Source organism: Burkholderia arboris (genome assembly GCF_902499125.1).
Classification (GTDB): domain Bacteria; phylum Pseudomonadota; class Gammaproteobacteria; order Burkholderiales; family Burkholderiaceae; genus Burkholderia; species Burkholderia arboris.
In genome coordinates this window covers 1-225,261 of record NZ_CABVPX010000008.1, presented here as the reverse complement: position 1 = coordinate 225,261, position 225,261 = coordinate 1, and the positions used below count along the sequence as shown (strand labels likewise).

The 225,261-nt window shown below is 68.1% G+C and carries 203 protein-coding genes, 1 tRNA gene and 2 pseudogenes (1 of these 206 only partly in view); 116 read left to right on the top strand and 90 right to left on the bottom strand.

The window, feature by feature from the left end:
• Together BLA15945_RS12775 and BLA15945_RS12770 are read right to left on the bottom strand one after the other, a co-directional pair.
• Positions 1-400, bottom strand: the beginning of a protein-coding gene (locus tag BLA15945_RS12775) for a GlxA family transcriptional regulator (RefSeq protein ID WP_174992541.1). 545 nt of this gene lie to the left of the window's left edge; only the first 400 of its 945 coding nucleotides appear in the window; its start codon is at positions 398-400; its stop codon lies beyond the left edge, outside the window.
• Between the two features lie 125 nt (positions 401-525).
• Complete coding sequence (locus BLA15945_RS12770; RefSeq protein WP_264168280.1) at positions 526-1,470, bottom strand: helix-turn-helix domain-containing protein; 945 nt, start codon at positions 1,468-1,470, stop codon at positions 526-528.
• A gap of 262 nt (positions 1,471-1,732) precedes the next feature.
• Here BLA15945_RS12770 and BLA15945_RS12765 point away from each other — a divergent pair, with 262 nt between their 5' ends.
• The 7 genes from BLA15945_RS12765 to BLA15945_RS12735 are packed head-to-tail and all read left to right on the top strand — an operon-like array spanning position 1,733 to position 7,223.
• Positions 1,733-2,890 carry an amine dehydrogenase large subunit gene (locus tag BLA15945_RS12765; RefSeq protein ID WP_059239280.1) on the top strand — a complete coding sequence of 386 codons (1,158 nt, stop codon included), beginning with the start codon at positions 1,733-1,735 and terminating at the stop codon, positions 2,888-2,890.
• 7 nt (positions 2,891-2,897) lie between these two features.
• A complete protein-coding gene (locus tag BLA15945_RS12760) occupies positions 2,898-3,452 on the top strand; it encodes a MauE/DoxX family redox-associated membrane protein (RefSeq protein WP_059239282.1) in 555 nt (184 codons plus the stop codon).
• Positions 3,449-4,075 (top strand): methylamine dehydrogenase accessory protein MauD, encoded by a 627-nt coding sequence (mauD, locus tag BLA15945_RS12755; RefSeq protein ID WP_059239284.1) that lies wholly within the window; start codon positions 3,449-3,451, stop codon positions 4,073-4,075. The genes BLA15945_RS12760 and mauD overlap by 4 nt, the downstream gene beginning before the upstream one ends.
• 39 nt (positions 4,076-4,114) lie before the next feature.
• On the top strand, positions 4,115-4,648 hold the full coding sequence (locus BLA15945_RS12750; RefSeq protein WP_059239286.1) for a methylamine dehydrogenase light chain: 534 nt from the start codon (positions 4,115-4,117) through the stop codon (positions 4,646-4,648).
• The gene (locus BLA15945_RS12745) at positions 4,645-5,145 is read left to right on the top strand and encodes a c-type cytochrome (protein ID WP_059239288.1); all 501 of its coding nucleotides are present in this window, start codon (positions 4,645-4,647) and stop codon (positions 5,143-5,145) included. The genes BLA15945_RS12750 and BLA15945_RS12745 overlap by 4 nt, the downstream gene beginning before the upstream one ends.
• A complete protein-coding gene (locus BLA15945_RS12740; protein WP_059239290.1) occupies positions 5,142-5,684 on the top strand; it encodes a c-type cytochrome in 543 nt (180 codons plus the stop codon). Before BLA15945_RS12745 ends, BLA15945_RS12740 begins: the two co-directional genes overlap by 4 nt.
• 33 nt (positions 5,685-5,717) lie before the next feature.
• Positions 5,718-7,223, top strand: a complete 1,506-nt coding sequence (locus BLA15945_RS12735; protein ID WP_174992512.1) for an aldehyde dehydrogenase family protein — start codon at positions 5,718-5,720, stop codon at positions 7,221-7,223.
• A 64-nt stretch (positions 7,224-7,287) separates the two neighbouring features.
• On the opposite strand, the gene BLA15945_RS12730 is transcribed toward BLA15945_RS12735, so the two are convergent.
• Positions 7,288-7,731 carry a DMT family transporter gene (locus BLA15945_RS12730; RefSeq protein ID WP_059239294.1) on the bottom strand — a complete coding sequence of 148 codons (444 nt, stop codon included), beginning with the start codon at positions 7,729-7,731 and terminating at the stop codon, positions 7,288-7,290.
• Positions 7,732-7,852: 121 nt separating this feature from the next.
• On the opposite strand from BLA15945_RS12730, the gene BLA15945_RS12725 reads away from it, so the two are divergent.
• Positions 7,853-8,737 carry a LysR family transcriptional regulator gene (locus BLA15945_RS12725; protein WP_174992511.1) on the top strand — a complete coding sequence of 295 codons (885 nt, stop codon included), beginning with the start codon at positions 7,853-7,855 and terminating at the stop codon, positions 8,735-8,737.
• 239 nt (positions 8,738-8,976) lie between these two features.
• Here BLA15945_RS12725 and alr read toward each other — a convergent pair whose 3' ends face one another.
• Positions 8,977-10,080 carry an alanine racemase gene (alr, locus tag BLA15945_RS12720; protein WP_174992510.1) on the bottom strand — a complete coding sequence of 368 codons (1,104 nt, stop codon included), beginning with the start codon at positions 10,078-10,080 and terminating at the stop codon, positions 8,977-8,979.
• A 171-nt stretch (positions 10,081-10,251) separates the two neighbouring features.
• Between alr and BLA15945_RS12715 the strand changes: the two genes are divergently transcribed.
• Complete coding sequence (locus tag BLA15945_RS12715) at positions 10,252-11,154, top strand: LysR family transcriptional regulator (protein ID WP_059240919.1); 903 nt, start codon at positions 10,252-10,254, stop codon at positions 11,152-11,154.
• Between the two features lie 36 nt (positions 11,155-11,190).
• On the opposite strand, the gene BLA15945_RS12710 is transcribed toward BLA15945_RS12715, so the two are convergent.
• Entirely contained in the window at positions 11,191-11,361 is a 171-nt protein-coding gene (locus tag BLA15945_RS12710) for a hypothetical protein (RefSeq protein ID WP_174992509.1), read from the bottom strand.
• 439 nt (positions 11,362-11,800) lie between these two features.
• Here BLA15945_RS12710 and BLA15945_RS12705 point away from each other — a divergent pair, with 439 nt between their 5' ends.
• The 6 genes from BLA15945_RS12705 to BLA15945_RS12680 all read left to right on the top strand — a co-directional run bounded on the left by BLA15945_RS12705 (position 11,801) and on the right by BLA15945_RS12680 (position 17,512).
• A complete protein-coding gene (locus BLA15945_RS12705) occupies positions 11,801-12,754 on the top strand; it encodes a choline ABC transporter substrate-binding protein (protein WP_059239300.1) in 954 nt (317 codons plus the stop codon).
• Between the two features lie 55 nt (positions 12,755-12,809).
• Entirely contained in the window at positions 12,810-13,739 is a 930-nt protein-coding gene (locus BLA15945_RS12700; RefSeq protein ID WP_174992508.1) for a BKACE family enzyme, read from the top strand.
• Between the two features lie 86 nt (positions 13,740-13,825).
• Positions 13,826-14,791: an L-carnitine dehydrogenase gene (locus BLA15945_RS12695; protein ID WP_174992507.1), complete on the top strand. Its 966-nt coding sequence runs from the start codon at positions 13,826-13,828 to the stop codon at positions 14,789-14,791.
• 3 nt (positions 14,792-14,794) lie between these two features.
• On the top strand, positions 14,795-15,283 hold the full coding sequence (locus tag BLA15945_RS12690) for a thioesterase family protein (RefSeq protein ID WP_059239306.1): 489 nt from the start codon (positions 14,795-14,797) through the stop codon (positions 15,281-15,283).
• A 50-nt stretch (positions 15,284-15,333) separates the two neighbouring features.
• Positions 15,334-16,290: an alpha/beta hydrolase gene (locus BLA15945_RS12685; protein WP_174992506.1), complete on the top strand. Its 957-nt coding sequence runs from the start codon at positions 15,334-15,336 to the stop codon at positions 16,288-16,290.
• 22 nt (positions 16,291-16,312) lie between these two features.
• Positions 16,313-17,512 carry a TauD/TfdA family dioxygenase gene (locus BLA15945_RS12680; protein WP_174992505.1) on the top strand — a complete coding sequence of 400 codons (1,200 nt, stop codon included), beginning with the start codon at positions 16,313-16,315 and terminating at the stop codon, positions 17,510-17,512.
• Between the two features lie 192 nt (positions 17,513-17,704).
• Here the strand turns inward: BLA15945_RS12680 and BLA15945_RS12675 are convergent, their stop codons facing one another.
• The 3 genes from BLA15945_RS12675 to BLA15945_RS12665 all read right to left on the bottom strand — a co-directional run bounded on the left by BLA15945_RS12675 (position 17,705) and on the right by BLA15945_RS12665 (position 19,663).
• The gene (locus BLA15945_RS12675) at positions 17,705-18,004 is read right to left on the bottom strand and encodes a DUF4148 domain-containing protein (RefSeq protein ID WP_059239310.1); all 300 of its coding nucleotides are present in this window, start codon (positions 18,002-18,004) and stop codon (positions 17,705-17,707) included.
• Positions 18,005-18,219: 215 nt separating this feature from the next.
• Positions 18,220-19,206 (bottom strand): oxidoreductase, encoded by a 987-nt coding sequence (locus tag BLA15945_RS12670; RefSeq protein WP_174992504.1) that lies wholly within the window; start codon positions 19,204-19,206, stop codon positions 18,220-18,222.
• A gap of 166 nt (positions 19,207-19,372) precedes the next feature.
• Positions 19,373-19,663 (bottom strand): DUF3331 domain-containing protein, encoded by a 291-nt coding sequence (locus BLA15945_RS12665; protein WP_006484717.1) that lies wholly within the window; start codon positions 19,661-19,663, stop codon positions 19,373-19,375.
• 665 nt (positions 19,664-20,328) lie between these two features.
• Between BLA15945_RS12665 and BLA15945_RS12660 the strand changes: the two genes are divergently transcribed.
• From BLA15945_RS12660 to BLA15945_RS12615, 10 genes are all read left to right on the top strand, one after another.
• Entirely contained in the window at positions 20,329-21,093 is a 765-nt protein-coding gene (locus tag BLA15945_RS12660; protein ID WP_059239314.1) for an SDR family oxidoreductase, read from the top strand.
• A 43-nt stretch (positions 21,094-21,136) separates the two neighbouring features.
• Positions 21,137-21,979: an ureidoglycolate lyase gene (locus BLA15945_RS12655; protein ID WP_174992503.1), complete on the top strand. Its 843-nt coding sequence runs from the start codon at positions 21,137-21,139 to the stop codon at positions 21,977-21,979.
• A 23-nt stretch (positions 21,980-22,002) separates the two neighbouring features.
• Positions 22,003-23,280, top strand: a complete 1,278-nt coding sequence (locus BLA15945_RS12650; protein WP_059239318.1) for an L-fuconate dehydratase — start codon at positions 22,003-22,005, stop codon at positions 23,278-23,280.
• A gap of 43 nt (positions 23,281-23,323) precedes the next feature.
• On the top strand, positions 23,324-24,100 hold the full coding sequence (locus BLA15945_RS12645) for an SDR family oxidoreductase (RefSeq protein WP_174992502.1): 777 nt from the start codon (positions 23,324-23,326) through the stop codon (positions 24,098-24,100).
• Positions 24,101-24,112: 12 nt separating this feature from the next.
• Complete coding sequence (locus tag BLA15945_RS12640) at positions 24,113-25,651, top strand: sugar ABC transporter ATP-binding protein (RefSeq protein ID WP_174992501.1); 1,539 nt, start codon at positions 24,113-24,115, stop codon at positions 25,649-25,651.
• A gap of 27 nt (positions 25,652-25,678) precedes the next feature.
• On the top strand, positions 25,679-26,716 hold the full coding sequence (locus BLA15945_RS12635; RefSeq protein WP_059239323.1) for an ABC transporter permease: 1,038 nt from the start codon (positions 25,679-25,681) through the stop codon (positions 26,714-26,716).
• A gap of 77 nt (positions 26,717-26,793) precedes the next feature.
• Positions 26,794-27,735, top strand: coding sequence for an ABC transporter substrate-binding protein (locus BLA15945_RS12630; protein ID WP_174992500.1), 942 nt, complete (start codon positions 26,794-26,796; stop codon positions 27,733-27,735).
• 67 nt (positions 27,736-27,802) lie between these two features.
• Positions 27,803-28,693: an L-fucono-1,5-lactonase gene (locus BLA15945_RS12625; RefSeq protein WP_059239328.1), complete on the top strand. Its 891-nt coding sequence runs from the start codon at positions 27,803-27,805 to the stop codon at positions 28,691-28,693.
• A gap of 68 nt (positions 28,694-28,761) precedes the next feature.
• Positions 28,762-29,529 carry a FadR/GntR family transcriptional regulator gene (locus tag BLA15945_RS12620; protein ID WP_059239330.1) on the top strand — a complete coding sequence of 256 codons (768 nt, stop codon included), beginning with the start codon at positions 28,762-28,764 and terminating at the stop codon, positions 29,527-29,529.
• Positions 29,530-29,708: 179 nt separating this feature from the next.
• Positions 29,709-30,854 carry an alpha-hydroxy acid oxidase gene (locus BLA15945_RS12615; RefSeq protein ID WP_059239332.1) on the top strand — a complete coding sequence of 382 codons (1,146 nt, stop codon included), beginning with the start codon at positions 29,709-29,711 and terminating at the stop codon, positions 30,852-30,854.
• 49 nt (positions 30,855-30,903) lie between these two features.
• On the opposite strand, the gene BLA15945_RS12610 is transcribed toward BLA15945_RS12615, so the two are convergent.
• From BLA15945_RS12610 to BLA15945_RS12570, 9 genes are all read right to left on the bottom strand, one after another.
• Positions 30,904-32,145 carry an NAD(P)/FAD-dependent oxidoreductase gene (locus BLA15945_RS12610; protein ID WP_059239335.1) on the bottom strand — a complete coding sequence of 414 codons (1,242 nt, stop codon included), beginning with the start codon at positions 32,143-32,145 and terminating at the stop codon, positions 30,904-30,906.
• Positions 32,146-32,251: 106 nt separating this feature from the next.
• Positions 32,252-32,977 (bottom strand): maleate cis-trans isomerase family protein, encoded by a 726-nt coding sequence (locus BLA15945_RS12605; RefSeq protein WP_174992499.1) that lies wholly within the window; start codon positions 32,975-32,977, stop codon positions 32,252-32,254.
• Positions 32,978-32,991: 14 nt separating this feature from the next.
• Complete coding sequence (locus BLA15945_RS12600; protein WP_059239338.1) at positions 32,992-34,374, bottom strand: amidohydrolase family protein; 1,383 nt, start codon at positions 34,372-34,374, stop codon at positions 32,992-32,994.
• An 87-nt stretch (positions 34,375-34,461) separates the two neighbouring features.
• Complete coding sequence (locus tag BLA15945_RS12595) at positions 34,462-35,835, bottom strand: nucleobase:cation symporter-2 family protein (protein WP_059239340.1); 1,374 nt, start codon at positions 35,833-35,835, stop codon at positions 34,462-34,464.
• Between the two features lie 61 nt (positions 35,836-35,896).
• On the bottom strand, positions 35,897-37,018 hold the full coding sequence (locus BLA15945_RS12590; RefSeq protein ID WP_174992498.1) for a CobW family GTP-binding protein: 1,122 nt from the start codon (positions 37,016-37,018) through the stop codon (positions 35,897-35,899).
• Positions 37,015-37,629, bottom strand: coding sequence for a UbiX family flavin prenyltransferase (locus tag BLA15945_RS12585; protein WP_174992497.1), 615 nt, complete (start codon positions 37,627-37,629; stop codon positions 37,015-37,017). Before BLA15945_RS12585 ends, BLA15945_RS12590 begins: the two co-directional genes overlap by 4 nt.
• Positions 37,626-39,020, bottom strand: coding sequence for a UbiD family decarboxylase (locus BLA15945_RS12580; RefSeq protein WP_174992496.1), 1,395 nt, complete (start codon positions 39,018-39,020; stop codon positions 37,626-37,628). The genes BLA15945_RS12585 and BLA15945_RS12580 overlap by 4 nt, the downstream gene beginning before the upstream one ends.
• Positions 39,021-39,101: 81 nt before the next feature.
• Complete coding sequence (locus tag BLA15945_RS12575) at positions 39,102-40,007, bottom strand: amidohydrolase family protein (RefSeq protein ID WP_059239348.1); 906 nt, start codon at positions 40,005-40,007, stop codon at positions 39,102-39,104.
• A 34-nt stretch (positions 40,008-40,041) separates the two neighbouring features.
• Positions 40,042-40,944: an amidohydrolase family protein gene (locus BLA15945_RS12570; protein WP_174992495.1), complete on the bottom strand. Its 903-nt coding sequence runs from the start codon at positions 40,942-40,944 to the stop codon at positions 40,042-40,044.
• Between the two features lie 242 nt (positions 40,945-41,186).
• Here BLA15945_RS12570 and BLA15945_RS12565 point away from each other — a divergent pair, with 242 nt between their 5' ends.
• A complete protein-coding gene (locus BLA15945_RS12565) occupies positions 41,187-42,077 on the top strand; it encodes a LysR substrate-binding domain-containing protein (RefSeq protein ID WP_059239350.1) in 891 nt (296 codons plus the stop codon).
• Between the two features lie 9 nt (positions 42,078-42,086).
• On the opposite strand, the gene BLA15945_RS12560 is transcribed toward BLA15945_RS12565, so the two are convergent.
• A complete protein-coding gene (locus BLA15945_RS12560) occupies positions 42,087-42,980 on the bottom strand; it encodes a LysR substrate-binding domain-containing protein (protein WP_059239352.1) in 894 nt (297 codons plus the stop codon).
• A gap of 129 nt (positions 42,981-43,109) precedes the next feature.
• Here BLA15945_RS12560 and BLA15945_RS12555 point away from each other — a divergent pair, with 129 nt between their 5' ends.
• From BLA15945_RS12555 to BLA15945_RS12535, 5 genes are all read left to right on the top strand, one after another.
• Positions 43,110-43,604 carry a (2Fe-2S)-binding protein gene (locus BLA15945_RS12555; RefSeq protein ID WP_059239354.1) on the top strand — a complete coding sequence of 165 codons (495 nt, stop codon included), beginning with the start codon at positions 43,110-43,112 and terminating at the stop codon, positions 43,602-43,604.
• Between the two features lies 1 nt (position 43,605).
• Positions 43,606-45,852, top strand: coding sequence for a xanthine dehydrogenase family protein molybdopterin-binding subunit (locus BLA15945_RS12550; protein ID WP_174992494.1), 2,247 nt, complete (start codon positions 43,606-43,608; stop codon positions 45,850-45,852).
• 280 nt (positions 45,853-46,132) lie between these two features.
• Positions 46,133-46,831: a YfiR family protein gene (locus BLA15945_RS12545; RefSeq protein ID WP_174992493.1), complete on the top strand. Its 699-nt coding sequence runs from the start codon at positions 46,133-46,135 to the stop codon at positions 46,829-46,831.
• Positions 46,828-48,096 (top strand): diguanylate cyclase domain-containing protein, encoded by a 1,269-nt coding sequence (locus BLA15945_RS12540; protein WP_059239360.1) that lies wholly within the window; start codon positions 46,828-46,830, stop codon positions 48,094-48,096. The genes BLA15945_RS12545 and BLA15945_RS12540 overlap by 4 nt, the downstream gene beginning before the upstream one ends.
• Positions 48,097-48,183: 87 nt before the next feature.
• Entirely contained in the window at positions 48,184-48,696 is a 513-nt protein-coding gene (locus tag BLA15945_RS12535) for an OmpA family protein (protein ID WP_174992492.1), read from the top strand.
• A gap of 409 nt (positions 48,697-49,105) precedes the next feature.
• Here BLA15945_RS12535 and BLA15945_RS12530 read toward each other — a convergent pair whose 3' ends face one another.
• Positions 49,106-49,729: a hypothetical protein gene (locus tag BLA15945_RS12530; protein WP_081051997.1), complete on the bottom strand. Its 624-nt coding sequence runs from the start codon at positions 49,727-49,729 to the stop codon at positions 49,106-49,108.
• A gap of 811 nt (positions 49,730-50,540) precedes the next feature.
• Between BLA15945_RS12530 and BLA15945_RS12525 the strand changes: the two genes are divergently transcribed.
• From BLA15945_RS12525 to BLA15945_RS12505, 5 genes are all read left to right on the top strand, one after another.
• A complete protein-coding gene (locus tag BLA15945_RS12525; RefSeq protein WP_059239366.1) occupies positions 50,541-51,659 on the top strand; it encodes a branched-chain amino acid ABC transporter substrate-binding protein in 1,119 nt (372 codons plus the stop codon).
• A gap of 183 nt (positions 51,660-51,842) precedes the next feature.
• A complete protein-coding gene (gene livH / locus BLA15945_RS12520; protein WP_041493199.1) occupies positions 51,843-52,769 on the top strand; it encodes a high-affinity branched-chain amino acid ABC transporter permease LivH in 927 nt (308 codons plus the stop codon).
• Between the two features lie 11 nt (positions 52,770-52,780).
• Positions 52,781-54,052 carry a high-affinity branched-chain amino acid ABC transporter permease LivM gene (locus BLA15945_RS12515; RefSeq protein ID WP_059239368.1) on the top strand — a complete coding sequence of 424 codons (1,272 nt, stop codon included), beginning with the start codon at positions 52,781-52,783 and terminating at the stop codon, positions 54,050-54,052.
• A complete protein-coding gene (gene livG, locus BLA15945_RS12510; protein ID WP_059239370.1) occupies positions 54,049-54,822 on the top strand; it encodes a high-affinity branched-chain amino acid ABC transporter ATP-binding protein LivG in 774 nt (257 codons plus the stop codon). Before BLA15945_RS12515 ends, livG begins: the two co-directional genes overlap by 4 nt.
• Positions 54,822-55,523: an ABC transporter ATP-binding protein gene (locus BLA15945_RS12505; protein WP_059239372.1), complete on the top strand. Its 702-nt coding sequence runs from the start codon at positions 54,822-54,824 to the stop codon at positions 55,521-55,523. The genes livG and BLA15945_RS12505 overlap by 1 nt, the downstream gene beginning before the upstream one ends.
• An 87-nt stretch (positions 55,524-55,610) precedes the next feature.
• Here the strand turns inward: BLA15945_RS12505 and BLA15945_RS12500 are convergent, their stop codons facing one another.
• On the bottom strand, positions 55,611-56,462 hold the full coding sequence (locus BLA15945_RS12500) for a LysR substrate-binding domain-containing protein (RefSeq protein ID WP_059239374.1): 852 nt from the start codon (positions 56,460-56,462) through the stop codon (positions 55,611-55,613).
• 133 nt (positions 56,463-56,595) lie between these two features.
• Here BLA15945_RS12500 and BLA15945_RS12495 point away from each other — a divergent pair, with 133 nt between their 5' ends.
• From BLA15945_RS12495 to BLA15945_RS12480, 4 genes are all read left to right on the top strand, one after another.
• Entirely contained in the window at positions 56,596-57,576 is a 981-nt protein-coding gene (locus BLA15945_RS12495; RefSeq protein ID WP_174992491.1) for a hypothetical protein, read from the top strand.
• A 29-nt stretch (positions 57,577-57,605) separates the two neighbouring features.
• Complete coding sequence (locus tag BLA15945_RS12490) at positions 57,606-58,595, top strand: 2OG-Fe(II) oxygenase (protein ID WP_174992490.1); 990 nt, start codon at positions 57,606-57,608, stop codon at positions 58,593-58,595.
• Between the two features lie 13 nt (positions 58,596-58,608).
• The gene (locus tag BLA15945_RS12485) at positions 58,609-59,532 is read left to right on the top strand and encodes a DMT family transporter (RefSeq protein ID WP_174992489.1); all 924 of its coding nucleotides are present in this window, start codon (positions 58,609-58,611) and stop codon (positions 59,530-59,532) included.
• Positions 59,533-59,597: 65 nt separating this feature from the next.
• Positions 59,598-59,948 (top strand): VOC family protein, encoded by a 351-nt coding sequence (locus BLA15945_RS12480; protein ID WP_059239382.1) that lies wholly within the window; start codon positions 59,598-59,600, stop codon positions 59,946-59,948.
• A gap of 35 nt (positions 59,949-59,983) precedes the next feature.
• Here the strand turns inward: BLA15945_RS12480 and BLA15945_RS12475 are convergent, their stop codons facing one another.
• The 3 genes from BLA15945_RS12475 to BLA15945_RS12465 form a co-directional block, all read right to left on the bottom strand.
• The gene (locus BLA15945_RS12475; RefSeq protein ID WP_174992488.1) at positions 59,984-60,391 is read right to left on the bottom strand and encodes a DUF2000 domain-containing protein; all 408 of its coding nucleotides are present in this window, start codon (positions 60,389-60,391) and stop codon (positions 59,984-59,986) included.
• Positions 60,392-60,435: 44 nt separating this feature from the next.
• Positions 60,436-61,293 (bottom strand): AraC family transcriptional regulator, encoded by an 858-nt coding sequence (locus BLA15945_RS12470; RefSeq protein ID WP_174992487.1) that lies wholly within the window; start codon positions 61,291-61,293, stop codon positions 60,436-60,438.
• Between the two features lie 73 nt (positions 61,294-61,366).
• The gene (locus BLA15945_RS12465) at positions 61,367-62,344 is read right to left on the bottom strand and encodes an AraC family transcriptional regulator (RefSeq protein WP_059239389.1); all 978 of its coding nucleotides are present in this window, start codon (positions 62,342-62,344) and stop codon (positions 61,367-61,369) included.
• A gap of 40 nt (positions 62,345-62,384) precedes the next feature.
• On the opposite strand from BLA15945_RS12465, the gene BLA15945_RS12460 reads away from it, so the two are divergent.
• A complete protein-coding gene (locus tag BLA15945_RS12460; RefSeq protein WP_059239390.1) occupies positions 62,385-63,134 on the top strand; it encodes an SDR family oxidoreductase in 750 nt (249 codons plus the stop codon).
• Positions 63,135-63,203: 69 nt separating this feature from the next.
• On the opposite strand, the gene BLA15945_RS12455 is transcribed toward BLA15945_RS12460, so the two are convergent.
• Entirely contained in the window at positions 63,204-64,505 is a 1,302-nt protein-coding gene (locus tag BLA15945_RS12455) for an aspartate aminotransferase family protein (RefSeq protein ID WP_059239392.1), read from the bottom strand.
• Between the two features lie 78 nt (positions 64,506-64,583).
• On the opposite strand from BLA15945_RS12455, the gene BLA15945_RS12450 reads away from it, so the two are divergent.
• Positions 64,584-65,468, top strand: a complete 885-nt coding sequence (locus BLA15945_RS12450; protein ID WP_059239394.1) for a LysR family transcriptional regulator — start codon at positions 64,584-64,586, stop codon at positions 65,466-65,468.
• 13 nt (positions 65,469-65,481) lie between these two features.
• Here BLA15945_RS12450 and BLA15945_RS12445 read toward each other — a convergent pair whose 3' ends face one another.
• From BLA15945_RS12445 to BLA15945_RS12430, 4 genes are read right to left on the bottom strand one after another with little or no spacing between them, the layout of a single operon-like run.
• Positions 65,482-66,915 carry an isochorismate synthase gene (locus BLA15945_RS12445; protein WP_174992486.1) on the bottom strand — a complete coding sequence of 478 codons (1,434 nt, stop codon included), beginning with the start codon at positions 66,913-66,915 and terminating at the stop codon, positions 65,482-65,484.
• A complete protein-coding gene (locus BLA15945_RS12440; protein WP_006484772.1) occupies positions 66,912-67,217 on the bottom strand; it encodes an isochorismate lyase in 306 nt (101 codons plus the stop codon). Before BLA15945_RS12440 ends, BLA15945_RS12445 begins: the two co-directional genes overlap by 4 nt.
• A complete protein-coding gene (locus BLA15945_RS12435; protein ID WP_059239398.1) occupies positions 67,214-67,987 on the bottom strand; it encodes a thioesterase II family protein in 774 nt (257 codons plus the stop codon). The genes BLA15945_RS12440 and BLA15945_RS12435 overlap by 4 nt, the downstream gene beginning before the upstream one ends.
• Positions 67,984-69,636, bottom strand: coding sequence for a (2,3-dihydroxybenzoyl)adenylate synthase (locus BLA15945_RS12430; protein WP_174992485.1), 1,653 nt, complete (start codon positions 69,634-69,636; stop codon positions 67,984-67,986). The genes BLA15945_RS12435 and BLA15945_RS12430 overlap by 4 nt, the downstream gene beginning before the upstream one ends.
• Before the next feature lie 218 nt (positions 69,637-69,854).
• Here BLA15945_RS12430 and BLA15945_RS12425 point away from each other — a divergent pair, with 218 nt between their 5' ends.
• From BLA15945_RS12425 to BLA15945_RS12375, 11 genes are all read left to right on the top strand, one after another.
• Complete coding sequence (locus tag BLA15945_RS12425) at positions 69,855-70,796, top strand: helix-turn-helix transcriptional regulator (RefSeq protein ID WP_059239402.1); 942 nt, start codon at positions 69,855-69,857, stop codon at positions 70,794-70,796.
• A gap of 123 nt (positions 70,797-70,919) precedes the next feature.
• On the top strand, positions 70,920-75,290 hold the full coding sequence (locus tag BLA15945_RS12420) for a non-ribosomal peptide synthetase (RefSeq protein WP_174992484.1): 4,371 nt from the start codon (positions 70,920-70,922) through the stop codon (positions 75,288-75,290).
• Positions 75,287-80,764, top strand: a complete 5,478-nt coding sequence (locus BLA15945_RS12415) for a non-ribosomal peptide synthetase (RefSeq protein ID WP_174992483.1) — start codon at positions 75,287-75,289, stop codon at positions 80,762-80,764. Before BLA15945_RS12420 ends, BLA15945_RS12415 begins: the two co-directional genes overlap by 4 nt.
• On the top strand, positions 80,761-81,813 hold the full coding sequence (locus BLA15945_RS12410; protein ID WP_174992482.1) for a Gfo/Idh/MocA family oxidoreductase: 1,053 nt from the start codon (positions 80,761-80,763) through the stop codon (positions 81,811-81,813). Before BLA15945_RS12415 ends, BLA15945_RS12410 begins: the two co-directional genes overlap by 4 nt.
• Positions 81,810-83,531, top strand: coding sequence for an ABC transporter ATP-binding protein (locus BLA15945_RS12405; RefSeq protein WP_174992481.1), 1,722 nt, complete (start codon positions 81,810-81,812; stop codon positions 83,529-83,531). The genes BLA15945_RS12410 and BLA15945_RS12405 overlap by 4 nt, the downstream gene beginning before the upstream one ends.
• The gene (locus tag BLA15945_RS12400) at positions 83,531-85,300 is read left to right on the top strand and encodes an ABC transporter ATP-binding protein (RefSeq protein ID WP_174992540.1); all 1,770 of its coding nucleotides are present in this window, start codon (positions 83,531-83,533) and stop codon (positions 85,298-85,300) included. The genes BLA15945_RS12405 and BLA15945_RS12400 overlap by 1 nt, the downstream gene beginning before the upstream one ends.
• Before the next feature lie 146 nt (positions 85,301-85,446).
• On the top strand, positions 85,447-87,630 hold the full coding sequence (locus BLA15945_RS12395) for a TonB-dependent siderophore receptor (RefSeq protein ID WP_174992480.1): 2,184 nt from the start codon (positions 85,447-85,449) through the stop codon (positions 87,628-87,630).
• Positions 87,630-87,893, top strand: coding sequence for a hypothetical protein (locus BLA15945_RS12390; RefSeq protein WP_059239414.1), 264 nt, complete (start codon positions 87,630-87,632; stop codon positions 87,891-87,893). The genes BLA15945_RS12395 and BLA15945_RS12390 overlap by 1 nt, the downstream gene beginning before the upstream one ends.
• Position 87,894: 1 nt before the next feature.
• Positions 87,895-89,406 carry a PepSY-associated TM helix domain-containing protein gene (locus BLA15945_RS12385; RefSeq protein ID WP_174992479.1) on the top strand — a complete coding sequence of 504 codons (1,512 nt, stop codon included), beginning with the start codon at positions 87,895-87,897 and terminating at the stop codon, positions 89,404-89,406.
• Between the two features lie 22 nt (positions 89,407-89,428).
• Complete coding sequence (locus tag BLA15945_RS12380) at positions 89,429-90,676, top strand: RhtX/FptX family siderophore transporter (protein ID WP_174992478.1); 1,248 nt, start codon at positions 89,429-89,431, stop codon at positions 90,674-90,676.
• 234 nt (positions 90,677-90,910) lie between these two features.
• Positions 90,911-91,984: a helix-turn-helix transcriptional regulator gene (locus BLA15945_RS12375; RefSeq protein ID WP_059239419.1), complete on the top strand. Its 1,074-nt coding sequence runs from the start codon at positions 90,911-90,913 to the stop codon at positions 91,982-91,984.
• Positions 91,985-92,001: 17 nt separating this feature from the next.
• Here the strand turns inward: BLA15945_RS12375 and BLA15945_RS12370 are convergent, their stop codons facing one another.
• Positions 92,002-93,180 (bottom strand): alpha/beta fold hydrolase, encoded by a 1,179-nt coding sequence (locus BLA15945_RS12370; protein WP_174992477.1) that lies wholly within the window; start codon positions 93,178-93,180, stop codon positions 92,002-92,004.
• A 317-nt stretch (positions 93,181-93,497) separates the two neighbouring features.
• On the opposite strand from BLA15945_RS12370, the gene BLA15945_RS12365 reads away from it, so the two are divergent.
• The 8 genes from BLA15945_RS12365 to BLA15945_RS12330 all read left to right on the top strand — a co-directional run bounded on the left by BLA15945_RS12365 (position 93,498) and on the right by BLA15945_RS12330 (position 103,294).
• Complete coding sequence (locus BLA15945_RS12365; protein WP_174992476.1) at positions 93,498-94,943, top strand: serine hydrolase domain-containing protein; 1,446 nt, start codon at positions 93,498-93,500, stop codon at positions 94,941-94,943.
• A 189-nt stretch (positions 94,944-95,132) separates the two neighbouring features.
• The gene (locus BLA15945_RS12360; protein WP_059239424.1) at positions 95,133-96,620 is read left to right on the top strand and encodes a M81 family metallopeptidase; all 1,488 of its coding nucleotides are present in this window, start codon (positions 95,133-95,135) and stop codon (positions 96,618-96,620) included.
• A gap of 130 nt (positions 96,621-96,750) precedes the next feature.
• Positions 96,751-98,067: an MFS transporter gene (locus tag BLA15945_RS12355; RefSeq protein ID WP_155627264.1), complete on the top strand. Its 1,317-nt coding sequence runs from the start codon at positions 96,751-96,753 to the stop codon at positions 98,065-98,067.
• Positions 98,068-98,427: 360 nt separating this feature from the next.
• The gene (locus BLA15945_RS12350; RefSeq protein ID WP_174992475.1) at positions 98,428-100,758 is read left to right on the top strand and encodes a TonB-dependent receptor; all 2,331 of its coding nucleotides are present in this window, start codon (positions 98,428-98,430) and stop codon (positions 100,756-100,758) included.
• A gap of 25 nt (positions 100,759-100,783) precedes the next feature.
• Positions 100,784-101,461 carry an energy transducer TonB gene (locus BLA15945_RS12345; RefSeq protein WP_059239428.1) on the top strand — a complete coding sequence of 226 codons (678 nt, stop codon included), beginning with the start codon at positions 100,784-100,786 and terminating at the stop codon, positions 101,459-101,461.
• Between the two features lie 69 nt (positions 101,462-101,530).
• Entirely contained in the window at positions 101,531-102,430 is a 900-nt protein-coding gene (locus BLA15945_RS12340; protein WP_174992474.1) for a MotA/TolQ/ExbB proton channel family protein, read from the top strand.
• Between the two features lie 12 nt (positions 102,431-102,442).
• A complete protein-coding gene (locus BLA15945_RS12335; RefSeq protein ID WP_059239434.1) occupies positions 102,443-102,865 on the top strand; it encodes an ExbD/TolR family protein in 423 nt (140 codons plus the stop codon).
• A 9-nt stretch (positions 102,866-102,874) separates the two neighbouring features.
• Positions 102,875-103,294, top strand: a complete 420-nt coding sequence (locus BLA15945_RS12330) for an ExbD/TolR family protein (RefSeq protein ID WP_059239436.1) — start codon at positions 102,875-102,877, stop codon at positions 103,292-103,294.
• A gap of 238 nt (positions 103,295-103,532) precedes the next feature.
• Here the strand turns inward: BLA15945_RS12330 and BLA15945_RS12325 are convergent.
• A tRNA-Leu gene (locus tag BLA15945_RS12325) sits at positions 103,533-103,617 on the bottom strand.
• A 142-nt stretch (positions 103,618-103,759) separates the two neighbouring features.
• Between BLA15945_RS12325 and BLA15945_RS12320 the strand changes: the two genes are divergently transcribed.
• Positions 103,760-105,073 (top strand): leucine-rich repeat-containing protein kinase family protein, encoded by a 1,314-nt coding sequence (locus tag BLA15945_RS12320; RefSeq protein WP_174992473.1) that lies wholly within the window; start codon positions 103,760-103,762, stop codon positions 105,071-105,073.
• 15 nt (positions 105,074-105,088) lie between these two features.
• Here BLA15945_RS12320 and BLA15945_RS12315 read toward each other — a convergent pair whose 3' ends face one another.
• The 8 genes from BLA15945_RS12315 to BLA15945_RS12280 form a co-directional block, all read right to left on the bottom strand.
• Positions 105,089-105,718 carry a LysE family translocator gene (locus tag BLA15945_RS12315; protein ID WP_174992472.1) on the bottom strand — a complete coding sequence of 210 codons (630 nt, stop codon included), beginning with the start codon at positions 105,716-105,718 and terminating at the stop codon, positions 105,089-105,091.
• 93 nt (positions 105,719-105,811) lie between these two features.
• Positions 105,812-105,985 (bottom strand): hypothetical protein, encoded by a 174-nt coding sequence (locus BLA15945_RS12310; RefSeq protein ID WP_006486739.1) that lies wholly within the window; start codon positions 105,983-105,985, stop codon positions 105,812-105,814.
• A gap of 32 nt (positions 105,986-106,017) precedes the next feature.
• Positions 106,018-106,464, bottom strand: a complete 447-nt coding sequence (locus tag BLA15945_RS12305; RefSeq protein ID WP_059239439.1) for a copper chaperone PCu(A)C — start codon at positions 106,462-106,464, stop codon at positions 106,018-106,020.
• Between the two features lie 43 nt (positions 106,465-106,507).
• The gene (gene copC / locus BLA15945_RS12300; RefSeq protein ID WP_174992471.1) at positions 106,508-106,873 is read right to left on the bottom strand and encodes a copper homeostasis periplasmic binding protein CopC; all 366 of its coding nucleotides are present in this window, start codon (positions 106,871-106,873) and stop codon (positions 106,508-106,510) included.
• 296 nt (positions 106,874-107,169) lie between these two features.
• On the bottom strand, positions 107,170-107,547 hold the full coding sequence (locus tag BLA15945_RS12295; protein ID WP_059239444.1) for a DUF2946 domain-containing protein: 378 nt from the start codon (positions 107,545-107,547) through the stop codon (positions 107,170-107,172).
• 92 nt (positions 107,548-107,639) lie between these two features.
• Entirely contained in the window at positions 107,640-108,134 is a 495-nt protein-coding gene (locus tag BLA15945_RS12290) for an SRPBCC family protein (RefSeq protein ID WP_174992470.1), read from the bottom strand.
• 56 nt (positions 108,135-108,190) lie between these two features.
• Entirely contained in the window at positions 108,191-108,493 is a 303-nt protein-coding gene (locus tag BLA15945_RS12285) for a 2Fe-2S iron-sulfur cluster-binding protein (RefSeq protein ID WP_059239446.1), read from the bottom strand.
• 81 nt (positions 108,494-108,574) lie between these two features.
• Positions 108,575-110,479 (bottom strand): sigma-54-dependent Fis family transcriptional regulator, encoded by a 1,905-nt coding sequence (locus BLA15945_RS12280; RefSeq protein WP_174992469.1) that lies wholly within the window; start codon positions 110,477-110,479, stop codon positions 108,575-108,577.
• Between the two features lie 185 nt (positions 110,480-110,664).
• Here BLA15945_RS12280 and BLA15945_RS12275 point away from each other — a divergent pair, with 185 nt between their 5' ends.
• Positions 110,665-110,940 (top strand): DUF2964 family protein, encoded by a 276-nt coding sequence (locus tag BLA15945_RS12275; RefSeq protein WP_319002356.1) that lies wholly within the window; start codon positions 110,665-110,667, stop codon positions 110,938-110,940.
• A 242-nt stretch (positions 110,941-111,182) separates the two neighbouring features.
• Entirely contained in the window at positions 111,183-111,470 is a 288-nt protein-coding gene (locus BLA15945_RS12270; RefSeq protein ID WP_011354308.1) for a DUF1488 family protein, read from the top strand.
• A gap of 236 nt (positions 111,471-111,706) precedes the next feature.
• Here BLA15945_RS12270 and BLA15945_RS12265 read toward each other — a convergent pair whose 3' ends face one another.
• Both BLA15945_RS12265 and BLA15945_RS12260 read right to left on the bottom strand, forming a co-directional pair.
• Positions 111,707-113,008, bottom strand: a complete 1,302-nt coding sequence (locus tag BLA15945_RS12265; protein WP_059239450.1) for an NCS2 family permease — start codon at positions 113,006-113,008, stop codon at positions 111,707-111,709.
• An 89-nt stretch (positions 113,009-113,097) separates the two neighbouring features.
• Positions 113,098-113,466, bottom strand: coding sequence for a hypothetical protein (locus tag BLA15945_RS12260; RefSeq protein WP_059239452.1), 369 nt, complete (start codon positions 113,464-113,466; stop codon positions 113,098-113,100).
• Positions 113,467-113,779: 313 nt separating this feature from the next.
• Here BLA15945_RS12260 and BLA15945_RS12255 point away from each other — a divergent pair, with 313 nt between their 5' ends.
• Positions 113,780-114,058, top strand: a complete 279-nt coding sequence (locus BLA15945_RS12255) for a hypothetical protein (RefSeq protein WP_011354312.1) — start codon at positions 113,780-113,782, stop codon at positions 114,056-114,058.
• A 160-nt stretch (positions 114,059-114,218) separates the two neighbouring features.
• Here BLA15945_RS12255 and BLA15945_RS12250 read toward each other — a convergent pair whose 3' ends face one another.
• The 6 genes from BLA15945_RS12250 to BLA15945_RS12225 all read right to left on the bottom strand — a co-directional run bounded on the left by BLA15945_RS12250 (position 114,219) and on the right by BLA15945_RS12225 (position 119,587).
• A complete protein-coding gene (locus BLA15945_RS12250; protein WP_059240927.1) occupies positions 114,219-114,593 on the bottom strand; it encodes a DUF2917 domain-containing protein in 375 nt (124 codons plus the stop codon).
• A gap of 329 nt (positions 114,594-114,922) precedes the next feature.
• Positions 114,923-115,303, bottom strand: coding sequence for a DUF2917 domain-containing protein (locus BLA15945_RS12245; protein WP_174992468.1), 381 nt, complete (start codon positions 115,301-115,303; stop codon positions 114,923-114,925).
• Between the two features lie 251 nt (positions 115,304-115,554).
• Positions 115,555-115,842: a hypothetical protein gene (locus BLA15945_RS12240; RefSeq protein ID WP_059239455.1), complete on the bottom strand. Its 288-nt coding sequence runs from the start codon at positions 115,840-115,842 to the stop codon at positions 115,555-115,557.
• A 79-nt stretch (positions 115,843-115,921) separates the two neighbouring features.
• Complete coding sequence (locus BLA15945_RS12235) at positions 115,922-116,827, bottom strand: metal-dependent hydrolase (protein ID WP_059239457.1); 906 nt, start codon at positions 116,825-116,827, stop codon at positions 115,922-115,924.
• A 29-nt stretch (positions 116,828-116,856) separates the two neighbouring features.
• Positions 116,857-118,644: an SDR family oxidoreductase gene (locus BLA15945_RS12230; RefSeq protein ID WP_059239459.1), complete on the bottom strand. Its 1,788-nt coding sequence runs from the start codon at positions 118,642-118,644 to the stop codon at positions 116,857-116,859.
• Positions 118,645-118,687: 43 nt separating this feature from the next.
• Positions 118,688-119,587 (bottom strand): M24 family metallopeptidase, encoded by a 900-nt coding sequence (locus tag BLA15945_RS12225; RefSeq protein ID WP_059239461.1) that lies wholly within the window; start codon positions 119,585-119,587, stop codon positions 118,688-118,690.
• A 430-nt stretch (positions 119,588-120,017) separates the two neighbouring features.
• Between BLA15945_RS12225 and BLA15945_RS12220 the strand changes: the two genes are divergently transcribed.
• A complete protein-coding gene (locus BLA15945_RS12220; RefSeq protein ID WP_059239463.1) occupies positions 120,018-121,295 on the top strand; it encodes an HAD family hydrolase in 1,278 nt (425 codons plus the stop codon).
• Between the two features lie 81 nt (positions 121,296-121,376).
• On the opposite strand, the pseudogene BLA15945_RS12215 reads toward BLA15945_RS12220, so the two are convergent.
• Positions 121,377-121,608 (bottom strand): annotated as a pseudogene (locus tag BLA15945_RS12215) (slipin family protein); the annotation flags it as partial.
• A gap of 393 nt (positions 121,609-122,001) precedes the next feature.
• A complete protein-coding gene (locus BLA15945_RS12210) occupies positions 122,002-122,289 on the bottom strand; it encodes a hypothetical protein (RefSeq protein ID WP_174992467.1) in 288 nt (95 codons plus the stop codon).
• A gap of 20 nt (positions 122,290-122,309) precedes the next feature.
• Between BLA15945_RS12210 and BLA15945_RS12205 the strand changes: the two genes are divergently transcribed.
• On the top strand, positions 122,310-124,754 hold the full coding sequence (locus BLA15945_RS12205; protein ID WP_174992466.1) for a sulfotransferase family 2 domain-containing protein: 2,445 nt from the start codon (positions 122,310-122,312) through the stop codon (positions 124,752-124,754).
• A gap of 133 nt (positions 124,755-124,887) precedes the next feature.
• Here the strand turns inward: BLA15945_RS12205 and BLA15945_RS12200 are convergent, their stop codons facing one another.
• The 3 genes from BLA15945_RS12200 to BLA15945_RS12190 form a co-directional block, all read right to left on the bottom strand.
• Positions 124,888-125,661: a slipin family protein gene (locus tag BLA15945_RS12200; protein WP_059239474.1), complete on the bottom strand. Its 774-nt coding sequence runs from the start codon at positions 125,659-125,661 to the stop codon at positions 124,888-124,890.
• On the bottom strand, positions 125,658-127,217 hold the full coding sequence (locus BLA15945_RS12195; protein ID WP_174992465.1) for an NfeD family protein: 1,560 nt from the start codon (positions 127,215-127,217) through the stop codon (positions 125,658-125,660). The genes BLA15945_RS12200 and BLA15945_RS12195 overlap by 4 nt, the downstream gene beginning before the upstream one ends.
• 121 nt (positions 127,218-127,338) lie before the next feature.
• Entirely contained in the window at positions 127,339-128,373 is a 1,035-nt protein-coding gene (locus BLA15945_RS12190; RefSeq protein ID WP_059239478.1) for an AraC family transcriptional regulator, read from the bottom strand.
• Positions 128,374-128,510: 137 nt separating this feature from the next.
• Between BLA15945_RS12190 and BLA15945_RS12185 the strand changes: the two genes are divergently transcribed.
• The 6 genes from BLA15945_RS12185 (at position 128,511) to BLA15945_RS12160 (ending at position 135,995) form a co-directional block, all read left to right on the top strand.
• The gene (locus BLA15945_RS12185) at positions 128,511-129,644 is read left to right on the top strand and encodes an acyl-CoA dehydrogenase family protein (RefSeq protein ID WP_059240929.1); all 1,134 of its coding nucleotides are present in this window, start codon (positions 128,511-128,513) and stop codon (positions 129,642-129,644) included.
• 160 nt (positions 129,645-129,804) lie between these two features.
• A complete protein-coding gene (locus tag BLA15945_RS12180) occupies positions 129,805-131,511 on the top strand; it encodes an AMP-binding protein (protein ID WP_174992464.1) in 1,707 nt (568 codons plus the stop codon).
• 109 nt (positions 131,512-131,620) lie between these two features.
• The gene (locus BLA15945_RS12175) at positions 131,621-133,150 is read left to right on the top strand and encodes a CoA-acylating methylmalonate-semialdehyde dehydrogenase (RefSeq protein ID WP_059239482.1); all 1,530 of its coding nucleotides are present in this window, start codon (positions 131,621-131,623) and stop codon (positions 133,148-133,150) included.
• A gap of 18 nt (positions 133,151-133,168) precedes the next feature.
• On the top strand, positions 133,169-134,068 hold the full coding sequence (mmsB, locus tag BLA15945_RS12170) for a 3-hydroxyisobutyrate dehydrogenase (RefSeq protein ID WP_069252269.1): 900 nt from the start codon (positions 133,169-133,171) through the stop codon (positions 134,066-134,068).
• Positions 134,068-134,859 (top strand): enoyl-CoA hydratase, encoded by a 792-nt coding sequence (locus tag BLA15945_RS12165; protein ID WP_059239486.1) that lies wholly within the window; start codon positions 134,068-134,070, stop codon positions 134,857-134,859. The genes mmsB and BLA15945_RS12165 overlap by 1 nt, the downstream gene beginning before the upstream one ends.
• Complete coding sequence (locus BLA15945_RS12160) at positions 134,856-135,995, top strand: enoyl-CoA hydratase/isomerase family protein (RefSeq protein WP_174992463.1); 1,140 nt, start codon at positions 134,856-134,858, stop codon at positions 135,993-135,995. Before BLA15945_RS12165 ends, BLA15945_RS12160 begins: the two co-directional genes overlap by 4 nt.
• A gap of 43 nt (positions 135,996-136,038) precedes the next feature.
• On the opposite strand, the gene BLA15945_RS12155 is transcribed toward BLA15945_RS12160, so the two are convergent.
• Positions 136,039-136,959, bottom strand: coding sequence for a LysR family transcriptional regulator (locus BLA15945_RS12155; protein ID WP_174992462.1), 921 nt, complete (start codon positions 136,957-136,959; stop codon positions 136,039-136,041).
• A gap of 178 nt (positions 136,960-137,137) precedes the next feature.
• On the opposite strand from BLA15945_RS12155, the gene BLA15945_RS12150 reads away from it, so the two are divergent.
• The gene (locus tag BLA15945_RS12150) at positions 137,138-138,676 is read left to right on the top strand and encodes an MFS transporter (protein ID WP_059239493.1); all 1,539 of its coding nucleotides are present in this window, start codon (positions 137,138-137,140) and stop codon (positions 138,674-138,676) included.
• A 30-nt stretch (positions 138,677-138,706) separates the two neighbouring features.
• Here BLA15945_RS12150 and BLA15945_RS12145 read toward each other — a convergent pair whose 3' ends face one another.
• The 9 genes from BLA15945_RS12145 to BLA15945_RS12105 all read right to left on the bottom strand — a co-directional run bounded on the left by BLA15945_RS12145 (position 138,707) and on the right by BLA15945_RS12105 (position 146,818).
• Positions 138,707-140,080, bottom strand: a complete 1,374-nt coding sequence (locus tag BLA15945_RS12145; RefSeq protein WP_059240930.1) for an efflux transporter outer membrane subunit — start codon at positions 140,078-140,080, stop codon at positions 138,707-138,709.
• Between the two features lie 13 nt (positions 140,081-140,093).
• Entirely contained in the window at positions 140,094-142,127 is a 2,034-nt protein-coding gene (locus BLA15945_RS12140; RefSeq protein WP_174992461.1) for a MacB family efflux pump subunit, read from the bottom strand.
• A gap of 2 nt (positions 142,128-142,129) precedes the next feature.
• Complete coding sequence (locus BLA15945_RS12135) at positions 142,130-143,323, bottom strand: efflux RND transporter periplasmic adaptor subunit (RefSeq protein WP_174992460.1); 1,194 nt, start codon at positions 143,321-143,323, stop codon at positions 142,130-142,132.
• 264 nt (positions 143,324-143,587) lie between these two features.
• On the bottom strand, positions 143,588-144,316 hold the full coding sequence (locus BLA15945_RS12130; RefSeq protein ID WP_174992459.1) for a class I SAM-dependent methyltransferase: 729 nt from the start codon (positions 144,314-144,316) through the stop codon (positions 143,588-143,590).
• Positions 144,317-144,371: 55 nt separating this feature from the next.
• On the bottom strand, positions 144,372-144,953 hold the full coding sequence (locus BLA15945_RS12125; protein ID WP_059239502.1) for an HD domain-containing protein: 582 nt from the start codon (positions 144,951-144,953) through the stop codon (positions 144,372-144,374).
• Positions 144,954-145,075: 122 nt separating this feature from the next.
• On the bottom strand, positions 145,076-145,285 hold the full coding sequence (locus BLA15945_RS12120) for a hypothetical protein (protein WP_174992458.1): 210 nt from the start codon (positions 145,283-145,285) through the stop codon (positions 145,076-145,078).
• A gap of 94 nt (positions 145,286-145,379) precedes the next feature.
• Positions 145,380-145,946 (bottom strand): helix-turn-helix domain-containing protein, encoded by a 567-nt coding sequence (locus tag BLA15945_RS12115; RefSeq protein ID WP_174992457.1) that lies wholly within the window; start codon positions 145,944-145,946, stop codon positions 145,380-145,382.
• 52 nt (positions 145,947-145,998) lie between these two features.
• Entirely contained in the window at positions 145,999-146,640 is a 642-nt protein-coding gene (locus BLA15945_RS12110) for a hypothetical protein (RefSeq protein ID WP_059239508.1), read from the bottom strand.
• Between the two features lie 34 nt (positions 146,641-146,674).
• Positions 146,675-146,818 carry a hypothetical protein gene (locus BLA15945_RS12105; protein WP_174992456.1) on the bottom strand — a complete coding sequence of 48 codons (144 nt, stop codon included), beginning with the start codon at positions 146,816-146,818 and terminating at the stop codon, positions 146,675-146,677.
• Between the two features lie 168 nt (positions 146,819-146,986).
• On the opposite strand from BLA15945_RS12105, the gene BLA15945_RS12100 reads away from it, so the two are divergent.
• Positions 146,987-148,390 (top strand): HdeD family acid-resistance protein, encoded by a 1,404-nt coding sequence (locus BLA15945_RS12100; RefSeq protein ID WP_059239510.1) that lies wholly within the window; start codon positions 146,987-146,989, stop codon positions 148,388-148,390.
• Between the two features lie 93 nt (positions 148,391-148,483).
• Positions 148,484-149,062, top strand: coding sequence for a hypothetical protein (locus tag BLA15945_RS12095; protein ID WP_059239512.1), 579 nt, complete (start codon positions 148,484-148,486; stop codon positions 149,060-149,062).
• Positions 149,063-149,134: 72 nt separating this feature from the next.
• Here the strand turns inward: BLA15945_RS12095 and BLA15945_RS12090 are convergent, their stop codons facing one another.
• Positions 149,135-149,524, bottom strand: coding sequence for an OsmC family protein (locus BLA15945_RS12090; protein WP_174992455.1), 390 nt, complete (start codon positions 149,522-149,524; stop codon positions 149,135-149,137).
• A 229-nt stretch (positions 149,525-149,753) separates the two neighbouring features.
• Between BLA15945_RS12090 and BLA15945_RS12085 the strand changes: the two genes are divergently transcribed.
• Positions 149,754-150,485 carry a ribonuclease T2 gene (locus tag BLA15945_RS12085; protein ID WP_174992454.1) on the top strand — a complete coding sequence of 244 codons (732 nt, stop codon included), beginning with the start codon at positions 149,754-149,756 and terminating at the stop codon, positions 150,483-150,485.
• A 45-nt stretch (positions 150,486-150,530) separates the two neighbouring features.
• Here BLA15945_RS12085 and BLA15945_RS12080 read toward each other — a convergent pair whose 3' ends face one another.
• Positions 150,531-151,991 carry a fatty acid desaturase family protein gene (locus BLA15945_RS12080; protein ID WP_174992453.1) on the bottom strand — a complete coding sequence of 487 codons (1,461 nt, stop codon included), beginning with the start codon at positions 151,989-151,991 and terminating at the stop codon, positions 150,531-150,533.
• 61 nt (positions 151,992-152,052) lie between these two features.
• Between BLA15945_RS12080 and BLA15945_RS12075 the strand changes: the two genes are divergently transcribed.
• Positions 152,053-152,763 (top strand): hypothetical protein, encoded by a 711-nt coding sequence (locus BLA15945_RS12075; RefSeq protein WP_059239519.1) that lies wholly within the window; start codon positions 152,053-152,055, stop codon positions 152,761-152,763.
• Positions 152,764-152,772: 9 nt separating this feature from the next.
• Complete coding sequence (locus BLA15945_RS12070; RefSeq protein WP_174992452.1) at positions 152,773-153,888, top strand: hypothetical protein; 1,116 nt, start codon at positions 152,773-152,775, stop codon at positions 153,886-153,888.
• Here the strand turns inward: BLA15945_RS12070 and BLA15945_RS12065 are convergent.
• Both BLA15945_RS12065 and BLA15945_RS12060 read right to left on the bottom strand, forming a co-directional pair.
• Positions 153,876-154,775 carry a hypothetical protein gene (locus BLA15945_RS12065; protein WP_174992451.1) on the bottom strand — a complete coding sequence of 300 codons (900 nt, stop codon included), beginning with the start codon at positions 154,773-154,775 and terminating at the stop codon, positions 153,876-153,878. The two genes, BLA15945_RS12070 and BLA15945_RS12065, sit on opposite strands and share 13 nt — an antisense overlap.
• Entirely contained in the window at positions 154,772-155,659 is an 888-nt protein-coding gene (locus tag BLA15945_RS12060; RefSeq protein ID WP_059239525.1) for a metal-dependent hydrolase, read from the bottom strand. Before BLA15945_RS12060 ends, BLA15945_RS12065 begins: the two co-directional genes overlap by 4 nt.
• A 104-nt stretch (positions 155,660-155,763) precedes the next feature.
• Between BLA15945_RS12060 and BLA15945_RS12055 the strand changes: the two genes are divergently transcribed.
• From BLA15945_RS12055 to BLA15945_RS12045, 3 genes are read left to right on the top strand one after another with little or no spacing between them, the layout of a single operon-like run.
• Positions 155,764-156,687: a fatty acid desaturase family protein gene (locus tag BLA15945_RS12055; protein ID WP_174992450.1), complete on the top strand. Its 924-nt coding sequence runs from the start codon at positions 155,764-155,766 to the stop codon at positions 156,685-156,687.
• Positions 156,687-158,285 carry a GH3 family domain-containing protein gene (locus tag BLA15945_RS12050; protein ID WP_174992449.1) on the top strand — a complete coding sequence of 533 codons (1,599 nt, stop codon included), beginning with the start codon at positions 156,687-156,689 and terminating at the stop codon, positions 158,283-158,285. Before BLA15945_RS12055 ends, BLA15945_RS12050 begins: the two co-directional genes overlap by 1 nt.
• 4 nt (positions 158,286-158,289) lie before the next feature.
• Positions 158,290-159,426, top strand: coding sequence for an aromatic ring-hydroxylating oxygenase subunit alpha (locus BLA15945_RS12045; protein ID WP_233464202.1), 1,137 nt, complete (start codon positions 158,290-158,292; stop codon positions 159,424-159,426).
• A 33-nt stretch (positions 159,427-159,459) separates the two neighbouring features.
• On the opposite strand, the gene BLA15945_RS12040 is transcribed toward BLA15945_RS12045, so the two are convergent.
• Together BLA15945_RS12040 and BLA15945_RS12035 are read right to left on the bottom strand one after the other, a co-directional pair.
• Entirely contained in the window at positions 159,460-160,404 is a 945-nt protein-coding gene (locus tag BLA15945_RS12040; RefSeq protein ID WP_059239530.1) for a fatty acid desaturase family protein, read from the bottom strand.
• An 89-nt stretch (positions 160,405-160,493) separates the two neighbouring features.
• Positions 160,494-162,023, bottom strand: coding sequence for an FAD-dependent monooxygenase (locus tag BLA15945_RS12035; RefSeq protein WP_174992448.1), 1,530 nt, complete (start codon positions 162,021-162,023; stop codon positions 160,494-160,496).
• Positions 162,024-162,172: 149 nt separating this feature from the next.
• Between BLA15945_RS12035 and BLA15945_RS12030 the strand changes: the two genes are divergently transcribed.
• Positions 162,173-162,847 carry a TetR/AcrR family transcriptional regulator gene (locus BLA15945_RS12030; RefSeq protein ID WP_174992447.1) on the top strand — a complete coding sequence of 225 codons (675 nt, stop codon included), beginning with the start codon at positions 162,173-162,175 and terminating at the stop codon, positions 162,845-162,847.
• A 24-nt stretch (positions 162,848-162,871) separates the two neighbouring features.
• Here BLA15945_RS12030 and BLA15945_RS12025 read toward each other — a convergent pair whose 3' ends face one another.
• From BLA15945_RS12025 to BLA15945_RS12010, 4 genes are all read right to left on the bottom strand, one after another.
• A complete protein-coding gene (locus BLA15945_RS12025) occupies positions 162,872-163,507 on the bottom strand; it encodes a cysteine hydrolase family protein (protein ID WP_174992446.1) in 636 nt (211 codons plus the stop codon).
• A 119-nt stretch (positions 163,508-163,626) separates the two neighbouring features.
• Positions 163,627-164,142: a hypothetical protein gene (locus BLA15945_RS12020; RefSeq protein WP_217468150.1), complete on the bottom strand. Its 516-nt coding sequence runs from the start codon at positions 164,140-164,142 to the stop codon at positions 163,627-163,629.
• Positions 164,143-164,183: 41 nt separating this feature from the next.
• Entirely contained in the window at positions 164,184-164,558 is a 375-nt protein-coding gene (locus BLA15945_RS12015) for a cytochrome c (RefSeq protein ID WP_174992445.1), read from the bottom strand.
• A 134-nt stretch (positions 164,559-164,692) separates the two neighbouring features.
• A complete protein-coding gene (locus tag BLA15945_RS12010; protein WP_174992536.1) occupies positions 164,693-165,607 on the bottom strand; it encodes a glutaminase in 915 nt (304 codons plus the stop codon).
• A gap of 219 nt (positions 165,608-165,826) precedes the next feature.
• On the opposite strand from BLA15945_RS12010, the gene BLA15945_RS12005 reads away from it, so the two are divergent.
• From BLA15945_RS12005 to BLA15945_RS11995, 3 genes are all read left to right on the top strand, one after another.
• Complete coding sequence (locus BLA15945_RS12005) at positions 165,827-166,537, top strand: response regulator (protein ID WP_059239539.1); 711 nt, start codon at positions 165,827-165,829, stop codon at positions 166,535-166,537.
• A gap of 64 nt (positions 166,538-166,601) precedes the next feature.
• Positions 166,602-167,732 carry an ATP-binding protein gene (locus BLA15945_RS12000; protein ID WP_059239541.1) on the top strand — a complete coding sequence of 377 codons (1,131 nt, stop codon included), beginning with the start codon at positions 166,602-166,604 and terminating at the stop codon, positions 167,730-167,732.
• A gap of 286 nt (positions 167,733-168,018) precedes the next feature.
• Complete coding sequence (locus tag BLA15945_RS11995) at positions 168,019-168,645, top strand: FMN-dependent NADH-azoreductase (protein ID WP_059239543.1); 627 nt, start codon at positions 168,019-168,021, stop codon at positions 168,643-168,645.
• Between the two features lie 60 nt (positions 168,646-168,705).
• Here the strand turns inward: BLA15945_RS11995 and BLA15945_RS11990 are convergent, their stop codons facing one another.
• Complete coding sequence (locus tag BLA15945_RS11990; protein ID WP_059239545.1) at positions 168,706-171,111, bottom strand: patatin-like phospholipase family protein; 2,406 nt, start codon at positions 171,109-171,111, stop codon at positions 168,706-168,708.
• Between the two features lie 270 nt (positions 171,112-171,381).
• Here BLA15945_RS11990 and mreB point away from each other — a divergent pair, with 270 nt between their 5' ends.
• Together mreB and BLA15945_RS11980 are read left to right on the top strand one after the other, a co-directional pair.
• Positions 171,382-172,416 (top strand): rod shape-determining protein, encoded by a 1,035-nt coding sequence (gene mreB, locus BLA15945_RS11985; protein WP_059239547.1) that lies wholly within the window; start codon positions 171,382-171,384, stop codon positions 172,414-172,416.
• A 241-nt stretch (positions 172,417-172,657) separates the two neighbouring features.
• Entirely contained in the window at positions 172,658-173,317 is a 660-nt protein-coding gene (locus tag BLA15945_RS11980) for a YdcF family protein (RefSeq protein WP_233464206.1), read from the top strand.
• Positions 173,318-173,905: 588 nt separating this feature from the next.
• Here the strand turns inward: BLA15945_RS11980 and BLA15945_RS11975 are convergent.
• On the bottom strand, positions 173,906-174,091 hold the full coding sequence (locus BLA15945_RS11975) for a hypothetical protein (RefSeq protein WP_081052065.1): 186 nt from the start codon (positions 174,089-174,091) through the stop codon (positions 173,906-173,908).
• Between BLA15945_RS11975 and BLA15945_RS11970 the strand changes: the two genes are divergently transcribed.
• The 3 genes from BLA15945_RS11970 (at position 174,033) to BLA15945_RS11960 (ending at position 185,366) form a co-directional block, all read left to right on the top strand.
• Positions 174,033-182,633 carry an autotransporter-associated beta strand repeat-containing protein gene (locus BLA15945_RS11970; RefSeq protein WP_174992443.1) on the top strand — a complete coding sequence of 2,867 codons (8,601 nt, stop codon included), beginning with the start codon at positions 174,033-174,035 and terminating at the stop codon, positions 182,631-182,633. The genes BLA15945_RS11975 and BLA15945_RS11970 overlap by 59 nt on opposite strands.
• Positions 182,634-182,789: 156 nt before the next feature.
• Entirely contained in the window at positions 182,790-185,018 is a 2,229-nt protein-coding gene (locus tag BLA15945_RS11965; RefSeq protein WP_174992442.1) for an amylo-alpha-1,6-glucosidase, read from the top strand.
• Between the two features lie 96 nt (positions 185,019-185,114).
• The gene (locus BLA15945_RS11960; protein WP_034180596.1) at positions 185,115-185,366 is read left to right on the top strand and encodes a hypothetical protein; all 252 of its coding nucleotides are present in this window, start codon (positions 185,115-185,117) and stop codon (positions 185,364-185,366) included.
• Between the two features lie 506 nt (positions 185,367-185,872).
• Here BLA15945_RS11960 and penR read toward each other — a convergent pair.
• A complete protein-coding gene (gene penR / locus BLA15945_RS11955) occupies positions 185,873-186,763 on the bottom strand; it encodes a beta-lactamase transcriptional regulator PenR (RefSeq protein WP_174992441.1) in 891 nt (296 codons plus the stop codon).
• 128 nt (positions 186,764-186,891) lie between these two features.
• On the opposite strand from penR, the gene blaPEN-bcc reads away from it, so the two are divergent.
• Positions 186,892-187,812 (top strand): PEN family class A beta-lactamase, Bcc-type, encoded by a 921-nt coding sequence (gene blaPEN-bcc / locus BLA15945_RS11950; RefSeq protein ID WP_174992440.1) that lies wholly within the window; start codon positions 186,892-186,894, stop codon positions 187,810-187,812.
• Positions 187,813-188,285: 473 nt separating this feature from the next.
• Here the strand turns inward: blaPEN-bcc and BLA15945_RS11945 are convergent, their stop codons facing one another.
• From BLA15945_RS11945 to BLA15945_RS11935, 3 genes are all read right to left on the bottom strand, one after another.
• Complete coding sequence (locus BLA15945_RS11945; protein ID WP_059239558.1) at positions 188,286-188,486, bottom strand: DUF805 domain-containing protein; 201 nt, start codon at positions 188,484-188,486, stop codon at positions 188,286-188,288.
• 567 nt (positions 188,487-189,053) lie between these two features.
• Positions 189,054-189,422, bottom strand: a complete 369-nt coding sequence (locus BLA15945_RS11940; RefSeq protein ID WP_059239560.1) for an antibiotic biosynthesis monooxygenase family protein — start codon at positions 189,420-189,422, stop codon at positions 189,054-189,056.
• A gap of 37 nt (positions 189,423-189,459) precedes the next feature.
• Positions 189,460-189,906 (bottom strand): MarR family winged helix-turn-helix transcriptional regulator, encoded by a 447-nt coding sequence (locus BLA15945_RS11935; protein WP_174992535.1) that lies wholly within the window; start codon positions 189,904-189,906, stop codon positions 189,460-189,462.
• Between the two features lie 65 nt (positions 189,907-189,971).
• Here BLA15945_RS11935 and BLA15945_RS11930 point away from each other — a divergent pair, with 65 nt between their 5' ends.
• The gene (locus BLA15945_RS11930; protein ID WP_174992439.1) at positions 189,972-190,586 is read left to right on the top strand and encodes a hypothetical protein; all 615 of its coding nucleotides are present in this window, start codon (positions 189,972-189,974) and stop codon (positions 190,584-190,586) included.
• A 173-nt stretch (positions 190,587-190,759) separates the two neighbouring features.
• Here the strand turns inward: BLA15945_RS11930 and BLA15945_RS11925 are convergent, their stop codons facing one another.
• A complete protein-coding gene (locus BLA15945_RS11925) occupies positions 190,760-192,127 on the bottom strand; it encodes a sensor histidine kinase (protein ID WP_264168258.1) in 1,368 nt (455 codons plus the stop codon).
• 5 nt (positions 192,128-192,132) lie between these two features.
• Positions 192,133-192,795 (bottom strand): response regulator, encoded by a 663-nt coding sequence (locus BLA15945_RS11920; RefSeq protein WP_059239568.1) that lies wholly within the window; start codon positions 192,793-192,795, stop codon positions 192,133-192,135.
• A gap of 232 nt (positions 192,796-193,027) precedes the next feature.
• Between BLA15945_RS11920 and BLA15945_RS11915 the strand changes: the two genes are divergently transcribed.
• From BLA15945_RS11915 to BLA15945_RS11885, 7 genes are all read left to right on the top strand, one after another.
• Positions 193,028-193,381 carry a YgiW/YdeI family stress tolerance OB fold protein gene (locus BLA15945_RS11915; protein WP_059239570.1) on the top strand — a complete coding sequence of 118 codons (354 nt, stop codon included), beginning with the start codon at positions 193,028-193,030 and terminating at the stop codon, positions 193,379-193,381.
• Between the two features lie 55 nt (positions 193,382-193,436).
• Positions 193,437-194,297, top strand: coding sequence for a MurR/RpiR family transcriptional regulator (locus tag BLA15945_RS11910; protein ID WP_059239572.1), 861 nt, complete (start codon positions 193,437-193,439; stop codon positions 194,295-194,297).
• 47 nt (positions 194,298-194,344) lie between these two features.
• Positions 194,345-194,770: a GNAT family N-acetyltransferase gene (locus BLA15945_RS11905; RefSeq protein WP_174992438.1), complete on the top strand. Its 426-nt coding sequence runs from the start codon at positions 194,345-194,347 to the stop codon at positions 194,768-194,770.
• 185 nt (positions 194,771-194,955) lie between these two features.
• On the top strand, positions 194,956-196,623 hold the full coding sequence (locus BLA15945_RS11900) for an ankyrin repeat domain-containing protein (RefSeq protein ID WP_174992437.1): 1,668 nt from the start codon (positions 194,956-194,958) through the stop codon (positions 196,621-196,623).
• Between the two features lie 152 nt (positions 196,624-196,775).
• On the top strand, positions 196,776-197,636 hold the full coding sequence (locus BLA15945_RS11895; protein ID WP_059239578.1) for an isocitrate lyase/PEP mutase family protein: 861 nt from the start codon (positions 196,776-196,778) through the stop codon (positions 197,634-197,636).
• A gap of 336 nt (positions 197,637-197,972) precedes the next feature.
• Entirely contained in the window at positions 197,973-198,239 is a 267-nt protein-coding gene (locus tag BLA15945_RS11890; RefSeq protein ID WP_174992436.1) for a YodC family protein, read from the top strand.
• A gap of 101 nt (positions 198,240-198,340) precedes the next feature.
• On the top strand, positions 198,341-199,501 hold the full coding sequence (locus BLA15945_RS11885) for a cytochrome P450 (protein ID WP_174992435.1): 1,161 nt from the start codon (positions 198,341-198,343) through the stop codon (positions 199,499-199,501).
• 15 nt (positions 199,502-199,516) lie between these two features.
• On the opposite strand, the gene BLA15945_RS11880 is transcribed toward BLA15945_RS11885, so the two are convergent.
• Together BLA15945_RS11880 and BLA15945_RS11875 are read right to left on the bottom strand one after the other, a co-directional pair.
• Positions 199,517-199,843 carry a superinfection immunity protein gene (locus BLA15945_RS11880; RefSeq protein WP_059239584.1) on the bottom strand — a complete coding sequence of 109 codons (327 nt, stop codon included), beginning with the start codon at positions 199,841-199,843 and terminating at the stop codon, positions 199,517-199,519.
• A 90-nt stretch (positions 199,844-199,933) separates the two neighbouring features.
• On the bottom strand, positions 199,934-200,353 hold the full coding sequence (locus BLA15945_RS11875; RefSeq protein ID WP_059239586.1) for a rhodanese-like domain-containing protein: 420 nt from the start codon (positions 200,351-200,353) through the stop codon (positions 199,934-199,936).
• A 114-nt stretch (positions 200,354-200,467) separates the two neighbouring features.
• Between BLA15945_RS11875 and ftrA the strand changes: the two genes are divergently transcribed.
• The 6 genes from ftrA to BLA15945_RS11845 all read left to right on the top strand — a co-directional run bounded on the left by ftrA (position 200,468) and on the right by BLA15945_RS11845 (position 206,873).
• Positions 200,468-201,430 (top strand): transcriptional regulator FtrA, encoded by a 963-nt coding sequence (gene ftrA, locus BLA15945_RS11870; protein WP_174992434.1) that lies wholly within the window; start codon positions 200,468-200,470, stop codon positions 201,428-201,430.
• Between the two features lie 85 nt (positions 201,431-201,515).
• Entirely contained in the window at positions 201,516-202,586 is a 1,071-nt protein-coding gene (locus BLA15945_RS11865) for an NAD(P)H-dependent flavin oxidoreductase (protein ID WP_174992433.1), read from the top strand.
• 79 nt (positions 202,587-202,665) lie between these two features.
• Positions 202,666-204,120: a M20 family metallopeptidase gene (locus BLA15945_RS11860; RefSeq protein WP_059239592.1), complete on the top strand. Its 1,455-nt coding sequence runs from the start codon at positions 202,666-202,668 to the stop codon at positions 204,118-204,120.
• Between the two features lie 60 nt (positions 204,121-204,180).
• Positions 204,181-205,290: a malate/lactate/ureidoglycolate dehydrogenase gene (locus BLA15945_RS11855; RefSeq protein ID WP_174992432.1), complete on the top strand. Its 1,110-nt coding sequence runs from the start codon at positions 204,181-204,183 to the stop codon at positions 205,288-205,290.
• Positions 205,287-205,994: a TfoX/Sxy family protein gene (locus BLA15945_RS11850; protein ID WP_174992431.1), complete on the top strand. Its 708-nt coding sequence runs from the start codon at positions 205,287-205,289 to the stop codon at positions 205,992-205,994. Before BLA15945_RS11855 ends, BLA15945_RS11850 begins: the two co-directional genes overlap by 4 nt.
• A 300-nt stretch (positions 205,995-206,294) precedes the next feature.
• Complete coding sequence (locus tag BLA15945_RS11845) at positions 206,295-206,873, top strand: NnrU family protein (protein WP_059239595.1); 579 nt, start codon at positions 206,295-206,297, stop codon at positions 206,871-206,873.
• 28 nt (positions 206,874-206,901) lie between these two features.
• Here the strand turns inward: BLA15945_RS11845 and BLA15945_RS11840 are convergent, their stop codons facing one another.
• A complete protein-coding gene (locus tag BLA15945_RS11840) occupies positions 206,902-208,281 on the bottom strand; it encodes an amino acid permease (protein WP_059239597.1) in 1,380 nt (459 codons plus the stop codon).
• Positions 208,282-208,692: 411 nt separating this feature from the next.
• On the opposite strand from BLA15945_RS11840, the gene BLA15945_RS11835 reads away from it, so the two are divergent.
• The 3 genes from BLA15945_RS11835 to BLA15945_RS11825 are packed head-to-tail and all read left to right on the top strand — an operon-like array spanning position 208,693 to position 211,125.
• Positions 208,693-209,748: an aromatic ring-hydroxylating oxygenase subunit alpha gene (locus BLA15945_RS11835; RefSeq protein ID WP_174992430.1), complete on the top strand. Its 1,056-nt coding sequence runs from the start codon at positions 208,693-208,695 to the stop codon at positions 209,746-209,748.
• 19 nt (positions 209,749-209,767) lie between these two features.
• Complete coding sequence (locus tag BLA15945_RS11830) at positions 209,768-209,938, top strand: rubredoxin (RefSeq protein WP_059239601.1); 171 nt, start codon at positions 209,768-209,770, stop codon at positions 209,936-209,938.
• Positions 209,935-211,125, top strand: a complete 1,191-nt coding sequence (locus BLA15945_RS11825; RefSeq protein ID WP_174992429.1) for an FAD-dependent oxidoreductase — start codon at positions 209,935-209,937, stop codon at positions 211,123-211,125. Before BLA15945_RS11830 ends, BLA15945_RS11825 begins: the two co-directional genes overlap by 4 nt.
• 159 nt (positions 211,126-211,284) lie before the next feature.
• Here the strand turns inward: BLA15945_RS11825 and BLA15945_RS11820 are convergent, their stop codons facing one another.
• Together BLA15945_RS11820 and BLA15945_RS11815 are read right to left on the bottom strand one after the other, a co-directional pair.
• Positions 211,285-212,226: a LysR substrate-binding domain-containing protein gene (locus BLA15945_RS11820; protein ID WP_059239606.1), complete on the bottom strand. Its 942-nt coding sequence runs from the start codon at positions 212,224-212,226 to the stop codon at positions 211,285-211,287.
• A gap of 191 nt (positions 212,227-212,417) precedes the next feature.
• Positions 212,418-213,155, bottom strand: a complete 738-nt coding sequence (locus tag BLA15945_RS11815; protein WP_059239608.1) for a sulfite exporter TauE/SafE family protein — start codon at positions 213,153-213,155, stop codon at positions 212,418-212,420.
• Positions 213,156-214,002: 847 nt separating this feature from the next.
• On the opposite strand from BLA15945_RS11815, the gene BLA15945_RS11810 reads away from it, so the two are divergent.
• Both BLA15945_RS11810 and BLA15945_RS11805 read left to right on the top strand, forming a co-directional pair.
• Positions 214,003-214,917, top strand: coding sequence for a LysR family transcriptional regulator (locus BLA15945_RS11810; RefSeq protein WP_059239610.1), 915 nt, complete (start codon positions 214,003-214,005; stop codon positions 214,915-214,917).
• A gap of 318 nt (positions 214,918-215,235) precedes the next feature.
• Positions 215,236-215,445 (top strand): annotated as a pseudogene (locus BLA15945_RS11805) (LuxR C-terminal-related transcriptional regulator); the annotation flags it as partial.
• A gap of 42 nt (positions 215,446-215,487) precedes the next feature.
• On the opposite strand, the gene BLA15945_RS11800 reads toward BLA15945_RS11805, so the two are convergent.
• Entirely contained in the window at positions 215,488-215,928 is a 441-nt protein-coding gene (locus tag BLA15945_RS11800; protein WP_059239613.1) for an acyl-CoA thioesterase, read from the bottom strand.
• Between the two features lie 206 nt (positions 215,929-216,134).
• Here BLA15945_RS11800 and BLA15945_RS11795 point away from each other — a divergent pair, with 206 nt between their 5' ends.
• The 5 genes from BLA15945_RS11795 to BLA15945_RS11775 are packed head-to-tail and all read left to right on the top strand — an operon-like array spanning position 216,135 to position 219,704.
• On the top strand, positions 216,135-217,241 hold the full coding sequence (locus BLA15945_RS11795; protein WP_174992428.1) for a 3-deoxy-7-phosphoheptulonate synthase: 1,107 nt from the start codon (positions 216,135-216,137) through the stop codon (positions 217,239-217,241).
• An 11-nt stretch (positions 217,242-217,252) separates the two neighbouring features.
• On the top strand, positions 217,253-218,512 hold the full coding sequence (locus BLA15945_RS11790; protein WP_059239615.1) for an aromatic ring-hydroxylating oxygenase subunit alpha: 1,260 nt from the start codon (positions 217,253-217,255) through the stop codon (positions 218,510-218,512).
• Positions 218,513-219,031: an aromatic-ring-hydroxylating dioxygenase subunit beta gene (locus tag BLA15945_RS11785; protein WP_059239617.1), complete on the top strand. Its 519-nt coding sequence runs from the start codon at positions 218,513-218,515 to the stop codon at positions 219,029-219,031.
• Positions 219,032-219,045: 14 nt separating this feature from the next.
• A complete protein-coding gene (locus BLA15945_RS11780) occupies positions 219,046-219,396 on the top strand; it encodes a non-heme iron oxygenase ferredoxin subunit (protein ID WP_059239619.1) in 351 nt (116 codons plus the stop codon).
• On the top strand, positions 219,393-219,704 hold the full coding sequence (locus BLA15945_RS11775) for a DUF1330 domain-containing protein (RefSeq protein ID WP_059239621.1): 312 nt from the start codon (positions 219,393-219,395) through the stop codon (positions 219,702-219,704). Before BLA15945_RS11780 ends, BLA15945_RS11775 begins: the two co-directional genes overlap by 4 nt.
• 413 nt (positions 219,705-220,117) lie before the next feature.
• Here the strand turns inward: BLA15945_RS11775 and BLA15945_RS11770 are convergent, their stop codons facing one another.
• From BLA15945_RS11770 to BLA15945_RS11750, 5 genes are all read right to left on the bottom strand, one after another.
• On the bottom strand, positions 220,118-221,656 hold the full coding sequence (locus tag BLA15945_RS11770; RefSeq protein ID WP_174992427.1) for a DHA2 family efflux MFS transporter permease subunit: 1,539 nt from the start codon (positions 221,654-221,656) through the stop codon (positions 220,118-220,120).
• Between the two features lie 2 nt (positions 221,657-221,658).
• Complete coding sequence (locus BLA15945_RS11765) at positions 221,659-222,858, bottom strand: HlyD family secretion protein (protein WP_174992426.1); 1,200 nt, start codon at positions 222,856-222,858, stop codon at positions 221,659-221,661.
• Positions 222,855-224,300: an efflux transporter outer membrane subunit gene (locus tag BLA15945_RS11760; RefSeq protein WP_174992425.1), complete on the bottom strand. Its 1,446-nt coding sequence runs from the start codon at positions 224,298-224,300 to the stop codon at positions 222,855-222,857. Before BLA15945_RS11760 ends, BLA15945_RS11765 begins: the two co-directional genes overlap by 4 nt.
• A 154-nt stretch (positions 224,301-224,454) precedes the next feature.
• A complete protein-coding gene (locus BLA15945_RS11755; RefSeq protein WP_174992424.1) occupies positions 224,455-224,979 on the bottom strand; it encodes a shikimate kinase in 525 nt (174 codons plus the stop codon).
• The coding region (locus tag BLA15945_RS11750) for a hypothetical protein (RefSeq protein WP_174992423.1) at positions 224,976-225,261 on the bottom strand (286 nt) is incomplete at its 5' end. The genes BLA15945_RS11750 and BLA15945_RS11755, both read right to left, overlap by 4 nt.

Sequence of the window (225,261 nt, the reverse complement as noted above, 5' to 3'; positions counted from 1 at the left end):
GGAACGCGGCCAGCGCTTCCCAGTGCAGCGTGAGCGGTTGCGACGCGTCGAACAGCCCGGCTTCCGCGAGCACGAAGCTGCCCGTATCGATGCCGCCGAGCGTTGCACCATGCCGGTGCTGGCGGCGCAGCCAGTCGGCGAGCGGGCGCGTGTAGCACACGAGCGGATCGAAGCCCGCGACGACGAACACCGTGTCGACCTGCTCGACGTCCGCGCACGCGGCTTCGGCAGCCACCGGAATGCCGTTGCTCGCGGCGACGGGTGCGCCGTCGGCGCTGATCACGTGCCAGCGATACAGCTCGGTGCGGAAGCGGTTCGCGACGCGCAGCGGTTCGACCGCCGACATGAAGCCGAGCGCGGAGAAACCGGGCAGCAACAGGAAGTGGAAATCCTCGGGCATCGGGGCAGGGGATCGAATCCGGTGGTCGTCACGCATCGCACGGGGCTGCGCTCGGGCGGGCAGGCGCCGCGCCGGTTCGCACGCGCCGAACGGTCAGCGGGAGATTATCGCGGGTTTTGCGCGCGTCAGCGCGTTTTTGCGCTGCGCACGGAACGGCGCGCGGTGGTCGACGGCAGTTCGCCGAATTGCGCCTTGTATGCGTTCGCGAAATGGCCGAGGTGGATGAAGCCCCAGCGTGCGGCTGCATCGCTGATCGGCAAATCGGCCTGCCGCGTGTCGAGCAGCATCCGCCGCACCTGCGACAGGCGCAGCGAGCGCACGTAGTGCAGCGGGCTTGTCTGCACGACCGACTGGAAGCTGTTCTGCATCGTGCGCCGGCTCACGCGCAACTGCGCGCACAGGCTCAGCACGTCGACCGGCGCTTCCGGATGCTCGATCACGTAGTCGTGCACTCGGCGCACGATATCGGCACGGCACGCGTGCGTGAGCCGGTTCGACGCCTCGGGTATCCGGTACGTGAGGAGATCGACGAGCACGTTGCCGACTTCGCCGCGCAGTTCGCGCTGCACGCGTGCATCGCTGTAGGTATCGGGCGACGACAGCACGCGTTCGAGCTGCGTCGCGATCTGCACGCTCGCGCGCATCAGCACGGCCGTCGGCATGTCGACGACGCCGCGCCGCAGCGTCGTTTCGTCGAGCCGCACATCGGCCGCATCCTCGACCTGCTGCAGCAGGTCGGCATCGACGACGACGCCGATCAGCGACATGTCGTCGGGCGAATGCAGTTCGAACGGTGCGCCGCCGCGCGCCATCACCATCGTGCCGCGCTCGATACGCGCGCCGCCGAACGCGAACGCGCCCGAGCCGGTGAGCGGCATGCCGAATACCGTATGGCCGGGCGGCAGCCGGCCGCGCTGGATGATGCGCACGTTCGCGGCTTCCTGGAACAGCTGCAGGCCGTCGAGCACCGCGTGCTTGACCGCGCTGCGGTACGAACCCGGACCGATCTGGTCGTAGCGCTGATTCCAGCCGCGCAGCGCCTCGGCATGCCGGTCCGCGTCGTCGAACATCTCGTGAAACACGAACACAGCGCCTCCGGGGGTGTCGAGCAGGACCGCGAAAGATTAAACCGACCAAGCGGTCGGCGCAATAAGGGGGAGCGCTATTCCGCACGCATTGTTCAGAGGGTCGGAAGGCGCGTGGCCACGAGGCTTTCACGCGCATTTCCAATATCCCGAATCGGCACGTTCGCGTTGCCGGTCCTGGTGCTGACCGCATTTATTGTCGAACTACAGTCGCCCCACATAACGTGAATCCCCAACTGGAGGCGACATGAGGACAAGGCGACGAACCGCGGCGCTCGCGGCGACGCTGGCGTTCGCGGCGGCGTGGGCCGGCAGCGCGAATGCGACGGAACAGCCCGAGGAACTGGTCGTGCAGAAGATGCCGCCGTGGCATCCGCACGAGGTCTATATCGTCGACATCTCGATGCCGTCGATGACCGACGGGCGCATCTATGTGTACGACGCCGACGCGAAGAAGCTGCTCGGCCAGATCGACGGCGGCTTCGGCCCCGGTCTTGCGATCTCGCCCGACCATAAAACAAGCTTCGTCGCGACGACCTACTTCTCGCGCGGCTCGCACGGCACGCGTACCGACGTCGTCGAGATGACCGACAACACGACGCTCGATCACACGGGCGAGATCGTGATTCCGGCGAAGCACGCGCAGCATGTGCCGTCGCCGTACAACACCGCGTTCAGCGCCGACGGCAAGCGGCTGTACGTTGCGAACATCACGCCGGCCGCGTCGATGACGGTGATCGACGCGGTATCGAAGAAGGTGCTGTCGGAGATCGACACGGCCGCCTGCGTGCTCGCGTATCCGTCGGGCAACGATCGCGTCACCGCGCTGTGCGAAAGCGGCAAGGCGCTGACCGTCACGCTCGACGCGAACGGCAAGGAAACGAAACGCACGATGTCGGACGCGTTCATCGACGTCGACAAGGATCCGGCTTTCGTGAACGCGTCGCGATACAAGGGCGACTATCTGTTCACGACCTACGGCGGCAACGTGCGCAGCGCCGATTTCAGCGGCGACAAGCCGGCGTTCGGCAAGCCGTGGTCGCTGCTGACGGATGCCGAACGCGCCGAAGGCTGGCGCCCCGGCGGCATGCAGCAGACGGCCGTGCAGGCGAAGCAGAACCGCTACTACGTGCTGATGCACAAGGGCACCGACGGTTCGCACAAAGACCCCGGCACGCAGGTGTGGGTGTACGACCTGAAGTCGAAGCAGCGCGTCGCGCGCTGGGATCTCGCGCAGCAGAAGGTCGATCCGCTCGTGTCGATCCAGGTCAGCGAGGACGACAAGCCGCTGTTCTACGGGCTGACGGCGACATCCGACCTCGTCGTGATGGATGCGCGCACCGGCAAGCTGCAGAACGTCGAGAAGCAGATCGGCAATACGTCGTCGCTGCTCGTCAACCCGTGAGGCCGCGATGACCCTCGATCCCGTTCTCGCCACCAGTGCGCAGGCCGGCGCGGCCGCCGTCGTGCTGCTCGGCGCCTTCGCGAAAATGCGCCGCCCCGCTGCCTTCCGGCAGGCGCTCGCCGGCTACCGGCTGCTGCCCGATGCGCTGACCGCGCCCGTCGCGTTCGCGCTTCCGCTCGCGGAAGCGCTCGGCGCCGCCGCGCTGCTGTTTCCCGATACGCGCATGGCCGGTGCGGCCGGCCTGATCGCGCTGCTGTTGACCTTCGCGGCTGGGCTCGCGATCAACCTGCTGCGCGGCCATACCGACATCGATTGCGGCTGTTCCGGCTTCACTGCCGCGCGCACGGACGCGCCGCGCGGCATCGGCTGGCTGCATGTCGGCCGCGTGCTGCTGCTCGTCGTGCTGGCCGCCACCGCGTTCGTCGAACCGGGCACGCGCGCCGTCGTGTGGTTCGACTACCTGACATTGTTCTTCTCCGTGCTGCTGATCGTCTGCGCGCTGCTCACCGTCGACGTGCTGCTCGCCAACGCACCGCGCCTTTCCCACCTGAGGAATTCATGATGCAAACCGCTCTCACCGTTTCCACCGCCCTGCTGTGGGTGGCCGTCCTCGCGCTCGGCGCGATCTGCCTCGCGCTGGTGCGCCAGATCGGCATCCTGTACGAACGCATCATGCCGGCCGGCGCGCTGATGATCGACAAGGGGCCGGCGGTCGGCGCGATCGCGCCGACGTTCGAACTGACCGACATCCGCGGCTCGCAGGTGAAGGTCGGCGGCATCGACGCATCGGGCAAGGCGACGCTGCTGTTCTTCCTGTCGCCGACCTGCCCGGTCTGCAAGAAGCTGCTGCCGCTGCTGCCGTCGCTGCAGGCAAGCGAATCGACGCCGGTGAACATCGTGCTCGCAAGCGACGGCGATTTCGACGAACACGCGCGCTTCGCGCAGAAGCACGACCTCGGGCGCTTCCCGTACGTGCTGTCGCAGGAGCTCGGCCTCGCGTACCAGATCGGCAAGCTGCCGTATGCGGTGCTGCTCGACGAAACCGGCACGGTGCGTGCGAAGGGGCTCGTCAATACGCGCGAGCATCTCGAGAGCCTGTTCGAGGCGAAGGAGCGCGGCGTCGCATCGTTGCAGCAGTTCGTGCATGGCGATCACAGCCACGACGCGCACGCGCAGCACGCATGACCGGCCGACCCACTTACAACGTCATGGGAGAACAACGACATGGGCCTGTTTGATTCATGGTTCGAGCGGTCGGCGCGCGGCGTCGCGCAGCACAGTTCGCGGCGCAGCGCGATGGCAAAGCTCGGCAAGGTGCTGGTGGGATCGGCGCTGCTGCCGCTGCTGCCGGTCGATCGCACCGCGTATGCGGCCGATGCCGAAGCCGGTGCGTCCGGTGCTGCATCGGGCGCGAGCGACGACCCGATGAGCTGCGACTACTGGAAGTATTGCGCGATCGACGGCTGGCTTTGCAGTTGCTGCGGCGGCACGTCGAGCAGCTGCCCGCCGGGCACGACGCCTTCGCCGATCACGTGGATCGGCACCTGCCGCAACCCGCACGACGGTTCGGACTACATCGTGTCGTACAACGACTGCTGCGGCAAGACGTCCTGCGGCAAGTGCTTCTGCAACCGCAACGAGCGCGAGAAGCCGCTGTACAAGCTGTCGCTGAACAACGACATCAACTGGTGCATGGCGAACGGTAATTCGAATTACCACTGTTCGGTTTCGGTTCTGCTGGGAGCGGCGAAGCAATGAAAGTGAAGCAAGCAGGAAAGCGGGTCTTTGCATGCATGGCGGCCGCGGCAGCCTTCGCGTTGCCGGGCACGGCCGGCGCGCAGGAAACCGTGCATTACCCGGCCGGGAAAAGCCTGTTCGACGCGCAGTGCGCGGTGTGCCACCAGGCGGGCGGGAAAGGGCAGGACGGCCTTGCGCCGCCGCTGACCGAGTATCCGGGCAAGTATGCGGCGGCCGAGCCGGGGCGCGCGCAACTGGTCGCGACGCTGCTGCACGGGATGTTCGGCGAGATCGAGGTGCACGACAAGCGCTACAACTTCAAGATGCCGTCGTTCGCGAGTGCGACCGACGACGACATCGCGCACGTGCTCAACTACGTCGTGTTCGACCTCAACGCGCAGCACGGTGACGCGAAGCCGTTCACGGCGGCCGATATCCGCGCGGCGCGTGCGAAGCAGATGGACGGCACGGCCGTGCATGCGCAACGTGCGGTGGTGATCAAGGGGCTCGGGCTGTGAACGGCGCCTGCGCGTCCCGTGCGGACGCCTCCGCGCAGGGTACGCGGGGCGCGTCGTCGTGGCTCGTCGGCGTGTCGCGCCGCGTGTCGGCGTGGCTGCTGCTGGCGGGCGCTGCCGCATGCGCGGTCGCACCGCCCGCGCATGCCGACGGTGCGGCCGACGCGACGCTCGCGCGTCAGCACTGGGTGCTCAACTGCATGGGCTGCCATACGGCGACGGGCGGCGGCATCCCCGGCAAGGTGCCGCCGCTCGCGAATTCGCTCGGCTATTTCACGCACCTGCCGGCCGGGCGCGAGTATGTGATGCGCGTGCCCGGCGCATCGAACTCGGCGCTGTCCGACCAGGATCTGGCCGACGTGCTCAACTGGGTGCTCACGACGATGAACCGCGATGCGCTGCCGCGCGGCTTCAAGCCCTACACGGCCGCCGAAGTCGCCGCGCATCGCCGTCCCGCTTTTGCCGATGTCGCGACCGTGCGCGCGGGCCTGGTCCGCGCGTTGCAGGCACGCGGGATCGACGGCGTCACGGATCGCTACTGACCGACTCATTCAAACAATCAAGGAGACGTGGACATGGAGACGAACGAAACCTTTGCGTTGCTCGACGCGACGCGCGCGTTCCTCGCGAAGCCGAAGAAGATGCTGATCGGTGCCGAGTGGAGCGATGCCGTGTCGGGCCGCCAGCTCGACGTCGTGAACCCGGCCGACGGCGCTGTGATCGCGCGCGTGCCCGAAGCGGACGAACGCGACGTGGAGCAGGCGGTCGCCGCGGCGCGGCGTGCATTCGATTCAGGCCCGTGGCGTACCGCGAAGACCACCGATCGCGAGCGCCTGCTGCTCGTGCTCGCCGACCTGATCGAAGCGAACGCGCGCGAGCTCGCCGAAATCGAATCGCTCGACAACGGCAAGCCGGTCATGGTCGCGCAGGGGCTCGACGTCGCGATGGCCGCGCAATGCTTTCGCTACATGGCCGGCTGGGCGACGAAGATCGAAGGCAGCGTGATCGACGCCGGCATGCCGTACATCCCGGACAGCGAGATCTTCACCTATACGCGCAAGGAACCCGTCGGCGTGGTCGGCGCGATCATACCGTGGAATTTCCCGCTGCTGATGGCGGCGTGGAAGATTGCGCCGGCGCTCGCAACCGGTTGCACCGTCGTGCTGAAGCCTGCCGAAGATACGCCGCTGAGCGCACTGCGACTGTGCGAACTGATCCAGGCGGCCGGTTTCCCGGACGGCGTCGTCAATATTGTCACCGGTTACGGCCACACGGCCGGCGCGGCATTGTCGCGCGATCCTCGCATCGACAAGATCGCATTCACGGGTTCGACGCAGACGGGCAAGACGATCGGCCACGCGGCGCTCGACAACATGACGCGGATGTCGCTCGAACTCGGCGGCAAGTCGCCGGTGATCGTGCTGCCCGACGTCGATCTCGACAAGGCCGCGCTGGGCGTCGCGAATGCGATCTTCTTCAACCAGGGGCAGGTGTGTACGGCCGGTTCGCGTGCGTATATTCATTCGAAGGTGTTCGACGGCGTGATCGAGCGCGTCGCGAAGATCGCCGCGAGCCTGAAGATCGGCCCGGGGATGGACCCGTCGACGCAGATCGGCCCGCTCGTCTCGGCGAAGCAGCGCGAGCGCGTGTGTAGCTATATCGACTCGGGGTTCGGCGAAGGGGCGCGCGCGGCGGCGGGCGGCCGTGCGATCGACGGCCCCGGCTTCTTCGTCGAACCGACCGTGCTGGTCGATACGACGCAGGCGATGCGCGTCGTGCGCGAGGAGATCTTCGGGCCGGTGCTCGTCGCGATGCCGTTCGACGATCTCGACACGGCCGTGCAGCTCGCGAACGACACGCCGTATGGCCTCGGCGCGAGCATCTGGTCGAACGACCTGTCGGCGATCCACAAGCTGATTCCGCGTATCGCGGCCGGCACCGTCTGGGTCAACTGCCATTCGCTGCTCGACAACGCACTGCCGTTCGGCGGGATGAAGCAGTCGGGCTTCGGCCGCGAACTCGGCCGCGCGGTGATCGACCAGTACACGGAAAGCAAGTCGGTGATGATGAACTACGCGTAAGCGTAGCGGCGAGCGCGTGCGTGGCCGGTTATCGGCCGCGCACGCGAGCCGACAGCAACGCGCTTCAAGCGCGGATCAGCACGACCCCGAGGATCAGGCACGCCGCGCCGGCAATGCGGACCGGGCTGGCCGAATGCTGCTCGATGCCGAGCACACCGAAGTGGTCGAACGCGAGTGCGCCGGTCATCTGCCCGACGACGATCAGCGCGAGCGTCGTGGCCGCGCCCAGTCGCGGCACCATCAAGATCGCGACGCCGACGAACACCGCACCGAAGAATCCGCCCGTCCAGCTGAACCACGATCCTGCGCCGGAAACGGTGCCGCTCAAGCGCGGATGCGGCGACAGCAGCGCGACGGCCAGCATCGCGGCCAGGCCGACGAGGTAGCTGACCGACCCGGCCCACCACGGCGAGCCGATCTGCGCGCGGAGGTTTGCGTTGAGCACCTGCTGCAAGGCGACGCTGATGCCGGCCGCCACGACCAGCAGATAGGACAGGAGGGTAGTCACGTCGATGAGCGCTCCGAAAGGATGGCCGGAACGGTGATTCCGGCACGGCAGGCTTTCATTCTGCGGAGCGCACCGGTATAACGCAAATATTGAATCTGGCACTCATCCATCTCGTTTCGGCATGCCATCACTCCGGCAAATCCAGTATTTCCTGACCGTGGCGGATCTCGGCGGCTTCACGCCGGCCGCGGGCGCGCTCCATGTCGCGCAGTCGGCGCTCAGCCGGCAGATCGGCCAGCTCGAGGACGAACTGGGTTTCGTGCTGTTCGACCGGGAGCCGCGAGGCGTCCGGCTCACGCCGGCCGGCGCGATCTATCGTGAACGCGTGGCATCGATCCCGGCGACGCTGACGGCTGCGGCCGAAGAGGGCTCGCAGTTGTCGCGCGGGGAGGCCGGCGTGCTGCGGCTGCTGCATTCCAGCACCGTTCCGGTCAGCAGCCTGATGCCGGATCTCGACCGTTTCATGAGCGACTGCCCGGGCGCCCGGGTCGATCTCGACCGTGCGTCGTCCGAGGATCAGGTGACGGAAATCGCGGACGGCCGTGCCGATATCGGGATCGTCCGCTTGCCGGTGCTGCGGCGCGATGCGCGTGTCCGTTTCGTCGAACTGGCCGCCGAGCGCCTGTGCGTGGCGGTGCCTGCCGATCATCCGCTCGCGGGCCGCAAGCGCGTCGCGGTATCGACGTTGCGGCGGGAACCGTTCGTGTCGGCCGTGTATCGGGAGCGCGGCGGGCTGGCGCGCGTCGTGACCGATCTGTGCCTGAAGCGCGGGTTCGTACCGGCGGCCGCGCGGATCGTGTCGCCGAAGACGTCGATGCTGAATCTCGTCGCGGCCGGGCGCGGCGTGGCGATCGTGCCGGAGCGGATGGCGAGTCTCGGGATCGACGGCGTCGTGTTCGTGCCGATGTCGGATGAAGACGCGCAGTCGGTGTGCGCGCTGGTGCTGCCGGCGGAGCCGACGGTGCTGGCGGAGGCGTTTGCGCGCATCGTGGCGCCGGATCGCTGACGTTGAACGCGCGGACTGCATGATGCCGGAACAGGCGCACGACCCGCGAGGCGCGCGTGATTTCGAGGATCGGGGGCAGGTGCCTGTTCAATTGACGCCAGATGCAACAGCATCGACCGCGCTGGCGGGCTCCTTCCGATACACCTTCATCGGGCCCGCCTGCGCTGGATCGTCGATCGGGTACGACGGGCCAGCCGCGAGGATATGCCGGCCGCGCGCGTTACCGAGGTCGACAACGGTCAGACGCAATGAAGCCCGGAATCGCTCGATGCAAGCGCGTCGATGCTGACCGGCACGCGCGGCGCGAGCGCGCACATCAGTTCATAGCCGATCGTTTTCGATGGCTCGGCGACGGCGTCCACGCCGAGCTGCGTTCCCCATAGCTCCACGGGCGAGCCGACGCCCGCCGTCGGGCAGGGCGTGAGGTCGACGGTGAGCATGTCCATCGACACACGTCCGACGATGCGGGTGCGCACGCCATCGACCAGCACCGGCGTTCCTTCCGGCGCATGACGCGGATAGCCATCGGCGTAGCCGCATGCGACGACGCCGATCCTCATCGCACGCGGTGCGGTGAAGATGCTGCCATAGCCGGTCGACTCGCCGGCTTCGAGTGCTTGTACGCCAATGATGCGGCTCGCCAGTGTCATCGCGGCGCGCAGCGGGAAACCTTCGGTATCGCGAGCGCGGCCCGTCGGCGAAGCGCCATAGAGAATCGTGCCGGGCCGCACCCAGTCACGGTGCGCGCGCGGATGCCACAACACGGCGGCGGAATTCGACAGCGACCGCGTGCCTGGCAGATCGCGCGTGGCATCGTCGAAGGTGTCGATCTGCCGGTCGACGCTTCCGTCGTCTGCATTCGCGAAGTGGCTCATGAGGCCGATCGAGCCGGTCGCGTGGATGTCCGACGCGCGCTGCCATGCACGCCGGTATTCGCCGGGCCGGAAGCCGAGCCGGTTCATGCCCGAGTTCATTTTCAGCTGGATGTCGATGCGCTCGCGTGGCCTCGCCGCGTTCAGCAGCGCGAGTTGTTCGTCGCAGTGAACCGTCACGGTCAGCCGATGGCGGTCCGCGATCTCGATATCACCGGGTTCGAAAATGCCTTCGAGCAGCAGGATCGGCTTGGCCCAGCCCCGTTCGCGTACCCGCACGGCCTCGTCGAGATCCAGCAGCGCGATGCCGTCGGCGTCCGAGAGCGCAGGAAGGACGCGTTCGACGCCATGACCGTAGGCGTTGGCCTTGATCACGGCCCAGATGCGCGACGATGCCGCCAGGCGCCTGGCTAGCTGCAGGTTGTGCCGGATGGCATCGAGATGAATGTGTGCGGAAATCGGTCGCGGCATGTGTCCTCCGGTGATAGTGCGCGGCGAGCGCATCGGTCTGAGTGAGCAACGGACTGGCCGACCAACCCGTCGCCAGGTGGACTGTAGGCAGCAAATAGCGTGATGTATATTGATCGATTCTTGGGTAATGCATTAGCGTTTCTGTTCAATTGAATGCCGAGGAGAGTCACGTTGGAAGTCGGACGATTGAGGGCGCTGCTGGAGCTGGCGAGGTGCGGCACGATGGCCGCTGCTGCCGACGCGCTGTTCCTGACGCCGTCGGCGGTGTCGCAGCAGATTGCACAACTGGAAGACGAGGCGGGCGTCGAGCTGACCGAGCGCGTTGGTCGCGGGGTCAGGTTGACGCCCGCCGGGCACGCATTGGCGGGGTATGCCGAACGCGTCATGGTCGTACTGGACGAGGCGCGCTCGGAACTGGCGGAACTGCGACGCGAGATTGCGGGAGCGCTGCGCGTCGCCGCGTTTCCGTCGATCGCATCGGCGGTGCTCCCCGATACGGTCAAGGCATTGCACCGCGCGTATCCGCGTCTCTCGATCGAAATAGCGGAGCTGGAGCCGATCGACGCGGTCGCGGCATTGCGATCCTGGCGGGCGGACATCGCGATGATCGATGATCTTTCGATCGCGACCGGCAATCACCGGGAGAGTGTCGAGATCGTGCCGCTGGCAGAGGATGTGCTGTACGTGGCAGTTGCCACGGATCACCCGTTGAGCAGGAAGTCGTCGCTGGCCATTGGCGATCTCAGGGACGAAACCTGGGCGATCGAATCGACGTGGAGTACGTTCGGCAGCTTCGTCACGGAGTTATGCCGCCGCGCCGGGTTTGAGCCCCGGATCAACGCCCGGTGTCGCGGGTCCGAAATGGTCGAGTCGATGGTGGCGTCCGGCTGTTCGGTGTCGGTCGCCCCGGGGCTCAGGGTGTTGCGCGCGCCGGCGGGCGTTGCATGGATCAAGCTGAAGCCGGAGATTCGTCGCAAGATCTACGTCGCCTATCGCCGCGGCGAGCGCAGCCACCCGACAGTCAAGGCGTTCGTCGACGAAATTGTCCGGACGACGGCGAGACTCCTCGGATAGCCGATCGACCGCCGGCGTCCGGACCGACGTCGATACTCAGACGTTGTACCCCGCGTCGCGCATCAACCGGCGCGATACCTCGCCGCGCTGGCCGTCCGCGTCGAACAGCGCGCGAAGTTTTGCATCTGCGGTGCGGGTGACGCCGCGATGCATGGCCACAATGATCGTGACAAGGGCGACGACGAAGAAAGTGGCAAGGGTGGTCATGTTGCTCCTGACCAATCGGACCGGATGGGTACGTCGTGACGGCCGGTCATGTCCGTCTGCATCGATTCCGATGACGCGCAATGTCCACGCCCCGGGGCGGCGGCCCGCGCCCGTGCGTGATGCGCGCTGACCCATCGAGCATAGGGCCTGCCCGCCGCAGCGGAGACCTGTCGGAAATCTGTCAGCATCGGCGCGGCAGAATCGAAAGACTCGCGCCGCACCCGGGCAATCCCGACGCTCCTCGGAAAACCTCCAAACCCCCACCCATCAAGACACTGGCAAAACCTAGTGGTTTCCACTCATAGTCGCAAATAGTCAAGAACAGGTCGCCGGCGGTCTTCTCGCGGCGAATATGGCTCGTTACTTTTACTCCCACGATGCAGGCCGGCGCACACTCCGCGCACCGGCTGCCGCGAGACCAACCGGGAGGAACCGAACCATGAAGTCGACGAAGATCGCCGCGCTTGTCGCGGCCGTGCTGGCGACAAGCGCGTTCACGAACGCGGCGCTGGCCGAGACCGATGCCGCGACCTGCCGCGCCGTGCGTTTCGCGGATATCGGCTGGACCGACATCACGTCGACCACCGCGCTCGCGTCGACCGTGTTCGAGGCACTCGGCTACAAGCCGACCACGACGATCGCGTCGGTGCCGATCTCGTTCGCCGGCCTGAAGAGCAAGCAGCTCGACGTGTCGCTCGGTTACTGGTGGCCGGTGCAGCAGAAGCAGCTCCAGCCGTTCCTCGACAGCAAGTCGATCAACGTCGTCGAACCGCCGAACCTGTCCGGTGCGAAAGCGACGCTCGCGGTGCCGAGCTACGAATACCAGGCCGGCCTGAAGACCTTCGAGGACATCGCGAAACACCGTGCGGAACTCGACGGCAAGATCTACGGGATCGAGCCGGGCAGCAGCGCGAACGCGACGATCCAGAAGATGATCGACACGAACCAGTACGGGCTCGGCGGCTTCAAGCTCGTCGAGTCGAGCGAGGCCGGGATGCTGGTGACGGTCGAGCGCGCGATCCGCGAGAAGAAGTGGGTGGTCTTCCTCGGCTGGGAGCCGCACCCGATGAATATCCAGCTCAGCATGAACTACCTGTCCGGCGGCGACGCGTCGTTCGGGCCGAACTACGGCGAAGCACGCGTGTACACGCTCACCGCGCCCGACTTCATTTCGCGTTGCCCGAATGCGGGCAAGCTCGTCACGAACCTGCGCTTCTCGACGCAGCTGGAGAACCAGCTGATGCAGTCGGTGATGAACAAGACGAAGCCGGCCGACGCCGCGAAGGCCTACCTGAAGAAGAACCCGCAGGTACTCGATCCGTGGCTTGCGGGCGTCAAGACGTTCGACGGCAAGGACGGCCTGCCTGCCGTGAAGGCGTATCTCGGCCTGTGACGGCCCGCGCCACCCCAGCAATGCGACACAACCCGATTCAAGCGAGGCACCCAGCATGAACCATGACGTCATCATCACCTGCGCCGTCACCGGCGCGGGCGACACGGTCGGCAAGCATCCGGCGATTCCGGTCACGCCGAAGGAGATCGCGGCCGCCGCGATCGAGGCCGCGAAGGCTGGCGCGACCGTCGCGCACTGTCATGTGCGCGATCCGCAGACCGGCCGCGGCAGCCGCGACCCGAACCTGTACCGCGAGGTGGTCGACCGCATCCGCTCGGCCGACGTCGACGTGATCATCAACCTGACGGCCGGCATGGGCGGCGATCTCGAGATCGGCCCCGGCGAAGACCCGATGCGCTTCGGCAAGGGCACCGACCTGGTCGGCGGCCTGACGCGCCTTGCGCACGTCGAGGACCTGCTGCCCGAGATCTGCACGCTCGACTGCGGCACGCTGAATTTCGGCGACGGCGACTACATCTACGTGTCGACGCCCGCGCAGTTGCGCGCCGGCGCGAAGCGCATCCAGGAACTCGGCGTGAAGCCGGAACTGGAGATCTTCGACACGGGCCATCTGTGGTTCGCGAAGCAGTTGCTGAAGGAAGGGCTGCTCGACGATCCGCCGCTGTTCCAGCTGTGCCTCGGCATTCCGTGGGGCGCGCCGGCCGATACGGGCACGATGAAGGCGATGGTCGACAACCTGCCGCCGGGCGCGCACTGGGCCGGCTTCGGGATCGGCCGCATGCAGATGCCGATGGTCGCGCAGGCAATGCTGCTCGGCGGCCACGTGCGGGTCGGTCTCGAAGACAACATCTGGCTCGACCGCGGCGTGCATGCGACCAACGGCACGCTCGTCGAGCGCGCCCGCGAGATCGTCGAACGGCTCGGCGGCCGCGTGCTGACGCCGGCCGAAGGCCGCCGCAAGCTCGGTCTGCCGGCGCGCGGCGAGCGTCCGCTCGAACGGCGTGCGATCGCCGAATTCGCGTGAGTTTTTTCGCCGACTGACCTGACACGGCGGCATGCGCACCGGCATCGCCGCCCACCGATTTCCCCTGATTCGAAGGATGCGTTGACATGGCTGTGAAGACCGATATCAAGACGTTTGCCGCCATCGGCACCGGCGTGATCGGCAGCGGGTGGATTTCCCGCGCGCTCGCGCACGGACTCGACGTGGTCGTGTGGGACCCGGCGCCGGGCGCGGAAGAGCGGTTGCGCGCGAACGTCGCGAACGCGTGGCCCGCGCTCGAACGCGTCGGCCTCGCGCCGGGCGCCGATCCCGCGCGGCTGCGCTTCGTCTCGACGATCGAGGCGTGCGTCGCCGATGCCGATTTCATCCAGGAAAGCGCGCCCGAGCGCGAGGCGCTGAAGCTCGAACTGCACGAGCAGATCAGCCGCGCGGCGCAACCCGACGCGATCATTGCGTCGTCGACGTCGGGGCTGCTGCCGACCGATTTCTACGCGCGGGCGACGCATCCGGAGCGTTGCGTGGTCGGCCATCCGTTCAACCCCGTCTACCTGCTGCCGCTCGTCGAAGTGCTCGGCGGCGCGCGGACGTCGCCGGAAGCAGTCGAAGGCGCGATGGAGATCTATCGCAAGCTCGGCATGCGGCCGCTGCACGTGCGCAAGGAGGTGCCGGGCTTCATCGCCGATCGCCTGCTCGAAGCGTTGTGGCGCGAAGCGCTGCACCTGGTCAACGAAGGCGTCGCGACGACCGGCGAGATCGACGATGCGATCCGCTTCGGCGCGGGTATCCGCTGGTCGTTCATGGGCACGTTCCTGACCTACACGCTGGCCGGCGGCGACGCGGGCATGCGACACTTCATGCAGCAGTTCGGCCCGGCGCTCGAACTGCCGTGGACGAAGCTGGTCGCGCCGACGTTGACCGACGCGCTGATCGACAGCGTCGTCGAAGGGACGACCGAACAGCAGGGCACGCGCAGCATCAAGGAGCTCGAACGCTATCGCGACGAGTGCATCACCGAGGTGCTGAAATCGATCGCCGCGGTGAAGGCGCGGCACGGGATGCGATTCGAGGACTAGACGATGACGGGCGATACCCCGCTGACGATTTACCGCGACGTGGTGCGGCCCGAATGGGTCGACTACAACGGCCACTTGCGCGATGCGTTCTACCTGCTGATCTTCAGCTTTGCAACCGATGCATTGCTGGATCGCATCGGGCTCGACGACACCGCGCGTCGCGAGCGGGGGCGCTCGGTCTATACGCTCGAAGCGCACGTGAACTACCTGCACGAGATCAAGGAAGGCACGCAGGTGCGTGTCGATGCGCGCGTGCTCGCGCACGATGCGAAGCGGCTGCACCTGTATCTCGAACTGTTTGCGCAAGGGCATGACGACGCGGTATCGGCGAGTGAGCAGATGCTGCTGCACGTCGATACGCGTGACGGCGCGAAGTCGGCGCCGTTCGACGACGACGTGGCCGCCCGCGTGGCCGAACTGCATGCGTTGCAGCGCGATTGCGCGGCGCCTGCGTATGCAGGCCGCGTGATCGGGTTGCCGCCGCGCCGCTAACCGCGATCTTCGCTCTTCAATCCTCAATCTTCGCCCGCGGGGTGCGCACGATGCTCGAACCGGAAATCGCGGCGTTCGTCGCAGCCGTTGACGCATGGTATCCGGCCGATGCGGCGGCGCGCTCGCCCGACGAGCAGCGTCGCCTCTACGACCGCTTCGCGGCCGAATGGACGCCGGCCGCGCTGCCGGCCGGCATCGGGCAGCAGGACGCCGTGTGGCACGCGCCGGACGGGCGCGCGATTGCACTGCGGCGCTACACGTCCGTGCACCGCACATCGCGCGGCACGGTGCTGTTTTTTCATGGCGGCGGCTTCGTCGTCGGCTCGCTCGACAGTCACGCGCTGATGACCGCGCAACTGGCAGCCGATACCGGGCTCGACGTGATCGCGGTCGACTACCGGCTTGCGCCAGAACACCGCGCGCCGGCCGCGCTCGAAGATTGCCTCGAAGTCACGCGCGCCGCGCGCGATGCACGCTGGCCGTTCGGTCGGTGCGCGCATCCGTTGACGCTCGCGGGCGACAGTGCGGGCGGGATGCTCGCGGCGGCCGTGGCCACCGCGCTGCGCGATGCGGGCGAACGCAACGTTGACGGCATCGCGCTCGTGTATCCGATGCTCGGCTTCGAACCGCAATCGCCCGCACGCGAAACGGAAGCGCACGCGCCGATGCTGACGCTCGACGACGTGCATCGCTATCGCGAACTGTATTGGGACGGTGACTTGTCCGACGTGCTGCAGGGCGGCAACCCGCTGTTGCGCGCGTCGGTGCCGCTTGAGGCGGCGCATTTCGACGGCCTGCCGCCGGTGCTCGCGATCGGCGCGGAACACGATCCGCTGCGCGACGACGCGCGCGTGTACGTCGAACGAATTCGCGCGGCCGGCGGGGTCGCGCATGGCTGGACAGGAGCAGGACTGGTGCACGGCTGCTGGCGCGCGCTCGGGACGAGCCCGCAGGCCGCACGCATGCACCGGAGGGTCGGCGGGTTTTTGCTCGCACCACACGCGTAGCGGGCGTTTCCGGGAGGCAACGATGCAGACAGCGGCGCAACACCGTATCGAGGACTGGCGGACGTTTTCGGCCGACGCGGCCATCGCGGCGGCGACGATCGGCGATGGGGCGGTGGACGTCGAGTGGAGCGATACGCGACGATCGCCGTTCCATTTCGACTGGTTGCGCGACAACTGCGCGTGTGCCGCGTGCGTGCATGCGGTCACGCGCGAACAGGTGTTCGAGATTGCCGATGCGCGCGCCGATTTGTCGGCGCTCACCGTGCATGTCGAAACCGACGGCGCGCTGCATGTGGAATGGAACGACGGGCATCGCAGCGCGTGGTCGCCGGGCTGGCTGCGTGCGCATGCGTACGACGATGCGTCGCGCGCGGAGCGTCTGGCCGCGCATGGGCGGCACGTATGGGCCGGTGACGATGCGACGGCGATCGGCGTGTTCGCGTGGCGCGACGTAATGGAGGACGACGGTGCGCTGCTCGCGTGGCTCGCCGCGTTGCAGCGCACGGGGCTGACGCTCGTCGAAGGCGTGCCGGCCGAGCGCGGCCGCGTCGACGAAATCGCGCGCCGCATCGGCCTGATCCGCGAAAGCAATTTCGGTGTGCTGTTCGACGTCGAATCGAAGCCGCGTCCGGACAGCAATGCGTATACGTCGCTGAACCTGCCGCCGCATACGGATTTGCCGACGCGCGAATTGCAGCCGGGCGTGCAGTTCCTGCATTGCCTCGCCAACGAAGCGACGGGCGGCGACAGCATCTTCCTCGACGGCTTCGCGCTCGCCGATGCGCTGCGGCGCGAGCATCCGGCCGATTTCGAGCACCTGGCATCGACGCCGTTCGAGTTCTGGAACAAGAGTGCGAACAGCGACTACCGCTGTTCGGCGCCGGTGATCGGGCTCGATGCGCGCGGCAACGTCACGGAAGTGCGAGTCGCGAACTTCCTGCGCGGGCCGCTCGATGCGCCGGCCGGCTCGGTCGCGGCCGTCTATCGCGCGTACCGGCGGTTCCTCGCGCTCGCGCGCGAGCCGCGCTTGCGCGTACACCGCCGGCTGCGGGCGGGCGACATGTGGGCGTTCGACAACCGGCGTGTGCTGCATGCGCGCACCGAGTTCGATCCGTCGACGGGCCGGCGTCACCTGCAGGGCTGTTATGTCGATCGCGACGAGCTGCTGTCGCGCTGGCGTGTGCTGTCGCGATCGGTGCCTGCCGTCGCTGCGGTGCGCTGATCGGCGCACACGGCGTCTTCACGCATACCCGCCGGGAAAAAGCACCCGGACGCAAAGCGTCCGGGTGAAGCCACCCGCTGCCGGGCGGCGGAGGTATGCGTTTAATAAAACAAGACGAGCCCCGCGAAGGGGCTCGTCCGGACTGCGGTACTTCATCGCGCGGCGCGCGGCGCCCGCCGAGGGCGCATCGGCTTACTGGCCGAAGAAGATCGAGTCACGTGCGTTCGACGACGTGGCTGCCGGGGCGCCCGAGTGGACGAGCGGAGCCGGCTGTGCGCCGTAGCCGCTGGTGTCGGCACCATGAACACGCGCTTCGGCGCTCTGGATGTCGTTCGGGTAGTACGGGCTCGACACGCCCGGCTTGTAGCCGGCTTGTTCGAGCTGGACCAGTTCGCCGCGCACTTGTGCGCGGGTCACGGTGCTTTGAGCGAATGCGCCGAACGAAGCGGACAGGGCGACAGCAGCAACGACTGCGGAAACGAGCGATTTCATGGTGACCTCCGGGTGTTTTATTGAGTTCGCTCTCGACACCGTGTCTTAAGCGATTGATCAAATCTTAGTCACCGGGAGCTTCAGGGTAAACGCTGATTTTGACGATAGATTGTTTCCTGGGCGGTAACAGTTGTGCGTCGCACGAGTCTTTCAACGGGCTTTCTTTTCGGATCGCGTAATAAGTATGAAGAATGTTGACGCCGGCGATCCGCCGTTCAACGCGCTTCGGCCGCCGTATCGAACGGTCGGCCCGGCGCGCGTCCGGCGGGCGCCCCCGAACTGAGGAAGCGCACGCCCGTCGCGGCTTCCGACGCTTCCCACAGCAGCGCCGCCGAGGCCACGTCGCGCGCCGAACGCGGCACGCTCGCGGGCGCCGGCAGCCCGCGCGACTCGAACCAGCCGGACGGCCCGATGTATGCGCCACCCGCGAGATCCGGCGATGTCGCCGCGTGAATCGCGGGCAGCGCGCCCTGGTCGGCCGGCTGGGCGAGATAACGGTTCGCCGCCCGCATCAGCGCGGCGCGCGCGGGCGAGCTATCCATCGCGGGGCCTGCGAACTGCAGGTTGGTCGCCGCATAGCCGGGGTGTGCGGCCACGCTGATCCCCGCGAACGCCGCACGCTCGAAGCGGCGCTGCAGCTCGATCGCGAACACGAGGTTCGCGAGCTTGCTGTCGCAATAGGCGAGATAACGGTTGTAGCGTCGCCCGGCGCGCAGGTCGTCGACGCGAATCCGGCCGCCGCGGTTGAAGCCGCTCGACATCGTCACGACGCGCGCCCGCCGCGCGGCGCGCAACGCCGGCAGCAACTGGCCGGTCAGCGCGAAATGGCCGAGGTGGTTGGTGCCGAACTGCATTTCGAAGCCGTCGTGCGTATGCCGTAGCGGCAGGAACATCACGCCGGCGTTGTTGCAGAGGATGTCGACGCGGCCGTGGCGTTCGGAGAGGTCGCCCGCGAAGCGGGCGATCGACGCGAGATCCGCGAGGTCGAGCGGATCGACTTCGACGCGTGCGTCGGGATGAAGCTGGCGGATCGCATCGGCCGCCTGGGTGGCGCGCGCCGCGTCGCGGCAGCCCATCACGACCGTCGCGCCTTTCGCGGCCAGCGTTTCCGCGAGCTGCCAGCCGAGACCGCTGTTGGCGCCGGTCACGACCGCGACCTTGCCGCCCTGCGCCGGGACGTGGCGCGCACTCCATGCATGCATGTCTGTCTCCATCGGCACGGCCGATCGGCCGCGGCACGTAATCGTTACATTGAGTGGTGTAACGATAGTGCGGGCGGACGTGACAGACAAGCGGGGGAATTAGACCGGCGCTTCTAGGGCGGGCGCAGGGCGTGGCGCGGCGAGCCCGGACGCGGGCCGGCAGGTTTTACCTGCTTCCAGCCAGTGCGAGTACCTCGGCGGCGGAGATCATCGCGGCCGCATTCGCGGGTGCCGGGCGTTCGGCCGGGCGGAATACTTCGTCGCCGCGATGGATGACCTGGCGCGACAGCGCGCAGGTGCCGGTGCGTTGCGCGAAGCGGCGGCGCCAGCGCTGTTCACCGTAGTGACAGCGGCCGGGCTCGACCCAGCGGACGACGAGCAGCGTATCGGAACGTTCGAGAATTTCGACGTGGACGTCGGCGGGATCGAGCGCAGGCAGGGATTTGGAGGCCTTCATTTTGCCGTTTCCTAAAGCTCGTGCGGTTTCGGCCCTGGCAGTGGATGTCACTACCCGATGGCGAATCCGTAGCGGTTTCCATGAGTGGTGCGCTAAATGTAAGCGTCTGTGACCGGAAAAAACATCCTGTCTGGCTCAAATTACCTTTTGCCGATTTAGAAACAATCCACGCTTATTTTCTTGGAAACCACGGACAAAAACGCCCCGGACGGGAAGTCCGGGGCGGAAAATCGGCCCGCGCACCGTGTCTGCTCGCCCAGTCACGGAGCCCATCGCCGGGGGACGGAGGTGCCCGCAGGGATCGAAAGCGGGCGGGGAGGCGATGGTTGAAAAGCGCGGTCCGGCGATGCCATGATGGCGCGCCCATCCCGTTGAGACCCTGACGTGAACATGACTTTTTTGTCAGGTTGGCGGGGCCGCTGCACCGAACAAGTACGACAAACTGTCTGAGAGGCACGCCAGTATTGGGTTTGTACGAATCCCGGATGGGACTTTCAGGACCTGTCCTGCACCAGATTTTTCCCACCCGCCGGATTTCCCCGCTCGGGTAAATACTGAATCGCGATTTCGTGACAAACGCGCGATCTCTTCCTATGATTGGTTGGACCTTTAGTCCTTTGTGCCAATCGGCCGACTGGTGGCCGGCTTTTTCGGGAGACGTGCTCATGAGATTGCAGGGCAAACGCGCGCTGGTGACGGCGGCCGGGCAGGGCATCGGCCGCGCGACCGCGCTGCGGTTCGCGAGCGAGGGCGCCGACGTGCTGGCGACCGACATCAACGAAGCCGCGCTCGTGCGGCTCGAGGCCGACGCCGAACGCGCGGGCGGCCGGCTGACCACGCGGCGGCTCGACGTCACCGATGCGAACGACATCGCGGCGCTCGCCGCGGGCGAACGCGCATTCGACGTGCTGTTCAACTGCGCGGGCTACGTGCACCACGGCTCGATCCTCGATTGCGACGACGACGCATGGGCGTTCTCGCTGAACCTGAACGTCACGTCGATGTACCGGCTGATCCGCGCGCTGCTGCCCGCGATGCTCGAAGCCGGCGGTGCGTCGATCGTCAACATGGCGTCGGCCGCATCGAGCGTGAAGGGCGTGCCGAACCGCTTCGTCTACGGCACCACCAAGGCGGCCGTGATCGGGCTGACCAAGGCCGTGGCCGCCGATTTCGTCGAGCGCGGCATCCGCTGCAACGCGATCTGCCCGGGCACGATCGAGTCGCCGTCGCTGGAGCAGCGGATCGCGGACCAGGCGCGCACGCGCCACCTGTCGGCCGACGAGGTGCGCCAGGCGTTCGTCGCGCGCCAGCCGATCGGCCGCATCGGCAGCGCGGACGAAGTGGCCGCGCTCGCGCTGTACCTGGCGTCCGACGAAGCGTCGTTCACGACCGGCGCGATCCATCTGATCGACGGCGGCTGGTCGAACTGACCGCGCCTTCCCATTCACTTTCCGTTTCCGTTCCGACGACGCTATGAAACTGCTCAGATTTGGCGACAAACACCATGAAAAACCGGGCCTGCTCGATGCGCAGGGCCACCTTCGCGACCTGTCCGGCGTGATCGACGACATCGCCGGCGACGCACTGACTCCCGCGTCGCTCGCGCGTCTGCGCGACATTCCGCCGTCGTCGCTGCCGCTCGTCGACGGCACGCCGCGGCTCGGCGCGTGCGTCGGCCGCGTCGGCAAGTTCATCTGCATCGGGCTCAACTATTCGGACCACGCGGCCGAATCGGGCATGGAGGTGCCGAAGGAGCCCGTCGTGTTCGGCAAATGGACGAGCGCGATCTCGGGCCCGAACGACGACGTCGAGATTCCGCGCGGCTCGGAGAAGACCGACTGGGAAGTCGAGCTCGGCGTGGTGATCGGCCAGGGCGGCCGCTATATCGCGGAAGCCGACGCGCTGTCGCACGTCGCCGGCTATTGCGTCGTGAACGACGTGTCGGAGCGCGAATTCCAGCTCGAACGCGGCGGTACCTGGGACAAGGGCAAGGGCAACGACACATTCGGCCCGCTCGGCCCGTGGCTCGTGACGGCCGACGAAGTGCCCGATCCGCACGCGCTGCGGCTGTGGCTCGACGTCGACGGCCACCGCTACCAGAACGGCACGACCGCGACGATGGTGTTCCGCGTGCCGCACCTGATCAGCTACCTGAGCCGCTTCATGAGCCTGCAGCCGGGCGACGTGATCTCGACCGGCACGCCGCCGGGCGTCGGCCTCGGGCAGAAGCCGCCCGTCTATCTGCGCGCCGGACAGGTGATCACGCTCGGCATCGACGGGCTCGGCGAGCAACGCCAGCGCACCGTGCAAGCCTGATTTCCTTTAACGGACGGTTCGTCATGCCTATCATTCGATCGATGCGCGTCCTCGACGTGCGCTTCCCGACCTCGCGCCAGCTGGACGGCTCCGACGCGATGAATCCGGACCCCGATTATTCGGCGGCCTACGTCGTGCTCGAAACCGACCAGGACGCGCTCGAGGGTCACGGGCTCACGTTCACCATCGGGCGCGGCAACGAAATCTGCTGTGCGGCGATCGACGCGATGCGTCACCTCGTCGTCGGCCTCGACCTCGACTGGATTCGCGAGGACATGGGCCGCTTCTGGCGGCACGTGACGTCGGACAGCCAGTTGCGCTGGATCGGCCCCGACAAGGGCGCGATCCACCTGGCGACCGGCGCCGTCGTCAACGCGGTGTGGGATTTGTGGGCGAAGGCCGTCGGCAAGCCGCTGTGGCGGCTCGTCGCCGACATGAGCCCCGAGGAGCTGGTCCGCGCGATCGACTTCCGCTACCTGACCGACTGCCTGACGCCGGACGAAGCGCTCGAGCTGCTGCGCCGGCAGGCGCCCGGCAAGGCTGCGCGGATCGCGGCGCTCGAGCGCGACGGCTACCCGTGCTACACGACGTCGGCCGGCTGGCTCGGCTACAGCGACGACAAGCTGCGCCGGCTGTGCCGCGAGGCGGTGGACGCCGGTTTCGACTACGTGAAGCTGAAGGTCGGCGCGAACCTCGAGGACGACATCCGCCGCGTGACGATCGCGCGCGAAGTGATCGGCCCCGATCGCAAGCTGATGATCGACGCGAACCAGGTGTGGGAAGTCGACGAGGCGATCGACTGGGTGCGCGAGCTCGCGTTCGCGCGGCCGTGGTTCATCGAGGAGCCGACGAGCCCCGACGACGTCGAAGGGCATCGCAAGATCCGCAAGGCGATCGCGCCCGTGCAGGTCGCGACCGGCGAGATGTGCCAGAACCGCGTGCTGTTCAAGCAGTTCATCGCCCGCGGCGCGATCGACGTCGTGCAGATCGACGCGTGCCGGCTCGGCGGCGTGAACGAGATTCTCGCGGTGATGCTGATGGCCGCGAAGTACGGGTTGCCGGTATGCCCGCATGCGGGCGGCGTCGGGCTGTGCGAGTACGTGCAGCACCTGTCGATGATCGATTACGTGTGCATTTCGGGTACGAAGGAAGGGCGCGTGACCGAATACGTCGATCACCTTCACGAGCATTTCGTCGAACCGTGCGTCGTGCGCGGCGCGGCGTACATGCCGCCGACGGCGCCCGGCTTCTCGATCGAGATGAAGCCCGAATCGCTGGAGCAGTACCGGTTCCGCGGCTGACGCGCGTTGAGCGTGCCGACAACATGAACGACGGAGACGCGAAGTGGATTTGAATCTGCAAGACAAGGTCGTGATCGTGACCGGCGGCGCGTCGGGCATCGGCGCCGCGATCTCGATGCGGCTGGCCGGCGAAGGCGCGATACCGGTGGTGTTCGCGCGCCACGCGCCCGACGGCGCGTTCTGGCGCGAACTCGCGCAAAAGCAGCCGCGCGCCGCGTGCATGTCCGTCGAATTGCAGGACGACGCGCAGTGCCGCGACGCGGTTGCGCAGACCCTCGCGCGTTTCGGTCGCATCGACGGCCTCGTCAACAACGCGGGCATCAACGACAGCATCGGGCTCGATGCCGGGCGCGACGCGTTCGTCGCGTCGCTCGAGCGCAATCTGATCCACTACTACGTGATGGCGCATTACTGCGTGCCGCACCTGAAGGCGGCGCGCGGCGCGATCGTCAACATCTCGTCGAAGACGGCCGTGACCGGGCAGGGCAATACGAGCGGCTATTGCGCGTCGAAAGGCGCGCAACTCGCGCTGACGCGTGAATGGGCCGTCGCATTGCGCGACGACGGCGTACGCGTGAACGCGGTGATTCCGGCCGAGGTGATGACGCCGCTGTACCGGAACTGGTTGGCGGGCTTCGACGATCCCGACGCGAAGCTCGCCGGTATCGCGGGCAAGGTGCCGCTCGGCCAACGCTTCACGACCGCCGACGAGATTGCCGATACGACCGTGTTCCTGCTGTCGGACCGGGCATCGCACACGACGGGCCAGTGGCTGTTCGTCGACGGCGGCTATACGCATCTCGACCGTGCGATCAGTTGAGGGCAGCGATCCATGCAACCTGACCTCAACCCCGACACCACGCCGCCGCTGATCGCGCTGACCGGCATCGGCAAGCGTTTTCCGGGCGTGCAGGCGCTCGACGACTGCCGCTTCGACCTGCGCGCCGGCGAAGTGCATGCGCTGATGGGCGAGAACGGCGCCGGCAAGTCGACGCTGATGAAGATCCTGGCTGGCGTGTACCAGCGCGACGACGGCGAGATCCGGATGGACGGCCGCGCGGTGGAGATCGCCGATCCGCGCGCCGCGCAGGCGCTCGGGATCGGCATCATCCATCAGGAGCTGAACCTGATGAACCACCTGAGCGTCGCGCAGAACATCTTCATCGGCCGCGAGCCGCGCGGCCGCTTCGGCGTGTTCGTCGACGAAGACAAGCTGAACCGCGATGCGGCCGTGATTTTCCAGCGGATGCGGCTCGATCTCGATCCGCGCACGCCGGTCGGCCGGCTGACGGTCGCGAAGCAGCAGATGGTCGAGATCGCGAAGGCGCTGTCGTTCGACTCGCGCGTGCTGATCATGGACGAGCCGACCGCCGCGCTGAACAACGCGGAGATCGCCGAGCTGTTCCGCATCATCCGCGATCTGCGCGCGAACGGTGTCGGCATCATCTACATCTCGCACAAGATGGACGAGCTGCGCCAGATCGCCGATCACGTGACCGTGATGCGCGACGGCAAGTATGTCGCGACGGTGCCGATGGCGGACACGTCGATGGATACGATCATCGCGATGATGGTCGGCCGCCAGCTTGAAACGGAATCCCGCACGCCGCCCGATACGTCGTCGAACGACGTCGCGCTCGAAGTGCGCGGGCTGTCGCGCGGCCGTGCGATCCGCGACGTCGGCTTCACGCTGCGGCGCGGCGAGATCCTCGGCTTCGCGGGGTTGATGGGCGCGGGCCGCACCGAGGTCGCGCGCGCGGTGTTCGGCGCGGACCCGGTCGATGCCGGCGAGATCCGCGTGCACGGCAAGACCGTGACGATCCGCACGCCGGCCGATGCCGTGAAGCACGGGATCGGCTACCTGTCCGAGGATCGCAAGCACTTCGGGCTCGCGGTCGGGATGGACGTGCAGAACAACATCGCGCTGTCGAGCATGCGCCGTTTCGTGCGGCGCGGCGTGTTTCTCGATGCGCGCGAGATGCGCGACACCGCGCAGTCATACGTGCGGCAGCTCGCGATCCGCACGCCGTCGGTCACGCAGCCGGCGCGACTCCTGTCGGGCGGCAACCAGCAGAAGATCGTGATCGCGAAATGGCTGCTGCGCGACTGCGACATCCTGTTCTTCGACGAGCCGACGCGCGGCATCGACGTCGGCGCGAAAAGCGAGATCTACAAGCTGCTCGACGCGCTGGCCGCCGACGGCAAGGCGATCGTGATGATCTCGTCGGAGTTGCCCGAGGTGCTGCGCATGAGCCACCGGATTCTCGTGATGTGCGAAGGCCGCGTGACCGGCGAATTGCGCGCGGCCGACGCCACGCAGGAAAAGATCATGCAGCTCGCGACGCAGCGCGAGTCGACCGTATTGTCCTGATGTCCCGATTCAGACGCCTACCCGATCATGTCCAACGATACGCATCCCGTCCCGCCCCTGGCTTCCGGCGACACGCCGGCCGCCGCATCGAGCCTGAAGTCGCGCTTCTTCAACCCGGCCGCGCGGCAGAAGCTGCTCGCATTCGCGAGCCTCGTGTTGCTGATCGTGTTCTTCAGCTTCGCGTCGCCGAACTTCCTCGAAGTCGACAACCTCGTGTCGATCCTGCAGGCCACCGCCGTGAACGGCGTGCTGGCCGTCGCGTGTACGTACGTGATCATCACGTCGGGCATCGACCTGTCGGTCGGCACGCTGATGACGTTCTGCGCGGTGATGGCCGGCGTCGTGCTGACGAAGTGGGGGATGCCGCTGCCGCTCGGGATCCTGGCCGCGCTGCTGTTCGGTGCGCTGTCCGGCTGCGTGTCGGGCTTCGTGATCGCGAAGATGAAGGTGCCGCCGTTCATCGCGACGCTCGGCATGATGATGCTGCTCAAGGGGCTGTCGCTCGTGATCTCGGGCACGCGGCCGATCTACTTCAACGATACGCCGGGCTTCACGTCGATCGCGCAGGATTCGCTGATCGGCAACCTGATCCCCGCGCTGCCGATTCCGAACGCGGTGCTGATCCTGTTCCTCGTCGCGATCGGTGCGTCGATCGTGCTGAACCGGACGATCTTCGGCCGCTACACGTTCGCGCTCGGCAGCAACGAGGAAGCGCTGCGGCTGTCCGGCGTGAACGTCGACGCGTGGAAGATCGCCGTCTACACGTTCAGCGGCGCGGTGTGCGGGATTGCCGGCCTGCTGATCGCGTCGCGGCTGAACTCCGCGCAGCCCGCGCTCGGGCAGGGCTACGAGCTCGATGCGATCGCGGCCGTCGTGATCGGCGGCACGTCGCTGTCGGGCGGCGCGGGCAGCATCGTCGGCACCATCATCGGCGCGTTCATCATGAGCGTGCTGACCAACGGCCTGCGCATCATGTCGGTCGCGCAGGAGTGGCAGACGGTCGTGACGGGCGTGATCATCATCCTCGCCGTGTACGTCGACATCCTGCGCCGGCGCCGCCGCTGACGCCCGCCTGCACGCAGGCATCCGCTTCACCGCCGGCCCGGCCGGCATCCAGAAGAGACCAACCAAGGAGACGCGAAGTGATCAGGAGCAAGGTGTTGAATGCGATCGTCGGGCTGACGTTCGCCGTCGGCGTCACGGCCGGCGCGCAGGCGCAGGAAGCCTATATCCCGCTGATCTCGAAAGGCTTCCAGCATCAGTTCTGGCAGGCCGTGAAATCGGGCGCGATGCAGGCCGCGAAGGACTACAAGGTGAAGGTGACGTTCGAAGGGCCGGAAACCGAGGCGATGGTCGACAAGCAGATCGACATGCTGTCGGCCGCGATCGCGAAGAAGCCGGCCGCGCTCGGCTTCGCGGCGCTCGACAGCAAGGCCGCGCTGCCGCTCCTGAAGAAGGCGCAGGCCGAGAAGATCCCGGTGATCGCGTTCGACTCGGGGGTCGACAGCGACATCCCGGTGACGACGGCCGCGACCAACAACAAGGCGGCTGCGGCGCTCGCCGCCGACAAGCTTGCCGCGCTGATCGGCGACGAAGGCGAGGTGGCCGTGGTCGCGCACGACCAGACGAGCCGCACTGGCATCGACCGCCGCGACGGCTTCCTCGATCGGATGAAGTCGGCGCACCCGAAGGTGCAGGTCGTGACCGTGCAGTACGGCGAAGGCGACCAGCTGAAGTCGACCGAGGTGACGAAGTCGATCCTGCAGGCGTATCCGAAGCTCAAGGGGCTGTTCGGCACCAACGAAGGCTCGGCGATCGGCGTGGTCAACGGCGTGCGCGAGATGAAGCGCAAGGTCGTGATCGTCGGCTACGATTCCGGCAAGCAGCAGAAGGATGCGATCCGCAGCGGGCTGATGGCCGGCGCGATCACGCAGAACCCGATCGGGATCGGCTACAAGACCGTCGAGGCGGCCGTGAAGGCGACCAAGGGCGAGAAGCTGCCGAAGGTCATCGATACCGGTTTCTACTGGTACGACAAGACCAATATCGACGATCCGAAGATCGCGGCGGTGTTGTACGACTGAGCATTGCGGATGAGCGGCGGCGATGGCGCGTGCCGCCGCTGCCGAGGCAATTGAACACGAGGGCACCATGGGCGCAGTGCGTATCGATTCCCATCAGCACTTCTGGCGTTATCGCGCGGCCGACTATCCGTGGATCGGCCCGGGAATGGGCGTGCTCGCGCGCGATTACCTGCCCGATGCGCTGCGGCCGCTGATGCATGCGCAGGCGCTCGGTGCATCGATCGTGGTGCAGGCGCGCGCCGGGCGCGACGAGACGGCGTTCCTGCTCGATCTCGCGCGCGACGACGCACGTATCGCGGCGGTGGTCGGCTGGGAGGATCTCGGCGCGCCGGCGCTTGCCGACCGTGTCGCCGAGTGGGGCAGCCCGAAGCTGCGCGGCTTTCGTCATCAGGTGCAGGACGAAGCCGACGTGGCCGCGTTCGTCGCGGATCCCGGGTTCAATCGGGGCATCGCATGGCTGCAGGCGAACGGCTACGTGTACGACGTGCTCGTGCTCGAACGCCAGTTGCCGGACGTGCGCGCGTTCTGCGCGACGCACGACGCGCACTGGCTCGTGCTCGATCATGCCGGGAAGCCGGCACTTTCGGCGTTCGAGCACGATGACACGGCGCTCGCGCGCTGGCGGGCGTCGCTGCGCGAACTGGGCGCGTTGCCGCATGTCGCATGCAAGCTGTCGGGGCTCGTGACCGAAGCCGACTGGCAGCGCGGCCTGCGCGCGCGGGACATCCGGCACATCGAACAGTGTCTCGACGCGGCGCTCGACGCGTTCGGGCCGCAACGGCTGATGTTCGGGTCGGACTGGCCCGTGTGCCTGCTGGCGGCGTCGTATGACGAAGTGACGTCGCTGGTCGAACGCTGGGCCGAGTCGCGGCTGTCGGCGGCCGAGCGCAGCGCGTTGTGGGGCGGCACGGCCGCGCGTTGCTATGCGATACCGGGCGATGTGAAGCGCGGCATATAAAATAGGCGCGAACGGTCAGTTCGATTCGTCAGACCGTCCGGAACGAAACCGATTACCAGCGTCAACGTATGTCCATCCAGCCGATTCAGAACCGCCGTCTCTACCAGCAGATCGCCGACAAGCTCAGTGCGATGATCGAGTCCGGCGATTTTCCGCCGGGCAGCTATCTGCCGCCCGAGCGCGAACTGGCCGAACAGTTCGGCGTGTCGCGTACCTCGGTGCGCGAGGCGCTGATCGCGCTCGAAGTGAGCGGGCTCGTCAGCGTGCGCGTCGGCGACGGCGTGAAGGTGCGCCATCCCGAAGCAGTCGCGGCGCCCGAGCCTGCGCCCGAACCCGATGCGAAAGTCGCCCCGTTCTCGATCGTCGAGATCGACCCGGAACTCGGCATCGCGCTCGACCTCGATACCGAAATCCCGCCGTTCGCGCTGTTGCAGGCGCGCCGGCTGATCGAGCCGGAAGCCGCGTCGCTCGCCGCAAGGCACGGCTCGGACGCGCAGATCGAAGGGATTCACGAAGCGTTCCTGCGCAACCAGGAAGACAACCGCAGCGGCTCGCTCACGCATCCGGGCGACCGGCTGTTCCATATCCGCATCGCGGAAGCGAGCGACAACGCCGCGTATGCGCTGATGATCAAGCAGCTGCTCGCGCACAAGTACGACCTGATGTTCCAGCGGCTGCAGTCGCTGTACATGCCGAACGACATGCCGCACCGGTCGGAGCTTGAACACCGCGCGATCCTCGACGCGATCCGTGCGCGCGACCCGGACGCCGCGCGCCGCGCGATGGCCGAGCATCTCGACGAAGTGATCCGGATTTTCGGCCGCGCGCTCGACTGAGCGGGCGAGTCGATCCCGCGCAGGTTCGGAAACGGTCGGCGCGATGCGGGCCGCGGGTGCCGGTGCGGCTGTCGCGCCGGGTGAGGAGATCGGTCATCGGGACAGGATGAACGCTGCGACACGAGCGATGCACGCCGGCCGACCGGCATGCCGCTCGTTTGCCGAATGGAGTATGACCCATGCGCGTGAACGATTGCCACAATTTCCACGACTTCCGTGAGCTGGCCAGACGGCGGTTGCCGGGGCCGATCTTCAATTACATCGACGGCGCGGCGGACGACGAAGTCACGTATCGACGCAATACGAGCGCGTTCGAAAGCTGCGACCTGGTGCCGAACGTGTTGCGTGGCGTGCGCGACGTCGACCTGTCGGTGACGGTCATGGGGCAAAAGCTCGGCATGCCGGTTTATTGCTCGCCGACGGCGCTGCAACGCCTGTTTCACCACGACGGCGAGCGCGCCGTCGCAGCCGCGGCCGCAAAATTCGACACGATGTTCGGCGTGTCGTCGCTCGGCACCGTGAGCCTTGAGGAAGCCCGCGCGATCAGCCAGGGCCCGCAGGTGTACCAGTTCTACTTTCACAAGGATCGCGGCCTCAACCGCGAGATGATGAACCGCTCCAGGCAGGCCGGCGTGAACGTGATGATGCTGACGGTGGACAGCATCACCGGCGGCAATCGCGAGCGGGACAAGCGAACCGGCTTCTCGATTCCGTTCAGGTTGAATCTCGCGGGGCTGACCCAGTTCGCGTTGAAGCCGGCCTGGGCGCTCAACTATCTCACCCACGAGCGGTTCCGTTTGCCGCAACTCGACCAGCATGTCGACATGGGGGGCGGCGCGATGTCGATCAGCCGCTACTTCACGGAAATGCTGGATCCGTCGATGACATGGGACGATGTCGCCGCCATGGTGCGGGAATGGAACGGGCAGTTTTGCCTGAAAGGCGTCATTTCGGTCGAGGACGCCCGCAGGGCGGCGGACATCGGCTGTACCGGCATCGTGTTGTCGAACCACGGCGGCCGCCAGCTGGACGGCTCGCGCGCCGCGTTCGATCAGCTGGCCGAGGTGGTCGACGCGGTGGGCGACCGGATCGACGTGATGATGGACGGCGGCGTGCAGCGGGGTTCGCACGTGTTGAAGGCGCTGGCGCTGGGCGCGAAGGCGGTCGGGCTGGGGCGCTATTACCTGTTCCCGCTCGCCGCGGCCGGTCAGCCCGGCGTCGAGCGCGCGTTGCAGCTGATGCGCGCGGAAATCGAACGGGACATGCGGCTGATGGGGTGCTCGTCCGTTGCGCAGTTGGGGCGAAATCAGCTCCGCTTTCGCTGACGGCGGGCCCGGCGCCGGTCGTGACGGCGTGCCGGCGGGTATCGCGCGTTCAGAAGCGGTCCGCGCGATACGGCGCCGGATCGGTGAACGGCGCTTCGCCGGTCATCATCTCGGCCAGCAGGCGGCCGGTGACGGGGCCGAGCGTGAGCCCGTGGTGGTTGTGCCCGAACGCGAACCACAGCCCGCGATGGGCGGGCGCGGGGCCGATCACCGGGCGCATGTCCGGCGTGCACGGCCGGAAGCCGAGCCACGGATGCGGGTCGAGCCGCTCGCCGAAGCCGAACACGGGGCGGGCAACGCGTTCCGCGCGTTCGAGCTGCACGCCGGTCGGCGGCACGCGGCGCCGCGCGATCTCGACACCCGTCGTCAATCGCAGCCCGCGCCGCATCGGCGCGATCACGTAGCCGTATTCGCGATCGACGATCGGCGCCGACGGCACGCCGCGCGCGGACGGCGCGTAGTGCATGTGATAGCCGCGCTTCTCGCGCAGCGGGATCTTGTAGCCGAACTTGCCGAACACCGTGTCGGACCACGGGCCGAGCGCGACGACGACGGCCGGTGCGGCGGCCGCGCCATCCTGCGTGTGAACCTGCCAGCCGGGCGACAGCGCGTCGAGGCTAGCGGCGTCGCCGGTGAGCAGCGTGCCGCCGCCTTGTACGAACAGTTGCGCATACGCTTTGACCAGCGCGGAAGGATCGACGACGCTTTTCGGATCGAGCCAGTGCAGCGCGCCGCAGAAGCCGGGCGCGAGGCTCGGTTCGTGCGCGAGCAGCGCGGCCGCGTCGAGCGGCGTGATGCCGAGCCCGTGGCGGCGCGCGGTGAGGCCGGCTTCGGCCACGCCGCGTTCGAATGCGGCCGGCGTGCGGAACGCTTCCAGCCAGCCGTTCGCGCGGATCAGCTCGCCGGCGCCGGCCCGCGCGATCAGCGCGTCGTGTTCGACGATGCAGCGTTCGATCAGCGGCAGCATGTCGCGCGAAGCGGCCGCATGACGCAGCGGCGCCGATTCCCACCAGAACCGCGCGAGCCACGGCGCAAACGCGGGCAGCGACGCGCTGTGCCAGTAAAGATCGGTCGAGCGGTTCAGCGCATAGCGCATCAGCGTGAACGGGCTGCGCGGGAACGGATACGGTTCGACCGACGAGCGCTCGATCAGGCCTGCATTGCCGAAGCTCGTGCCTTCGCCGGGCGCACCGCGATCGACGAGGGCGACCTTGCGCCCGCGATCCTGCAGGTGCAGCGCGGCCGAGACGCCGACAATGCCGGCGCCGAGAACGATGACGTCGAAATCCATCGATGGTGAATGACGGTTGGCGGGGCACCGGTATCGCGTTCGCCGTGCCGCCGCGTGTTGGAGAGCGTTCGAAGCTCAAGCATACTCGCGGCGGCGGCGACGCGCATCAACTCATCTGGAACAGCTTCCCCCACCGCGCCAACCCGCGCGTATCGACCTCCGCGATCCTCAGCGCCTTCCACACCACTGTCGACACCGTGTCGTACGCCGCGATCCCCGTCGCCTGCTCGAACGGACCGGCCAGATGCGCGGCATGCAGGTTCGTGCAGAACGTGACGACCGCATCCGGTCGGGCCTGCGCCGTGTTGCGCATCAATGCCGCGAGCTGCGTATCGGGCACTTCAGCGAAGCTGTAGTTGTCGCGCAGCCCCAGATGCTGTTCCGCTGCGCACTCGATGCCGAGCTGCGCGTATTGACGCACGATCCGTTGCTGCACGTCGTCGAGATAGGGCGTGACGAGGCCGAGCCGTCGCACGCCGGTGCGTTCGAGCAGTTCGTTCAGCGCGAGCACCGAAGTCGTCGCCGGAATCCCGGTTGCTTTCTCGATACTGCGGCACAGCGCGGCGTCCCGCTCGAAACCGAGCCAGCCGGCCGACGTGCCGCTCCAGCCGATCACGTCGACACGCGCATCGGCAAGCTGTCGCGCCGCGACGAGGATGCGCGCCGCATCGAACTGGTCGAGCGCGGCCGCATCGAGTGCGATCTCGGTCACCGTGAAGCGCGCGAAATGCACGCTGACGTTCGGCAGGCCGGCGACGATCTCGGTCGTCAGCGGTTCGAGCGCGGTGTTCGACGACGGCGTCAGGATGCCGATGCGGATGCGTGGATTCATCGCGTCGCCTCCCGTCAGTCGAGCAGCTGCCGTACCGCATCGACCGCCTCGCGGCGCAGCGCCGCGAGGTCGAGGCCCGGAATCTCGCCGTTATCCACCACGACGCGGCCGTTCACGATGGTGTACTTCACCGGCGCCGGTTCGCCGGCCGCCACCGGCGCGATCGCATCGTCGTGGAAGCCGTTGAAGCGCGGGCCGCTCACGTCGTACAGCACGAGATCGGCGGCCTGTCCGACGGCGAGCGTGCCGACCGCCTCCAGCCCGAGCACGCGCGCGCCGCCCTGCGTGCCCCAGTGCAGCACGCCCTCGACGGTGGTGGCCGACGCACCATGCGCCGCGCGGTGCACGAGCCACGCGAAATTCGCTTCGTGCGTCATGCTGCCCGATTCGTTCGACGCAACACCGTCGACGCCGAGCGACACCGGCACGCCGGCCGCCGCCATGCGCGGCGCGGGTGCAATGCCGCTGCCGAGTCGCGCGTTGCTGACGGGGCAGTGCGAGCAGCCGGTGCCCGTTTCCGCGAGCATCGCGATCTCGCTTGCTTCGAGATGGACCAGGTGCGCGAACCACACATCCGGGCCGAGCCATTCGTGTTCGGCGACGAATTCGACGGGCAGCTTGCCGAAGCGCTCGCGGCAGAAATCGACGTAGCGCGTCGTCTCCGACAAATGCGAATGCAGCCGCAGGCCCATGCCGCGCGCCGCACGCGCGACTTCGGGCAGCAGGCCGGGCGGCAGCGAGAAGGTCGGCGTCGTCGGTGCGACGACCACGCGGCGCATCGATGCCGCGCCTGCATCGTGATAGCGCGCCTTGAGCCGCTCGATATCCGCGAGCATCTGGTCGAGCGTCTCGGGCTGCAGCGCGGTGCCGGCGAAGCCCGGGTGATCGCCGGCCGCCTGCAGTGCACCGCCGCGGCACAGCACGAAGCGCATCCCGAAGCTGGCCGCTTCGTCGAACAGCAGGTCGCCGGTCTCGGTCGTGCCGTTCGCGTGATACAGATAGTGATGGTCGGCGCAGGTCGTCACGCCGGACAGCAGCAGTTCCGCGAAGCCGAGCCGAGCCGCGATGCGTGCCAGTTCCGGCGTGAAGCGCGCGACGCGCGGATACGGCACGGCCGCGAGCCATTCCTGCAGGTCCGCGTCGATGCCGGCCGGCACGCCCTTCAGCAGGTTCTGGAACAGGTGATGATGCGTGTTGATCCAGCCCGGATAAACGACGCAATGGCTTGCATCGATCACGCGTTCGCCGGGCAGCGGCGCGAGACCGGGCGCGATTGCGTCGATCCTGCCGTCGCGGATGCGCAGGTCGGCCTGGCCGAGCCGCGCGGCGTCGCCGGCGCGGCCGCTCATGACCGCGATCGGGTTGCGGATCAGCAGCGAAGAAGAAGGAACGCTCATGGTCGGGTCTCCTCGGAGTCGGATGGTCGGGTCGTTATGCGTCAGGCGCCGCGCGCAGGCACGATGCCTCGCGCGGCAGGAAGCCGGTCAGTCGCACTCGCGCGCCATCGGGCTGCGGTGCGCGGCGTCGGCATGGGCGTGCGATTCAACGGGCGCCGCCGCCGGCACGCCGTTGAGCAAGGCATTGAGCAGGACCGACACGAGGCACGCGAGCACGACGCCGCTGTGCAGGAACGGCTGCGTCCAGTCGGGCATGTGCGCGAACACCTTCGGCGCCATCACCGGAATCAGCGCGGTGGCGATCGTGAAGCCGACGATCAGCACGTTGTAGCGGTTGTTCTCGAAATCGACTTTCGCGAGCGTCTGCACGCCGGCCGCCACCACCACGCCGAACATCGCGATGCCCGCGCCGCCGAGCGCGGCCGACGGCGTGGACGCGACGATCGCGCCGATCTTCGGTACCAGCGCGACGACGCACATCAGCACGCCGCTGACCGCGACGATCCAGCGGCTGCGCACGCCGGTCAGGATCACGAGCCCGACGTTCTCCATGAACGCGATGAACGGGAACGCGGCGAAGGTGCCGGCGATCGCGCTCGCGACGCCGTTCGCACGCAGCCCGCGCACGACATCCTCCTCGCTCACCTGCTTCTCGACGATGTCGCCGATCGCGACGAACAGGCCCATCGATTCGACCATCTGCACGATCATCACGACGACCATCGTCAGCACCGGCACGATCGCGAACACCGGCGTGCCGAAGTGGAACGGGTAGGGCACGGTGAACCACGGCGCGGCCGCGACGTTGGTGAAGTTGCCCATTCCGAGCGCGATCGCGAGCAGGCTGCCGGCGACGAGCCCGATCAGCACCGACAGGTTGCGCAGGAACGCGTTCGCGAAGCGGTTGACCGCGAGGATCACGACCGCGACGACGAGCGCGACCGCGAGGAACGACAGCTCGCCGAACTGCAGCTTCGCGGCGTCGCCGCCGCCCGCCCATTGATACGCGACCGGAAACAGCTGCAACCCGATCACGGTGACGATGCAGCCCGTCACGACCGGCGGGAACAGGCGGCGCAGCCGGCCGACCAGCGGCGCCGCGAAGGTCGTGATGATGCCCGCGCCGATCACCGCGCCGCACACGCCGGCGAACCCCACGCCCGGCGTCATGCCGATCGCGATCACGGGGCCGACGCTGCTGAACGCGACGCCCTGCAGGATCGGCAGCCGCACGCCGAGCTTCCAGACGCCGACCGTCTGCAGGATCGTCGAGATGCCGGAACAGAACAGCGCGGTGCTGATCAGCACGGTCGTGTCGGCGGGCGACATCTTCAGCGCCGATGCGACGATCAGCGGCACCGCGATCGCGCCGATGTAGGCGACGAGCATGTGCTGCAGGCCGAGCGTCAGCATCTGGCGGCGCGGCAGGACCCGATCGACGGGATGTGAAGCAGAGTTCATGGGCGTGTCTCCTGAGGTTCGTTATCGGGCGGGCGCATGGCGCGCCCGCCTGGCGTGCCCGTCAGGCCGCGACCGGCGCGGCGAGACAGGCATGGAAACGGTCGGTCAGCGCGGCGCGATCGAGATCGCGGCCGATGAAAACGATGCGCGACGAGCGCGGCTCGCACCCCCACGCCTGTGCGGCGCGCAGTTCGATGACGCCGTGCACGCCCTGCAGCACGTAGCGCTGCGCGCGGCCCTGCACGGCGAGGATGCCTTTCATCCGGAACAGGTTTGCGGTGTCGGCACGGCGCAGCTCGCCGAGCCACGCTTCGAGTGCGTCGAGATCGACGTCCGATTCGACTTCGATGCCGACCGACGACACGCTTTCGTCGTGCTCGTGATGGTCGTGGTCTTCGTCGTGTGCGTGCGCGGCGTGACTGTCGTGCGCATGGTCGTCGTGTTCGTCGTGGCCATGCTCGTGCGCGTGTTCGTCCGCATGCGGCGCATCGGCGTGCAGCCCGTCGCTCTCGACGAGGATCTGCGCGAATTCGTTCGCGCCGATCCCGAGGATGCGGTCGAGATCGACCTGCGCGTAGCTCGACGTGACGATCTCGGCCGTCGTGTTCAGCTCGCGCAGCCGTGCGGTCAGCGCATCGACGTCCGGTGTCTCGACGAGATCGACCTTGTTGATCACGATCCGGTCTGCGCAAACGATCTGGTCGACGGCCTGGTTGTCGCGGCCGTCGAGCACGAGATCGTCGAGGTGCGCGCGGATATGCTTCGCGTCGACCATTGTGACCACCGCGTCGAGTGCGACCTCCTTCGCGATCGGATCGTCGAGGAAGAAGGTTTGCGCGACCGGGTACGGATCGGCGAGCCCGCTCGTCTCGACGATGATGTGATCGAGCCGGTCGGGCCGTGCGACAAGCATCCGCACGATGCGCACGAGATCCTCGCGCACCGCGCCGACGCAGCACACGCAGCCGTTCGTCATCTCGTAGATTTCCTCGGTCGATTCGAGCACGAGGCCGCCGTCGATGCCGATCTCGCCGAACTCGTTCTCGATCACCGCGATCTTGCGGCCGTGCTTCTCGCGCAGGATGTAGTTCAGCAGCGTGGTCTTGCCCGCGCCGAGAAAGCCCGTGAGCACGGTGACCGGAATCTTTTCGACGTCGCTGTGGGTGGTGTGGATGTGGGTCATGATGCGTCTCCGTTGAGTCGGTTGGGCTGCGGATTGGGCAGGGATTCGCTTTCTTTCCAGCGATGGACGGTGCGGGAATCGAGGTCGAACAGGTCGAGCACGCGGCCGAGCGTGTGGTCGATCATCTGGTCGAGCGAAGCAGGGCGCGCGTAGAACGCCGGCACGGGGGGTGCGACGATCGCGCCCATCTCCGTGACGGCGGCCATGTTGCGCAGGTGCGTGAGCGTGTACGGCGTCTCGCGTGCGAGCAGTACGAGCCGGCGGCGCTCCTTCAGCACGACGTCGGCCGCGCGCGAGATCAGGCCGGATGAAAGGCCGCTCGCGATTTCGGCGAGCGTCTTCATCGAGCACGGCGCGACGATCATCCCGAGCGTGCGGAACGAGCCGCTCGAAATCGGCGCGGCGATGTCGTCGCTGCGGTACAGCACACTGGCGAGCGCCGTGATGTCGGACAGCTTGAAGTCGGTCTCGTGCGCCATCGTCAGCGCGGCGGCGCGCGATACGACCACGTGCGTCTCGATGTCGAGATCGCGCAGCAGCGCGAGCAGCCGCATCCCGTACACGAAGCCGGATGCGCCGCTGATGCCGACCACGAGCCGCCGCGCGCTCATCGCGTGGCTCCGCCGAGTTGCGCAATGACTTGCGCGGCGCGCTGCACCGCGGCGTCGCCGACGCGTGCGCGTATGCTGTCGAAGCGCGAGCCGCGCGTCGCATCGATGCCCATCCGCGACGTCGTGCCGTCTGCCGACGACGACGGATCGAGCGGGCTGCCGGGCAGGCCGTCGACGACGAACAGGTCGCGGTGCGGCTGGAAGTGCGTCGCGATCGCCCACAGCACCTGCGCGTCGTCGGCGATGTCGATGTCGCTGTCGACCGCGACGACGTTCTTCAGGTACGGGTCCCAGCCGAGCAGTGCGAGCATGATCTGGCGCGCTTCGCCGTCGCGCGACTGCTTCAGCGCGACGTAACAGTGGAAGTGCGTGCCGGAGTTCGGATAATGGATCGCGGTGACCGACGGAAAGCGCGCTTTCAGCTTCTCGCTCATCTCGGCTTCGCGCGGCAGCCGCGCGAGCGTCAGATGTTCCGCGTACGGGCCGCCGACCACGTCGACGAGCCATGCATCGTTGCGCCGCATCATCGCGTCGATGCGCAGCACGTTGTTGGTCGAGCGGTCTGACGAATAGCCGGTGAATTCGCCGAACGGGCCTTCTTCGGCATGCGCGTCGGGATCGATCGTGCCTTCGAGCACGAACTCCGCGGCAGCGGGCACGCCGATACCGTGACGCGGCGTGCGCACGAGTTGCAGCGGCGCGCCGAACAGCCCGCCGGCGATTGCTCGCTCGTCCGCGCCGAACGGCACGCGCGCGGCGGCCGCGAGCATGAACAGCGGATGCGCGCCGATCACCATCGCAACGTTCAGCGTGTCGCCGCGCGCCTTCGCTGTCTGAAGCATCCGCCACAGGTGACCGCGCGAATGCAGGCTCGTCGCCAGCGCGTTGCGTGCATGCGGCATCGAGCGGTGGTAACTGAGGTTCGCGACGCCCGTCACCGGATCTTCGGCGACGATCACCGCGTTGGTCACGTATGGGCCGCGATCGGTTTCGAAGTGGCGGATCATCGGCAACTGCGCAATGTCGACCGCGTCGCCTTCGACCACGTGATCGAGCACAGGACCGTGCGGCACGACGACCGGCGCGATGGGGGCGTTTGCGCGCTGCTGCCAGGCGTCGAACAACCCGTTCGCATCGACGCCGAACAACCGGCCGATGCGTGTGCGGGAGGCAAATACGTTGGTGACGAGCGGCGTCGACAGCCCGTCGACGCGCTCGCAGACGAGCATGTCATGCCGGCCGCGCGCGGCAAGCGACGCGACGACGGCCGTGACGTCCTGGTCGGCGGACAGCGGCTGCCCGATCGTCAGCACGTCGTCCGGAAAGCGTTCGCGATACGCGTTCGCGAAGTGGTGGAAATCCTGCTGCTCGGTGAAAAGACTGGACGCCATGATGCACTCCGTCGGATGCGGGAGAGGAACGGCCGGACCCCGCGCATGCCGGCGGCGGCACGCGATCCGGCTGCCGGCGCGCTACAGGTAGGTCGACGTCAGGCGCTTCTGCGCTTCGTCGAGATCCTTCGGCGGCTTGGTCGGCTCGATGCCGACGAGGCGGGCGATGTTGTTGCCCATGTAGTCCTCGAGGCCGTCCTCGTCGAGATCCATCCCCTGCGGCGCGGGCCCGCACAGCATCTCCAGTTCGCGCAGCCACATGCCGGGTTCGTTCGGCGGCGAATCGGTGCCGAACACGATCTTGTTGCGCGGCAGCTCGCGCGCGAACTCGACGATGCGCGACTGGTAGCACCAGCCCGATTCGCAGTACACGTTCGGTGTGTCCATCGCCATCCAGAACGCCTCGAACGAGTAGTTGCCGCCCGTCTGGATGCCGAAGTGACCGATGATGAAGTTCACCATCGGAAACTCGCGGATGATCGGGTAGAACTGCGTCGGGATCGTGTACGGCCCGTCGCCGGTGTGGATCAGCACGACGATGTTGTACTTCGCGCAGACCTTCATCGCGGGGCGCAGCCAGTCGAGCGCGCGATCGGGCCGGTAGCCGTGCATGTTCGCGTGCAGCTTCACCATCTTGAAGCCGTATTCCCTGATGTGGAATTCGAGCTCCGCCGCGCCGTTTTCCGGGCCCCAGCGCGGGTTGTACGTGAAGTTGCCGATGAAGCGGTCCGGGTACTTCTGCGTGAGTTCGGCGATATACGCCATGTAGTCGCGGATGCCGTCGCGGCCGCGGCGGTTGCCGTCGCGATAGCCGGTGTTGCCCGGCGGCGGCTGGATGAAGCCCATGTCGATGCGGCGCGGCTTGCCGTTGATGATGTACGGGCCGTCCATCATCTTCAGCAGGCGTTCGCCGGTGAACGGCTCGCCGGTGTGGCGCCACGCCTCGTCGACGAGGTTGGTCGGGTGCAGGTGCGTATCGATGATCATGCAATGCTCCGGAATCGGGGGAGAGGGGCGCGCGTCACGCGGCGAGCAACGCTTTCGCTTCGTCGACGGTGCGCGGCGCGGGCGTCGGTTCGAGGCCGATCATTCGCGCGGTGTTGTTGCCGAGGTAATCCTCGAGCGTGTCCTCGTCGAGATTCATCCCTTGCGGCGGGTCGAAGCAGAGCACTTCGAGCAGGCGCAGCCACATGCCCGGTTCGTTCGGCGGCGTGTCGGAGCCGAACAGGATCTTGTGTTTCGGCAGCACCTTCGCGAATTCGACGATGCGCGACTGCAGGCACCAGCCCGATTCGCAGTACACGTTCGGCAGATCCATCGCGAGCTGGAACGGCTCGAAGCAGTAGACGCCGCCCGTCTGTACGCCGAAGTGCGCCATGATGAAATTGACGGTCGGGAATTCCTTGATCATCGGCACCCACTCGGTCGGGATGCTGTACGGGCCGTCGCCGGTGTGCAGTTTCACGAGCACGCCGAGTTCCGCGCATTTCTTCAGCGCGGGGCGCAGCCAGTCGAGCGCGCGGTCGGGCCGGTACGCGTGCATGTTGGCCTGGAACTGCACCATCTTGAAGCCGAACTTGCGCACGTAGTGATCGATCGCGTTGACGCCGTTCTCCACGCCGCAGCGCGGGTTGTACACGAAGCAGCCGATGAAGCGGTCGGGGTGCTTGCGCACCATCTCGACCGTGTACGCCATGTACGCGTCGATCGATTCGGTGCCCGACTTTTCGCCGTCGGTATAGGTATAGATGGTGTTGCCTTGCGGCGGCTGGATGAACGCCTTGTCGACGCGGCGCGGCTTGCCGTTGATGAGGAACGGGCCGTTCATCGTCTCGATCAGGCGTTCGCCGGTGAACGGCGGGCCGTCGTGACGCCACGCGAGGTCGACGAGATTCGTCGGGTAACAGCTGGTGTCGATGATCATCTACTCGATCTCCTTGAGAGGAACCGGAAAAGCCGGTTGCCGGATCGCGGGCAGGCACGTCGATGAAGCGACCCGGTCGGTCGGATTCATGCGGCCCTTTGCAAGGCGCTTTTTTTTCGCGCCTTCCCCTCGCCGGCATCGAGTGACACACTGCGACGTGCACTGCTGCTTGGGACCGAGTGTCACAAGCCGTATGTGCTCTGTACAATATTTTTTACTGACGCTCTTGATACGTTTGCGATATGGATATGCGTGTGTTGCGTTACTTCGCGGTGCTGGCCGACGAACTGCATTTCGGGCGCGCGGCCGCGCGGCTCCATATCTCGCAGCCGCCGCTGAGCCAGCAGATCCGGCTGCTCGAGGAGCAGCTCGGCACCGCGCTGTTCGTGCGCTCGCAGCATCGCGTCGAGTTGACCGAGGCAGGGAAAACACTGAAGGAGCAGGTGCCGCTGATCGTCGCGCAGTTCGATCGCGCGATCGACCTCACGCGTTGCGCGGGGCGCGGCGAAGTGGGGCGCCTGGCGGTCGGCATCATCAGTTCGGCGATGGTCGCGCCGATCCCGCACGCGTTGCGCGTGTTCGCCGAACGCCATCCGCACGTGCACTGGTCGCTGCACGAGATGACGCCGGCCGCACAGATCGACGCGCTGAAGGAGAAGCGGCTCGACGTGTGTTTCTTCCGGCTGTTCCAGGACGATCCGTCGATCCGCAGCGAGATCGTTGTGCGGGAAACCGCCGTGGCCGTGCTGCCGCCGGGCCATCCGCTCGCTTCACGCGATGCGATCGCGCTCGGCGAGCTGGCCGGAGAGCAGTTCGTGTCGTTCGGCTTGCGGCACTCGCAACTGGCGCGTTTCCTGCAACAGAGTTGCGTCGATGCACGCTTCACGCCGCAAATCGCGCACGAGGTCGTCGAGGTCCATACGCTGCTGTCGCTGGTGCGTGAAGGGCTGGGGGTCGCGCTGCTGCCTGCGTCGTCACGGCAGATTTCGACGGGCGGCGTCACGTTCGTGCCGCTGTTGCCGCCGGAGCTGGAAGTGTCGCTGCAGGCGCGCTACCGCGCGGACGATACGTCGGCGGTGCTCGGTGCGTTTCTTGAAACCGTGCGCGAGGTCGCGGCGGGATTCACGGCCTGACCACGCCGGTCAAGGCGCGAGCGACTGCGCGACCAGCGCACCGATTGCGTCGATCAGCGGCTTCACGCGCGCGTGCCGCTCGCGCGGCCAGATCGCATGGAGGTTGTAGTGCGTCGGAATCGCGATCGTGCAGAGTTCGACGAGCCGGCCGTCGCGGCGCGCGTCGGCCGCGAGCAGGCCACGGACCAATCCCGCGCCGAGCCCTGACGCGAGCGTTGCGACGAGTCCCGCCGCGTTGTCGAACACCGCGATCGTCTCGGGTTCGACGGGCTCGAGCCCGGCCGCTTCCAGCCACGGAATCCACGACCGTTTCGTATAGCCGAGCAACGGCAGCTCCAGCACCTGTTCGGGCGCGAGCGGCGCGGTGAGCCCGTAGCGTTCGAGCAGCGCCGGCGCGGCCATCGCGGTCAGCCGGTCGGGGCAGACCAGCGCGCTGTCCACACCTTCCCATTCCCCGTAGCCATAGCGCAGCGCAACATCGACGCGATCGAATGCATCGCGGTCGTGGCGCGGCGCGGACAGGACCGTCAGCGTCGTGCCGTCGAGCGTGCGCATCAGTTCCGGCAACCGCGCGGGCAGCCAGCCCTGCATCAGTTCCGGATCGACGTCGAGCCGGAGCGACGGCCCGGTCGTGCGGCCTTTCACCGACGACAGCGCGCGATCGATCTGTTCGAGCCCGTCCGACAACTGGTTCGCGAACAGCGTGCCCGCATCGGTCAGGATCACGCGGCCGCCGGCGCGGGCGAACAGCGGCTGGCCGATGAATTCCTCGAGCGAGCGGATCTGCTGGCTGATCGCGCTGTGCGTGAGCGCCAGCTGGCGCGCCGCGCTGGAAAAACTGCCGACCCGCGCGGCCTGCAGAAACGCCTGCATCGACTGGATCGAAGGGTATCGCTTGAGCATCTGTTAGTCCGACTGACAGGGATTCGACGAAATGATCGCTGGCGCACCCGCACATCGCGTTTCGATAATGCTCCGAAACCGCGCCACGGACGCGGGCCCACCCCATGAATGCGAATCAGGAGACCGCCCATGATCGACATCGTCGTGAACGATACACGCCATTCGCTCGAGAATGTACCGGAGGATATGCCGTTGCTATGGGTGCTGCGCGACCGGCTCAAGCTCACCGGCACGAAGTTCGGCTGCGGCAAGGGCCTGTGCGGCGCGTGCACCGTGCACCTCGAAGGGCAGGCCGTGCGCGCGTGCCTGATCCCGGCCGCCGCCGCGAACGGGCGGCACGTGACCACGATCGAAGGGCTGTCGCCGGACGGGCGTCATCCGCTGCAGCTCGCGTGGGTGGCCGAGGACGTGCCGCAATGCGGCTATTGCCAGCCGGGCCAGCTGATGCAGGCGGCAGCGTTGCTGAAGGGCGGGCAACCGGTGGACGACGCGGCGATCGTGTCGGCGATGTCGGGCAACATCTGCCGCTGCGGCACGTATGCGCGCATTCATCGCGCGATCAAGCGTGCCGCTTCCGGCGATCCGGCGTCGAAGGCCACCGCCGAACCCGCGAAGGAGGCGTGACATGCGTAACGATCACGCACCGGATACGCCGGGTACCGACGACACGCCGCGCCGGCGTTTTCTCAAACAGAGTTCCGCGTTGCTCGCAGCTGGTATCGCGATCGGCTTCCGGCTGCCCGATGCGATGGCCGCCGGCAAGAACGTGAGCGGCGATCCGCATCCGTCTGCCGGCGAATTCGAGCCGAATGCGTGGGTGCGCGTGTTGCCCGACGACACGATCAAGCTCGTCGTGCACAAGCACGACTCGGGCACCGGTACGCGCACAGCGCTTGCGGCGGTGGTCGCCGAGGAACTCGACGTCGACCCGTTCCGCGTCGACGTGATCACGCCGGAAGATCCGTTCTTCGCGGACTACATTCACCCGCTGTGGAAGGTGTTCTCGACCGGCGGCAGCACGAGCGTCGCGATGGAGTACGACCGGCTGCGGCGTGCGGGCGCGACTGCGCGCGCGATGCTCGTCGAAGCGGCGGCGCAGCAATGGAGCGTGCCCGCCTCTGCATGTACGACGGCAGACGGTGCCGTGCTGCATGCCGCGAGCGGGCGCCGCGCGACGTACGGCTCGCTCGCGCAAGCGGCCGCGCAGTTGCCGGCGCCGAAGGATGTCGTGCTGAAGGACCCCGCGCAGTTCCGCTACATCGGCAAGCTGCGCAAGAAGCGCGGCGCCGCGCAGAAGGCCGACGGGTCGTTTCCGTACAGCATCGACGTGTCGCTGCCGGGGATGCTGGTCGCGGTCGTCACGCGCGCGCCGATGATCGACGGCCGCGTGCGCAGCGTCGACACGAAGGCCGCGCTCGCGATTCCCGGCGTGCGCGAGGTACTGCAGATTCCGCCGCGCCCCGACGTGCTCGGCGGCAACCAGGCCGGCGTCGCGGTGCTCGCGGACGACTACTGGTCCGCGCATCGCGGGCAGGCCGCGCTGACGATCGAATGGGAGGACAGCCTGTTCGCGACGTTCGACAGCAGCACGCTTGCCGCGCGTCAGGCTGCGTGGGTCGACGATCCCGCCGCGCGCGTCGTGCCGACGATTGCCGACGGCGATCCGGCGAAGGCAAAAGCCGCCGGCGCACGCGCGATCGAGGCGTCGTATTCGATGCCGCACAAGGCCGCGAATCCGCTGGAGCCGATCAACATCACCGTGTGGGCGCGCAACGGCGGCATCGAATACTGGGGCGGGTTGCAGGTGCCGTCCACCGCGATGGAAGCGGCCGACGTGATCGGCGGCATTCCCGCGCATCGCGTGACGCTGCACGAACTCGTGTCGGGCGGCAGCTTCGGCGCGCGCGAATCGAAGTACTGGCTGTTCGAGGCGACCTGGCTCGCGGTGAAGACGGGCAAGCCCGTGAAGCTGATGAACAGCCGCGAGGACGAGATGCGTGCGCTGTTCTATCACGCGGCGAGCTACCACCGCGCACGTGCGGTACTCGACGCGAAGGGCAATCTGGCGTCGCTGTGGCTGCGCGGCGTGATGCCCGCGTCGCCGCAGCAATGGGAGCCCGGCTACCTGGAGCGCACCGACCGGATGGATTTCAGCACGACAGAAGCGATGACCAAGTGGGAGTTCGCGTATTCGGCGCCGCATCGCGACATCGGCTGGATCCGGCTGGAGACGGGTGTGCCGACCGGCTGGTTTCGCGCGGTGAGTTACATCCCCAACGTGTTCGCCGTTGAATCGGTGATGGACGAAGCCGCCCATGCGGCGAAGCGCGATCCGGTCGAGTTCCGGCTCGCGCACATGCGCGACCGGCCGCGCCATGCGGCCGTGCTGCGCGAAGCCGCGCAGCGCGCAGGATGGGGGCAACCGTTGCCGGATGGCGTTGCGCTCGGCGTGGCGACGAATCAGGCATACGACAGCTATGTCGCGGTGGTCGCGCGAGTCGTGCGCAAGGACGGTGCGGTGACGGTGGAGAAGCTCACGTGCGTGGCCGATTGCGGGATCGCGGTGTCGCCGGCCGGTGTCGACGAGCAACTGTACGGCGGACTGATGTGGGGGCTCGGCCATGCGACGTCCGATCGCATCGATTTCAAGCACGGCCGCGTGCAGCAGTCGAACTTCGATACGTATCGCGTGATGCGGATGAGCGACATGCCCGAGACCGACATACATATCGTTCAAGGCGATCCGGCGAAGCCGGGCGGCGTTGGGGAACTGTCGAGCCCGGCGGTGACGCCTGCGATCGCGAATGCGGTGTTCAGATTGACGGGCAAGCGGTTGCGGGACACGCCGTTCGATCTGTCGGCGATCGCGTAGCGTGCGGGAACGTATGAAGTTTGTCGTGCGCGGGCACCCAATCCGCTGATCAATCTGCCGACGTCGACGCCGGATCGACGTCGGCAAACGCATTCGCCGGCATCGTCGTACGGCGGCACCGATTCCACATACTTTCCGACGTTTTATCGGGTGTTTCCCACTGTTTGGTCATCCGAATTTTTACCTAAGATGAAGAAATCGTGCGCGTTATTCGGTGCCTGCACGCGCACGGAGGGAGACAGGAGGCAGCGCCAGAGCGACGTCAGCGGATGTTGCCATCATGGATGCGAAAGTGTGCGCGTCGACTGTCAGTCTCGCGACTGCAGCGACGCCGGCGAACTCGGCGGCCATCGCCGCGCGTACGGTGTGCGGCCGTCTTGGCCGAACCGCTTCGCTGCGCCACGCGTTGCTCGCAATCGTTTGCGTTCTCGGTGCGGCCCCTGGCGTGCTTGCAGGTGCGCCCGCCAATCCGGACGATCCGGTCGATACCGTGCAGATCGCCGCCGCCGCAAGCCCCGCGAATGCTCCCGTTTCGTCACACGACACGACCGTGCGCCAGGTCGTGCTCGGCATCATCAGCTTCACGCGCTGGCCGGCCACGCCCGTTCGGCTGCATCTGTGCATCACCGGCCGGCCCGACTATGCGCGCGGCCTGACCGACACGCTGGAGGCCGGCTCGACGCTGGTCGACGTGCAGCGCGTGAGCCCCGACGATCCGGCGCTCGGCATCGCGTGCGACGCCGTCTACCTCGGCACGCTGAGCAACGACGAACGCGCGCGGGTGCGAACCGCGGTGGCCGGCCATCCGGTGCTGACGATTTCGGAACACGATCCGTCCTGCACCGCGGGCGGCATGTTCTGCCTGAACGTCGACGGCGAACGCGTGTCGTTCGAAATCAACCTCGACGCCGTCGCGCGCAGCGGCGTGCGCGTGCACCCGAACGTGCTCAACCTCGCCCGACGGCCGGTGACGCCATGACGCGGTCCGCGCTCCCCGTTTCCGCTTCGCGCATGCCGCGCCCGACGCTGCAAAGCGTGTTGCGTCGCGCGCACCTGCGCCTCGCATTCGTCGCGGTGACGATGGCGGCCGTGTCGTTGATCGTCGTCGCCGTGATCGCGTTGCGTGCGTATGCGGGCAACAACCTGAACCTGCTGGCGCGCTCGCTCGGTTATACGGTCGAGGCGGCGCTCGTGTTCGGCGACCGCGTCGCGGCGAGCGAGGCGATCGGGATGATCGCCGGCGACGAGGACGTCGCGCAGGTGGTCGTTACCGACAGCAAGGGGCAACCGTTCGCGACGTGGCAATTACCTGCCGGAAACGGGATCGCGCGGCTCGAACGCGCCGTCGCCGACGTTGCGCTGCCCGGGCCCGTGACCGTGCCGGTGATGCACGACGGCATCGTCGTCGGACACGTCGTCGTGCAGGGACGCGGACATCAGTTCTTCGGATTCCTGCTTGGCGGCGTCGGCGGCATTCTGGGCTGTCTGGCCGTCAGCGTGTTCGGCGCGTATGTCAGCTCGAAGCGCTTGCTGCGCAACATCGTTTCGCCGCTGCGCGCGCTGGCAGGCGTGGCGCATGCGGTGCGGCGCGAGCGCGCGTTCGCGCGTCGGGTCGAGCCGGCGGCGATCGCCGAACTGAACCAGCTCGGCGACGACTTCAACGCGTTGCTCGACGAATTCGAGGACTGGCAGAACACGCTGCGCGACGAGAACGCGTCGCTCGAACACAAGGCGACGCACGATGCGCTCACGGGGCTGCCCAACCGCGTGCAGTTCGAGTCGCGGCTCTCGCTTGCGCTGTGCGACGCCACCTTGACGGGGCAGCGGGTCGCCGTCCTGTATCTCGACTGCGACCGTTTCAAGGAGATCAACGATTGTCTCGGCCACGATGCCGGGGATGCGGTGCTGATCGGCATCGCGTCGCGGCTGCGCACGCAGGTGCGCGAGGCCGATCTCGTCGCACGCCTCGGCGGCGACGAATTTGCGGTGATGCTGGCGGCGGTGCCTGAAGCGGGCAGCGTGTGCCGGATCGCGGACGAGATTTTGTCCGGCATGGCGCCGTCGATCGAGCTGTCCGACGGCCGAGTGGTGGCCACCATGATGAGTGCCGGCGTTGCGCTGTATCCCGATCACGCATCGGACGCGAGCGGCTTGCTGCGGGCGGCGGATGCCGCGATGTACCGCGCCAAGCGCGCGCGGCCGGGCTCGTGGCAACTGGCGGAGGGCGTGGTCGGGTCGGCTTGAGGTTTAACGTTTCGCGCTGCGGGCGAGGCCGCGGCAGCGAATGACAAGAAGTGCGCCCAACAAGGGCGCACTCGAGGGGGATGCGAAATGAACCACTCGTTTCCTGTGAGCATGGAGCGGCTGTGCGTCGCGAGCGCATTGCTGCTGTGCATGCTGCTGGGGGGCTGCAAGACGCCGCCGCCGCTTCATCGCGGGCTGACGCAGACGCAGGTCACGGCGCTGAAGTCGGCCGGGTTCCAGGAGACTGGACAGGGGTTCGAGTTCGGTTCGACCGGGCCGATCCTGTTTGATTTCGACCGGTACAACCTGAAGCCGGATGTGCGGCGGGTCGTCGAACGGATCGGGCGGACGTTGAGGTCGGCGGGGATCAATGGCGTGCGGGTTTATGGGTACTCGGACGATGACGGGAAGGCGAAATACGATCTCGAGTTGTCGAGGCGGCGGGCAGAGGTCGTGGCGATCGAGCTGGTCGACGTCGGAATGGATGCGAAGCAGATCGCGATTGTCGGGAAAGGGAAACTCGATCCGGTAGGGGACAACAAGACGCCGGCGGGGAAGGCGCAGAATCGGCGGGCGGCGATTGTGGTTTCGCCGCGGTGAGGAAGGTGCGCTGCGCGCGGGCGCGCCGTGGCGGCAAGCGGAAGCCTCGCGGCCAGCAAGCGGTCTGGCATGTTTGGCCCTGACCCTGGAATGTTCCGATGCGGTCGGTTTTAACTGTGGGTTCGGGTATGGCGCACGTGGTGCGCTTGCGCGTGTGACGGATGCGGCCGGGCAGTCGACCGCCTGCGAAACGGACGCGATGGGGCGGGTCACGGGGATCGGGGCGGCCGATGGTGCGCGTCAGAACAAGTCGGCGGCGAGCGACGCTGACGCGCGGAATGCGGTCTACTACTTCCACGACGATGTGTCGGAATGGCCGGAGGAATTGACTGATGCCGATGGCGATTTGATCCGGCAGGTGCGATATCAAACGTGGGCAGCCGCAATAGCAGCCACCCAACACCTCACCTCACCACCCGATATTGCAAGACGACCGCGACGTCCCCGCACCGCCGGTAGCCGTGCACTTCGTCCCCGAGCCGTTGTCGTAGAACGTCCGCGTCTCGGGCTGCGGCACCGACGGATCGAATGGATTCGGCGCCCCATGCGGGCCACGCGGCGCATCGTACGGCCGCTGCGGCGCATACGATCCACCACTACCCGCCGGGCGCGAGCCGTTAGCTCGCAGGTATTCATTCCAGTTCTGCTCGCGCTGCTCATACCCGGGCACGGCGCGGCCCAGACTATCGTTCCCGCCCGCACCGAGTGCGACGCGGTTCGGGGGCAAGGCAAAATCGGGTTCGTGTTTGAACGAAGGTGGCGATGCGACAAGCGCATCGCTTGTCGCACGCAGTGGTCGTGCATCCTGCGTATCGAACGGGCTACGTTTCACCGGCGCAGCGTACTGCACGCGTCGGCGGTTCACACGCGCCGCATGCCCGTCATCGCGAGCGGCAGCACGCCGCTCCGCGCGAAACACATTGGCCCCGGCCGACCGATCGGTCAGCGTATCGCGCCCGGACGCATCGGCGGCGGAAACGGAAAACGCACACGCAATCGCGGCGGCGGAAGACAAGCAGAAGGAATGATTCATCAGCGATCCAAATCAGGTGATGTGCATTGAACAAAACGGCAGATCACTGGCTGGCGGCTGGGCGACGGAGGGGCGTCGAAGCGGCCCTGAAGCGACTGCGAGGCGCGGCGGGCGCGACTCGCAGGAAGGCTGGCTGGATTGCAGAGGCGAATCCGTATTATTTCATATTAATAACGATCGCCTTTCCGAGCGACGAAAACCGTCGGCAAACAGAAGGCTTGAGCAACTTCACCCAACGCACTGCAATGGTGCCCACCAAACCAGTCATCAGCTGATTGAAGAACGACGATGCGACCCTTTGCCTCCCCGACCCACGCCACGCAAAATCGCCTATCACCCAATCCCAATCCCGGCAAGGCACAGCGCTAAGAAACCTGCACCGATAGCAACCAGATTGCACTCCCAGCCCCCGCCTCACAGCCCTCAAGGTTGCGCCGTCATTGCTACCGACCGTCACAACTTCCCTACGTGTTTTCCCTCGGTCGACCGGCATTTTTGACAGACGATTTAAAAACGCCCATATAATTTCGACTGCCTTGCCAACGGCTGTCGGACCATCCCTCCGATCAAGCGGTTTGGCAAGCGGGGCAGGCGAAACGCTTGCGCAATGCAAGACGCATCACGATGTCTTTCCGAACCAGACGTCCCCTTCGGGGACTGCAAGAGCCGGGCCCCGCTACGCAACATTCCGCCGGAGTTCCGTCTTCTATGTGTCTCGGGCGTGTCCCATGTCCTCGCCCCGGGTGCTGTTCGATTGCGCAAGTCATGCCGCCTTTGCCCGTATGACTAAACAACATCGAGGAGCTCCCAGATGACGCTGTCCCGTCTTACGTCCATTTCCGTCGCCGCCGTGCTGTTCGCCGCCGGCGCCGCCGCCGCGCAAGCGGAAACCGTGAAGATCGCCATCGCTGGTCCGATGAGCGGTTCGGTCGCCCAGTATGGCGACATGGTGAAGGCCGGCGCGCTGACCGCGATCGAACAGATCAACGCAGCGGGCGGTGCGGGCGGCAACAAGTTTGAAGTCGTGATGATGGACGATGCATGCGAGCCGAAGCAGGCCGTTGCCGTCGCCAACAAGATCGTCAGCCAGAAGATCAAGTACGTGATCGGTCACGTGTGCTCGGGTTCGACGATCCCGGCCTCGGACATCTACGAGAACGAAGGCATCGTGATGGTCACGCCGTCGGCCACCGCGCCGCAGCTGACCGAAGGCAAGAAGCGCCACTTCATCTTCCGCACGATCGGCCGTGACGACCAGCAAGGCCCGGCCGCCGCGCACTACATCATCAACAACGTGAAGCCGAAGAAGGTCGCGGTCCTGCACGACAAGCAGTCGTACGGCCAGGGCATCGCGTCGTCGGTGAAGAAGGACCTCGAAGCCGCGAAGATCCCGGTCGTCCTGTTCGAAGGCATCAACGCCGGAGATTCGGATTACTCGGCGATCATCACGAAGCTGAAGTCGCAAGGCGTCGATTTCGTCTACTTCGGCGGCTATCACCCGGAAATGGGCCTGCTGATGCGCCAGGCGCGCGAGCAGGGCGTGAAGGCGACGTTCATGGGGCCTGAAGGCGTGGGCAACAAGGACGTGACGGCTATCGCCGGCCCGGCTTCGGAAGGCATGCTCGTCACGCTGCCGGCCGACTTCTCGGCCGATCCGGCCAACGCGGCGCTCGTGAAGGCGTTCGCGGACAAGAAGCGCGACCCGAACGGCCCGTTCCAGATGCCGGCATACGCAGCGGTGAAGATCATCGCCGACGCGATCGCGGGAGCGAAGACGACCGACCCGACGAAGGTCGCCGCGTACATGCACAAGACGACGTTCGACACGCCGATCGGCAAGGTCGCGTATGACGCACAGGGCGACCTGAAGGCGTTCAAGTTCGTCGTCTACACGTGGCACAAGGACGCGACGAAGACCGCCGCCAAGTAATACGGAGTACCCGCCCGCGCACCCGCCCTGTCCGAGACCCGGACGGGGCGGGTGCGTATTGGCTGCGCATCGGCCCAGTGCGCAGCCAAGGGGCGGCCCGAGACGACACCGTGCGTTGCGCGCGGCCGAACGCCGTGATCCGGCGACGGCATGCGACACAACGCCAACGGGAGCTTCCCGCACATGACTGACTTCTTTCCTCAATTCGCCCAGCAGCTGGTCAACGGCCTGACGCTGGGTGCGATCTATGCGTTGATCGCCATCGGCTACTCGATGGTCTACGGCATCATCGGCATGATCAACTTCGCCCACGGCGAGATCTACATGATCGGCGCGTACGTGGGCCTCGTGACCCTCACTGCAATCGGCATCTCCGCCGGCTATCCGCTGCCGCTCGTGCTCGGCGCCGCGCTGATCGTGTCGGTGATCGTCACCGGCCTGTACGGCTTCGCGGTCGAGCGCGTCGCGTACCGGCCGCTGCGCGGCGGCCCGCGCCTCGTGCCGCTGATCTCCGCGATCGGCATGTCGATCTTCCTGCAGAACTACGTGCAGATCGGCCAGGGCGCGCGCGACGTGTCGGTGCCGGTGCTGATCTCCGGCGCATTCGACATTCATCTCGGCGGCGATTTCGACGTGACCATCCCGTATTCGCGCCTGATGATCGTCTGCGTGACGCTCGTGCTGATGATCGCGCTCACGCTGTTCATCTCGCATTCGCGGATGGGCCGCGCGTGCCGCGCCTGCGCCGAGGACATGAAGATGGCGAACCTGCTCGGCATCGACACGAACCGCGTGATCTCGTTCACGTTCGTGCTCGGCGCGATGCTGGCCGCCGTCGGCGGCGTGCTGATCGGGCTGACGATCGGCAAGCTGAATCCGTATATCGGCTTCGTCGCGGGCATCAAGGCGTTCACCGCCGCGGTGCTGGGCGGGATCGGCAGCATCCCGGGCGCGATGCTCGGCGGCGTGCTGCTCGGCCTCGCCGAAACCTTCGCCGCAGGCTACATGCCGGCCGAGTACAAGGACGTCGTCGCGTTCGGCCTGCTCGTGCTGATCCTGCTCTTCCGCCCGACCGGCCTGCTCGGCAAGTCGGACATCGAAAAGGTCTAAGGGAGACGCAGATGAGTCAAGTCATTTCCGTTCGCCGCCCGGCCGCCGACGCTTCGATCGGCCAGGCGCTGAAGAATGCCGTGGCCGCCGCGTTCCTGACGGCGATCCTCACGATTCCGGTGCTCGGTCTGCAGTTGAAGCTCGACGGCTATCAGGTCGTGCTGACGCCGCACTGGCGCCCGGTGTGGATCGCGGTCGCGGCCGTGTTCCTGTTCCAGTTGTTCAAGCCGTGGCTCGTGCGCGCGAAAGCGGCCGTGAAGCTGCCGGCAGTGCCGGCGATGGGCGCGCAGCAGCAGCGCGTGATCATCTGGGTGATGCTCGCGGTCGGGTTCGTGTGGCCGTTCTTCGGTTCGCGCGGTGCGGTGGACGTCGCGACGCTCGCGCTGATCTACGTGATCCTCGGCCTCGGGCTGAACATCGTGGTCGGTTTCGCGGGCCTGCTCGATCTCGGCTATGTCGGGTTCTACGCGGTCGGCGGCTATACGTACGCAATGCTGAACCAGTATTTCGGGCTGTCGTTCTGGGAGTGCCTGCCGATCGCGGCGATCGCCGCGGCGACGTTCGGCTTCCTGCTCGGCTTCCCGGTGCTGCGCCTGCGCGGCGACTACCTCGCGATCGTCACGCTCGGCTTCGGCGAAATCATCCGCCTGCTCGCGAACAACCTGACGAGCCTCACCGGCGGCCCGGACGGCATCTCGAGCATTCCGAAGCCGTCGGTGTTCGGCTTCGAGATGGCGCGCTCGGCGAGCGTCGAAGGCGCGAAGACCTTCCATGAACTGATCGGGCTGGAATACAGCGGCGAGCACATGGTGATCTTCCTGTACCTGATCGCGCTGGTGCTGGTCTGCTTCACGCTGTTCGTGACGAGCCGCCTGATCCGCATGCCGATGGGCCGCGCATGGGAAGCGCTGCGCGACGACGAGATCGCGTGCCGTTCGCTCGGCCTGAACCCGACGCGCATCAAGCTGTCGGCGTTCACGCTCGGTGCCGCGTTCGCCGGTATCGGCGGCGCGTTCTTCGCGGCACGTCAGGGCCTCGTGAATCCTGAATCGTTCACCTTCATCGAATCGGCGCTGATCCTCGCGATCGTCGTGCTCGGCGGGATGGGGTCGCAGCTCGGCGTGATTCTCGCGGCGATCCTGCTGACCGTGCTGCCGGAAGTCGCGCGCGGCTTCGCCGAGTACCGGATGCTGATCTTCGGTCTCGTGATGGTGTTGATGATGATGTGGCGTCCGCAGGGCCTGCTGCCCGCGAGCCGTCCCCACGTGGAGCTGCCGCAATGAGCGCGAACGCAGAACTGTTGAAGGTCGCCGGGCTGCAGATGCGCTTCGGCGGGTTGCTCGCGGTGGACGGCATCGATTTCGACGTGCGCCGCGACGAGGTGTTCGCGATCATCGGGCCGAACGGTGCGGGCAAGACCACGGTGTTCAATTGCGTCGGCGGCTTCTACAAGCCGACCGGCGGCGACGTCGTGCTCGACGGTCACGCGATTGGCGGGCTGCCGAGCCACAAGATCGCGTTGAAGGGTCTCGTGCGGACGTTCCAGAACATCCGCCTGTTCAAGTCGCTGACCGTCGTCGAGAACCTGCTCGTCGCGCAGCATCGCAAGGTGAAGGCGGGGCTGCTGCACGGGCTGTTCGCGACGCCCGCGTATCGTCACGCGGAGAAGGAAGCGCTCGAACGCGCGGCCGTGTGGCTCGACCGGATGGGGCTGACGTCGGTCGCCAACCGCCAGGCCGGCACGCTGTCGTACGGGCACCAGCGGCGTCTGGAGATCGCGCGCTGCATGATCACCGAGCCGCGCCTGCTGATGCTCGACGAGCCGGCCGCCGGCCTCAACCCGCAGGAAAAGATCGAGCTGCAGCACCTGATCGACAAGCTGCGCCGTGAATTCGGCGTATCGGTGCTGCTGATCGAACACGACATGAGCCTCGTGATGGGCGTGTCCGACCGCATCCTCGTGATGGAGCACGGCCGGCCGATCGTGATCGGCACGCCGGAGGCGGTCCGCAACGACCCGCGCGTGATCAAGGCGTATCTGGGGGAAGAGTGATGCTGAAGCTGGAACAGGTCCATACGCACTACGGCGCGGTCGAAGCGCTCGCGGGCGTGTCGATCGAGGTGAACAAGGGCGAGATCGTCACGCTGATCGGCAGCAACGGCGCCGGCAAGACGACGCTGATGATGACCGTGTGCGGCACGCCGCGCGCCTCGTCGGGCCGCGTGCTGTTCGAGGGCAAGGACATCACCGGGATGTCGACGCACCAGATCATGCGGCAGGGGATGGCGATTTCGCCGGAAGGGCGGCGCGTGTTCCCGAGCCTGACGGTGCTCGAAAACCTGAAGATGGGCGGCTTCTTCGCGAGCCGTCACGAGATCGACGACGGCATCGAGCACGTGTTCAAGCTGTTTCCGCGCCTGAAGGAGCGCGCGGCGCAGCGGGCCGGCACGATGTCGGGCGGCGAGCAGCAGATGCTGGCGATCGGCCGTGCGCTGATGAGCAAGCCGCGTTTGCTGCTGCTCGACGAACCGACGCTCGGCCTCGCGCCGCTCGTGATCGCGCAGATCTTCGACATCATCCGCACGATCCGCGACGAAGGCGTCACGGTGTTCCTCGTCGAGCAGAACGCGAACAAGGCGCTCGGCGTGGCCGATCGCGGCTACGTGCTCGAAACGGGGCGCGTGGTGCTCGCCGATACGGGCGCGAACCTGCTCGCGAACGATCGCATCAAGCAGGCCTACCTCGGCGGTTGATGCCGACAGCCGCCGGCCTGCAACGGGCCGGCGGCGTTTTGCTTTCCATGCTTGCGCATGCAAGGCCGGTTCCCGGCCTTGTCTTCCCTATCCGATCCTGAACGTGCTTTTCAGTACGTCGCGCAGATGCAGCGCGGCGCGATTGCTGTCGTCCGTCAGGATCGTGATCAGGTGCGGCGGCAGATCGGGCAGCACGATCCCGGCGACGTGGCTCGTCAGGTTGCCGGACACGCGGTCGTGTTCGATCAGGCCGACCGCGAGGCCGTTCGCGATGCAGGCTTCGACTGCCGGTGAACTGGCGCTCTCGAGCAGCATCCGGTGCGCGATCCTTGCCTTCTTCAGCGCGTTCAGCGCTGTGTCGCGGTACGGGCAGCCCTGCAGCTGCACCGCGATCGGCAGCGGCGCATCGGGATTGAATTTGAACGTGCGCGCGGCGACCCACACCGGATGGGTCTTGCTGAGCAGCTCGGCGTGCGGCGGCGCCTTCGGCACGACGGCGATCGTGATGTCGAGCTGGCCGCGCGAGAACAGCAACTGCAATTCCTCGCTGGAGCGCGCTTCGACGGTCAGTTCGAGCAACGGCCGGTCGGCAGCGAAACGCGGCAGGAATTCCGCCATGAAGTGCGCCGCGTAGGAATCGGGGATGCCGAGCCGCAGCTTGCCGGTCAGCATCTGCGGCGACAGCGATTCGACGAGCCGGTCGTGGCTCAGCAGAAACTCGGTGGTGTCGCTCAGCAGCTTGTGGCCGTACTGCGTGAGTTCGACGGCCTGGTTGTTTCGCGTAAACAGGCGTTGCGCGACCATCTCCTCCAGCTTCTGGATCTGCGCGGTGACCGACGACGGGCTGCGGTTCACATGGGCGGCCGCATCCTTGAAGCGGCCGAGCTTCGCGACGGCGTGGAAGGTTCGCAGCAGGTCGACGTCCAGGGTGCGCGGCATGATTTTGTTTTTCCGAATCAGTGATTCAGGTAATGTCGATTGACGGAATTATTGAGCATCCCATATTCTCGGGTCAACAGGCAGACAACGGCAGGCAGCCGGTCGGGCGTGGCACGCATCCGGGGAATGATTCATGTCGATCAATGATTTTGTCGTAGATGCATTGGTGCGGGACAGGAAGCTGAAGGCGGAGTCGGTATGGACGGTCGAGAATCACGAGAAGTATTCGACGCTGAAGCGCACTGACGACGATGCGCGGCGGAAGGCGGCGGGGCGCGAAGTCTTTTCGCTGATGCGAAACCTGAACGAGCTGGGCGTACGAAGCCCGGCGCTGTGCGCGGATCGCGACGGCAACGGTTCGTTGCGCGAAGCGATCGGCGCGTTGAGCGAGCGGCTGGCCACGTTGTCGCGCGGCCGCGATGTCCACTACATCGAGCTCGGCCCCGAGCCGGTCAAGACCGCCGAACTGATGAAGGCCGTCAGCGGCGGCGGGCCCGATCATCTGCGTTACACCGCCGTCGACATCAACGAGTCGTCGGAAGACGCAATGCGGCACGCGATCATGCCGTTCCTGAAAACGCCCGGCTGTTTCAACTACATCGCCGACGATTACCGGAACGTGCAGTGGAACCATATCGATCTGGGCCAGGACGTGACGTTCATCACGATGCTCGGGTTCCAGGAGGGCAACGAGTTGCCGGTGACGATCGGCCGGCTCATCCGCAATCTCGGCGGGAAGTCGACCTACGTCGTGTCGGAGATGCAGTTGCTCGTGGAGGGGCGTGAAGAGCCGATCTACAACTTCTACCGGAACGAGAACATGGTGCGGTTCTCCGAGATCGTCAGCCGGCAGCAGGGTTTCGAGCCGCTTGGCGAGCATCATGTGTCGATCGTCCGGCTCAGTCTGCTCGGCGACCAGTTCCATGTCGCGGTCACGCTGCAACCGGTGTCGAAAGCGGGAGCCGACGGGCATCTGATCACCAACGTCTGCCTGAAATACACGCCGGAGCAATTCCGCCACGTGCGCCTGAGCCACGGCAATTGTCGCGTGATCGACGAGCTGCGCAGCGGGGACGGCAGCGTCGTGTACCAGATTGCGCAGTTCAAGGGCTGAATGCCGAAACGTCGATAGCGAGGCGCGCGATGAACAAGGGAAATGCATTGCCGGTGTTTGCGCGAGGATTCGATCGGGTCAGGCTTGCGTTGCAGACGTCGCTGGCCGCCGGCGTGAACGTCGATGGCGCGATGGACGCAGCGAAGGAGCCGATGCGCTGGACGAGCGCGTGCCTGCGCGACGGTTACCAGGTGCGATATCGCCGCAACCTCGACGATATCGGCTATCGCGATGTGCCGATGCGCGGCACGCGCTCGGATGCGCTGAACGCGGTGTGCCATCTGCGCGGGCTGTTCTCCGACGAAGCGGTGAGTGCATTGCGCGAGATCGGCCGCGCGCTGGAGCACAGCGCGTCGAGCAGCAACTGGATCATCTCGAAGCGGGTGCGCGCGGTGACGAACCGCTCGCGGTTCATCGACGACATGATGCACGACCGCGCGTTCCTGATGAGGGTGTCGCGTCTCGCCGGTGCGCCGCTGATCCCGTATCCGATGGTCAATGCGCGGTCGCAGTTCAACTACTACTATCCGACGGACCACGGTGACGACGGCAAGGCGCAGGTGGGCATGTGGCACACCGACGGCACCAGTTTCGTGCTGAACATCGTGCTGTCGGATCGCTCGGAATACGAGGGCGGCAACTTTCTGTTCTACGAATCGACCGCGGAGACGTTCGACCGCCACGATCGCGCGCGCCGGCATGTGAAGACCGCGAAACTCGACAACGCGGGCGACGCGCTGCTCATCTACGGCAGCAAGCTGTTTCATGGCGTCGAACCGGTCGAGGCCGGGCGCCGCATGTCGCTGGTGTTGTCGTTTCATTGCCCGTACACGCGCGAGGACGACAACGGGTTCTGGCACCTCGCATCGGACGACGGCATTCCGCGCACGATCGTCAACTGGCTGGCGCTGCAGCGCGCGCTCAGGGACGACGCCGAACTGCAGTATCGCCGCCTGGGGCTCGAGCCGATTCGCCCCGGGGAACTGGACGACCAGCGCCTGTCCCCGGCCACTTTCTGAGAGCCGTCGCCCCATGCAGCTATTCCTGCTTCAGCTCGTGTTCGTGTTGTCATGGAGTTCCGGTTTCATCGGCGCGAAGCTCGGCGCGGAAACGGCCGGTGCGTTCAACCTGCTGTTCTGGCGGTTCCTGCTCGTCACGCTGTGCCTCGCGATCGTCCTCAACCGGCAGCTTGGGCGCCTGACGCTCGAAAAAATCCGCTATCACGCGGTGATCGGCTTCCTGTCGCAGTTTCTCTATCTGACCTGCGTCTATATCGCGATTCAGCACGGCCTGCCGCCGGGTATCGCCGCGATCGTCGCGGCGTTGCAGCCGCTCATCACGGCCGCGATGACGTCGCTCGAAGGCAGCGAGCGCAGCGGGGCGCGCCAGTGGGCCGGGCTCGTCGTCGGGTTCGTCGGCGTGGGCATCGTGATCGGCGGGCAGTATGCGCTGCCGGCAGGGTCGGTCGGAATCGTCATGTATCTGCTGCCGCTGGTGTCCGCGCTGGGACTGTCGATCGCGACGATCTATCAGCGGCGGCGCGCACTGACGGCCGCGCGCAGCAACGAGGACGGGCTGTTCCTGCCGCTGTTCGTGCAAGGGTGCGTGAGCCTCGTGCTGTTCGCGGCGTGCGGGATCGCCACGGGCAACCTGCATGTGCCGGCGCAGCCGAACGTGTGGGTGTCGGTCGTGTGGCTGACGGTGTTCTCGACCTTCATCGCGTACCTGTCGTTGTGGGCGCTGCTCAAGCGCATGCCCGCGACACGCGTGGCGACCCTCGTCTATCTCGAGCCGCCGGTGACGCTGATGTGGGCCGCGTGGATGTTCGGCGACCCGATCGAGGTGACGACCTACCTCGGTATCGTTGTCGTCGCGATCGGTGTGTGGCTCGCCGGCAAGCAGGTCGAGCGGCCCGCGCGGGCGCGGCGGCAGGAAATGGAGGCGGCCGGCCGCTGACGCACTGGTTGCGCACGCGAATCCGGTGTAGCTTCGCGGGACAGCCCGGCTCGCGGAGGAACCCGATGAAAGTCAAACGGATCGTCGCCAATATCGACACACGATCAGGCGACGACGCAAAGCGTTTTTACCAGCAGATCTTCGGCCTCGACCTGCTGATGGACCACGGCTGGATCGCGACGTACGGCAATGCCGAGCAGATGGACGTGCAGATCAGCTTCGCATCGCAGGGCGGATCGGGTACGCCGACGCCCGATCTGTCGATCGAGGTCGACGACGTCGACGAAGCGCTCGAACGCGTTCGAGCAGCCGGCATTCCCGTCGAATACGGGCCGGCCGACGAGCCGTGGGGCGTACGGCGGTTCTACGTGCGCGATCCGTTCGGCAAACTCGTCAACGTGCTCGCGCATCGCTGACCTGAAGCGTCGGGCCGAATGCGGCGTTTCAACGTTCAAGCGTGCAACGCCAGCCCCTTCACCGCCTTGTCCACGGCCTTCTTCGGCCCGTGCAACGCCAGGCCGACCAGATCGGGATTCGCCGCATCCCCGGCACGAAATGCTGCGCGGTTGGCCGCGTCGTGCCCGGTCGAGAACATCGCGCGTACGTAAGGCACGATCGTCAGTTCGCGCGATAGCGCCTGCCGGTGCGCGGCCTGCAACCCGTTCAGATCGGCCGCGAACACCAGCATCGGCTGGCCCAGCATCCGGCTGTAGCGGCGGCCGGCCGCATCCTCGTAAGGCTCGCCGAGCGCTTCGGGCGCACCGGCCGCGACGCCCGTCGCGAGAAACGCGACGACATTGAGTTTCTGCCACGCCGCGAGATCGTCGCGCACGATCAGCGCTACTTTCGTATCGAACATGCTTGCTCCTGGTTGGAACATCCATGATCGGATGCCGCGCGCGATCAGTCTGGAACGTTTGTGCAGAGTTGCCGGTAGGCGGCCGGCGTGATCCGGTACGCGCGACGGAACCAGCGGCCGAGATGGCTCTGGTCGGCAAAGCCGACGTCCGCGGCCGTCTGCGCGGGCGTGCGGCCGGCCGCCAGCAGCCTGCGCGCGGCGCGCAGCCGCAAGCGCACCAGGTACGCATGCGGCGACGTGCCGAATGCGCGCTGGAACATCCGCGTGAGCCGGAACCGGTCGATGCCGGCGACGCTGGCGAGCTCGTCGAGGCCGATGTTGCCGTCCATGTGTGCGTGCAGCAGATCGCGCACGCGCGCGATCGCGGGCGGCACGACGCCGCTCTCCAGCGCGAGCGGGCCGCGCAGTTCGCCGCCGAGCCGTGTCAGCAGGCGGTCGAGCGTCTGGTCCCGTGCGAGCCGGCCTTCGTTGTCGTGGATCGCGAAGAATGCGTTCCGGATCGCATCGACGAGGCTGCGGTCGTCGACGAGCGTGTGGCCGAACGTGGCTTCGACGCCGCCGAGGCCCGGCAGGTCCAGCCGGCGCGCGGCGCGCTCGACCCACGCTTGCGGCAGGTACAGCATGCCGTAGGTGAAGCCGCCGGCTTCGGGCGCGTGGCCGTCGTGCATCGCACCCGGCTCGATCAGGATCGCGCGGCCCGGCACGCTCGTATGCAGCGAACGGTGGCACTGGAAGCGCTGCACGCCCTGTTCGGTGAAGCCGACCAGCATGTCGTCGTGGTCGTGCGCGTCGTAGGCATGGCCGTTGAAATGCGCGTGGAGGCTTTCGATGCCGGTTTCCGCATCGCGCCGCGCGACGAGCCAGTGGTCGGTCGTGGCGGGGGCCTTTGCCGCTGTCGTCATCGGATGCCTCGCGCGTCGTCGTTGCGTGACGGGTAGTGTACGCAGGTCGCGGATTGGCGGTGGCGGGCGCGGCTCATGCTGCGTTGGTCGCGGCCTGTTCTTCACGTGCATATTGCGCGGGCGGCCGGCCGACGTGGCGCGTGAACGCGACGCTGAACGTGCTGGCCGAGCTATAGCCGACGCGCCCCGCGATCTCCGCGATGCGGCCGTCGTGACGGCGGAGCAGGTCTTTCGCGAGCGCCATGCGCCACGTGAGCAGGTATTCCATCGGCGCGACACCAACCGCGCGGCTGAAGCGTTCGAAGAACGTCGAGCGCGACAATGCGGCCTCCTTCGCCAACGCGACGATCGTCCACGGATGCGCGGGGCTTTCGTGCATCCGGCGGATCGCGGCGGCGAGACGGCTGTCGGCGAGCCCGCGCACGAGGCCGGGCGACGCGTGCGTGCCGGACGTGAAGCGCAACGCCTCGATCAGCAGCACTTCCAGCAGGCGTGCCAGCACGATCTCGCGGGCAGGCCGTTGCGCGCGCGATTCGTCGCGCACCAGTTGCACGAGCGTGGTCAGCCGCGGTTCCCCGCGCACGTGCACGAACCGGGGCAGCAGCGACACCAGCAGCGATGCGTCGGGAGAACCGAAGCTGCAGTTGCCGGCCATCATCCGCGTGTCGACCGGGTTGGCCGGATCGCCGATCCGGTATTCGCCGTGGTCGAGCGCGACCGGCGGCGCGGTTTCGACGCCCGGCGCCGGCGGTTCGAGGCTGGACATCGCGACGCCGTAGGCCGCCGGAATCAGCATGAAATCGCCCGGCAGCAGTTCGATCGGCGCATGCCCGTCGATCGCGATCCGGCACCCGCCGTCGAGGATCGCGCAGTAGAACGGCTCGCCGGCGACCGTGCGGTTGATCGCCCACGGGCTCGCACCGCGCACGTACTTCGAGTACCGCGCGCCCGGTTGCAGCAGTGTCACGACTTCGGTCAGCGGGTCGATCATTGCCGGACTCTCGCAAAAGAAAAGCGGATTTTCGATTGTAGCGAATACGGATCCGGCCATCTATCGTACGAACACCTGCTCACACATCACAGGAGTTCGCATGAAGACCGTACTGATTACCGGCTGTTCCTCCGGCTTCGGCCTCGAGATCGCGCGCCATTTCCTGGCCCGCGACTGGCGGGTCGTCGCGACGATGCGCACGCCGCGCGAGGACGTGCTGCCGCCGTCGGCGCATTTGCGCGTACTGCCGCTGGACGTGACGAACGTGGACAGCATCCGCGCCGCGATCGACGCGGCCGGCCCGATCGACGTGCTCGTCAACAACGCAGGCTTCGGCGCGGCCGCACCGGCCGAACTGACGCCGCTCGATACGGTACGCGCGCTGTTCGAGACCAACACGATCGGCACGATCGCGCTCACGCAGGCCGTGCTGCCGCAGTTTCGCGAGCGCGGCGCCGGCGTGGTCGTGAACGTCACGTCGAGCGTCACGCTGAAGGCGCTGCCGCTGGTCAGCGCGTACCGCGCGAGCAAGGCGGCGGTCAATGCGTTCACCGAGTCGATGGCGGCCGAACTCGCGCCGTTCGGCGTGCGCACGCATCTCGTGCTGCCGGGCCGGGCGCCCGACACGCGTTTCGGCGACAACGCGCGCGCGAACATGCACGGCTTCGAGCACGAAGCGTATGCGGACTTCGTCGGGAAGGCGATCGCGCGGATGCTCGACGCGTCTGCGCCGATCACCCATGCGGAGGATGTCGCCGACGCCGTATGGCGTGCGGCGACCGATCCGTCGAGCCCGATGCGCATGCCGGCCGGCGCCGATGCGCTAGCGTGGGCGGCGGAAGCAGGCTGATCGATCGGGCATCCGTCGCGCTGATCCGTTGAACCGGCGCGATGGTATCGCGTGATGCGGGGCAGGGCGCTACAGCGCGCGCGTGATCGCCTGTTCCAGCAGCGACAGGCCGAGGTCGATTTCTTCGTCGCTGACGGTCAGCGGCGGCGCGATCCGGAACACGCCGCCCATGCCGGGCAACTGCACGATGTTCATGCTGAGCCCGAGGTTCATGCACTCGCGCGTGATCTTCGCGCCGAGCCCGTCCGCCGGCTCCTTCGTGCGGCGATCCTTGACGATCTCGACGCCGAGCAGCAGCCCGCGCCCGCGCACGTCGCCGATGCAGTCGAACCGCTCCATCAGGTCGAGCAGGCCGCGCCGGAGCCGGTCGCCCATCACGTTGGCCCGCTCGACGAGCCCGTCGCGCTGCACCACGTCGAGCACGCGCAGGCCGACCGCAGCCGGCAGCGGATCGGACACGTGCGTCGTGTAGAACAGGTAGCCGAGCGCGTGCGCACGTTCCTCGATGGCCGCGGACGTCACGATCGCCGCGAGCGGCAGCCCGGCGCCGAGCGTCTTCGACAGCGTCAGGATGTCGGGCGTCACGCCGTCGCGCTGGCACGCGAACATCGTGCCGGTGCGGCCGATGCCCGTCTGCGCTTCGTCGAGGATCAGCAGCATCCCGCGCTCCTCGCACTTGCGCTTGAGCGCCGCCATATAGCCTTCCGGCAGCTCGATGATTCCGCCCGAACTGAGGATCGGTTCCGCGATGAACGCGGCGAGGTTGCCGCTCGACTGCCGGTCGATCAGATCGAATGCGTAGTCGAGTTCGGCGAGAGAGTCATAGGCGCCGTTGCGCTCGAAACGCGGCCGGTACGTGAACGGCGCGGGAATCGCGAACGAACCGACCGACGCCGGGCCGACGCCCTTGCGGCCGGCGCTGTAGGTGGCCGATGCGGCCGCGCCCGTCATTCCATGCCACGACTGCGCGAAGCCGACGATCTCGTACTTGCCGGTGACGAGCTTGGCCATCCGGATCGCCGCCTCGTTCGACTCCGCGCCGGTGCTCAGCAGCAGCGCGCGATCGAGCCCGGGCGGCGTGACGTCGGCGAGGCGCGTCGCGAGATCGACGACCGGCCGCGACAGCATGCCGCTGAACAGGTGGTCGAGCTTGCCCGCGTATTCGCTGATCACGGACACGATTTCCGGATGGCTGTGGCCGAGCACCGCGCTCATCTGGCCCGACGTGAAATCGAGGATCGCGCGGCCGTCGGCGTCGTAGACGAAGCTGCCTTTCGCGCGCTCGATGATCATCGGCTCGAACGTGCCGCCGTAGCGGACCAGGTGCTGCCTGGCGTTGCGCCAGAAGGTTGCGTCGTCGTTCAGGGACATCGGGCGTCTCCGGGCAAAAGGGCAGGGATCGCTTGCAGTCTAGGCGCGCGTCTGGTTTGATGGAAACGAATAGTTCTTATGCAAGGTAGAAAAGGAGCTAATACCTTGGGGCTTTCGCTTGAAATCGACCTGCTGCGTTCGTTTGTCGTGATCGCCGAGGTGCGCGCGCTCAGCCGCGCGGCCGCGCGCGTCGGCCGCACGCAGTCGGCGCTCAGCCAGCAGATGAAGCGGCTCGAGGAAGTGGTCGACCAGCCGCTGTTCCAGCGCACCGGCCGGGGCGTGGTGCTGACGCATCCGGGCGAGCGGCTGCTCGTGCACGCGCAGCGCATCCTGCGGCTGCACGACGAGGCGATGGCCGACCTGTGCGGCACGGGGCTGTCGGGCACGATCCGGTTCGGCTGCCCGGACGATTACGCGGAGGTCTGGCTGCCGTCGCTGCTGCGGCAGTTTTCGAGCCAGCATCCGCAGGCGATCGTCGAGGTCGTATGCGGGCCGACGCCGCGGCTGATCGAACAGCTGGAGAAGCGTGCGGTCGATCTGGCGATGATTTCATTGCCGGACGACGGCGCGAACGACGACATCATTCGCCGCGAGCAACTCGTGTGGATCGGCTATCCGGGGCTGGAGCCCGCACATTTCGATCCGCTGCCGCTCGCGCTGTCCGATCGCGATACGCTCGATCACCTCGCGGCCTGCGAGGCGCTGGATCGCGCCGGCCGCGATTACCGCGTCGCCTATGCGAGCAGCAGCCTCGCGGGGTTGATCGCGCTGGTGCGCTCGGGGCAGGCGTTCGCGGTGATGACGCAGACGGCCGTGCCGGCCGACCTCGCGATCGTGAACGGCGATCCGCGATTGCCGCCGTTGCCGGCCGTGGGCATCGCGCTGAAGTTCGACCGGAAGCGGCCGTCGCACCTGACAACGGCGTTTGCCGAACATATCCGGCAAACGCTGCCGTTGCTTTGATGGCCGGCATGAATCAGTCGACCATCGACGAAGCCGACACCTGCGTGCGGCCTTGCGTATCCGCCACCGCATCGCGCATGCGGATCGCCGCCTGCATCCCGGACAGCTTCAGTTCGGTTTCCTGATATTCGTTGACCGGCTCGGAATCGCCGACGATGCCGCAGCCCGCGAACAGCCTGCACGCGCCACCCTCGACCAGCGCCGAGCGCAGCGCGACGATGAAGTCGCCGTTGCCGTGCGCGTCGATCCAGCCGATCGGTGCCGCATACCAGCCGCGGTCGAAGCCTTCATGCTTGCGGATGTGCTCGAGCGCCGGTGCGCGCGGATGGCCGGCCACGGCAGGCGTCGGATGCAGCGCCGCGACGACCTGCAGCAGCGTCGCGTCGGCATTCAGCGTCGCGCGGATCGGCGTGCTCAGGTGCTGAAGCTTCGGCAGCCGGTGCAGCGACGGCTGCCTGGGCACGTCGAGCGTGCGCGACAGCGGCGCCAGCGCGGCCCGGATCGCGTCGACGACGAGCGCGTGTTCGAGCCGCTCCTTCGCGGAATCCATCAGCGCCGCGCCGAGTGCGCGATCGTCGTCGGGCGTGGCGCCGCGCCGGATCGTTCCGGCGAGCGCATGCGTGCGCACGTCGCCGGCCGCGACACGCGCGAGCCGTTCCGGCGTGGCACCGATGAAACACGCGCCTTCGCGACGAACCGCGAACAGGTGGGCATGTGCGTCGCGCCGCCGGAGCCGGCGCAGCAGCGGTGCGATCGCGACGGGCCGCGCGTACTGTTCGAGCACGTCGCGCGCGAGTACGACCTTGCCGAACGCGCCGCTGTGGATCGTGTCCACCGCGCGCCGGACTTCGTGCTGCCATTCGCTCGCCTGGAGCGCCTGCGTGTGCAGCAGGTGCGGCGCGTCGTCTTCCGCGACAGGCGCAAGCGCGCCGAGCGACTCGATGCGCGCCAGGCACGCATGCGCGAGCGCGGCCGGATCGTCGTGAGCGGCGACGACGTGCTGGCAGACGGCCCAGTGTGCGTCGCCTTCGCGCACGATCAGCAGCCGGGCCAGCGTCATGGCGGCATCGGGAAACGGCGCCCAGTGCGCGCTGCGCGGGCCGTGCGAATCGAACCGGAAGCCGCCGACGAGGCGCGGCGGCTGCGGGCCGGCCGTGATCGCGTCGCGAACGAGCGTGCGCCAGCGCGCATCGATCTGCGCGAAGCGCGTGCCGCCCGTGGCGCTCAGTTCGAGTGCGCGGTCCCAGCCGAACAGCGTGACGGACGCATCGCCGGCCTCGTGGAAGAACCACGGCGTGACGCCGTCGTCCCAGGCGGCGATCAGGTCGAAGAAATCGAGCGGCCGCAGCGGCACCGATACCGATGCGAGCGTCGGCTCGCCGGTGGCGGCCGCGCGGCCGGCCGCCCGCGCAAAGGTGTCGTGCAGCAGCGGAAGGCCGGCGTTCATGCGAGCCCCCGCTGCTGCCGCCAGTATTGCGTCTGCTGCGCGATGTACCACGCGATGAGCTGGGCGAACAGCGTTTCGACGTAATCGGCGTCGAGGCCGGCCTGCTCGGCCCAGCGGCGCCGGTCGGGCAGCATCGCGGCCACCCGCTCGGGCGCGGCGATGCTCGCTTCGTCGGGCTTGAAGCGCGACGCGGCCTTCACGTACTGCATGCGCCGGCCGAGCGCGTCGATGATGTCGGCGTCCAGGCGATCGATGGCTTCGCGAATGTCGGGAAGCCCCGTGCAGGCGTCCGGTGTTTTCATGTGTACTCCTTTCCGTAACGAAGGGATTGGTCGATCCGTTCGACCAGATGCGCGATCACCGCCGGGTATTGGTGTCGCAGGTAGAAGTGGTCGCCGTTGAACGTCTCGATGCGGATCCGGCGCGACGCGACGTCCTGCCACGCGTGCGCCTCGTCGTTGTCGAGCTCGGTGTCGGCGAGCGGCAGCATCACGCCGAGCGGCGCGTCGATGCGCGGCGGCCGGTCGCGTCGATACGTTTCGATCGCGCGGTAGTCGTGGCGGATCATCGGCAGGTAGATCGCGCGCATTTCCGGGTCGGCGAGCAGCGCGGCGTGTTCGCCGGACAGCCGGGCGACATCGCCGACGAGCGCGTCGTCGGATTGCAGGTGCAGGTCCGACAGGCGCTGGCGATGCGGCGGCGGCAGCGCGGACACGGCCACGTAGAGCGGCGCGGCGCCGCGCGCTTCGAGCCGCACCGCGACTTCGTACGCGAGCGCCGCGCCGAGGCTGTGCCCGAACAGCACGAGCGGCGCGTGCGCATAGCGTTGCAGCGCGTCGGCGGCGGGGCCGGCGAGCGCTTCGATCGATTGCAGGCACGGCTCGCCGAAGCGCTCCTCGCGGCCCGGATACTGCAGCGCGAGCAGATCGACATCCCACGGCAGCGCCCGGCTCCAGTTGCGAAAGAAATTCGCGGTGCCGCCCGCGTGCGGAAAGCACACGAGCTGCGCACGCGCGCACGGCGACAGCCGCAATTCGCGGATCCAGTTCGAATCGGTCGGGTGTACGGTCATGCGGCTGCCGCCTCCAACTGGCGGCGCAGCAGGTCGCGCAGCGATTTCTTGCTGGTCTTGCCGATGCCGGTTTCCGGGAAGCGCGGCATGAACTCGATGCGATCGGGAATCTTGAAGGCCGCGAGCCCGCAGTCGCGCAGGTAGCGTTTCAGCGTCAGCCTGGTCGGTGCGGGCGCGCGTGCCACGACGAAGGCGCAGGTCCGCTCGCCGAGCATCGGGTCGGGCATCGCGACGACCGCCGCGTCGTGCACCTGCGGATGCGCGAGCAACAGGTTCTCCACTTCCTCGGCCGACACCTTCTCGCCGCCGCGGTTGATCTGGTCCTTGTCGCGGCCTTCGACGACGAGATCGCCGTCCGCGGTGCGCCGCACGCGGTCGCCGCTGCGGTAGAAACCGTCGGCCGTGAACGCGGCCGCATCGTGGTCGGCGAGCCGGTAGTAGCCGCGTATCGTGTACGGGCCGCGCACCTGCAGTTCGCCGATTTCGCCGGGCGCAACCGGTGCGCCGGCGTCGTCGACGATGCGCACTTCGTCACCGTCCGAGACGGGGCGGCCCTGCGTGTGCGCGATGCGCTCGGGCGTATCGTCGAGCCGCGTGCAGCAGATGAGCCCTTCGGCCATGCCGAACACCTGCTGCAGCCGACAGCCGAGCACGGGCGTCACGCGTTCCGCCGCATGGTCCATCAGCCGTGCGCCGCCGACCTGCAGCACGCGCAGGCTCGACAGGTCGGCCTGCCGTTGCGGCTGCTCGTCGAGCCACAGCAGCGCGAGCGGCGGCACGAGCGCGGTATGCGTGACGCGCTCCTGCGCAATCAGCGCGAAGCTCTGGTCGGGCTCCGGCCGCGCGGTCGTGACGACCCGGCCGCCCGCGAGCAACGCGCCGATCGTGCCGGGGCAGCACAGCGTGAAGTTGTGCGCCATCGGCAGCGCGGCGAGATACACGGTGCCGGCATCGAAACCGCTCGCGGCGCTGCATGCGCGCACGTTGTACAGGTATTCGCGATGGCGGCGCGGAATCAGCTTCGGCGTGCCGGTCGTGCCGCCCGACAGCTGGAAGCACGCGATGTCGTCGGCGTGCGCCGCGCATTCGTGCACGGGCGGCGCGTCGTACAGCGCGTCGAACGGCGTGAACGGATGATCGTCGCCGGCCATCACGATGTGCTCGAGCGCCGGGCAGTCGGCCTGCAATGCGGCCGCGAGCGGCCGGCAGTCGAAATCGCCGAGCTGCGACGCGCACAGGTACGCACGTGCGCCGGCGAAGCGGCAGAACGCGCCGATCTCGTAGTGCCGGTGCGCGGGCAGCGCGAGCACCGGCCGCACGCCGAGCTGGAACAGCGCGAAGCACGTTTCGATGAAGCGCGCGCCGTTGGGCAACTGGACGACGACCGCGTCGCCGCGCGCGAGGCCGAGGCGCGCGAGGCCGCCCGCAAGACGGCGAATGCGGTCCAGCAGGTCGCGATAGCCGAGCCGGCAGGCGCCGTCGACGATGGCGAGCGCGTCGGGATGGCGCCGCGCGCATGCATCGAGCGCGTCGAAGAACGTCGTGTCCTGCCAGTAGCCGGCGTCGCGATAGCGGCGCGCGAAGTCGTCCGGCCAGTCGGGCGCGTCGGCCGGCACGGCCGCCGCCAGGGAGGAAGGGGAGGATTGCATGCGCTGACCTTGGGTTCCGGCAAGTTGTCAAAAAATGTAAATGAGAGGTATTATCATTTGGAACAGGTGCTGCGATAGCGCCGTTTCTTTTGATATCGCGGCAATTTCATTCGATCGGGGCGCCGTCGCGCGGCGCCCGCCCGGTCCGGCCGGACAATCGGCCGGTTGCCGCCGGCGCGCGCCGGTCCGCGCGTGCCGCCTAACCCACGGACCCACCGATGAGATCGACCACCTTCGCTTCGTCACGACGTCACCCGCCGGTGCTCGTGCCCGGCAACCACCCGGGCGTGGTGCACATCGACGCGGGCATGAAACTCATGAGCGGCACGCTGTGCTCGGACAGCCGCGACTGGTACGAGGAGCCGCTCGAAAAAGGGCTGAAGCTCGTCCTCGTGCAGAGCGGGCAGCTGCGCTGCCGCGTGCCGGGCCAGCCCGAGCAGTGCATCAAGGGGCCGGGCCTGTGCGTGATCGCCAACGACGGCGAATTCACGACGCACCAGATCTACGACCGCGACGTGCCGCTGCGCTACACGATCGTGCAGCTCGGCCTCGACGCGCTCGACCGCAACCTGAGCCTGCTGCCGGAGAAGATGCTTGCGCCGACGGGCGGCGATCCGCGCATCGTCAGTTGCCCGGCGTCGAAGGCGCTGCAGGCGCTCGCCGTGCAGATCGCCACCTGCCCGTTCGAGGGCGCGGTGCGCGAGTACTACCTGAAGGCGAAGGCATTCGAGCTGACCGCGCTGAGCGCGCAGTTGCTGGCGACGCAGCGGCAGTTCGCGCCGGCCGACGTGCGCGTCACGTCGTCGGACGTCGAGCGCGTGTATGCGGCGAGCGACATCCTGACGCGCGAGCTCCAGCAGCCGCCGACGCTCGATGCGCTCGCGGGCCGGGTCGGGATGAATTCGCGCAAGCTGACGGCCGGGTTCCGCAAGGTGTTCGGCACGAGCGTGTATGCGTACCTGCAGGAATACCGGCTGCGGACCGCGCACGCGATGCTGTGCGCGGAGGACGCGAACGTGTCGACCGTCGCGTACCGCGTCGGCTACAGCCCCGCGCATTTTTCGATCGCATTCCGCAAGCGCTACGGTATTTCGCCGAGCGATATCCGCGTGTCGCCCAACGCGATCGACAACGAGGAATGGGCGGACGCGGCGATCTAAAACAACTGACCGGCAGCCTAAAGGAATCGACCGGGCTCATGGGTGTGAATGAGATAGATTCTCATTTGCAGGTGGCCGCCACTGTGCGGACCCGCCGTCGAACGACCCATACAAGGCGTGCCCATGAGCCAGACCGCTGTCGATTCCAGTACCGACCATTCCGATCCTTCCTGTTGTTCTCCCACTGACTTTCGCTCGCAGCTCGTCGCGTTGATCGCGGCGCTGCTCGACGAATCCGTCGATGAAGTCGCGTCGCTCGACGATGACGAGGACCTGCTGAGCTGCGGCCTCGATTCGATCCGGCTGATGTATCTGCAGACGCGCGTGAGCCGGCTCGGCTACGCGCTGACGTTCGATGCGCTCGCGCGCAAGCCGACGCTCGGCGCGTGGGTCGCGTTGCTGGCGAGCGCGCCACGTATCGCGCACGCGGCCCCCGACGCCACGGCTGCGGATGTCGACGTGCATGCGCCGTTCGATCTGTCCGCGGTGCAGCAGGCGTACTGGCTCGGCCGCGGTGATGGCGAAGTGCTCGGTAACGTGAGCTGTCACGCATTTCTCGAATTCCGCAGCCACGCAATCGATCCCGTTCGTCTCGACGCGGCATGCCGGCAAGTGCGCGAGCGTCATCCGATGCTGCGCGCACGTTTCGACGGCGGCCGTCAGCAGATCCTCGCCGAACCGGATGCGCCGGTGTTCGCGCATGCGGACTGGCGTGGCAAGACTGCCGCCGATGCGGAAACCGAATGGGCGTCGCTGCGCGCGTTCCGGTCGCACGAATGTCTCGACGTCGAGCACGCGCAAGTCTTCATGATGGGGCTCGCGCAGATGCCTGGCGGCGAGGATCGCGTGTGGCTGAGCGTCGACCTGCTCGCGGCCGACGTGGACAGCGTCCGGCTGCTGATGCAGGAGATCGGCGTCGCGTATGCCGCGCCGTCGACGTTGCCCGATGCGCCGTCGACGTGGTTCCCGGCCTGGCTCGCGCGTCGCGCGGCCGATACGCGCGATGCGCGGGCCGCGGCGCGCGATGCCTGGCAGGCACGGCTCGCGACGCTACCGGAAGGGCCGGCGCTGCCGCTTGCCCGTGCGCCGGAAACGCTTCGCGCGCCGCGTTTCAGCCGCGTCACGCATACGCTGGGCACGGACGAGCTGGCACGTCTGCAGGCGCGGGCAGCGCAGCATGGCGTCACGCTGTCGTCGGTGTTCGGTGCGGCGTTCGCGGCGGTGCTCGCGCGCTGGAGCGGCCGGCACGCATTCCTGCTCAACGTGCCGCTGTTCGACCGGCACGGCGACGCGCCCGATCTGGGCCGCGTGATCGCCGATTTCACGACACTGCTGCTCGTCGAATGCGACGTGCAAGCCGACGCGAGCGCGGCCGACGCGGTGCGCGCATTCCAGCAGCGGCTGCACGGCGCGATCGCGCACGCCGCGTATCCGGCGCTCGACGTGCTGCGCGACGCGCGTCGGCAGGGCACGCCGCGCGCGGCGCCCGTCGTGTTCTCGTGCAATCTCGGCGACGCGCCGTTCGTGCCCGATGCGTTCGCGAACGTGTTCGGCGGGCTGCACGACATGATTTCGCAGACGCCCCAAGTGTGGCTCGATCATCAGCTCTATCGCGTGCCGGACGGCGCGCTGCTCGCATGGGACAGCGTGGACGGCCTGTTTCCGGACGGGATGGTCGATGCGATGTTCGGCGCGTATGTCGCGCTCGTGCAGGCGCTGTGCGATCGCGACTGGCGGCTGCCGGTCGCGGTCGAGCTGCCGTCCGCGCAGCGTCGTGTCCGCGACACGCTCAACGCATTGCCCGCGCCGGGCCGCGCACGCACGCTGCAGCACGACTTCTTCGCGTTGGCCGCACGCGAGCCGGCCGCTGTCGCGTTGCGATGCGGCGAGCATGTCGTGACGCGCGGCGAACTGGCCACGCGGGCGCTCGCGATCGCCGGCGGCTTGCGCGCGGCGGGGATCGGGCACGGCGATGCCGTCGAGATCAGTCTGCCGCGCGGGCCTGCACAGGTCGCCGCCGTGTTCGGCGTACTGGCTGCGGGCGCATGCTACGTGCCGCTCGACATCGCGCAACCGGTCGCGCGCAAGGCGTTGATCGAGCGTGCGGCGGGCGTGAAGGTCGCGATCGGCGACACGGCGCGCGCGGATGCGCCAGTGCCGCATCTCGGCATTGCGGCGCTGATGCGGCATGCGCCGCTGGCCGCGCCGCTTGCGGTCGCGCCGCAGGCGACGGCCTACGTGATCTACACGTCCGGTTCGACGGGCGTGCCGAAGGGCGTCGAGATGACGCACGCGGCGGCGATCAACACGATCGATGCGATCGATGCGCTGCTCCGCGTGAACGCGGACGACCGGCTGCTCGCGGTGTCGGCGCTCGACTTCGACCTGTCGGTCTACGACCTGTTCGGCGCACTGGGCGCCGGCGCCGAACTCGTGCTGCCGACGCAGGACGAAGCACGCGACGCCGCGCGCTGGATCGAACTGATCGAGCAGCACCGCGTGACGCTGTGGAATTCGGCGCCCGCGTTGCTGGAAATGGCGCTGGCCGTGCCGGCTATGCGCGACACGTGCCGCAGCGTGCGCGCGGCGCTGCTGTCCGGCGACTGGATCGCACTCGACCTGCCGGCGCGCCTGCGCGAACGCTGTGGCGATGCGTGCGCGTTCCATGCGCTCGGCGGCGCGACCGAGGCCGGCATCTGGTCGAACGTGCAGACGGTGCGCGACGTGCCGTCGCACTGGCGTTCGATTCCGTATGGCCGGCCGTTGCCGGGGCAGGCGTATCGCGTCGTCGATGCCGACGGCCGCGATGTGCCCGACTACGTGCCGGGTGAACTGCTGATCGGCGGCGACAGTCTCGCGCGCGGCTACCGGAACGATCCCGAACTGACCGCGCAGCGCTTCGTGCAGCACGCGTCGGGCCGCTGGTACCGTACCGGCGATCGCGGCCGCTACTGGCCGGACGGGACCCTCGAATTCCTGGGGCGCGAGGATCGGCAGGTGAAGGTGCGGGGGCACCGGATCGAACTCGGCGAGATCGAGGCGGCGCTGGCCGCGCATCCGCAGATCGACGGTGCGTGCGCGGGCGTCGTCAATGGCGACGCCGCGCGCATCGTCGCGGCGTTCGTGCCGGCCGATCGCGCAGCGGACACGGTGCCGTCATCGCTCGCGGATGCCGGCATGGCCGATACGATGCCCGCGGAAGCGGCCGTTGCGCGTGCCGTCGCCGACCGGCTGCTCGACGGCGACGCGGGCCTGCCGCCTTCGCTGCGCGCGTATTGGCGCGGCAAGGGCGACGTATCGATCGCCATCGACGGCGCGCTCGACCTGCTCGACTGGTATGCGACCGATCTCGACGATCTGACGGCATCGCTGCGCGCGCTTGCCGTCGATCCGGACACCGCCGCGCAGCGCGTGTCGCTCGATCCGCACGTGGCGCCCCTTGCGTTCGCGACGCGCTTGCCGGACGGCGCCCGGGCGCTGCGCGAGATTGCCGGTGCGCTGGAGGCGCAGGCCGCTGCGCGCACGGGCGTGTTGCGGGTCGCGGTGCTCGACGCCCGCGCCGGGCAATGGTTCGACGCGGGCCTCGACGTGCTTGACGATCCGCGCTTCGACGTGACGCTGTTCGACGTGTCGCCGGGTCTGCTGCACACCGCCCAGGCACGCTTCACGCGAACGAGGCCCGCGCTCCAGTCGATGCAGGACGGCTTGCTGCCCGCGCGTCATCTCGGCGAATTCGATTGCGTGATCAGTTTCGCGGCCGCGCACCTGCGCGACGATCCGCGCGATACGTTCAGGATCGCGGCTGCGCTGCTGGCGCAGGATGGCCGCCTGCTGCTCGCCGACGTGCTGCGCGATTCGCCGCTGCGCGAACTCGTCGCGAGCGTGACGGCCGACGCGTCGCTGCCGAGGCCGTTCGCGGACGAAGCGATCGCCGCGGCGGCACATGCGTGCGGCTTTGCGCTCGACGCGCGGAGCTGGCGCTCGACCGCATTCGCGTGCATCGATGCGCGTCGCATCGGCGAGCCGGTCGTACAGGCGGCGCTGGCCGGGTGGCTGCGCGACCGGTTGCCCGACGCGATGCGTCCCGATGCGCTGTGGTGCGTGCCGCGCTGGCCGCTCAACGCGAACGGCAAGATCGATCGCCGGGCAGTCGGGGATGCGCTGGCGCGAGCGCTCGGCGATGCGCCGGCCGCGCACGACGCGTTCGTACCGGCTGACGAACGGCAAGCGACGCTGCTCGCGTGCTGGGAGCACGCACTCGGCCGCCCGGCAAACGCGCGTGACGCGACGTTCTTCGCGCTCGGTGGCGACAGCCTGCTCGCGACGCGCCTGCTCGCGCAGCTGCGCGAGCGGCTCGGCGTGCGGATCGGGATGGCCGCGTTCTACCGGCAGCCGACGCTCGCCGGTCTGGCCGCGCAGATTGACGACCTGGCGTCGGCCACGCAAGCCGCTGGCGATGCATCGGTCGCGACGATCGAGGAGGGTGTGCTGTGAGCTTCGACGACGTGCTCGATCTCTGTCGCGAACGACAGATCGAACTGTGGTGCGACGACGGCGGCCAGTTGCGCTATCGCGCACCGGCCGGCGCGCTCGATGCGGATCTCGCCGCGCGCATCAAGGCCGAACGCGATGCGTTCGTCCGCTTCCTGCAGGAAGGCGCGTGGCGCAGCGATCCGGCACGCCAGCATGAACGGTTCGCGCTGACGCCGGTACAGGCCGCATACGTGCTCGGCCGGCACGAATCGTTCGAGTTCGGCGGCAGCGCATGCCATCTGTACGTCGAATACGACGAACGGAAGGATCTCGACTGCGTGCGCTTCGAAGCCGCGTGGAATGCGTGCGTGGCGCGCCATCCGATGCTGCGCGCGATCGTCGAGGACAACGCATGGCAACGCGTGCTGCCCGACGTGCCGTGGCAGCGGCTCACCGTGCACGACCTGCGCGAGGCCGGTGCGAATGCATTCGACGCCCACGTGAGCCGCGTGCGCGCGCGGCTCGACCATGCGGTGCACGCGCTCGATCGCTGGCCGGTGCTGCAGCCGGAAGTGAGCCTCGGGCCGGATGGCGCGGTGTTGCACCTGTCCGTCGATTTCACGCTGATCGACTACGCGAGCCTGCAATTGCTGCTCGCCGAATGGCGGCGCCGCTACGACGATCCGCAGTGGCGGCCCGCGCCGCTCGACGCGACGTTTCGCGACTATGTCGTTCATGAAGCACAGGCCGGCATGCGTGCCGACCATGCACGCGACAAGGCGTGGTGGCTTGCCCGTATCGACGATCTGCCCGCGCGTCCCGATCTGCCGGTGCTGCCAGCGCTGCGAACCGGCGCGCGGTCGCGCTTCACGCATCGGCATGCACGGCTCGATCGCGCGCAATGGGCTTCGCTGAGCGGTCAAGCGAGCCGCTTCGGCCTGAGTGCGGCGAGCGTTGCGCTGGCCGCGTTCGCCGAGATCGTCGGCCGCTGGAGCCAGTCGCCGGCCTTCTGCCTGAACCTGACCGTGCTGAACCGCCCGCCCGTGCATCCGCGCATCGACGCGGTGCTCGGCGATTTCACCGCGCTGAGCCTGCTCGCCGTCGACGCGACGCACGGGCGCGATTTCGTCGAGCGTGCCCGCACGATCGGCGCGCGGATGTTCGACGATCTCGACCATCGCGCGTTCACCGGCGTCGACGTGATGCGCGAACTCGCGCGGCGGCGCGGCAAGGATGCGGCGTTGATGCCGGTGGTGTTCACGAGCGGCATCGGCAGCGTCGGCCGCCTGCTCGGCGAGCAGGCGGTGCGCGCGGAACCGCCGCGCTGCATGATCAGCCAGACGCCGCAGGTGTGGCTCGACTGCCAGGTGACCGACCAGTTCGGCGGGCTGGAAATCGGCTGGGACGTGCGCGACGACCTGTTTCCGGACGGCATGCCGTCCGCGATGTTCGACGCGTACGTCGCGCTGCTGGGCCGGCTTGCCGACGATGCCGAATGGTGGTCGCACGCTGGCGATCTCGTGCTGCCGTCCGCCGCGCCGGCCGCCGGCGTGCATCCCGAAGCGGACACGCATATCGCGGCCGGGTTTGCCGCGCAGGCGTTGCGTACGCCCGATGCGCCGGTCGTGATCGATGCGCAGGGCGCACGCACGTTCCGGGATGTCGCGCAACACGCGGCGGCGCTGCGTACCGCACTCGAACTGGCCGGCGTCGGCGTGGGCGATACGGTTGCGGTGCTGATGCCGAAGTGCGCGCACCAGCTCGCGGCCGTGCTCGCGATCGTCCAGGCGGGCGCCGCCTACGTGCCGGTCGACAGCCGCCAGCCGGCGCTGCGGCAACACGCGATCCTGCGCAATGCGCGGGTGCGTGCGGTCGTGAGCGTCCAGGCGCTGGACTTCGAACATGAAGGGTGCGCACGCATCGATATCGATGCGTTGCCGCCCGATCCGCAATGGCCGCCGCGCGCCGCGCGCGATATCGACGGCGACGCGCTGGCTTACGTGATCTACACGTCGGGCTCCACCGGCGAACCGAAGGGCGTGATGCTGAGCCACGCGGCCGTGTGCAACACGCTCGCCGACATCAGCGCGCGTCATGCGGTCGGCGCGGGCGACGTGGTGCTGGGCCTTGCCGAGCTGAGCTTCGACCTGTCGGTCTACGATTTCTTCGGCGCGACCGCGCGCGGCGCATGCATCGTGCTGCCCGATCCGGCGCGCGGCAACGATCCGTCGCACTGGGCCGAGCTGATGGTGCGCCATGTCGTGACGCTGTGGAACTCGGTGCCCGCACAGGGGCAAATGCTGATCGACTACCTCGAAGGCGAACCGGCGCTCGACGTGCCGGCCCCGCGCCGCGTGCTGTGGTCGGGCGACTGGATTCCGGTGACGCTGCCGGCCCGCTGGTGGCGCCGCTGGCCCGACTGCGCGCTGTTCAGCCTCGGTGGCGCGACCGAGGCGTCGATCTGGTCGATCGAGCATCCGATCCGGGTGGAGGACACACGGCTCGCGAGCATTCCGTACGGCCGCGCGCTGACCGGGCAGACGATGGAAGTGCTCGACGCACTCGGCCGGCCGTGCCCGCCCGGCGTGCGCGGCGAGATCCATATCGGCGGCGTCGGGCTCGCGACGGGCTACGCGAACGATCCCGCGCGAACGGCCGAACGCTTCATTCGTCATGCAGACGGACGGCGGCTGTACCGCACCGGCGATCTGGGGCGCGTGCGGTCCGACGGCGCGCTCGAATTCCTCGGGCGGCAGGACGATCAGGTGAAGATCCGCGGCTACCGGATCGAGCTGGCCGAGATCGATGCGGCGCTGACCGCGCATCCGCTCGTCGGCGCGGCCGCGACGATCGTGCTCGGCGAAGGCGCAGAGCGCCGTCTCGCGAGCTTCGTGGCGCTGCACGGCGGTGAGCCGGCTGTGTCCGCGCAGGACGATGCGCTGCACGAAGTCACGACGCACGTGCGTGCCGGGTTCGACGCCGTGCGCTGGCCCGCACAGGCGGACGTGTCGCGCTCGGTCGCGCAGCTCGAAACGGCCTGCGTTGCATCGTTGGCCGCGTGGATCGTGCCGGCGGGCGGCTTGACGGCCGACGACGCGACCGGTTTCGCGACGCTGTGCGAGCGGCTGCGTGTGCCGCCCGCCCGCCAGCATCTGCTGCGCCACTGGCTTGCGATGCTCGATGCGCACGGCGTGCTGAACGCGGACGCCGAAGGCGGCTGGCGCATGCGGCCTGACGCCAGCCTCGCCGACGCGTCCGCATGCTGGGACGCATTCGCGCAGCATGCGTCACCCGATCTGTGGCCGGCCGTGCTCGTCGATTATTTCCGCGACAGCGCGGGATGCCTCGAGGCGCAGGTGGACGGCAGCGTATCGCCGGCCGGCCTGATGTTCCCGGAAGGCGCGTCGCATATCGCCGAAGCGATGTACAGCGACGGCGAACACGCCCGCGCGCTGCATCGCGGGATGGCGCAGGCCGTACGTGCAGTCGTCGCGCGCGAGCCGCAGCGTACGTGGCGCATCCTCGAAATCGGCGCGGGAACCGCCGCCGCGACGCGTGCGATCGTCGCTGCGCTCGCGCCGCTGGTCGAAGCCGGTACGCGCATCGACTATCTGTTCAGCGACGTGTCGAGCTACTTCCTCGCGGCTGCGCGTGAACGCTTTGCCGGGTATCCGTGGATGCGGTTCGTGCGCTTCGACATGAATGCGCCGTTCGACGCGCAGGGCATTGCGCCGCATTCGGTCGACATGGCGATCAGCTCCGGCGCGCTGAACAACGCGCGCGACACGGTCGCGCTGATCGCCGGCATGCGTGCGCTCTCGGCGGCCGATGCGTGGTGGGTGATCCAGGAGCTGACGGCCGAGCATCCGGAGATCAGCATCAGCCAGGGGCTGATGATGGAGACGCCGGACGACGCGCGGGCCACGGCGGCGCGACTGTTCGTGCCGCACGCGCAATGGCTCGAATGGCTGCAGGCGGAGGCGGGCGATCTGGCGCTCGGCTGCGTCGCGCCCGGCACGCCGCTCGCCGCGCTCGGCTACGACATCCTGCTCGCGCACGTGAAGCGCGGCGCGGCACGCATCGCGCCCGATACGCTGCTGTCGTTCGTGGCCGAGCGCGTGCCGGGCTACATGGTGCCGACGCAACTGCGCGTGCTCGAACGCCTGCCCGTGACCGCGAACGGCAAGATCGACCGCCGTACGCTGGCCGGCATCGCCGATATCCGCGAACCGGAGCCGGCGGTGGCCCGGCCGGTGCCGACACAGGCTGCCGATCCGCTGCTGGCACGTCTGACCGGATTGTGGGAAACCGTGCTCGATACGCGCAACGTCACGCCGGATCAGGACTTCTTCGCCGCGGGCGGCGATTCGCTGCTGATCGCACAGCTCGTGTCGCGGCTGCGCGGCGAGGAGCCGCTCGCACAGGCGCATCCGTTCGACCGGCTGCTGCGCTGGGTGCTCGCGCAGCCGACGCCGGCCGCGTTCGCGCAGTGCCTGCGCGATGCGGGCGAACCGCCGCTGGGCGCGACGTCGGCGGCCGCACCTGCCACGCCGCGCGCGATGCATGCATCGACGGTCGTCCATGCGCCGGCGCCGCGCGTGCGCGCCGACGTGCGGCCGATTCCGCTCGCGCCGGGCGCCGGCGTGCCGCGCGTGATCGTGCACGAAGGGCTCGGCACCGTGCATGCCTATCGTCCGGTGATGCCCGCGCTTGCGCGTCTCGGCCCGGTGCTCGGCTTCGCGGTGCGCGATGCGCAGGACTATCTCGACCTGCCGGCGCGCCACCTGAACGCGACGCTTGGCCGGCGCTACGCGGATGCGCTGTGGCGCAGCGGCGTGCGCGAGGTCGACGTGCTCGGCTACTGCTCGGGCGGGCTGGTCGCGCTGGAAATGGCGAAGTCGCTGGTGCAGCTCGGCGTCGCGGTGCGCACGCTCGACATCGTATCGAGCTACCGGATTCCCTACCTGATCGAGGATGAACGGCTCGTGCTGTTCAACTTCGCGGCGACGCTCGGGTTGCCGCTCGACGCGCTCGGTTTTCCGGAAACGTATGTGCTGGCCGACGCGCTTGCCGATGCACTGAAGGCCGATTCCGCGCGGCTCGCGCCCGGCAGCCTGCAGGCGCAGCTGGAAATCTTCGGCGATCGCTGCGAACCGCTTGACGGGCTGCGCCGCCGCGTGTTGCGCGCCGCGGCCGGCCTGTCGATGCAGGACGAGGTCGCGCATCCGCTGCTCGACGAGCGCGAACGGCTGTACCGGCTCTTCATGCATTCGGTGCAGGCATGTCATTGGGCCGGCGATGCGCCGTATGCGGGCGCGCTGCGGCTGTTCGTGCCGGAGCGTTGCAATCCGCTGATTCCGCAGCAGCGCGCGGCGCTCACCGAGTACTGGGCGGCGCAGGCGCTCGGCGGCATCACGGCCGTCGATATCCCCGGCGGTCATTTCGACTGCCTGAACGCCGCGTTTGTCGACACCCGCCTGAAGGAGGCACGATGAAGGTCCATCCGCTGCCGGTCGTCGTGGCCGGTTCCCGTTTCGGTCAGTTCTATGCGGCGGGCCTCGCGGCGTCCGGTTCATATCACGTCGCCGGCATTCTCGGTCGGGGCAGCGCGCGCACGGCCGCATTGGCGGCGCGTGTCGGTGCGCCCGTATTCGAGCGCGTCGATGCGTTGCCGGACGACGTGCGCGTGGCATGCGTTGCAGTCGGCGGCGCGGCGCGCGGGGCGGAAGGCGCTGCGCTCGCGTGCCGGCTGCTCGAACGCGGGATCGACGTCGTGATCGAGCATCCGTTGCTGCCCGACGAATGGGACTCCGTGCTGCGCACCGCATCGCGTCACGGCCGCCGTTGCCTGCTGAACAGCTTCTACCCGAACCTGCCGGTCGTCGCGCGCTTCATCGCGGTCGCACGCCGGTTGTGCGAGACGAGCGCGCCCGTGCATGCGGATGTCGTGTGCTCGGTGCAGGCGAGCTACGCAGCGCTCGACGTGCTCGCGGCGGCCTTGCAGGGCGTCGGGCCGTGGTCGGTCGAGCCGGTCGGGCCGGCGCTGTCGTCGATGCGCGAATGCGCGATGGTGCTGGCCGAAACGCCGGTGTCGCTGCGCGTGCACAACGAGATGGCGGCGGCCGACGACGGCCGGATGAGCGTGCTGTTCGGCATCACGCTGACGACGGACGCCGGTACGTGGACGCTCGCGTCGCCGCACGGTCCGCTATGGTGGGCGCCCGCGCTACGCGAGCCGGCGACGGACGAGGACGGGCTGTTCCCGATTTTCGGCAATCCGGCAGGCGACGACCTGCCGAGCATCCAGATCTGCGACGACGCACAGGACACGTGGGGCGAGATTCATGCGCGCTGCTGGCCGCAGGCGGCCGTGCGCGCGGTCGACCGGCTCGTGTCCGGCGAGGGGCTGCACGCGAGCAACCAGCGCAGCATCGACGTGACGCGCGTCTGGCAGCAGCTGACCGCGCAACTCGGTTTTCCGGCACAGCCGCCGGGCGACGCGTGCGCCGCGACGCTCGGCATGCTGCTGGAGCGTGCCGCATGAAAGGACCGTTGCTTTCGATGTTGCGGCCGTTCGCGGGTCTGCTCGCCACGGCGGTGGTGCTGCAGGCGCTGGCCGGCATCGCGTCGCTCGTGCCGTGGCTCGCGCTTGCTCGGCTCGCCGATGCATGGCGCGTGTCGCCTCGGCTCGACGCAGCGTCGCTCGGCTGGCTCATCGCGGCCGTGGCGGCCGGCGTGTGCTGGCTGGGCGGCCAGACGGCCGCGCTGCACCTGACGCACCGCGTCGACGCCGATCTCTGCGATCGCCTGCGCAAGCGCCTCGCCGATCATCTGCAGCGTTTGCCGCTCGGCTGGTTCGCCCGCGCGGGCGGCGACCGCATCGCACGTCATGTCGACCAGGACGTGCGCGCGCTGCACCAGCTCGTCGCGCATGCGCCGGCCGATATCACGCAGCTCGTCGTCGTGCCGTGCGCGGCGCTGGCGTGCCTGCTTGACCTGAATCCCGCGCTGCTCGCGTTCGCGCTCGTGCCGCTCGCCGGCGGCGCCGCGCTGTTCCGCTGGATGCGCTCGGCGCGGTTCGCGCCGGCCGTCGCGTCACGCAACGCAGCGCTCGAACAATTGATGGGCGACTACGCGCAGCTCGCGCAGAACCCGGCGCTCGTGCGGCAGTATCCGGGCGCGGGCATCGAGGCGGCCGCGCTGGCGTCGACCGGGCGCTTCGAACAGGCGTTTTCGGCGTGGGTCGGCCGCGTCGGCGGCCCCGGCGCATGCACGCAAGTGCTGCTCGGCACGCCGTTCCTGCTCGCGTGGGTCGTGTTCGGCGCGACGTGGCTCACGGCCGGGCAGTTGCCGGTCGGCGAACTGTGCGCGTTTGCACTGCTGATCTGGGCGGTCGCGGCGCCGGTGCGCGCGCTCGGCCACGGTGCCGATGCGTTGCGCGAGGCACGCGCCGCTGCTGCACGCCTCGATGCGTTGCTCGCGCAGCCGGGCCTGCCCGAGCCTGTCGAAGGCGCGGCACAGGTGCCGCGCGATGCGTCGGTCGAGCTGCGCGGCGTGCATGTCGACATCGACGGCACGCCGATCCTGCACGACATCGACGCGACGATCGCGGCCGGCTCGACCACCGCGATCGTCGGACCGTCGGGCGCGGGCAAGAGCACGCTGCTGATGCTGCTCGCGCGCTTCATGGATCCGGACCGCGGCACGGTGCGGATCGGCGGCGCCGATCTGCGGCTGCTCGCGGCGGAGCGGCGGCGTGAACAGGTCGCGATGGTATTCCAGCAAGCCACCGCACTCGACGTGTCGATCGCGGCGAACATCGCGCTTTACCGGCCCGATGCCGATCGCGATGCGATTCGCGCCGCTGCGCGCGCGGCCTGCCTCGACGAACGCATCGACGCGTTGCCGGGCGGCTACGACTGCCTATGCGGGCGCGACGTGCGCCTGTCCGGCGGAGAACTGCAGCGGCTGTCGATTGCTCGCGCGCTGCTGTCGCCTGCACCGTTGCTGCTGCTCGACGAACCGGCATCGGCGCTCGATCCGCAAACCGGGCGGGCATTGCGCCACGCGCTGCGCAGCGACGCGCGCACGCGCGTGATCGTCAGCCACGAGCTCGACGCGATCCGGCACGCCGACCAGATTCTCGTGATGGAGCGCGGCCGGATCGTCGAGCGCGGCACGCATGCGGCGCTGCTGGCCGCACGCGGGCTGTATGCGCGGCTATGGCGCGAACGCGGTGCCGCAGGCGGGGAGGCCGCATGATGACGAAATCGCTCAAACGTTTGCAATGCCTGCCGCGCGACACGCGCCGCGCGCTGTGGCGCGGTGCCGGCTGGGCAGTGGCCGCTGCGTTGCTCGACGGCGCCTGCGGGTTGCTGCTCGTGCCGCTGATCCGCGCATGGTTCGCCGGCGCGCACGCGGCCGCGTTGCACTGGACCGTCGCGCTCGGCGCGCTGACGCCGTGCCACGCGGTCGTGCTGTACGTCGCGCAACGCGGCGGCTATCGCGCGGGCGGCGCACTGGCGACCGGTCTCGTCGATCGCCTCGTGCGGCACCTGCCGCGCCTCGCGTCGTGGCAGACCGTGCGCGACAGTCATCCGGCCGGGCTGCTGCGCGGGCCCGTCATGCAGGCGATGGGCATTCCCGCCCACCTGCTCGGGCCGCTGATCGGCGCGGTGGTGACGCCGCTCGCGGTCGTCGCGGGGCTCGCGTGGCTCGACTGGCGCATCGCGCTGTGCCTCGCGGCCGCAGCCGTGCTGCTGTTTGCGCTGCTGGAGCGCGGCGGCGCGCGCACGCTCGCGTCCGAACAGGCGCGTGCGGCCGGCGATCGCGACATGGCCGTGCAGCTTCAGACGTTCGCCGCGCATCAGGGGCTGCTGCGCTTCGCGGGCCGGGAAGGCGACGCGCGCGCGGCGCTGCAGCGCGCGTTCGACGAACAGCATCGCCGCACGCGTGCGCTGATGCGGCGCTCGCTGCCGATCGAGCTGGGTTTCGCGGGCGCGGTGCAAGCTGTGTTCGTCGCGATGCTGGCCGGCGGCACGTGGGCCGTCGCGGCCGGCCGGCTCGATGCGGCGACGGCCGTTGCGGTGCTCGTGCTGCTCGTGCGCTTCATCGAGCCGCTCGCCCAGCTCACGCAGCTCGACCAGGCGCTGCGCGGCGGCTGGCGCGCGCTCGACACGGTGCTCGCGGTGCTGCACGCGCCGCGCTTCGACAGCCCCGAGCGCGGCACGCCGGTGCACGATGCGAGCGTCGACGCGGTGCGCGTCGGCTATCGCTCGGCCGGCGGAACGACGCTGCTCGACGGGATCGACCTGCACTGCCCGGCGGGCGGCTTCGTCGCGATCGTCGGCCCCACGGGGGCGGGCAAGAGCACACTGCTCGGCCTGCTCGCGCGGCTCGACGATCCGAGTACCGGGCGCGTGCTGCTCGGCCGCTCCGACGTGCGGCACCTGAGCGAAGCGACGCTCGCCGCGACGCGCAACCTCGTGTTCCAGGACAACGGGCTGTTTCGCGGCAGCCTGGCGTGGAACGTGCGGATGGGGCGGCCGGACGCAACCGATGCCGAGCTGCGTGCTGTGCTGGACGCGGTCGGCCTGCTGCGCGACGCCGAGCGGCTGCCGGACGGCCTCGACACCGACGTGGGGCCGGGCGGCCAGTTGCTGTCGGGCGGGCAGCGGCAGCGGGCCTGCCTCGCGCGTGCGCTGCTGGCGCGGGCGCCGGTGCTGATGTTCGACGAGCCGACCGCGAGCCTCGACGAACTGAGCGCGCGGCGTGTGCGCGACAGTCTCGTCGCGTTGCGCGGGCAGCGCACGCGCATCGTCGTCACGCACCAGCCGGCGCTCGCGGCGGCGGCCGACACGATCGTCGTGCTCGATGGGGGCCGCGTGCGGGCGACCGGCACGCATGCGCAGCTCGTGGAAGCGGATGGGTGGTACGCGGCCTTCGCCCGCGCGGGACACCCGCATGACGCGGCGTCACCGGCTGGCGCCGGTGCGGACGAAGCAACCCGCCCGGCCGAATCCGAACACTGACGTGAACAATGCGGGCCGGCGTGCCCGGAATCGATAGGAAAAGCCCCTCGATCGAAAAATCGCCCGCCGGTTCTAATTGATAATGAGAATGATTATCAAATACGGGGGCGTGAATGCGGTACGAGGTACGGGAACCTGGGAGATCGATGATGAAGGGCGCACGAGCCGCCCGTTTCGGGCGCTGGCGCCCGTCGCTGTATCTCGGCCTGCTGATCGCCGCGCATCCGGCGGCGGCATTCGCCGCTGCGGCGCCGGCAGCCGGCGCGGAGGTCAAGCAGGAAGCGGCGGCCGCGGCGCCCGCCGCGGGCGAGCTGAAGGCGATTGCGGTGAACGCCTCGCGCGGCGTGGCCGACGATCCGTCGGTGGCGACGGTCGGCAAGATGCCGCTCGCGTTGCGGGAGATTCCGCAGTCGGTCAGCGTGACGACGCGCGAGCGGATCGACCAGCAGAATCTGTTCTCGCTCGACGAGGTGATGCAGCAGTCGGCCGGCGTGACCGTTCAGCCGTACGTGCTGCTCACCACCGCGTACTTCGTGCGCGGCTTCAAGGTCGATTCATTCGAATTCGACGGCGTGCCGGTCGTGATCGGCGACATGGCGAGCGCGCCGCAGGACATCTCGGTGTACGAACGCGTGGAAATCCTGCGCGGCGCGAACGGGCTGCTGCACGGCTCGGGCAATCCGGCCGCGACGGTCAACCTGGTGCGCAAGCGCCCGCAATACCAGTTCTCCGCGCACGCGAGCGTGAGCGTCGGCAGCTGGGACCGCTATCGCGCGGAAGCCGACATCGGCGGGCCGCTCAACGCGGCCGGCACCGTGCGCAGCCGGCTCGTCGCCGCGTACGAGGATCGCCATTTCTTCTACGACCACGCGAAGCAGGACACGCGCTCCATCTACGGCGTCACGGAAGTCGACGTGACGCGCGACACGTTGCTCACGTTCGGTGCGCAGTACCAGACGACGTCGTCGGTGCCTGACATGTCCGGCGTGCCGATGGCGCGCGACGGGTCGAGCCTCGGCCTGTCGCGCTCGACGTTCCTCGATACCGCGTGGGGCCGTTTCAACTGGGACACGACGCGCGCGTTCGCGTCGGTGGAGCAGAAGCTCGGTGCCGGCTGGAAGGCGAAAGTGAGCGGCGAATACCAGAGCGTGCGCTCGGACCTGAAGTACGCGGGTTCGTTCGGCGCGATCGATCCGGCGACCGGCAACGGCGGCCGGCTGACCGGTGCGGCGTACCAGTTCAGCAGCTACAGCCGCAGCCTCGATGCGAACGTGCAGGGCCCCGTGCATGCGTTCGGGCTCACGCACGACCTGCTGTTCGGGCTCACCTACGCGAACAGCAGCAGCGGGCAGATGACGGCGCCGCTGCTCGGCGACGTGTCCGGCACGCCGGTGAACGTGTACCGCTGGAACCCGAGCAGCGTGCCCGAGCCTGGCATCGGGCCGTACCAGCAGTCGCAGCAGAACGACATTTCGCAGAAGGGCGTGTACGGGCTCGGCCGCATCAAGCTTGCGGAGCCCGTCACGCTCGTGCTCGGCGGCCGGATGAGCTGGTGGAACCAGGACAGCCTCGGCGCGCACTACAACACCGGCCACCAGTTCACGCCGTACGGCGGGCTGATCTGGGATTTCGCGCGCGACTGGTCGTGGTACGCGAGCTATGCGGAAGTGTTCCAGCCGCAGACCAAGTCGATGTGGGGCGGCGGCATCCTGACGCCGGTGAAGGGGCGCACCTACGAGACGGGGGTGAAGGGCGAACTGGCGGGCGGCAAGCTCAACGTGTCGCTCGCGGCGTTCCGCATCGATCTCGACAACAACCCGCAGGTCGACAACGCGCATCCGTGCGCGGGGCCGAGCTGCTACTACGTGAACGGCGGCAGCGTGCGCAGCCAGGGCTTCGAGTTCGAGGCGAACGGCCGCATCACCCCGTGGTGGAGCGTGTGGGCGAGCTACACGTACGACACGATGCGTTACGCGAACAATCTCGCGAACGCGGGGGCGTCGTTTTCGCCGCTGCTGAACCCGCGCCACCTGTTCCGGCTGTGGACCAACTACGACCTGCCGTGGCAGGAGCGGCGCTGGAGCATCGGCGGCGGCGTGCAGGTGCAGAGCAACTACTCGGCGCAGTCGAACGGCGTGACGATGACCCAGGGCGGCTACGCGCTCGCGAGCGTGCGGCTCGGCTACCGCTACGACAAGCACTGGAGCGCCGCGCTCAACGTCAATAACCTGTTCGACCGCAACTACTACCTGAGCCTGAGCCAGCCGGGCTGGAACAACCGTTACGGGGAACCGCGCAACGTGATGCTGACCGTGCGCGGGCAATTCTGATGGCGCTCGGCTGGGGCGCGCGGGCGGCAATCGCGATCGGTGGCGTGCTGCCGGGCGCGGTTGCGCTCGCGGTCACGCTGGCCCGTCATTACCCGGCCGACGGCCTGAACCGGCTCTACGCGGCCGTGCTGCTGACGCTCGTCGCGAGCGTCGCCGCGCTGCTGTGGGTGCTCGTCGCACCCGGAGCGCGGCAGGCCGCCTGGCGCGCGGGCGCGTGGCTCGCGGTGCTCGTGCCGTGCGCGGTGTGCTGGGGAGGGCACTGACATGGACGCTTCGTCGCGTTCGCGCTGGCGCGCGCTGCATCGCGGCGCCGGTGCGCTGTTCGGCGTGGTGCTGTTCGTCGTGCTGTTCAGCGGCACCTGGAGTCTCGCCTCCGATTCGATGCAGGGCTGGTGGCGGCCGCCACCGGTCGCCGTCGCGCGGCCGACGCTGCCGCTCGATGCACTCGTCGCGCGCGCGGCGGCGCTCGGGGTCGCGTTGCGCGATGCGCGCATCGTGCTGCCGCAGCCGGCCGATCCGGCCATCCGTTTCTGCGACGCACGCCAGGCATGCACGCTCGCGCTCGATCCGGCCACGGGCGAGCCGCTGCCCGACGCGGGACGAGGGGCATTGATCGTCACGCTGCACAAGACGCTGTTCGCCGGGTTTCCCGGCCGCATCTTCGTCAGCCTGTGGGGCATCGTGTTGCTCGTGCTCATCGTCGCGGGCCTGGTCGTCCATCACCGGCGCTGGCCCGACGCGGCGCGCATCCGGCGCGGCCGCGGGTTGCGTGTCGCGCTGTTCGACCTGCACGCGTGGATCGGCCTGTGGGGGACGCCGTGGCTCGTGTTGTTCGCGTTCACCGGCGCGTTGTCGGGGCTCGGCGCGCTCGGCACGGTGTCGCTGGCAGGTGTTGCGTATCCGGGGCAGCCGCAGCGCGCATTCGCCGCACTGCTCGGCGGGCCGCCGCCCGTCGAGGCGGGTGGCCCGTGGCGGCACGCGCCCGAGCTCGACGCGCTGCTGCGGCGCGATGCGACGCGCGTGCCCGGGTTCCGGCAAGAGGCCGTCGTGCTGCATCGCTGGGGCGACGCGAACGCGCGCATCGAGATTGCGGGTACGACTGCGGGCCTGCCGAGCACGGCCGTGTTCGAGCGTCACCTGTATCGCGCGGCGGACGGGCAATGGCTCGCGGACGCCACGTCGCGCGGCCGCGGCTTCTGGCTGCGCGCGTTTATCGCGGTGCAGCCGCTTCATTTCGCGCAATACGGCTGGGTCGGCGCGACGGGCGGCGTGTTGCGCGTGCTGCATTTCCTGATGGGACTCGCCGCATGCGCGCTGTGCGCAACGGGGCTGCATCTGTGGATCGAGCGGCGGCGTGCACAGCGCGATCGTTCGGCCGACGCGCTGGCCGCCGTTGCGGTCGGCGCATGCGGCGGCCTCGTGCTGGCGGGCGGCGTGCTGCTGTTTGCCGGGCGCGCATTGCCCGACGGCGTGCATGTCGATCATGCGCTCGCGATGCTGTTCTGGGCCGTGTGGGGCGGCGCGATTGCGCTCGCGGCCTGTGTGGCCGAGCGCGCGGCATGGCTGCGCGTCCTGATGCGGGCGGCCGGCGCGGCATACGGGCTGGCCGGCGCGACGCATTGCGCGATTGCGCTGCTTGGTGCCGCCCACCCGGTTTACTGGCCGATCGACGCGGCACTCGTCGCATTCGGCGCATTGCTGCTGCGGTCGGCTCGCCGTCCGCGGCGCGATGCCATGCAGGCCGCGCGCATGCCGGCCGGCGCCGATTCTTTTTAACCTCATGCAACTGGAGACTTCGATGCGCGATCTGCTCGAACATCGCCGCCTGGTCATCACGATCACGCTGCTTTACCTGTCACAGGGAATTCCAATCGGTATTGCGATGGACGCGATGCCGACACTGCTGCGCCACGACGGCGCGCCGCTTCACGCACTTGCGTTCTTGCCGCTCGTCGGGCTGCCGTGGATCGTGAAATTCCTGTGGGCGCCCGTCGTCGACAACCGCTGGTCGCCACGCATCGGCCGGCGGCGCAGCTGGATGCTGCCGATGCAGGCCGTGGTCGTGCTGTGCCTCGCCAGCCTCGCGCAGATCGGCATGACGGTCGCGACGGCCGGGTGGGCGGTCGGTCTGCTGGCCATCGCGTCGCTCGCGAGCGCGACGCAGGACATCGCGAACGACGGAATGGCCGCCGAGCACTTCAGCGGCGACACACTCGCGAAGATCAACGCGATCCAGATCGCGGGCGTCATGATCGGCTTCTTCGGCGGCGGCGCCGGCACGTTGACGCTGATCGGCCTGTTCGGCCAGCAAGCCGCGTTTCTCGCGCTGGCGGCCGTCCCGCTCGCTAGCCTGGTCTGCGTGCTGTGGGTATTGCCGCGCGACGCGGATCGTGCGCGCGCCCGGTCCGAGCACACTGCGAGCCTCGTGCGCTTCGCGAAGCGGCCGCGTTCGTGGTCGCTGCTGTCGCTCGCGCTGCTGTCGGCGATGACGGCCGTATCGGGCTTCGGCCTGTCGAAGCTGTTCCTCAACGATGCGGGCTGGACGCTCGACGCGATCGGGAAACTCGGGATGGCCGGTGGCGTCGTGACGGTCGTGCTCGGTTGCGGCGGCGGCGCGTGGCTCGTGCGGGGGCTCGGTTTGTGGCGGGCGTTTACGGCCGGCGTGAGCTGTGCGGGGGCCGCGGCATTGCTGTGGTTCGCGCAGGCGAGCGGATGGCTGCCGGTGTCCGCGTCGTGGGCGTGGCTGTGCACGGTGCTCGGCTCGCTGGCGACGGGGATCACGTCCGTATCGATCATGACGGCCGGCATGCGCTTCGCGGGCGGCAGCGATCAGGCCGGCACCGACGTGACGGCCGTGCAGAGCACCCGCGATCTCGGCGAGCTGATCGCATCGTCGACGATCCTGTCGCTGACCGCGAAGGTCGGTTACACGGGCGGGTTTCTCACGGGCGCCGGGCTGGCGGTGCTGGCGGCGTTGATCGCAATGAAGCTGCGGCGGCGGGAGGCCGCGTATGCGGTGAAGGGGGACGACGTGCTGGTGTCGTGACGGGCGCGGCGCGGCCGGTGTCGCGCCGCGCCGGACGGGTTGCGGCAGGGCGGGGGCATGGAGCGTGAGGTGGCCGGTCGGGACCGTTGCTGCTTGCCGGTAGCGGGCCGATTCGGGGGTAAACATGTTCTTTGCGTCGTATTTCCGGCTTGATATAAAGAAGCGTTGCCGCGATCGCAAGAATCGCGCCTCGCTTCCGGCAGGACGCGGGGCGGCCACCGGAGTCCCGCGCCGATGTTGCAGAACCTGTATTCCCCGTACCTTGACTACGATTCGCTGAGTCGCGATCTGGCCGTGCCGGCCACGAACCTGTCGGTGCCGGATTTTCCGTCGACGGAGATCCGGCAGATCGGCAACGGACATCACTATCGCGTCGACTATGCGAACGCGTACGCGGAAGGCCGGACCGAATTTCACGCACAATCGCCGGCATTCTGGATGACGTCCGTCGACGTCAGCTTCGCGGGCGTCGTGCGGCGGCGCACGCGTGGACAGAACACGCTGCGCATCCGCATCGCTCGCTGCGGAACCGGGTCGTATTCGGTGGCCGGGCGCGAGATCGACCTCGACGGTCCTTCGATGATGCTGGTCGCGGAACCCGACGGCATGCCGGCGGGCGACGTGATCGAGCGTGGCCACCATCAGGTGACGAGCATCTACCTGCACCGCAGTGCGCTGAGCGCGCTCTACGCCGGTGCGGAGGACGCGTTGCCGACCCCGCTGCGGCATTTCGTCGAAGGTACGCTGAGGGAGTCGTTCATGCACGCGGCGCCGATTTCACCGGTGCTGTTCGACTGCTTGCAGAGCATTGGCGACTGCCCGCTCGACGGCCGCAGCCGGTCGATCTACCTGCATGGGCGCAGCCTCGAGATCGTCGCGCATGCGATTGATTCGGTCTCCGACGCCGTGCAGCATGCCGATGACGACGCCGGGCGCGGCGAGGTGACCCGCATGACGCGGCGCGCGGTATCGAAGGCGCAACTGGTGTTGCAGGAGCATTTCGCTGCACCGCCTTCGCTCGACGCGCTGTCGCGTCAGGTCGGGCTGAGCCGCAGCAGCCTGTGTGCCGGGTTTCGCACGCTGCTTGGCAAGAGCGTGCACGAATATGCGCACGAACTGCGCATGCAGCAGGCGCTGCGGCTCCTGCGCGAGCCCGGCGTGCCGGTCACCGATGTTGCATACGCGGTAGGCTACAACCATCCGAGCAGCTTCTCCGTCGCGATCCAGAAGCGGTTCGGCATGTCGCCGCGCGAGTTGCGCGCGCGCGGCGGTTCGGTGGCGGCCGAACGCCCGTCAACCTTCGATTGAGCGGCAGGGCGCGTGCGTCAGGCGACGCACGCGTGCATGCGCAGCATGCGGTCGACCACCTGCACCACGAACGCCGGCGATTCGTACGGGAAATTGTGACCGTTGCCGGCCGGCGCGTGGATCAGCTCGCTGTGCGACGACGTTGACAGATAGCGGCCGCGCAATGCGGTCATCAGCGCGAGATAGCGCGCGAAGCCGGCTTCGTCGACACCCATGCGGCGATACAGCTTGTGCCTGTCGGCGGCGTTCTCCGGCCGCATCTCCAACGCGTCGCGCGGGGTGACGACGAACACCGGCAGATCGCCGAGCTCGCCATCGTGAACCAGCGTGTCGAAGCCTGCCCGCGCGCTGCCCGCGATGCTCAGCTCCGACAGCGCGGATGCGGCGCTGAAACCGGCGCGCGCATGCATCTCGATGCGCGCGGCGCCGAGCGCCATCGCGTCCGCAAGGCAGGTCCTGACGAGGTCGAGCAACCGCCTGACGGCGGGCTGGCGCCGGCCCAGCACGTCGAACAGGTCGAGGTGGATGCCAAACAGGTGCAGCAGCCCGCCGAGGTTGCCGCCCAGCACCATCGCGGTGGGGCGCAGGCACGGCGGCGCATAGTTGAAGAAGTCGGGATGCGTCGCATCGAGCAGCACGAGGCCGCGGACGAGATTCGGATGGCGGCGCGCGAGGTTGGCGACGAGCAGGCCGCCGAACGAATGGCCGACGAACACGAACGGCCCGTGTTCGCCCGCGCGCTGCAGCGCCTCTACCACTTCTTCGACCTCGCGTGCGGTCGAACGAGGATACGGGCCGGCTTCGCTCCAGCCGCTGCCGGGCCGGTCGATCAGGATCGAGCGCGTCGTGTCGCGAAACGCCAGATGCAGATGATGCAGCACGAGGCCGCCCATGTGGGCACCCGACATCCACACGATCGGCGGCAGATCGTTCGCGCGGCCTTCCGCAAGGACGTGGATGCGATGGCCGCCGGCATCCACGAGTTTTCCGGGAGGCGGGCAGGTCTTGCGCAAGCGCGCCAGGAACGCGAGGTGATGGAGCGCGCCGGCCGCGAGCGCGATGCCGACGACGAGTACGATGCCGCCCGTCACGCGCAGGCCGGCGCACGCGAGCACGCCGCCCGCGCTGCCGATGGCGAACGCGATGGGCAGGCCCGCCCAGTCGCGACTCAGGAAGGCCGGAAGCCATGTGCGCATTGGAATTCCCCGATTCCGCAAGAACTTGAAGGGGCGGCGGCGAGCGATCGCATGCCTGCCCGTGGACCTCACACCATAACCGACGCATCGGTCGCGCGCTTTCGCTGTCCGCCACGGAATTGTCGGGTGCGTCCATCTGCCTGCGCGTGCCGGGGTGATGCTTGCCGGCCCTGCCCGCGGCAGTCGCGCGCAAAAGCATTCCGGCCGCTGGCAAAAGGACGCGGTGCGGAACGCCCTTACATTGGCGACATGCGTGCCTGCCACGATCGATGTCGCGGCGCGGGGCGACGCACATTTTCTTACCATGGAATCCGGCTATGCAAATCCTGAGGCACCAGCTTGACGACCTGCTTGCGAACGCCGTGACCGGTCGGGCCACGGCCGGTTATGTCGCCGGCGTCTGGCACCGGGGCGAACAGATCGAACTGGCGCACGGCGTCGCGAACCTGAACACCGGCGCGGAGATGACCGTCGATACGCGCTTCCAGATCGGTTCGGTTACCAAAGTGATGACGACGCACCTGTTGATGCGTTACGTCGAGTCGGGCCGGATCGGCCTCGATGATCCGGTCGTCGCGTACCTGCCGTCGTTCGCGCTGGCCGAGCCGGCGCGCGCGCAAGGTCTGTGTATCCGGCATCTGCTCAATCACACGAACGGCATCGATGCCGACGGCTTCAGCCCGATGGCCGAAACCGGCGCGGGCGCGACGCGCGACTTCGTGGATCGCCTGTCCGGCTTCGGCACGCTGTTCGAGCCGGGCGAGACGATCCACTATTCGAACCCCGGCTTCGTGGTGGCCGCGCGGCTGATCGAGGTGTTGTCCGGCAAGCCGTACAACCAGGTGCTCGAAGAAGCGCTGTTCCGTCCGTGCGGGATGAACGAATCGTGCACGTCGGCCGAGCAGGCGATCCTCCATCGGCATGCGGTGGGCGTGTTTGCAAACGCGACGAGCGGCGCGTTGCAGGCCACGCATGCGTACCTGTTGCCGCCGTCGCTGGCAGGTGCCGGTTCGACGCCCATTTCAACGGTGCGGGACATGCTCGCCTACGGGCGCATGCATCTGGCCGGCGGTTCGATCGACGGCACGCGGATCCTCGCGCCGGAGACGATCGCGGCCATGCAGGCCGTGACCTTCGATTCGGGGCGCCCGTGCGTGCCGCCGATCTGCCTCGGGTGGTGGAAGGTACCGGTGAGCGGCGTGACCGTGTACTGGCACGGCGGCACGACGTACGGCACCACGTCGAGCTTCGCGATCTGTCCCGAGCTGGATCTCGTGGTGTTCACCGCCGGGACGGGCCCCGGCGCCAGCCCGCTGCACGACCAGGTGCTGCTCGCGACGCTCGCGCATCTCGGGCACGACGCCGTGATGCCGTTCGAGCGGCGCGCATCGACCCGTGCGCTGTCCCGTTACGCGGGCCGATACCGGCATTACCCGATGCGCCTCGCGTCGGTGGCGGGAAGCGAGCGGCTGTCGGTCGAAGCGTACTGGACCGAGATGGATGCCGACAGCCGCCGGGCCACGCAGTGGCCGAGCAGTGGCGTGGAAGCGGGTGATGGCGAGACGCGCTTCGCGTTCGACGGCGGCTCGACTTACGTTCTCGAACTGGCTCAGCTGGCCGATGACCTGTTCGCGCCGCCGGGGACGTCCGATGCGCAGCTCTGCGGGATCAACGGGCGGCTGGCGCTGGTGTCCTTCCGCGGCGACGGCGACCGGCCGCTGGGCGTGCATACACGCTTGCGCTATCTGAAACGCGAGGACTGACGCGCCCCGGGCGGGCGCCTGTCCGCTGCATCCGATGGATGTCGCCAGGCCGGACGGCAGTCGAAATTATTTCGTCATGCAGATTATTAGGGAAGGCACGGATTCGTGATGCCGATGCAGATCATGACGTCTGCATGACCGCCTGGCCGAGTTTCACCGACCGATACTCAACACCGAGCAGGAGTGACCATGCGTATCTTCGTTGCCGCGCTAGCGCACGAGACCAATTCATTTTCCCCGATTCCGACCAGCCTGCACTCGTTCGAGGAGCGCACGCTGTACCGGCCGGCCGGCGGCGTGCCCGACGAGCGGGCGGACGAACTCGTCGGCTACGGCACATTCGTGCGCGAGGCGCGTGCGCGCGGCCATGAGGTGAGCGCGTCGATTTTCGCGTTCGCCGAACCCGGCGCACCGTGCTCGCAGCAGGATTACGAAACGCTGCGCGACGAGATCCTGGACGGGCTGCGCGGCGCGCAGCCGGTCGACATCGTGCTGTATCTGCTGCACGGCGCGCAGATGGCGCAGGGGTACGACGATTGCGAGGGGGACCTGCTGGCGAAGACGCGCGCGCTCGTCGGCCCCGACGTCGTGATCGGCGTCGAGCTGGACCTGCATGCCAACGTCACGGCGGCGATGCTCGACCATTGCGACATCCTGCTCGCGTGCAAGCACTATCCGCATACCGACTTCGACGAACGGGCGGTCGACCTGATCAACCTCGCCGAACGAGCCGCGCGCGGCGAGATCCGGCCGACGATGCACTTCGAACGCGTGCCGATGCTCGGCATGTTCTTCACGACCGAGCCGCGCATGGCGAGACTGAACCAGGACGCGGCGGACCGGGAGGGGCGCGACGGCATCCTGTCGGTGTCGCTGATTCATGGATTCCCGTGGTCCGATTTCCCGGATACGGGCGCCGGCGTGCTGGTGGTGAGCGACGGCAATCGCGCTGCGGCAAGCGCACAGGGCCGCACGCTGGCACGCGAACTGGCGCACGGATTCGTGGCCGTGCGTGACGAGACGCACGCGCTGCGCCTGCCGATCGAGCGCATTCTCGACGAGATCGAAGCCGCACCGCCCGACGCGCCCGGCCGGCCGTTCGTGATTGCCGACACGGCCGACAATCCGGGCGGCGGCGCCGGCTCCGACTCCACGTTCATCCTCGAAGCCATCCTCGAGCGCGGTCTGCGCAACGTGGCGATCGGCATGATCTGGGATCCCGTCGCGGCGGTGTTCGCGCGCGACGCCGGCGTGGGCGCGACGATCGCGCTGCGCCTCGGCGGCAAGAGCGGTCCGCGCGCGGGGCGCCCGCTCGACGTGGTCGCCCGGGTCCTGGCCGTCGATGCGGGGTTGGCGCAACGCGACGAGACGTTCAAGTTTCCGGGGCCCGGCCTCGGCCTTTCCGCGGTACTGGACATCGACGGCGTGCGCGTGGTGGTCAACTCCGTGCGGCAGCAAACCTACAGTCCGAGCTGCTTTTTCGATCTCGGCATCGACCTGCGGCGTTGCCGCATCGTCGTGGTGAAGTCGACGCAGCATTTCCAGGCACTGTTTGGCCCGCTGGCACGTGCCATCTACTACTGCGATACGCCGGGATCGCTGAGTCTCGACTTCAGGGCCGACGACTACGCACGCCTGGCGCGCCCGATGTGGCCTTTCGACGAAATCACGGCATGACCCTACCCTGACCGTCAGGCAGTCGAGGTCCCGCGGACGCCGGCAAAACACTGCCGGCCGTTCGCGAAAGTTTTGCCGCAGTCAAGCGGCTATTGTCTATGGGCAGGATCGTCAGCGGAGGAGACGCAGCGTGTTAAACGAAACAACCGGTCGATCGCCGTCATTGTCGCGCGCATGGTTTGCGCTGGCCGTGCTCGCGCTGGCCGCGATACTGGGCATTACCGACCGTCAGATGCTGACGCTCGCCGTCGAGCCGCTCAAGCGCGACCTGCAGCTCAGCGACACCAGCCTGGGGGCGATCGTCGGCTTCGGCCCCATCCTGTTTGGCGCGCTGGCCTCGCCGCTGCTCGGCTGGCTCACGGACCGGGTCGACCGGCGCTGGCTGCTGGTCGGCTGCGTGCTCGTGTGGAGTGCAGGCACGGCGCTTTGCGGCCTCGTGACGCAAGGCTGGATGCTGTTCCTCTGCACGCTGACACTCGCGGTGGGCGAGGCGGGGCTCGGGCCGGTCGTCTACAGCTTGTTGCCCGACCTGTTTCCGCCCGCGCTGCGCACGGCGGCGAACACGATCTTTTTCGCGGTCGCGCTGTTCGGCGCCGGGCTCGGCATCGCCGGTGCCGGTGCGATCTTCAGCCTGGCCGCGCCGCTCGCGCATGCGCTGTCGATCGAACCGTGGCGGCTGGCGTTCCTGCTCGTCTCGATACCGGGGCCCGTCGTCGCGTGCCTGTTCGCGCTGGTCGGCCATCCGCCGCGCGGCGGCACGGCCGGCGTGCGCGAACGCGTGCAGGAGACGCTCGTGCACTATTGGCGGCGCTCGGGCACGATGCTGACGTGCCTGATCGTCGGCTATGCGATGGCGGCATTCTATGTCGGCGCGATCCTGGGCTGGGCGCCGGTTGCACTGATTCGCGACTTTCACGTCGACGTCGCGCAGTCGGGGCTGTACAGCGGCATCGCGGTGGGCGGCGGGTCGGCGCTCGGCCTGCTGGCGAGCGTGCTGGCCGTGCGATGTCTGCGGGCGCGCTGGGGCCGGCTGTTGCCGGTCGTGATCGGTTGCGCGATGGCGCTGCTCGCCGCACTGCTGCTGTTGAGCCTGTCGTTCGCGACGAGCGCGCCAATGCTGCTCGCGTGCATGATAGGCATCATTGCTGTCTATATCTGCGGGGCCGCGCTGACACCGACGCTGTTGCAGGACATCGCGCCGCCGCATTTGCGCGGGCGCGTCGTCGGTACGTCGTCGCTCGTCACCTATGCGTTCCAGGCGGTGTCCGTGCCATCGGTGGGAGCGATCTCCGATGCACTGAACGGCGCACCGTACGCGTTGCTCAAGGGCATCGCGTGGCTCGGCGTGCCGGCCGCCGTCGGCAGCGTGATCCTGCTGGGTCTCGTGTTGCGTGCCTTCCGTACCCGTTTCGAACCGCGCTGCGAAGTCGGCGCGCAGGCGCTTTAACGTCGTCATCCGCGCGGCCGTCCGGCCGCCGCATCGCCGCACGCGGGCCTGCCGTGCGTGATGTGTCTTTCGTGCGCGCCTGCGCGCGAAAGGCACGCTTCATCTTCTTCCTTTCCCGCATTCCACCCCGGTTGCCCGATTGCCGCACGGCACGCCGCGTCCGCTTGCGTGCGTGCTTTTTGCGCGATCGGCAGGACGCGATCGGCCGAGGACGGTAGCCAATGTTTTTCGGCGTTGCGCAAAAGCAGCGGCCGATTTGGCTGCTTACCTTGGAGTCATTCGGACGGGCGGTCCGCACGCCGGACGGCTCGGGAAGTCGGACACGTCCGCTTACGTTCAGACAGACAGGAGGAGATGCAGATGGCAAGCAAGAAGGGCGGGGGCGCAGTGGAGTCGACGATATTCAGGCGTACGCTGGTTGCCGTTTCCGTCATGCAGATGTTTCTTGCCGCATCGGGCGCGTGCGCACAGACCGAACCCGCGCAGACCGGCACGCAGCCGCCCGCGTCGGCTGCCACGCAGAACGCGGCGCCCGCCGCGAGCCGCGATGCGCACGGCAGCGCCAGGGGCAGCGCCGGCAGCGCGGCAATCACGCTCAATTCCGTCGAGGTGACGGCCAACCGGCGCCGTGAGCCCGCGCGCGAAGTGCCGATGAAGATCGACACGCTGTCGAGCGACGCGCTGCAGAAGTCGGGCGCCACGAAGCTGAGCGACTACCTGTCGACGCAGCCGGGCGTCGGTTTCAACAGCGGGGGCGGCCCCGGCCAGGGAACGATCTCGATGCGCGGTGTGACGGCCGGCAAGGACGTCGGACCGACCGTGGGTGTATACGTCGACGATACGCCGCTCGGCTCGAATACCGTGTCGGGCGGCGGGGCCGCGCTGGCCCTCGACATGGGGCTGCTCGACCTGAACCACATCGAGATCCTGTTCGGGCCGCAAGGAACGCTGTACGGCGCGGGCGCGATGGGCGGCCTGTTGAAATACGTCACCAACCAGCCCGATACCGAGAACTTCTTCGGCACGGTCGGGACGACGTTCTCGTCGACCTGGCACGGCGGTCTCAACAACACGACCAACGTGGTACTGAACCTGCCGCTGAAACAGGACGTCGCCGCGCTGCGCATCGCCGCGTTCAACAATCACGACGGCGGTTACGTCGACGCGACGGGCGCGGCAGCCGGCACGCGCATCAACCGGAGCGACACCACCGGTATGCGTGCGTCGCTGCTCGTGACGCCGACGCGCAAGCTCACGTTCCGATTCACGGCCACGATCCAGAACATCAACAGCAGCGGGCAGAACTACGTCGACTACGGGATGGACGGCCGGCCCGCGTACGGCGCGTTGACCAAACTGCAGGATGCACCCGAGCCGTATCACCAGAGCAACCAGTTCTACACCGCGAATGCCGAATACGATTTCGGCTGGGCGCGCCTCAATGCAATTTCCGCGTACCAGTCGCTGCGTACGTCGACGACGCTCGACTTCACGCCGTTCTATGCGCCGATCCTCGCGGCGGGCGGACTCGACGTCAGCACCGTCACACCCAGTTCCACGGTCGACACCAACAAGGTGACGCAGGAACTGCGGCTGACCTCGCCCGGCAACCGGACGCTCGAGTGGGTCGCGGGGCTTTATTACGATCATGAGCACAGCACCACCGTGCAAGCCTATCGTGCGACCGCGGGCGGCCAACCGCTCGGCGATCTGGAGAAGCTCGGCTATTCCGGCAGCTACCAGGAATTCGCGGCCTACGGCGACGTCACCTACAACGCCACGTCGCGCATCGCGCTGACGGCCGGCATGCGCATTGCCCACAACAGTCAGGACTACCGGCAGGAGACGTCCGGCATGCTCGTGCCGACGCCGTTGTCCGCGCCGGGCGCGTCATCGGATACGAGCAAGACGTACATGTTCACGGCCAGCTACAAGCTCACGCCGACCAGCAACGTCTATGCGCGCGTCGCGAGCGGCTATCGCCCGGGTGGCCCCAACAGCATGGCGGTCAGTGCGGTGACGGGGCAACTGATCGCCGGCAATCCGACCTACAGGCCCGACACGCTGTGGAACTACGAAGTCGGTTACAAGGCGGACCTGCTCGACAACCGCGTGTCGGTCGCGCTGTCGGCCTATGACATCGAGTGGCACGACATCCAGCAGTACGGGGCGGTGGACGGCGTCGCGCAGCTCGTCAACGCGGGCAATGCGCGGATCAAGGGGCTGGAGGCATCGGGCGTGGTGCGGCCGACGTCGGCCCTGTCGTTCAACGCGTCGCTCGCCGCAATCGACGCGTACCTGACCAAGGGGTCGCCGAGCGTCGGCGCGCGCACGGGCGACCGTCTGCCGAACACCGCGAAGTTCGCGGCATCGCTGGGTGCGAGCTACCGCTTTCCGCTCGGCCCGTGGTCGGCTGTCGCCGGTGCGACCGAACGCTTCGTGGGCGAGCGCCATGCGAGCTTCGCGGGCGCCACGGGCTCGCCCGATTTCGTGCTGCCCGCCTATGCGGTCACGGATCTGCAACTGGGCGTCGACCTGCGCTACGCGAGCCTGTCGTTCTTCGTCAGGAACCTGTTCAATCGCGAGGGCCTGCTGTCCGCCAACACGAGTTATGTGCCGCTCGGCGGCAACGTGTGGGCGTCGATGATCCAGCCGCGCACGATCGGCGTGCAACTGAGCGCGCCGTTCTGACGCGCAGACGATTCGAGGAGGTTCCATGTTTGCGCAACCCGCCCCGGCCCGCCGGCCCGCCGGACAACCGCGCCCGTACGGGCAGGCGAGCGGCCATCCCGTGCGCCGCTACGGCGGCATCGCGGCTGTCCTGCTGCTGCACGCGGCGCTGATCTATGCGTTGCTGAACGGTCTCGCCAATCGCGTGACGGAGATCGTCCAGCACCCGGTCGACGTACGGATCATCGAGCCGGTCAAACCGCCTCCGCCGCCCCCGCCGCCGAAACCGGTCGTGAAGGCGCAGCCGTCAAAGGTGGTGCCCCCGCCGCGAATGTTCGTGCCGCCGCCCGAGGTGCCGGTCCACGCGCAAGCGCAGTCGACGCTGGCGCACACGGCGACCCCCGTGGTCTCCGCCCCCGCGCTGCCGGCTGCCCCCGCGGCACCCGTTGCGCCGAGCCACGAAGTGGGCGTCGTGTGCCCGAATTCGGAGCAGGTGCGCGCATCGCTGCGCTATCCGCGAGAAGCGCTGGAAAACAACATCACCGGCAACGTGCTGGTGGAGTTTGTCGTCGATGCGGACGGCCGCGTGTCCGGCGAGCGCGTCGCGCAGTCCGCCGACCCGATCCTCGATCGGGCGGCGCTGGCGGCGGTGAGGCGCTTCAGCTGTATCGCGCAAGGGCAGGCGATACGTGTGCAGGTGCCGTTCTCGTTCAACCTGAACTGACCGGTGCGTTTCGCGAAAACCGGCAGCCTGGGTGCCGGATGCATATTCAGATCGATCAATGGAGCAGACATGAAGAAGCAATTGATTGCCGCTTTCGCGGCCAGCCTGATGATTGCCGGTGGTATGGCAGGCGTGCTCGTCGCGCCGCATGATGCGCGGGCCGAGACGCGTGCCGCGGCGGCACCGGCCTCCGCCACCGTCGCCGCGCTGCCGGCCGTTCCGGCCGTCGCCGGTCCCGCGCCGCAGGCAGCGCCTGCCGTTCCGGCCGCTGCGGCCAATCCGTACGGACTCGACGCGTTGTGGCGCGGCGGCGACTTCGTCGCGCGTTTCGTACTGATCCTGCTGGTCGTGATGTCGATGGGCAGCTGGTACATCATGGTCACGAAGTTCTTCGAGCAGACCCGTGCAAACCGCCGCGCGAAACGGGCCGACGCGCAGCTGTGGGCTGCGCCGTCGCTCGCGGAAGGCGTGCAGTTGCTCGACCCGGCGTCGCCGTTTCGTTTCATTGCGGAGACGGCGATCGAGGCCGGCGAGCATCACGACGAGGTGTTGCTCGAAGCCGTCGACCGCAATACGTGGGTCGACACGTCGGTCGAGCGGGCGATGGCCAGCGTGTCGAACCGTTTGCAGGACGGCCTTGCGTTTCTCGGTACGGTGGGGTCGACCGCGCCGTTCGTCGGCCTGTTCGGCACGGTGTGGGGCATCTATCACGCGCTGACCGCGATCGGCGTCGCGGGCCAGGCGTCGATCGACAAGGTCGCGGGGCCGGTGGGCGAGGCGCTCATCATGACCGCGATCGGCCTGGCGGTGGCGGTGCCCGCCGTGCTCGGCTACAACTTCCTCGTGCGCCGCAACAAGGCGGTGATGGAACGCGTGCGTGCATTCGGCGCGCAGCTTCACGTCGTGGTGCTGGCGAGCGGGAAACGGCCCGTGCGCGACGACGCGCGCACGCCTGCGCTGATCGACTGAACGGAGCCGGTCATGGGCATGAGTATCCGTCAGGACGATGACGACGAGGTCATCGCACAGATCAACACAACGCCGCTCGTCGACGTGATGTTGGTACTGCTCATCATTTTTCTGATCACGATTCCGGTGGTGACGCACACGATTCCGGTGGAATTGCCGAAGGAAACCGTGCAGCCGTTGCAGAGCCGGCCGGAGAGTGTCGAAATCGCGGTCGATCGTCAGGGTGAATTCTTCTGGAACGCGGCGCCGGTCGACGCGCCGACGCTGCTCGCGCGCCTGAAGGGCGTCGCAGTGCAGTCGCCGCAACCGGACGTCCACGTGCGCGGCGACGAGAGCACGCGTTACGAGTTCGTCGGTCGCGTGATCGCGGCATGCGAACGGGCGGGCATCGAGAAGGTGTCGTTCATCACGGAGCCGCCCGCGCGCGGCAGCTAGGAGGCAGTCATGGGCATGAACGTATCGTCGGGCAGCGAACCGGACGTGATGGTGGACATCAACACGACGCCGCTGATCGACGTGATGCTGGTCCTGCTGATCATGTTGATCATCACCATTCCGATCCAGATGCATGCGGTCCGGATGAACCTGCCGGTGGGCGCCGCGCCGCCGGCCGCGGAACCGGAGGTCGTGCAGATCGACGTCGCGGCCGACGGCGCGACGGCATGGAACGGCACGCGCTTGCCCGATCGCGCGGCGCTCGAGGCGAAGCTGGCGCAGGTCGCGGCCGAACCGGTGCAGGCCGAACTCAGGCTCCGGCCGGATCGGCAGGCGCCGTATCGTGATGTCGCCGCGGTGCTGGCGTCGGCGCAACGGGTGGGCGCGACGAAGATCGGGCTGATGGGGAACGAGCAGTACGTGCAGTAGGTGAAGACGGCGGGCGGAGCGATGTACGTGACGATCGATGTCATCGCGTGAAGGCGGTGAGTGCTTCTGCGCAAGTCTGCTTCCGTGGCGAACGATCGTTACGTCCGCTGCGCGCGGTCTTGATGCGGATGGGCTGCCGCAAGGCGGGCGAACCGGGGGGCGGAGCAGATTGCTGCGGAGGAATCGGGTGCGGGCGACCCGTGGGCGTGGCGCTGGCAAGCAGCGCATTGCATTAACCTGGTGCCGACGGCGAGACTCGAACTCGCACAGCTTTCGCCACTACCCCCTCAAGATAGCGTGTCTACCAATTTCACCACGTCGGCACTGCAAGGGCCGCAATTCTAACGTCACATTGCGCATTTGTGAAGGGGGTGTGACAAGGTCGTGCAGGTACACGAAAGCGATCCCGGTAGAATTCGTCCGATCGGTCCAACGATCATCGCAACCGCCACCCGTTTTCTCACCGTGACCCACACCCTCGAACAACTGCAGGCCGGACAACTGTCGGGCACACGGCAACTCAAGCTCGCATGCGGGTTGACAGAATTTCCGCGCGAGATCTTCGATCTTGCCGACACGCTCGAAGTGCTCGACCTGACCGGCAATGCGCTGTCCGCGCTGCCGGACGACCTGCCGCGGCTGCATCGCCTGCGCATCCTGTTCGCGTCGGGCAATCGCTTCACCGCCTTTCCCGACGTACTCGGCGCGTGCGGGCAACTCGACATGATCGGCTTCAAGGCTAACCGGATCGGCGCGGTGCCGCGCGGCGCGCTGCCGCGTGCGCTGCGCTGGCTGATCCTGACCGACAACGACATCGGCGAACTGCCTGCCGACATCGGCGACTGTTCGCGGTTGCAGAAACTCATGCTCGCCGGCAACCGGCTGCGGGCGCTGCCGGCTGAAATGGCTGCCTGCCGCGCGCTGGAACTGGTGCGGCTGTCGGCGAACCGGCTGGATGCGTTGCCCGACTGGCTGCTGCACCTGCCGCGTCTCGCGTGGCTTGCCGTTGCCGGCAATCCGTTCGGCGCGGTGCCGGAGGCCGCGGCGTCGGCCGGGCCGGACGTCGTCGCGATCGACTGGGCGTCGCTTGCATGTGAACAGAAGCTGGGCGAGGGCGCATCGGGCGTCATTTATCGCGCGCAGTGGCGGGCGGACGGCCAGCCGCCGCGGACGGTCGCGGTCAAGCTCTTCAAGGGGGCGGTAACGAGCGACGGCCTGCCCGATTGCGAAATGGCCGCGTGCCTGCATGCCGGCCGTCATCCGAACGTGATCCCGGTGATCGGCAAGGTGTACGGACATCCCGACGGCGCGCACGGCCTCGTGATGGAGCGGGTCGATTCCGCGCTCACGAATCTCGCCGGGCCGCCGAGCTTCGCGTCCTGCACGCGCGACGTCTATGCGGCCGGCACGCAATTCGATCCGGCGGAAGCGGTGCGGATCGCGCACGGCATCGCGTCGGTCGCCGGCCATCTGCATGCGCGCGGCATCATGCATGGCGACCTGTATGCGCACAACATCCTGCACGACGGGGAGGGCGGTGCGTTGCTCGGCGATTTCGGCGCGGCGTCGCTTTACGACGTGAACGACCGTACACGCGGCGCCCGGTTCGAACGGCTCGAGGTGCGGGCATTCGGCCATCTGCTCGGCGAATTGCTCGCGCGATGCGAACCGCACGCCGGCGCGCTCGATGCGCTGGCGGCGGCGTGCCTGAACGAGGACGTCGATGCGCGTCCGTCGTTCGACGCAATCACGGCCGCGCTGGCCGCGCACCTGGGCTGACGGGATTGCGCCGGCTTAGGCCTGCCGCGCAGTCAGCAGCTTGATTCCGAGCCCGACGAACAGCAGCCCGCTGGCGCGCTTGAGCGCGCGCACCGCGCGGCTCATGCCGAAGCCGCGATGAAACCGGCGCACGCCGGCCGAATAGACGCTGTGAACGATCACGACCGTGCAGGCGATCGTCGCGTACATCACGACGAACTGCAGCGCGAGCGGGCGGTCGTGCACGACGAACTGCGGCATGAACGCCGACAGGAAGATCATCGTCTTCGGATTGCTGCCCGACACGAACAGCGCTTCGCGGAACAGCTTGCGGCGGTCGGGCACGGCGATCTCCGCGGCGCCGCCCGACGCGGCGGCCTTGCGGTCGCCGCGCAACTGCCGGACGCCCAGGAACATCAGGTAAGCGGCGCCGACCACCTTCATCGCGACGAACAACGGCGGCATCGCGGCCAGTACCGCGCCGACGCCGAGCGCGACGAGCACCACGACCACGCCCTGCGCGACGAGGTTGCCCGCGATCGTCGCGGCGGTGCCGCGCGTGCCGTAGCGCACCGTATTGCGGATCACGAGCAGCACGTTGGGCCCCGGCGACAGCGTCGTGGCGAGATAGGCCGCGGCGAACAGCATCCAGGTCTGAAGGGCCATGCGTTGCTCCGAGAGGCGGTTCCGGCGGTCGGGATGCATCGATGATGCCACGCCAATAATGGCACGCGCCGCCGCCGGAACCGTGCGGGCGCGTCAGCGCGCGTCGCGCATGCAGTACGCGGGAATCGACGGCGGCGTGTCGATGGCGGCAGGCCGCGTCATCCACGCGATCCACGCTGCCCATAACCCGCAGACGATCAGTACGGCAACATTCAGCGGCGTCCGGTAGCGGACGATCAGGTCGGCCAGCGGCAGGCGGTCTTTCATGTGCGTCTCCTTCGATCGGGGTACGGGGTGCGTTACTGGCCGGCGTAGGTCGGCGGCTTCGCGTCGCAGGTCACGGACACCGTCGAGCCGTCTGCGAAGTGCAGCCGGAACGGCACCTTCGCGCCGGGCGCGACGGCCTGGCGCGGTTCCTCCAGCATCACGTGATAGCTCTTCGGCTTGAACGTCACCGTGCCGTGCGCGGGGACGACGACCGAGTCGACGTGAACCATCTTCGCGGTGCTGCCGTTCGTCTGCGTTTCATGCACCATCGCCATCCCGTATGCGGGGGTGTCGATGCCCGTCAGCGTCGCGGGCGCGTCGCCGTCGTTCTTCAGCGTGAAGTAGCCGGACGACGGCACCGTCGCGGGCATCGCGCGGATCCAGCATGCATCGGCCTGCACGGCCGGCGCGGCGAACGTGGTGGAAGCGTGCAGCGCCAGCAGCGCGAAGAGCAGGCCGGTCGGAATCGAGCGTTTCATCGTGGGTTCTCCTTATCGGGTGGAGGCGGTGGGCAGTGCGGTGTTATTTCAGCGTGAATGCGTAGTGGCCTTGCGTGCGATGGCCGTCGCTGGCCACCGCGACCCACGCGACCGTGTACGTGCCGGCCGTCAGGCTGGCCAGCGCGACGTGCATCCGCTTCCGGTTGCCGGCGTCGACGGCCGATTTCCCGGCGGTGACCGATTGCCCGTGGCTGTCGGTGACGGCGATCGAGCTGAACGCCGGTTCGAGCGCTTCGCTGAAGCCGATCGTGACCGCGTGCGGCGCGGCCGACAGCGTGGCGTCGGCGGCCGGGTCCTGCGTCTTCGGAATGGCGTGCGCATGCGCGGCCTGGATGGCGGCGAAGCCGAGTGCGGCGAGTGCGCCGCGAACGAAATGGAGGGTTTTCATGGCTGGATGAACGAGTGGCGAATCGGATGTGAAAGACGGATTCGACGGACGGATGCGCGAGCGGCATCGATGCCGGCGGCGGTCGGCACGGACGTGCGCGGCCGGGCATTCGCATGCGGGCGAATGGCGGCGCGGCAATGGCGGTGCGAGCCGGAAGCGGCCAGCCGTGCGCACGGCACGAGGCCGCGCGCAGCATGGTGAGACATGAGCGTCCTTCGAAACGTGACACGTCGCGCACGCGGGCGGCGTGCGCGGACTGCGCGATGCGCTACGGCATCACGCGCAATGACGACGGATCAGGACGCGAACGGCGGGGCGCGCGGTTGCGCGGCCGTGAGCGGCAGCGCGCGGCGCAGGCTTTCGAAGCGGGTGGCCGCGCGGTGCTGGATCACGTGCACGTTGGCCGCGAACGTCAGTTCGGGGGCGGGCAGCGCGGGGGTATGGGCAAGCAGGCTGCAGTAGCCGCATGCCTGGAGATGGGCCTGCAGGCGCTTCGTCGACGCATCGGCGGCGCGGTCGCCGGTGGCGGGCGCGGCCGAACAGTAGCCGGCCAGCAGTGCATCGACGCGCCCTTGCGTGGTCAGGGCCTGCGAGATCGTCGGCGCGAGCGCCGTCATCAGGATGGCGAGCATCCCGATCAGACTGCCGATCTTCCGGAGGCGACGACTCAGCATGCGATGCGCGGCGGCGGGTGGGCGACGATGGAGCGGATTATGCCACGCACGTCGGTTCGCAGGTCGGTAGGCACGTGCGGCGTAGCGGCGCGCTACGCGTGCTTCGCCAGGTACTTCGTGATCAGCGTCATCTGCGCGGCCCAGCCGTGATCGTTCATCTCGCGGGCCTTCGCGCGGCGCGCTTCGATCAACTGATCGAAACCCGTTTCGGTGACCGTCAGCAGCGTGCCGCCGGCCTGGGCTGCGAGCGTGAACGTGACGAGCGTCATCGGCTCGGACGTGTAATCGAAATTCGGGTCGATCGCGAACGGATGCCAGCGAAACGAGAACAGTTGCTTCGGTTCGATGCGATCGACGACGATTTCGAACACAGTGCCGGCATAGGGCTCCTGCGCCTTGGCGACATCGTCGTCGACGCGTGTCGGCGTGATGCGGCCGAACAGCGGCTGGTCGGCCGCGAACGGCCCGTCGAACGTGACGCCGAACCAGTGGCCGAATTCGCCGGAATTGCTGACGGCTTCCCAGACGCGGTCGGGCGATGCCGCGAGCTGGGTCTGTTGTTCGATGCGATCGGTTGGCTGGGTCATCACGTTCTCCATGCGGGATCGAGCATTGCAGGACGACGCGCGACCGCGCGCCGCGTCTAGTCGAGCATGACCGCGTCGGGCACATCGAGCACGAGGTCCGACGTCGCGACGGCCACGCACGGCAGCGTATAGCCGTCTGACTTTTCCTCGCGGCTCAGCCCCGGCCATTCGATCGTGTAGCGTACGCTGCCGCTGACGATTCGGCAAAGGCAGCTTCGGCACGTGCCGTTGCGGCACGAGCGCGGCAGCGACACGCGTGCGAACGCGGCGGCTTCGAGCAGCGTCAGCGAATCGGGTGCGTCGAAGGTCACGCCGAGCGGCTCGATGCGCACGAGGGGCGAGTGGTCTGGATCGGTCATGACTGAAGCGGGCGGCGGTTCGGCGGCAACGCGCCAAGCATACCCGAACCGGCCGGCGGCCGCGGGCCGCCGGTCATCGGGTCAGTGCCGCCGCAGGTACCGGTACACGGTGTTGCGCGCGAGACCGAGTTCGCGCGCGGCCGCCGATACGTTGCCGCCGTGCCGCGCGAGCACGGCGTCGATCACCGCGGCCTGATGGCTGTGCAGCGTCGTGCCTTCGCGCATGCCGGCCGGTGCGGGCGGCGTGGCTGCCGCCGCTGCAGCCGGTGGGTCGTCGCAGTCGAGCCAGAAATCGTCGGGCAGATGCGCGAGCGTGATTTCGGCTTCGTCTTCGGCGAGCATGCCGGCGGTGCGCAGCACGTTGGTCATCTGCCGCAGGTTGCCGGGCCAGCGGTGGCGCGCGAACGCGTCGAGCACATCGGCCGCGAGACGGCGCGGCATCGGCTCGCTGCGCGCGAGCCGCGCGAGAATCCGGTCGACGAGCGCGTGCAGGTCGGTGCGCGCGGCGAGCGCCGGCAGCGTGACCGCGAGCCCGTTGATCCGGTAGAACAGGTCTTCGCGGAACGTGCCGTCCGCGATCATCGCGCGCAGGTCGCGATGGGTCGCGCAGACCACCCGCACGTCGACCGGCACCGCGCGTGCGCCGCCGAGCGGCATCACCGCGCGCTCCTGCAGCACGCGCATCAACCGGACCTGCTGCGCGAGCGGCATGTCGCCGATCTCGTCGAGAAACAGCGTGCCGCCGTCGGCCTGCGCGATCTTGCCGGGGCTGCCGCGCTTGCGCGCGCCCGTGAACGCGCCGTCCTCATAGCCGAACAACTCGGCCTCGATCAGCGAATCGGGCAGCGCCGCGCAGTTGACCGCGACGAACGGGCCGTCGGCGCGCGGCGACGCCTGGTGCAGCGCGCGGGCGAGCCATTCCTTGCCGGTGCCGGTCTGGCCGAGGATCAGCAGCGGCAGGTCGCGCCCGCGGATCTTCGCGACACGCTCGAGCACGGCGGCCATGCGTGCATCGCCGGTGTCGAGCGTCGCGAACGTGATCGCGTCGGGGTCCGGCGCGCGTACCCGCACGGCCGGCGCGGGTGGCGTGACGGCAATGGCCGTTTTCTGCGCTTCCGGGAATTCGCAGCGGGCGAGCACGCGTACGCCGGTCGACAGCGTGAGCCGGAACGTGGCGCCCGGCGCGCGGGCGGCCTGCTGCGTGAGCTGGCCGAAGCGCATGCCGAACAACGCATCGCTGGCCTGATGCTGCAGTGCGTCGAACGACGCGCCGAGCTGGAATTGCGCGCTGCGGTTCGCGGCGATCAGCCCGCCATCGGGGCCGAATGCGACGAGCCCGGCGAACAGCGAATCGACGCAATCCTCGTGCGCATGAAAACGCAGCCGCAGCGCTTCGCCACACTGGTTCGCGAACAGGTGGTTCTCGATCAGCTGCGCGGACATCCGCACGAGCGCGAGCGTATGCGGGCTGGAGCCGCGCGGGTCGCCGCTGACGTCGAGCGCGCCGAGCATGCGGCCGAACGGATCGGCGATCGGGGCGCACGAGCACGTGAGGATGTGGTTCGCGCGCAGGAAGTGTTCGGAACCGTGCACCACGACGGCCTGGCCCGACGCGAGCGCGGTGCCGATCGCATTGGTGCCGCGTGCGCCTTCGGCCCACGACACGCCGTTGCATAGCGCGACGCGGTTGGCTTTCTCGATGAAATCCGCGTCGCCGATGCTGTGCAGGATCACGCCGTCGGCGTCGGTCAGCAGCACGAGGCTTTGCGTATCGGCGATCTGCGCGTGGAGATCCTCCATCACCGGGCGCGCGTGCGAGAACAGCGCGTGATTCGTGTCGAGCAGTTCGCGCAGCGCGAGGTGCGACAGCGGCGAAAAATCGGGGCGTTCGTGCGCGCGCAGGCCGACCGCGGTCGAGCGCGCATGCGCCTGCGCGAGCAGGTCGGTGCGAACCGCTGCGGCGGGCAGCACGAAGGGTTGCGGCATGACTTGTCTCCTGTTCCCGGGGCCGCCTGGGCCGACCGAACCGGAATCGGCGGCGGAGTGCATCTCCGCTCGCGGTGCACCATCCGGCGCGACAGCCGACCGTCCGGGTACGCATCATCATACAAGCGCCACGTGCGATGTGCGACCGCGAACAAAATCCCCTTGCTTTTAAGCGCCCGCCTGCAATGATGGAAATGGAGCACGCACGCGCCGTGTTCCGCATTGCAACATGCATGCGACGCGACATGCATCCGTTCGGGAGACGCATCATGGTTCGGACGGAACTGAGAGTCGTGCTGGCGGCCATCGCCACGTTCATCATGCTGGGCGGCATTGCCGTGGCGATCCACGGATTGCTGTTCGATCTGACCGATGCGGTGAAGTACGGAGCGGCCGCGATTGCGGTGGGCGTCACGACCGCCGCGATCGCGCTCAACATCTGGCCTACCGATCCTCACTGACGCCCGTTGCCGAAACGGTGCCGGATGCCCCGCGCAGATCAGACGAAATGCGCGTCGGAACGACGCACACCGGAAAATTTGTCTCCTGCGCGAAACCGTCTAAAGTGGAAATCAACCGGCATGCATTGACCGCGCCAAACCCCGTGGTCAGGGCCTCCGCCGGCGAGCCCGCGTACATTTCGCCCGGCCGGTAGCGGACGACGGACGCGGTCATTCGTTTTCTACCGGTCGAGGCGGCTCTCATGCAGATCCATTTCACGAACGAGAAGCCTGAGTATTCGGGGCGTGACCTGATGCTTGCGTTCACGGCACTGGTCAATGGCGAGCGTGTTCAATGTCAGATTACCGCCGAGGCGCTGGAAGATCACTTCGGCGCGGCATCGCCGCGCTTCGAGGACATGGTCGGCGCATTCGACCAGCATCGCGACCGCATCGAAGCGGCTGCGCGGCGCCTGCTGTCGGAGACGCGTGCGCAGTGCGTGACGCTGCGCAGCGGCTACGTGCGCTTTTACGAGGCCAACTGGCGCTGACAACACGACGCTCGTCTTGCGGCGCGCGCGCCTGAGCGCGGCGCACGCGAAGACCGTGCCTTTCGCGCAATGCCGTTCGGCGGGCCGGGCGGCATTTTCGTATGCGGGCCGCGCCGGGTTGCCCGAGCGCCGGCCTGGCCGTGCGCGTCGATTCGTCAGGATCGCAGAAGAATCGCGCGAAAACAGAAACGCCACCCGAAGGTGGCGTTTTTTCATTTCATCGTGCAGTGCTGCGCTTACTCGCTGCCGAGATAGAAGAAGCGGAACAGGAACACGGCCGCGATGATCCACACGATCGGCTTGACCGTGCGCGCCTGGCCCGTCAGCAGCTTGAGGCCGCCGTACGCGATGAAGCCGAATGCGACGCCGTTCGCGATCGAGTACGTGAACGGCATCAGCAGCGCGGTCAGCGCGGCCGGCACGGCTTCCGTCGCATCGTCCCAGGGCACGTCGACCATCTCGCGCAGCATCAGGCACGACACGTACAGCAGCGCGGGCGCCGTTGCGTAGGCCGGCACGACGCCGGCGAGCGGCGCGATGAACAGGCACGCGAGGAACAGCACCGCGACGGTGATGGCCGTCACGCCGGTGCGGCCGCCGGCCTGCACGCCCGAGGCGCTTTCGATATACGCGGTGGTCGACGACGTGCCGAGCACCGAGCCCGCGACGATCGCCGTGCTGTCGGCGAGCAGCGCCTTGTTCAGGCGGTTCATCTTGCCTTCGACGAGCAGGCCCGCGCGGTTCGCGACGCCCATCAGCGTGCCCGTCGCGTCGAACAGCTCGACGAGGAAGAACACGAGGATCACGTTGATGATGCCGGTCGACAGCGCGGCGCGGATGTCGAGCTTGAACAGCGTCGCATCGATCGACGGCGGCGCGGAGAACACGCCGTGGAACTGGTTGTCGCCGAAGAAGAACGACAGGATCGTGACGCCGATGATGCCGATCAGGATCGCGCCGCGCACGCGCAGGTGGTCGAGCGTGACGATCGTGAAGAAGCCGACGATCGCGAGGATGGTGTCGTGCTTGTGCAGATCGCCGAGCGTCACGAGCGTGGCCGGGTTGCCGACGATCACGCCCGACGTCTTCAGCGAGATGATGCCGAGGAACAGGCCGATACCGGCCGTGATCGAGATCCGCAGCGATTTCGGAATGCCGTTGACGATCGCCTCGCGCACGCGGAACAGCGTGACCAGCAGGAACAGGCAGCCGGAGATGAACACCGCGCCGAGCGCGGCCTGCCACGTGAAGCCCATCCCCTTGACGACCGTGTACGCGAAATACGCGTTCAGGCCCATGCCGGGCGCGCATGCGATCGGGTAGTTCGCGTACAGCCCCATGATGATCGACGCCAGCGCCGCGACGAGGCAGGTCGCGACGAACACGGATTCCTTCGGCATGCCGGCGTCGCCGAGGATCGCGGGGTTGACGAAGATGATGTAGGCCATCGTCAGGAACGTGGTGACGCCCGCGAGTATTTCAGTGCGGAAGTCGGTGCCGGCTTCAGCGAAGCCGAAATACCGCTTGATGGATTCCATGAAGGCGTTTCTCCGGTCGGGTTGTCGTGTTGATTGTTGTGCCGAATTGTTGTAAAGGCAGCGCGCGGCCGGCTTACTGTAACCAGCCACTATTGCCCGGCTATCGGCGGATTGTAATAGCGCGGATAGCTCGGACGATATAGTTGGAGGGCACGATCGGTTGCCTGCGCGCGGACGGTCTGGCAGCCCGGCCGCGCGACGAAGGCGCGCATTTTACCGGTTCGCGCGGCACGGACCGGCAGAAATGGCTGAAACGGCGGAACGGGGAGGAACGGCGGGCGAAACCGGCCGATGCGCGCGCAACGGCATGCCGGCTGCGCCGCGCATGGCGGGTGCGCGATGACATGCGACTGAAACGGAGCGCCCGCATGCTGCACGAGCGCGGTGCAGGCGGCGCGTGCGGGCACGAACACGTGCGCGGCCGGTGCGGATGCGCGGCAGCGGCGTGCAGCGGCCATTCGTCAGTCCAGGCGGTGGCAGATATCGGGCTATCCTGCGCCGAAGCCATCCCGTCCGCAACTGTCATTTCGCGATGCGGGGGCGACTGTGGTTTCTGTGTAAAAGATTGCAAGACCCCATCGCATAAACCGGCAAGTCTTTCTAGGATAGATACACCGCGCATGCACACGCCGGCCGGTAATTGACGACGCGGGGGAGTCGCAGTCCGTGCAGGCCAGGCGGTGAATGGCGGTCAAGGCCGTTGCGTGTTCGGGCAGGCACGGCCGATTGCGATTGCCCGATGCGGGTTCGTCCGTAATCACGGAGGTCAGCATGTTGAACTGGATCAGCCGTTGGGCGATGCGACACGCCCCCACGCCGGAAAAAACCGCTGCGTCGATGCTCGTGACGGCGCGCATGGAACTGTTCGCAGCCGAACAGCGCGTCATCGATGCGAAATTACAGGCCGATTACTGGCGTACACGTGTGTCATTCCTCGAAGAGGTGCAGAAGCAGGGCATCGATCCGTGGGTGACCTCGCAGGCAGCGCAACGTCCCGACCTCGAGTCCACTCCCCGGAGCACGGGCCCGCGTCTCGCCGCCAGTACCTGATGCACGTGCTGCATCCGGTTGCTGCGCACGGCGCGCGATCGCTCGCGGCACGCACTGGCGTGCCGCGTCATTCGATGCGCACCTGCGGCGCGTTGCGCCGCAGGTGCGTCCGTTTCCGGTCGCGGCCGTTCCGCGTCGCGCGTGCGTGACCGCACGTCGCTCATCCGCTTCTTCTCCCTACCCCGCCGAGCAAACGTTGCACGTGCGCGAGCATGCGCCTGAAGCGCTCGCCGCGCCGCACGTATGCGGTCGTGATCGTCGCTTCGGCCGACCGGTCGGCATCGGTGCCGAGCCAGATGCGCTCGCCGCGTGCGATGCGCAGCACGTCGCCGGGCCGCACCCAGTAATCGTCGACGCACGGCGGGCGCGTGACCCACAGCGCCGCGCCATGCGTGCGAAGCTCCGCGTCCTGCTGCGCGCGCCAGGTCATCGTCGTGCGCGGCGCGACCGCGAAACGGATCACGACAGTCGGTAACGCGATCGTGCCGGCGTGGCGCCGATCGGGGCGGTCAAACAACTGGCTTGCCTGGTCCATCGTCTTCTCCATTCAGTGAGCCGGACGGATGACGCGCACCAGAACAAAAAGGCCTCATCCGTTTCCGGTGAGGCCTTGTGTGACATGCGGTACTGCTCGATTGCTAACGCACAAGCGCCTCCCGTGAATCATTCTTTCGAATGTTCATCGGGCGATGAATCGCGACGGCGATGAGCTTGAACGTAGGCATGCGAACGATTTTGTTGTCGGGCTGCGGTGTTGTCAACGACTATTTTCGGGATATGCGCGGGCGATCCGTTGCCGCGCGCGTGCTGCGTTTCACGAGGCCGCTGCGCACGCGGCTCGAGCGCGCAGCGATGCATGATGCGTCACGCGCGACTTCTTCGACATCGCCCGCCCAGCATGGCGCGCATCCCTGCGAGCGCACGCGCAAGCCACGCGTCGCGTTGCATCACGTACACGGTCGTGATCGACGCTTCGGCGGGCGCGTCGTCGTCGGTGCTGATCCAGATGCGATCGCCGCGCGGCACGCGCAGCACGTCGCCGGTCCGGATCCAGTAATCGTCGACGCTGCCCAGCCGCGTGATCCACAGCGTCGCATCGTGCACGCGGATCTCGGCGTCGTGCTGCGCGCGCCACGTCAGCGTCTTGTGCGGCGCGACCGTGAAATGCAGTTCGACTCTCGGTAAGGCGATTGCGTCGGTGCGGCACCGATCGCGACAAACAACCAGCCGGCTTGCTTGGTCCATCGTCATCTCCATCCGTTGAGCCGGGCGGGATGACGCGCACCAAAACAAAAAGGCCTCATCCGTTTCCGGCGAGGCCTTGTGACATGCGTAACTGAATCTCGATGCTAACGCACAAGCGCCCCCGGTGATCGCCGCGTACGGGCGTTCACTGGTGTTTTATGCGCGATGGCGTTGGGCTTGAGCATAGGCATGCGAACGAGTGTGTCGTGGCAGTGCAGCAATGTCAACGGAAATTTCGAGATACGTGGCGGTTACGCGTCGCGTTGCGCGAGCCCGTTCACGAGCAGCTCGGACAGCAGGCCCGTCATCCCCTCCGGGTGCGTGGCCGCACGTGCCTTCAGCTGTTCGACGAGTTCGGCGTTGAGCTTGCACGCGAACGGCACGAGGCCCTGTTCCTGGTCGAGCTTGCGCTGCGCGCGGCGGTCGAGCTTGGCGGCTTCGTCGGCGCCCTTGCCGAAACGTGCGGAGCTCGACTGCTTCATCGAGTGCGTCAGTTTGAGCGCCTTGTTCTTTTCGAGATCGGTTTTCTTCATGGCCATCGCGGCACCTCCGGGAAATTGAAGCCGCGATTGTACGCATTTCGGCGGGCGCCGCCCGCCGAACCGGCCGGAAACGCGGTCAGGCGCCCTTCGTCGTGCCCCAGTTGCCGCCGTGCGCGGCGGCCTGCGCGGCCGGCGAGCGCGCGAGGTAGGCGAGCGCCTGCTCGGTCGAGCCTTCGTGGTGCGGCGTGTAGCTCGGCTTGAAATAACGCAGCGCCGCGCCGATCACCTTCCAGAACGACGGCAGGTGACCGCGCCGCGAACCTTGCCACCACGCGAGCACGAAGCCCGGGTAGCGGCCGGCGTCCGGGTCGCGCTGGTACATGAACTTCGCGCCGGTCGTGATGTAGTAGAGCAGCAGCAGGATCACGAACGCCATGTGCACGCAGCGCTCCGGATAGCTGCCGCCCAGGTGCCGGTAGATGTCGAACGCGACGGTGCGGTGCTCGACTTCCTCGGCGCCGTGCCAGCGCAGCAGGTCGACCATCGTCGGGTCGGCACGGCCTTCGTCGAGCCCGTGCGCGTTGAGCACCCAGTTGCCGAGATAGCCGAAGAAATGCTCGAGCGATGCGATCACGGCCAGCTGCTGCCGCAGCCAGAAGCGCGTATGGCCGATCTTCAGCCCGAACGGCTGTTCGCCGAGCACGCGCGTGAACAGCCGGTTGAGCTTCTGCGTGAACGGCTTCGTGTCGATCCCGTGCCGGTCGTAGTAGTGCTTCAGTACGCCGCCGTGCGAGCGCGAGTGCACGGCTTCCTGGCGCAGGAAGCCTTCGGCCTCGTCGCGCAGGCGCGCATCGGTGATCAGCGGCAGCGCCTTGTTGTACACGCGGCAGAACCACAGCTCGCCTTCCGGGAACAGCAGGTTCAGCGTGTTGATGATGTGCGTGCTGCCCGGATCGTTCGGCACCCACGTGATCGGCGTGTCGCTGAAGTCGAACTTCACGTGCCGGGCCTTGATCTTGTGATAGTCGGCGGTATCGGTCATGTTGTCTCCCTGTGCGGCGTCATGCGCCGTCAATGCGATGCCATGCTGACGCGGGCAATCATCCGGCCGAGCCACGGCATGAAGCGGCCGACGAAGCGCATCGCGTGCGCCTCGCCGCCGACCGCGACGACGGGGCGGTTGCGCAGCACGCCGTCGACCATCGCCTGCGCGACGGTTTCCGGCTTCAGGCCGCGCATCTGGTACAGCTTGGTCGCGCGCTTGCGCAGCCGCGCTTCGTCCTGCGCGTTGGCGCCTGCGTATTGCGTCGACGCCATGATTCCGGTCTCCGCGAAACCCGGGCACACGGCCGTCACGCCGATGCCTTTCTCCGCGAGCTCCGCGCGCATGCATTCGCTGAGCATCAGCACGGCGGCCTTCGTCGTCGCGTAGGCGGGCAGGTCGCGCGACGGCCCGAACGCGGCGGCCGATGCCGTGTTGACGATGTGCCCGCCGGTGCCGCGCGCGGCCATCTGCTGCGCGAACAGCCGCGAGCCGTGGATCACGCCCCACAGGTTCACGTGCAGGATGCGCTCCCAGTGCCGCGCGCTCGTGTCGAGGATGCCGCCGGCCATGCCGATGCCCGCGTTGTTGACCACGATGTCCGCGCCGCCGAGTTCGCTGCCGACCCACGTCGCGAGCGCTTCCATCTCGTCGGCGGACCCGACGTCGACGCGTTTCGCATGCGCCTGCGCGCCGGTCAGCCCGAGCAGCAGCGCGGTGCGTTCGGCGCTAGCGAGATCGATGTCGCAGGCGACGACCGTCGCGCCTTCGCGGGCAAACGCGAGCGCCGCGCTGCGGCCGATGCCGCTGCCCGCGCCGGTGACGACCGCGACCTTGCCGCTGAAGCGGCCGCTCGTGGCGCGGCGGCGCGCGTTCGCGAGCGCGGGCGGTTCGTTGCCCGACTCGATCGCGTCGATCAGTTGTCCGGCGAGATCGGCGAAGCGCGAGGGATCGGCGAGCGGCAGCCAGTGGCCGGCCGCGACTTCGCGACGGTAGTACTGCGGCACCCAGCGCGACAGGTTCTCGGACAGCGCGGGGCTCACGTACTTGTCGCCGAGCGGCACGATCGTCTGCACCGGTGCGTGCGCGTAGCGTTCGCGCGGCGCGAACAGGCAGCGGATGAAGTTCGCGCGATACAGGCGCACGCCGCGCGCGCCGTCGTCGGCCTGCGTCGGGCGCGGTGTGGCGGGCGTCTTCTCGAGCCGGCGCAGCAGGCGCGGCCACGCACGGCCGAGCCACAGCCGCCAGCCGAGCTCGGGAATGAACGGCAGGTGGAACAGGTACACGTACCACGAGCGCACGAGCTGGCCGCCGAGCTTGGCGAGCGATGCGGGCGTCGGGCGCAGCACGCGTTCGCGCAGCCAGAAGCCGACGTGGTCGAGGCACGGCCCCGAGCACGACGTGTACGACGCGATGCGGCCGGCGAGGCGCGGATCGGTGACGAATTCCCAGCCCTGGATCGAGCCCCAGTCGTGCGCGATCAGATGGACCGCGCGGCCGGGGCAGAGCGCGTCGATCACCGCGACGAAGTCGTCGGTGAGTTTCGCCAGGTGATAGTCGGCCGTGCGTTTCGGCACGCCGGACAGGCCCGCGCCGCGCACGTCGTACGCGATCACGTAGTGCTTGCGCGCGAGCAGCGGCGCGACGTGCTGCCAGACGCTGCTGTCGTCGGGATAGCCGTGCACGAGCACGACCGGCGAGCGGGCCGGGTCGCCCCAGGTCTTGACCGCGAGCGTCAGGTCGCCGGAGGTGACCGCCGTTTCGCTGTGAACCGATTCGAACAGGGCCAGCGGCGCTTCGTCGGAAAGAGGCTGCATCGTGAGTCCGTCGTTCAGGGAGTCGGGGGAAGGCGCGGATGCGTCAGGCCGCGGCTTGCACGGTCGCGACGGCCTGCGTGCGTTCGGCCTGGCGGCGCTGCCAGCGGCGCACGTGCGGCAGGTCTTCGTCGAGCCAGTACGCGTCGTCGTCGGTGATCACGAGCAGCTCCTCGAATTTCGCGCCGACGCCGGCGAAGCCGAGATGCGGCTCGACGGCCCACAGGCCCGGCACGGGCGCATGCTCGGAGCGCCGGTCGATCGACCACAGCGGCGACCAGCCCTGCTGCTTCGCCGCGCGACCCTGGTCGAGCAGCAGGTTGCGCGTCGCGTTCAGCCCGAAGCGCGCGACGAAGCGCGGTTTCGACAGCTTATGGATCTTCGCGACGCGATGCGCGAGCACCTTGAACGGATAGGCCTTGTGACGCGGCTCGACGCCCTGGCGGCGGCACAGTGCGTCGACTTCCTGCGCGACCTCGGCCATCGACCGGCGCTCCTTCACGAGCCGCACGATCATGTCGCGATGGTCCATCAGGTCGTCCTGCAATTGCTCGAGGATCGGGTTGTGGCCGAGGCAGTGTGCGTAGCCGACGTCGGCCACGATGCCGTCGAGCACCGGCGCGACGTCGAGGATCACCGGCATGTCGGTTTCGAGCTGGCGGTTGCTCGGGAAGAACGCGAGATTGAAGCCGCCCATGTGCTTGAGCCCCGAGAAGCCTTCGAACGCGGTGCGGTCGCCGAACCACGCGAACGGCTTGTGCAGCCAGTCGTGCACGCCGTTGTCCTGCAGCCATTCGGTCAGCAGCCGCGCGGCCTCCTTTTCGGTGATGCCGGGGTAGAGCATCGCGCCGACGGTTTCGACGCAGCGGTACGCCAGCTGCTGGACCGCGCGGAATTGCGGCAGCTCGTCGAGGTGGACTTCCGGCAGCGGGTGGTGATCGGCCATGGTGCGTCTCCGTTGGGGGCGCTGATCCGGAACGCGCCCGTCGGCGTCACCGTCGCGGGTTATTCAGTCAGCATTTAATGTGTCATTGAGCGATGTAATGATCATAGACGGTTCTGCGCGCCGGGAAGTGAGGATTTGTCCCAATGGAAGGGGGGAATGGAGGGGAGCCTCTAGGTTTCGGGACGATGTCGGGCGCGGGCCCGTTGCCGGGCCGGATCGCCGTGTCCGGCCATCTTGCGGCGCCCGGCATGTCGCGCCGGATCAACTTGGCGTCGCGTCGCGGCGTGACGCTGTCAAATTGCCGAAATAATTTCGTCACATTATTCGCCCCCAATTCGAGGCCGCCCCGGCTTCGCAGCGGTGATGAGCCGCCAGTGCGCCGCACGGGGTAGTGACCGAAACCGATTCGACATTTCCACGGAGAGAGACCATGCAACGCCGCCAGTTCATGAACACCCTTGCCGCGGCGACCGCTGCGACGTCGCTGATGCTCAAGGCCGGCACCGCCGACGCGAAGAGCGCAATCGCGCCGGATGCGCTGGACCCGGGCCGCTGGTCGCCGTTCAACGCTGCGCGCCTGCAGGCGGTGCTCGACCAGCATGGCGTCGCGAGCGCGCGCTACGATGAAAAGCGCCGCCCGTACGCGGTGTTCGACTGGGACAACACGTGCATCATGAACGACTGCGAAGAGGCGTTGCTGATGTACCAGATCAACCATCTTCAGTACAAGCTGACGCCGGACGAATTCGTCGGCGTGATGTGGAAGGACGTGCCGAAGGGCGCGTTCATGAAGGACTACACGACCGTCGACGGCAAGCCGGTGACGATGGAGGATCTCGCCGCCGACGTTGAATCCGACTACCGCTGGCTCTACGCGAACTACCAGGGTTTCGGCGGCGGCAAGAGCCTCGACGAGATTCGCGAGACCGACCAGTTCAAGGATTTCCGCGCGAAGCTGTACTTCATGTACGACGCGATCTGCGACACGCACCCGCTCGAAGTCGGCTACAAGTGGATCATCTACTTCTACAAGAACATGACGACCGCCGAGCTGCAGGCGATGGCGGAAGCGTCGGATAACTACGGGATCGGCGACGCGCTGCGCAAGGTCCGCTACGAAAGCCCGAAGACGCTGCCGGGCAAGGCCGGTGTGGTGGCCGACACGCATTTCCACGGCATTCGCATCCATGAGGAAATCCGCGCGGTGATGCACACGCTGCGCGCGAACGGCATCGACGTGTACGTGAGCACCGCGTCGCTCGACGATGTCGTGCGCGTGTTCGCCGGCAATCCGAACTACGGCTACGGCGTGCCGCCGGAGAACGTGATCGGCCTGCGCCTCGACATGCAGGACGGCAAGTACACGAGCACCTATCCGGCCGGCTGGCATTTCAACTGGGGACCCGGCAAGACGGTGGGCATCCGCAACGTGCTCGAATCGAAGAAGGGCTACGGCCCGCTGCTGGTGTTCGGCGACAGCGACGGCGACGCGTGGATGCTGCGCGACTTCAAGGACACCGCGGCCGGCGTGATCGTCAACCGGATGAAGAAGGGCGAGATCGGCGCGGACAGCAAGCTCGCGGCCGAGCAGGTCGGCAAGCCGGACGCGCGTTTCCTGCTGCAGGGCCGCGACGAGCACACGGGCCTGATGATCCCGGACGAGAAGTCAATCAAGTACGGCAAGACCGAGCGCAAGCTGCTCGCTTGACGTGCGGCGGGTGCCGGGCCGCTGCGGCCCGGCGTCCGGCGGGCGCGACGGCGGTGTTGCGCGGGCCGGAACACGCGCGTCTCAGCGCTCGCGCGGCATGCCCAACCGCTCCAGCAACGCCCCCAGCAGATCGACCGGCAGCGGAAACACGATCGTCGAATTCTTGTCCGCGGCGATCGTCGTCAGCGTCTGCAGGTAGCGCAGCTGCATCGCCTGCGGCTGCAGCGCGCGCCGTTGCGCGGCCTGCAGCAGCTTCTCCGACGCCTGCTTTGCCTTTCGCATGAATCACCTTCGCGCGCCGCTCGCGTTCGGCCCCTCCCCCCGCCGAGCGCCAGGCGTGATTCGCGCGAAGCCTTTCCCGACACGCGAGTGCCGGTGGCATGGCGTACCGAAACCGGTTGCCGGATAGCCTGCGCGAATCCGGTGGAGCGGAGTATTTTTTGATAAGATACGCGCGATTTCGCTCTCCCGGAAACGGGGCGGCGCTTTGAGCCCGGCGCAATGGCTCGAACGACTACGCCCCGGCGAAACCCGGGGAGGGCGCGCCAGGCTGTCGTTCGATGCTGTGTGCCGGACCGAGACGTACGTTGCAGATTGCGTTGTCCGACATCGGGGGTGGTGATGAGAGTCCGGTAGCGAGCCGGAAGCGGGATCGCCGGAACCGGCGACGAAAAGCATATACGAGACTTCCCTCGACTTCATGTCATTACCCGCGCATCTCCTCGTCACCCCCCGTCAATCGCTGCTGCTCGTGAATCCCGTCGACGGTACGGCCTGCCGGCTCGATACCGGGCGCGAGCCTTACTCCGGTATTACTCGCGACGTCCTTGGCTATTGCATCAGTGTGCGGTGCCGCGCCAACACGTCGCCGGTGCCGAACGCCGAAGAGCGCGGAAAGATCCAGTGTTTCGACAAATCGATGCGGGCAGGCGATATGCCGGAACCCGATCTCGCATGCCATGAACGGCGCTGCGGTTGCGGTGTAGGCCGTCATCACAAACGATCCCGGACGTCATGACGCATTCGACAGACGAATCCCGCATCCATTTCCTGCACATCGGAAAAACCGGTGGCACGGCGCTCGTTCACGCGATCAAGTCCCTCGGGGCGAACGGTCGTGACATCCGCGATGTCCATCTCCATGGACACGCGGTACGACTGCCGGATATTCCTGTCGGTGAAAAAGTCTTCTTTTGCTTGCGCAACCCGATCACACGATACGTGAGCGGGTTCTACAGTCGCTTGAGAAAGGGCCGACCGCGTTATCAGGGCGAGTGGACGGAAGGCGAAGCGGCGGCTTTCGCCCGGTTCGAGACGGCCGATGCGCTTGCGCGTGCCATTGTCTCGCAGGATCAGGCGGTTTCTGCCGCGGCGCATCACGCCATGCGGCAAATCGATCACGTCAAGACGTCGGTTTGGGACTGGTTGATTTCGCCGGCGTACCTGCGTTCGCGCGCGGCGGACATCGCGTTCATCGCGCAGCAGGAATGGCTGACCGACGACGCATCGGTGCTGTCGGAGATTCTTGGGCTGGGGCCATTGCATTTGCCCGATGACGATGTGGACGCGCACCGCAATCCCGCGCACGTCGACAAGACGCTGTGCACGCAAGGCGAAGACAATATTCGCCGGTGGTATCGCAACGACTTTGACGCGATCGAAGTCTGTCGCGAGATTGCGAGAGGCAACGGGATGGTGTGCTCATTGACTCGGCAATACCCGGCTGCTTCGCAAAGGAAAAAGGAGTGTATGGAAAGCCGTCGAAAGTTGATTGTGGTGCTGGGATCGCCGCGTAGCGGCACGAGTGCGACAACGCGGGGCCTGAAGGCGCTCGGCGTCGAGTTGGGCGAGCGCCTGATGGAGGCCAATGCCCACGTCAATGCCAAAGGTTACTGGGAAGACGTCGATCTGCATGCGGTCAATCTCGAGCTCGAGCGCGAAGTCGGCGGCGATTGGGACACGCTCGGCCCGATGCGCGTGAACGAAGTCGCTCAGGGCAAGCGCGACGAACTCCATGCCCGTGCGGTCGTGCTGTTGCGCGAACGCCTCGCGGGCGGCATGCCGTTCGGCTTCAAGGATCCGCGCACGACGCGTGTGCTGCCGTTCTGGCAACCCGTGTTCGAGCAAATCGATGCGGACGTCCGGTATGTGATCGCGTTGCGCAATCCGTTGAGCGTGGCGTTCTCGATGGCGCGCGCCGTGCAGATGCCGCAGGAGAAGGCGCACGTCCTGTGGCTCGAATACATGGTGGATGCCGTGCTGGACAGCCGCGGTTGCCGGCGCGTCCTGATCGATTTCGACGTGCTGATGACGGATCCGCTGACGCAGCTCGGCCGCATGGCAACGGGCGTCGGCTTGCCCGCACCGCAACCGGGCGACGCGCTGTACGAGGACTACGCAGGCGAGTTCCTGGACAACAGCCTGAGGCACGCCGAATTCACCGTCGACGATCTCGACCGGCATGCGTCGATGTTGCCCGAGGTCGTTCAGGCTTATGCGATGCTGCGACGGGTCGCCTGCGACGAGATCGCGCTCGACGACGATGACGTCACGGCGTTGTTCACGCGGCTGCGAACCCGTCTGACGTCGCTCGCGCCGCTGCTGCTGGGATACCGGTCCCGCGAAAACCGGGAGCGCCAACTGGTCCGGGATATCTGTGCGCGGGATGCCAGCCTGGCGGAAAGCGCCCGCCTGTCCGAGCAGGTACAGAGCCAGGTCGCGGGTGTGGTGGAGGCCGTCAAGACACAGCTCGAAAATTACGTGAGCTGGTCGGTCGCCGAAACGCGCCTCGTCGATGCGAAAGTGGCCGAGCTCAAACAGGGGCTCGAAGGTCGATCGGGAGCGTCGGATGTCGAGCACGCGGTACGGAGTCTTGCCGATGAACTGGCTGCATTGCGCGACCGGCAGGCCGATGCCATCGGCGCATTGTCGGGCGAAATCCGTGCCGAATTCAGCGCTCAGGCGTCGCGTGTCGCGGAAAGGGAAGCGGTCCTCCGCACGACGCTGACGGAGACGGAGGCCGCGCTTCGCAGGACGCTGCTCGACAACGAGGCCGCGCTCGGCGAGACGAGGCTCGCCAACGCGCGCGAAGTCGCGGAGTGGCGCGCCGCGGCGTCTGCCGCAGAGGGGCAACGCGTCGCATTGCAGCACGCCGTGGATACCCTGGATGCGCGTATCGCGCAGTTGACGGAGACCGTCGCCGTCACGGCTTCGCAACGCGATGTCGCCGTGGCGCGGTACGAGGCCGAAGTCGCGCGGCATGCGCTCGAGACGGCCCGGCACGTCGACGAACGGCTGGCTGACGAGCGCCGGATCGTCGATATGCAGGCCACGATCCATCGGCTGTCCGAAGCGCTCGGTATCCGGGAGGCCGAACTGTCGGGCGTCGAGCGTTCGGCGTTCGGACGATTTGCGCTCACGGGCGTGCGCAAACGGCTGACGCCCGCGACCAACGGCTGACATCGCAGTGCTGACACGATGTTGAAGGGGGCGCGAACCGATTGAGTCGATCCCGGCGCGGGTCAATCAGGCCGCGCGCCGGTCGGCTCCGGCGTGACGCGACCGTCCCCGGCACCGGTTCGAGCCGCTGCCGTTACGCCTCGCGCTTCCCGCCCAGCCGGTCCAGCAACGCCCCCAGCAGATCGATCGGCAGCGGAAACACGATCGTCGAATTCTTGTCCGCCGCGATCGTCGTCAGCGTCTGCAGGTAGCGCAGCTGCATCGCCTGCGGCTCCTGCGCGAGCCGTTGCGCGGCCTGCAGCAGCTTCTCGGACGCCTGCAGCTCGCCTTCCGCATGAATCACCTTCGCGCGCCGTTCGCGCTCGGCCTCGGCCTGCCGCGCGATCGCGCGCACCATCGTTTCATTCAGGTCGACGTGCTTGATCTCGACCGTCGACACCTTGATCCCCCATGCGTCGGTCTGCGCGTCGAGCGTCTTCTGGATGTCGGCGTTCAGCTGTTCGCGCTCGGCCAGCAGCGCATCGAGCTCGTGCTTGCCGAGTACCGACCGCAGCGTCGTCTGCGACAGCTGGCTCGTCGCGTCGAAGAAGCGCGCGACCTGGATCACCGCCTTCTCCGGATCGACGACGCGGAAATACACGACCGCATTGACCTTCACCGACACGTTGTCGCGCGTGATCACGTCCTGCGGCGGCACGTCGAACACGACGGTGCGCAGGTCGATCCGCACGACCTGCTGGACGATCGGGATGATCAGCACGAGCCCCGGGCCCTTCACTTTCCAGAACCGGCCGAGCATGAACACGACGCCGCGCTCGTACTCGCGGAAGATACGGATCGACGACGCGACGAGCACCACGACGAAGACGATCAGGACGCTGCTGAAGCCGAAGGTGTAGCCAATCATGTTGATGCTCCCTGGTGTTGTTGTTGTGGCGCGGGCGCGTCGTAGAGCGGTGCGACGGTGAGCAGCAGGCCGTGGCGGCCGGTGACGCGCACGCGGCAGCCGGCGGCCAGCGGTGCGCTGCTCGCCACGCGCCAGCGCTCGCCGTGCACGAGCGCCCAGCCGGCGGCCGACGGCGCGGCGCCGGCCGCACCGTGCGGCTGGTCCGGATGGAGGCCGTCGTCGAGCACTTCGCCGATGCTGCCGAGCATCGCCTCGGCGCCCGTCACGACCGGCCGGCGCCGCGCGCGCAGCGCGACGCTCGACACGCCCGCGACGAGCAGCCCGCCGCCGAGCGCAAGGCTCGCGATCACGGGCCACGGAATCCCGTAACCGGGCACGTCGGTGTCGATCAGCATCAGCGCGCCGATCGTGAACGACACGATCCCGCCGAACCCGAGCACGCCGAAGGTCGGCAGGAACGCCTCGGCGACAAGGCAGCCGAGCCCGAGCAGCACGAGGCCAAGGCCCGCATAGCTGATCGGCAGCAACTGCATCGCGAACAGCCCGACCAGCAGGCAGATCGTGCCGACGACACCCGGCAGCACGAAGCCCGGGTTCGCGAACTCGAAGAACAGGCCGTAGATGCCGATCGTCAGCAGGATCAGCGCGACGTTCGGATCGGCGATGATCGCGAGAAAACGGCTGCGCCAGTCGGGTTCGACGACGACGAGCGGCGCGTGCGCGGTCGCGAGCCGCACCGTGCCGGCCGTGGTCGTCGCGCTATGGCCGTCGAGCTGGCGTGCGAGGTCGGCAGGATCCAGCGCGATCAGGTCGACCACATGCTGCGCGCGCGCCTCGTTCGCCGACAGGCTCACAGCCTCGCGCACCGCGCGCTCGGCCCATTCGGCGTTGCGCCCGCGCAATTGCGCGAGGCCGCGGATATACGCGGAGGCGTCCTGCATCGCCTTGCGGATCTCGGTCGACTGCGTATCGGTCGGCAGCGCGGCCGTGGCGGATGCATCCGATGCGCCGGATGCGCCCGCCGCACCGGTCGGACGCGGTGCCGCCGGGTTTCCGCCCGGCGGCGCGGCGCCGCCGATGCCGAACTGCACGGGCGACGCCGCGCCGAGATTGGTGCCGGGCGCCATCGCCGCGAAGTGGCTTGCATAGACGATGTAGGTGCCCGCGCTCGCGGCCCGTGCGCCGCCCGGTGCGACGAACGCGGCGACCGGCACCGGCGAGCCGAGGATCGCCTTGATGATCTGCCGCATCGACGTATCGAGGCCGCCGGGCGTGTCGAGCTGCAGGATCGCGAGCGGCGCGCGCTCGCGGGCGGCACGGTCGAGCGAACGCACGATGAAATCGGCGCTGGCCGGGCCGATCGCGCCGTTGACGGGGATCACGACGACCGGGCGTGCCGCGGGCGAGTCGACGGATGGTGGCGCGGCGACGGCAGCGCACACGACGAGCAGCGCCGCGAACAGCGCGGCGCGCGCGACCCGCGCGGACAGCGGGTGACGGGGGCGGCCGTCGGGCGCGGCAGGCGCCGGCGGCGGCTCATGACGGTGAACGTGCATCGGGACGTCCGGGCGGCGCGCGGCCGCGTGCCGTCCGGCTTGCGGAAAGGGCGTGGGCCCGATGCTTAAAGATTAGGCGGTTTCGGCGGAAAGCGCGAAGCCGCGGCCGCGTAGCGCGGATTCAGACCGCGCCGCCGCCGCGCGCGAGCACTTCGTCGCGATAGTCGGCCGGGCTGCGCCCGCTCCATTTGCGGAACGCGCGGTAGAACGCGCTCGGTTCGGCGAAACCGGTGGCGGCAGCGACGTCGGCGATCGTGCGTGCGGGGTCGGCCAGCGCCTCGAACGCGAGATCGCGCCGCAGCGTGTCCTTGATCGACTGGTACGCCTGGCCTTCCTGGTGCAGCTTGCGGCGCAGCGTGGCCTCGGCCACGTGCAGCCGCGCGGCCATCCCGCCCGCGCCGGGCCACGCGGCGGGCGGCATCCCGCGCAGCACCGCGCGCACGCGCTGCGCGAGCGCATTCGGGTTGCGATACTTGACGATGAAGCTGGCCGGCGCGTTGCGCAGGAAGGTTTTCAGCGTCTTCGCGTTCTGCACGACCGGCAGCGTCGCGAATTCGGGATCGAAATCGACATACGAATCGGGTTCGTTGAACCGCATGTCGTCGCAGAACATCGACGGATACTCGTGGTCGGCAGGCGGCGTGTCGCAGCGGAAGCTCGCATGCAGCAGCGGAATGCGGCGCCCGATCAGCCAGCAGGTCAGCCCGTACACGATGATGAAATAGGTCGCGTACGTGAACATCGCGGGCGTCGCGCCATTGTTGCGGTGCACGAAACGCAGCCGCACGCGCTGCGGGTTCGCGTCGAGCTCCGCGTGCAGGTCGTCGAGCACGCAGTGCATGAAATTCACCGCGCGCGCCATCGCGTGCAGCCCGTCACGCGCGGACAGCGCGGACTGGCTCATCGCGATGAAGCTGCCGCTGCGCATCGGGTGGCGATCCTGCCCGAAAAACTCGTCGTCCATCGTGCGTGCGATCGCGTTCCACAGCGCGCCGTACTGCTGCGCGGACACGCGTGCGCGCGGCTGTGCGAGCAGCGCGGGCGCGATGCCGGCCTGCGCGAGCAGCGGCTCGGCCGCGACGCCGCGCCGCGTGGCGAGCGCGACGCTGTAAGCGACGAGGCTGATCGCGACGGTTCCCTTGTCTTCCTGCTTCATCGGTGTCGCCGGTGTGGCAAAAACGCTCAGTGTAAATGAGCGACGCGAGCATCGAACAGTCGCGTGTGCTTGCCTACACTTGTTGCATCGAAACGCAAGGACGGTCGCGCCCGGCGGCCGCGGGAGACAGCAGCACCATGGACGAGCTTTACACCGAAGACCAGCGGATGATCCGCGATGCCGCGCGCGCCTTTGCGACCGAGATGCTGGCGCCGAACGCGGCGCAGTGGGACCACGACGCGCACCTGCCGGACGCGATCGTCGCGCAGCTCGGCGAACTCGGCCTGCTCGGGATGATCGTGCCGCAGGAGCTGGGCGGCGCGTATACGGACTACGTGGCCTACGCGCTGGCGATGGAAGAGATCGCGGCCGGCGACGCCGCGTGCGCGACGATGATGAGCGTGCACAACTCGGTCGGCTGCGGGCCGATCCTCGGCTTCGGCACGCCGGCGCAGAAGGACCGCTGGCTGGCCGACATGGCGGCGGGCCGCGTGATCGGCGCGTTCTGCCTGACCGAGCCGCATGCCGGTTCCGAGGCCAACAACCTGCGCACGCGTGCGGAGCTGCGCGACGGTAAATGGGTGCTGAACGGCGCGAAGCAGTTCGTGACCAACGGCCAGCGCGCCGGTGTGGCGATCGTTTTTGCCATGACCGACCCGGAAGCCGGCAAGCGCGGCATTTCCGCGTTCCTGGTGCCGGCCGATACGCCGGGCTTCATCGTCGGCAAGCCCGAGAAGAAGATGGGCATCCGCGCGTCGGATACGTGCCCGATCACGTTCGAGAATTGCGCGATTCCGGAAGAGAACCTGCTCGGCAATCGCGGCGAAGGGCTGAAGATCGCCTTGTCGAACCTCGAGGGCGGCCGCATCGGCATCGCCGCGCAGGCGCTCGGCATCGCGCGCGCCGCGTTCGACAAGGCGCGCCGCTATGCGGGCGAGCGCGTGCAGTTCGGCAAGCCGATCGCCGAGCATCAGGCGATCCAGCAGAAGCTCGCCGACATGGCCGTACAGATCAACGCCGCGCGCCTGCTCGTGCATCACGCGGCGAAGCTGCGCACGGCCGGTTTGCCGTGCCTGTCGGAAGCGTCGCAGGCGAAGCTGTTCGCGTCCGAGATGGCCGAGCGCGTGTGTTCGGATGCGATCCAGATCCACGGCGGCTACGGCTACCTGGTCGATTACGAAGTCGAGCGTCACTATCGCGACGCGCGCATCACGCAGATTTACGAAGGCACCAGCGAAGTGCAGCGGATGGTGATCGCACGGCAGCTTTGAGCCGCGGCGGTTGCACCGGTCGAAACATCACGCAGGGCACGAGGGCAGCGCGGTGAACGCGGCACGCAACGACGTGACCGTGCGCCGCAACAGAGGCAGGCGGGCACGCGCTGCAGCACGTGCGCCGCTTGACCGCGAGACATGGAGACTGGAGGAAACGATGACGGTACAGGCATTCCTGAACGCACGCGACTTTCTGCTGCGCCATCGCACCGACTACGAAACCGCGTACCGCGATTTCGAATGGCCGGTGCTCGATGCATTCAACTGGGCGCTCGACTATTTCGACCCGATGGCGCGCGGCAACGACCAGCCCGCGCTGTGGATCGTCGACGCGGCAACCGGTACGGGCGATCCGTATTCGTTCGCGCAGATGTCCGAGCGTTCGTCGCGGATCGCGAACTGGCTGCGCTCGATCGGCGTCGTGCGCGGCGATCGCATCCTGCTGATGCTGCCGAACCGTGTCGAGCTGTGGGACGCGATGCTCGCCGCGATGAAGCTCGGCGCGATCGTGCTGCCTGCCACCACGCAACTGTCGCCCGACGACGTGCGCGACCGCGTGCAGATCGGCGGCGCGAAATACGCGATCGTCGACGAGAACGAAACCGCCAAATTCGAACAGGCCGATCTCGGCCTCGCGCGGAAGATCGTTGCCGGCGCGTCGCGCGCGGGCTGGCTCGCGATGAACGACGGCTATGCGGCGAGCGCCGAATTCGAGCCGGGCGCCGTCACGCACGCGAACGATCCGATGCTGCTGTACTTCACGTCGGGCACGACGTCGAAGCCGAAGCTCGTCGAGCATACGCACCGCACCTATCCGGTCGGCCATCTGTCGACGATGTACTGGGTCGGCCTGCAGCCGGGCGACATCCACTGGAACATCAGCTCGCCGGGCTGGGCGAAGCACGCGTGGAGCTGCTTCTTCGCGCCGTGGAATGCGCAGGCCTGCGTGTTCGCATTCAACTACGCGCGTTTCGAGCCGAAGGTCGTGCTCGATGCGCTCGTCAAATACCAGGTGACGACGCTGTGCGCACCGCCGACCGTGTGGCGCATGCTGGTCCAGCAGCCGCTCGCGTCGTTCGACGTGAAGCTGCGCGAGATCGTCGGCGCGGGCGAGCCGCTGAACCCCGAGATCATCGAGCGCGTGAAGAAGGCGTGGAACATCTCGATCCGCGACGGCTACGGCCAGACCGAGACGACCTGCCTGATCGGCAACTCGCCGGGCCAGCCGGTCGTCGCGGGCTCGATGGGCCGGCCGCTGCCCGGCTACCGGATCGCGCTGCTCGACCCGGACGGCGTGCCGGTGACCGAAGGCGAGGTCGCGCTGCCGATCGGCGCCGACGTCACGCGCCCGGTCGGGCTGATGAAAGGCTATGCGAACAACCCGGACGCGACGGCCCATGCGATGCGCGACGGTCACTACCGTACGTCGGACATCGCGATGCGCGGCGACGACGGCTACTACGTGTACATCGGCCGCGCGGACGACGTGTTCAAGTCGTCCGACTACCGGTTGAGCCCGTTCGAACTCGAGAGCGTGCTGATCGAGCATCCGGCGATCGCCGAGGCGGCCGTCGTACCGAGCCCCGATCCCGTGCGGCTATCGGTGCCGAAGACTTTCATCACGCTGCGGCAGGGCTACGAGGAAAGCCCCGAACTCGCGCTGGAGATCTTCCGCTTCTCGCGCGAGAAGCTCGCGCCGTACAAGCGGATCCGCCGCCTGCAGTTCGCGGAGCTGCCGAAGACGATCTCGGGGAAGATCCGCCGTGTCGAGCTGCGTCGTCGCGAGATCGAGCGCGGCGACGACGCGAGCGCGCGGATGCCAGGCGAATACTGGGAAGAAGATTTTGCTGCTGAATTGAAATGACGTGACCGCGGGCCGCGCGCGCCGCATGTCGCGGCCGCCGCCCGCAGCCGAACCGAACCGGCCGCGCGATGCATGACGCTACGCGGCCCACTGCAAGGAGAATGCATCGATGAACGCGAATCCGACGCCCCGTACCGGGCAAGACGTGCCGACGGTCAAGCTGCTGATCGACGGCGCCTTCGTCGAGTCCGCCACCCATGAGTGGCGCGACATCGTCAACCCGGCGACGCAGCAGGTGCTCGCGCGCGTGCCGTTCGCGACCGTCGCCGAAGTCGACGCGGCCGTGCAGGCCGCGCACGCCGCGTACGCGACGTGGAAGAACACGCCGATCGCCGCGCGCATGCGCATCATGCTGAAGTTCCAGGATCTCGTGCGCACGAACCTGCAACGCATCGCGAAGACGCTGACGGCCGAGCAGGGCAAGACGATTCCCGACGCCGAAGGCGACATCTTCCGCGGCCTCGAAGTGGTCGAGCACGCGTGTTCGATCGGCACGCTGCAGCTCGGCGAATTCGCGGAGAACGTCGCGGGCGGCGTCGATACCTACACGCTGCGCCAGCCGCTCGGTGTATGCGCGGGGATCACGCCGTTCAACTTCCCCGCGATGATTCCGCTGTGGATGTTCCCGATGGCGATCGTGTGCGGCAACACGTTCGTGCTGAAGCCGTCCGAGCAGGATCCGATGTCGACGATGGAACTCGTCGAGCTCGCGGTCGAAGCCGGTGTACCGAAAGGCGTACTGAACGTCGTGCACGGCGGCAAGGAAGTCGTCGATGCGATCTGCACGCATCCGCTCGTGAAGGCGATCTCGTTCGTCGGCTCGACGGCGGTCGGCACGCACGTGTACAACCTCGGCAGCGCGCACGGCAAGCGCGTGCAGTCGATGATGGGCGCGAAGAACCACGCGATCGTCCTGCCCGACGCGAACCGCGAGCAGGCGATCAACGCACTCGTCGGCGCGGGTTTCGGCGCCGCCGGCCAGCGCTGCATGGCGACGTCGGTCGCGGTGCTCGTCGGCAAGGCGCGCGACTGGCTGCCGGATCTCGTCGCGAAGGCGAAGGCACTGAAAGTCAATGCGGGCGCGGAAGCCGGCACGGACGTCGGGCCGGTCGTGTCGAAGACCGCGAAGGAACGCATCCTGTCGCTGGTCGACGCGGGCGTGAAGGAAGGCGCGAAGCTCGAACTCGACGGCCGCGGCGTGAAGGTGGACGGCTACGAGCACGGCAACTTCATCGGCCCGACGATCTTCTCGGGCGTGACGACCGGCATGTCGGTCTACACGCATGAAATCTTCGGCCCGGTGCTGGTCGTCATGGAAGTCGACACGCTCGACGAAGCGATCGCGCTCGTCAACGCGAACCCGTTCGGCAACGGCGTCGGCCTGTTCACGCAGAGCGGCGCGGCCGCGCGCAAGTTCCAGAGCGAGATCGACATCGGCCAGGTCGGCATCAACATCCCGATCCCGGTGCCCGTGCCGTTCTTCAGCTTCACCGGTTCGCGCGGCTCGAAGCTCGGCGATCTCGGCCCGTACGGCAAGCAGGTCGTGCAGTTCTACACGCAGACCAAGACGGTCACCGCCCGCTGGTTCGACGACGACACGACGGCCGGCCCGGTGAACACGACGATCCGGCTGCATTGAGCGGCGGAGGAGACCACCATGAAAATCGGATTTATCGGCCTCGGCCACATGGGCGCGCCGATGGCGCTGAACCTGCTGAAAGCCGGCCATGAAGTGCACGCGTTCGACCTGAGCGCCGACGCGTTGCGCGCGCTGCAGGACGCCGGCGCGCAGGTGGCCGCGTCGCCGCGCGATGCGGCGTCGGGCGCGACGTTCGTGATCACGATGCTGCCGGCCGCGCCGCACGTGCGCTCGGTGCTGTCCGGCGAGAACGGCGTGCTGGCCGGCCTCGGCGCGGGCGCGACCGTGATCGATTCGAGCACGATCGACCCGGCGAGCGCACAGGCATTCGGCGCGCTGGTGCGCGAGCACGGCGGCGCGTTCGTCGATGCGCCGGTGTCGGGCGGCACCGGCGGCGCGGCGGCCGGCACGCTGACCTTCATGGTCGGCGGCAGCGACGCGGATTTCGAGCGCGTGAAGCCGGTGCTCGCGGGCATGGGCAAGAACATCGTCCACTGCGGCGCGACGGGCATGGGGCAGGTCGCGAAGGTCTGCAACAACCTCGTGCTCGGCATCTCGATGGCGGCCGTGTCGGAGGCGATGTCGCTCGGCGTCGCGCTCGGCATCGACCCGAAGGTGCTGGCCGGCATCGTCAACACGTCGACGGGCCGTTGCTGGAGCTCGGATACCTACAACCCGTATCCGGGCGTGATCGAGACCGCGCCGTCGTCGCGCGGCTACTCGGGCGGCTTCGGCACCGACCTGATGCTGAAGGATCTCGGCCTCGCGAACGACGCGGCGAAGCAGGCACGCCAGCCCGTCTATCTCGGCGCGCTCGCGCAGCAGCTGTACCAGACGATGAGCAGCCGCGGCGACGGCCAGCTCGATTTCTCGGCGGTGATCCGCCTGTACCAACCGGCAACGAAGAAGGACGCGTGATGATCGAACTGGACTACGTCGACGACGGCGCAATCGCGTGCGCGACGCTCAAGCGTCCGCCCGCGAACGCCTTTACCGCCGACGGGCTGCAGGAACTGCAGGCGACCGTCGCCGAACTGAACGCCAACCCGCGCGTGCGGGCACTCGTGATCACCGGCGACGGCCCGAAGTTCTTCAGCGCGGGCGCCGACCTCAACACGTTCGCCGACGGCGACCGTGCGGTCGCGCGCTCGATGGCGTCGCGCTTCGGCGCGGCGTTCGAGGCGCTGCATGACGCACGCGTCGTGACGATCGCGGCGATCAACGGCTATGCGATGGGCGGCGGGCTCGAATGCGCGCTCGCGTGCGACCTGCGGATCGCCGAGACGCATGCGCAGATGGCGCTGCCGGAGCCGTCGGTCGGCCTGCTGCCGTGCGGCCTCGGCACGCAGACGCTGCCCTGGCTCGTCGGCGAGGGCTGGGCGAAGAAGATCATCCTGACCGGCGCGCGCGTCGATGCGGCGACGGCGCTGCGGATCGGCCTCGTCGAGGACGTGGTGGAAAGCGGGGCCGCGCGCGATGCGGCGCTGGCGCTCGCGCGCAACGTCGCGCGGCAGAGCCCGCATGCGGTCGCGTACAGCAAGGAACTGATCGGCCTCGCGCGCCGCGGCGTGCCGCGCAGTGCGGCGCTCGCGGTCGAGCGCGAACGTTTCGTCGACCTGTTCGACACGAACGATCCGCGCGAAGGCGTGGCCGCGTTCCTCGGCAAGCGCGCGCCGCAATGGCACACCGATGGAGAGCCGCAACGATGAGCACGCCGGTGACGAAACACGACGCGTTCGCGGAGCACGCGCCCGAGGTGCTGTTCCGCGTGGTGAACCGCGTGGCGCTGATCACGCTGAACCGGCCGGCCGCGCTCAACGCGCTGTCGTACGCGATGATCGGCGAGCTGGCCGCGCTGTTCGAACGCTGCCGCACCGACGAACAGATTGTCGCGGTCGTGCTGCGCGGCGCGGGCGAGAAGGGCTTCTGCGCGGGCGGCGACGTGCGCGCGCTGCACCGGATGGTCGCGCAGCGCGAAACCTGGCTGCCGTTCTTCGTCGACGAATACCGGCTCGACTACGCGATCCACACGTTCCCGAAGCCGGTGGTCGCGCTGATGGACGGCGTGACGATGGGCGGCGGCATGGGGCTTGCGCAAGGCGCGGCGCTGCGCGTCGCGACCGAGCGCAGCAAGATCGCGATGCCGGAAACGCGCATCGGCCTCGTGCCCGATGTCGGCGCGACGCATTTCCTGTCGCGCATGCCGGTCGAACTCGAGCTGTACACGGGGCTGACGGGCGCGATGCTGTCGGGCGCCGACGCGCTGAGCGCGAAGCTTGCGGATCTGTGCGTGCCGTCCGCGTGGCTCGACACGTTCGAGACGCGCATCGAAAGCGTCAGGTGGGAAGGCGATGCGCTGCCGCTGCTGCGCAAGGTGTTCGAGCCGCCGTGCAACGTGGTGCCGCATGCGGCGCTCGACAGCCAGATGCCGTGGATCGTCCGCCACTTCGACAAACGCTCGACCGTCGAGCGGATCGTCGCGACGCTTACGCAGGATCTCGCGCGTGAAGAGCTGTCGCGCGAGCACCGTCAATGGTTGCAGGCGACGCTCGATGCGCTCGCGAGCCATTCGCCGACGATGCTCTCGGTGACGCGCGAGGCGCTGTTGCGCGGCCGGCAGATGACGCTCGCCGAATCGTTCCGGATGGAGCTCGGCATCGTCGCGCGTGCGATCGAGGAAGGCGACTTCTGCGAAGGCGTGCGCGCGCATCTCGTCGACAAGGATCGCAAGCCGCGCTGGGCGCCCGCGTCGCTGGTCGAAGTGCGCGCCGAACGCGTGCGGCATTTCCTGACGTCGCCGTGGAAGCTGTTCGCACATCCGCTCGCCGATCTCGGCGCGGCGTGATCTCCCGACGCGCCGCGCGGCGGTGCGTCGGTTTCAACCCATCTCATCGCGCGTCGGCGGGACGCTCGATCATCGGCGGAATCGCCTGCGCGAGCGCGTCGATCACGCAGCGCGTCTTGCGCGGCAGGTAGCGCGTCTTCGGCCAGATCGCGTGGATGTCGCCTTCGCACACGAAGCAGCGATCCAGCACGACCACCATCTCGCCGCGCTTCACGTAATGGTCGAGCAGCCAGCTCGGCACCCACGCGATCCCGAACCCCGACGCGCCGGCCGCCGCGATCGCCTGCACGTCGTCGAAACTCAGTTGATGCGGCATGTCGATCCGCACCGTCGAGCCGTCCGGCGCGCGCAAGTCCCACGGTTGAATGACGCCCGAGCGTGAATACGCGATCGTCCGGTGGTGCTTCAGGTCGTCGAGCGTCTTCGGCATTCCGTAGCGCGCGAGATACGACGGCGCGGCGCCGAGGCTGCCGTATTGCGTGCCGAGCCGCCGCACCGCGAGGCTCGTGCTGTCCGCGAGCGTGCCGATCCGCACGGCGAGGTCGATGCCTTCCTCGACGAGATCGACGAAACGGTCGGTGATCGACACATCGATCCGCAGATGCGGATAGTTGCGCGCAAGGTCCAGCACGATCGGCGTCACGCAGTGGTGCCCGAACGCGAGCGGCACGCTCAGCCGCAGTTTGCCGCGCGCCTCGTTGCGGCCGCAATCGAGATCGGCTTCCGCCGCTTCCAGCTCCGACAGCGCGCGCACGCAGCGGTCGTAGTACGCCTGGCCGTCGTCGGTCAGGCTCTGGCTGCGCGTCGTGCGTTGCAGCAGCCGCGCGCCGAGCCGCTTCTCGAGCCGCGCGATCGCCTTGCCGACCGCCGAGCGCGTCATGTCGAGCCGCTCGGCGGCGAGCGCGAAGCTGCCCGATTCCACTACCTGGACGAAGGTCGTCACGCCGTCGAGTCTGTCGGTCATCGCGAGTTGCCGTGATTGAGTCCTGAGATTCCCCAGTTCGTGGAAATATACGCGTCAATGGGGAAGGGAATTCTCACTATAGTACCGATTCCCGTCCAGCGTGCGTCGCCGGCCGCACGCGGCGAATCCTACTCACCTGGAGGCGCGCGGCCTGTCGCCGGGCCGCCGCGCAATACGCATGACGCTATCCGATTCCCGCAGGAATGCGGTCGCACTCGCGGCCGTCTGTCTCACGTCGCTGATGTTCGGCCTCGAAATCTCGAGCGTGCCGGTGATCCTGCCGACGCTCGAACGCGTGCTGCATGGCGATTTCAACGGCATGCAGTGGATCATGAATGCGTACACGATCGCGTGCACGACGGTGTTGATGGCGGCCGGCACGCTCGCCGACCGGTTCGGCCGCAAGCGCGTGTACGTGATCGGCACCGTGCTGTTCGGCGCGACGTCGCTGCTGTGCGGGCTCGCGCCGAACGTGCCGGTGCTCGTCGCGGGCCGGCTGCTGCAGGGCGCGAGCGGCGGCGCGATGCTGATCTGCCAGATTGCGGTGCTGTCGCACCAGTTCCGCGAGGGCCGCGAACGCGGCCGCGCCTTCGGGATCTGGGGAATCGTGTTCGGCATCGGGCTCGGCTTCGGGCCGATCGCCGGCGGCGCGATCGTCGCGCTGGCGAGCTGGCCGTGGGTGTTCCTCGTCCATGCGCCGCTCGCGGCCGTCGCGCTCGTGCTGATCGGCGGCGCGGTGCAGGAATCGCGCGATCCGCATGCGGGTACGCTCGACGTCGCGGGCATCGTCACGCTGTCGCTCGCGGTGCTCGGTCTCGCGTTCTACATCACGCAAAGCGCCGAGCTGGGGCTGACGAGCGCGGCGGGCCTCGGCGTGCTCGGCGCAACCGTGCTCGCGGTGATCGGCTTCGTCATCGCGGAGCGCGCCAGCGCGCGGCCGATGTTCGACTTCTCGGTGTTCCGGATCCGCGCGTTCACCGGCGCGATCTTCGGCTCGATGGGGATGAACTTCAGCTTCTGGCCGTTCATGATCTACCTGCCGATCTGGTTCCAGGTCGCGCTCGGCTACGACAGCGTGACGGCCGGCCTCGCATTGCTCGCGTACACGCTGCCGACGCTGGTCGCACCGCCGTTCGGCGAGCGGCTCGCGTTGCGCTACGGGCCGGGCGTCGTGATTCCGGGCGGCCTGTTCACGATCGCGGCCGGCTTCGCGCTGATGCGGCTCGGCAGCGCGGCCGAGCATGCGAGCTGGCTGACGATGCTGCCCGGCTGCGTGATCGCCGGCATCGGGCTCGGGTTGACGAACACGCCCGTTACCAACACGACGACGGGCGCGGTACCGAGTTCGCGGGCCGGGATGGCGTCGGGGATCGACATGAGCGCGCGGATGATCTCGCTCGCGCTGAACATCGCGGCGATGGGCTTCGTGCTGGTCGCGGGGATCGTTGCGAGCCTGAAGGGCGGGGCGGCGGGCGCGATCGGCGCTGCCGCGTTGCGCCGGCTCGCGCAGGAGATCGCGTCGGGCCGCACCGACGGGCTGCACGCGATCGCGCCGGCGCTCGCGCAGGCCGACCCGACCGGCGCGGCGCTGCATGCGGCGCTCGTGCACGGCTTCGGCTGGGTGATGGTGTACGGCGCGGCCGGCGTGGCCGTGCTCGCAACGGCAAGCGCGGTGGCGTTCGCGCCTGCACGGCGCGGGGCGGCCGTGTGCGAATGACGCGGCCCGCGCGTCGCGCCGGCCTGCCGGTCAGGACGTGCCGCCGCCGAGCGCGCGGTAGAGCTTCATCTGGTTGTTGAGCCGGTTCAGGCGCGTCAGCTCGTCGGCGCTTTGCGCGCTCCTCAGTACCTGCTGCTGGTCGAGCCACGGTTGCACGGCGGTTGCGCCGGCCGCGAAGCGCGCGGCGGCCAGCCGCTCGGCACGCTGCGCCTGGGCCAGCGACAACGCGCGCTGTTCGGCCTCGCGTTCGAGCTGCACGCGTGCCGACAACGCATTCTCGACTTCCGCGAGCGCCGTATGGAGGCGCTGGCGGAATCCGACCACCGCTTCCTCGTACTGCGACTTCGACACCTTGATCTGCAGCTGCATCGTGTTCCACTGGATGAACGGCAGTGCGAGGCCGAGCCCGAGCGTGCCGACCGGATTCATCAGCACGCGCTCGAGGCTCGTGCTCGTGGTGCCGGCGCTGCCGGTCAGCGTGAAGGTCGGGTAGAAGCTCGTGCGCGTCGCGTCGACCTGCGCGAGCGACTCGCGCAGCCGGAATTCCGCCGCACGCAGGTCGGGGCGCCGGCCGAGCAGGCTCGCGGGCAGGCCGGCTGCCACTTCCGGTGGCGCTGCGGCGGGCAGCGCCGACGGTTCGGCCGCGCGCTCCTGCGGCGGCCGGTCGAACAGGATGGCGAGCGCGTGGCGGTTCTCGGTGCGCTGCTGGATCAGCTGCGTCTGCGTGGCGCGTTGCGCGGCGAGGCTCTGTTCGGCCTGCGCGAGGTCGAGCCCCGACACGGCGCCGGCCGTGTGCCGCGACCGGACGACCGCGAGCGTGCGCACCGCATACGCGATGTTCGCGTCGCCGAGCGCGATCTGCCGGTTCAGATAACCGATCTGCCAGTACAGCGACGCGGTCGTGCCGATCAGCGACAGCCGGGCGGCTTCGAGATCGGCGGCCGTTGCATCGGCTTCCCAGTGCGCGGCATCGCGCAGCGCGGCCAGCCGGCCCCACAGGTCGATTTCGTAGCTGAGCGAACCGTTGATGCCGCTCGACCGGCTCGTCCGGTGCGTATCGAGCGTGCGCGACACGGCGCCGTTCCCGCCGGCCGTCACGTTGGGCGTCAGGTTCGTATCGGCGAGCCCGGCCTGCAGTTGCGCGCGATACACGCGGATCGCCGCGATCGCGAGGTCGTTGTTGGTGCGCAGCGCGTCGTCGATCAGCGCGTCGAGTTGCGGATCGCCGAAGCTGCGCCACCAGTCGTGCGCGGTGGCCGGCGCGTCGGCCGCGATGGGGGCGGCCCAGTTCGCGGGCATCGCGACCGCCGGCAGCGGGTCGTGGCGCGCGCCCGCGCAGCCGGCGAGCAGCGCGGCCGCGCACGCGATTGCGCCGAAGCGGTGAAGCGGTGAGGAATGCGTCATGGCAGGTCTTTCGTCAGTCGCGCGCGAGCGCATCGATCGGATCGAGCCGCGACGCGTTGCGCGCGGGCATGAAACCGAATATCACACCGGTGAGCGTCGAGCACACGAACGCCGTCACGATCGCACCGGCGGAGAACACCATCTTCCACTGCGCGACGAACATCGAGAACAGTGCGCCGAGCCCGAACGACAGCGCGATGCCGATCGTGCCGCCGAGCAGGCAGACGAGCACGGCCTCGACGAGGAACTGCTGCAGGATGTCGGACTGGCGCGCGCCGACGGCCATCCGGATACCGATCTCGCGCGTGCGCTCGGTGACCGACACCAGCATGATGTTCATCACGCCGATCCCGCCGACGACGAGCGAGATCACGGCGATCAGCGACAGCAGCAGCGTCAGCGACTGGCCGGTCTTCTCGACGGTCTTGACCACGCTGTCCATGTTGTACGTGAAGAAATCCTTGCGGCCGTGGCGCTGGATCATCAGCTTCTCGAGGCTTTTCTCGGCAGCGATGCTCGGCTGCCCGTCGCGCACGCGCACGGTGATGCTGTCGAGATAGCGCTGGCCGAACAGGTGCCCGCTCGCGGTGGTGTACGGCACCCACACGTTCAGGCTTTTCACGCTGCCGAACGCGCTCTTCTTGTCGGCCGTCACGCCGATCACGACGCACGGCACGTTGTCGACCAGGATCACGTCGCCGACCGGGTTGCGCGTCGCGCCGAACAGCTTGCGGCGCGTGTTCTGGTCGATCACGGCCACCTGCGCCTGGCGGCGCACCGCGTCGTCGTCGAACCCGGCGCCGAGCGCGAAGCGCATCCCGCGTGCCTGGAAGTAGCGGTCGCCGACGCCGCTCACGAGCGCGTTGACGTCGACGTTGCGGTAGCGCAGCAGCAGCGTGCGCGACGTTTCGGGTGTCGCGCTGTCGACGTACGGCTGCTCGGCGAGCGCGGCGACGTCGGCCGGCACGAGCGTCTGGATCGTGTCGGCGCGGCTGTCGCCCCAGTCGGTGCCCGGATAGACGTTGATCGTGTTGGTGCCGATGCTGCCGATCTCGTCGAGCATGTAGCGCTTCGCGCCTTCGCCGACCGCGACGATCGACACGACCGACGTGATGCCGATGATGATGCCGAGCATCGTCAGCAGCGTGCGCAGCCGGTGCGACACGAGCGCGATCCACGCCATCCGGCATGCCTCGGCGAAGCGGCCGGTGCCGGCCGCGAAGCGGCGCGCGCGCGGGCCGGGTTCGGCGTCAGAGGGCGGCGGCGCATCGTGAGCGGCGGGTGCGGAGGGCGCGTCCGTTGCCGGGCCGGACGCTGCGGCGGCAGCGATGCCGGCTTCCGCAAGCGCTTCCGCGTAGTGGCGGTTCGGCCGGTCGGCGACGATCTCGCCATCGCTGATTTCGATGATGCGTCGCGCATGGCGCGCGACGGCCTTGTCGTGCGTGACGATGACGATCGTATGGCCGAGCGCGTTCAGCTCGTGCAGGATCCGGATCACGTCCTGGCCGCTTTTCGTGTCGAGCGCGCCGGTCGGTTCGTCGGCGAGGATCACCTGGCCGCCGTTCATCAGCGCACGCGCGATGCTCACGCGCTGCTGCTGGCCGCCGGACAGTTGCCCGGGCCGATGATGCGCGCGATCCGCGAGCCCGAGGCGCGCGAGCAGTTCGCGTGCGCGTGCGTGCCGCGCCGCTCGCGTGGTGCCCGCGTAGATCGCCGGCATTTCGAGGTTCGCGACCGCGTCGACGTGCGGCAGCAGGTGATAGCGCTGGAACACGAAGCCGAAGTGCTCGCGACGCAGCTGCGCCAGCTCGTCGCTGTCGAGCATGTGCGTATCGCGTCCGCCGACCGTGTAGATGCCTTCGCTCGGGTGATCGAGGCAGCCGAGGATGTTCATCAGTGTCGACTTGCCGGAGCCCGACGCGCCGACGATCGCGACGATCTCGCCCGCATCGATCGACAGGTTCACGTTGTTCAGGACGACGACGTCCTTGTCGCCGGCCGGAAAGCGTCGCGTGACGGCCGCGAGTTTCAGCAGGGGCTGGCTCATCGTCACACCACGTCCGATAGCGGCGCGTGCTCGTCCGCCGAGGCTTCGCCGATCACGACGCGCTCGCCGTCCTTCAGGCCGGCCAGCACTTCGACGCGCACGTTGTTGTTGATGCCGATGCGGATGTTGCGCGTTTCCGTGCTGCCGTCGGCGCGCAGCACGCGCACCGCATAGGTGCCGTCCTTGCGTTTCTCGCCGAGCGCCGCGGCCGGAATGCTGAGCGCGTTGCGTGCGTTGCCGAGCACGATGCTGACTTGCGCGGTCATCGAGATGCGCAGCCGGTGCTCGGGATTCGGCACGTCGAACAGCGCGTTGTAGAACACCGCGGCGTTCGGTTTCGCGCTGCCGCCCGCGCCGCCGCCGAGCGCGCTTTGCGCGTCGGCGTAGTTCTGCGGCGCCGGCTCGATCGCGCGCAGCTTGCCGTAGTGACGCTTGTCCGGCTCGCCGAGGATCGTGAAATACGCGGTCTGGCCGGCGCTCACGCGGATCACGTCGGCTTCCGACACCTGTGCCTTCACGGTCATCGTGTCGAGATTCGCGAGCTTCAGGATCACCGGCGCCTGCTGCTGCGCGATCACGGTCTGGCCTTCCTGCGTGACGATCGCGACGACCTCGCCGTCGATCGGCGCGACGATGCGCGTATAGCCGAGGTTGGCCTGCGCGGTCTCGATCTGGATGCGGGCCGAACGGATCTGCGCGGCGAGCGACGCGAGTGTCGCGCGCTGCACGTCGAGCGTCGCGCGCGCGGCCTCGAACGATTCGCGCGACGTCGCATCGTCGGGCAGCATCGCCTGCTGGCGCCGGAACGCGAGTTCGGCCTGCGTCAGTTGCGCGGCGGTCGACTGATGTTGTGCACGCAGGCTTTCTTCGCTCGCGCGCGCCTGGCGCAGCGTGTTTTCCGAAATCACGGGGTCGATCTCGGCGAGCCACTGGCCCTTCGTGACCTTGTCGCCGAGCTTGACCTTCAGCGTCTTCAATTGCCCCGACACCTGCGCACCGACGTCGACCTGCCTGAATGCCTGCAGCGCGCCGGTCGCGAGTACCGCGTTCTCGAGATCGCCGCGCGTGACGGGCGCGGACAGGTACTGCGGATGCTTGTCGGGCGCGCAGGCCTTCAGCGTGACGCCGGCCGCGATCGCGACGACGGCAAGGGTAGCCAGCACGATGCGCCGGCGGCGATGGGTCTTCTGGGTCATGAGAGCGCAGCGAGGATGAAGCGGGCGCCGGCGATGCGTGCGGCCGAGCAGGGCGATCCGGTTGGTGTCGCATGCCGGGCGTGTTGCCCGCGACGGAATCCGCGTACGCATCGCGCGGGCGTGCCGAATCGAATCAGACGCTCATGGTAAGCGAGGAATTCGCGCCAAATCGTGTGGAAATTGTGCTGAATTGTGCGAGAGCCGTGCCGCAGCGGCGGGCGGGCGGCGCGATTGTGGCGATCCGTGAATGGGCGGCCGCCCGCGCTACCGCTGCGCGGCGACGATCGCGAGCATCGGCCGGTCGCGCTCCTCGTCGAGCGCGGGCATCGCGTCGACCTGCTCGGGCGTCGGCCCCCATTCGTCCAGGTGCGTGAGCGTGAAGCCGCTGCCGATCAGCAGGTTCACGAGCGTGCCGAGCGTGCGGTGCTGCTTGACGACACCCGGCGCGAGCCAGTCGGTCACGCGTTCGCCTTCGCGCTGGTAGCCGTCGAGTGGCCACGAACGGTTGCCCTGCGCATCGACGACGAAGCCGGGCCGGCGTGGCGCCGTATAGACCGGATGCTCGATCGAGAACACGAGCCGCCCGCCCGGCGCGAGCGCGCGGTGGATCGACCGCAGCAGCGTGTCGAGATGCGCGATGTAGTGGAACGCGAGCGAGCTGTATGCGAGATCGAACGCGGCATCCGGCAGCGCGAGCGTTTCGAGGTCGGCGCGGCGGTACGTGATCGCCGGATGCGCGGCGGTCGATGCCGCGCGTGCGAGCATGCGTTCGGACACGTCGACGCCGAGCACGCTGGCTGCCCCCTGATCGGCCGCCCAGCGGCTGAACCAGCCGTAGCCGCAGCCGAGGTCGAGCACGTGGCGGCCTCGCAGATCCGGCAGCAGCGCCCGCAGCGCGGGCCATTCGGGCGCGCCGTCGAGCCCGTGAACCGAGCGGCTCAGGCGGCTGTAGCCTTCGAAGAAGGCCGGGTCGTCGTAAATGTTCTGCGTCATGCGTCGGGCCTCGTGCGAGCGGGGCACGCGGTGCGGCGCGCCCGATCCCGCGAGCTTACGCGTGCTGCCCGCCCGCGTCGATCCTGCGCCGTGTATCGGCATCGACGATCTCGCGGATCGCGCTGAACAGCGGCGCGGCGTCGGTATAGCGCCGCCCATAGCCGAGATTGAATGCGTAGTCGAAATCGGGCGGGTTGCTGCCCTGGTTGTGCTGCAGGATCGTTTCGAGCTTGTCGAGCGCCTTCGCCGCGCGCGCCTCCGGCGACGCGGCGGCCTCGTATTCGTCCCACAGCGTGACGATTTCGTCGCGCAGCGTGCGGTCGAGCGAGGCGGTCAGCGTCAGCAGGTCGTCGCGTTCGTGCGCGCTCTTGTCGGGGTGCGCGGCCTGCTCGATCGCGGGGATGTCGCCGTGCAGCGCCTCGCCGAGATCGTGGACGACGCACAGCTTCAGCAGTTTCAGCGTGTCGATGCCGGGCAGCGCATCGGCGAACACGAGCGCCATCAGGCACAGCCGCCAGCTGTGCTCGGCCGTGCTTTCCGGGCGGCCGGCCGACGTGTAGCCGCTGCGCAGCACGTCCTTCAGGCGTTCGGCTTCGCGCAGGAAATCGAGCCGCGCGCGGATCGTATCGGGATTCATGGTCGGCGTCCTTGCGATGAGCCGTCAAGCGTACGCCGGCCGCGCGCGGTTGGTCCACGCATGAAATATGCGTGGCGGAGGCGGGATCGGGCGTGACGGGCCGGCCCCGCCGACGGATGCGCCTAGATCAGCGAAAAGCCGGCCCAGCAGAACAGCGCGAAGAAGCCGGTCTGGATCAGGACGACGAAGCCGAATGCGTAGGGATGGCTGCGGCGCGCCACGCGCTGGCCGCCGGCGTTGGCGACGCCGGAGCGAAGCGCGCCCAGTATCGCGATGCCCGTATAGAGCATGAACGCGACGATCACGAGCGCGCGTACGGCGAACATCGACATAGGGCAATCCTCCGGGCCGCGCCGTCAGTCAAGATGAATTCCTGTGCGTTGCGTGCGACTGCGCCGACGCGCGCAGCGCGTTGCAATGCCGCGCTTACGCATCGTGCAGCGTTTCCACGAGGCGCGCGGCCGAGCCGTCCGACAGCGTCATCCGTGTCCACCGGCACCGGCTGCCGCGAATCGGCACGACGCGCGACGCATTCGCGCCGGTGTCGAATTCGACGCTCGGCGGCCCCGCGCGGTCGTGCCAGCCGAGCGGGTCGAGCGCGGCTTCCATGCGGGCGATTTCCGGCGTCGCGTAGCGCCACAGCGACGCGCCGAGCAGTGTCGACAGCGGTTGCGAGAATTCGGCCGCACGCGCCGGCGAGCTGGCGAGCAGGCGGTGCGTGAGATCGCACACGAGATGCATGCGGCCCGCGCTGCCCGCGACGAGCCGCGCGAGCGCGTGGTCGCCCGCGGAATCGAGGCGCGCGGCGAGCAACTGCTCGGCCGTCGCGCGCTCGTCGGGCGACATCTGCTGGAGGCCGGCCTCCCAGCGCGAGATCGTCGATTGCGCGACGCCGAACAGTTCGGCCGCGTGGCTTTGCTTGATGCGGCGCAGCGCGCGCCAGCGCCTGAGCTGCGGGCCGAGCGAGGACGGATGTGGCGAAGGGTCACGCATGTCGATGCTCCTCTTTCAGGCGTCGGCCGGGCGCGTTGCCGGGGCGGTCGCGCTAGAACCCGGCGAGCGGCCGGTCCCTGAGTGAAAAAATCGCGACCGGCAGCAGCAGGATGCCGCCCAGCACGAGCACGCCGTCGGCCGCCACGGTGACAGGCGTGGCCAGGATCCGGAGTCCCTTCGCAAAGGCCGACGGCGATTCGTCGATGCCGACCGTATAGCGTTCGTTGAACGCCTGCGCGGCGCCGTCCGGCTTCAGCGTGAAGCCCTCGGTGGAGTAGCGCTTGCCGACGATGTTGCCGTCGAGTTCGAGCTGGTTGCGCCGGGCGCTGAAGCCATCGGCGGCTGCCGCCAGGCGCTCGTCGGCCGACGCGTCCTTCGACAGAACGGTGTCGTAGTTGCCGGTCACGTCGCTGCCGTCGGCATGGAAGCTGCTGAACGACGTATGCAGCGATTTGCGGTAGCTCGCCGCCAGCACCGGGCGCAGCTTCTCCGGCAGATCGAAGATGTAGTGATAGCGCTCGCCCAGCACCACCAGTTTTTTGCCGTCTTTCGTGATCAGGAAGGCGGAAACGTGCTCGATGTAGGTTTCGTCGTGGTTTTCGTAGAGCGCCGGCGTAAAACAACCCGACAGCGCGAGGCTGCTGGCGGCCATGCCTGCGGCCAGCAGGCGCCGGCGCGTGATCGATGTGCTCATTTCTTGTTGTCCCGTCTGTGCGGTTCGGTTCAGTTCAGTGGCTTTCGCCCTCGGAAGCCGGATTCTCGCGTATCAGCCGCATGTTGTCGAACGGGAAATCTGCCAGGGCAGCGGCCGGCAGGACCGGCTCGCGCCCCGCCGAAAACGTTTTCGTCAGGCTTTCAACCCACTCCGCCATATCTTATTATTCGGCCAGAGCGGTGCGTGCCGGCCGCCATCGATCATGCCGAAGGCATGACGCGCCGGCAACGATTACCGCCTTCCGGCCGGCGCGTCGCACGACGCGTGGTCGAAATGACAGGGAACGCGAGGCCGCGCGTATCCCGAAAAATGACACGAGGGCGCGATGGTACGACTGGTGTTGCTGCTGCTGGGCATCGAATATCTGCGAACCCGCTGGCGCGGGCTGACCGTGCTGGGCTGGCTGTGGGTGGCCGCGGGCGTCGGCATCTTCGTCGACGCGCTCGACGGCGCGCTGCATTTCCCGATCGAGCTGTTCGCGTGGCTGTTCCTGATCGAGGGGCTCGCGACGCTCGCGGTGGCCGGCAGCGGTGTCGGCGGGCAGCGCATCCTGCGCTACGTGAAGGGCATCGTCGTCGTGGTCGCCGCGGGGCTCGTGTTTGCCGGCCATCACCACGGCCACTTCCTGCTGTCGATGATCTTCGGCACGCTGTTCCTCGTCGACGGGCTGCTGCAGTGCACGTCCGCGTGGATGGTGCGCTACCGCCGCTGGAACGTGGCGTTCGCCTGGGGCGTCGTCGAGATCCTGCTCGCGATCTTCTTCTTCCAGCCGTACCCGACCCACTATGTCGGCACCGTACCGTACTGCCTCGGCCTGTTGCTGATGTTCGGCGGGATGCACATGCTGAGCCTTGCCGCGCGCGTGCGGCGGCTGACGCGCAATCCCGCGTTCGCGACGTCGCCCGCGCCGGCGTTCGTACCCGACCTCGACGAGGCGCGCGACCGGCCGCGGTTCGCGCAATCCGAATGGGACGGCCCGCCGGCCGATGGCGAGCATGCGCTCACCGTGCATGTGTGGACGCCGACCGGCACGTCGAAGGCCGAAGCGCAGCGCTATCCGGTGATCGACCGCTATATCGCGGCGGTGGACGTCAACGGCGTGATCTCGACCGGGCATGCGGCGCTGGAATCGCCGGAGGGCATCTACATCAGCCTGTATCCGGGTGTCGAAATCGATCGTTCTCCGGACGAATTCACGCGCATCCTGCGTGCGACGCGCGAGAACGACGTGCCGGGCCTGTTCCAGCCCGACTATGCGACCGAGTCGAAGGCGTGGTGCCCGTCGACGGTGCGCGTGCGTATCCGCAACTACGATCCGGCCAAGCTCGACGCGTTCTGGTTGTCGTACCGGCAGAACGTGACCTACAACCTCACGCACCGCAACTGCTCGAGCACCGTGTCGCAGGCGCTCGAAGCCGCGCTCGACGGCGCGGTGTGGCGGCTGAAGGGCGCGCGGGCCGGGTGGGGCGCGTTCGTGCGGCTGCTGCTCACGCCCGAGCTGTGGGTGGCCGCGCAGATCCGCAAGCGCGCGGTGACGATGGCGTGGACGCCCGGGCTCACGCTCGACTATGCGCGCGCGCTCAGCATGCTCGCCGATCCGCGCCCGTTCGCATGGTGGAAGGTCGCGCGCGCGGCGGTGAGCGCGATCATGGCATCGCGCCGCGCATGGCGCGAGCAGGACAACGCGGCGCTGTCGCCCGGCGGATCGGAGGCTGCGTCGATGAAGTGATCGCGCGATGCCGGACGAGGGCCCGGCATCGCAGGGCGCGCCGCCGCGCGGCCCGTCGAGTTTGCCCGCCATCACACCCCACAGACGACAACAATGAACAAGACGAGAGATTTCCGTTTCCTGATTCCCGCTGCGCTCGCGCTGGCCAGCGCCGGCCTTGCGCAGGCGGGCACCGACGAAGTGCCGCGCATGAGCAACGACGTGTACCGGACGTCGGTATCGTTCTGCTCGAACGTCGCGGCCGCCGAGAAGATCGAGTGCCAGGGCGACATGATCGCCGCGGGCAGCCGGATCGTCGCGGCGATCGGCGGCCTGCCGCCGGCCTCCGCCACGGCGATCGACGAAGGCGCGCGCAACAAGCTGCCGCCGGCGGAGCGCAAGGGGCTCGCCCCCGTCGAGCCGGGCGCGATCGACAAGGACGACGACCTGGCCGGCCTCGCCGGCATGGTGCGTCTGTGCGACGTGTACGAATCCGAGCCGGCGTCGCGCGCGCGGCATCACGCGGCGCTGCAACAGAAGGCGCCCGATGCCGCGCCGCGCGTCGAGGCGTTGCTGGCCGATGCGTCGACGGTGGCGCGCCAGCGCGTCAGTATCGGCGTGTGGCAGATTCTCGCGCTCGAAGGCCCCGAAGCGTCTGCGCGCGCGTGCACGCAGCTCGGCAGCGGGTCGTGAGCGCGCGCGTGCCGCAAGCGCAGGCCGATCGACCGTCGGTGCGCCGGCAGCGCGGCGCCCGCGACGAACGGGTCAGCGGTGCACGATCGTCGCCGGCCTGATCCGTACCGGCCGGCCCAGCGTGCGGGCGACCGGAGACGCCCGTACGGCGTTGCGCACGAGTGCTTGCTGCGTGTGCGACAGCGGCGCCGCGAAGCGCAGCGCGATATCGAAACCGGTTTCGTGCTCGAGGCGGTCGATGGCCACCTCCGCCGTACAGGCGGGCAGCGTCACGCCCGCGCGCTCTGCGGCGAGGTCGATCGACATGCAGACGCAGGCCGCGAGCGCGCTTTCGAGCAGTTCGTGCGGCCGCATGCCTGCGTCGCCGCCTTTGCCTGCCTTGTGCGTGTCCGCGCGCACGACGCTGCGCCCGTTGCCGATCTCGACGCAATAGGGCTTGCCCAGCCGTGCGGCCGTCACCATGGGGATGCTCCGTTGCAGGATGAGGATGCCGGCACGGTACGCCGGCGTCGCGTGCGGGGGAAGGCAACGGTTGGTACCGGTACCGCTTGTAACCGCTTCGGCGGCGCGCGCGAATTCTTTCGTCCACCTTCACATTCGTGCCACGTTGCGACAGCAACAATCGCGGGCAGACATTCGACAACCTTGCGGCGCATCCCGCGACCGCAAGCCTTTTCCGAGGAAACACGCCATGCTCAAGACGCTCGCCCGCGCCGCTGCCGCACTCGCTGTCGCTTCCGCTTCACTGCACGCCACCGCGCAGACCAGCTACGACTACCTGTTGCTCGCCGCATCGTGGGAGCCCGGCTTCTGCGCGTCGCACGATACGCCGGAATGCACGAACCTCGCCGGCTCGTATGCGGCGACGAGCCTGTCGCTGCATGGCCTGTGGCCGAACCGCTATGACGGCAACCAGCCGTTCTATTGCGGCGTGCCGCAGAACGACATCGACCTCGACAACGCGCACCAGTGGTGCAGCATGGACGCGTACCCGATCAGCAGCGCGACGCGCAACACGCTGTCGACATACATGCCGGGCGTTGCGTCGTGCCTCGACAAGCACGAGTGGTTCAAGCACGGCACCTGCTCGAACTCGGCGACGCCCGATGCGTACTGGAACCAGGCGTCGGGCATGATCAGCCGGCTCGGCAACACGTCGTTCAACACATTCCTGCAGGCGAACGCGGGCAAGACGGTCACGCGTAACCAGTTGCTGTCGGCGTTCGAAGGCGCGTTCGGCAGCAACACGCGCAGCGCGGTGTCGCTGAAGTGCACGAAGACGAATGGCGTGAGCTACTTCACCGAAGCCTGGATCGCGGTGAAGACGAATGCGGCTGCGCAGTTCCCGAGCGCGGCGTCGCTCGTGACGGACGGCAACACGCAGGGCACGTGCCCGACGTCGGGCGTGTATATCGCGAAGTAACGGGGCAGGGCGCGACGTGTGCGACATCGCGCACGTCGTCGCCCGTCATGACTTCGGCGGGACGCCTGACCACAGCAGCCCGGCCAGTTCCGGCCCGCCGAGCTGGTGCTCGTCACGCTCGACCGTGCCGGGCAACGCATGCCACGGCACCGCCGGATTGCGATGATGCTGCAGATGCAGATTGATGTGATACGGCCACACGAACACGCGGCCGATCCAGCCGGTTCGCCACGAATACGTCCAGTCGGCCCAGCCCGGCGTCGCATCCGGCCCGCCACTGTGCTCGGCCATGCTGCGGATCTTCTGTAGCAGCACCGACAGCGTGAGCAGCGGCACGAACCAGAGCGCCGCGACCCGCACGAGCGTGTGCGCGGAACCGGTCCACACGAGCAGCGCGACGATCGTCATCCATACCGCCACAGCCGCCTGGAACGGCCGGCCGAGTCGCGTGTTCTGCCCGCCCGCGCGCCGGAATGCCGCCATGTTGCGCACCATGTTCAGCACGAACAGGTCACCGAGGCATTGCCGCGCGAGCGGCCACGCATCGAGCGGACGGAACCGCCACGGCTGGTCGTGATAGAGGAACTGGCGCTCGGGATCCTGCGCGGTGCCGAGATGGCGATGATGCGCGAGGTGCAGTGGCCGATAGAACTCGACGGGCACGAGACCCGGCACGCCGATCGCCACGTTGATCAGGAAGTCGTTGAGGCCGCGCCGGCGCGTGACGTGATAGTGGGCCGCATCGTGATACAGGATGAACAGCGCATGCTGGCGCGTCGCGACGACGACCACGGCGAGCGCATGCAGGTACCACGCGCCGAGCGCAACGGCGACGCGGATCGCCACGATGATGCACGCCCATTCGAACAGTGCGGCTGCGATCGTGCGCAGGTCGACCCGTGCACGCAGCAGCGCGAGCGTGACCATGCTGGCAACGATGCCCGTCACGCCGCCCCATGCGGCATCTGCGGCACGATGCTGGCCGGTGGTCAGCACCGTCGCCATCAGCAGCGCGCTCCACGCGACGAACAGCACGGCCGGCCGCTGCCGCAGCGCCAGCAGCACGATCGCGATGGCGATCGGCAGCGCGACGTGCCCGCTCGGTGATGCGGCGAGCGGCGGGTCGATCCGCTGCAGCCATGCGATCCAGCCGCGCCCGGCAGGCGGCCACGCCACCGCGGTCGGATGCAGCAGATGAGCGGCCAGGCAAAGGCCGGCCGCGAGCGCGCCGGCGAAGAACGCCGGCAGCAGCCAGGCGCGGCCGCGCCCGAGCCAGACGAGCGCGGGCATCGCGCACAGGTAGCTGAGGTAAAGCGGCACGGTGCCGGGCAGCACCGGAATCGCGCGATCGAGCGCGCTCGCCGGAATCGCGGTGACGGGGCCGAGTGGCACGTGCGTGACGAAGCAGTAGAGTGCACCCGTCACGACGAGATAGGCGACGAGCAGCAGCCATGGCCGGGCGATCGGCGTGTCGTTCGCATCCTGGCGGGAAAGGACCTGGGACATGGCTTGAGCGGGCGGGTAACGGGCTATCATAGCAAGCTGTTCAGCCTTGCAGGAGTACCCGATGGAGTTGCGCGCCACCGCCGTCGAACGTGCGGCCCTGGGCCCCGGCGACATCGAGCGGATGTTCTCGTTGTATGCGGCGTCGTATTGCGATACGGGGCGCGCACGGTTCGACCACGACCTCGGCGACAAGACGCACTGCATCGTGCTGCGCGACGCCGGCGGCGCGATCCAGGGCTTCTCGACGCTCAAGCAGTACGACGCGCACTGGCGCGACGCGCCGATCCGCGTGATCTTTTCCGGTGACACCATCATCGATCCTGCGCACTGGGGCACGCAGCATCTCGCGTTTGCGTGGATCCGCCATGCGGGCGACGTATGGCGGCAGGCGCCGGCCGTGCCGCTGTACTGGTTCCTGATCTGCAAGGGGCATCGCACCTATCGCTACCTGCGCGCGTTCGCGCGCGACTACGCGCCGCGTGCCGGCAACCTGACTTCACCGGCGACGCAGGACCTGATGGATTACCTGGCCGCCAGCCGTTACGGGCACGCATACGATCCGGCCACCGGCATCCTGTCGTTCGACACGCCGATGGGCCGGCTCGCGCCCACGCTCGCCGAGGTGCCGGCCGCGCACCGGCGGCTGGCCGACGTCGACTACTTCCTCGCACGCAATCCCGGCTATGCACGCGGCGACGAACTCGTGTGCCTGTGCGAACTGTCGGCGTCGAACCTGCGGCCGCTCGCGCGCCGGTTGTTCGACGGCACGTGAGCCGCGCCCATGCGGATCCGTCTCGCGCAACCGGCCGACAACGCGCACATCCTCGAATTCCAGGCCCGCCATGCGATGCAGGGCAGCCTGCCGCTGCGCTTCGACCGCGCGCCCGACTACTTCGCCCTGCATCGCTGCCACGCGCCGCATCACGAGGTGTGGCTCGCAGAGGGCAAGCCCGCTTCGCTGAAGGGGCTGGCGAGCCTCGTCGTGCGCGACGGCTATCTCGGCGAACGCGTGCAGCCGGTCGCCTATCTCGGCGACCTGCGCCTGATGCCCGACCGGCGTCTGTCGCGCGAATGGACCGACTCGGTGCGCGAACGCTTCGCGGCGCTGCGCGCCGACGCAGGCGTGCAGTACGCCTACTGCTGCATGATCCGCGACAACCGGCTCGCGGTGCAGTCGCTGGCGCGGTCGCGGCGCGCGAACCGGCTGCGCTTCTCGCACTGGCATGGCTACGAGAACGTGTCGATCTACGCGCAGCGCGGGCTGTCGTCGGCACCGCGCAGTGTGCCCGGCATCCGGATCGTCGGAGCGCAGCCGCATCACGCGGACGCACTGCGCGCGTTTCTCGATGCCGAGTCGCGCCGCCAGCCGTTCGGCGGCGTGTTTTCCGCGGGGGAGTTCGCGCGCCGGCTCGATACGTGGCCGGCGTTCGGCCTCGATGCATTCCTGCTGGCGCTCGACGCGCACGGCAACCTGCGAGGTTGCGTCGCGCCGTGGGACGCCGGCGACATCAAGCGGATCGTGCTCGAACGATTGCCGCTGCCGCTGCAGGCGATCCGCGTCGCATTCAACACGCTCGCGCCCGCGTTGCGCCGCCCGCGTATCGCGGCGCCCGGCGAGCCGCTGCGCGACGTCTACCTGACGCACCTGCAGGTGCGCGATCGCGATCCTGCCGTGTTTGCGGCGCTGCTCGACGCCGCATGGCTGCGCACGCGCAACCGCTATGCGCTGATGCAGCTGTGCCTGTACGACGGCGATCCGCTCTGGCCCGCGCTCGCGCGGTATTACGCGGCGCGAACGCCGATGGATCTCTATACGCTGCCGACCGGCGAGCCGTCCGAGCCGATCGACGGCCTGCTGGCCGGCCGCGTGCCGGGGTTCGAGATTTACCTGGTCTGACCGCGCGTGACGTGCAGCAGGTCGGCGAGCGCGAGCCAGAAGCGGCCGGCGTCGAAGCCGAGCCCGCCGAGCACGGGCTGGCCGTGATCGAGACGCGGCAGGCAGATTTGCGGGACGCCGGGCAACACCTGGTGATCGAGATAAAACTGCCCGTCGTGCGCGCAGCCCGGGCGAAGACCGTTCAACCGCGCATGATGCGAATCGAAGCGCGTGGACGCTTCGACCGACCAGCTCACCCCATGCACGAGATGCAGGTCGCGCGGCAGCGCTGCGAGCATCGCGCCGACACCGGGATCGCGCCGGCTGCTGATGTCGCGCGTGCCGGCGTCCGTCCAGCGCGTGCGCAGCATGCGGCGGGCAATGCGGTCGGGCCACGGCGCGGCCACGTGCGGCGGCATGCCGTGACGGAAGATCGTGTCGACGATCGCGGACGGGCCGACCGGTGGCTGCACGAGCGCGATGCCCGCGCAACGCGCTGACAGCACCGGGTCGCCGACGAGCGCCGCGAGCGTATCGATGCCGCCCTTGCTGTGTGCGAGCACGACGAATTCGCTGCCGGCCGGCACGTGCGCACGCAGGTGTCGGCCGATATGTGCGCCCTGGTCGAACACGCCGCGCGCGGAGCGCACGGGCACCGTCAGTACGCGATAGCCGGCCGCGCCGAGCGTTTGCCGCGCGCCGCGATTGCAGCCCGGCAGCCATTCGGAGTAGAGCCCCGCGATGAGCACGACCGTTGTCGTCAGCGGCAGGCGGGCCGTGCGCGCTGTCCAGCTGTCGATGAACGCACCGGTCCGGTCGAGGTTCGCCGCGACCCGTGCGAACGGTGTCGCCGGATAGCGGCGGCGCCAGTCATCGAACCCGTCCGGTGTCCACGGTGCGCGCGTCATGCGTGCGGCTCCGGCTTGCGTTCGGCCGTCGCCAGATACGGTTCGAGCGCGGCGCGCGCCGCGCGCAGCGCCGCGTCGCTGTCGAGGCGATCGGGATGGAAACGCGGCGAAAACCAGCACAGCCACATCGGTATCACGTGCGTGAAGATCCCCGGCGCGACGAACAGCCAGCGCAGCAGTTGCAGCCAGCCGCGCACGTTCCGTGTCTGCCCGTCGACCGCGACGAGGCGGTGCACGAAATAGATCAGGTCGATCACGAAGTAGACGGAGATCCCGAGCATCGCCGCGCAGCGCACGGCATAGCGCCGCACCGCGCCCGGCATGGCGGCCGCGAGCACGTCGAACGCGACGGTCTTGTGTTCGGTTTCCTCGATCGCGTGCCAGCGCCACACGGCCGCCATCGTCGGCTCGGCGCCGTCGAGGATCGCCGGGTCGCTCAGCAGGCGGTGCGACAGGATCGTCGTGTAGTGTTCGAGGCAGGCCGTCAGCGCAAGCCGGATGACCGGCGACACCTGTCGTGCCGCGTTGCGCTGGCGTTTTTCGAGCAGCGCTTCGAGCGCGTCGACCGGCACATGCTGCGACGCGAGACGCGCGTTGTAGAGCCGGTGTACGCGGATATGCGACGCTTCCTGCCGCACGAACGCATCGACATCGGTCGCGAGCGATGCATCGCCGCCGACGCGGTCGCGAAACGGCCGCACGCTTTCGACGAAGAAGCGCTCGCCGAGCGGAAACATCACGGAAAACGCGTCGAAGAAACGCGTCACATGGCAGGTGCCGCGATACCAGAAGCGCGGAATGCGCTCGTCGATCGTGAAGCGCACGTCGCGCGGCGGCATGCGCGACGCGGTGCTGGCGGCGGGCGGGCGGCGAAATGGCCGCATGCTAGCGCGCCCCCTTCGCGGACGGGGCGCGAGCCGTTACCGGCAGTTGACGCATCTGTTGTATCCTCCCGTGCAAACAACCGCCATTCCGAGCCTGCCGAGCCATGAACCGACCGAGCGCGCAAGCCCGACGTTACGATCGCGTCAACCTGCTGGTGCTCGCGCTGCAGAGCCTCGTGTGGGCCGGCACGCTCACCTGGCTTTCGCATACGGATGCCGGCGCGATCAAGTGGCTCGTGCTCGTGCCGTTCTGCCTCGTGATGCAAGGCGTGTTCTCGATGATGCACGAAACCTTCCACGGGTTCGGACATCGCCGGCCGACCGCGAATTATATGATGATGTGGTGGGCGTCCACGATGTTCGGCGCGGCCGCGACGCTCATTCACGTCAACCATCTCGGCCATCACGTGCGCAACCGCACGCCTGCCGAGCGCGCGGATTTCGCGACCGCGAACGAATCGCTGCTGCGCAAGCGCATCGAGTACTACGCGGCGATCCTCGGCGGCATCTGGCTCGGCGGTTTCGTCGGCAGCTTCGTGCTCGCGCTGGTGCCCGGCCGCACGATGCAGCGGCTCGCCGCACGCGGCGACGACAACACCTACGCGGCCGCCTTCAAGGAATTCACGACGGCCGACTTCCGCCGCATCCGCTACGAAACGCTCGCCGCCGTCGGTGCATGGCTGCTGGCCGGCTGGCTGCTCGACTGGTCGGTGCCGGCCGTATTGATCGCGTATGTCGCGTTCGCGTTCTCGTGGTCGTCGCTGCAATGGGTGTACCACATGCGCACGCCGCTCGACGTCGTCGAAGGCACGTACAACATGCGCGCGCCGGCCCCGGTGCGCTGGTTGCTGCTGAACTTCAACTACAACCTGACGCATCATCGCCGCCCGGCGCTGCGCTGGCAGGACATGCACGCGGCGTCGGACCTGCGCGAGACGCGGCCGCTGTGGTACGGCTGGCTCACGATCTTCGCGCCGCCGCGCCGGCTGCCCGACGATCTCGCGCAACTCGACAAGACCTATTTCTGATGGACGCTTCCGCCCGCAGTCCCGCCGACGCTTGGCGTGCATTCGCACGCGCCGCGCAGCCGGACGTCGATCGCTGGCAGGCCGGCTTCGACGCGCCGGGCGACGTGCAGGCGCAGCGGTTGATGGCGCTGCTCGCCGCCAACCGCGACACGGCGTTTGGCCGCCGCTTCGGCTTCGACCGGATCGACAGCCCCGCACGGTTCCGCGAGCGCGTGCCCGTGCACGCGGCCGCCGATTTCCTGCCGTGGCTCGAGCGCGTGTCGAACGAGACGGAACCGGTGCTGACCGCCGAACGCCCGCTGTTCCTCGAACGTACGAGCGGCAGCACGGCGCGCCGGAAGCTGATTCCGTACACGCCCGCGTTCCTGCGCGAACTGCAGGCCGCGATGATCGTGTGGCTGGCCGACATGCATCGCGCCTGTCCGGCACTCGGCGAAGGGCATGCGTACTGGTCGATGTCGCCGCCGCTGCAGGCGCCCGGCGTTGCGCCGAGCGGAATTCCGGTCGGCTCGGCGAGCGATCTCGATTATCTGGGAGACAGCAGCGCCGCCGCACTTGTGCCGACGCTGCTCGTGCCGCCGCTGACCGGCGACGCGGCGACGTGGCGGCGCGAGACCCTGCGCGCGCTCGTCGCCGACGCATCGCTCGCGTTTATCAGCGTGTGGAGCCCGACGTTCCTGACGAGCGTGCTGCGTCCGCTGTTCGATCGCAACGATGCCGATGGCGTGCGCGATCTCGCATGGGTCGAAGCGTCGCTGCCGGCCGATCGTCGCGCTGCGTTGCGTCGTGCGAGCGCGAACGGCGACTGCCATGCACTGTGGCCGCGCCTGGCGGCCGTGAGCTGCTGGCTGGACGGCCCGAGCCGGTATTACGCCGACGCGTTGCGCGTGCGGTTCCCGGATGTGCAATGGCTGCCGAAGGGGCTGTTCGCGACCGAAGGCGTTGCCAGCATTCCCTTCGGCGCGGGCGACGGCTGCCCGCTCGCGATCGGCAGCCACTACCTCGAATTCGTGCGCGACGACGGCAGCGTGTGCGATGTCGACGCGCTGCAACCGGGTGACGACGCACAGGTGTTGCTGACGACCGGCGGCGGGCTGTATCGCTATGCGCTCGGCGATCGCGTGCGCGTGATCGGCATGACCGGACGCACGCCGCGCATTGCGTTCGTCGGCCGTGCGGCGGCGAGCGTCGATCTCGTCGGCGAGAAGCTCGACGAACGCATCGTGGCCGATGCGCTGAATCCTGCGCTCGGGCAACACGGGGAAGTCGGTGCGTGCATCGTGCCGTGCGCGGCGCGAGAAGGGCTGCCGCACTACGTGCTGTGCGTCGCCGGCGACCTCGGCGCAGACGCGGCCGATACGATGCGCGCAGCCGTCGAAACCGGGCTGGCGCAGGCATTTCATTACGCGCACGCACGCCGCCTCGGCCAGCTCGGCCCGCTGCAGATGCGCTGGCTGGGCCGATCGCCGGCGCGGCTCGGCGATTGGCTGCAGCACGCGGCCGATCGGGCCGGCATGCGCGCGGGCGACGTGAAGCCGTGCCTGCTCGTGACGCGGCTGCCGATGGCCGAGGCGCTGCTCGCGATGACGGATGAGTGATGCCATGAACGACATGAACGAACCACGCGGATGCGGGCACGAGTGCTCGTCGCGCGAAGCGGCGCACGCGCAAGCATCCGCACCGCAGATCGACGGCCTGCACGAGCAATGGTTCGTTGCGTGCACCGAACGCGAACTCCCGCACGACAAGCCGCTCGGCGTGCGCATTCTCGACACCGGCATCGTGCTGTTTCGCCAGCGCGATGGCCGGATCGCCGCGCTGGTCGACCAGTGCGTGCATCGCGGTACGCGACTGTCGGCCGGCAAGGTCGACAGCGACACGCTCGTCTGTCCGTATCACGGCTGGCGTTACGACGGCGAGGGGCAGGTCGTTCATGTGCCGAGCATCGACGGCACGCGGCCGACGGGCGCGCCCGGCCGCTATCCGTTCCGGCAGCGCACACTGCCCGTACAACTGCTCGACGGGCTCGTGTGGGTGTATCCCGGCACCGGCGATCCGTCCGCGCGCACGATTTTCCGGATGCCGTTCCGCGACGTCGCTGCATGGCAGTCGTACTACATGGTCAACACGTTCGACGGCGACATCGCGATGCTCGCGCAGAACTTCATGGACGTGCCGCACACGGTGTTCGTCCACGACGGGATCTTCCGCAGCAGCCGTGGCCAGGCGATGGAGGCCACGGTCGCGGCGACGCCGGACAGCGTCGCCGTCACTTATCACGACGGCGACGACAAGATCGGCTTCTGCCTCGACTGGCTCACGAATCCCGATCGCGTGCCGCTTGCGCACGTCGACCGCTTCATCGCGCCGAATGTGACGCGGTGCGACTACCTGTGGGGCGAGCGTTCCGGGTTCCTGATCGTCAGCCAGATCACGCCGATCGATGCGCGCCGTTCGCGCGTCTACACGTACATCGCGTATCGCTTCCGGCTGCCGCGCTGGGTGCTGCGCGCGCTGCGGCCGTTGCTGAACCTGTACACGCACCTCGTGATCCAGCAGGACGTGCGGATCATGCGCGCGCACCGGCAAGGGCTCGACAACGCACCGGGCTTCCGGCCGCACAACGTGCGCGCCGACATCGTGCATGTCGCGATCGACCGGCTGCTCGACGCGGTGAAACGCGGCGAACCGCTGCCGGCCGGGCAGTGCGGCGAGAAGGTGATGCGGTTCGAGCTGTAGGCGCGGCGTGCGGCGCTGCGCGGGGACGCGCGTTTAGCGCGTGGGGCCGGTCTGGCCGGACGCGAGCGCGACGCCGTCCGTCAGGTAGCGGTGCACGGCCGGCAGATGCTCGAGCGCGAGCGCCGGATACGCGTGATGCACCTGGTGATAGCCGATGTTGCGCGGATACAGCACGAGCTTGCCGATCCAGCCGAACGTCATCGTGCGCGTCATCTTCCAGATCGATTCCGGCGAGCGTTCGCCCATCTCCACGTGATCGTGTTCGAGCAGCACGCGGTTCGCATTCATGATGCCGCCGATGATCCACGGCAGTCCGTAGTAAGTGAAGAACGGCAGATCCCAGTGCACGACGGCCGCGATCGCGAGCAGATAGCCCGCGCAATGCGGCAGGTCGGCGCGCGCACACGCAATGACTTCGGGGTGACGGCGCAGGTCCTGGCCCGAACGGTCCTGCATGAAGCCGCGTGCGTACCACGGCCGGAACGCGGGCCAGGCGAGCGCGAGCGGCGCCATCAGCGCGCGTAACGGCCACCAGACCGGCAGCAGCGCGCCGCGCAGCATCATCGCGCGCCGCACCCAGCCGCCGCGTGCGGCGAGCCGGTGCAGGTACGGATCCTGGGCGGTGCCGACCGCGCGATGATGGCGCAGGTGGTGATAGCGCATCGCCGCGATGGACGAGCCGATAGTCCAGCCGGCGAGCGCGTCGACGAGCGCGAGCGGCAGCGTCATGCGTCGCACGGGAAGATGGCATGCGTCGTGCAGGATCACGCCGAACGCCTGCAGCCGCCCCGCAATCAGCAACACGGCCGCGACATGGACGATCGGATTCGGCACGAAGCGGATCGCGGCCCAGCACAGCAGGATGCCGAACCAGTCGACGCACGCATAGCGCACGAGCCGCCACGGCCGCGCGCCGGCCACGAACGGCAGCGTGCGGTTCAGTTCGGCGGGTGTCGGCAGCGTGGCGGGCGTGGGCATTCGGCGGTGTCGGGCGCGCCGTCGACGGCGCGTGTGCAGGTTTTGTCGCTGGGCAATATACACCGGTTTCCGGCGCCCGGCGGCCGCGATCAATGCGCGGCGCAGGGCGCGCCGAACCATCGCGCTGCCGCGTGCGCCGCTGCGTCGGCATCCGCATCGTCGTGACCGGCCCATGCGACGATCCCGTCGGGACGCACGAGCACCGCGCGCACTCCGAGCCGGTCTTTTGCATCGCTCGCGATGTACGCGATCCGGTCGCGCCAGCGGCTTGCCAGTGCCTGAAGCGGCCGGGCTGCATCGAAGTCCAGCAGCACGCCCTTGCCGTGCCGGACGCGCTCGCCGAGCCGTGTGCCGTCGGCCAGTTCGAAATCCGGAGCGCTGCGGCCGACGAGCGGGTGATGGCCGCCGAGATCGTACGCAACGGACACGCCCCACACGCGCTCGGCGAAGTACGTCGCGCCGTCGCGCGTGTCGACGAGATCGCGCATGATCGCTTCGAGCGCGCGCGAACTCGGAGACGGCCGCATCAGCGCGACCTGCGCGCGCGACCAGTCGAGCACCCGTGCGCCTACCGGATGCCGCTCGGCCGTGTAACTGTCGAGCAGCCCGTCCGGCGCGTCGCCGCGGATCGTCGCGGCCAGCTTCCAGCCGAGATTCATCGCGTCGCCGAGCCCGAGATTGAGCCCCTGGCCGCCGAGCGGCGAGTGGATGTGCGCGGCATCGCCCGCGAGCAGCACGCGTCCGTTGCGGTAGGTCGCGGCCTGGTACGCGCGGTCGGTCCACGTGGTGGCGAGCCGGAGGGCCGTCAGCGTGACGCCGGTGCCGGACACGCGGCGCAATACGGCTTGCGCATGCTCGAGCGTGACGGGCCCGCTCCGGTGGAACGCGCCGCCGTCGAACTCGACCAGCGCGATGGTTCCGGGCGGCGTGTACGTGTACATGCCGCCCGTCGTGTAATGACGGCCCGGCAGCAGCGCGCCCGGATCGGCGAATTCGGCTTCGATCGAGTAGCCGGTGAATTCGGGATCGGTGCCGGCGAACGCGAAGTCGCCGGCCTTGCGGACCGTGCTGCGGCCACCGTCGCAGCCGACGAGCCAGCGGGCGCGGAACGTGTTGCCGCCCGCGTGCAGAGTCACCGTGTCGTCCGCGTCCGACTGTTCGAAGCCCTCGACGCGGATACCGCGCCGGATCTCGACGCCCGTTGCTTGCGCACGAGCGGCCAGCGCGGATTCGACGCGCGCCATGTCGGTCGCCATGTGCGTGCCGGCCGGGCCGGGCAGGTGGTACGGCCACTGCGACGCATCGATGTTGTCGTGGAAGAACGGGATGCCGGCGAAATGGCCGCCCGGACGGCGCGATTGCTGCATCCAGTGTGCGGTGTCGTTCGCGCGGGGCGGCAGTGCGATGTCGTCGAGCAGGCCGCGACGGTCGAACGCGTCGATGGTGGGCGCCGACAGGCCGCGCATGCCGAACGGAAGACGCTTCAGCGGGGAATCCGGATCGTTCGCCTGCTCGACCACCAGCACGGACAGGCCGACTAGGCGAAGCTCGCACGCGAGGAACAGGCCGACCGGGCCGGCTCCGGCAATCACGACATCATGGGTGACGGGAAGATTCATCGGGTGGCTCGGTGTCAGGCCGGGGCAGGCCGTGGGCGGTCGATGGCGCGATACCTGACCGGCATCGCGCCCCGTTTGAGTTGACAATGGAACGTTGTTCCAATGGCGAGATATTGGAACGTTGTTCCATGTGTGTCAAGCTAGCGCGCATGAAAACCAGCAACCGGACCGAACGGCGCGCGGATGCGCTGTCGAAAGAGCGGATCGTCGAGGCCGCGATCGAGATACTCGACAAGGACGGCGAGCGCGCGCTGACGTTTCGCGCGCTCGCTGCGTACCTGGCGACGGGAAGCGGGGCGATTTACTGGCACGTCGCCGACAAGCACGACCTGCTTGCGGCGGCTGCGGACCAGGTGATCGCGGGCGCGATGGCGGACGTGCCGGGCGCGGACGACGGCGATGCGGCGGAAGCGCTCCGGCGCGTCGCGCTGCGTTTGTTCGACGCGTTCAGCGCGCATCCGTGGGTGGGGGCGCAGTTGTTCCGGGAACCGTGGCAGCACGCGGTGCTGCGCATCCTGGAGCGCGTCGGCGGGCAGCTTCAGGCGCTGGGCGTGCCCGAACCGGAGCAATTCAACGCGGCGTCGGCGCTGATGCACTACCTCTTCGGGCTGGCCGGCCAGTATGCGGCCGGCGCGCGGCTTCATTCGCGCGAGACGGGGCAAGCGGAGATCGTCGCGACCGTGGCGGAGCGGTGGGCGCAACTCGAGCCGGCGCAGTATCCGTTCGTGCGCAAGGTGGCGGCGCAACTGGCCACGCACGACGAGCGCGCGCAGTTCCTGGCCGGCATCGACCTCATTCTGGCGGGGATCGGAACGGCTCGATAAGCCGTCGTACGGCGGGTCGACTCGTCAGGCGAGCAGTTGCAGCGCCTCCGCGAGCGACAGCACCGTCGTGCGCGATTCGAACGCGGTGGCGAACAGATGCTCGTGGACCACCGGGTCCGGGTCGTAACAGCAATCCTTGACCGTATAGAGACGGAAATCCGCATCGCTTGCGTGGGCGATCGACGAAAACATCACGCCCGTCGACGCGATACCGACCATGATCAGCGAATCGACGCCTTGCGCGACCAGCCTGGCCTGCAGATCGGTGCCGAAGAACACGCTCGCGCGGTGCGCGACGATCAGCGGCTCGTCGGGCTGCTTGCCCAGCTCAGGCGACGGGCCGTCGTTGATGAACAGGCCTAGCCGTTTGATGCCCTGGCCGTTCTTGTTGAGCGGGCTGACTTCCGAGTAGCCGGGGCTGAAGCGGAGATTCGCGAACCAGACGCCGACGCCTGCGGCACGTGCCGCATCGCAGAGACGGCGCGTATTGGCGAGCAGTTCGGGTGCGACCGACGGGAAGAGGTCGAGGATGTCGGTCTGGTAATGCATGACGACCAGCGCGGTTTTTGATGGCGCGATGGCGGGAATCGGCGCGCAGGCGCCGTCGCTGGCGTTCGTGTGGGCTGTCGTTGCGACTTCTGATGCGTTGTCCGGATGCATGCGTGATGTTCTCCAGTAACCGCTGCGGGGTGTCGGAAAATCGGTCGTTCGCGTACGTCGTCAACCATGGCGCCTTCGCCGGCCGGGTTGGCTCGACATTGGACGAAGGCGAATCTCCGCTAATGCACGAGATCGCAATGAATCTGCAGCCTTTCCGTGGCGTTGCGGTGAATCTGAAACCCTTGCCGTACCAGTGCGGACTGGATCTGCGCCAGGCTGGAATCGCATCGCCGCATGCGATGCCGCTGCCAGAATGGCGGCGTGAATACGCCCAGCGGCAATAACCGCACGCGACGACCCTTCAACCCGAACGAAACGTCGATATGTGTTCCATCGACGTCGTGTCCGTTGCTTCCGAAAATATCGACAAGCTCGTTGCCTCGGGTGGGGTAGAGCAAGCGGAACAGGCCCATTCCCAGTGCGCGAAACCCGCGACGCGCAACACCCAGACCGGATGCTCGCGGCTCATAGCCTCGCGTCAGGATCAGGTCGATCTCCGCGGGCAACTCGGCCTGGATCGCCTGCAGCTTCCCCAGCACTTGCGCCTCCACGCGCACGTATCGTGCGGGCCAGCGCGGCCGGATCTGCACGCCGGCTTGAACACCACGCGTCAGCGTCAGCAAATTCGAATGCATCGTGAGGATATCCGTGAGTGTGGCGGGCAACAAGCAAGAATTCAATTTCTTAAAATCAGGCTGCTCATGTATTGATTCAAATCGCGAAAATCCTTAACCGTCCACGGGTGGGGCGCTAGTTTTACGCCGTTTTCTCGCAACGTTTTTGAAATCAGGTCTCCGTTTGGGCGAAGTATGACTGACGAGACAATAACGCCCGGATAGTCTTTGAGTCGTTTTTTGAACGCGGGTGTCGTAAGGTCGGGTGTGGGTGGGCTGCTTTTATTGGCCAGCGGCCCTGTTCCTCTGGCATCTGCTCCGTGGCACATCGCGCATCTCGCCAGGAAGATCTTTTTCCCGTTATCACTATCCGCGAAGGTTGGTGATGTTGGGGCAAGCAATGAAATTCCTAACGAGGCGATGAGGATTTTTTTCATTTTTTTGATTTATTGTAAAAGCCGGTGAATGTCTCTTTAGGGGCGATTGCCGCCGAATGACGGGTTTTATGTTGAGTGTGCCGATCGTCACCTGCCGCAGTCGCGCCGGGTGGCGCACGCCCGGCTTCGCCCCCTCAAAAAATCGACCTTCCCGTATAAGTCGTCAACCACTCCAGCGCCAGGGTCCCCGCCAGCGAGTTCCCGTTCGCATCGAGCCCCGGCGCCCACACGCACACGGCCATATCCCCCGGCAGCACCGCAACAATCCCGCCGCCCACGCCGCTCTTCGCCGGCAGCCCGACGCGATACACGAAATCCCCGGCTGCATCGTAGGTGCCGCAGGTCAGCATCAGCGCCGACAGCCGCTTCGCCGAACTCGAATCGACGATCCGCTCGCCGGTCGCCGGTGCGACGCCGCCGTTCGCGAGGAACAGCGCGGCGCTCGCGAGCTCGACGCAATTCATCGTGATCGCGCACTGCCGGCAATACGCATCGATCACCGTGTCGGGCGGCATCTGCATGTTGCCGAAGCTCGCCATGAAGTGCGCCATCGCGCGGTTGCGCTCCGCATGCTGCAGCTCCGACTGCGCGACGCGCGAATCGTAGTCGATGTCGTTCGTGCCGATCATCCGCCGCACGAATTCGACCAGCGCCGTCTCGGCCTTGACGAAGCGGCGGCACAGCACGTCGGTGACGACCAGCGCGCCTGCGTTGATGAACGGATTGCGCGGCTTGCCGCGCTCGCTTTCGAGCTGGACCAGCGAATTGAACGCGTTGCCGGACGGTTCGCGACCGACCCGTTCCCACAGTTCGTCGCCCAGCAGCTGGAATGCGAGCGTGCACGCGAACAGCTTCGAGATACTCTGGATCGAGAAGCGCTCGTGTGCATCGCCGACCGTGTAAACGTTACCGTCGAGCGTCACGACGGCCATCCCGAACTTGTCGGCGGGCACTTTCGCGAGTTCGGGAATGTAGTCGGCAACCCGTCCCTGGCCTATCCAGGGGGCGAGTTCGGTGTGGATGCGTTCGAGGATCGTCTGGTAATTCATCACGTCAGGCGGGTAGGTGAGCGGCCCGGATTCCGGCGAGCCCGTATGGAACCGTCCCGGCGCCGATTCGTCAAGCATGGCCAGCATCGAACCCTGATTTTCAAGACCGTCAAACGGGCAGGCGGCGGTCGCAGTATCATGCGGTACGTTTCGGCCGATGGCCGGCGTCCGGCACCTGCCGGCGTCGCCGCGGCCCCCTCGATGATCCGACCGCTGCCCATGTCTTTCCGCATCCTGCTCGTCGAAGACGACACCCGCCTGTCCACGCTGATCGCCGGCTACCTGCGCAAGAACGACTATGAAGTCGACACTGTGCTGCATGGCGACGCCGCGGTGCCGGCGATCCTGTCCATTCGTCCCGATCTCGTCATCCTCGACGTGAACCTGCCGGGCAAGGACGGTTTCGAAATCTGCCGCGAGGCGCGCAAGCAGTACGACGGCGTGATCATCATGGTGACGGCGCGCGACGAGCCGTTCGACGAACTGCTCGGCCTCGAATTCGGCGCGGACGACTACGTGCACAAGCCGGTCGAGCCGCGCATCCTGCTCGCGCGGATCAAGGCCCAGCTGCGCCGCGCGCCCGCACGCGTGACCGAGAGCACCGCGCCGCAGCCCGAGCGCTACGCGTTCGGCAAGTTTTCGATCGACCGTACCGACCGTACCGTCGTGCTGCCCGACGGCAGCACGCCCGACCTGACGTCGGCCGAATTCGACCTGCTGTGGGCGCTCGTATGCCATGCGGGCGAGGTCGTCAGTCGCGACGACCTGATGCTGCAGCTGCGCGGCGTCGAATTCGACGGCCTCGACCGCACGATCGACGGACGCATCTCGAAGCTGCGCCGCAAGCTGCGCGACGACGCAAGCAACCCGCAGCGGATCAAGACGATCCGCAGCAAGGGTTATCAATTCAGCAAGCACGCGTGGGAATGACGCCGCCTGCGCGCGACGCCGTCACGTTCCGCGCGGGCATTCCACCCGCCGGCCGGGAGCCGCGATGATCCGACGAACCCGTTCGCACCCCGATGCGCCGCCGTTGCCGACGCTGCGCTACGTCAAGTGGCGCTGGCTGCATTTCCGCCGCGCGTGGACCGACACGCGCGCCGACCGCATTCCGAGCTGGTCGCGCCTGTACGTGCGCACCTACCTGCATCTGCTCGGCCTCGTGTTGCTGACCGCGCTCGTGCCGGCGCTCGCGCTATGCGTCGAATTGTCGCCGCAGGTCGTGTGGCATGCATTCGATTCGCTGCCGGGCGATATCTGGATCGTGCTCGCGTTCGTGTTCGCCGCGCCCGCACTCGCCGCGTACCGGTGGATGCGGCCGGTCTGGTCGGATCTCGTGATGGTGCGTGAACGCGCGATCGACTTCACGGGCGGGCGCTTCAACACGCGCGCCCGCGAATCGCACAGCGTGATCATCGGGCCGCTCGCCCGCACGCTGAACGCGCTCGCGATGCGCATGGAGCGGCTGATCGCCGCGCAGCGCGATCTGACGAACGGCATTTCGCACGAACTGCGCACACCGCTCGCGCGCGTGCGCTTCGCGCTCGAAATGCTGCGCGAACCGGGTTCCGCGGCCGAGTACCAGGGCGCGCTCGAGAGCATCGCGCAGGACGTGACCGAGCTCGAAGAGTTGATCGACATGAGCCTCACGTATGCGCGGCTCGAATACAGCTCGCTGCAGTCGAACCTCGAGATGACCGCGCCCGTCGCGTGGTTCGAGCACCAGGTGAACGACGCGCAACTGCTGTATCCGGAGCGTGCGATCGAGGCGCGCATCGCGATCGCATCGGATCTGCGCGTGAAGATGGACCGCCGGCTGATGTCGTACGCGATGCGCAATCTGCTGCGCAACGCGAGCAAGTACGCGAAATCGCAGATCGTCGTCGGCATCTCGCTCGTGCACGGCAACATCGGGATCTTCGTCGAGGACGACGGCCCCGGCGTGCCCGAGAGCGAGCGCGAACGGATCTTCGACGCGTTCGTGCGCCTCGACCGCCGCACCGGCGGTTACGGGCTCGGCCTGTCGATCACGCGGCAGGTGCTCCATGCGCACAATGGCCGGATCGCGGTCGTCGATCCGGTCGCACTCGGCGGCGCGCGGTTCGAGATCAGCTGGCCGGTCTAGCGAGACGCCGCGCGAGGTCCCGCCCTCGGCAGCCACGATGGCGACGCGCGCCGGTTGCGTGCGCGTTGCCGGCATTCCCCGCCGTCCTTCCCCGTCGCCTCTCCGTATTGCAATCGCATGAAGATTCGTTTGCAGCGCATACGCGCCGTGCATTACGATTGCAATTGCAACTACTTAGGCCGGCGGTCTGCAGCAGCGCAAGCAGGCGGCCTGCGACGCAGTAGCGAAGCCGGGGCGGCCCTGCCTGCCGCCCTTCGTTCATGCATTCCTGTCCGGGTCACGCCTCATGCGGCTACTGAATATCGTGTCTTCTCCCCGTGGCGCCAGGTCGGCGTCGATCGCGGTTGCGAATGCGTTCGTCGACGCGTACTGCAATGCGGAGGCGTCGGTCGACGTCGATACGCTGAATGTCTGGGAAGAGGACCTGCCGGACTTCGATGGCGACGCGATCGGCGCAAAGTACAAAGGCGTCGCGAACGAACCGATGAATGCCGCCGAGCAGTCGGTCTGGCTGCGGATCCAGTCGCTCGTGAAGCGGTTTCAGCAGGCGGACCGGATCGTCGTCGGCGTGCCGATGTGGAATTTCGGGTATCCGTACAAGCTCAAGCAACTGATCGATCTCGTCAGCCAGCGGAACATGCTGTTCACGTTCGATGGCGCCGCCTACGGCCCGCTGCTGACGATTCCGCGCGCGCTGGTTGTCCATGTGCGCGGGCAGAGCGGGGAAACCGGGGCGGGACGTCTCGACACCCCCGGGTTCGGGCATCAGGCCGATTACATCGAATTCTGGCTGAAGTTCATCGGCGTGAACGAGGTCAGGAGCCTGACCGTCGAACACACGTGGAATGCGAAGGCGCACGACAGCATCGAACGGGCGCAAGCGCGGGCGATCGCGATGGCTGCGGATTTCTGATCGGGGAGTACGGCGGCGCGACGGCGGCGCGGATGCCGCCGAAGCGGCATCCGCGCATGCTCAGTAGGTGCGGCCGAGCTGCAGGTAGAAGTTGCGGCGGCCGCCCGGCGCGAGCGCCACGCCGATATAGACGGGCCCGAACGCGGTCGACAGGCTCGTGAAGAACGTATAGCTCTGCTTGAGCGCGCCGCCGCCGATCTGCTGCCCGCTCGACCACACGTTGCCGACTTCCGCGCTGGCGCCCACCGACAGCGCCTTGATCGGCGACGCGTTGAACGTCATCAGCTGGTTCATGTAGGTGATCTGACCGTACGCGAGCTCGTTGCCGTTCAGCTGGTCGGCCGCATACGCGGACAGATGCTGGAAGCCGCCGAGCGTGAAGTTGAACGCGTTGATCAGGTTGGTGCCGCCGATGCTCTTGCCGCCTTCGATCGTCGCGCTGATGCTGTGCCGGCCGAACTGCTGCGCAACCATCGCCTTGCCGTAGATCTCGGTGTAAGGCGCGTTGTTGATCCCGTCGTCGAATTCCTGTGCCGAGCCGCCGTTGCGCGACACCAGCGAGCGCTCGACACGCAATTCGCCGAAGTAGCCCTTGCGCGGGAACATCGGATCGTCGAGCTGGTCGATGACGAGCCGCGCGCGCGCGGTCAGCGCCTGGGACGTGAAGCTCGGCCACAGCAGGTTCTGGCCGCTGCCGTCGTCGAACGGCAGGTTGTAGGTCGGCGAGCCGTGCCCGGTCACGTATCCGATACCGACCCGGAAATCGCCGAGCCGAGCGATCGGCAGGCCGAAGTCGATCCCGGCGCGCGCCGTCTGCATCAGGTACTGCGTGATCTTCACGTTACCGGTGTCGTCGTACAGGTTCGCGTAGCGGCGCTGGTATTCCGCATACGGCGACAGGTAGACGCCGTAGGCCATCGACAGCGGCTGGCGGAATTCGACGCGCGCCGACTGCAGGTCGCTGCCGATCGTCGTGTCCGCGCGGAACTCGAGCCCCGATTCGGTGAGCCACGGCCGCCGGTAGCCGACGTGCAGGCGGAAGCCGCCCTCGTCGGTCGAACTGCTCGACATGCCGAGCCCGAACAGCAGGAAATTCGGCCCCCAGTACTTCTCGCGCGCGTTGATCTCGAGCACGTTGTCGTCGCCGTGGCTCACGATCTGCTGCGTGACGCTCTCGAAATTGCCGCCCGTCGTGAGTCCGAGCAGATCCTGGCTGACGGTCTGCGGATCGTAGGTGTCGCCGGGCTTCACGTGCAGCGCGTTGCTGACGACCCGCTTCGGCACGCCGCCGCTGGTCTTGATGTCGATGCGCGTGATCCGGATCGGCGGTGGCAGCGGCTGCGCGTGCGCGGACCGGTAGGCCGCGTACTGTTCCGGCGTGAGCGCGAAACGGCGCAGCTTCGGCAGCGCCGCGGTCGCCGCGGCCGCGCCGGCGGCGATCGCCTGCTTCGCGTTCTGGAAGTCGGTGAACGCGAGCGAGCCGAGGTCCGGCGTGAGCAGTACGTCCTGCGCGTCCAGCTGCTTGCGCTGCGCGGTCACGTTCTGGCGGATCAGGATGCCGACCATCTGCTGCATCACGTCGGCGGGCGACGCGAGCGCGTCGAGCGGGCGCAGTTGCGAGCCGATGTCGACGGCGATCACGACGTTCGCGCCCATCTGCCGCGCGGTGTCGACGGGCAGGTTGCTGACGAGCCCGCCGTCCACGAGCGCGCGCCCGTTGATCTCGGCCGGCGCGAACAGGCCCGGCATCGCCATGCTCGCGCGGATCGCGAGCGGCAGCGAGCCGTGGTCGAGCACGACCATCTGGCCCGTCTGCAGGTCGGTCGCGACCGCGCGGTACGGGATCGGCAGGCGGTCGAACGGCTGGTTGGTCGGCACGGCGGCCGTCCAGTTCGCCAGCAGCGCCTGCAGCCGGTTGCCCTGCACGAGGCCGACCGGCGCCTTCACGCCTTTCTTGCCGAAGCCGAGCGTCAGCCCGTTGATGTACAGGCGTTCGTCTTCCCGGCTGCTTTGCGGCAGGTCCGCGCGGTCCGTCACGTCGAACGCGATATCCGCGAGGTTGACCTCCGACAGCCGTTTCTGCATCTCGTCGGCCGCCATCCCGCTCGCGTACAGGCCGCCGACCACCGCGCCCATGCTGGTGCCCGCGACGCAGTCGATCGGGATCCGGTTGTCTTCCAGTACCTTCAGGACACCGAGGTGTGCGTAACCGCGCGCGCCGCCGCCGGACAGCACGAGGCCGATCGACGGGCGGCCGGCCGGACCGCCGTCGGCCGTGCAGTCATGCGCAGGCGCGGCGGGGGCGGCAGGCGTGGCCGCGGGCGCGCCGGCGGCAGCGGTCACGGCCTGGGCGGCGGATTCGGCGGCCGGCAGCGGCTGCGCGGCGACCGTGCAGCACCAGAAGGCGACGAGCGTCGTGCAGAGCGGGCGCACCCGCGCCCAGCGGAAGGAAACGGTCGCTGTCATGGTGGAAATACCTGGCGTGATCGGGCGTCTGAGGCCTGCCGGGAGCAGGCAAGACCGAGAGATTACCGTGTTTTACAGGCGCAATGCGAGAGGCCGTTGCGTAGCCCGAAGCATCCGGCACGGTATTTTCGGCAATTTCGTCGCGAAAAAATCATCGGAATTATCTAAAGTATCGGAACGATTTGCCGCTAAGCTTGTGATGGGGCGGCATGGCCGCGCCGCGAAAATCCGGCGTGGCCGTCCCGGCCTGTTCGTTCACAAAGGTTTGATATGTCGACACCGCTGTTCGGAAAGTTGTTTGCGCAACCCGTTGCGATCGACCCTGGAACGGCGAGTACGCGGATTTATACGCACGAACGCGGCGTGGTGCTGAACCAGCCGTCGGTCGTCTGCTTCCGCAAGGCCGGCGCGACCGACGCGCGGCCGACGCTCGAGGCCGTCGGCGAGCTCGCGAAGGCGCTGCTCGGCCGCGAACCGGGGCATCTCGAAGCCGTGCGGCCCATGCGGCACGGCGTGATCGCGGACGCGCACGCGGCCGAGCAGATGATCCGCAGCTTCATCGACATGTCGCGCACGCGCTCGCGCTTCGGACGCCGCGTCGAGGTCACGCTGTGCGTGCCGTCCGATGCGACCGCCGTCGAACGCCGCGCGCTCCGCGAGGCCGCGTTCGCAGCCGGCGTATCGGAGGTCGAACTGATCGAGGAGTCGCTGGCAGCCGGGCTCGGCGCGGGTTTGCCGGTGACCGAGCCGGTCGGCTCGATGGTCATCGACATCGGCGGCGGGACGACCGAAGTCGCGGTCATCGCGCTCGGCGGCATCGTCTACCGCGAGGCGATCCGCGTCGGCGGCAGCCAGTTCGACGCGGCGATCGTCAACCATGTCCGCAACCTGTACGGCGTGCTGCTCGGCGAACAGACGGCCGAGCACGTCAAGCAGGCGATCGGCTCGGCCACCAGCGCGGTGCCGCGCAGGTCGACGCGCGCGGTCGGCCGAGGCATCGGCGACGGGCTGCCGCGCTCGGTGGAACTGTCCAACCACGACGTGGCGGATGCGCTGGCCGCGCCGCTCAAGCAGGTGATCGGCGCGGTGAAGTCGGTGCTCGAGAACGCGCCGGCCGAACTCGTGACCGACATCGCGCATCGCGGCGTGGTGCTGACGGGCGGCGGCGCGCTGCTCGCCGATCTCGAGCGCCTGCTGTACGACGAGACGGGGCTGGTCGCGCGGGTCGCCGACGAGCCGTCCACCTGCGCGGTGCGCGGCGCCGGCGAGGCGATGGGGCGGCTCGCGATGTGCCCGGTCGACTGATTCGGGCACGAACCGGGCCGTGCATCGCGGCGCGGCCATTCACATTCTTTCGATCCCCGTTGCACTCCATATTGCCTGCCCGCGTCGCCGCGGGCACGCTGCTCCGGTCGACTGGCCGCAAGGCCGGCGCCGTCCGGCATCGGTTAGTCGCGTGGACACCCGAACGCGCACCGTGCTAGCGTTACGCGCCCGTACGAGGCCGGGCAAGCCGATGCGCCCGACGACCTGAGAGATGACATCCTTGAAAAACCACGCCAAACGGGGCTTGTTTGCCCGAACGGGCCGCCTGCTGGCCGCCGTTGCCTGCCTCTGGATCGTTGCAGCCGTTGCGCTCGTCGCGTACGGGATGCGGATGCCGAACGAGCCGGCCGACGTTGCCGTGATCTTCGGCAACGCGCTGGACGACACCGGCGCACCGAAGCCCGTGCTCGCCGCCCGGCTCGATGTCGGCGTGCGCTGCTACCGCACGGGGCAGTGCCCGGCGTTCCTCGTCAGCGGCGCGATCGACGGCCCGGGGTTGAACGAGGCGACGGCCATGCGCGACTATCTCGTGGCGCGCGGCGTGCCGGCCGAGCGGATCGCCGTCGACGACCAGGGCGACAACACGCTCGCGACCGCGCAGCACACGCTCGCCTATCTGCAGGCACACGGCCTGTCGCGCGTGCTGATCGTCAGCCAGTATTACCACCTCGCGCGGGCACGCCTTGCATTCGAACGCGTCGGCATCGCGCGGGCGAGCATCTCCGCCGCCTATCCGCGCCGCTTCCAGTGGCGCGACGTCTATTCGAGCTGCCGCGAAGTGCCGGCCTATGCGGTGTATGCGGTCCGTCTGTGGATGAATCCCGATGCGCGGCCCGTTTCGTTCCGGCCGATGCTGTATTTGATGAGCCTGTTTTCGTAATGCGGTGCGCCGGGGGCGAACGCCCCCGGGGTGCGCGGATTGCCTCCTCCTGCCGGTGTCCTGCCGTCCGGCGCAGCCTGTCCGAATGTCATCGGCGCAGTCCAAACGACAACGTTTCGCATTTTCGATCCGATGCGAAGCGAAAATAGAATCAATTTCCCGGATTGTTCAAGAATTCGAACTCGTTCGGCTATTAAGCAGGCGCTGATTATTCGTATTGACGATTCGCGGCAGTAAATGCCCGTGCCGCAGGGGCCATATACGTTGAATCGAAATCGTATATCGGCGTTTTCACGGATGCGGCGTGTTCGATATTTTTGCCAAAAATCAAAATAAGCAGGCGAAAAACATGCGGCATGCCGTTTTCAAGAATTCCGTGTCGGGTAAAAAATACATACCCGTCGGCCCTTGATCCGATGAGTGAATATCGACTGGAAAACGGTTTGAGTTTGATATAGCCTTGTCTGATAAAAGCGGAACGGTAATCAAATCAACCAGAAAGTCGCTGCAGAAGAACAGGGGCCGCCATCATGTCACTTGACTAGCCTTGCGTCTGAAATCCCGATTCCGGGGTGATTAAGAGTTCATTCATGAATTAACCGACGTCGCACTGCGACCGCCGGGGCGGATGCTTTTGTCCGTGATTTTCTGCTGCGTGCCGTGCGTGGCGGTCGCAATGCCAATACCAAAGCCGAAACCAAAAACGAGGGAAAGCATGAACCTTGCGCGTTCGAAAAAAGCCGGTGAGCCGTTTCCGAGACTGCTGTTGCCCACGGGCGTTTTCCTGGCGCTGTCCGGCGCGGGTATCGTGCCTGCTCAAGCGACCTGCAGCACGGCAGGCACGACGGTGACCTGCTCCGGGATCGCGAACCCGTTGCAGCCGAGCTATGCGAACAGCGCGAACAACATCAACGCCACCGTCAATCCCGGTGCGAGCGTTGGCGTGTTGCTCGGCGTGGGCGGCACCGCGATGTCGCTGACCGGCAACAATGTCCAGCTGACCAACAACGGCACGATCGACCCGTCAGCGCTCGGCACCGGGCTCGGCGTGCTGTCGAGCGGCACGGTCGTCGGCAATGCATCGGCGAGCGCGAACACCACCGTCGTCAACAACGGCACGATGAACGGCTCGACCGGCGTGGCGATCAGCGGCGTGACGGGCATGGCGCTGTCGGTCCAGAACGGCACGGGCGGCACGTCGAACATCACGAACACCGGTTCGATCGGCTCGAACCCGCTGGTCGGCGCGACCCTCGTCGGCGCGGATGCGCCCGTGGTGGCCGCATACGGCGGCGGCCAGGTCAACATGTCGAACAGCGGGACGATCACCGGCCGCGTGTCGTTCGGCTCGAACGGCACGCCCGGGCAGGGCAATACGTTGACCAACTCGGGCACGATCAACGGCAGCGTGTCGATGGGCGCGAACAGCAACAACACGTTCAACGCCGTGACGGGCTCGTCGGTCAACGCGGCAGGCGGCACCGGCGGCGCGTTCAACATCACGGTCGGCCCGGTCACGATCGGCGTCGCGGCGACGGGCGTCGTGGATGGCGGCGCGGGCGGCGACAACACCCTCAACCTGAAGCAGGGCGGCACCGCGAACGGCACGATCGCGGCCAACAATTACATCAACTTCAATCACCTGAACGTCCAGAACGGCAACTGGACGATCAACGGCGCGTCGACCGCGCAGGACGCGACGCTGAGCGGTGGCGTGGCGATCATCAACAACAACGGGTCGCTCGGCACGGGCAACGTCACGGGCAACGGCGGCGCGCTGCAGGCGGGCACGGCGGGGCTCAACGTTTCCAACAGCGTGACGCTGGGCGTGGGTGGGCTGACGGTGCAGGGCGCAACCGGGCTCGCGCTGTCGGGCACGGTGTCGGGTGGCGGCGCGCTGACGAAGAACGATGGCGGCACGCTGACGCTGACCGGCGCGAACACGTACACGGGCGGCACGAACCTGAACGCCGGCGGCGTGGTGGTCGGCAACAATGCGGCGCTCGGCAGTGGTGCGCTGAATGTCAACGCGTCGGCGTCGCTCGACACGAGCACGAACGTGACGCTCAACAATGCGGTCAATCTCGCCACCGGTACGGCGCTGACGATCGGCGGCAGCAACAATCTCGGGCTGACGGGCGCGATCACCGGAAACGGCGGCCTCGTGAAGAACGGCGCCGCGACCACGACGCTGAGCGGCGCGAACACATATACCGGCGATACGACCATCAACGGCGGCACGCTTGCGCTGAGCGGCGCCGGCAGTCTGGCGTCGACCGGCACGGTCAATCTGGCCGCTGCAGGCGCGGCGCTCGACGTGAGCGGAGCCTCGGGCGCGCGGACGATCGGCTCGCTGGCGGGGGCGGCCGGCACGAGCGTGAACCTCGGCGGCAATTCGCTGACCCTCAACGGCAGCGGCAATGCAACCTATGCCGGCACGATCGGCGGGGCTGGCGGCGTGACGCTGTCGGGCAGCGGCACGCAGGCGCTGACGGGCACGAACACGTACTCGGGCGGCACCAACCTGAACGGCGGCAACGTCGTCGTCGGCAGCAATGCGGCGCTCGGCACCGGCGCGGTGAACGTGAACGGCTCGTCGTCGCTCGATGCAACCACCAGCGTGTCGCTCGCGAACGGCGTCAACATCGCGACCGGGACCACGTTGACGCTCGGCGGCAGCACCGGTCTCGGCCTGAGCGGCCAGATCTCCGGCGGCGGCGGTCTCGTGAAGAACGGCGCGGCGGCGGTCACGCTGTCCGGCGCGAACAACTACACGGGCGGTACGACGCTGAATGCCGGCGGCCTGGTGCTCGGCAACGCGTCGGCGCTCGGCACCGGCGCGCTGACCGTCGGCGGCGCGGCGACGCTCGACACGAACGCGAACCTGACGGTCGGCAATGCGATCACTCTCGGCACGGGCGCCGCGCTGACGCTGGGCGGCAGCAACAGCCTCGGGTTGAGCGGCGCGATTTCCGGCGCGGGCAGCCTCGTGAAGAATGGCGCGGCGACCACGACGCTGACGGGTGCGAACACGTACACGGGCGGCACGACGATCAATGCCGGCACGCTGGCGATCGGCGCGGGCGGCAGCCTGTCGTCCACGGGCACGGTGAACCTGGTCAATCCGGGTGCCACGCTCGACATCAGCGCCGGCGGTGCGCAGTCGATCGGCGCGCTGTCGGGCGCCGCCGGCACGAGCGTGAGTCTCGGCGCCGGCGCACTGACGCTGGGCGGCACCGCCAGCGGCACGTTCAGCGGGACGATCGGCGGCACGGGCAGCCTGACGCTGGCGGGCACCGGTACGCAGACGCTGAACGGCGCAAACGCCTATACCGGCGGCACGAACCTGAACAGCGGCAGCCTTGTGCTCGGCAACAACGGGGCGCTCGGTAGCGGCGCACTGAACGTCGGCGGCGCGGCGACACTCGATACGAATACGAGCCTGTCGGTCGGCAACGCGGTCAACCTCGGCACGGGCGCTGCACTGACGCTGGGCGGCAGCAACAACCTCGCGCTGGGCGGCGCGATTTCCGGCGCGGGCAGTCTCGTGAAGAACGGCGCGGCGACCACGACGCTGACCGGCACGAATACCTACACGGGCGGCACGACGATCAACGCCGGCACGCTGGCGGTGGGCGCGGGCGGCAGCCTCGCCTCGACCGGCGCGATGAACCTCGCGGGTGCCGGCGCGACACTGGACCTGAGCGCTGCGACGGGCGGGCAAACACTCGGCGCCCTGTCGGGTGTCACGGGAACGAACATCAATCTGGGCGGCAACGCACTGACGCTGGGCGGCACCGCCAGCGGCACCTTCAGCGGCGCGATCGGCGGCACCGGCAGCCTGACGCTCGCCGGCACCGGCACGCAGACGCTGAACGGCGCGAGCACCTATACGGGCGGCACGAACCTCAACAGCGGCGGCCTCGTGCTCGGCAACAACGGGGCGCTCGGTACCGGCGCACTGAACGTCGGCGGTTCGGCGACGCTCGATACGAATACGAGCCTGACGGTCGGCAACGCGGTGACGGTCGGCACGGGCGCAACGCTGACGCTGGGCGGCAGCAACGCGCTCGGGCTGGGGGGGGCGATTTCCGGCGCGGGTGCGCTCGTGAAGAACGGTGCGGCGACGACCACCCTGACCGGCGCGAACACTTACACGGGCGGCACGACGATCAACGCCGGCACGCTGGCGGTGGGCGCGGGCGGTAGCCTCGCCTCGACCGGCGCGATGAATCTCGCGGGTGCCGGCGCGACACTCGATCTGAGCGCTGCGACCGGCGCGCAAACGCTCGGCGCGCTGTCCGGGGTGGCCGGCACGAACGTGAGTCTCGGCGGCAACGCGCTGACGCTGGGCGGCACGGCCAGCGGCACGTTCAGCGGCGCGATCGGCGGCACGGGCAGCCTGACGCTGTCGGGCACCGGTACGCAGACGTTGTCCGGCGCGAACACCTATACGGGCGGCACGACGATCGGCGGCGGCAGCACGCTGGCGCTGGGCGCGGGCGGCAGTCTTGCGTCGACCGGCACGGTGAATCTGGCGGCCGCCGGTGCGACGTTCAACCTGGGCGGGGCCTCGGGCGCGCAGACGATCGGCGCACTGACCGGCGCGGCCGGCACCAACGTGAATCTGGGCGGCAACGGGCTGACGCTGAGCGCCGCCGGCAACCACGCGTTCGGCGGGGTGATCGGCGGCACCGGTGGTCTGACGGTGGCTGGCGCGGGCACGCAAACGCTGACGGGCGCGAACACGTACACCGGCGGCACGACGATCGGCGGCGGCAGCACGCTTGCGCTCGGCGCGGGCGGCAGCCTCGCGGCGACGGGTGCCGTGAACCTCGCGAGCGCCGGTGCGACGTTCAACCTGAGCGGGGCCTCGGGCGCGCAGACGATCGGTGCGCTGACAGGCGCGATCGGCACGAACGTGATCCTCGGCGCGAACGGGCTGATGCTGAACGGCAGCGGCAACAACACGTTCGGCGGTGCGATTGGCGGGACGGCCGGGGTGACGTTTGCCGGCACGGGCACGCAAACGCTGACGGGTGCGAACACCTACACCGGCGGCACGACGATCGACGGCGGCAGCACGCTCGCGCTGGGTGCGGGCGGCAGCCTCGCATCGGGCAGCGCGGTGAATCTCGCGGGCACGGGTGCGACGTTCGACGTGAGTGGCGCAACGGGCGCGCAAACGCTCGGCGCGCTGACCGGCGCGGCCGGCACGAACGTGAGCCTGGGGGCGAACACGCTGACGCTGAACGGCAGCGGCAACAACACGTTCGGCGGCGCGATTGGCGGCACGGGCGGCGTGACGCTCGCGGGCACCGGCACGCAGACGCTGACGGGCGCGAATACGTACACGGGCGGCACGACGATTAACGGAGGCAGCACGCTCGCACTCGTTGCAGGTGGCAGCCTCGCATCGACGGGCGCGGTGAATCTCGCGGGCGCGGCTGCGACGTTCGACGTGAGCGGCGCGACGGGCGCGCAGACGGTCGGCGCGCTCACCGGTGTGGCCGGGTCCGTCGTGAGCCTCGGCGCGAATGCGTTGACGCTGAACGGTAGCGGCAACAACACGTTCGGCGGCACGATCGGCGGGACGGGCAATGTGACGTTCGCCGGTACCGGCACGCAGACGCTGACGGGTGCGAACACGTATACGGGCGGCACGACGATCGACAGCGGCAGCACGCTTGCGCTCGGCGCGGGCGGCAGTCTCGCGTCGGGCAGTGCGGTCAATCTTGCGGGCGCGGGCGCGACGTTCAACCTGAGCGGCGCATCGGGCGCGCAAACGCTCGGCACGCTGACGGGCGCGAGCGGTACGAACGTGAGCCTCGGCGCGAACACGTTGACGCTGAACGGCAGCGGCAACGGTACGTTCGGCGGCGTGATTGGCGGCACGGGCGGCGTGACACTGGCGGGTACCGGCACGCAGACGCTGACGGGCGCGAATACGTACACGGGCGGCACGACGATCAACGGAGGCAGCACGCTCGCACTCGTTGCAGGTGGCAGCCTCGCATCGACGGGCGCGGTGAACCTCGCCGGCACGGGTGCGACGTTCAACCTGAGCGGTGCGACGGGCGCCCAGACGATCGGCTCGCTGGCCGGTGCAGCCGGCACGAACGTGAATCTCGGCAGCAACACGCTGACGCTGAGCAGCAACGGCAACAGCACGTTCGGTGGCGCGATCGGCGGCACGGGTGGCGTGACGCTGGCCGGTACGGGTACGCAGACCCTGACGGGCGCAAACACCTATACGGGCGGCACAACGATCAGCGGCGGCGGCACGCTCGCGCTCGGCGCGGGCGGCAGCCTCGCATCGGCCGGCTCGGTGAATCTGACCGGCGCAGGCGCGACGTTCAACCTGAGCGGTGCGACGGCCGCGCAGACGATCGGCACGCTGACGGGCGCGAGCGGTACGAACGTGACCCTCGGCGCGAATGCGCTGACGTTGAGCGGCAGCGGTGCCGGTGCATTCGGCGGGACGATCGGCGGTACGGGTGCCGTGACGGTTGCGGGTACGGGCACGCAGACGCTGACGGGCGCGAACACGTACACCGGTGGCACGACGATCAACGGCGGCAGCACGCTCGCACTCGGCGCGGGCGGCAGCCTCGCGTCGGGCAGCACGGTGAATCTCGCGGGCACGGGGGCGACGTTTGACGTGAGCGGTGCGACGGGCACGCAGACGATCGGCGCGCTGACCGGCGCGGCCGGCTCGAACGTGAGCCTGGGGGCGAACGCGCTGACGCTGAACGGCAGCGGCAACAACACGTTCGGCGGCGCGATTGGCGGCACGGGCGGCGTGACGCTCGCGGGCACCGGCACGCAGACGCTGACGGGCGCGAATACGTACACGGGCGGCACGACGATTAACGGAGGCAGCACGCTCGCACTCGTTGCAGGTGGCAGTCTCGCGTCGACCGGCGCGGTGAACCTCGCGGGTGCAGGTGCGACGTTCAATCTGAGCGGCGCAACGGGCGCGCAGACGATCGGCACGCTGACCGGCGCGGCCGGCACGAACGTGAACCTCGGCACGAATGCGCTGACGCTGAACGGCAGCGGGGCCGGCACGTTCGGCGGGACCATCGGCGGTGCGGGCGGGGTGACGGTCGCGGGCACCGGCACGCAGACGCTGACGGGCGCGAATACGTACACCGGCGGCACGACGGTCAACGGCGGCAGCACGCTCGCACTCGGCGCGGGCGGTAGCCTCGCGTCGACGGGGGCAGTGAACCTCGCCGGTACGGGTGCGACGTTCGACGTGAGCGGTGCGACCGGCACGCAAACGGTCGGCGCGCTGTCCGGTGCGGCCGGTACGAACGTCAACCTCGGCAGCAACGCGCTGACGCTGAACGGCAACGGCGGCAGCACGTTCGGCGGCACGATCGGCGGTTCCGGCGGCGTGACGGTGGCAAGCGGCACGCAGGTGCTGACCGGCGGCAACACGTACACCGGCGGGACCACGATCGCGACCGGCGGCACGCTGCAGCTCGGCAACGGCGGCACGTCGGGCAGCGTGGCCGGCAATGTCGTCGACAACGGCGCACTGGTCGTCAATCAATCCGGCAACGTGACGATCGCGAGCGTGCTGTCCGGCACCGGCTCGCTGACCCAGGCCGGCACCGGACAACTGACGCTGACGGGCACGAACACGCTGAGCGGCCCGACCACGGTCGGCGCGGGTACGCTCGCCGTCAACGGTTCGCTCGGCCAGTCGACCGTCACCGTGCAGAGCGGCGCGACGCTGACGGGTACCGGCACGGTCGGCGGCCTCGTGGTACTGGGCGGCGCGACGGCGGCTGCCGCGCAGCCGGGCGCGGCGCTGAACGTGGGGGGCAACGTCACGTTCCAGCCGGGTTCGACGTTCCAGGTCGCGGCGACGCCGCAGCAGAGCGGCAGCCTCGCCGCGAGCGGCACGGCGACGCTGAACGGGGGCACCGTGCAAGTGCTCGCGAACCAGAGCAGCTACCAGCCGAGCACGACGTATACGATCCTCACCGCGTCGTCGGGCGTGCAGGGCGCGTTCACCCAGGTGAACGCGAACTACGCGTTCCTGACGCCGACGCTCAGCTACGATCCGGATCACGTGTACCTGCGGCTCGTCGCGAACGGCACGTCGCTGCCCGACGTCGCGACGACGCCGAATCAGCGCTCGGTCGCGACCGCACTCGGCGGGCTCGGCGCCGGCAACCCGCTGTACGACGCGGTGCTGACGACCGATGCGCCCACCGCGCGCCGCGCCTACGGGCTGCTCGACGGCGAACTGCAGGCGAGCCTGAAGAGCATGCTGCTGCTCGACAGCCGTTACGTGCGTGAAGCGGTGACCGATCGTGTCCGCCAGGGCCTCGCGCCCGGATCGGGCCCGCTCGCGGCGCTGTCGTCGGGCGGCGCCGCGCTGTGCGGCGACAACACGGCCGGCGCGGTCGATCCGACGCTGCCGCCGGAACGCCGGATCGGTTCGCGCGAAGGGTGCTACGGCGGCACGCCGTATCAACCGGTGGTCTGGGGCCAGGCGTTCGGCGGCCGCAGCCGGCTCGCCGGCGACGGCAACGCATCGTCGATCAACCGCAGCATGACGGGCTTCATCGCCGGTGCCGACATGGCGCTCAACGACAAGTGGCGTGCGGGTCTGGCGGCAGGCGTCACGCACAGCTCGCTCGACAACGACCAGAGCTCGTCGGCGGCGGTGAACAGCTACTACCTGTCGCTGTACGGCGGCGCGCAGTACGGCGCGCTCGGCGTGCGCGGCGGCGCGTCGTACACGTGGTACCGGATCAACAGCGACCGGTATCCGGGTTTCGCGGGCTTCTCCGATCATGACTCGGCCGGCTACAACGCGAATTCGGCGCAGGTGTTCGGCGAAGTCGGCTATGCGCTGCCGGTCGGGCCGGTCGCGATCGAACCGTTCGCGGGCCTCGCGTATGTGAACGTGCATACCGACGGCTATACGGAAAACGGCGGCGCGGCGGCACTGCGCGCCGGCGGCGAGACGACCCACGTCGGCTTCTCCACGCTCGGCCTGCGCGCGGCGTCGCAACTCGGCTCGATCGGGAGCGGTACGTTCACCGCGCGCGGGACGGTCGGCTGGCGCCACGCATTCGGCAACGTGCGGCCGTCGTCGTCATTCACGTTCGCGAACGGCGGCACGTCGTTCCAGGTGTCGGGCGTGCCGATTGCGCGCGACAGCGCGGTGCTCGAAGCCGGTATCGACGCGAACATCACGAAGCGCCTGACGCTCGGCCTCACGTACAGCGGCCAGTACGGCAGCGGCGTGCGTGACAACGCGATTCTCGGCAACATCCTGTGGAAGTTCTGAGCTGCACCTGACGTGCCTGTGCGCGACGCCTGGCTGCGACGGTAACGTCGCAGGGCGTCGCGTCTTTTTCGTCGCTGCGCACGTCCCCCGTTCTGGCCTATCCTGTGCGAAATACGCGACGCGCGCCGCGCGTTGCGCCTCGACACAGGAGCATCGATGCCGAATCACGCCGAAGCCGCCACGACGCAGGCGCCGCAAGTCGCGCCTGCTGCCCCGACCGCCGCGTCGGGCCCCGCCTTCATCGCGCCAGAAGCCGATCCGCAGATCCTCGCGCGCAACAACCAGTACGTGCTGAAATCCGGCGATGCGTTCGTGGTCAGCGATGCCCTCGGCGACATCGGCGGTCATGACGACGGCCTGTTCGTCGACGACATGCGCGTGCTGTCGAAGTGGCGCCTGACGTTCGGCGGCCGTGCGCCGTCCCTGCTGTCGGGCGCGACGAGCGCCGACAACGCGTCGTTCACCGCACACCTGACGAACCGTCCGCTGCCGCCGCTCGGCGGCCACGAGACGCCCGAGGGCGTGATCCATATCGAGCGGATGCGCGTGCTCGCGGGCGACGTGCTGTACGAAGCGCTGACGCTGACGAACTACGGGGCGAGCGAAGCCGAGGTGCCGCTGTCGCTGTCGTTCGCGGCCGATTTCAAGGACATGTTCGAGGTGCGCGGCACGCAGCGCCCGACGCGCGGCACGGTCGTTGCTCCGCGCGTCGATGCAGGTGCGGTGCGGCTGCGTTACGACGGCCTCGACAGTGTCGAGCGCAACTTGACCGTGCATTTCTCGCCGGCGCCCGATGCGCTGTCGGCCGATCGTGCCGACTACACGCTGACGATCGCCGCGCAGGCGTGCGTGTCGATCTACCTGACCGTCGACGCGACGCTCGGCCCGGCGCACGGCGAAGGGCCCGGGCCCGGATGCGGCCGCGTCGTGCTGCGCACCGCGCTCGTCGGCGTGCATCGCGAGATGCGTGCGCGGCGCGAGTCGATGGCGCGCGTGAACACCGGCAACCCGCTGTTCGACGCATGGCTCGACCGTTCGCTCGCGGATCTCGGGCTGCTCACGACGCAGCTCGACACGGGGCCATACCCGTATGCGGGCATTCCGTGGTTCTCGACGCCATTCGGCCGCGATGCGGTGATCACGTCGTTGCAGATGCTGTGGCTGCAGCCGTCGCTTGCGCGCGGCGTGCTGCGTTTTCTTGCCGAGCACCAGGCGCGCGAAACCTCCGCGTTCCGCGATGCGGAGCCCGGCAAGATCATGCACGAGTTCCGCCGCAGCGAGATGGCCGCGACGGGCGAGGTGCCGTTCGCGCTGTACTACGGCGGCGTCGATACGACTCCGCTGTTCATCGTGCTCGCGGGCGCCTATGTCGAACGCACCGGCGACGATGCGCTGATCGACGAGCTGTGGCCCGCGCTCGAGCGCGCCGCGCAATGGGTGATCGACAAGTGCGACCGCAATCCGTACGGACTGCTCGATTACCAGCGCACGTCGGAGCGCGGCCTTGCGAACCAGGGCTGGAAGGACAGCCACGATTCGGTGTTCCATGCGGACGGCCGTTTCCCCGACGGGCCGATCGCGCTCGTCGAAGTGCAGGCCTATGCGTGCGCGGCGCTCGACGCGATGTCGGTATGTTCGCACCGGCGCGGCCACGCAGCCGACGCGACGCGCTACGCGCTGCGTGCGAAGACGCTGCGCGACCAGGTCGACGCGCTGTTCTGGATGCCGGAAGGCGATTTCTACGGGATCGCGCTCGACGGGCATGGCGACCTGTGCCGCGTGTTCGCGTCGAACGCGGGCCACCTGCTCGCGTTCGGGCTGCCCGACGCCGAACGCGGCGCGGCCGTCGCCGGCGTGCTGGGCTCCGCGCTGTTCCAGACGGGGTGGGGTATCCGCACGCTTGCGGCCGGCCAGCCGCGCTTCAACCCGATGGCCTATCACAACGGCTCGGTGTGGCCGCACGACAATGCGCTCATCGCGCGCGGCCTGGCGCGCTACGGCGACAAGACGGCCGCGGTGAACCTGCTGCGGGCGCTGTTCGAGGCGGCGGTGAGCTTCGAGATGCGTTTGCCGGAACTGTTCTGCGGGTTCCCGCGCCGGCGCGGCGAACCGCCGACCGCTTACCCGGTGGCCTGCCTGCCGCAGGCGTGGGCGGCCGGCGCGCCGTTCATGATGTTGCAGGCGTGTCTCGGCGTGAGCATCGACGCGTCGCGCCACGAGGTGCGCGTCGAGCGTCCGGCGTTGCCGGAAGGCGTCGACTGGCTGCGGATCGATGCGCTGCGCGTTGGCGACGAAACCGTGTCGCTGACGTTCCGCCGCGTCGACGGCCAGGTCGTCGCGGCGGCGGAGCAGCCGGGCCGCGTGAAGGTGGTCGCGGTGCTGTAGCGCCGTGCTGCGCGAACGTTGCGCGATGTCGCGCCACGTTCGCGCGCAGCGGCATAGAATCGTGACATGACCCTTGAACGATGGCGGAGGTAGACGATGACGACCGACAACCGGCCCGACGACGGCGAGCAGAAGCTCGAGAATCTGGAAGCGGCGGTCGACCACCTGCACAAGTCGATCGAATCGCAGAGCATTGCGGTCGGCGCGGCGAAGGGCATCCTGTTCAGCCTGATCGAAACGCTCGGCGCACTGATCGGCGATCCCGACCTGCCCGAGCATGCGCGTTCGGGATACGAAGCGCTGCGCGACAAGGCGAGCGAATTGCGCGGCGGGCTCGACCGGCATTGATGTCCGGCTGGCGCCGGTGTCGGCCGCACGGGCCGCACCGGCGCTGCCCGATTCTGCAGATGAAGCACAAAACCCCGTGCGCTCAATGAGTTAGGCGGCTGGTGCGCAGGATATCCACAAGCTTGCCAACACAATCTGTGGAGAACCTGCCGGCCTTCGGTCAGCGTGCGGTGGGGGCCCGCTGCACGGTTTGAAAGCCGTTCGGGTGCCACACCGTTGACCGGTCAAAGTCCGTATACCGAATCCCCTTGTGTATCAAGATGTTACGCGTCCGATCTGAAGGATATCCACAGGCTTGCCAACAAAATCTGTGGACAACTCGCAATCGATTGCGTCGCATTGGTTGAGGATCGGGCCTGAATGGGGCCGGCGCGCGAAGCCCGTGCACCAAGGCTGCCCGATGTCTGGATCGGCGCGCTAATTCGTGCGCGATCAAGGGCTTAGGTCCCGGGTACCCAGGATATCCACATCCTTGCCAACACTTTCTGTGGACAAGCGCGATCGCGTTACTCGATCGGCGCTGCGCCGGCCGCTTCGGTCACGATCCAGTCGCGAAAGAGTGCCATCGCGGGCGTCAGCGGTTTCGATTTCAGCGACGTGAGCCAGTAGCCGCCGGTGCGCACGTCGATGTCGAGCGGACGCGCGAGCAGGCCGAGCTGCAGTTCGCGCGCGAACATGCAGGCCGGCGCGAGCGCGACACCCGCGCCCTGCATCGCGGCCTCGACCATCAGCCGGGACGAATCGAATACCGGCCCGTTGACCGCCCACGGCTCGAGTTGCGCGGCGTCGAACCAGCCGAGCCATTCGTCAGTGCGGTACGAGCGCAGCAGCGTTTCGTTCGCGAGATCGGCCGGATGTGCGAGGCGCCGCGCGATCTCCGGCGCGCACAGCGCGGTGAGCGGTGCATCGAGCAACCGTTCGTTGCGCGTCGCCGGCCAATTGCCTTCGCCGAAGCGGATCGCGAAGTCGAGGCCTTCGGCCGCGAGGTCGACGACGTTGTTGTTGGTCCGCAGCCGAAGCTCGACGAACGGGTGCGTGTCGCCGAACTGCTTCAGCCGCGGCATTAGCCAGCCTATGGCAAAGGTGCCGACGACTCCCAGCGTCAGCACCTCGCGGAAGCGCCCGCCGTCGAACTGCTTGAGCACCGTCTCGATGCGGCTGAACGCATCGCTCAGCACCGGCAGCAGCGCGCGCCCCTCGTCGGTGAGCCCGAGACCGCGCGGCAGCCGGGTGAACAGCGTACAGCCGAGCCGTTCCTCGAGCGAGCGCACCTGCTGGCTGACCGCGGCCTGGGTCACGCTGAGTTCGAGGCCGGCGCGCGTGAAGTTCAGGTGGCGCGCCGACGATTCGAAGGCGCGCAGGGCATTGAGCGGAAGATGAGGGCGGAGCTTCGTCATAAGATTTTCTTTCGTCAGCGCTCAATTATCGTTGCTTGTCAGGCAACCGTAAAGTCACGATAGTGCTGTCTCGGCGGCCGGCCGTTTTCAACATCGATTCGCCTCCATTCCACCACGAGACAACCGACATGACCTACTCATCGAAACGTCGAACCCTGTTGCTGGCCGCCGCGACGGCGCCGCTCGTCCTTACCGTCACCGCTTGCGTGTCGCCGCAGGGCGCGGCGCCGGGTGCGGCCCATCCGGCAGCGGCGGATGCGGCTGCCGCCGTGGCGGCGTTTGCCGATCTCGAACGCAACGCGGGCGGCCGCCTCGGCGTCTGTGCGATCGATACCGCGGGCGGCCGCCGCATCGAACATCGTTCGGGCGAGCGCTTCCCGTTCTGCAGCACGTTCAAGGCGATGCTGAGCGCGGCGGTGCTCGCGCAGAGCGTCGATCGCCCGGGGCTGCTGCAACAGCGCGTCACGTACACCAGGGCCGACCTCGTCAACTATTCGCCGGTGTCGGAGAAGCATGTCGGCGCGGGCATGACGGTCGCCGCGCTGTGCGAGGCGACGATCCAGTACAGCGACAACTCGGCCGCGAACCTGCTGATGAAGCTGATCGGCGGCCCGTCGGCGGTGACCGCGTACGCGCGCTCGATCGGCGACGACACGTTCCGCCTCGATCGATGGGAGACCGAACTGAACACCGCGTTGCCGGGCGACCCGCGCGACACGACGACGCCCGCCGCGATGGCCGCGAGCATGCGCATGCTGACGCTCGGCGAGGCGCTACCGGCCGCGCAGCGTGCGCAACTCGTCACATGGCTGCGCGGCAACAAGGTCGGCGACAAGCGGATTCGCGCAGGTGTGCCGGCCGGGTGGGCGGTGGGCGACAAGACCGGTACCGGCGACTACGGGACGACGAACGATGCGGGCGTCATCTGGCCGGCGTTGCGCGCGCCGATCGTGCTGGTCGTGTACTACACGCAGTCGCAAGCCGATGCGCGTGCGAAGGACGACGTGATCGCGTCGGTCGCGCGCATCGTGGCGCAGACGTTCGGTTGAGCATGGCGGCGCGGCGGGCGCCGCAGGCACGCCGTGCCGCAGTCGTGATCCGCGTGATCAAACGTTGTGCGATCAACGACTTAGGTCACGCATGCTCAGGATATCCACATGCTTGCCAACAAAAATTGTGGACAAGCCTGCGAGCGGCCGCGTCCGGCGCGGCGCGCACCGTCGTGCCGCATTTGAAGCAGCACGGGCAAAGTCTTTCGGATCAAGCGCTTGGCCGCGGTATGCGCAGGCTATCCACATGCTTGCCAACACAATCTGTGGACAAGCGGGCGAACCGTCGCGGAGATCGCCGCGTCACGCGACGGAGCGGCATGCAACCGGCGCTTTGCCGGCCGCGTGCCGCATTCGAAGCAGCACGGACAAAGCCTTTCGGATCAAGCGCTTGGTCGCGGTATGCGCAGGCTATCCACATGCTTGCCAACACAATCTGTGGACAAGCCTGGGTGCCGCCGCAACGGTAGCGCTCAGGGCTGCCGATCGTCGACGGCAGGCCAGCGCGCGAACGCGAACACCCACAACATCACGAAGTTCAGGACCGGGACGAACATCGCCAGGATCCACCAGCCCGAATGCCCGGTGCGCCGGACGATGCGGACGTACGGATAGACGACGATGGCGACGAGCACGAGCGAGACGAGCAACTGCCACGCGGTGAAGTGTTCCATGGCCTTCCTCGGAGTGAGTGTCGTAATGCGGTGCCGGCGGAACGGCCGGCCCGTGGCGCCGACGCGCGAAGCCGGCGATGCGCGGCCGCGTGCGGCTCGCATGATCTTGCTGCGTGACGTGCACGGGCGTCAAGGCATCGGCAGTGCGTTGCGATTGCACCGGATCGTCCGTGTCCGCGCACCGGCCCACCGCGCATTGCCGAAATGGTGACGCGCGGCATGAACCGTAGGCCGATCAACGGCTTAGCGCATGCTTGCGCAGGATATCCACAAGCTTGCCAACACAATCTGTGGGTAAGTCGCGCAATGCGAGGCCGGCCCATGTGCGACGGGTGCGGCGTGCATCGGGCGTGCATCGTCGTGGCGTCGTGATGCGATGTGCGGCGAAGCGGTGTGTGCGACGGCCATGCCCAGGGCATCGTCTGCATCACGCGTGCCAAAGTCCATCGGATCAAGGGTTTAGCGTTGCGGTGCGCAGGATATCCACAAGCTTGCCAACATTTTCTGTGGAGAAGTCCGGGTTCGCGATCGGCCGATGCCACGCGCTGCCACGCGTCGCATGCGCACTCAGGCCGTGCAGATTCCGGGGACGCCGACTTTCTGGAACAGATGCGGGCTGGCGACCGCGGACGACGGATAGGCCGACAGCTTGGCGACGAACTCCGGGTGCGTGAAGGCCGCGCGAAAAGCTTCCGTCGATTCCCAGATCGCGTAGTTCAGGTAAGTCGGGCTGTCGCCGAGCGCGCGATGAAGCTGCGTCGAGATGAATCCCGGCTGCTGCTTCATGAATTCCGCGTCGTCTTTCCATACGGCGAGGAAGTCGGCTTCATCGGCGGGCGACAGCGTGAACAGGTTGACGAGAACGACCGGCTCCGCAGCGATCGAGATCTGTTGCTGGATCGGAAAGGCCGGATCCATCGGCTTGAAGTGGGGCATGGGAACTCCGGGTGGGGTAGAGGGGGCTGGCGGGTGGTTACGCGTGGCCGTCCTGGTCATGCGCGCTGGACATCGCCGACAGCACGCGAATCGCCGCATCGAGGTCGGCCGAGCTGAAGTCGCCGGCGATGTCGCGGACATGCTGTTGCCACTGCCCGACCACGGCCTGATAGGCCGCATCGCCGCGCGGCGTCAGCGCATACAAAGGGGAGCGCTTGTGCGCCGGGTTGGGTAACGACAGCACCAGCCCTTCTTCGGTCAGGACGTTGATCTGCTTCAGCACCGCTTGCCGCGTGATGCCCATCGCATCGGCAATCTGCGGGATGTTCGGGGCTTCCGATGCCAACGAGATCGCGCCCAGCACCTGCCAGCGCGCACTGGTCAGGCCGTGCGGCCCGGAAAAGGCGTTGCCCCATTCGATCAGCAATCCGTTCAACCGGAATACGGACAGCGCGACGGCGGTCAACTTCTCGGATTTCGTCATATCGAACTCGCGCCATGAATTGACAACTACTTTACGTAATGGACAACTGGTTGTCAAGTTGAGGAGTGAGTGTCGACGAACGATGGCGGGTCGGTACACTGGCAACGCGGTCCGGCGCCGATGGCACCGGCTGCAGCCGGTCGCTGGCCGACAATAAGGAACCTGGAGAGAAATTCGTGAGAACGATCTGGAAGAGGATCGCCGTGCCGTTGCTGGCGGCGTGCGGCACGATGGCGCATGCCTGTCAGCCGCCCTACCATCACACCGAGTATTTCGGCGACAGCACCTACATGAGTGACGAACTCCGCGGCAAGGTGCTCGACGACATCCGCGCCCATCACTACACGATCATCGAACCGCAAATCGGCCTGCTGTATTTCCCGATCGTCAGGAAGGGCGACGCGATCTATCTCGGCAACAAGCCGATCGCCACCGGGAAGGATTCGTTCTGGTATCTCGGGCAGGGCTATTACCAGTTGAACGGTCAGCTCTATTACATGGACGAACATGTCGGTGCCTTTCCGGGCGGCGGGACCGTCGTGGTTCATGTCGAGGATCGCACGCGCCCGATGCCGGACGACTATCCGAAAGGACGTCTGTATTGCCGGGTGCGGCATCACGCCAGCATTCTCGAAACCTCGACCGGCCTGCGGGTCGAGCGGATCGTTGACGACAATTGAGCGGGGCGCGCGGCTGACCGGCCGCGGTGCATCGCGTACCGGTCTGCGCCCGTCCGGCGCATTTGCCGCGCATGCCCGACAAACCCTTTCCGATCAAGGGCTTGGTGCCGTTAACGGACGGTTGTCCACAAGCTTGCCAACATAATCTGTGGAAAAGCCGCCTGTCGCGCGCATCAGGCCGGTAGCGGAAACCGCACCGTGACGGTCAGCCCGTGCCCGCCGTGGGTCGTGCCGAGGGCGACCGTCGCGCGATGCTGTTCGGCGATCCGCTTGACGATCGACAATCCGAGCCCGCTGCCCGACGACGTGACGGCCTGCGCGCCCTCGCCGCGATAGAAGCGCTCCCACACGTCCGTGCGTTCCGCCTCCGGAATGCCGGGGCCGTCGTCGGCGACTTCGAGCACGGGTGTCGTGCCGTCGAGACGCGCGGACACGTCGATGCGCGCGCCTTCGCCCGCATAGCGGATCGCGTTGTCGACGAGGTTGTTCAGCAGCACGCGCAGCGTATCGGCATTGCCCGCAGCCATCACGGGCGCGGCGACGATCGCGCCGAGATCGATCCGGTGCGCGTCGGCGACGCGCGCGCGGTCCGACACCACCGACCGGCACAGCGCCGCGAGATCGACGGGCGCCGATGCGGAGGCGGCCGCCTGCGCATCGGGTTCGAGGCGCGCGAGGGTCAGCAACTGTTCGGCGAGGTGGCCGAGGCGCGTCGTACCGGCATGGATCTGCGCGAGGATGTGCTCGCGCTCGTCGGCCGTCGCCGCGCGCCGCAGCAGTTGCGACTGGATCGACAATCCCATGATTGGCGTGCGCAGCTCGTGTGCGGCATCGGCGATGAAGTGACGTTGCAGCGTGAACGAGCGGTCGAGGCGCGTGAGCAGGTCGTTGATCGCTTCCGCGAGCGGGCGGACCTCGTTCGGCATCGACGCGACGTCGACCGGTTCGAGGTTGTTCGCATTCCTGCGCTTCAAGCCGGACGCGATCGTGCGCAGCGGCCGCAGCCCCGCGCCGATGCCGAACCACAGGCCGATCGCGAGCAGCGGCAGCATCGAGAACACCGGCCACAGCAGGTGGACGGCGATGCCCGCGATGGCTTCCCACCGAGCATGCCGCGCCTGCGCGAGCCGGATCGTCGTGCCGCCGCGTTCGGTCACATAGGTGCGCCACGGCTGGCCGCCGACGTCGACGCTCGCGATGCCTTTCTGTTCGGGCGGCGGCAGCTTCGAGTCGCGGTCGGTCGAATACACCAGCGTGCCGTTGCGCCAGACCTGCAGCAGCACGGCATCGGGGTCGCTCGCTTCGAAACCGTGCTTGCCGTTGGCATGGTCGCTGAACGACAGCTCGCCGTTCGGGCCGACGACGATTTGCTTCGACATGCTGCGCATCTGGTCGTCGAGCAGGTCGTCGAGTTCGCGCAGTGCGCCCCAGTACGTGCCCGCGCTCGCGACCAGGCCGATCACGCACGCGGCCGGCAGCAGCCACGTCAGCAGGCGCCGCCGCAGCGACGCGTTGCGCCAGCGCGCGATCGCGCGTTGCATGCGGGTCACGTGCCGTCACCGATCCGGTAGCCGACGCCGCGCACCGTGCGGATCATGTCGTGGCCGAGTTTCTTGCGCAGGTTGTGGATATGCACCTGCACCGCGTTGCTCTCGATTTCCTCGCCCCAGCTGTACAGCCGTTCCTCGAATTGCTCGCGCGAAATCACCGCGCCGGGCTCGCGCATCAGCTCGTGCAGCAGCACGAATTCCTTCGGCGACAGCGGCACTTCGTCATCGTCGAGCCAGACGAGGTGTTTGACGGGGTCGAGCCGCAGCGGGCCGATCGCGAGCGTCGTCTGCGCGCGGCCCGCATGGCGGCGGTTGACCGCGCGGATGCGGGCGAGCAGTTCGTCGAGCTCGAACGGCTTGACGAGATAGTCGTCCGCGCCGCTGTCGAGGCCTGCGATGCGGTCGGGCACGCCGTCGCGCGCGGTGATGATGATCGCGGGCAGGGTTTCGTCGCGGCGGCGCAGCGCGGCGAGCACCGACAGGCCGTCGCGGTTCGGCAGCCCGAGATCGAGCAGCAGCAGGCCGTAGCCGGTCGAGCGCAGCGCGAGCGACGCGGCATCGCCGTCCTTCACCCAGTCGACCGCGAAGCCTTCCTGTTTGAGGCCCTGTTCGAGCCCGCTGCCGATCAGCGGATCGTCCTCGACGAGCAGTACGCGCATGAATTCGTGTCTCTTCAACGGGGCGCCGCGGCGCCCGGAGTCCCCATGATAAGCGCACGTGTCTTAGGCCGAGCTTAAATGCGCGCGGCGCGTGGCTGGCTTTAGTACTCGTCCAATGCGGCACCGTGTCGCCTCGGCGCACCCTTCAGGTTTGCTTAATCTTACGGTCCGTAATCTGGCGTCGTCGCGTCCAACGGGGCGCGGCGTCACATCGAAGAAGAGGACCGACATCATGAAACACCTGGCCAGAATCCTGGCGGTCGCGCTTGCCACGCTGCCCGCCGCTGTCTACGCGCAATACACGGGGCCGTCCGCGCTGACCACGACGACCGTCAAGGAGCTGCTCGCCAACGGCAAGGACGACCAGCACGTGCAGCTGCAGGGGCGCATCGTCAAGCACATCGGCGGCGAGGATTTCGAGTTCGCCGACGCCACCGGCACGATCCGCGTCGAGATCGACGCCAAGCTGTGGGCGGCCGGCCAGCCTGTCAGCGACAAGAACGAAGTGAAGGTGACCGGCGAATTCGAGCGGAAATGGTCGGGCCGGGTGAAGGTCGACGCCGACCACGTCGAAGTGCTGCGCTGACCGGTGCGTGCGGGGCCGGTGATACCATGAACGACCGGTTTCCGTTCCCACCAAGATGGCCGCCAATTTCGACGAACTCGCGTCCCGGATCCGGACGCAATTTTCAGAGCTGAGCCCGCAGTTCCAGGCGGGCGCCGCTTTCCTGCTCGATCATCCCGACGAAGTCGCTACATCGTCGATGCGCAAGGTCGCGCAGCGCGCGCAGGTGCAGCCTGCATCGCTCGTGCGGCTCGCGCAGCAATTCGGCTTCCCCGGCTGGAACGAGCTGCGCGACCTGTGCGTCGCGCGCGTGCGCACGCGTCCCGAGCCGCTCACGCAGCGTGCGCGCTCGCTCGTGCGGCCCGATGCGAAGGCATCGCTCGCACACGACCTGCTCGCCGCGCAGCAGCACAACCTGTCGGCGACCGCCGCGCAGAACGAGCACGCGCTCGCGGATGCGGCCAAACTGATCCGCAAGGCATCGCATGTGCACGTGGCGGGGTTTCGCTCGTGCTATCCGGTCGCGTTCGGTTTCGTCTACGGCTACCGGCTGTTCCGACCGACCGTGTCGCTGCTCAACGGCGTCGCCGGTTCGCTCGAAATGGAGCTGCGGACGATCGCGAAGCAGAGCGTGACCGTGATCGTCAGTTTCGCGCCGTATTCGGCCGAAGCGACGCGCGTCGCGCAGGCCGCGAAGGCGCAGGGAAGCAAGATCGTCGCGATCACCGACAGCGCCGTGTCGCCGATCGCGTTGCACGCGGACGCGCAACTGATCTTCACGCACGACAGCCCGTCGTTCTTCCCGTCGCTGGTGGCCGCGCATGCGATGGCCGAGGCGCTGGTCGCGCAGTTGCTGGCGCTCGAAGGCAGCGACGCGATCGCGGCGCTCGAGCGTACCGAAGCGGAGCTGCACGCGAAGGGCGCGTACGTCGTTTGACGTGCGCGGCACGTCACGCCTGTTCACGATTCAACCCGACCCGACCGATGACGTTCATCTACGAAGTGACCGATGCGGGCGCCGCGGACGTGCGCAAGCAGATCGTCGCGCCGCTCGTCCGATTCAACGAAAGCCAGGCCGGCCCGGCCGAGTTCCGGCCGCTGGCCGTGGTCGTGACCGACGAGTCGGGCGCGGTGGTCGGCGGCCTGTGGGGCGGCACGACGTTCGGCTGGCTGCATGTCGACCTGCTCGTGGTGCCCGAAGCCGCGCGCGGCCAGGGCGCCGGCACGCGCATCATGGATCTCGCCGAGGCGGAGGCCGTCGCGCGCGGTTGCCACAGCGCGTGGCTCGACACGTTCGACTTCCAGGCGCGGCCGTTCTATGAGAAACGCGGCTACGTCCGTTTCGGCGAGCTGCCGGATTATCCGGTCGGGCACACACGCATTTTCCTGACGAAGAAACTCGCGGGTTGAGCGGCGGCGCCGGCGGCGCGGTTGACGATGCAACCGGCCGTCGCCTACGATACCGGGCAGCGATGCAGGTCGCTTCCGGGTCCGCGGAAAGGGTTGAACCCACCTGTCGCAGCAAATCCAGTCTTTCCCCATCCTTTGTGCTGGCGGTATTGCGGACCTTCGGCCATCCATGCACGAGGATCCGCATGAAAAAGCTGCCTCCCGGGGCCCATCCCGATCATCTGAAAAAGCAGGCCAAGGCATTGTTGCGCCTGTACCGGCAGGGCGACGCCGGTGCCGTCGCGCGTTTTGTCCAGTCTCTCCCCGCCGCCGCGAACCGCACGCACGATGAAACGCGGGCGCTCGGGCTCCGCCTGCACGACGCGCAGTCCTGCATCGCGCGCGAGTACGGCTTTGCGTCGTGGGCCGATCTCGGCGCGTTCGTCGAAATGCAGTCGCTCGCGCGGCAACCGCGGTCGCTGCTGATCCGGCGCTGGCTCGACCTCGCCTACGGTGCCGACGTGACCGGCGGCTTCGACGCCCCCCGGCCGCACGTCGCCGCGCAATGGCTAATCGATCATCCCGATCTCGTTTCGGCCGACCCGGCCATCGCGTGCGCGGCGGGCGATCTCGACGCGATGAGGGCGGCACAGGCCGCCGATCCCGGCTGGATCGCGCGTGCCGGCGGTCCGCTGAAGCTGCCGCCGCTCGTCGCCGTCACGCATTCGCGGCTCGGGCAGATTCCCGCGTTCGCCGTCAGGCTGCGCGCATGCGCGCGTCATCTGCTCGATGCCGGCGCCGATCCGAACCAGCGGATCGGCAACCGTTTTCCGCCCGCCTCGCTTGCCGAGCCCGACGAGTCGGGGCCGCTGTCGGCGCTGTATGGCGCGGCCGGCGTCAATCGCGATCCGGCGCTCACCGCGATGCTGCTGGCGGCTGGCGCCGATCCGAACGACGGCGAATCGCTGTATCACTCGGTGGAGAATCCGGCGTGTACGCGCGTGCTGCTCGAGCACGGCGCACGGGTGGACGGAACGAATGCGCTGCGGCGGGCACTCGACGTGCCGGACGCCGCCGCGCTCGAACTGCTGCTCGCGCATGGCGGCGACCCGAACGAGCCGGCCGGAGAAGGGCCGACGAAGATGTGGGGCGCGCCTTTGTTGCGCGCGATCGCCGTGCGTTGCCCGGCACGCCATGTCGCCGCGCTGCTGGCGGCCGGCGCTGATCCCGCTGCGCGGACCGCGGCCGGCGTCAGTGCGTACCGGCTTGCGATGCAGGCCGGATTGTCGGAGGTCGCGGCGCTGTTGCGCGCGGCCGGCGCGCAAGAGGTGCTCGGCGCGGACGATGCGTTCGTGGCGGCCTGCGCGCGTGCCGACGCGTCCGGCGCGCGGCGCATCCAGGCGCAGCATCCCGAACTGCCTGGCGCGCTGACCGAAGACCGGTTGCGCCAGTTGCCCGACGCCGCCGCATGGGGCTCGCGCGACGCGGTGAAGGTCATGGTCGAGCTGGGCTGGCCGGTCGCTGCGCGTGGCGGCGACTGGGACGCGAGCGCGCTGAATCACGCGGTGTTCCGCGGCGATGCCGAACTGCTGGCGTTCCTGCTCGCGCACGGTGCCAACTGGCGCGACATGCACGGGTTCGGCAGCGACGCGCTCGGCACGTTGTCCTGGGCGTCCGTCAACGAACCGGAGGGCGTCGGCGATCCCGACTGGGAAGCGTGCGCGCGCGTGCTGATCGCGCACGGCGTGCCGCAAGCGGCGCGCGACCTGTCGAATCCGGATGGCGTGCTGATCGACGGCCGCGCGATGCGGTTCTCGGAGGCCGTCACCGACGTGCTGCTCGGCATCGACGGCACGCAGCCTGCCTTGACCTGAAAGCGGGCGGGCCTTGGGCGAACCCGGCGCCGGTCCGCTCGCCCGTACCGTCACCGGTTTTTCGTGTCGTGCGACGACATTTCGGCGGTCGCTGAAACGTCGCGCGCACGACCGGCGTAAGCTCACCCGTCAACACCTTCCGGGAGTCCGCGATGACCCGTTTTGACCAGCAAGCCCGCCACGCCGAAGCTTTCCGCGCGCTGCACACGCGCCCCGGCGCCTTCATCATCCCGAACCCGTGGGACGCCGGCACCGCGCGCCTGCTGGCGATGGCCGGCTTCGAGGCGCTCGCCACCACGAGCGCCGGCTATGCATTTTCGAAAGGGCAGCCTGACAACGCGATCGACCGCGACGCGATGCTCGACCACATCGCCGATCTCGTCGCCGCGGGCGGCCTGCCCGTGAGCGCCGATCTCGAGAACGGTTTCGGCGATGCGCCCGGCACGGTGGCCGAAACGATCCGGCTGGCGGCCGAGGCCGGCGCGGTCGGCGGCTCGATCGAGGATGCGACGGGCCGTGCCGATACGCCGATCTATGCGCGCGACGCGTCGGTCGAGCGCATCGCGGCGGCCGTCGAAGCGGCGCGTGCGCTGCCGTTTCCGTTCACGCTGACCGCGCGCTGCGAAAACTACCTGCACGGCCGCCGCGACCTCGACGACACGATCGCGCGGCTCGTCGCCTATCGCGACGCCGGCGCCGACGTGCTGTATGCGCCGGGCATCACCGACGCCGCCGAAATCGCGGCGGTGACGCGGGCGGTCGGCGCGCCCGTCAATGTCGTCATGGGCTTGCAGGGCGGGTTGCTGAGCCTCGATGAACTGGCGGCGCTCGGCGTGAAGCGCGTCAGCGTCGGCGGTGCACTGGCGCGGGCCGCACTCGGGGCGTTCCTGCGCGCTGCGACGGAGATGATGCGCGACGGCACGTTTACATTTACGCAGGCGGCCGTGCCGGGGCGCGATATCAACCGCTGGTTTGCCGCCCCCGATAATTCGCCGGTTTTGTTCGGCGAATGATCCCTAATAAAAAGTGGGATCGTTTCCAGTCGAAACGTTGATTGACAATAATCAACCGATTTCACGTCCGAATTAATCGTCGATGACGGCGTGAAAATCATCGTTTATTCTCCGCATTCCGCCCGCTCGACCGCTGCCGGCACGTAACCCGCGCCGGATCTGGCGGCCGGCGGGACGCGATGCGTGCCAATCCGGCGCATTGTTGCCAGTTTCCGTTAAAAGCATTTATGTACGCGGGAGTTGCCGGCTGTTTTTTTGATTGATAATCTGCGGCACGTTGTAATGACCGGTCGATGGACTGCCGGGAATATCAATATATAAAAAGCTGAGAGAGCGATGACGATTCGAGAAAATCACCGCGTCGGGTTTCGCGTCGGCGATGTCGTAACGCTGAAAACCGGCGGGCCCCGCATGACCGTCACCTATGCGGGGCCGGTCGTGTTCGACGACGGCGACTGGTTGATCTGCCAGTGGTTCGACGAAAGCGGCGAGTTCCGGCAGGAAATGTTCCATCACGACACGGTGGTGCCCGAACCGCGTGCGATTTCGGCCGGGCGCGTCCGGCTGCGCATGCAGTCGCACCGCTACCGCTCGGCTGCCTGACATCGGGCTGTCGTTGCGATGCCGCGACGGGCGGCGCCCGTGCAACGACATTTCATGCAACCCCGAAACATGCGGCGGCGCACTGCGCCGATACTGAACGCATGAACCCGACCGATCCCATTGCCGCGGTCACGCACCGCGATCCCTATCCCTACTATGCGACGCTCGTCGACGGGCCGCCGCTCGCATTCGATGCCACGCTCGGCCTGTGGGTCGCGAGCCGCGCGGCGGCCGTGACGGCCGTGCTCAGCCATCCGGCCTGCCGGGTGCGCCCGCTGGACGCGCCGGTGCCGCCCGCGTTGCGTGGCACGACGGCCGGCGCGCTGTTCGGCGAGCTGGTGCGCATGAACGATGGCGCGTCGCGGCACGACGTGCCGAAGCAGGCGTTGCGCGCGGCGTTCGCGCCGGTCGACACGGAGGCGCTGCGCGATCGCGCCGGGCAGCTTGCCGCGCGGCGGTTGCCGGCGGCGGGCGACGCCGACGCGCTGAACGGGTGGTGCATGACGGTGCCGGTGTGCGCGGTCGCCGATCTGCTCGGCTTCGACGAAACGCAGCTCGACGAGATCGCGGCGCAGGTGGTCGACTTCGTCGCCGCGCTGTCACCGTTGTCGGATGCCGCGGCGCTGGCCCGCGCGAGCGACGGTGCGCGGCAACTGCTCGACCGGATGACGGCGCGCGTTGCGCAGTCGCACGCCCATGACGGCACGCTGGTCGCTGCGGTGCAACAGGCAGCGCGCGCGTCGGGCTGGCAGGCGAGCGGCGCGCTGGTCGCGAATCTGGTCGGTTTGCTGTCGCAGACGTGCGAGGCGACGGCCGCATGGCTCGGCAATGCGCTGGTCGCCTGGCACGGGGAAGCGGGCATGGCGCAGGACGCCGCCGCGCTCGACGCGTTCGTTGCCGAAGTCGGGCGTTTCGATTCGCCGGTGCAGAACACGCGCCGCTTCGTCGCGGCCCACACGACGATCGAAGGCGTGCGTGTCGAAGCCGGCGACGCGATCCTCGTCGTGCTCGCCGCGGCGAACCGCGACCCGGCTGTGTATCGCGACCCGCACCGGCTGATGCCCGGCCGCACGGCGGGGCCGAATTTCGGCTTCGGCACGGGGCCGCATGGCTGCCCGGGCGAGCGGATCGCGCAGGCGGTGACGGCGGGGGCGTTCGGGGCGTGGTTGCGTGCGGGCGGCTGGCCGCCGCGCGACCGACTCGACTGGAATTACCGCGCGTCGACCAACGTCAGGATGCCGAAGTTCGGCGCAGCACGGTAAAGGGAAAAGAGGGGCTTAACGGCAGCCTTGCTTTTCCGCCCATTGCTCCTGGGCGGCGACGCGGCGTTGCACGCGTTCGACGAGGCCAGTCGAGAAGGTCCGCATGCTGATGCCGCGGCGCTTGGCGAGGATCGTCTGCGCGACGTCGGTGCGCGGGTTCGGCTGGCACGCCCAGTACAGCGTCATCAGCCAGCCGATGCCGGTCCATGCGAACAACGCGTTGAACATCGCGATCGTCAGCTTGTCGTGCCGGCCGCGCCTGTCGGCAATGACGGCCGGCAGAAAATAGATCGCGATCGCGGCGACTGAACCGGCCACTTGAATCAGGACTTCATCATGCATGGTGCTGCTCCGTCCGAACTGCAATGAGGCTGATTGTCGCGCTTTTTCCGTTCGTGTGCTGGCAATTGATTGTTGCGTTTTTAAAGACGATCAGCCGGCTTCGGCGTCTGCCGGCTGGACTTCGTTGCTCAGCGCGAAACCTTCGTCGAGCCAGCCCGTCACGCCGCCGATCATCAGCTTGACCGGGCGGCCGAGGCGCGCGAGCTGGATCGCCGCGCGCGCGGCGCCGTTGCAGTGCGGGCCCGCGCAGTACACGACGAACAGCGTGCCGGCCGGGTAACCGGCGAGCTTGCTCTCGATGATCTTGCGGCGCGGCAGGTTGCGTGCGCCGGGCACGTGGCCGGCGGCGAACGGCTCGGGGCCGCGCACGTCGAGCAGCACGAAATCGGGTGCGCCCGATGCGAGCGCATCGTGCACGTCCCAGCAATCGGTCTCGAAGCGCAGCGAAGCCTCGAAATGCGCGAGGGCGGCGGGGCTGTCGGCGGCGGGCACGTCGGTGACGTAGGACATGGGCAGGTTCTCCGGGTCGAAGGGGCGCGGAACGCGCCGGGATGAAGGGCAGTATCGCGGTTCGGCCCGTTTCGCGGCAGTGGCGTGATCGACAAGTTCCGGTAACATTGCGCCATGCACAATCATCTCGTCGTCGCGCTCGCCTACGATCGCCTCTGCACGTTCGAATTCGGCTGCGTGGTCGAATTGTTCGCGCTCGAGCGCCCGGAACTCGGCGTCGACTGGTATCGCTTCGCGGTATGCGCGAGCGAGCCGGGGCCGGTGCGCGCGGCGGGCGGTATCACGGTCGCCGCGCCGTATCGGCTCGCGACGCTCGATCGCGCGGACACCATCGTGATTCCCGGCTGGCGCGATCCGGACGAACTGCCACCCGAACCGTTGCTGAAGAAACTGCGGACCGCGCATCGGCGCGGCGCGCGGCTCTGCTCGATCTGTTCGGGCGTGTTCGTGCTCGCGGCGGCCGGCGTGCTCGACGGCCTCACCGTGACGACCCACTGGCGTTACGCGGAACGCCTGCAGGCGCGCTATCCGGCGCTGCGCGTGAATCCCGATGCGCTTTACGTCGACGAAGGGCAGATCATTACGTCGGCCGGCTCGGCGGCGGGGCTCGACATGCTGCTGCATCTGGTGCGCCGCGACCACGGCGGCGCGATCGCGAACCGTGTCGCGCAGCGCCTCGTGCTGCCGCCGCATCGCGACGGCGGCCAGGCGCAATTCGTGCCGCGCCCGGTCGCACCGGGCGGCACCGACCGGCTCGCGAAGCTGATCGACTGGATGCGCGCGCATGCGGCCGAGCCGCACACGCTGGCGTCGCTCGCCGCGCGGGCGGCGATGAGCACGCGCACGCTACAGCGGCAGTTCGCGGATGCGACGGGGATGTCGCCGCTCACGTGGCTGATCCGCGAGCGCGTGAACGTCGCGAAGGACATGCTCGAGGCGCAGCCCGCGCTGCCGCTCGCTCAGGTCGCGGCGCGCGCGGGGTTCGGCTCGGAGGAATCGTTGCGCCGGCATTTCCGGCGTATCGCGGCGACCAGCCCGGCCGCATACCGGCGCGGGATGGATCGCGGCGGAAGCTAGAGCGCACCGGACGGAGCGGTTGGTGCGCGACGACGGCAAGGACAACCAACGTGGCGATGGCCACGCATTCCGAACAGGGATTCCGATGACCACACTGCCTTCCCGTTTGCCGCTGATCCAGGCTCCGATGGTCGGCTCGCTGAGCCCGCTCGCGATTGCCGTGTGCGAAGCCGGCGGGCTCGGCTCGCTCGCCTGTGCGGCGCTCGGCCCGCAGCAGTTGCGCGACGAGATCGCGGCGATCCGCGCGCGCACACCCGCGCCGTTCAACGTGAACTTCTTCTGCCACACACCGCCCGCGCCCGATGCGGAGGTCGACGCACGCTGGCGCGCAGCGCTCGCCGGCTACTACGCGGAAGCGGGAGTTGATCCGGCCGGCGTGAAGGGCGGCCCCGGCCGCGCGCCGTTCGACGATGCGATGTGCGCGGTCGTCGAGGAATTGCGCCCGGCCGTCGTGAGATTCCATTTCGGGTTGCCGGATGACACGCTGCTCGATCGCGTGCGCCGCACGGGGGCCTGCGTGGTTTCGTCTGCAACAACCGTCGAGGAAGCGCGCTGGCTCGATGCGCGCGGCGTCGACGCGATCGTTGCGCAGGGCGCGGAGGCGGGCGGCCATCGCGGCATGTTCCTGACCGACGATATCCACGCGCAACCCGGCCTGTTCGCGTTGCTGCCGCAGATCGTCGATGCGGTGCGCGTGCCGGTGATCGCAGCCGGTGCGATCGCCGACGGGCGCGGCATCGCGGCCGCGTTCGCGCTCGGTGCGCGCGCGGTGCAGATCGGCACCGGCTACCTGCTGACGCCGCAGGCCGGCCGCTCGGCGCAGCATCGTGCGGCCGTGCGCGCCGCACGCGACGACGGCACGCGGATGACCAACCTGTACACGGGCCGTCCCGCGCGCGGGCTGCTGACGCGTTTCATGCGCGAGCAGGGACCGATGAGTGCGCTCGCGCCTGCGTTCCCGCTCGCGACGGCCGCGGTCGATCCGCTGCGCGGCGCGTTCGAGCGGCAGGGGCGTGACGATTTCTCGCTGCTGTGGTCGGGCGAGGCCGCGGCGCTCGCGCGCGAAGCGGATGCCGGCGAACTGACGCGGCGGTTGTGGGACGATGCGCTGGCCTGCGCCGCAGGGCTGCGCGACGCGTTCCCGAAGGTCGTCTGAACGGCCAGGAGGGGGCGCCGGCGGGGGAGCATCGGCGTATGATCTGGGTTTTCGTCAGCCCGATCCAGGCACCCCCACCATGACTTCCGTCGACACTACCCCCGTCCTCGACCATGACAAGCTCGTTACCTTCATCGAGCGCAAGTGGAACGATGAAATCCTCCATGCGCTGACTGACTACATCGCGATCCCCGCGAAGAGTCCTGCATTCGACCCCGACTGGGCGAAGCGCGGCTATCTCGAGCGCGTCGTCACCGATGCCGCGCAGTGGGCCGAGCGGCAGCCCGTGAAGGGCCTGAAGCTCGAGATCGTGCGCCTGCCGGGCCGCACGCCGGTGATCTTCTTCGAATCGCCGGCCACGCGCTCGGGCAGCACCGACACGATCCTGCTGTACGGCCACCTCGACAAGCAGCCCGAATTCGACGGCTGGCGCGCGGACCTCGGCCCGTGGACGCCCAAGTTCGAGAACGGCAAGCTGTACGGCCGCGGCGGCGCGGACGACGGCTATGCGATCTACGCGAGCCTCGCGGCGCTCGGCGCGCTCGACGAGCAGGGCATCGAGCGGCCGCGCTGCGTCGGCCTGATCGAGACCTGCGAAGAGTCGGGCAGCTACGATCTGCTGCCGTACGTCGACGCATTGCGCGACCGGCTTGGCCAGGTGTCGCTCGTCGTCTGCCTCGATTCGGGCGCCGGCAACTACGACCAGATGTGGCTCACCACGTCGCTGCGCGGGCTCGTGTCCGGCGACCTGCAGGTCGAGGTGCTGGAAGAAGGCATTCACTCGGGTGTGTACGGCGGCATCGCGCCGTCGAGCTTCCGCGTGATGCGCCAGCTGTTCGAGCGTCTCGAAGATGCGAAGAACGGCAACCTGCTGCCGGGCGTGTTCCATTGCGAGATTCCGTCGAGCCGCGTGCGCGAAGCCGAAGCGGCTGCCGCGATTCTCGGCGACATGGTGTGGAAGGGGCTGCCGTGGGCGTGCGGCGCGGACGGCAAGCCGGTGCTGCCGACCACGACCGATCCGCGCGAGGCGCTGCTGAATTCGACGTGGCGTCCGTCGCTGTCTGTGACGGGCGCGGCCGGCATGCCGGCGCTCGCCGATGCGGGCAACGTGCTGCGTCCGCGTACCGCGTTCAAGCTGTCGCTGCGCCTGCCGCCGCTCGTCGACGCCGCGCAGGCCGTGCAGCAGCTGAAGGACCTGCTCGAACTCGATCCGCCGTACAACGCGAAGGTTACGTTCAAGCCGGACGCGGGCGCCGCGACGGGCTGGAGCGCGCCGGATCTCGCGCCGTGGCTCGCGTCGTCGCTCGACGCCGCGTCGCGCCGCCACTTTGGCGCCGATTGCGCGTACATGGGCCTCGGCGGCACGATCCCGCTGATGAACGTGCTGCAGGAAGGCTTCCCGTCCGCGCAGTTCATGGTGTGCGGCGTGCTCGGGCCGAAGTCGAACGCGCACGGCCCGAACGAGTTCCTGCATGTGCCGTACGCGAAGAAGCTTACCGCGGCCGTTGCGGACGTGATCGCGACCGCGCGCTGACCGTCGCATCGCCCGACGTGCCGATTTCCCGACCCGATCCGACTTGATGGAGTGTTGCCGATGACCGCACTGCCGACGCCCGATACCGATCCGCCGCGCATGCGCGCCGAACCGCTGCATGCATTCGTCGCGGCGCTCTGGGAACGGGCCGGCAGTAGCGAGCGTGAGGCACGGCTCGTCGCCGATCATCTGGTCGGCGCGAATCTCGCGGGCCACGATTCGCATGGCATCGGGATGATCCCGAACTACGTCGCGTCGTGGCGGGAAGGGCAATTGCAACTGAACGGGCACGCGTCGATCGTCCGCGACGGCGGCGCGGTGCTGTCGATCGACGGCGGGCGCGGTTTCGGCCAGGTGATCGCGTTCGAGGCGATGGTCGAAGGGATCGAGCGCGCGCGGCGCATGGGTATCTGCGCGGTCGGGCTGCGCGACGTCCACCACCTCGGCCGTATCGGGCATTGGGCGGAGCAGTGCGCGCGCTCGGGGCTCGTGTCGTTCCATTTCGTCAACGTGCCGGGCGACCTGCTGGTCGCGCCGCTGCACGGTACCGATCCGCGTTTCGGCACGAATCCGTTCTGCGCCGCGTATCCGCGGGCGGGCAAGCCGCCGCTGCTGCTCGATTTCGCGACGAGCGCGATCGCGTACGGCAAGACGCGCGTCGCCTACAACCAGGGCAAGCGCGTGCCGGCCGGGTCGCTGATCGACCATCGCGGCCAGCCGACCGACGATCCGGCCGTGATGCACGAGCAGCCGTTCGGCGCGCTGCTGCCGTTCGGGTTGCACAAGGGGTATGCGCTCGCGGCGATGTGCGAGATCTTCGGCGGCGCGCTCGTGGGCGGGCATACGACGTACGGCGATACGCTGCAGAAGACGAGTGCGATCGTCAACGGGATGCTGTCGGTGCTGATCGACCCGAGCGCGTTCGACGCGGCTGATGCCGAGCGCGAAGCCGATGCGTTCGTCGCATGGGCGAAGGCGTCGCCGCAGGCCGGCGATGCGCCGGTACTGGTGCCCGGCGAGCCGGAGGAAGCGAGCCGCGCCGCCCGCGGGGCCGCCGGCATTCCGGTCGACCGTGCGACGTGGCGGCAGATTCGCGAGAGCGCTGCGGCCGTCGGATTCGACGGCGCCGAGCTTGACGCGTGGACGCAGCGCTGCGAGGCATCCGCATGAGCTGGCAGTCGGAGAAGGCGCACGGCGAAGAGATCGCATATCAGCTTGCGCCGCTCGGCGCGGTGACGGTCGCGCGGTTCTTCAGCGGCGCGGCGATGCGGCTCGACGGCGTGATGTTCGGCTTCATGTCGCGCGGGTCGCTGTTCCTGCGCGTCGACGACGTGAACCGCCCGGCGTTCGTCGCGGCGGGGATGGGGCCGTTCTCGTATGCGCGGCCCACGCGTACCGTCGCGCTCGAGGGCTACTACGAAACGCCGGCCGACGTGCTCGAGGATGCGGGCGCGTTGTTCGACTGGTGCCGCAGCGCGTATCGCGCGGCTTTGCTGGCGGGGCCGCCGAAGCGCAAGGCGAGGGTCGTGCCGAAACCGGCGTCGAAGGCGGGTGCGGGGACGACACCGAAATCCGCGTCGAAAGCTGCACCGAAGGCAGTACCGAAGGCAGCACCGAAATCCGCGCCCAAACCTGCGGCCAAACCCGCGGCCAAACCCGCGCCCAAATCCGCGCCCAAATCCGCGCCCAAATCCGCGCCCAAACCCGCGCCCAAACCCGCGCCGAAACCGTCGCCGAAGCCCGAGCCGAAGCCTGCATCCAGAGCGGCGGCGAAATCCACGCCGAAACCGGCCTCCGTGCCGAAAGCGAAACCGGCATCGAAATCGTCGCCTGTACCGGCGTCCACCCCCCCGGCGAAGCGCAAGCAGACGTAGTCCCGGTCGCACGACGCGACAGCCTCGCGATTTTCGTTTTCCTTTCTTTCAGGCGTGCCCATCATCGGGCGATCGGTGTGCTGTATGGCTGCGCGCCCTTACGATCACGCGTACGAACGCGTCAGGCTTGACGCGCTGCACATCCTGCATGCTTCACAACGGCGGCCCCGGCGTTTATGATCGCGCGGGTTGCGCCCGTGCCTGGCGTGACCCGCCGGCCTCGCCGCCGGCACCGCGAACGGCGCATCGTACGCCGCGCGGGAGACGTTCCCCACTCATCATTCCAGACGGAGACAGTCGATGCTCGTCCTGATTCTCGGTTTAGCGATCTTCCTCGGTGTGCACTCGATCCGGATCGTCGCCGACGGCTGGCGGTCCGCGACGATCGAACGGATCGGCGAGAAGGGCTGGAAGGGCGGTTATGCGATCGCGTCGATCGTCGGCTTCGCGCTGATCATCTGGGGATACGGGATGGCCCGTGCAGGCGCGACGCTGCTGTGGGTGTCGCCGGTCGGCGTGCGCCATCTGACGGGCATGTTGACCGCGGTCGCGTTCGTGCTGATCGCCGCGTCGTACGTGCCGCGCAACCGGATCAAGACGCTCGTCGGACACCCGATGCTCGCCGGCGTGATGGTCTGGGCCGTTGCGCACCTGCTCGTGAACGGCACCGTGCACGCGGTCGTGCTGTTCGGCGCATTCTTCGTGTGGTCGATCGTCGATTTCGTCGTGTCGCGCGCGCGCGATCGCCGCGACGGCGTCCGCTACCCGGCCGGCGGGCTGTCGGGCGACATCGTCGCGGTGCTGGGCGGGCTCGTCGTCTGGGCCGTGTTCGCGCTGTTCCTGCATGGCCCGCTGATCGGCGTGCGGCCGTTCGGCTGAACGCGCACGCCGGGCAGCCGGCCGCCGGTCAACGCACCTTTGCGCCGGGCGCCTGCCCGAACGACGGCTGCCTGCGCCGCAGAAAGTACGCCGCGACGATCGCGAGCGCCGTCGACACCGTGAACCAGAACTGGAAGCGCGAATCCGGGTTGAACGCCTGCGACCCGAGCACGGCGACGAGCGCCAGCAGCGCGACCCAGTTCGACACCGGATAGAACCACGCGCGGAACGCGGTCGGGTCACGTTGCTCGTGTTTCATCTGCCGGCGCATCGCGAAGTGCGCGACGATGATGAAGATCCACACGATCATCACGAACGCGCCGCTGCTCTTCGCGAGCATCAGGAACAGGTCGCCGCCGCTCACGAAGTGAATCCCGAGGATCGACACGCAGATCGCGAGGCACAGCACGAGCGCGTTCATCGGCACGCCTTTCGCGTTGGTGCGGCCGAACATCGCCGGTGCGTGACCACGCTGGCTCAGCGAGAACAGCATGCGCGAGTTCGAGAACAGGAACGAGTTCATCACCGACATGAACGACACGAACAGCACGATCTTCATCGCGACGGCCGCGCCCGTGAAGCCCGCCATGCTGAACAGCGACACGTAGGGCGATTTCAGGTTGGCCTTGTCGGTCCACGGCATGCACAGGATCAGGATCGACACCGAGCCGACGTAGAACACCATCACGCGCACGATCACGCTCTTGATCGCGCGGATCACGTTCTTGCTTGGATTTTCCGATTCGCCCGCGGCCACGGCCGCGATCTCGCTGCCGCCGAGCGAGAAGATCACGACCATCACGCCGGCGAGCACGGGCGAGATGCCGTTCGGCATGAAGCCGCCGTGATCCGTCAGGTTCAGGAGCCCCGGCGCGGGAATGCGCGGCTGGAAGCCGAGCAGGATCGATGCGCCGAGCGCCATGAACACGATGATCGTCGCGACCTTCGCGAACGACAGCCAGTATTCGGCCTCACCGAACGAGCGCACCGAGTACGCGTTGCTCGCGATCAGCGTGACGAGCATGAACAGCGCGCCGCCCCAGATCGGCAGCCACGGCAGGAAATCGTGGAGGATCGCGCCGAGCAGGATCGCCTCGACGGTGATCGTCATCATCGACTTGAACCAGTACAGCCAGCCGACTGCGAAGCCGGCCCATTCACCGAGATAGCTGCTCGCATAGGTGGAGAACGATCCGCTGTCGGGATTGCGCGAGGCCATTTCGCCGAGCATGAACATGACCAGCGTGACGATCACGCCGCCGATCAGGTATGACAGGATCGCCGCGGGGCCGGCCGTTGCGATGATGGCGCCGGAGCCGACGAACAGGCCCGCGCCGATCACGCCGCCAAGCGCGATCATCGTGATGTGCCGTTGCTTGAGGCTTTGCCTCAAAGAATTGTCCTGCATCTCCTACCTCTAGTTATTGTTGGCCGGGAACGCATCGGACGGCGCGGCGGCAACGTTCTGCCGCCGCAGGGGCGCCGATGTCGGGGGAGCGTGTGTGACGCGATGTGCGCGGCCGCCGGCGGTGAATCGGAATGACGGCCACGGTGCGCCGGTCGGTGCCCGCGAGAGGGCGATGACGACGGCAACACCGGATTGTGGGCGGACACCGCCGCGACGGCAAACGAGATATGCGAAAGACGTCTTGCGGTTTGCTCATCAATTGCCGGTTCGTCCATGCCCGCGTCGACATGAACTACATGAAGGCGCGGCGATGGGAGCAGCGGCGGTCTCTGGATATCGTTGCATTCACGCGGTGACGTCGGCAGGTTCGGCGGTGGCCGCGTCGACGACAACGCATCGATGGAGACACGTATGACGCCTACCCAGGTCGTGCCGCTGACGCGGTCACGCGCGCCGGTTCCGCCCCGCCATTGCACGTTCGACGTGCGCGATTGGGAAATCCTGAGCCGCTACTGGCATCCGGTCGCATTCGCGAACGACGTGACCGACCGTCCGCTCGCCGTGACGCTGCTCGACGAGCGCGTCGTGCTGTTCCGTTCCGGCGGCGCGATCGTCGCCGCACGCGACGTATGCCCGCACCGCGGCGCGCCGCTGAGCCGCGGCTGGGTGGTCGACGACCGGCTCGTGTGCCCGTATCACGGCCTCGAATACGCGGCGGACGGCAAGTGCGTGCGCATTCCGTCGCAGCCCGACGGCCCGATTCCGGAGCGTCTGTGCTTGACGACCTACGCCGCGCGGCAGGCGTACGGACTGGTGTGGGTGTCGCTGGGCGGCGGCGAACTGCCGCTGCCGGATTTTCCCGCGTGGGACACGGCGGGCTTCCAGCAGATCCTGCCGCCGTCGATCGATATCCAGGCATCGGCCGGCCGGCAGACCGAAGGCTTCATCGACGTCGCGCATTTCGCGTGGATTCACCACGAGAGCTTTGCCGACCGCCGCAATCCGGTCGTGCCGCAGTACTCGGTGGAACGGCGCGACAACGGCCTGCACGCCGAATACGTCAGCACGGTCAGCAACTTCCCGAAGTCGATGCAGCATCGCGCGCCCGACGGTTTTCTGTGGCGGCGCGTGTTCGAGGTCGACGTGCCGTTCTTCGCGCGCCTCACCGTGCATTTTCCGGAAGGCGGCCGGCTCGCGATCCTGAATGCGGCCAGCCCCGTTTCCGCGCGTCTCACGCGCCTGTTCGTGCCGATCGCGCGCAATTTCGATCACGACCTGCCGCTCGATGACGTCTATGCGTTCAATCGCCAGGTCTTCGAGGAAGATCGCGAGATCGTCGAGCAACAGTGCCCGGAAGATCTGCCGATCGACCGCGCGCACGAAGCGCCGATCCCCGCCGATCGGTCGTCGGGCGCGTATCGGCGCGCGCTCGGCGAACTCGGGCTCGGCCAGGCTTATGCGCGCTGAACCGCCCACGGGAGAGACGATGAAGATCTGGGAATGCGTGATTTGCGGGTTTCGATACGACGAGGCGGAAGGCTTGCCGCAGCACGGAATCGCGCCCGGTACGCGCTGGGAAGACGTGCCGGACGACTGGATGTGTCCGGACTGCGCAACCGGCAAGCACGATTTCGATATGCAGGTGGTGCCGGCATGAATGCAAACGCAACCTCAGGGAACCCGCGCGACCCGGTCGTCATCGTCGGCACGGGCCTCGCCGGCTATACGGTGGCGCGCGAGTGGCGCAAGCTCGACGGCGACACGCCGCTCGTGATGATCAGCCGCGACGACGGGCGTTTCTATTCGAAACCGGCGCTGTCGAACGCGCTTGCGCAACGCAAGACGCCCGACCAGCTGGCGATGGCCGATGCGCGGACGATGGCGGACCAGTTGCGCGCCACGATCCGGACGCAATGCGCCGTGCGGCGGATCGATTCGACGAAGCACGAGATCGTGCTCGACGACGGGGACGTGCAGCGTTATCGCGCGCTCGTTCTCGCAACCGGCGCGGACGCGCGGCGGGTGCGCTGCGAAGGCGAGGGTGCGGACGATGTCCTGTCGATCAACGACCTGGCCGACTACGCGCGTTTTCGCGGCGGGCTGCGCGACTGCCGCTCGGTCGCGATGCTCGGCGCGGGGCTCATCGGCTGCGAATTCGCGAACGACCTGGTGGCGGCAGGGCTGACGGTCACCGTGATCGACCCGGCGGACGCGCCGCTGTCGCGGCTGCTGCCGGCGGAGGCCGGGCGCGTGTTCGGGCAGGCGCTGAGCGACGCGGGCGTGCAGTTGCGACTCGGCACGGTCGTGCAGTCGATTGCGCGTCTTGCACGCGGGTACCGGCTTGCGCTGACGGACGGCGGGCAGGTCGAAGCCGATCTCGTGATCTCGGCGGTCGGACTCGCGCCGAGAATCGCGCTGGCGCGGGACGCGGGGCTCGACGTCGCGGACGGGATCGTGACCGACGCATGGTGTCGTACCAGCGCACCGGACATTTTTGCGCTCGGCGACTGCGCCGCGATCGACGGGCGTGTCCGGCCCTATGTGCTGCCGATCATGCACGCGGCCCGCGCGCTCGCGCAGTGCCTGCACGGCACGCCGACGCGCGTGGCCTTTCCGGTGATGCCGATCGTCGTCAAGACGCCGGCGATTCCGGCGGTGGTCGTCGCGGCGGACGGTGGCGGCCGCTGGACCACGGAGGTCGGGATCGGCGATGCGCCGCACGCGACGCGTGCGCTTTGTGCGGATCCGGATTCCGGGCGCATCACGGGCTTTGCGCTGCTCGACGCGGCCACGGCGGAAAAAGCCGCGCTGCTGAAGACGATGGCCGGCGACGCGGCGAACTAGCCCGCGCGTCGCGCCGGACCTGACAGGGCGCTTCTCCAGATGCGCCTTCGACAGGCAGCCTCTTCGCTGACCGACCCCTGTCGCGGACGCGACCCGCACGATGATGCGCGGATCCGTTCGTTGTTCGCCGCGAGCGTTTGCTCGCGGCTTTTTTGTCTGTCAATGCGGATGGCGGGCGCTTTCGGGCACCAGCTTTTTCGCGACGCCGGACACGAGGCGCCGCAACCAGACTGCGGCGGCGCTGCGATGCGTGCGGTCGTGCCAGAGCTGGTAGTAGGTCAACGCCTGCGGCGCGCACGGAATCGGCTCGATGCGCAGCGGCAGCAGGCTGCAGGAGTGCATCGCGAGCGTGCGCGTCGTCGTGAACAGCAGGTTCGAGCGCATCAGCACGTACGGCGCCATGCCGAAATAGGGCATCGTCGTCGTGACGTTCCTCGACAGGCCGCCGCGCGCGAGTTCGCGGTCGATCGTACCGAGCCCGGTCGCATGATGGGTGGTCACGCCGAGATGATCGGCTTCGCGGTAGACGTCCGCAGTGAGCCGGCCGGGCCGGATCGGGTGATCGTCCCGCAGCACGCACACGAGATCGTCGCGGCACAGCGGCTGCAGATGCAGTTGCTGCGGTGGCGTGCTCCAGTTGCCGACCGCCAGGTCGAGCGTGCCGCTTTCGAGCGCGTGTTCGTATCCGCCGTCCACGGTCATCAGGTGCTGGAACTCGATGCGCGCGCCCGGCGCCTCGTGCTTGAACGCATCGACGATCGCGGGCAGGAAGAACACGTCGAGATAGTCGGGGGAGCCGATGCGGAACGTGCGGCGCGTTGTGGCAGGATCGAACGTGCTCGCGGGATTCAGCACGGCCGCGATGCCGGCGAGCGCCTGGTCGAGCGGCTCGACGAGCGTGAGCGCATGACTGGTCGGCACCATCCGGCTGCCGCTGCGTACCAGCAGCGGATCGCCGGTGATCGCGCGCAGCCGTCGCAATGCGACGCTGATGGTCGGTTGCGATTGCCCGAGCAGGACCGCGGTTCGCGAGACGCTCGATTCGGTGATGAGCGTATGAAGAATCTTCAGAAGATGTGCGTCGATGACGTATCGGGACATGCCGGCTGCCGTGGGGTATCGTTCACCGATGTATACGCAGCGATATTTCGACCGTCAATCGAGCGAATCGCCGAGGCCGTTCGGGAGGCCCTTGTGCGGCGGGCCTCATAACGGATCGGATATCGCGTCTATGTTCGCGAAGCCATGGCGGCGGAGCGGATGCCGGTGCGCCGGCGCCGGCCGTTTCAGCGTCAGATCGGCTTGACGAACAACCCGACGGTCAGCACGACACCGATGCAGACGATCCCGATCCGCAGGACGCGTTCGTTCACGCGATGCAGCGCCCACGTGCCGAGCAGCCCGCCGACGATCGCGCCGCCGCCGAGCGCGAGCGCCGAGCCCCAGTGCAGGTGCGGCGAGGTCACGAACAGCACGACGGCCGATGCGTTCATCACGCCGGCGAGCGCGTTCTTCGTCGACATCGCGTGACGCGGAGACAGGCCGGCCATCGTCAGCACGGCCATCATCAGGAAACCGAGCCCGCCGCCGAAGTAGCCGCCGTAGATCGCGATCATGAACTGCGAGATCGCGGCGGGGACGGTGCCGAGGTGCGCCGCGCCTTCGCGCGGCTTGCGGAAGAAGCTGCCCCACGCGAACACGATCGTCGCGAACAGCACGAGCCACGGCACGAGGCGCGAAAAGATCGACGACGGCGTCTTCAGCAACAGCAGGCCGCCCAGCGCACCGCCGATCACGCTGATCACGAACAGCGCGCGAAACGACAGCTTGCCCGCGCCGCGCACCATTTTCCGGCTCGCCCAGCCCGTCGTGACCTGCGCGGGAAACAGCGCGACCGTCGACGTGATGTTCGCCGCGAGCGGCGACATGCCCGACACGATCAGCGCGGGCAGCGTGACGAACGAGCCGCCGCCGGCGAGGGTGTTCTGCAGGCCGGCCCAGAGGCCGGCAAGGATGACGAGAGCGAGCATCGGTGCGCAACGGGAAAGGTGGCGGGCTCGCTTGCCGTAAACGGGCAAACGCGGCGGACGCACGATGGTAATGCAGGATCGCGGTTGCGGGAAACGGTTGCCGGGGCGATGCAGCGGCTACCGTGCGTCGGATCGGCGCGCAACACGAACGTGCGGAGCGGTGTCGGGGTTCATGCATAGACGCACGCAGGCGCGCGCGGGCAGGGCGGATGCGTCGCGCCGGCCGTATTGTCGCGCAATGGCGATCGAGTCGAAAAGGGGGCTGGACGGGCAATCAAACGGATTTTCCCGGATCGCAGGGACGCACGCGCAAATTGCCCGATCGGGATTTGTTTTGTGAAACGGGCGAGTGATAAATCGGAATGCCGGTGTCAATGTCAATAGAGGAGTTTAAAAGTTCTGTCATTCGGTCGCGATGCGCAGAATGTGCGGTACCGCACCCGGAATCGGCGCGGGCGGGCCGCGCCTGGCGTGCCTGGCGCAGGCTTTGCTTGGCCGGCCTGCGCGAGGGATTCGTGGGTCGGCGCAATTGAATCGGTTAGTTTTATTGTTCATTCGTGCGCATCATTTCATTTAAATCGAATGTGCATCGCATCGGGTTGCGATTTATTGCAGCGCGGTGCACAATCGTTCACAAGTGCAATAAATCCGCAGCGGATTTTCTCAGCGGCACAAATCCTCCCCGCCATTCACCGCACGCCTCTTCGGCGGACGCACGGTCGTGCGTCAAGCTCGGCGGCGCGACTGCCGATTTCCGGTCTAGCGCGATCACGGAGCACATACGCCCGAGGCACGATGCCGTTGGCCCATCGGCCGGCCAGTTCCGACAGCACAGCATGGGCGCAACATGGCGACTTCCATTGACCTCAATCTTCTTGTCGTTCTGGACGCATTGCTGTCCGAGAACAGTGTGGTGGGCGCGGCCAACGCGCTCGGCCTCAGTCCGTCCGCACTCAGCCGCTCGCTCGCGCGGCTGCGGGTGATGACGGGCGATCCGTTGCTGGTGCGGGCAGGGCGCGATCTGGTCCCGACCCCGCGTGCGCTCGAGTTGCGCGACCGGGTGCATGCGCTCGTCGTGGAAGCGCACTCGGTCATGTGTCCGTGCGAGCGGGTCGACATGAGCACGCTCAAGCGCACGTTCTCGATCCGCGCGAACGAGGCGTTCGTCGAAACGTTTGCGCCGGCGCTGCTCGAGCATGCGTCGCGCACGGCGCCCGACGTGCGGCTGCGCTTCGCACCCAAACCCAACAAGCATGTCGATGCGCTGCGCAACGGCGACATCGATCTCGAAGTCGGCGTGATCGGGCAGGCCGGACCGGAGTTGCGCGTGCAGGCGCTGTTTCGCGACCGTTTCATCGGCGTGGTCCGCATGGATCATCCGCTCGCGACCGGCGAAGTCACGCCGGAGCGCTTCGCGTCGTTTCCGCAGGTGAGCGTGTCGCGCCGCGGGCAATTCCACGGCCCGATCGACGCACTGCTCGAATCGCTCGGTGTCGCGCGCTCGGTGACCACCGTCGTGTCGAGCTTCCCGACCGCGCTGTCGCTCGCGCGCAGCTCGGATTTCGTTGCCAACGTGCCGGAGCGGCAAACCGAGCGGTCCCGCGCCGGCATGCACAGCTTTACGTTGCCGCTGGCGATCGCGGACCTGACGGTCTCGCAGATCTGGCACCCGCGTTTCGATCGCGACCCCGCGCATCGATGGCTGCGCGATTGCGTGCGCAATATCTGCGCGCCACGTGTTGCCGACACGATCGCCCGCTAGCGGCGCGCCGCTTCGATGTGACGCGTCGTGCAATGCTGGTGGCGTGCGTCAACGTCATTGATATATTGCGTGTCGTGCATCTTCCGAACCGTAAATCGATTAGGTATGCTCGATTCCGTTCGAACAACACCGGAGATAATAGGTAGGGCAGCCTTTGCTTTTGAATTCGCCGAACATTCGTGGAGCCTTTAAATAATAAATATCCAATCCGAGGGGTATGTGAATTGAGGTGAACATTGGAAATCGTGAATCTGAAATATTGGCGTCTTATTTTGGATGGGGAAACGAATGGTTCAGTTTGCGGCGAATATAGCGACTCCCGAGGATGTCACCCTCAGCATGCGTGAATGCGAAGTGTTGCGCTGGGCGGCGGAGGGGAAGACCGCGTATGAGATCGGCATCATTCTCGGCTTGACCGAGCGGACGATCAATTTCCATATTTCGAGATCGATCGTGAAGCTCAATGCGTCGAACAAGACCAACGCGGTCGTGAAAGCCGTGTTGATGGGTCTGATCGTGTTTGCATGAACGGCACCGGGGCGCCCGTCCGCGGCCTCCCCGGTTGCGCCATCAGATCGCGCCCTGAAACGACAGCACGCGCGTCCTGAACTCTTCCGGCACCGGCACGGTGGTCTTGCTGCCGTAGTCGAACATCACGTGGGTGGACACGGCCCGCGCGACCACGGCCTGATCGTCGGCCGAATCCTCGTCGGCCGTCTGCCCGTCGCGCACCATCAGGTATTCCAGTTCGAAGCTCTTCGAGCCGAAGCGCGTGACGCTGCTGCGCACCGTGATCGTATCGCCGTACTGAGCGGGCTTCAGATACTCACACGAGGTCTTGACCATGATGTGCGGCAGCTTTTCCGAATACGGCAGATCGAGCAGATCGTGCATGTAGGTCAGGTAGGCGTGCTGCAGATAATCGTAATAGACCGGGCTGCTCACATGGCCCATCGCGTCCGTCTCCCGATACTTCACGTCGATTCGGGTCTCGAAATATTTTCTTGTCATTACAGGCTCCTTGGCAGAACAGCAGGTGTGAACGTGTTTGTTCAGGAGTTAAGTTAGACGCGATCCGCATATCGGAATACTGTCGGAAATCACAGATATTCACTATGCGAAATGCCTCTGAGATAAATGACAGTATCACCATGGATTTGACCGCGCTCTAATTGCCTCCGTAAATCGGCATCCGATCAGCGAGAGTGGAGTGTTAAATGGAAAAATCCGTTGAGGCAGCGTTGACGCAAGGCGTGGCGGTGATCAGTGCGCAGCGGTTGCGCGCCGAATTGCCATGCGATCCCGGCCTGGCGCGCTCGATCGCCGATGCGCGGCGTGCATTGGCGCAGATCATCGCGGGCGAGGACGACCGGCTTGCGTTGATCGTCGGGCCGTGTTCGATCCACGACGCGGAGGCTGCGCTGGCGTTCGCGCGCCGGCTCGCGCCGCTGCGCGAGCGGTACGCCGATGCGCTCGAGATCGTGATGCGCGTCTATTTCGAAAAGCCGCGCACCACGGTCGGTTGGAAAGGACTGTTGAACGATCCGTATCTCGACGGCAGTTTCCGGATCGAGGACGGCCTGCGCGTCGCGCGCCAGGTGCTGCTCGGCATCAATGCGCTGGGCCTGCCGGCCGCGACGGAGTTTCTCGATCCGATGACCGCGCCGTATCTCGACGATCTCGTGTCCTGGGGCGCGATCGGCGCCCGGACGACCGAATCGCAGATCCATCGCCAGGCGGCATCGGGGCTCGACCTGCCGGTCGGCTTCAAGAACGGCACCGACGGCAACGTGAAGGTCGCGATCGACGCGATCCGTGCGTCGCGTGCGTCGCACAGCTATCTGAGGCCGTCCGTGGCCGGCGGCGTGGAAATCGCGACCACGCCCGGCAATCCCGACACGCACGTCGTCCTGCGCGGCGGCAAGACGCCGAACTACGACGCCGCGAGCGTCGCGGCGGCCTGCGCCGCGCTGCGCGACGCGCATCTCCCCCCGTATGTCGTGATCGACGCGAGCCATGGCAACAGCGGCAAGCAGACGCGCGCGCAGATCGACGTCTGCGGCAACCTCGCCGAGCAGTTGCATCGCGGTGAGCGCGCCATCGTGGGCGTGATGATCGAGTCGTTCCTCGTCGAGGGGCGGCAGGACGTGGTGCCGGGCACGCCGCCGGTGTTCGGGCAAAGCATTACCGACGCATGTCTCGGCTGGGAGCACACGGCCGAACTCGTCGAGCAGTTGGCTGCCGCGGTGGTTGCGCGGCGGCGTTCGCCAGCCGGCTTCATCGCGCACGGCGCCGCCGTCGCGATGCAGGCCGTTTCTTACTGAAAGGAGCTCTCTTGAACTCACCCATCGACATCGCCCGCGCGCTTGACTGGAAAGGCGACGGCGCCAGCCGCACGCCGTACGAGGCGTACACGAGTGAAGCGCTGTATCAGCGCGAACTCGAGCGCCTGTTTTACGCGAATCACTGGTGCTACATCGGCCTCGAAGCCGAAGTGCCGTCTCCCGGCGATTTCCAGCGCACGGAAGTCGGCGAGCGATCCGTCGTGATGACGCGCACGGAGGACGGCGAGATCGTCGTTTTCGAAAACGCGTGCGCGCACCGTGGCATGCAGTTTTGCCGCGAGCGCGCCGGTAACGCGAAGGATTTCCACTGCCCGTATCACCAGTGGAACTACGACCTGAAGGGCAACCTGATCGGCGTGCCGTTCCGGCGCGGCGTGCGTCAGGGCGGCAAGATCAACGGCGGCATGCCGGCGGATTTCGAGCCCGGCAAGCATGCATTGCGGCGCCTGCGCGTGTCGACGCGCGGCGGCGCCGTGTTCGCGTCGTTCGACGAGAACGTCGAATCGTTCGAGGATTACCTCGGCCCGAACATCCTGCCTTACTACGACCGCCTGTTCCACGGCCCGAAGCTGACCGTGCTCGGCTACACGCGCCAGCGCGTGCCGAGCAACTGGAAGCTGATGGTCGAGAACATCAAGGATCCGTATCACGCGGGGCTGCTGCACACCTGGTTCGTCAACTTCGGCCTGTGGCGGGCGGACAATCCCGCCAAGCTCGTGACCGATGCGCATCACCGGCACGGCGCGATGGTGTCGATCCGCAGCGGCGGCGGCGGCGGCGAGGTGACGCACAACGTGACGAGCTTCAAGGAGCGCATGACGCTGAACGACGACCGCTTCCTCGATGTCGTGCACGAACCGTGGTGGGGCGATCCGACCGTCGTGATGCTCACGCTGATGCCGAGCGTCATCATCCAGCAGCAGGTCAATGCGCTGTCGACGCGCCGCATCCGGCCGGTCAGTCCGGGCGTGTTCGACTACGTGTGGACCCATTTCGGCTTCGAGACCGACACCGAGGAGATGACGCGGCGCCGCCTGCGCCAGGCCAATCTGTTCGGGCCGGCCGGCTTCGTGTCGGCGGACGACGGCGAGGTCATCGAGTGCGTGCAGCAGAGCTTCGAGCAAATCCAGCGCGGCAACGTCTACAACGAACTCGGCGGCCGGCAGGTCGACGATCAAACCGATCATATGGTTAGCGAAACACTGGTGCGCGGCATGTACCAGTACTGGCGCCAAGTGATGGAGGCCTGAATGAGCACGATCACGACACGAACCGACCGGCCGGCCGCCGGGCTGCACGCGGGCTTCGAGGATTTCTACGCGCTCGTCCAGCTCAATGCGCGCTATGCGGCCGTGCTCGACGGCGGCGACTGGGACGCGTGGCCGGAATTCTTCGTCGAGCAATGCCGGTACACGGTGGTGCCGCGCGAGAACCACGAGCGCAACCTGCCGCTCGCGGTGATGGATTTCGAGAGCAAGGGCATGCTGAAGGACCGCGTCTACGGCATCAAGGAGACGCTGTTCTTCGATCCGTACTACCAGCGCCACGTGATCGGACTGCCGCTCGTCACGTATCTCGACGACACGGTGATCGAGGCCGAGACGAACTACGCGGTGCTGCGCACGAAGACGGAGCAGATGAGCGACGTCTACAACACCGGGCGCTACCTCGACCGGATCGTGCGGACGCCGCAGGGACTGCGGTTCGAATCGCGCATCTGCGTCTACGACAGCGAGATGATTCCGAACTCGCTGATTTTCCCGATCTGAACGAGGGGCAGACAGTGACTACGAACTGGATCGACGCGGTCGCGCCGGAAGCGGTGCGCACCGACGGAATACTCGGCGTCTGGGTGGGCGGGCGCGACATCGCGCTCTATGCGGTCGGCGACGAGATCTTCGCGACCGAGAATCAGTGCACGCATGGCGAAGCGCGGCTGAGCGACGGTTTCCTGCTCGACGACGAGATCGAATGCCCGCTGCATCAGGGGCGCTTCAGCGTGCGGACCGGCATCGCGCTGTGCGCGCCGCTGACGACGTGCGTGCGCACCTATCCGGTGAAGATCGAGAACGGCCGCGTGTTCGTGCAACTCGCGCAGGCCGATGCGGCGGCGCCGGCGGAGGTGCGGTCATGAGCGCTTACGTGGTGTTCGATATCGACGTGCACGACGCCGACGCATACCAGGCGTACCGCCGGCTGGGTGCACCGACGGTGGCCGCGTACGGCGGGCGCTTCCTGGTGCGCGGCGTCGAAGTCGAGACGCTGGAAGGGGACTGGACGCCGAAGCGCGTCGTCGTGCTCGAATTCGAGTCGGCGGAGCGCGCCCGCGAGTGGTATCAGTCCGACGGCTATCAGGCGGCGAAGCGGCTGCGCGAGCCGGCCGCGCGGACGATCGGCATTCTCGCCGACGGCTACGTGCCGGTTGCCAGCGATCCGCGTTAAGCGGTACAGGTGAAGGGGCTCCGCGCCGGGTTGACCGGCGCGGAGCTTTTTTCATTTCGGGATGCAGAACAGTCAGGCCGGCGGCATCGATTCGTCGGCAATGGCGGAGGGCGATACGCGCCGGCGGATGCCCGCGCTGCCTGCCGGCGGGCCGGCTACCCGGCCGGTCGATCCTGCCGGGCGAGACGGGTGCCCGATAGTTCCGCGCGCACGATCTCGCCCATGCCGTTGCCCGGCGCATGCAGTGGCTGCACCTGCGCGGGCGTGTCATGCCATCCGGGAAGCGAGTCGAAGGGCCGTCGCGACCGGACGGCGTTGCGGTTGCGGCGCCCGTCGGGCGACGCTGCCGGCGCTGGCCGCGTCTCGCAAGCCGTGCGCGCAGCGGCTGCGAGCCGCGCACCGCGGCTCATGCGTCACGCATGGCGGTAGCGGATCGACCAGACCGTCAGCAGCGTCGCGCCGAACAGCAGCAGGCAGCCGAACGAGAAGTCGTTCAGCGCGAGCATGTGCGCTTCGACGTCGATCGCATGCGCAACCGACGCGAGCGCGCCGGACTGCGACAGACCCGCGTGATCGAGCCGCGCGAACCAGTCGCCGGCCGCGAAATCGTACGGCGTGATGTGGTCGACGAGATAGGTGTTGTGCACGCGGGAGCGGCGCTCGAAGTAGGTCGGCGCGACCGACGTCGCGACGCTGGTGCCGATCCGGCGCAACGCGTTCTGCAGCCCGGATGCCGCCGGTAGCCGTTCGCGCGGCAGCCCGGCGAGCGACAGCGACACGAGCGGCGTGATGAAGAACGCGGTGGCGGCGCCCATCAGCAGCGAATTGGCGGCGATGTCGCCGAGGGTCACGTCGCTGTTGAAGTGTAGGCGCCAGAACGATGCGGCGCCCCAGCCGACGAGCGCGACGGTCGCGAGCAGGCGCGGGTCGGTGCGGCCCTGGAAGCGGCCGAGCAGCGGCGCGATCACGATCCCCGCGACGCCGAGCGGCGCGGTCGCGATGCCGGCCCAGGTGGCCGTGTATCCCTGCTGGGTTTGCAGCCACAGCGGCACGAGCACCAGCGCGCCGAAGTAGAGCCCGAAGCCGACCGTGATCGCGAGCGTGCTCGTCGTGAAGTTGCGGTCCGCGAACAGCCGCAGGTCGACGATCGGATGGCTGTCGGTCAGCTCCCAGAGGATCAGCGCGATGAACGACGCGGCGCCCACGACTGCCAGCACGCGAATTTCGTTGGACGCGAACCAGTCGAGATTCTGGCCGCGATCGAGCAGCAGCTGGAACGAACCGAACGCGGCGGTGAGCAGCAGCAGCCCGACGAAGTCGACCGGCAGGCGCCGCGTCGCGTTGTCGCGTCCCGCCAGCAGCCGCCCGAGCACGCCCAGCACGAGCACGCCCGGCGGCACGTTCACATAGAAGATGTACGGCCAGCTCAGGTTGTCGGTGATCCAGCCGCCGGCGATCGGTCCGAGCACCGGCGCGACGAACGTCGTGGTTTGCCACACGGCGAGCGCGACGTGGCGGCGCGTCGACGGGAACACCGCGAGCAGCAGCGCCTGGGACAGCGCGGTGATCGGGCCCGACGCGGCGCCCTGAAGCGCGCGAAACAGCAGCAGCGACTCGAAGTTCGGCGCCATCCCGCACAGGATCGACGTGAGCACGAAGAGCAGCACCGACAGGCGAAACAGCCGCACCTGGCCGAAGCGCTGCGTGAGCCAGCCGGTCAGCGGCAAAGTGATCGCGAGCGGCGTCGCGAACGAGGTCAGCATCCAGGTGCCCATGTCCGGCGCGACGCCGAGATCACCCGCGATGGTCGGGACGGCGACGTTCGCGATCGTCAGGTCGAGCGTCTGCATGAAGTTCGCGACGCTGACCGCGATCGCGACGAGCGCCAGCGGCATGCCGGCGAGGGGCTCCAGCGGCAGTTTCGGCGCCGCGTTCCGGGCGAAAAAGCGCATCGTCAGGCTCCCGGGGCGAGCGGGCGGGCGCCGCTGTTCGCGCGGATCGTCTCGGCGACGAGCGCGTCGCCCGCTTCGTCGTCGTCACGATAGATCGACGTGGCGTCGATCGACCGGCGCACCTCGGGGGGGCGGGCCGGCGTCGACGCCGATGCGGTGCCGCGGCCCTGACCGACCGGCACCGATGCCGTCATCGACAGGCCGATGCGCAGCGGATGCGCGCGCAGCTCGTCGGGATCGAGCGCGATCCGGACCGGCACGCGCTGGACGACCTTGATCCAGTTGCCGGTTGCGTTCTGCGCGGGCACGGCTGCGAACGCGGCCCCGGTGCCGGCTTCGAGCCCGACGACGCGCCCGTGGAACACCACGTTGCTGCCGTACAGGTCCGAGAACAGCTCGACCGGCTGCCCGGCTTGCACGCCGCGCAGTTGCGATTCCTTGAAGTTGGCTTCGACCCACACGTGATCGAGCGGCACGAGCGCCAGCGACGGCGTGCCGGGCGCGACGTGCTGGCCGACCTGCACGCTCCGGCGCGTGACGAGCCCGCCGAGCGGCGCGCGTACTTCGGTGCGACGCAACGCGAGCGCCGCGCTGCGGACCCTGGACGCCGCCGCGCGCACGAGCGGGTTCGTGTCGATCGACGTGCCGTCGGTGTGCGCGAGCGTCGCGTCGTAGGCGGCCTGCTGCGCGTTCAGCGCGGCCGCCGCGCCGTCCATCGCATCCCGCGCATGGCGAAGATCCTCGCGCGACACGCCGCCGTCCTGCGCGAGGCTCAGCCGGCGCTGCAGATCGTCGTTCGCCTTGGACAATTCGGAGCGCCGCAGCCGGATCTGCGCTTCCTCGCGGGTCGCGTCGGCATGCGCGGTGCGGTATTCGCGCACCGCGTGGGCGAGCTGGGCGACCGCTTCGTCCAGCGCGAGCCGGGCATCGGTCTTGTCGACGCTGAAGAGCAGGTCGCCCGGACGAACCCAGTCGGCGTTCTGCACGCGCACGGCGTCGACGGTGCCGCCGATCTGCGGCGAGATCTGCACGACGTCGCCGGACACGTACGCATCGTCGGTCGTTTCGGTGCCGCGCGTGGTGGCCCACGCGGCGGCGGCGATGCCGGCAACGCCGGCGAGTCCGATGAAGAACCAGCGGAAGTAGCGACGGCGCGCGCGTTGCAGCGAGGGCTCGGCGGCGGGAGATTCGGGACGGTTCATTGCGTGACTCCAGTGGAAGAGGTGCCGCCGAGCGCGGCGATCAGGCGGGCGTGCTCGATCGCGAACGACGCGTCCGCACGGGCGACCGACGCGCGATCCTCGAGCAGCCGGCCTTCCGCGAGCAGGACGTCGAGGTAGCCGGAAATGCCTTTGCGGTAGCGCTGCGTCTCGACGGCGTAGGTCTGTTGCGCGCGCGACAGCGCCTCGCGCTGAAGCGCGCGCTGCCGGCCGAGCGTGTCGATCTGGACGAGCGTGTCGCTGACCTGTGCGAGCGCGTTGACGACGGTGTCGTCGTACGCCGCGACGGCGGCGTTGTAGGCAGCGGTTTGCGCCCGCAGGCCGGCGCGCAGGCGGCCGCCCTCGAAAATCGGCAGCGTGATCGCGGGGCCTGCGCCGAACGTGCCGCTGTTGCCGTGGAACAGCGCGCGGAAGCCGAAGCTCTGCACGCCGGCGAAGGCCAGCAGGTTGACGTCCGGATAGAACGCGGCGCGCGCCGCGTCGATGTTCGCTGCTTCGGCTTCGACCTGGTAGCGCGCGGCCAGCACGTCCGGACGGCGGCCGATCAGCGCCGCGGGCAGGACGGCCGGCATCGGCAGTGCGGCCGCGGGCGTCGCGGCGGGCGTCAGCGCATCGGCGTAACCGGGGCCGCGGCCGACGAGCGCGGCGAGCCGATGGCGCAGCCGGGCCGAGGCGGCCGCATGCGTGTTGATGTCGGCCTGCGCATGCGGAATCGGTTCGCTCGCCCTGAGCACGGCGACCTGCATGTCGAGACCGGCGTCGGCGCGTTGCGACGTGAGGCGCAGCAGATAGCTGTGCTGCTGCAGCGTATCGCGCGCGATCGCGAGCAGTTGCTGTTCGAGCGCGAGCTGCAGGTAGGTTTCGACGATCGCCGCCTGCAGCGACACGGTGGCCGCGTGTTCGAGCGCGCGCTGCTGGTCCGCGCGCAGCGCGGCGGCGCGCGCCAGCGCGTGCTGCCGGCCGGCGATGTCGAGATTCCACGACGCGCCGAGGAGCGCCTGCGCGTCGACTTGCCAGTGTCCGGCCGCGGGCGGCGGCGTCCGGTAGCTGCCGGGCAGGCGTGTCGGCACCGCGCTCACGGTCGCGCCGAGTTGCGGCAGCAGCGCGGCGCTTTCGACGTCGGCGTCGGCCAGCGCTTGCGCGACGCGTTCACGCTGCGCTTGCAGCGTCGGCGCGCCGGCCAGCGCGTCGTCGACGAGGCGATCCAGCTGCGCATCGCCGAACGCGCTCCACCAGCGTTCGGCGATCGCCGGCGAGCCGGCGCCGGCGGAACGGATCGCGGTGCCCGCATCGAGTTGCTCGACGGGGGTGATGCGGGCCGCCGGGCGTTGCGGACCGAACGGCGCGCAGCCGGCGATCGCGAGCGCGGCGAGCGCGGGAACCAGGCGGCGCGAGCCGCGCGCTCGGTCGATAAGGAAGGGCATGATCGGTTTCCTGTCGTGCGATGGCGAACGATTCATATCTAAAAATATATCTTTAGATATTATTCGACGATCGGCAACTGGCAGAAATGGCAGTTCGCCGCAGCAGCCGGCGTCGTTGCAACAGTTGAAAAGGGGGGCGGATCGAGGGGGCGGATTACGCGACGGCAAGCGCGTCGAGCGCTGCCGCGAGCGTTTGTGCGACGGACTGGCCCGACGTATCGATGCGGCAGTGCGCGCATGCGCGGTACAGCGATTCGCGCGCGTCGTGCAGCGTGGCGAGCGCCGCGCGCGGATCGGCGACGTTCAGCAGCGGGCGGGAGGCGTCGTCGCGCGTGCGGTGCCACAGGGTGTCGAGATCGCTCGCGAGATGGATCACGAAACAGCGCTGGCCAAGCCGGGCGCGCGTGTCGTCGCGCAGCACGGCGCCGCCGCCGGTCGCGAGCACGAGCGCGGGCCCGCGCGTCAGCATGTCGATGACGTCGGCTTCACGGGCGCGGAAGTCGCCCGCATGGAATTGCGCCGCGACGGGCGCGCCGAAGCGGCGTTCGAGTTCGCGGTCGGCGTCGACGAACGGCAACGCGAGCGCGCGGGCCAGTGCGCTGCCGAGGGTCGTCTTGCCGGCGCCGGGCATGCCGACGAGCGCGATGCGCGTCGGGCCTGCCTGCGGGCGCGCGCTCACAGGCGGCTCCGCAGCGACGGGGCGCGGCGGGTCACCGCGGCGATCCGCTGGATCCGGACGAAATTCGCGAGCGGGTCCAGCGCATCGGTGATGAAGGTGTGAGGCGCGCCGGGGGGCATGTCCAGCGCGATGCCGGCGACCACGAGCGTGCCGTCGTACAGCGCGTCGGCCAGCGCGCCGATGCGGGCGCCAAGCGCCGGCGTCGCCGCGCCGAGATCCGCGACGACGCGGCGCGAGCGCGGCCAGTCGACCGGCTCGGCCGGGCGTGCCGGCCAGCGTGCC

What these genes read in the sequence shown, in the direction of transcription:
- BLA15945_RS12770 (WP_264168280.1), bottom strand. Translation starts at nt 1,470, where the DNA reads ATGTTCGACGACGCGGACCGGCATGCCGAGGCGCTGCGCGGCTGGAAT.
- BLA15945_RS12765 (WP_059239280.1), top strand. Translation starts at nt 1,733, where the DNA reads ATGAGGACAAGGCGACGAACCGCGGCGCTCGCGGCGACGCTGGCGTTC.
- BLA15945_RS12760 (WP_059239282.1), top strand. Translation starts at nt 2,898, where the DNA reads ATGACCCTCGATCCCGTTCTCGCCACCAGTGCGCAGGCCGGCGCGGCC.
- mauD (WP_059239284.1), top strand. Translation starts at nt 3,449, where the DNA reads ATGATGCAAACCGCTCTCACCGTTTCCACCGCCCTGCTGTGGGTGGCC.
- BLA15945_RS12750 (WP_059239286.1), top strand. Translation starts at nt 4,115, where the DNA reads ATGGGCCTGTTTGATTCATGGTTCGAGCGGTCGGCGCGCGGCGTCGCG.
- BLA15945_RS12745 (WP_059239288.1), top strand. Translation starts at nt 4,645, where the DNA reads ATGAAAGTGAAGCAAGCAGGAAAGCGGGTCTTTGCATGCATGGCGGCC.
- BLA15945_RS12735 (WP_174992512.1), top strand. Translation starts at nt 5,718, where the DNA reads ATGGAGACGAACGAAACCTTTGCGTTGCTCGACGCGACGCGCGCGTTC.
- BLA15945_RS12725 (WP_174992511.1), top strand. Translation starts at nt 7,853, where the DNA reads ATGCCATCACTCCGGCAAATCCAGTATTTCCTGACCGTGGCGGATCTC.
- alr (WP_174992510.1), bottom strand. Translation starts at nt 10,080, where the DNA reads ATGCCGCGACCGATTTCCGCACACATTCATCTCGATGCCATCCGGCAC.
- BLA15945_RS12710 (WP_174992509.1), bottom strand. Translation starts at nt 11,361, where the DNA reads ATGACCACCCTTGCCACTTTCTTCGTCGTCGCCCTTGTCACGATCATT.
- BLA15945_RS12705 (WP_059239300.1), top strand. Translation starts at nt 11,801, where the DNA reads ATGAAGTCGACGAAGATCGCCGCGCTTGTCGCGGCCGTGCTGGCGACA.
- BLA15945_RS12700 (WP_174992508.1), top strand. Translation starts at nt 12,810, where the DNA reads ATGAACCATGACGTCATCATCACCTGCGCCGTCACCGGCGCGGGCGAC.
- BLA15945_RS12695 (WP_174992507.1), top strand. Translation starts at nt 13,826, where the DNA reads ATGGCTGTGAAGACCGATATCAAGACGTTTGCCGCCATCGGCACCGGC.
- BLA15945_RS12690 (WP_059239306.1), top strand. Translation starts at nt 14,795, where the DNA reads ATGACGGGCGATACCCCGCTGACGATTTACCGCGACGTGGTGCGGCCC.
- BLA15945_RS12685 (WP_174992506.1), top strand. Translation starts at nt 15,334, where the DNA reads ATGCTCGAACCGGAAATCGCGGCGTTCGTCGCAGCCGTTGACGCATGG.
- BLA15945_RS12680 (WP_174992505.1), top strand. Translation starts at nt 16,313, where the DNA reads ATGCAGACAGCGGCGCAACACCGTATCGAGGACTGGCGGACGTTTTCG.
- BLA15945_RS12675 (WP_059239310.1), bottom strand. Translation starts at nt 18,004, where the DNA reads ATGAAATCGCTCGTTTCCGCAGTCGTTGCTGCTGTCGCCCTGTCCGCT.
- BLA15945_RS12670 (WP_174992504.1), bottom strand. Translation starts at nt 19,206, where the DNA reads ATGCATGCATGGAGTGCGCGCCACGTCCCGGCGCAGGGCGGCAAGGTC.
- BLA15945_RS12665 (WP_006484717.1), bottom strand. Translation starts at nt 19,663, where the DNA reads ATGAAGGCCTCCAAATCCCTGCCTGCGCTCGATCCCGCCGACGTCCAC.
- BLA15945_RS12660 (WP_059239314.1), top strand. Translation starts at nt 20,329, where the DNA reads ATGAGATTGCAGGGCAAACGCGCGCTGGTGACGGCGGCCGGGCAGGGC.
- BLA15945_RS12655 (WP_174992503.1), top strand. Translation starts at nt 21,137, where the DNA reads ATGAAACTGCTCAGATTTGGCGACAAACACCATGAAAAACCGGGCCTG.
- BLA15945_RS12650 (WP_059239318.1), top strand. Translation starts at nt 22,003, where the DNA reads ATGCCTATCATTCGATCGATGCGCGTCCTCGACGTGCGCTTCCCGACC.
- BLA15945_RS12640 (WP_174992501.1), top strand. Translation starts at nt 24,113, where the DNA reads ATGCAACCTGACCTCAACCCCGACACCACGCCGCCGCTGATCGCGCTG.
- BLA15945_RS12635 (WP_059239323.1), top strand. Translation starts at nt 25,679, where the DNA reads ATGTCCAACGATACGCATCCCGTCCCGCCCCTGGCTTCCGGCGACACG.
- BLA15945_RS12625 (WP_059239328.1), top strand. Translation starts at nt 27,803, where the DNA reads ATGGGCGCAGTGCGTATCGATTCCCATCAGCACTTCTGGCGTTATCGC.
- BLA15945_RS12620 (WP_059239330.1), top strand. Translation starts at nt 28,762, where the DNA reads ATGTCCATCCAGCCGATTCAGAACCGCCGTCTCTACCAGCAGATCGCC.
- BLA15945_RS12615 (WP_059239332.1), top strand. Translation starts at nt 29,709, where the DNA reads ATGCGCGTGAACGATTGCCACAATTTCCACGACTTCCGTGAGCTGGCC.
- BLA15945_RS12610 (WP_059239335.1), bottom strand. Translation starts at nt 32,145, where the DNA reads ATGGATTTCGACGTCATCGTTCTCGGCGCCGGCATTGTCGGCGTCTCG.
- BLA15945_RS12605 (WP_174992499.1), bottom strand. Translation starts at nt 32,977, where the DNA reads ATGAATCCACGCATCCGCATCGGCATCCTGACGCCGTCGTCGAACACC.
- BLA15945_RS12600 (WP_059239338.1), bottom strand. Translation starts at nt 34,374, where the DNA reads ATGAGCGTTCCTTCTTCTTCGCTGCTGATCCGCAACCCGATCGCGGTC.
- BLA15945_RS12595 (WP_059239340.1), bottom strand. Translation starts at nt 35,835, where the DNA reads ATGAACTCTGCTTCACATCCCGTCGATCGGGTCCTGCCGCGCCGCCAG.
- BLA15945_RS12590 (WP_174992498.1), bottom strand. Translation starts at nt 37,018, where the DNA reads ATGACCCACATCCACACCACCCACAGCGACGTCGAAAAGATTCCGGTC.
- BLA15945_RS12585 (WP_174992497.1), bottom strand. Translation starts at nt 37,629, where the DNA reads ATGAGCGCGCGGCGGCTCGTGGTCGGCATCAGCGGCGCATCCGGCTTC.
- BLA15945_RS12580 (WP_174992496.1), bottom strand. Translation starts at nt 39,020, where the DNA reads ATGGCGTCCAGTCTTTTCACCGAGCAGCAGGATTTCCACCACTTCGCG.
- BLA15945_RS12575 (WP_059239348.1), bottom strand. Translation starts at nt 40,007, where the DNA reads ATGATCATCGATACGCACCTGCACCCGACCAACCTCGTCGACGAGGCG.
- BLA15945_RS12570 (WP_174992495.1), bottom strand. Translation starts at nt 40,944, where the DNA reads ATGATCATCGACACCAGCTGTTACCCGACGAATCTCGTCGACCTCGCG.
- BLA15945_RS12565 (WP_059239350.1), top strand. Translation starts at nt 41,187, where the DNA reads ATGGATATGCGTGTGTTGCGTTACTTCGCGGTGCTGGCCGACGAACTG.
- BLA15945_RS12560 (WP_059239352.1), bottom strand. Translation starts at nt 42,980, where the DNA reads ATGCTCAAGCGATACCCTTCGATCCAGTCGATGCAGGCGTTTCTGCAG.
- BLA15945_RS12555 (WP_059239354.1), top strand. Translation starts at nt 43,110, where the DNA reads ATGATCGACATCGTCGTGAACGATACACGCCATTCGCTCGAGAATGTA.
- BLA15945_RS12550 (WP_174992494.1), top strand. Translation starts at nt 43,606, where the DNA reads ATGCGTAACGATCACGCACCGGATACGCCGGGTACCGACGACACGCCG.
- BLA15945_RS12545 (WP_174992493.1), top strand. Translation starts at nt 46,133, where the DNA reads ATGGATGCGAAAGTGTGCGCGTCGACTGTCAGTCTCGCGACTGCAGCG.
- BLA15945_RS12540 (WP_059239360.1), top strand. Translation starts at nt 46,828, where the DNA reads ATGACGCGGTCCGCGCTCCCCGTTTCCGCTTCGCGCATGCCGCGCCCG.
- BLA15945_RS12535 (WP_174992492.1), top strand. Translation starts at nt 48,184, where the DNA reads ATGAACCACTCGTTTCCTGTGAGCATGGAGCGGCTGTGCGTCGCGAGC.
- BLA15945_RS12530 (WP_081051997.1), bottom strand. Translation starts at nt 49,729, where the DNA reads ATGAATCATTCCTTCTGCTTGTCTTCCGCCGCCGCGATTGCGTGTGCG.
- BLA15945_RS12525 (WP_059239366.1), top strand. Translation starts at nt 50,541, where the DNA reads ATGACGCTGTCCCGTCTTACGTCCATTTCCGTCGCCGCCGTGCTGTTC.
- livH (WP_041493199.1), top strand. Translation starts at nt 51,843, where the DNA reads ATGACTGACTTCTTTCCTCAATTCGCCCAGCAGCTGGTCAACGGCCTG.
- BLA15945_RS12515 (WP_059239368.1), top strand. Translation starts at nt 52,781, where the DNA reads ATGAGTCAAGTCATTTCCGTTCGCCGCCCGGCCGCCGACGCTTCGATC.
- livG (WP_059239370.1), top strand. Translation starts at nt 54,049, where the DNA reads ATGAGCGCGAACGCAGAACTGTTGAAGGTCGCCGGGCTGCAGATGCGC.
- BLA15945_RS12505 (WP_059239372.1), top strand. Translation starts at nt 54,822, where the DNA reads ATGCTGAAGCTGGAACAGGTCCATACGCACTACGGCGCGGTCGAAGCG.
- BLA15945_RS12500 (WP_059239374.1), bottom strand. Translation starts at nt 56,462, where the DNA reads ATGCCGCGCACCCTGGACGTCGACCTGCTGCGAACCTTCCACGCCGTC.
- BLA15945_RS12495 (WP_174992491.1), top strand. Translation starts at nt 56,596, where the DNA reads ATGTCGATCAATGATTTTGTCGTAGATGCATTGGTGCGGGACAGGAAG.
- BLA15945_RS12490 (WP_174992490.1), top strand. Translation starts at nt 57,606, where the DNA reads ATGAACAAGGGAAATGCATTGCCGGTGTTTGCGCGAGGATTCGATCGG.
- BLA15945_RS12485 (WP_174992489.1), top strand. Translation starts at nt 58,609, where the DNA reads ATGCAGCTATTCCTGCTTCAGCTCGTGTTCGTGTTGTCATGGAGTTCC.
- BLA15945_RS12480 (WP_059239382.1), top strand. Translation starts at nt 59,598, where the DNA reads ATGAAAGTCAAACGGATCGTCGCCAATATCGACACACGATCAGGCGAC.
- BLA15945_RS12475 (WP_174992488.1), bottom strand. Translation starts at nt 60,391, where the DNA reads ATGTTCGATACGAAAGTAGCGCTGATCGTGCGCGACGATCTCGCGGCG.
- BLA15945_RS12470 (WP_174992487.1), bottom strand. Translation starts at nt 61,293, where the DNA reads ATGACGACAGCGGCAAAGGCCCCCGCCACGACCGACCACTGGCTCGTC.
- BLA15945_RS12465 (WP_059239389.1), bottom strand. Translation starts at nt 62,344, where the DNA reads ATGGCCGGATCCGTATTCGCTACAATCGAAAATCCGCTTTTCTTTTGC.
- BLA15945_RS12460 (WP_059239390.1), top strand. Translation starts at nt 62,385, where the DNA reads ATGAAGACCGTACTGATTACCGGCTGTTCCTCCGGCTTCGGCCTCGAG.
- BLA15945_RS12455 (WP_059239392.1), bottom strand. Translation starts at nt 64,505, where the DNA reads ATGTCCCTGAACGACGACGCAACCTTCTGGCGCAACGCCAGGCAGCAC.
- BLA15945_RS12450 (WP_059239394.1), top strand. Translation starts at nt 64,584, where the DNA reads ATGCAAGGTAGAAAAGGAGCTAATACCTTGGGGCTTTCGCTTGAAATC.
- BLA15945_RS12445 (WP_174992486.1), bottom strand. Translation starts at nt 66,915, where the DNA reads ATGAACGCCGGCCTTCCGCTGCTGCACGACACCTTTGCGCGGGCGGCC.
- BLA15945_RS12440 (WP_006484772.1), bottom strand. Translation starts at nt 67,217, where the DNA reads ATGAAAACACCGGACGCCTGCACGGGGCTTCCCGACATTCGCGAAGCC.
- BLA15945_RS12435 (WP_059239398.1), bottom strand. Translation starts at nt 67,987, where the DNA reads ATGACCGTACACCCGACCGATTCGAACTGGATCCGCGAATTGCGGCTG.
- BLA15945_RS12430 (WP_174992485.1), bottom strand. Translation starts at nt 69,636, where the DNA reads ATGCAATCCTCCCCTTCCTCCCTGGCGGCGGCCGTGCCGGCCGACGCG.
- BLA15945_RS12425 (WP_059239402.1), top strand. Translation starts at nt 69,855, where the DNA reads ATGAGATCGACCACCTTCGCTTCGTCACGACGTCACCCGCCGGTGCTC.
- BLA15945_RS12420 (WP_174992484.1), top strand. Translation starts at nt 70,920, where the DNA reads ATGAGCCAGACCGCTGTCGATTCCAGTACCGACCATTCCGATCCTTCC.
- BLA15945_RS12410 (WP_174992482.1), top strand. Translation starts at nt 80,761, where the DNA reads ATGAAGGTCCATCCGCTGCCGGTCGTCGTGGCCGGTTCCCGTTTCGGT.
- BLA15945_RS12405 (WP_174992481.1), top strand. Translation starts at nt 81,810, where the DNA reads ATGAAAGGACCGTTGCTTTCGATGTTGCGGCCGTTCGCGGGTCTGCTC.
- BLA15945_RS12400 (WP_174992540.1), top strand. Translation starts at nt 83,531, where the DNA reads ATGACGAAATCGCTCAAACGTTTGCAATGCCTGCCGCGCGACACGCGC.
- BLA15945_RS12395 (WP_174992480.1), top strand. Translation starts at nt 85,447, where the DNA reads ATGATGAAGGGCGCACGAGCCGCCCGTTTCGGGCGCTGGCGCCCGTCG.
- BLA15945_RS12390 (WP_059239414.1), top strand. Translation starts at nt 87,630, where the DNA reads ATGGCGCTCGGCTGGGGCGCGCGGGCGGCAATCGCGATCGGTGGCGTG.
- BLA15945_RS12385 (WP_174992479.1), top strand. Translation starts at nt 87,895, where the DNA reads ATGGACGCTTCGTCGCGTTCGCGCTGGCGCGCGCTGCATCGCGGCGCC.
- BLA15945_RS12380 (WP_174992478.1), top strand. Translation starts at nt 89,429, where the DNA reads ATGCGCGATCTGCTCGAACATCGCCGCCTGGTCATCACGATCACGCTG.
- BLA15945_RS12375 (WP_059239419.1), top strand. Translation starts at nt 90,911, where the DNA reads ATGTTGCAGAACCTGTATTCCCCGTACCTTGACTACGATTCGCTGAGT.
- BLA15945_RS12370 (WP_174992477.1), bottom strand. Translation starts at nt 93,180, where the DNA reads ATGCGCACATGGCTTCCGGCCTTCCTGAGTCGCGACTGGGCGGGCCTG.
- BLA15945_RS12365 (WP_174992476.1), top strand. Translation starts at nt 93,498, where the DNA reads ATGCAAATCCTGAGGCACCAGCTTGACGACCTGCTTGCGAACGCCGTG.
- BLA15945_RS12360 (WP_059239424.1), top strand. Translation starts at nt 95,133, where the DNA reads ATGCGTATCTTCGTTGCCGCGCTAGCGCACGAGACCAATTCATTTTCC.
- BLA15945_RS12350 (WP_174992475.1), top strand. Translation starts at nt 98,428, where the DNA reads ATGGCAAGCAAGAAGGGCGGGGGCGCAGTGGAGTCGACGATATTCAGG.
- BLA15945_RS12345 (WP_059239428.1), top strand. Translation starts at nt 100,784, where the DNA reads ATGTTTGCGCAACCCGCCCCGGCCCGCCGGCCCGCCGGACAACCGCGC.
- BLA15945_RS12340 (WP_174992474.1), top strand. Translation starts at nt 101,531, where the DNA reads ATGAAGAAGCAATTGATTGCCGCTTTCGCGGCCAGCCTGATGATTGCC.
- BLA15945_RS12335 (WP_059239434.1), top strand. Translation starts at nt 102,443, where the DNA reads ATGGGCATGAGTATCCGTCAGGACGATGACGACGAGGTCATCGCACAG.
- BLA15945_RS12330 (WP_059239436.1), top strand. Translation starts at nt 102,875, where the DNA reads ATGGGCATGAACGTATCGTCGGGCAGCGAACCGGACGTGATGGTGGAC.
- BLA15945_RS12315 (WP_174992472.1), bottom strand. Translation starts at nt 105,718, where the DNA reads ATGGCCCTTCAGACCTGGATGCTGTTCGCCGCGGCCTATCTCGCCACG.
- BLA15945_RS12310 (WP_006486739.1), bottom strand. Translation starts at nt 105,985, where the DNA reads ATGAAAGACCGCCTGCCGCTGGCCGACCTGATCGTCCGCTACCGGACG.
- BLA15945_RS12305 (WP_059239439.1), bottom strand. Translation starts at nt 106,464, where the DNA reads ATGAAACGCTCGATTCCGACCGGCCTGCTCTTCGCGCTGCTGGCGCTG.
- copC (WP_174992471.1), bottom strand. Translation starts at nt 106,873, where the DNA reads ATGAAAACCCTCCATTTCGTTCGCGGCGCACTCGCCGCACTCGGCTTC.
- BLA15945_RS12295 (WP_059239444.1), bottom strand. Translation starts at nt 107,547, where the DNA reads ATGCTGAGTCGTCGCCTCCGGAAGATCGGCAGTCTGATCGGGATGCTC.
- BLA15945_RS12290 (WP_174992470.1), bottom strand. Translation starts at nt 108,134, where the DNA reads ATGACCCAGCCAACCGATCGCATCGAACAACAGACCCAGCTCGCGGCA.
- BLA15945_RS12285 (WP_059239446.1), bottom strand. Translation starts at nt 108,493, where the DNA reads ATGACCGATCCAGACCACTCGCCCCTCGTGCGCATCGAGCCGCTCGGC.
- BLA15945_RS12280 (WP_174992469.1), bottom strand. Translation starts at nt 110,479, where the DNA reads ATGCCGCAACCCTTCGTGCTGCCCGCCGCAGCGGTTCGCACCGACCTG.
- BLA15945_RS12275 (WP_319002356.1), top strand. Translation starts at nt 110,665, where the DNA reads ATGATGGAAATGGAGCACGCACGCGCCGTGTTCCGCATTGCAACATGC.
- BLA15945_RS12270 (WP_011354308.1), top strand. Translation starts at nt 111,183, where the DNA reads ATGCAGATCCATTTCACGAACGAGAAGCCTGAGTATTCGGGGCGTGAC.
- BLA15945_RS12265 (WP_059239450.1), bottom strand. Translation starts at nt 113,008, where the DNA reads ATGGAATCCATCAAGCGGTATTTCGGCTTCGCTGAAGCCGGCACCGAC.
- BLA15945_RS12260 (WP_059239452.1), bottom strand. Translation starts at nt 113,466, where the DNA reads ATGGCCGCTGCACGCCGCTGCCGCGCATCCGCACCGGCCGCGCACGTG.
- BLA15945_RS12255 (WP_011354312.1), top strand. Translation starts at nt 113,780, where the DNA reads ATGTTGAACTGGATCAGCCGTTGGGCGATGCGACACGCCCCCACGCCG.
- BLA15945_RS12250 (WP_059240927.1), bottom strand. Translation starts at nt 114,593, where the DNA reads ATGGACCAGGCAAGCCAGTTGTTTGACCGCCCCGATCGGCGCCACGCC.
- BLA15945_RS12245 (WP_174992468.1), bottom strand. Translation starts at nt 115,303, where the DNA reads ATGGACCAAGCAAGCCGGCTGGTTGTTTGTCGCGATCGGTGCCGCACC.
- BLA15945_RS12240 (WP_059239455.1), bottom strand. Translation starts at nt 115,842, where the DNA reads ATGGCCATGAAGAAAACCGATCTCGAAAAGAACAAGGCGCTCAAACTG.
- BLA15945_RS12235 (WP_059239457.1), bottom strand. Translation starts at nt 116,827, where the DNA reads ATGACCGATACCGCCGACTATCACAAGATCAAGGCCCGGCACGTGAAG.
- BLA15945_RS12230 (WP_059239459.1), bottom strand. Translation starts at nt 118,644, where the DNA reads ATGCAGCCTCTTTCCGACGAAGCGCCGCTGGCCCTGTTCGAATCGGTT.
- BLA15945_RS12225 (WP_059239461.1), bottom strand. Translation starts at nt 119,587, where the DNA reads ATGGCCGATCACCACCCGCTGCCGGAAGTCCACCTCGACGAGCTGCCG.
- BLA15945_RS12220 (WP_059239463.1), top strand. Translation starts at nt 120,018, where the DNA reads ATGCAACGCCGCCAGTTCATGAACACCCTTGCCGCGGCGACCGCTGCG.
- BLA15945_RS12210 (WP_174992467.1), bottom strand. Translation starts at nt 122,289, where the DNA reads ATGACGGCCTACACCGCAACCGCAGCGCCGTTCATGGCATGCGAGATC.
- BLA15945_RS12205 (WP_174992466.1), top strand. Translation starts at nt 122,310, where the DNA reads ATGACGCATTCGACAGACGAATCCCGCATCCATTTCCTGCACATCGGA.
- BLA15945_RS12200 (WP_059239474.1), bottom strand. Translation starts at nt 125,661, where the DNA reads ATGATTGGCTACACCTTCGGCTTCAGCAGCGTCCTGATCGTCTTCGTC.
- BLA15945_RS12195 (WP_174992465.1), bottom strand. Translation starts at nt 127,217, where the DNA reads ATGCACGTTCACCGTCATGAGCCGCCGCCGGCGCCTGCCGCGCCCGAC.
- BLA15945_RS12190 (WP_059239478.1), bottom strand. Translation starts at nt 128,373, where the DNA reads ATGAAGCAGGAAGACAAGGGAACCGTCGCGATCAGCCTCGTCGCTTAC.
- BLA15945_RS12185 (WP_059240929.1), top strand. Translation starts at nt 128,511, where the DNA reads ATGGACGAGCTTTACACCGAAGACCAGCGGATGATCCGCGATGCCGCG.
- BLA15945_RS12180 (WP_174992464.1), top strand. Translation starts at nt 129,805, where the DNA reads ATGACGGTACAGGCATTCCTGAACGCACGCGACTTTCTGCTGCGCCAT.
- BLA15945_RS12175 (WP_059239482.1), top strand. Translation starts at nt 131,621, where the DNA reads ATGAACGCGAATCCGACGCCCCGTACCGGGCAAGACGTGCCGACGGTC.
- mmsB (WP_069252269.1), top strand. Translation starts at nt 133,169, where the DNA reads ATGAAAATCGGATTTATCGGCCTCGGCCACATGGGCGCGCCGATGGCG.
- BLA15945_RS12165 (WP_059239486.1), top strand. Translation starts at nt 134,068, where the DNA reads ATGATCGAACTGGACTACGTCGACGACGGCGCAATCGCGTGCGCGACG.
- BLA15945_RS12160 (WP_174992463.1), top strand. Translation starts at nt 134,856, where the DNA reads ATGAGCACGCCGGTGACGAAACACGACGCGTTCGCGGAGCACGCGCCC.
- BLA15945_RS12155 (WP_174992462.1), bottom strand. Translation starts at nt 136,959, where the DNA reads ATGACCGACAGACTCGACGGCGTGACGACCTTCGTCCAGGTAGTGGAA.
- BLA15945_RS12150 (WP_059239493.1), top strand. Translation starts at nt 137,138, where the DNA reads ATGACGCTATCCGATTCCCGCAGGAATGCGGTCGCACTCGCGGCCGTC.
- BLA15945_RS12145 (WP_059240930.1), bottom strand. Translation starts at nt 140,080, where the DNA reads ATGACGCATTCCTCACCGCTTCACCGCTTCGGCGCAATCGCGTGCGCG.
- BLA15945_RS12140 (WP_174992461.1), bottom strand. Translation starts at nt 142,127, where the DNA reads ATGAGCCAGCCCCTGCTGAAACTCGCGGCCGTCACGCGACGCTTTCCG.
- BLA15945_RS12135 (WP_174992460.1), bottom strand. Translation starts at nt 143,323, where the DNA reads ATGACCCAGAAGACCCATCGCCGCCGGCGCATCGTGCTGGCTACCCTT.
- BLA15945_RS12130 (WP_174992459.1), bottom strand. Translation starts at nt 144,316, where the DNA reads ATGACGCAGAACATTTACGACGACCCGGCCTTCTTCGAAGGCTACAGC.
- BLA15945_RS12125 (WP_059239502.1), bottom strand. Translation starts at nt 144,953, where the DNA reads ATGAATCCCGATACGATCCGCGCGCGGCTCGATTTCCTGCGCGAAGCC.
- BLA15945_RS12120 (WP_174992458.1), bottom strand. Translation starts at nt 145,285, where the DNA reads ATGTCGATGTTCGCCGTACGCGCGCTCGTGATCGTCGCGTTCATGCTC.
- BLA15945_RS12115 (WP_174992457.1), bottom strand. Translation starts at nt 145,946, where the DNA reads ATGCGTGACCCTTCGCCACATCCGTCCTCGCTCGGCCCGCAGCTCAGG.
- BLA15945_RS12110 (WP_059239508.1), bottom strand. Translation starts at nt 146,640, where the DNA reads ATGAGCACATCGATCACGCGCCGGCGCCTGCTGGCCGCAGGCATGGCC.
- BLA15945_RS12105 (WP_174992456.1), bottom strand. Translation starts at nt 146,818, where the DNA reads ATGGCGGAGTGGGTTGAAAGCCTGACGAAAACGTTTTCGGCGGGGCGC.
- BLA15945_RS12100 (WP_059239510.1), top strand. Translation starts at nt 146,987, where the DNA reads ATGGTACGACTGGTGTTGCTGCTGCTGGGCATCGAATATCTGCGAACC.
- BLA15945_RS12095 (WP_059239512.1), top strand. Translation starts at nt 148,484, where the DNA reads ATGAACAAGACGAGAGATTTCCGTTTCCTGATTCCCGCTGCGCTCGCG.
- BLA15945_RS12090 (WP_174992455.1), bottom strand. Translation starts at nt 149,524, where the DNA reads ATGGTGACGGCCGCACGGCTGGGCAAGCCCTATTGCGTCGAGATCGGC.
- BLA15945_RS12085 (WP_174992454.1), top strand. Translation starts at nt 149,754, where the DNA reads ATGCTCAAGACGCTCGCCCGCGCCGCTGCCGCACTCGCTGTCGCTTCC.
- BLA15945_RS12080 (WP_174992453.1), bottom strand. Translation starts at nt 151,991, where the DNA reads ATGTCCCAGGTCCTTTCCCGCCAGGATGCGAACGACACGCCGATCGCC.
- BLA15945_RS12075 (WP_059239519.1), top strand. Translation starts at nt 152,053, where the DNA reads ATGGAGTTGCGCGCCACCGCCGTCGAACGTGCGGCCCTGGGCCCCGGC.
- BLA15945_RS12070 (WP_174992452.1), top strand. Translation starts at nt 152,773, where the DNA reads ATGCGGATCCGTCTCGCGCAACCGGCCGACAACGCGCACATCCTCGAA.
- BLA15945_RS12065 (WP_174992451.1), bottom strand. Translation starts at nt 154,775, where the DNA reads ATGACGCGCGCACCGTGGACACCGGACGGGTTCGATGACTGGCGCCGC.
- BLA15945_RS12060 (WP_059239525.1), bottom strand. Translation starts at nt 155,659, where the DNA reads ATGCGGCCATTTCGCCGCCCGCCCGCCGCCAGCACCGCGTCGCGCATG.
- BLA15945_RS12055 (WP_174992450.1), top strand. Translation starts at nt 155,764, where the DNA reads ATGAACCGACCGAGCGCGCAAGCCCGACGTTACGATCGCGTCAACCTG.
- BLA15945_RS12050 (WP_174992449.1), top strand. Translation starts at nt 156,687, where the DNA reads ATGGACGCTTCCGCCCGCAGTCCCGCCGACGCTTGGCGTGCATTCGCA.
- BLA15945_RS12045 (WP_233464202.1), top strand. Translation starts at nt 158,290, where the DNA reads ATGAACGACATGAACGAACCACGCGGATGCGGGCACGAGTGCTCGTCG.
- BLA15945_RS12040 (WP_059239530.1), bottom strand. Translation starts at nt 160,404, where the DNA reads ATGCCCACGCCCGCCACGCTGCCGACACCCGCCGAACTGAACCGCACG.
- BLA15945_RS12035 (WP_174992448.1), bottom strand. Translation starts at nt 162,023, where the DNA reads ATGAATCTTCCCGTCACCCATGATGTCGTGATTGCCGGAGCCGGCCCG.
- BLA15945_RS12030 (WP_174992447.1), top strand. Translation starts at nt 162,173, where the DNA reads ATGAAAACCAGCAACCGGACCGAACGGCGCGCGGATGCGCTGTCGAAA.
- BLA15945_RS12025 (WP_174992446.1), bottom strand. Translation starts at nt 163,507, where the DNA reads ATGCATCCGGACAACGCATCAGAAGTCGCAACGACAGCCCACACGAAC.
- BLA15945_RS12020 (WP_217468150.1), bottom strand. Translation starts at nt 164,142, where the DNA reads ATGCATTCGAATTTGCTGACGCTGACGCGTGGTGTTCAAGCCGGCGTG.
- BLA15945_RS12015 (WP_174992445.1), bottom strand. Translation starts at nt 164,558, where the DNA reads ATGAAAAAAATCCTCATCGCCTCGTTAGGAATTTCATTGCTTGCCCCA.
- BLA15945_RS12010 (WP_174992536.1), bottom strand. Translation starts at nt 165,607, where the DNA reads ATGAATTACCAGACGATCCTCGAACGCATCCACACCGAACTCGCCCCC.
- BLA15945_RS12005 (WP_059239539.1), top strand. Translation starts at nt 165,827, where the DNA reads ATGTCTTTCCGCATCCTGCTCGTCGAAGACGACACCCGCCTGTCCACG.
- BLA15945_RS12000 (WP_059239541.1), top strand. Translation starts at nt 166,602, where the DNA reads ATGATCCGACGAACCCGTTCGCACCCCGATGCGCCGCCGTTGCCGACG.
- BLA15945_RS11995 (WP_059239543.1), top strand. Translation starts at nt 168,019, where the DNA reads ATGCGGCTACTGAATATCGTGTCTTCTCCCCGTGGCGCCAGGTCGGCG.
- BLA15945_RS11990 (WP_059239545.1), bottom strand. Translation starts at nt 171,111, where the DNA reads ATGACAGCGACCGTTTCCTTCCGCTGGGCGCGGGTGCGCCCGCTCTGC.
- mreB (WP_059239547.1), top strand. Translation starts at nt 171,382, where the DNA reads ATGTCGACACCGCTGTTCGGAAAGTTGTTTGCGCAACCCGTTGCGATC.
- BLA15945_RS11970 (WP_174992443.1), top strand. Translation starts at nt 174,033, where the DNA reads ATGAACCTTGCGCGTTCGAAAAAAGCCGGTGAGCCGTTTCCGAGACTG.
- BLA15945_RS11965 (WP_174992442.1), top strand. Translation starts at nt 182,790, where the DNA reads ATGCCGAATCACGCCGAAGCCGCCACGACGCAGGCGCCGCAAGTCGCG.
- BLA15945_RS11960 (WP_034180596.1), top strand. Translation starts at nt 185,115, where the DNA reads ATGACGACCGACAACCGGCCCGACGACGGCGAGCAGAAGCTCGAGAAT.
- penR (WP_174992441.1), bottom strand. Translation starts at nt 186,763, where the DNA reads ATGACGAAGCTCCGCCCTCATCTTCCGCTCAATGCCCTGCGCGCCTTC.
- blaPEN-bcc (WP_174992440.1), top strand. Translation starts at nt 186,892, where the DNA reads ATGACCTACTCATCGAAACGTCGAACCCTGTTGCTGGCCGCCGCGACG.
- BLA15945_RS11945 (WP_059239558.1), bottom strand. Translation starts at nt 188,486, where the DNA reads ATGGAACACTTCACCGCGTGGCAGTTGCTCGTCTCGCTCGTGCTCGTC.
- BLA15945_RS11940 (WP_059239560.1), bottom strand. Translation starts at nt 189,422, where the DNA reads ATGCCCCACTTCAAGCCGATGGATCCGGCCTTTCCGATCCAGCAACAG.
- BLA15945_RS11935 (WP_174992535.1), bottom strand. Translation starts at nt 189,906, where the DNA reads ATGACGAAATCCGAGAAGTTGACCGCCGTCGCGCTGTCCGTATTCCGG.
- BLA15945_RS11925 (WP_264168258.1), bottom strand. Translation starts at nt 192,127, where the DNA reads ATGCAACGCGCGATCGCGCGCTGGCGCAACGCGTCGCTGCGGCGGCGC.
- BLA15945_RS11920 (WP_059239568.1), bottom strand. Translation starts at nt 192,795, where the DNA reads ATGCGCGTACTGCTCGTCGAGGACGATCCGCTGATCGGCAGCGGGCTC.
- BLA15945_RS11915 (WP_059239570.1), top strand. Translation starts at nt 193,028, where the DNA reads ATGAAACACCTGGCCAGAATCCTGGCGGTCGCGCTTGCCACGCTGCCC.
- BLA15945_RS11910 (WP_059239572.1), top strand. Translation starts at nt 193,437, where the DNA reads ATGGCCGCCAATTTCGACGAACTCGCGTCCCGGATCCGGACGCAATTT.
- BLA15945_RS11905 (WP_174992438.1), top strand. Translation starts at nt 194,345, where the DNA reads ATGACGTTCATCTACGAAGTGACCGATGCGGGCGCCGCGGACGTGCGC.
- BLA15945_RS11900 (WP_174992437.1), top strand. Translation starts at nt 194,956, where the DNA reads ATGAAAAAGCTGCCTCCCGGGGCCCATCCCGATCATCTGAAAAAGCAG.
- BLA15945_RS11895 (WP_059239578.1), top strand. Translation starts at nt 196,776, where the DNA reads ATGACCCGTTTTGACCAGCAAGCCCGCCACGCCGAAGCTTTCCGCGCG.
- BLA15945_RS11890 (WP_174992436.1), top strand. Translation starts at nt 197,973, where the DNA reads ATGACGATTCGAGAAAATCACCGCGTCGGGTTTCGCGTCGGCGATGTC.
- BLA15945_RS11885 (WP_174992435.1), top strand. Translation starts at nt 198,341, where the DNA reads ATGAACCCGACCGATCCCATTGCCGCGGTCACGCACCGCGATCCCTAT.
- BLA15945_RS11880 (WP_059239584.1), bottom strand. Translation starts at nt 199,843, where the DNA reads ATGCATGATGAAGTCCTGATTCAAGTGGCCGGTTCAGTCGCCGCGATC.
- BLA15945_RS11875 (WP_059239586.1), bottom strand. Translation starts at nt 200,353, where the DNA reads ATGTCCTACGTCACCGACGTGCCCGCCGCCGACAGCCCCGCCGCCCTC.
- ftrA (WP_174992434.1), top strand. Translation starts at nt 200,468, where the DNA reads ATGCACAATCATCTCGTCGTCGCGCTCGCCTACGATCGCCTCTGCACG.
- BLA15945_RS11865 (WP_174992433.1), top strand. Translation starts at nt 201,516, where the DNA reads ATGACCACACTGCCTTCCCGTTTGCCGCTGATCCAGGCTCCGATGGTC.
- BLA15945_RS11860 (WP_059239592.1), top strand. Translation starts at nt 202,666, where the DNA reads ATGACTTCCGTCGACACTACCCCCGTCCTCGACCATGACAAGCTCGTT.
- BLA15945_RS11855 (WP_174992432.1), top strand. Translation starts at nt 204,181, where the DNA reads ATGACCGCACTGCCGACGCCCGATACCGATCCGCCGCGCATGCGCGCC.
- BLA15945_RS11850 (WP_174992431.1), top strand. Translation starts at nt 205,287, where the DNA reads ATGAGCTGGCAGTCGGAGAAGGCGCACGGCGAAGAGATCGCATATCAG.
- BLA15945_RS11845 (WP_059239595.1), top strand. Translation starts at nt 206,295, where the DNA reads ATGCTCGTCCTGATTCTCGGTTTAGCGATCTTCCTCGGTGTGCACTCG.
- BLA15945_RS11840 (WP_059239597.1), bottom strand. Translation starts at nt 208,281, where the DNA reads ATGCAGGACAATTCTTTGAGGCAAAGCCTCAAGCAACGGCACATCACG.
- BLA15945_RS11835 (WP_174992430.1), top strand. Translation starts at nt 208,693, where the DNA reads ATGACGCCTACCCAGGTCGTGCCGCTGACGCGGTCACGCGCGCCGGTT.
- BLA15945_RS11830 (WP_059239601.1), top strand. Translation starts at nt 209,768, where the DNA reads ATGAAGATCTGGGAATGCGTGATTTGCGGGTTTCGATACGACGAGGCG.
- BLA15945_RS11825 (WP_174992429.1), top strand. Translation starts at nt 209,935, where the DNA reads ATGAATGCAAACGCAACCTCAGGGAACCCGCGCGACCCGGTCGTCATC.
- BLA15945_RS11820 (WP_059239606.1), bottom strand. Translation starts at nt 212,226, where the DNA reads ATGTCCCGATACGTCATCGACGCACATCTTCTGAAGATTCTTCATACG.
- BLA15945_RS11815 (WP_059239608.1), bottom strand. Translation starts at nt 213,155, where the DNA reads ATGCTCGCTCTCGTCATCCTTGCCGGCCTCTGGGCCGGCCTGCAGAAC.
- BLA15945_RS11810 (WP_059239610.1), top strand. Translation starts at nt 214,003, where the DNA reads ATGGCGACTTCCATTGACCTCAATCTTCTTGTCGTTCTGGACGCATTG.
- BLA15945_RS11800 (WP_059239613.1), bottom strand. Translation starts at nt 215,928, where the DNA reads ATGACAAGAAAATATTTCGAGACCCGAATCGACGTGAAGTATCGGGAG.
- BLA15945_RS11795 (WP_174992428.1), top strand. Translation starts at nt 216,135, where the DNA reads ATGGAAAAATCCGTTGAGGCAGCGTTGACGCAAGGCGTGGCGGTGATC.
- BLA15945_RS11785 (WP_059239617.1), top strand. Translation starts at nt 218,513, where the DNA reads ATGAGCACGATCACGACACGAACCGACCGGCCGGCCGCCGGGCTGCAC.
- BLA15945_RS11775 (WP_059239621.1), top strand. Translation starts at nt 219,393, where the DNA reads ATGAGCGCTTACGTGGTGTTCGATATCGACGTGCACGACGCCGACGCA.
- BLA15945_RS11770 (WP_174992427.1), bottom strand. Translation starts at nt 221,656, where the DNA reads ATGCGCTTTTTCGCCCGGAACGCGGCGCCGAAACTGCCGCTGGAGCCC.
- BLA15945_RS11765 (WP_174992426.1), bottom strand. Translation starts at nt 222,858, where the DNA reads ATGAACCGTCCCGAATCTCCCGCCGCCGAGCCCTCGCTGCAACGCGCG.
- BLA15945_RS11760 (WP_174992425.1), bottom strand. Translation starts at nt 224,300, where the DNA reads ATGCCCTTCCTTATCGACCGAGCGCGCGGCTCGCGCCGCCTGGTTCCC.